We start from the raw sequence: 230,686 nt of genomic DNA, 5'->3' as shown, positions 1-230,686 counted from the left end.
TCGGCATATTTCTGCAGATCATCGGACTCCACCGCGGTATAGACGGTGAGCTCGGTGGCCGCCTGGGCATTGAGGGAAACGACCAGACCAACGGCACTGGCCAGCAAGGAACGGGTGAGGAAGGAACGGGTCAAGAAGGACATCGGGACTCTCCAACGCTTGGAATGAATGGCTCTCGCCATCTGGTATATACCAAGAGTATGGGCGGGCCGAATGACACCCCCGTGACAGTCAGTTGAAGGCCCAGTGAAACAGTGTTACCTCATATAGTGTCCCTGCAGCGCGGGTTCAGGGCTTGTTCTTGAGCGTGACGGTGATGCACAGCGCATTGTGCAACCAGCGCTCTTCGTCATAGCCGATGGGACGATGCTGCTCATCGAAGGTAGCGCGACGCACGGTCAGACCGGGGCTACCCATGGCGACCCCCAGCTCCCGGGCGGCCTGCTCCCCCAGCGACTCGGAGTAGAAGCGCAGCTCACGGTGGGCCAGCGTCAGGCCATAGCGCCCACGCAGCTCCGCCCACAGTGACACCCCGAACTGGCCCTCCTCGAGCAGTCCCGGCGCGCGCTCGGGCACCACCCACATCGACTCGCTGAGCACGGCGCGCTCATCCACGAAACGCCGGCGGCGAATATGATAGAGCGGTGTCTGGGCCGCCAGGCCCAGCGCTTGCGCAGCCGGTGGGTAGGCCTGAACATCGGTCAGCAGCACTTCCGTGCGTGGCCGCCGCCCCTGCGCCGTCACATAGTCATTGAAGCCGGAGTCACGCGTGGGGTCGTAATCCAGCCGCGGCGGCGACACAAACCACCCACGCCGATTGCTGCGATGAATGCGCCCTTCTCCCTCCAGCTGCCCCAACGCCTGACGCAACGTCACGCGCGTGGTATCGAAGCGCTCGGCCAGCACTCGCTCAGAAGGCAAACGCCCCTCTTCAAAGGCATCAGGGTCCTTCAGCTGTTCGCGCAGGCGATCGGTAAGGTGGAGGTAATACGCATCACTCATGACGAGGAGTCCTGACCAAAGATGAAGAGGGTTGCCACTACCGGGTAATAACACGGCGCCGCTTGCCCCGCCGGCGAAGAAAATGCCCGGGACTCTGCGCCGCCAAACGGCTGGATGCTCCAGAAACTATCACATTCGCGTGACTCGCACTGGCCTGCCAGCTTACGTGCCGCTGGCGTTGCCGGATTTGATGACAGCCGCCTGGTTGAGCTCACAGGCGTGGATGGCGGTGGGATGGCACGCTGATGTTCAAGAGGGGGTGAACGCACAATGCGCAGCCTCTAAGGGCTGCGCATCGAATGGACAAACAGGAAACGTATGACCTACGGGATAACTCAGAACTCGCTGACGGTATTCAGGTACTGCTGCATATCCCCGACCATGGCCTGCTCCAAGAGCTTGCCTGTCTCGATGGCATAGGGCTGCTGGAAGTGAATGTCCCACAGGTCTGACTCCGTGCGCCAATGCTCGTATATCACCAGCGTGTCGTCCTGCCCGTCGATGGTATACAGATCAAACACGAGATTGCCCGGCTCCTCACTGCGCGTCTTCGCCACATGCGTGGTGAATTGCTGCAGCAATCGAGCGCGATATTCTTCCTTGATCTTGAAGATGAAGAAGATACTGAATACCTCATCTTCCGGCTGCACGTGCCTGGGGTTCGCCTCATGCAATGGCGCCGGGTCAGTATCGTTCAAGGGCATCACCTCGAGTGGCGATGCCAACGCCGTGTCAGCCAGCTTCAGCAGGGCTTGCGCGTAGGGCTGGTTCACATGTGCCTGATGCGCTTCGGTGCTTGCCCAGCGCTCGTAGGCGAAAATGGTGGTGGGAGAATCCTTGGCCGCGAAGAAACGCATTTCCAGCATCCCCGGTTCAGCCGCTGAGCCCAGCTTGTTGTCAGCCAAGGCCCGCTTGAAGGTTTCGAGTTGTTCGGGCTTGACGTCAAATTTCACGATCAAGGTGAGCATGGAGATGCCCCTTTTAGTCAGTGGTTGTCATCGGCCCAATGGCAAGAGCTGTTGCGTCACGTGGCAGCAGGTCTGTCTCGGGAAGTGGATGACACTATCTTTCGCTGCCTGGCTGAAAAACCCGCGGCACGGAGAAAGACTTTCAATGAAACCTTGAACGCGGAAACGCTGGAGTACCCGACAACAAGGCTGACCAGTTGGTGCTGAACGCACTGACAGGACGCTGAGCCCCCTGTTTCCCCACTGATGGCCATGGGTAGGCAATGGCGTACGAAATCATTTTCACGCCATTCCCACCAGCAGTACTCTCCCAACCATAACCCCTGCGAAAAATTCCATATACGGAAATCTATTTCTACATGTGAAAAACAGTTTGACACCTTTGACGTCACTTCATAGCCTGTAGGCCAAATTCAGGAGGAGTGATGCATGCGCACTGACAAGAACTTCATCAACAACGAATTCGTCGCCTCATCCCAGGGCGAGATGATTTCGGTCTACAACCCGGCCACCGAAGCACTGGTAGGTCAGGTGCAGGCAGCAACCACTGACGAAGCGCTTGAAGCGGTGAGCATTGCGGCCAAGGCTCAGAAGGGCTGGCGTGCCAAGACCAGCACCGAGCGTGCCGGCTACATGCACAAGCTTGCCGAGGCGCTGATGGCGCGCAAGGATGCCATCGGCCAGGCATTGGCAGATGAATCCGGCAAGAGCCTGGAAGACGCCACCAATGAAGCCGTCTACGCCGCCGATATCACGCGCTACCACGCCGAGTGGGCACGTCGTATCGAGGGCGAGATCGTCCCCAGCGACACTCCCAATGAAAGCCTGCTACTGCAGCGCGAGCCCATCGGCGTCGTGGCCTGCCTGATTCCGTTCAACTACCCGGTGTTCACCCTGCTGCGCAAGATCGCCCCGGCGCTGATCACCGGCAATGCCGTGGTCGTGCGTCCGAGCAACAACACCCCTACCTCCGCCTTCGAGATCGCCAAGGCGATCCAGGATGCCGGCATTCCGGCAGGCATCGTCAACATCCTGGCGATGGACCACGGCACCGCGGAAGCCGTCTGCACTCACCCCAAGGTGGGCATGATTACCCTGACCGGCAGCGTCGGCGCCGGTCGCAAGGTCCTGGAATATTCCCAGGTCAACATCGCCAAGTCTTCACTGGAACTGGGCGGCAAGTCACCGGCCATCGTCGAGCCGGATGCCGACCTGGCCAAGGCAGCGGCACAGATCGCGGCCTCTACCCTCACCAACTGTGGCCAGCTGTGCACCGCCATCGAGCGTGTCTATGTGCACGAATCCGTCTATGACGATTTCGTCGCCCAGCTGAAGCAGCAGATGGAAGGCGTCAAGTTTGGCAACCGTCTGGAAGATGCCAGCCTGATGGGGCCGCTGATCAACGAGAATTCGCGTCTCAACATCCATCAGATGGTGGAACGTGCCATCGATGACGGCGCCACTCTGGAAATCGGCGGCTACATCCCCGAAGGCAAGGGTCACTTCTACCCGCCGACCCTGCTGACCGGTTGCCGTCAGGACATGGAGATCGTGCAGGAAGAGATCTTCGGCCCGGTACTGCCGGTGCTGACCTACAGCGATGTGGATGAGGCGCTGGCACTGGCCAATGACCACCAGTTCGGTCTGGCCTCCGTGGTCTTCACCGAGAACTATCGCACCGCCATGAAGGTCGCCAACAACATCGAAGCCGGCGAGCTCTACATCAACCGCACCCCGGCGGACCCCTACCAGGGCTACCACGCCGGCTGGAAGCGCTCTGGCCTGGGCGGTGATGATGGCAAGCACGGCATGCTCGACTACACCCAGACCCGTCTGGTCGTGATGAACTACTGATCACGCCATTCCGTTTTACCTGTCACGCCTTCGGGGAACCCTCTCCCCGGAGGCGCTGACGCCCTACCCCATTTCTTTCCGGAAGCGCGCTGTTGGCGTCGAATGACGGCATGCCAGGCAGTGCGCTTCCACAATCTCCTGCTAGCCAGTGACCACTGAAAGGCCTGCCACCATGAAAGTTGTCAGTTGCGAGACACACATCGTCGCCACGCCGCCGCCCCACGTCGGCGGCATGTACTGGATCTTCGTTCAGCTGCGTACCGCTTGCGGCATCGAAGGGGTCGGTGAAGTCTATGCCGCCACCTTCCACCCGGAAGTCATGAGCAAGGCGATCGCCGATGTCTTCTCGCGTTACCTGGAGGGCAAGAACCCGCATCATATTGAACGTCTGTACCGCGAAGCCTTCTCCAGTGGCTTCACCCAACGCCCTGACCTCACCATGATGGGTGTGCTCAGCGGTCTCGAGATGGCCTGCTGGGACATCGTCGGCAAGGCGGCCGGTCTGCCGGTGTATGAGCTGATCGGTGGCAAGGTCCACGACAAGCTGCGCTCCTACACCTACCTGTACCCCAAGGATGCACGCGGCAACTACGACTATGACAACGTCGAGCTGGCTGTCGAATGCGCACTGGAAAACCGCGAGAAGGGCTTCACCGCGCTGAAGTTCGACCCAGCCGGCCCCTACACCGCCTACTCCGGCCAGATGCTGTCTCTGGAAGGCATGGACAAGAGCGCCACCTTCTGCCGCCGCATCCGCGAAGCGGTCGGCAACAGCTGTGATCTGCTGTTCGGCACCCACGGCCAGATGACGCCGGCATCCGCCATTCGTCTCGCCAAGTATCTCGAGCCGTATGACCCGCTGTGGCTGGAAGAGCCGGTGCCGCCGGGACAGAGCGAAGCCATGGCGCGCGTGGCAGACCACACCTCCATCCCGGTCGCGACCGGTGAGCGCCTGACCACCAAGTACGAATTCCACGATGTGCTCAAGAACAACGCGGCCTCCATCCTGCAGATGAACCTGGGACGCGTCGGCGGCATTCTGGAAGGCAAGAAGATCGCGGCGCTGGCAGAAGTCTATTACGCCCAGATCGCCCCGCATCTCTACAACGGCCCGGTCGGCGCCGCGGCCAGCATCCAGCTGGCGACCGCCACGCCCAACTTCCTGATTCAGGAAAGCATCGGTACCTGGGATGGCTTCCACGCCGATGTGCTCAAGGAGAAGATCGAGTGGCGTGATGGCTACATCATCCCGTCCACCAAGCCGGGCCTGGGGGTTGAGCTGGACATGGACGTGGTCAAGGCCAATTCGCCTTACACCGGCCGAACCCTGCACCTGAGCATGGACCCGCGTCCCTATGACGTGAAGGAACAGTCCAGCACCGACTGGAAGCGCAAGCCGGAGGCGTAACGCCGATGCAATACGATTTCATCATTGTCGGTGCCGGGTCAGCGGGGTGCATCCTCGCCAACCGGCTCAGCGCCAGCGGACGCCACAACGTGTTGCTGCTGGAGGCCGGCGGCAAGGACACCTCGCCCTGGATCAAGGTGCCGGTCGGGTTCGCCAAGACCTACTACAACCCGACCTACAACTACATGTATTACAGCAAGGAAGAAGCCGCGATGGGGGGGCGCAAGATCTATACCCCCCGCGGCAAGGTGCAGGGTGGCTCCGGCTCCATCAATGCGATGATCTATGTCCGGGGCCAGGCCTCGGACTTCGATGACTGGGCGCGCGCCGGCAACGACGGCTGGTCCTATCGCGAGGTACTGCCCTACTTCAAGCGTCTTGAATGCCACCCGGATGGCGACACCGAGTATCGCTCCGGCCAGGGGCCGATCGGCATCACGCCGCTGAAACATGGCGCGCACCCGATCTGCCAGTCGTGGCTGGAAGGTGCCCGCGAACTGGGTTACACGCTCAATGATGATTTCAATGGCGAACACTTCGAGGGTGCTGGCATCTATGAGGCCAACATCCGCAAGGGGCAGCGGGACTCCAGCAACACCGCCTACCTGAAGCCGGCACTGTCACGCGACAACCTCACGCTCAAGCATATCTGTCGGGTGGAGCGCGTGACGCTGGAAGAGGCATCCGATGGCGGCAAGCGCGCCACGGGTGTCGTCTACCGGCTTGATGACGAGGTCATCGAGGTGACGGCACGTCGCGAGGTCATCCTCTGCGCTGGCGCCGTGGACTCCCCGAAGCTGCTGCAGCTTTCGGGGATCGGCGAGCGTGAGGCGCTGGCCACGCATGGCATCCAGACGCAGGTAGACCTGCCGGCCGTCGGGCAGAACCTGCAGGACCATCTGTGTGCCAGCTACTATTACCGCGCCAATCGCACCACGCTGAATGACGACTTCGCGTCCTTCTGGGGCCAGGCCAAGGCGGGACTGCAGTATCTGGTCAATCGCAGCGGACCGCTGGGCATGAGCGTCAATCAGGCCGGGGGATTCTTCCGCGGAAGCGACGCGGAGTCAGAGCCGAACATCCAGCTCTACTTCAATCCGATGTCCTACCAGATTCCCAACGACCCGAAGGCCAAGCTGACGCCGGAGCCGTATTCCGGCTTCCTGTTGGCCTTCAATTCCTGCAGGCCGACCAGCCGTGGCAGCATTTCACTGGCCTCGGCAGACCCGGCGGCGCCGGCGACCATCTGCCCCAACTACCTCAGCACCCAGAAAGACATTGATGAGGTCATCCAGGGCAGTCGCCTGGTGCGCAAGCTGATGGGCGCGCCCGCTCTCAAGGCCATCACCGAGTGCGAGGTCGCCCCGGCCGAGACGGTCCAGGATGAGGACAGCATGCTTGCGTACTTCCGCTCTCAGGGAGGCTCCATCTACCACCTATGCGGCTCCTGCGCGATGGGCCCGGACAAGGCGAACGCCGTGGTCGACAGCCGGCTGAAGGTGCATGGTGTGGAGGGGCTGCGCGTCATCGATGCCGCCATCTTCCCCAATATCACCTCCGGCAATCTGAATGCGCCGGTGATGATGGTGGCGGAAAAAGGCGCGGACCTGGTGCTGGCCGATCACACCGAGTGAGCCGAGGTCAGCCACCAAACAACCCGCGCACGGCCCATGGGTCTGGTACCCTATGGGCCGTTTTATTTTCAGCGCATGAGAGATGCCGTGTGGCATCGTTCATCCGTCGTCAAAGTGTCACAGCCCCGGATGCACGCCGTCTGTGACCGAGATTCGCGTTTCGGAGTGTCCCCGCGTTCATGAATCACGAGAAGACCAAAGCCCCTGCCGTCGACCACAGTGTCATGATTCTGGATCTGCTTGCGGCAGCCTCCTACCCGCTGACGCTCTCGGAAATCTGCGAGTCCACCGGCATCTCGCCTGCCACCGGACACCGCGTGATCAACTCCCTGCTGCACCATCAGCTGGTCGCCCACGATCCCGGTCGCAAGAAGTCCTACTGCATCGGCTCGCGCATCTTCCAGATCTCCTCGACGATCTACAACAAGCAGAGCCTGATTCCGGTCTTCTACCCCATCGCCGAGATTCTTAAGAACGAGATTCACCGCTCGATCTTCCTGTGCATCCCCATCGGGGATCAGGTGGTGGTGATCTCGAAGGTCGATGCCTCCGGCAGTGGCAGCTACAACCTCTACATCGGCAAGACCATGGCCCAGCACGCCTGTGCCGCCGGCAAGGCGATTCTCGCCATGCGCCCCGAGGCCTCATGCCAACTGTATCTGGAGGCTGCGACGCGGAGTACGCCCGGCCTGGCCGAACGCCGTGACGAGATGGATGCCGAGCTTGAACGTGCACAACGCCTGGGATATGCGGTGTCCAGCGGCGAGGCCGAAGGACAGCTGAGCTGTATCGCGGCGCCTGTTCTGAACATGCGCAACGAGCCCATTGCCGCCATCAGCGCCGTCATCAGCCAGGACTGCCTGAATCCGCAGCAGGCTCGCGCCTACTCCAAGCATCTGGTTCAGGCGGCGCGTCAGCTGTCCTCGCGCATCATCTGAGGTCGAAAACGGCACCTGACGAGCCATTTATGCTGCACCGCACAAAGTCTTGCCACTATATATATAGGTATTTTTAGCACTGAGCATATAGGTATTTTTCAGTACTCAGCGATGTGACAGACGCGATGGGCGTTGCTCTGATAGCGAAGCGCATCCGCGACAGCCGACAAGCGCCTTGAGGGTGTCTTTTGTCGATGGCGCGAATGGTCGATGGCGCGAATGCAAGATACCCGTGATTCACAAGGCCACCCTGGCCTCACGAATCACGGGTATCTTGCGTGGCATCACGGCGGCGTCAATCGCCTCCTGTCAGGAGATGACCGGCGCGCCGAGCAGTGCCTTGACCTCGACATATTCGGCCAGGCCTTCGTCGCCCCATTCACGGCCGTTGCCGGAACGCTTGTAGCCACCGAAGGGCGCATCGAAGGAGAACTCTGCCCCTTGCAGATAGCATTGCCCTGCCTGCATGCAGCGGGCGATCGGCAATGCTGCCTCGGCGTCACGCGCATAGACTGCAGATGACAGGCCATAGACGCTGTCATTGGCGATGGCGATCCCCTGCTTCACGTCATCGTAGGGCAGGATGCACAGCACCGGGCCGAAGACCTCCTCACGGGCGATCTCCATTTCATTGCTGACGTTGGTGAAGATGGTCGGCCGCACATAGCAGCCCTTCTCGAGCCCTTCGGGCGGCTCGACGCCACCCAGCGCCAGCTCGACACCGTCGTTGATGGCCCGCTGCACCAGATCAAGCACCCGCTCGCGCTGACGCTGAGAGACCAGCGGCCCCATGGTGGTCGCCGGATCATTCGGGTCACCCACCACCTGCTCACTGGCGATCTCGACCGCCAGGCGGGTCGCCTCTTCCATGCGCGAACGCGGCACCAGCAGACGCGTGAAGGCGTCGCAGGTCTGGCCGGTGTTGGCCATCACGTTCTCGACGTTCAAGCGCACGGCCGCGGCCAGGTCGGCATCTTCCGTCACCAGCAGCGGTGACTTGCCGCCCAGTTCCTGACAGACCCGCTTGACGGTGGGCGCGGCACTCTCGGCGACCTTGCTACCGGCAATGGTCGAGCCAGTGAAGGACACCATGTCGACCTGCGGATGGCCGGACATCACCGGGCCGATCTCGCTGCCCTCGCCCGTCACCACATTGAAGACGCCAGCAGGCAGACCGACCTTCTCGAAGATCTCGGCCATGATGAAGTCCTGCAGCGGCGTCTGCTCCGCCGGCTTGGCGATCACGGTGCAGCCTGCCGCCAGCGCCGGGGCCAGCTTGCCGATCAACTGATGCAGCGGATAGTTCCACGGGTTGATCAGCGAGCAGACACCGATGGGCTCGCGCATCAGAGTCACATCGCCCTTGCGCTCGTCCTCTTCCATCTGGAAGGCACGTTCGGCGTAGTAACGCATGCCTTCGATGGGGCCTTCCACGTGCAGCGCGCCGGCCAATTGCACCGGGCAACCCATGGTGAGCACCTGCACGTCGCGCAGCTCATCGAAGCGATGCTGCATCTCATCCGCTGCCGCCATCAGGATATCGTGGCGTTCCTGCGCAGATGTCGTGGACCAGGCAGGCAGCGCCTGACGTGCTGCCATGATGGCAGCCTCCACATCCTGCTCACCGGCGCGCGGCACACTGGCGCACAGCTCGCCGGTGGCCGGATTGATGACCTCCATGCGCTCGCGCCCGAAGGGTGCCTGCCAGTGGCCATTGATGTAGAAGTTGTCGTGATGTTGCATGCCAGACCTCTCGTTGCTGGTGGGAGATAACACTTTCCCTGAGGGTGAGTCTCAAACGCAAATGCCCCGGAGGCCATTCGCACGGCGCTCCGGGGCAGTCTTCACGGCTCAGCTGCGGCCGGTAACGCCGACTTCGTAGCCGACTTCTTCCGGCTCGTCGTCAGTCAGCTCTGCCGGGAAGCCGGTGCCGAGCACACGGACATCGGCGGCTTCCTCGAGACGACGGATGATGTTGGAGGACCACTCACGCGGACCGAAGCGTTCCTGACCATCGCGGAAGATGTCCATCAGCATCGGGGAGATTTCCAGCGGCACATCCAGGTTCTTGGCCAGGGTGTCGAACAGGCCGACATCCTTGAGCACCAGATCCATGGTGAAGCTGATGTTGCGGCTTCCGTTCAGGATAACCTGGGACTCGGTCTCGTGGACGAAGGAGTTGCCCGAGGAAATCTTGATCGCCTCGTAGGTGGTATTCATGTCCATGCCGGCCTTCTTGCAGACGGTCAGGGCTTCGGCGACGGCGCACAGGTTGGCGGTGGCCAGATAGTTGGTCATCACCTTGAGCACGGAGGCGGTACCCAGCTCCCCGGTGTGCAGAACGCGACGCCCCAGGTTGGTCAGCACCGGCAGCACCTGCTCGAAGGATTCGCGGTCACCGCCGACGAAGATGGAGATATTGCCGGTGGCTGCGCGGTGGCAGCCGCCGGAGACAGGCGCTTCCAGTGCCTTGGCACCGGTGGCCAGCACCTTGTCGGCGATACGACGCAGTTCGCCGTCGTCGGTAGTGCTCATCTCGAGCCAGATCTTGCCTTCACGCAGACCGGCGATGATGCCGTCGTCGCTTTCCATCACGGCGCTGCAGGCAGCCGGAGACGGCAGGCAGGTGATGACCATGTCGTTGGCTTCGGCGAGTTCCTTGGAAGAATCCGCCCACTTGGCACCCTGCGCGAGGAAAGGCTTGGCGGCTTCCGGGTCAAGGTCACGCACGGTGACGTCATGTCCATTGCGCAGCAGACTACCTGCCAGCTTGCCACCCACGTTACCAAGACCGATGAATCCGACTTTCATGTGCTGTCCTCTTTGCTGTCTGCCTGCTGGCTGTCCGGTGTACTGCACAGGACCGCTTGGGACGGAGTGGAATCCTGTCCGTCGTGGCCCATGTCATCTTGAGGCTCACCCTACTGGCCGACCTGCCTGCCAACAATTCATAAGAATTTGGCAATTGGTAACAATTTTTGTGAGTCCCCCAGACCCCGCGCCTCCGAACAGCAAACAGCGAACAGCGATCAACCGGCAGATGCCAGATGCCCAGCCCCCCCCCATAACTCAGAACACAGAACCCGGAAGTCAGAACCCGGAAACAAAAAACGCCACCCGAAGGTGGCGTTGTCACGTAACAGCTCTCGCTCTGGCGGATCAGGTGGGCACGCTGCGACTCTGTGCCTCCAGCCAGCCAAGGAGGGTCGCGACGCGGGGGTCCCGCTCCAGCTCGCGATGACAGACAGCCCCCCATTCACCGCGCCCGGTCGTCACCTGTCCGGTCGGGTTGATGAGTCGACCGTTCGCCAGGTCATCGTCGGCAAAGGGCCCGTTGACCAAAGCGACGCCCTCCCCGCGCGCCGCCATCTCCAGGGCGACGGCCAGAGTGTCGACCACGATGCAATTGCGGGTGGGACAAGGGCCTAGCGACAATGCCTCGAAGTAACTCTCCCAATTCCAGCCCTCGGTGTAGACCCCGATCAACGGCAGCGTCTTCAAGGCATCCGCGGAAACCGGGTGTTTATCGTCGCCCAGCAGCTGGGGGCTGCATACCGGGAGGAGGCGTGACTCGAACAACGGCTGCCAGTGCAGGTGGTCCGCCAGCGGCGCATCGCGGAAGACGATACCGACATCGGCATTGGCCTCATCGAACTCCCAGCCGAGACTGCACGTCATCAGCTTGAGCTCGACTTCAGGATGCATGGCCTGGAAATGCGACAAGCGAGGTGCCAACCAGCGAATCGAGGTCGTCACATAGACCTGAATCGTCAGCGGCTGGGCATGCTGCATCTGGCGCAGAGACTCGGCGCCTTGCACCAGGCCCGCCAGCGCTTCACGCACTACCGGATAGAAACGCTCGCCAGCCGCCGTCAGCACCACATGACGGCCTTCACGGGCAAACAGTTTCACCTCCAGACTCTCTTCGAGACGCTGAATCTGGTTGGCGATGGCCGGATGTGTCAGGTTCAGCTCCTCGGCAGCCGCGCGGAGACTCAGCAGACGCGCAGCAGCTTCAAACCCTTTCAGCGAACTCAAGGGCGGCAGTTTCTGCAGTGGCAGAGGGGTTGGCATAGACGACACTCACGAAAGGCAAAAGGCGAGCAGGAAGCAACCGGTATCCCATGAACGATAGACGTTCTCGACACTCTCTCCCGTTCACGGCACACGGCTGCCATCTGGCCCTCTTTCGCCATGAGACAATGGCAAAGCGGGTGACCGTCGCTGACAGCCACCCGCACAATTGACCTCATGTTACCAAAGCCGCCATGCCGCGTAATGCCGATGCGCGTCGGCAAGCTACCCGTGGCCGGCTCAACCGGCCCGGCTCAACCGGCCCGGCTCAACAGGCCCGGCTCAACCAGCCTGACTCAGGCAGCCTAGCTCAGCAGGCGCTCGTCGAAGGGGTAGTCGGACAACAGCTCCACCTGACCATCGTCACGAATGTACAGCTGCTCTTCGAGCTTGACGCCTTCACCACCGGACTCATGCCCGATATAGCTCTCCACACACAGCGTCATCCCCGGCTTGAGGATGCCGTCGTAACCCTTGTCCTCGATATCCTCGCGATGAACGATGTAGGGATACTCGCCGTTCATCCCGACACCATGCGCCAGGGCAAAGTAACGACGCGCGCGGTAAGCGGGAGGGATTCGCCAGGCGCGTTCGGCGTATTCCTTGAAGCTGACCCCGGGCTTGAGATTTTCCATGTTGGTCTGGATCTGGTCATACGCCATGCGATAGAGCGATTTCTGCTCGGCGCTGGCCTCCCCGGAACCACACAGGAAGGTTCTCGAGAAATCCGCATAGTATCCGTAACGTCCCACCACATCGGTATCCAGTGCGACCAGTTCTCCTGCCTGGATGACACGGTCGGAACATTCCTGGAACCAGGGGTTCGTGCGCGGCCCGGAATTCATGAGGCGTGTCTCGATGAAATCGGCGTCTGTCTCGATGATGTGCTGGTGCAGCCGCGACCAAGCGTGATTCTCGGTGACGCCAGGACGGATGGAGGTCTCCAGTTTGCGCACCCCCTCCTCGACCGCTCTCAGGGAGGAGCGAATCATCTTTATCTCGTTGGGTACCTTGATGGCACGTGCCTGCTCAAGGGGCTCATGGGCATCCAACACCTGATAGCCACGCTGCTCGAGCATGAAAGCGGCTTCTGCAGTCGCGCTTTCGAGGGCGATCCGCTCACCTCCGCCACACTGGCGCACCAGGTCAATGATTTCATCCGCCCAGGCCCTGGTGACGTCTTGTGTATTCTTCTCATTGAAGTAATAGGAAATCGCCTTGGCCGGACGAATCTCGTCCACGGTCGGCAGATGGCTGGCCAGGTGTTCACACCCCGAGAACTCGAACAGCACGACCGGCCCTGCCGCGGGGACGAATACGTAGCGAGCGGGATTGCGTGAGCTGTATACCTGCATGTTGCGAGACCCGGTGGCATAGCGGACATGGGCCGGGTCGAACAGCACTGCCGCCGAGATATCACGACGGGCCAGTTCCTGGCGAACACGCGCGAGTCGGTCGCATTGGATCTGCGCAATCTCTTCCGAAGTCGGTTCGCAGTCTTCCAGTGCATGGGTCGGGGCCAGAATGCCCATCGCTGTCAGGTCCATTTTCATGTGAAGTGCCCTGTGGGAAAAGTTCGGTCAAGCGCCAAGGCGCGTACAAGGGGGAAGGCGTCACGGGAATGTCGCGCCCGTCTCAGTCGAGCAGACCATCGGCACGCTGGACGTGCTGAGCTTCCGCCAGAATGTGCTGCTCCGAGACTCGTCCATACAGCTGACGCGTACGTTCAAGCCGGCCGACCACTCCCGGCGTTTCGGAATACGCGAAGATCGCCGTCAACCGGGGGACCACACCCGACACCTGCGTGACACGGTGCAGACTGAACCGCCCCTTGAACAACTGCAGATCGCCCGGGTTGAGGCTCAGGGTCTTCACCGCTTCACGCGACTCTCCCCGGATCACTTCGCCTACGGCAGCGTAGTGCTCATCGTTGGGGGTGCGGATGCCGGGGCAATACTCGAACTGCCCCCCGCTCTCGGGCTGTTGCGTCATCATGGTGACGATGAATTCGTTGGTGTCGTAGTGCCAGGGTTGCTCGGTGCCATCTGGCAGCACGTTGAGCACGAGCCCGGCAAAGGGGTCGGCATACTCGTACACCCGCTCACGACCAAGACAGGCCGACACCAGCTGCTTCATGGCCTGCGAGACGTACAGCCGCTGCATCAGGCTATCGGCAGGGATCATGTCACGCGTCACGAAGCCACTGGTGCGCGTCATGAACAAGCGACGCGGGTCCTGTTGGGGCAAGCGGTCGTCATCGGCCGTGAAATAGGCATTCACCTCGCGGGTGTTGTAGAACGCGGTCTCGGCGAGACGGGCCGTTTCCGCTTGCATCTGCGCAAGGCGCTCCGGACGCAGAAATCCTCTCAATACGGCGCAACCCTCACGTTCGAGATCTTCACGCGCCTTGGCGATCGTGGCCTCAAGCGCTGGAGATCGGGGGTCATGCAGGGGGTAACGCTCGGTATCGACCAACGCGGAGAGATCGACGGTCTCGGCATCGGCCAATTGCGGGGGCATCGCGGAAGTCAGGTCAGTCACGGAGGTATCCTCACGTCGTGGGGCTGGGGGACAAGACAGCTCGTGGGTCAGGCACTATGCTGGCCAGAATCCATGCATTTGAGAAACGAGTCATTCCAATGAAATCCATCGGCAAACCCGATACATCAAGCACAGACGCCCCTCGCCCGCTGCCATCGCTGGATACGGATCTCCTGCTGGCATTCGTGACGGTGGCCGACAGCGGGAGCTTCACTCAGGCGTCGCGGCATCTGCATCGCACGCAGTCCACTGTCAGTCTGCGCATCAGCACTCTCGAGGAGCGTCTTGGCTATCGACTGCTGATGCGAACCAGCCGTCATATGGAATTGACCAATGCCGGTCGAACGTTTCTGCGTTACGCACGACGCATCCTGCAACTGCAACGCGAAGCCGTGGCCGCCCTCAGCGAAAACGACCACCCGATCACGTTGCGCCTCGGCTTGCCGGAGGATTACGCCACCACCTGGTTGCCACAGCTGCTGGCACATCTCGGCGAGCGCCACCCCCAGATCCGTCCGCACATCCACTGCCGGATGTCCACGGAACTGCTGGAACAGCTCGATGCCGGCCAGCTGGATCTGGTCATCGCGGTCAGCCACAACCAACAACGCCAGGGGGAACTGCTGTCTCGCGAGCCTGTCGTGTGGGCGGCGCATCAACGCTTTGTGCTGGACCCCTCCGCTCCGCTGCCGTTGGCGCTGTTCCCCGAACAATGCATCTATCGCGAGAGGGCATTGTCCGCCCTGACCCAGGCAGAACGCAGCTGGCGTATCGATTCCACCAGTCAGAGCCCCAGTGGCTTGAGAGTCATCGTCAATCAAGGCCATGCCATCACGGTGGCAGATCGACGCTCGTTGCCTGAGGACTGGTGCGAGCTGGGCACCGAGGCAGGGCTTCCGGCGCTACCCACTGCCGAAATTGAACTCCATCGTTCCCCCAGCCTGACGCATCCGATCTTCGATACTTGCGCAGAGATGATTCGCGAATTGTTGCGAGAGAAACCTCAAGTGCGATGAGTCCTCATCAGGAGCACTGGTCTTGCTGCTTATACGGGCGTTTTTACTATCTCCATTACGACCCCTGACATTCTGCCTGCGACAGGATGGAAGATTTTCCGATCTGCCCTGCAATACGCTGCACGGCAGTTCGCTGCATGTCACAGGGAGCCCGGAAAGCTGACGTCATTCCGCCTCCTCCTCGAGCACTGACGTTGCAAAATCAGATGATCGTCCCTACATGATCAGACGCTCATTCCCCCCCTTACCGATGAGGCCCCTGATCGGCGCAGACAAGACGTCAAGCGCCACCCCGAGATGATCGGTAACACCTGACAACAAGATGATCGGCTACACCCGACAACAAGATCGAGGAGTATCAAATGTTCGGAGCATCCGTGCGCCCACTGGTCTTCTGGCCACCTTTCATTCTGCTGTTCGCCTCCGTATTGGCGAGCTTGATCGATCTCGACAGCTTTCTGGCTGTCACTACCAATCTCAACAACCAGGTACTGAGCAAGTTCGGCTGGTTGTTTTCCATCACGGCGCTCAGCATGGTGGTGGCCTGCCTCATAGCCTATCTTTCGCCGTTGGGCCGCACCCGTATCGGCGGCGAGAACGCGACGCGACTGTTGTCCCCATGGCGTTGGTTCTCCATCACGTTATGCACCACGTTGGCCGTGGGCATCATGTTCTGGTCGACCGCAGAGCCGCTTTATCATCTGCACTCGCCGCCCACCTCGCTGGACATTGCCGCCAATAGCCCGGAAGCCGCGCGGTTCGCGCTCTCGACCATGTTCCTGCACTGGTCGTTCACGCCCTATGCGATCTACACCGTTCCTGCGCTGATCTTTGCCCTGATGCATTACAACCTCGGCAAGCCCTTCTCGCTCGGGACCCTGTTCGTGCCGCTGCTGGGAGATCGACTGATCGGTCGCAAGGGACGTGCACTCGATGCACTTGCGCTCTTCGCCCTGGTCTGTGGCATGGCGTCGTCCCTCGGCACAGGGGCCATGACACTGGCAGGCGGCATCGACCGCTTCCTCGGCACTGGCTCGGGCCCGCTGATGCTGGGCATCGTCACCCTCGCGATCGTGCTGTGTTTCACCGCTTCGGCGGCCAGTGGTCTGCAAAAAGGCATCGCACGCCTGTCCGCCATCAACGCCAAGGCCTTCTTCGCCTTTCTCATCTTCGTGTTCGCCTTCGGTCCGACGCTGACCATCCTGGGCTACGGCACGGAAGCGGCTGGCGAATACTTCACCAACTTCATGAGCAAGAATCTGTTCACCGGGGCCTTCGACAATGACCCCTGGCCACAGAGCTGGACCATCTTCTACTGGGCCAACTGGATGGCATGGGCACCGATTTCGGCTCTGTTCCTGGGCAAGATCTCACGGGGGTATACCGTGCGGCAGTTCATGCTGATCAACATGGTGGCGCCCTCACTCTTCTCGATCATCTATGTCGCGGTGTTCAGCAGCACGACATTGAAGCTCGACATGGATACCGCCGGGGCACTCAACACCATCCTCAGCGAGGCCGGGGCTGGCTCGGTGATCTACGCACTATTCGATGAGCTACCGATGAGCTCTCTGGTGGGAGGGATCTTCCTGGTCATCGCCTTCCTGTCTTTCGTGACAGCGGCCGACTCCAATACCGATGCCATCAGCCAACTCTGCAGCTCGGATAGCCAGGAGGCTCTGGCAGGCAACGAAAGCGAAGACCGCAGCAAGGGCCGCCTGATGATGAAGATCATCTGGGGCTCGACCATCGGTGCCGTCGCCTGGATCATGACCTCCTTCGTCGGCATCGATGGCATCAAGATGCTCTCCAACCTCGGCGGGGTACCAGCGCTCTTCATCGTGATCGGTGCCACGGCGTCTCTGATACGACTGGTCTCGATCGGCACCGCCAAGATCGGCCTCGAGCACACGCCGTCACGCAGTTATTCGGCGGAAGCTCACCAGCGCTGGCAATCTTCCCAGTCCAGCTGAGCCAACTCGAGATGGCGTGACACTCAAGTCCTCAAGGAGAAACCACGACACCCCCGGGCCGAGAGGCGACGGGGGTGTCGTGGTTTTCTCTTGAGTGTCATGGCCCGCACAGTGGCATGGGCCATGCAGCCTGCGTTACGGCTAGGGTGCGTTAGCCACTGAAGCGATTTCCTGACAGAACCCTCAAAAAATAACCCAGATTCCTTACCTGAACGCGCGCGTGTATACCCATACAAGGCTGAAAGCACAACGCTGACAAAACAGAATTTTATGGGTTAGCATCCTCAGACACACAAGAAAATTATAGGAACGCGTATGTTTAGTTCTTCCATCCGCCCCCTCGTCTTCTGGCCACCGTTCATCCTGCTGATAGTCGCAGTGGCAGCAAGCCTTATCAATCTCGAAGGCTTTCTCGCCACCACGACGGCCTTGAATGACTGGGTACTCAACAAGTTCGGTTGGCTGTTCTCGATTACGGCACTGGCGATGGTGGTGACATGCCTGATCACTTACCTGTCACCACTGGGCCGCACGCGGATCGGTGGTGAAAATGCCACGCGAATCCTGACACCCTGGCGCTGGTTTTCCATCACGCTATGTACCACGCTGGCCGTCGGCATCATGTTCTGGTCGACCGCAGAACCGCTCTATCACTTACACACTCCGCCCGGCTCACTGGAGGTGACGGCGAACTCTCCTGAGGCAGCACGCTTTGCACTCTCGACGATGTTCCTGCATTGGTCATTCACGCCCTATGCGATCTATACCGTCCCGGCATTGCTGTTCGCTCTGATGCATTACAACCTGGGCAAGCCGTTCTCGCTCGGCACGCTCTTCGTGCCGCTGTTGGGTGATCGCCTGATCGGCCGCAAGGGCCGCGCGCTGGATGCACTGGCATTGTTCGCACTGGTCTGCGGCATGGCATCGTCATTGGGCACCGGCGCCATGACACTGGCCGGCGGCCTGGACCGCTTCCTGGGGACCGGCACTGGCCCGCTGATGCTGGCACTGGTGACTCTCGCCATCGTGGCCTGCTTTACCGCCTCCGCGGCCAGTGGTCTGCAGAAAGGCATTGCGCGTCTGTCCGCCATCAACGCCAAGGCCTTCTTCGTCTTCATGGCCTTCGTCTTCCTGTGCGGCCCGACCCAGACCATTCTTGGCTATGGCACCGAAGCTGCGGGTGAGTATTTCAACAACTTCATGCAAAAGAGCCTGTTCACCGGGGCCTTCGATGACGATCCGTGGCCGAAAAGCTGGAGTATCTTCTACTGGGCCAACTGGATGGCATGGGCACCGATATCCGCCCTGTTCCTGGGCAAGATTTCCCGTGGCTATACCGTGCGACAGTTCATGCTGATCAACCTGGTCGCGCCGGCCCTGTTCTCGATCACCTACGTGAGTGTCTTCGCAAGCTCCACTATCCAGTTCGACATGCAAAGTGGCGGTGCGCTTTACCAACTGCTGAATGAGTCTGGTGCAGGCTCCGTCATCTATGCCCTGTTTGACGAACTGCCGATGAGCACCTTGGTCAGCGCCGTCTTCCTGATCATCGCCTTCCTGTCCTTCGTGACGGCAGCCGACTCCAACACCGAAGCGATCAGCCAGCTGTGCAGCACTGACAGCCAGGCCGCCATGGCCGGTGACAGTGATGAAAATACCAATGATCGTCTGCTCATGAAGATCATCTGGGGTTGCACCATCGGCGCCGTCGCCTGGATCATGACGGCCTTCGTGGGCATTGATGGCATCAAGATGCTCTCCAATCTCGGCGGTGTGCCGGCGCTGTTCATCGTGATTGCCGCCACGGCGTCCCTGCTGCGTCTGGTGTCGATCGGTACCGCCAAGATCGGTCTCGAGCACACGCCGTCACGTAGCTATTCTCCCGAAGCGCACCTGCGCTGGGAAAGCACTCGCAAGACAGCAGAAAGCTCTCGGTAAGCCAAACCCTGCGTTGAGCATGCCCACTACGCCCTGTCTTCGGACAGGGCGTTTTACTGTGGGTAGGCCGCTTTGAAGACTCGCTCTCCCATGGGTCAACACCCCCTCCAAGCCGAGTCAGTCGTTGCCTGAGCCATTGAGGGAGTCTTTTCCTCAAGCATTGGACAAGTAATACGCATGACGTAATAACAACGATTTATTCCACTTTCTGGCACCATTCAGAACACTCAGCAAATAAACACAACTCATGCCGAGTAATATTATTTATATATAATAAGTCATGTCTTCCATGCTGCTCTGGCACGTGTCACGCAACTGAACATCGTCGCACCCGCTCGTCCAACCACCGTTGACGTGAATGAGAGGCAAGCTTTGCCCGCCAGGGTGTAGACATTGACATGCGCATAATTTATCGTTGTCAACGAATTTGATAACGAGAGAAAATAAAAACACCGTTTTGCCAAGCTTGGGGCTGACCAACAACTCGCATCAGCGCCCTTGCAAGGCTTGACCGATAACAAGGACGCGTATGCGATATCATTATTCCGATGAAGGCAGATGCATGCCACGCCGCCCTCCCCCAAGTTCCCGCCTGACCGGGAAGTGCCACCAACTCCGTCTTCATTGACCGAGATTGCCGATTATTGATGACGCGGCCCACGTGCTGCGCTGGATGCCATTTGCTTGAGCAAATGACGCAGAACTACGTCCACGGCTAAGAACCTTCCCCTCCTTACTCGTCGCTATCGACAACCGTTTGCCCTCGGGCGACTGCGTTGCGTAGCGCCCTGTTTCCCTACCGAGGGCCAGTTCTTGAACAACGAATCGCTATATCAATTCTCTACCCTGACTGTCGTACTGCTGCTGCTTGCCTTCTATGGCGGCACCTACCTGATGACGCTGGGGATCCGCAAGAAAAATGAAGATGCCGATGCCTTCATGGTCTCCAACCATCGCGTTGGCTTCGGCATGGGCGCGGCGAGCATGACGGCTACCTGGATCTGGGCGGCCTCCTTCTATGCTGCCGCCACCTCCGGCTATACCTATGGTGTCTCAGGGCCGATCCACTATGGCCTGTGGGGCGCACTGATGATTCTGTTCATCTACCCCTTCGGCCGCCGCTTCCGCAAGCTGGCGCCCAATGCGCATACACTGGGCGAGCTGATCCATGCGCGCCACGGCTCCTCCAGTCAGCTGATTCTGGCGCTCTCCAACCTGCTGGGTAGCGTGATCAGCCTGATGGTCAACTTCACTGCCGCCGGGGCGCTCGTCTCCGTGCTCTCGCCGCTGTCCTTCCAGGCGGGCGTGATCATGGCGGGCGTGGGGGTGCTGTTCTATACCCTGTGGTCGGGCTTCCGCGCCTCGGTACTGACCGACTTCGCGCAACTGGTTGCCCTGATGGCGATCGCCATCGTGATCATTCCGGCGGTGTTCTTTGCGATGGGTGGCCCGACAGAGCTGGTCGCAGGCCTGGATAACCTGACGCCCGAGCAGGCCAACTTCTTCTCGACGGATGCCATCCTGAACCAGGGGGCGCCCTTCTTCGTCGCGGTACTGGCCTATGCGATCGGTAACCAGACCATTTCCCAGCGCCTGTTCGCCGTCAACGAAGACCACATCAAGCCGACCTTCCTCACCGCGACACTGGGCTATGGCGCCATCGTCATCGGCCTGGGCATGATTGGCCTGATGGCACTGACACTCGGGGTGGAGCCGCTCAACGGCGACATGAACAACCTCATCCCGCAGATGGTGTCCGAGTATCTGCCGCCGTTCTTCATCGCGCTGTTCTTCATTCTGGTGATCGGCTCGCTGTCCTCCACCGCGGATTCCGACCTTTCCGCGCTGTCCGCCATCATCATGGCCGATGTCTATGGCAAGAATATCGCCCGCGGCAAGCCAGACCCGAAGCGCATGCTCTTCATCGGCCGCTTGACCATGATCATCGCCACGGTGCTGGGCATCGTCTTCGCCAGCTTCTCACTGGATATCCTGGTGATGCTGGTCTTCGTCGGAGCTCTGTGGGGCGCGATCGTCTTCCCGGTCATCGCCAGCTGCTTCTGGAATCGGGTGACCAACACCGCCTTCACCACGTCGGTCATCGTCGCGATGGTGATGTTCTGCCTGGCACGCTTTGAACTGGTGCCGCTGACGGGCATGAGCGGTCTGTTCTTCGAGCTGCTCGCCAGCATCGGCGGCGGCGTGATCATCGGCCTGATGGTATTCGGCTTCCTGGGGCGCATTCTCGGCATCCTTGCGGGAATCGCGGCCATGATCGCCATGCTGATCTTCGCGACTGACTTCCTGCGCGACTACACCGTCCTGCTGGCATCGTTGACCGCTTACGGCACCAGCACCCTGGTGTGTGTGGTCATGAGCCTCACCAGCCGCCAGGAACGCTTCGACTTCGACACCATCACCGCACGTGTCGGCAACTATGACGAAGCACTCGACTCAGGCGATCGTGATACGACAACACCGATCCAGACGCAGCCTGCTACCTCCACCGGCGCATGATTCTGGATAACGTCCGAGACAGAACAAGGAGACAACACTCATGACATTGCTATTTGCCACCTACGTACTGGTATGGCCAGTGCTCACCCTGGCGGTATTGATCGTCATCTGCCGCGCGGTCGCACGTGATCGCCGCATCGCACGGGAAGAAAAGCGCGAGCTGGTATGAAGCTCCTGGCGTAATGTGACGCCAGGAACGCAAAAGCCCGCCTCTGGATTGTCCAGAGGCGGGCTTTTTTACGACTTACCGAAGAATAGCCTGTCTATCACGCCTGCTCGACGATCCACTCATGCGCAGGATCATTCTTGAACTTCCACACCCGCTTGGGGCCGGCCATGACATTGAGGTAGTAGAGCTCGTAGCCGTGCGGGGCGGCGGCGGGATGATATCCCTCCGGCACCATCACACAGCAACCGTCCTCCACCGCCATGGTCTCATCCAGAGAGCGATCATCGGTATAGACGCGCTGGAACGCAAAGCCCTGTGACGGATTGAGCTTGTGATAATAGGTTTCCTCAAGGAAAGACTCCTCCGGGAGGTTGTCCGCACAATGCTTGTGCGGCGGGTAGCTGGACCAATTACCCGGCGGTGTATAGACCTCAACCACCAACAAACTATCAGCAGGCTCTGTCTGCGGAAGAATGTCCTGCACATGGCGCGTATTGGTCCCCTCGCCTCGTGTCGAACAGGCCACCTGCTCGGGGCGAATCAGGCGCGCGGCATGGTTGCCATGCCCCGGAGCACTACAAACTGCTATTTCAAGCTCTGTCAGGGCTTCTACCGAGTAGGCGACGCCATCTGGCAGGTACACCGAATAGGGAGGCAAGTGATCGAAAACACTCATGCGCTCGCCGATATTCTCGAAAGTCTGGTCACCGGTACGCACGGTCGCGCGCCCCGAGAGCAGCACGAGGCATTGCTCACGACTCTCGGTGTGGCGCTCGAAACGCTCACCTTGTTTCAAGCGATGCACGCGAAAGCCCACGTGTGTCCAGCCTGCAGATTCCGGGGTTACCTCGAGCAAGGTGCCATCTTCACTCGGGGCATGCGGTCTTACCAGAAGGCTCATTGGTCGACTCCTATCATGGCGATGGCAATTCAAATTACTGAGCAGGTCTCAGCGGATTTCACTGAGCAAGACTCGCCGACCTTCTCGGTAGGAAATCAGCGCGGCTTCTGCTAGTTCAAGTGCCGCCAGACCATCTTGCGCTCCTGCCAACGGCGCCCGATTTTCCTGCCAGGCTGCCACGAAGTCGGCGACTTCCTGTGCATAAGCGCGCGAGTAACGCTCGAGGAAGAACCACTGTGGACGCTCATCCACGACCCCCTCGGCACCCGTGAAACGCAACTGAGTATCCGTTTCGTTGCGCGCCTCCAACATCCCCTTGCTGCCAAACACTTCAATACGCTGATCGTAGCCATAGCAGGCCCGGCGAGAATTGCTGATATTGACCAACTTGCCCGACGCACTCTTCAGATTGATCAGGACACTGTCGAGATCACCTGCCTCACCAATAGCCGGGTCCACAAGACAGCTGCCACTTACTGTCACTTCCGTTACAGGCTCTCCGAGCAACCAGGCAGCCATATCCAGATCATGAATGCTCATGTCACGGAAGATACCGCCCGAGGCTGCAATATATTCAGCGGGGGGCGGCTCAGGGTCACGGCTGGTGATCGTGATCATTTCCAACTTGCCAATGCGTCCTGAGTCCATTGCGGTCTTCAGCGCGGAAAACTGGGGGTCGTGACGACGATTGAACCCCAGAGCGCAGGTGACCGGATACTCTTCCAACACCGCGAGACAATGGCGCGTACGCACTAGATCCAGGTCAATCGGCTTTTCGCACAGTACGGCCTTGCCAGAACGAGCGGCGCGTTCCAGGAAGTCAGAATGCGTTGGTGTTGAAGACGCAATCAAGACACCGTCAATATCGTCAGAGCTGAAAACATCATCAGCACTTAGCACCGGCACGCCGTACTCGCTAGCCAGTGACTCGGCTGCTGCAGAAAAGGCGTCGCTAACCGAAGCCAGCTCGGCCGTCGGGTGGTCAGAGATAGCGCGAGCATGAACACGGCCGATGCGACCGGCACCTAACAGAGCGATTTTCATATAAGACTTCCTCTTCATGGCGTTTGTTGTTGAGCTTGTTGCAACTGCATTGCGAGAAGTCGCGGGGCTGGAAGGCAACACCTCCTGTGTTGACTTGCCAAGAGAACCCGCTGGTTATTGAAACATCAGTTTTCTATCTGCAATTTCTGACTATCTGTTGCCATATTGGCTTCATTGCGAACCCCCAGCCCGATTGCCAGCACTTGTGCCAGACATAACGTGGAGGTCAATCCTCTGAATCCCTGTACTTCCGCCTCATTGACGACCAATGCCACATCCGCTTGGCGAGTCAGAGGGCTCAACGAGGAATCCGTAATCAATATGATGGGGACCCCTCGCTCCCTGACCGACCTGACGGCGTTTTGTACCTCCTCGGCATAGGGGGCAAAGCTGGTCACCAATAGACAGTCCCGTTCAGACACTGCCTCGGCCTGCTCGCGATACATCGCCCCCATCCCATCCATGAGAAACGCACGCTTGGCCACGTGACGCAGCGAATAGGCCAGGTAACTTGAGACCACGAAGCTACGGCGAGCACCCAACAGATGAATGGCCTCCGCGGCCTGCATGAGGTCCAGCGCCCGCTCGATATCTTGCGTCGGCACGCGATGAGGCAACTGAGCCAAAGCTTGCAGATTGGCCTCGGCGAAATTCATCAGTAGCTCGTTGACGCTTGGGCTCGTCCCAGTGACCTCACGAGCCACACGAATGCGTTCGTTGTAATCGGGCTCTGCCTCAACCAAGCGTGAGCGGAACAGCTTCTGCATCTCCGAAAAGCCAGAGAATCCCAGCGCATTCGCAAAGCGGATCATGGTGGAGGGTGTCACCCCAGCTTTGTCAGCCAGTGCGGCTACCGTGCCGAATGCCACTTCCTGGGGATGATCCAGAAGAAAGCGAGCACTCTGCTGCAAGCGCTTGGAGAGCTCGGGATATTGCTCGCCTATATGCGCCTCTAGGGCTTCAAAAGTCTGCAGCTGACGCGCGGCGCGCTGCAAGGAAGTGGGATCTGGCATAAATACTCCTCGCTGTGCCTACCTGACTGGGCGCTGAGATCTTGGCGATCCCCCGGTAGGCGATAGGGAGGAGTCTAGGCGCATGGAATGAAAATTCCAAGATCAAAATAAAATGAATATTCCGGTTGCATTCCATCCGAGTGGAATCTACATTCCAACTACCGGTCGCGATGGAATACGCCATGTTCCAGACCACCGGGCACTCGCATACTGGAAGAGAGCAGCGCCAGTCCGCTCTTCCTCACTGACAAAGACAATAACCAAAGAACGTCAGGAGCCAACCATGTACAAAGTCGAGCCTCTCGCCACCTCTCCGAACTCTCACAGAAGGATGCCACGCCTGCGTCGTGCGATAGCCAGTCTCACGACAGCCTTGTTAGCAGTCTCTGTGGCCAATGCCGCCTGGGCAGCCGAAACCGAGCGCTACGTCATGATCACGCATGGCCAGAACTCCGACCCCTTCTGGTCAGTCGTCAAGCGCGGCGCTGACGATGCAGCTGAAGAACTTGGCGTCGAAGTCGAGTACCGCGCACCTTCTACCTTTGACATGGCAAAGATGGCGCAACTGCTGGATGCTGCAGTAGCTTCAAAGCCAGATGGCCTTATCATTTCCCTGACCGACGCTGATGCACTGGGCAAAGGCATCAAGAATGCTGTGGATCAGCAGATCCCGGTCATCACCATCAATTCTGGTGGCGATAAGTCCAAGGAGGTCGGCGCACAACTTCACATTGGTCAGAGTGAATATGAAGCAGGGCGAGGTGCGGCAGAACGCATGGTAGAGAGCGGCGCCAAACACGGACTCTGCATCAATCAGGAGCAAGGCAACGTAGGGCTAGATGCACGGTGCGCGGGCTTCATCAAGGGGTTCGACGGTAGCGCCAGTGAACTAGCCACCAGCACCGATCCCACCGAAATCAAAAACTCTCTCGTTGCCTACCTCAATCAGCACAGCGAAGTGGATGCCATCCTCGCCTTGGGGCCTCTCGGTTCCGAGCCAATGCTCAAGGCAATGCAAGAAGCTGGCGCTACTCAAAAATTCCAGCTCGGCACCTTCGATCTCTCCCCCGACATACTCGCCGCCATTCAGTCGGGTGAAATGAACTTTGCCATTGATCAACAACAGTACCTGCAAGGCTATCTGCCGGTGGTCTTCATGCATCAGTACCACATACACGGTCTGATGCCGGCTGGCGATGTCGCCACAGGCCCCGGATTTGTCACCGCCGAGAATGCAGGTCAGGTCATCGAGCTTTCAGAGCAAGGCATTCGCTAAGCGAAAAGCTCAATTTGGCAAAACTTTCATTTCCATGACATGGCGTCCTCCCCCTATGAGGACGCCCGGAGAGAGCATCATGACTGATCATACTATCAGTGCCGTTCCGGCCGCTGATGACGAACGGCTTCGCCGCGTCCACCCTCTCAAGGCCGCACTGAAACGTCCCGAATTTGGCGCCATTGCCGGCACCATCCTGGTATTTGCCTTCTTCTCTGTCGCCGCTTCGGGGACCGGCATGTTCAGCCTGGCGGGCATTCTCAACTTCCTGGAAGTCTCTGCACAGCTAGGCATCCTCGCCATCGCGGCATCGCTCCTGATGATCGGTGGTGAATTCGACCTTTCCCTAGGCTCAATGATCGGCTTTGCCGGCATCTTGATTGCCATCCCTGCCGTGCAATACGGCTGGCCCCTCTGGCTGGCCATTACTTTCGCCTTTGCTTGCGCCGTCCTGATTGGCTGGATTAACGGCTATCTGGTGATGCGCACAGGTCTGCCCTCCTTCATCGTCACACTGGGCTTTCTGTTCATCCTGCGCGGCCTGGCCATCGGCCTGACCCGCTTGACGACTGGACGCACCCAAGTCAGCGGTCTGCAAGAGATTGCCGATCATGACTGGTTGGCACCGTTTTTCTCCGGCGAGGTATTTACTGGCCTCTTCAGCTGGATGGCAGCCCAAGGCTGGATTGCCACCAACTTCGCGGGAAATCCAAGTGTCACTGGTGTCCCGGTCTCTATCGTCTGGTGGATTGTACTGGCCGCTGCCGCGACCTGGCTGCTGCTTTACACCCGCTTCGGCAACTGGATATTCGCCTGCGGCGGTGATGTGAATGCTGCACGCAACGTCGGCGTCCCTGTAATGAAGGTCAAGATCCTGCTGTTCATCTTTACCGCTGTCGCCGCCACCATCTTTGCCTGCCTGCAAGTCATGGATACCGGTTCAGCCGACACGACTCGCGGTCTGCTCAAGGAACTGGAAGCCATCATCGCCGTCGTGATCGGCGGAGCTCTGCTGACAGGCGGCTATGGCTCTGCCGTGGGTGCCGTATTCGGTGCGCTTATCTTCGGCACGGTACAGATGGGCATCTTCTACACCGGCGTTAACACTGACTGGTTCAAGGTCTTCCTCGGCGCCATGCTCCTGATCGCAGTACTGTTCAACAATTACGTGCGCAAGAAAGCTCTGGAGGCTAAGTAATGACTACTAACGCCAACCTGCAACAGACGCCGGAACAGACTACGACCGCCGCCGATCGCGCCAGAGGTGATACTCCGAAAGCCGCTGACACCCGCACTCCTCTTATCGAGATGCAGGCTGTCGACAAGCACTTCGGCAACGTAGTCGCCCTTTCCAATATTTCATTGAAAGTCTACGCAGGCGAGGTCATGTGCCTGCTCGGCGATAACGGCGCCGGCAAGTCGACCCTCATCAAGACGTTATCAGGAGTGCATGCCCCGACTCACGGTGAACTGCTGCTGGAGGGGAATCCTGCCAATTTCACGTCCCCCGGCCAGGCACTCGATGCCGGCATCGCAACGGTCTTCCAGGACCTCGCAATGATTCCCTTGATGTCGATCACCCGTAATTTCTTCATGGGCCGTGAGCCCACCAAGGGGTTCGGTCCTTTCAAATATGTGGACTGGGAGTTTGCAGATCGGGTGGCACGTGAAGAGATGGCCAAGATCGGGATCGATGTGCGTGACCCGTCTCAACCAGTCGGCACGCTGTCAGGCGGCGAACGCCAGTGTGTCGCAATCGCACGCGCTGTCTACTTCGGTGCCAAGGTGCTCATTCTGGATGAGCCAACGTCAGCACTAGGTGTCAAGCAGGCATCGAAGGTACTGCGCTATATCGCTCAGGCGCGCAACCGAGGGCTCGGCGTCATCTTCATCACGCATAACGTCCATCACGCCTACCCCATCGGTGATGCCTTTACTCTGCTCAAGCGCGGCACCTCATTAGGAAGCTGGCGCAAAGAGGACATCACTCGTGAGGAAGTGCTCAACATGATGGCCGGTGGCGAGGAAATGGCCAGCCTGGATGCAGAGTTGGCGGAGTTCCAACGGACGGATTCCGCCTCTGTTGCCTGACCGCGAGCAGGCGTACACGTAGATCATCAATAAGCACTACGGGGCTCCCCCCGATACCTCGATCTACATCGATTATTGTCAATGCCGGGTAACACCGGCCCATTAAGGGATATGCCCATGACGCGCCACTCTCCTCACTCACCGGATCTGGATGTCATTTGCCTCGGCCGCGTCGCCGTTGACCTCTACGCTGAACAGATCGGTGCGCGTCTCGAGGACGCCACCAGCTTCAAGAAATACCTGGGCGGGAGCTCCGGCAATATGGCGTATGGTACGGCACGCCTTGGACTCAAATCCTCGATGCTAGCTCGAGTTGGCAACGAGCAGATGGGGGAATTTCTGCGCGAAGAGCTCACCTCGGCCGGTTGTGATGTCAGCCACTTAATCCGCGATCCTGAACGCCTGACGGGCCTAGTGCTCCTCGGCATCAAGGACAAAGACCAGTTCCCCCTACTCTTTGTTCGTAACGACTGTGCTGACATGGCCATTGATGAAGATGATGTCGATCCGGCATTTATCTCCCGAGCACGTGCCTTAGCCATCACCGGCACTCATCTCTCTACACCGCGTACGCAGCGCGCTGCTCGCAAGGCACTGGATGCTGCACGAAACGCTGGTGTAAAGCGTGTCTTGGACATCGACTACCGGCCAGTACTCTGGGGGCTGACCAGCATTGGCGATGGCGAGACTCGGTTCGTCGCGGATGAAAGCGTAAGCCAGCACATGGCACGTTGGCTTGGCGACTTTGACCTGATCGTCGGCACGGAAGAAGAGTTTCACATTGCCGGCAACAGTACCGACACGCTAGAAGCGCTGCGTGAAGTTCGCCGTCATAGCGAGGCAGTGCTCGTGTGCAAGATAGGGGCGCGTGGCTGCGTCATCTTCGAAGAAGAGATCCCGCAACAACTTGAAGACGGCATTCTGGTCGAGGGCGTCAAGGTCGAGGTCATGAATGTACTCGGTGCCGGCGATGCTTTCATGAGCGGTTTCCTGCGTGGCTACCTGCGCGATGAAAGTTGGGAAACTTGCGGCCATTACGCCAACGCGTGCGGCGCCTTGGTGGTGTCCCGTCACGGGTGTGCACCAGCCATGCCCACAGAAGCGGAACTGTTCGATTATCTGAGCCGCCGCGAGTCCGTGCCTCGCCCGGATCTTGATGATCATCTAACCCACTTGCATCGCGTCACCACCCGTCGTGTAGCGCACTGGGACAGCGTGCTGGGACTGGCATTCGACCATCGCCGTCAATTCCTGGACATGGCACGCGATGTCGAAGGTAACCCCGATCGCCTGCCTCGCTTGAAGCAGTTACTGGTACAAGCCACCCGCACAGCGGCACAGCAGGCCGGCATCACACGGCCGGCGATCCTCTGTGATGATGTCTTGGGCCAGGATGCACTCAATGACACCGCTGAACTGGAATGGTGGGTCGGCCGCCCGGTCGAGCTCCCCAGCTCACGCCCACTTCGCTTCCAGCATGGCGATGACATCGGTAGCCAGCTGAGACGCTGGCCGCGCCACCACATCGTGAAGTGCCTGGTGTTCTACCACCCCGATGACGAAGCCACACTGCGCCTTGACCAGGAAGCCCGCTTGCGCCAGCTGTATGACGCTTGCTGCATTTCCGGACATGAACTGCTGATTGAAGTGATTCCGCCACGTCAGGCAGACGCCCCCACCTGCGATGAGACCACCATTCCGCGCAGTCTGGAGCGTCTCTACAACCTCGGCATTCGTCCCGATTGGTGGAAACTTCCGGCTCTTACAGCCCAGGGCTGGGAAAAGGTGAATCAAATCATCAGTACACGCGATAGCTGGTGTCACGGTGTCGTACTTCTGGGACTGGATGCCCCCATCGAAGACGTAAAGCGTGGATTCGAACAGGCAGCACGTTTCCCGATCTGCAAAGGGTTCACCGTCGGCCGTACATTATTCACCGCCCCCAGCCAAGCTTGGCTTTCGGGCACTATCGATGACGCGACCCTGACCCGACAGGCCGCTGACAACTATCTCGAATTGATTACCCATTGGCAGAAACTGCGTGATGCCTATTGCAACGCAGAGGATGCCAGTCCTGCCACCACGCTCGCAGAAGGAGTCCTGCAATGAGCTCTGTTTCTCACTCAGCGGCAGCGCCGGGTACCGTGCGCCTGACAGTCGCTCAGGCATTGGTGCGATACCTGAGTGCGCAATATATCGAGCAAAACGGACAGGAAGTCCCCTTGTTCGGTGGCTGCTTTGCCATCTTCGGCCACGGCAATGTGGCAGGCCTTGGCGAGGCCTTGCACGCTGCAAGTGATGCGTTCCCCACCTATCGTGCTCATAACGAACAAGGCATGGCCAATGCTGCCATCGCCTATGCCAAGGCGAACAACCGTCGCCGAATCATGGCGTGCACCTCGTCCATCGGACCTGGTGCCACCAACATGGTGACCTCTGCCGGGCTTGCCCATGTCAACCGATTACCGGTGCTGTTCTTGCCCGGTGACACCTTCGCCAGCCGCGCACCAGATCCGGTGCTTCAACAGGTCGAACATTTCAACGACCCCGGCCTGAGCGTCAATGATTGCTTCCGACCTGTTTCGCGCTTCTTTGATCGCATCACACGGCCGGAACAGTTGCTGACCAGCCTTCCCCAAGCATTGGCGACGCTGTTGGATCCCGTGGACTGCGGCCCTGCCACCCTGTGTCTGCCACAGGACGTCCAGACGCTAGCATACGACTGGCCTACCGATTTCTTCGACCGCCAGCTCCATCGTATCCGCCGTGCTCCTGTCGCCCAGGAAGAGCTTGTGATGGCGTTAGACACGCTCCGCTCAGCCAAGCGCCCACTTTTGATTGCAGGCGGTGGCGTGCACTACAGCGAGGCGTGCGATGCTCTATCCACCTTTGCCGAGCAGCACGGTATCCCCGTGGTCGAAACACAGGCAGGCAAAGGTGCCCTGCCTTGGAGCCACGCTCGCAATATGGGCGCGATTGGGGTGACGGGCGCGGCCAGCGCCAATCAGCTGGCACGTGAAGCAGATGTCATTCTGGCCATCGGTTCACGACTCCAAGACTTTACCAGCGGCTCTCGCACGCTCTTTGAAGCCGCCGATCAAACACTCATCAGCCTCAATGTCGGTCGCTTCGATGCCGTCAAGCATGGCGCACAGCAGCTGCAGTGCGACGCACTGCGCGGAATAGAAGCTTTAACGACGGGGCTAGCCGACTGGGCTGCACCAGATAGCTGGGTGCAACGCCAATCTGGGCTCAAGCAGGAATGGGAAGCGGTCAGGGAAAGCGTGATGGCTGACCAGGCACTCTCGCTGCCAACCGATGCTCAGGTACTCGGTGCCGTAAATCGTCAAGCGACAGAAGACACCACCGTGGTCTGTGCCGCCGGCGGCTTACCAGGTGAGCTTCACAAGCTATGGGCAGCCACTGTCCCCGGCAGTTATCACGTGGAATATGGCTTCTCATGCATGGGCTATGAACTGGCCGGCGGGATGGGCGTCAAGATGGCTCACCCATCGCGTGATGTGACCGTCGTAGTGGGAGACGGTAGTTACCTGATGCTTAACTCCGAGCTGGCCACCTCAGTGATGCTGGGCCACAAATTGACCGTCGTCGTGCTCGATAACCGAGGCTACGGCTGCATCAATCGCCTACAACACGCGACTGGCGGTGCCGGTTTCAACAATCTGCTCAAGGACTGTCGCACCGTTCCGGAAGGCGCTCCCAAGGTGGATTTTGCGGCACACGCTCGTGCGCTGGGCTGTCAGGCCGAACAGGTCACAGGGATTGGCGAACTGGAAGCCGCCCTCGAGCGTGCCCGGGCCTCAGAGACAACCTACGTCATCGCGCTAGACACTGATCCGTTGCCCTCCACCCAGGAAGGCGGGCACTGGTGGGAGGTCGCCATTCCCGAGGTCAGCGAACGTACTGAGGTCCGTGACGCCTACCAGGGCTATGTGACGCAAAAACAGCAACAAGCTCACTAAAACATCCACAGGGTCGGGTGCAGCCAGCCTCTCCGGCCCTGAGTCTACGCCATGCCCTCGGAGGCCACGGTGCCTCCTTGCACACTCAATATCTCGAAGAAGGATACCGCCATGAGCATTCGCCTAGGCATCAACCCGCTGACCTGGACCAATGATGATCTACCGAGCCTCGGTGCCGACACACCGCTGGAGGTATGTCTCAGCGAAGGCCGCCAGGCAGGTTTTGCTGGTTTCGAGCTAGGAAACAAATTCCCGCGCACCCCCGACGCCCTGTCTCAGGTACTCAATGCTCACGATCTGGCGTTGGTATCTGGCTGGTACTCAAGCCGCCTGCTGGAGCGTAGCGTCGAGGAAGAGCTGGAAGCCCTGAATGATCATCTTCAGCTGCTCAAGACGTGTGGCGCTACTGTCATGGTGTATTGCGAAGTCAGCCGCTGTGTACATGGGGATCAAGACACTCCTGTCTCACGCCGCCCCGTCATGAATGATGCCGATTGGGAGCGTTTAACAACCGGCCTGGATGCTGTCGCAAAAGAGATGGCGTCTCAAGGCGTGGAAATGGCTTATCACCATCACATGGGCACCGTCATCGAGAGTGAAGCCGATGTGGACCGTTTGATGGCCTCCACACAACACGTGAAGCTGTTGCTGGATGCCGGTCACCTGACCTATGCCGGTGGCGATCCCGTCGCTGTGGCACGCAAGCATGGCAAACGCATTACCCACGTCCACTGCAAGGACATCCGTATGGCACTGATGGACAACGCGATCAACCGTGACAAGTCCTTCCTGGATGCCGTACTGGATGGCGTTTTCACCGTGCCGGGAGACGGCGGTGTTGACTTTGCCGCGCTTTTCACCGAGCTGAAGCGTCTGGGATATGGTCAGCACGATGATCGCTGGCTGGTTGTAGAGGCCGAGCAAGACCCTGCCGTCGCCGACCCGCTGACCTACGCAACGCTCGGTCACGACAATCTGGCTCATCTCGCACGCGAGGCAGAGCTGATCAACGCCTGATTCATCTGCCATTTCAAAGTTATCCGAAATATTTGGGCCGGGATGATGTGGCAACCGCGCTCAACAAATAGAACGGTTCTTATTCCTCTGCGCACGGAGGGAGCCGGCTCTAGGCCACTAGGCTGCATAGACAGCCCGCACGACTCAGATCACTTCGCTTGAGTCAGCGCCAATACCACTCTCCACGAGGACACGTTCATGCAACAGTTACATCACTTCATCAATGGTCAAACGCAACCCGGCGACAGCGGTCGTAATGCACCAGTCTACGACCCGGCCACGGGCGAGCAGTCCGCGAGTGTGTCACTGGCCAGTGCCGAGGAAACCCGCTCCGCCATTGCTGCCGCCAGCGCCGCCTTCCCCGGCTGGTCCAACACCTCAGCCCTCAAGCGCTCACGCATCCTGTTCCGCTTCAAGGCACTGCTGGAAAAGCATAGCGACGAACTCGCCACACTGATTTCGCGTGAGCACGGCAAAGTGCATTCGGATGCGCTCGGTGAGGTGACTCGCGGCATGGAAGTCGTCGAATTCGCCTGTGGCATGCCTCACCTTCAAAAAGGTGAACACTCTCTTAACGTCGGTACCGGCGTAGACAGCCACTCTCTGATGCAACCGCTAGGTGTCTGCGCAGGCATCGCCCCGTTCAACTTCCCGGCCATGGTACCGATGTGGATGTTCCCCATTGCCCTGGCAACCGGCAATACCTTCATCATGAAGCCTTCGGAGAAAGATCCCTCTGCTCCGCTGCGCATGGCAGAACTGCTGACAGAAGCCGGACTGCCGCCGGGCGTATTCAACGTCGTCAATGGGGACAAGGAAGCCGTCGATGTCCTGCTGACCGATGAGCGCGTCGAGGCCGTTTCCTTTGTCGGTTCCACCCCGATCGCCGAATACATCTATTCCACAGCTTCTGCACATGGCAAGCGTGTTCAGGCCCTGGGGGGGGCGAAGAATCATATGGTCGTGATGCCGGATGCCGATCTGGATCAGGCCGCAGACGCTCTGATGGGAGCGGCGTATGGCAGTGCTGGTGAGCGCTGCATGGCGATCTCCGTAGCAGTACCGATCGGTGAGCAAACCGCTCAGCGACTGCGTGACAAGATCCTCGAGCGGATGGCCACCCTGCGAGTTGGCCCCGGCGAAGTCGAGGGGCAAGAAAATGACATGGGACCGCTGATCTCGCGCGTGCATGCCGACAAGGTCATCGAGTTCATCGACAGCGGTGTCGAGCAAGGTGCGGAGCTGGTCGTGGATGGCCGTGACATCAAGGTTCCCGGGCACGAGAACGGCTATTTCGTGGGCGCTACCCTCTTTGATCATGTGCGCCCAGATATGCGCATCTATGCCGAAGAAATTTTCGGGCCGGTTTTGTGTCTGGTTCGCCAGGAATCACTCGACGAGGCGATTTCCCTCATCAATGCCCACGAGTATGGCAATGGCACGGCCATCTTCACTCGCGACGGTGATGCTGCCCGCCAATACACCACCCGTATTCAGGTCGGCATGGTCGGCGTAAACGTCCCCATCCCTGTGCCGATGGCATTCCATAGCTTTGGCGGCTGGAAGCGCTCACTCTTTGGTCCGCTTCACATGCACGGCCCGGATGGTGTGCGTTTCTATACCCGCATGAAGGCCGTAACGACTCGCTGGCCGGATGGACTCAGAAGCGAGCAGACAAGCCACTTCACGATGCCAACACTTTGATGTCTCCCCCTGCCATACATCTAATCCTGGCAGGGGGCACTCACTTCCTTCAACAACAATAGCGATCAATGGAGTCATTCATGAAACTAGGTGTCTGCACTTGGACTTTCGGCCCGATCTCTCTGGAAAATACCTTTGAGCGCGTCTCGCGCTTGGGGTTTGACGGTGTCGAGCTGCACGGAGACTTGGAAAGCTTTACTCCCGAGTATGTACTGGGCTTGTGCCAGAAGCACAACCTGCAAGTCTTTTCCCTGACGCCGGGTGACTGTGATCCGGCATCTCCGGATGCATCAGATCGGGAAGCCGCTGATAAGTATTACCGAGATCTTATTGATTTTGCGCATGCAATTGGCGGTGCTCGAGTATCACTCCATGGGTTGGTGGGACGCATCCGCCCCTCCGCAGGTAGCGATCATGCCACTGAATACGGCTATCTCGTTGAATTCCTCAGGCCAATCTGTGCCTATGCTGCAGAGCGGCAGGTACCTTTGGTTTTCGAAGTGCTCAACCGCTACGAATCTCACCTGATCAATACTGGGGAGCAATGCCGCCAACTGATCAAGGATGTCGGCAGCGATCAGCTGAAAGTGTTGCTGGACGCTTATCACATGAACATCGAGGAAGCCGACCCTGTGAAGGCACTGGCGCAGACCGGCCAGCAGCTCGGCCTTTACCACGTCGCAGATTCCAATCGAGGCGGAATTGGCCAAGGCCACAGCGCCCTGCAGCCACAATTCGAACAACTGGCTAAAATGGGTTATCCAGGGCCGATTATCATCGAGGCGCCAGCTATGGGCCCTGACCCCTTCACTCCTGTCAAAGAGGGCGACTACCTCACCAAGCTTGAACATCAGTTGTCACTGAGCGTTACAGCGCTCCGCGAGCAATTCGCCCCCGCTACCGCAATCTAACTTCATAGTGCCCACTATATCGGAGTCAGCCTTATGGCTGGCTCCGGTCTTGTCAGGATGGATAGGCCCGCATGGGCCAAGAACGTCAAGACGTCCATCCTCAGAACAGAACAATATCAGGACCGGCCACGCCAACCCGCCGGAACCCTGGCCAACCGCGTCTTGCACAAGCATGACGCTGGAGGACATGCATGCCAGTCACGTCAGGATCGACACATCACAAGACCGGCTCCGAACATCAGGGGCTGACCAAAGGACAACTGGGCTATCTGATTCGTATCACGCTGATTGCAACCCTAGGGGGACTGCTATTCGGGTATGACACCGGCGTCATCTCAGGTGCTATCGGTCCCATCACGGATTACTTCCAATTAGCACCAGCAGAGAAAGGTTGGGCCGTATCGTCAGTGGTTATCGGCTGTATCGGCGGCGCCATCTGTGCAGGCTGGGTCTCTATTCGATTCGGAAGGCGTATGGCCTTCCTGATTGCTGCCATCCTCTTTTTCCTGTCTGCCATTGGCTCAGCGACAGCTACGGACTTCACCGTTTACAGTATCTGGCGAGTCATCGGTGGTATGGCCGTCGGCCTGGCAAGTGTCGTCGCCCCGATGTACATATCAGAAATGTCACCAGGCCACCTGCGAGGCCGCACTGTCAGCCTTTTCCAGCAATCGATCGTCTTTGGTCAGATGGTCGTTTTCTTCGTGAATTACTTCATTGCCAAGGGCATGGCAGAGGCCTGGATCATTGAGCATGGCTGGCGCTGGATGCTGGGATCAGAAGCCTTGCCCGCCCTGTTGTTTGCCATTCTGTTGATGTTCATTCCCGAATCACCTCGCTGGTTGGTCCTCCGTGGACGACACGAGCAAGCACGCGGAGTGTTGGCCAAATTTACCCCTGCCTCTCGTGTCGAGAGCACGCTGAAAGAAATCGTCTCTTCCTATCGTGACGCCACCCTGGAGAATCGCATCAGCCTCAAAGAGCGTGGCCTGCTTGGTTTAGTGGTGCTGGGCTCATTCTTGGCCTGCGCCCAGCAGCTGACAGGAATCAACGTCGTGATGTATTACGCGCCGGAAGTCCTCTCCACCGTAACTTCAAGCAGTGAAGATGCGCTGTTACAAACCTCCATCATGGGTGTGACCTTCGTGGGCGGGAATTTGCTGGGCATGCTACTCATCGATAAGGTCGGCCGCCGTCCGCTGCTGATAGCGGGAAGCATTGGCAGCATGATCGGTATGTGCGCACTAGGGCTGATCATTTCGCGCGATGCCATTGGCTACGGCGCACTACTGGCGCTTATTGTCTATGTCGTTTCCTTTGCTGTCTCTTGGGGCTGCGTATGCTGGACGCTACTGTCAGAAATCTTCCCCAATGCCATCCGCGGCCGTGCAATGGCCATCGCTCTGGCGGCTCAATGGTTCATGGGGTTTGTGGTCACCCAATCCTTCCCCATGCTACGTCAGAGTGAGTTCCTCAACTCGGCCTTCGGCACTGGCTTCAGTTTCTGGCTATATGCCGTCTTGATTTTGCTCAGCATGCTGATCGTGATGCGCTATGTGCCCGAGACCAAAGGCAAGACGCTGGAAGAATTGGAAGATATTACTGGTACACGTCTAAGTAAGCGTCGCCGGGAGCTTGCAAGCGCCAATGCCAGCAGTTGATACTCTACCCTCGCCATCGTAAGACTGACTTGTCGTAACACCTGCCCCTTGCCTGCCATCATTTTGCGATGGCTCGCAAGGGGCAGGTGTTTAGCATCAGGAAAACGAGCCCCCTCGCTCTACCAGATAACACCCCGAAGTTGGGGAGATACTCAACTCGACACCTGCCACTCGAATCCGGCCTCATCTCGAATCCCTACTCGATTAGCATCCGGGTCATGCAGATGTATGGTCCTGCCCCATGGTGTCTCTTCAATTTCGGCGTCGATTCCCCAGGCTTTGACATCTGCCAATGCCTGATCGATATCCCTGACATTGAAGCGTAGCTTGGCGCTACCTTGTTCTGGTGTCTTGCCGCCTTCAATGGCTTTTCCACCCTGCTCGATCATCAGATAGCCCGCCCCATAAGACAGGCAGGTCAGCCTGAAACTGCCATCCTCCTTATTGAACAGAAGCGGCAGTTCAAAAAGGCCCTGGTAGAACGCGACACACTCATCGAACCGCTCTGTATTCAATATCAGGCCATACCGTGCGACGTTATGCTTCATCCATGTGTCCTCTGGCTGTGGCTTGATGTCCTTTGATCATGCCATCGGTATCAGGGCAGAACGATAGTGCCCGGTGCAAGACATGCTCCCGCCAGCACGTGAAGATTGCCAGCGGGAGTGGATAACGACGGCTTGATGAACAGTCCAGAGCGCTCCTGGCTTACTCAGCGGTCAGCGGCAAGCCCTGACGAGCAAGACGGCGGCGACGCTTGCTCAAGCGAGTGCCGGTGATGTTCTCGAGCTCTTCCAATGTCTTGCCCTTGGTTTCCGGCACGTAGCGCAGCACGATCATCAAGCTGAGGAAGGTCAGGACAGCGTAGAGCCAGAAGCTGAATCCACCACCGACCAGTTCATTGAGGAAGTCGCTCTGGCGCATCATCGGGAAGGTCTGAGTGACGATGAAGCCCAGCAGCCACTGCGCCGCCACGGCCAGTGACATGGCTCGTGCGCGAATGGCATTGGGGAATATCTCGGAGACCAGTGTCCAGCAGACACACCCCCAGGAGATGGCAAACGAGACGACATAGACGATCAGGGCGATCAAGGCACTGATGCCCGGTTCGCCATTGCCGATCACGACACCCAGGAAGGTCATGCCGACAATGCTGCCAAGGCTCCCCGCAATCAACAACGGACGACGCCCGACCTTGTCGATCAGCAGCATGCCCAGCAGGTTACCGGCGACGAAGGTCACCCCCATGATGGAGGTCTGGAACAGGGCATCTTCATTGCTGGAAGTGACAGCGGACAACACATCCGGTGCGTAGTACATCACCACATTGATGCCGGTCAGTTGCTGAGCAGCAGCGATGAAGATCCCGATGGCCACCAGCCCCAGCATCCCCTTGGTACGCAGCGACGCGTGACGCTTGCTCTCATTGTGCTGGAAGGATTTCTGGATCTCGCCCAGCGTGCGTTCAATGGCATCGCCATGATAGAAGCGCGCCAGGACTCGGCGGGCATCGTCCAGGCGCCCTTTCAGCACCAACCAACGTGGAGATTCGGGCACGAAAGGAATCAGCACTGCAAACAGAATGGAAATGATCGCTTCAGACCCCAGCATCCAGCGCCAGCCGTGATTCAGGATCCAGGTTTCCGCCATGCCCTTGGCAATGAAGTAGTTCACGAAGAACACCACCATCTGACCAAAGACCACGGATTGCTGGAACAGACTGACGGTGCGCCCTCGCATATACCCGGGTGACATCTCGGAGATATACATTGGTGCCATGACACTGGCCATGCCGACGGCAATCCCGCCGAGAATGCGCCACCAGATGTAGGCATCAAAGGTGCTCGCCAGACCGGAGCCCAATGCTGACGCCGTGAACATCAACGCTGACAGCATGAAGACGGCCTTGCGCCCATAGGCAATGGACAGCCGTCCGGCGATGAGTGCGCCACCGATACAGCCGATGACCACAGATGAGACTGCCCAGCCCTTCTCGGCGGCGGACAGATCAAAATACTGCGCGATGGGCCCGATGGCCCCGGAGATGACGCCGGTGTCATAACCGAACAGCAGGCCACCCAGGGCGGCCACTAGAATGATCTTGATCAGGAAGACAAGCTGCGCTGGCGTCAGCTTTTCTTGATTGTCGGGTGAGGAGGAATCGGTGGATGCTGAGGGGGTAGCGGTATCGCTACCGGGGTGCGAAGTGGGCATGACGACCTCTCGTGATCGATTGTTATAGTATTACGAGAACTGCTGAGGCAGGTGTGGCTCGAGTGCTCGTGGCATCTGACGCACCACGCTATCGAGACAAGTCATTGCGGTATCTTCCGTGCCCTGCCGTCTTCTGGCGCGATGACGACAGGGCTTCATGCGGATCAGGCTTCCGCCAGGCCCTTTTCAAGAATGCTGCGTTCAATGAATTCACGACTTTCGCGGGCATTTTCCAGCGCGCTGTTGTCCTTGGTCGGGTCCACGTCCTGCTCGACGGTGATCCAGCCTTGATAGCCGATGGATTCCAGACTCTCGCGAACCGCATCAAAGTCGACACAGCCCTGGCCCAGCGGGCAGAACACGCCCTGGCCGATGGCGGTATAGAAGTCGATGCCATCCTTAACCACGTTTTCCAGCACCGGCGCCTGAATATCCTTGAAGTGGATATAGGCGACGCGCTCGCCGTAGGTGCGAATCAGCTCGGCGGGGTCGATCCCGGCATAGGTGCAATGGCCAGTGTCGATGCACAGCTTGACCAGGTCAGAGTCCAGCTCTTTCATGGCGCGATCGACTTCATCACGATACTCGATATAGGTGCCGGCATGCGGGTGAAGCACCGGCATCACGTCATATTCCTGACAGATTTCAGCCACTTGGCGGATAGTGACCATCATCTCGTTCCATTGCTCATCATTGAGACGTGTCGCGGTTTCCTGCTGGCCAGCCTCATCGGTGCGCGGCGAGCTGACGTGATCGATGATGACCATATAGTTGCCCTGCTGCGGCTTGAGCACTTCACAGGTCGCGCGGGTGTAATCCAGGATTTCCTGACGACGTGACGCGTCATGTAGATGCTTGAAGATGGTACCGGCGATCAGCTCGAGCCCTCGGCTGTCCAACGCGGACGCCAGTGCTGCCTGCTCGGTCGGCAGATAGTTGAGCGGACCCAGCTCCGTCGCCTTGAAGCCGGCGCCGGCGATCTCATCCAGTACGGTCTGCCAGCTGGGGTTGGCGGGATTGTCGGCAAACTCGATACCCCAGGAACACGGCGCGTTGGAAAGCTTGATTTGCATGAGGATGTCCTTCTCTTTGGCGTTGTCGTTGTCTTTTGAAATAACCATCGTCAGTAGCGCATTGGCGAAGCGACCTCACAGCAACCGCCAATCCATGGCGGTGATAGCGTCAGAGTGAGGCGCTCCAGATGCCGGCAGTCAGGTCAGAACGCGACCCAGCGATTCTCGTTGTCAGACGATTCCACACAGCACTCCAGCAACCGCACACCTTCGATACCGGCGTCGATATTGGGGAACCAGAGCGACTCCAACTCCTGCTCTGACAGACCGAGATGCTGGGTACTTCTGCCATCACGGCGCGCTTCGGCGCCCTGCATGGCGAGTGCATAGCGGTGATAGACATTGGCCCAGGATTCGAAGAAGCCTTCCGCGTGGCCGCCGCCGATGCGATTGCTGTTCACGGCGCTGTCGCCTTCGGCGAGATAGCCCATGCCACGCTCGAGAATGCGGGCCGGCTCGCCCTGCACTTCCAGACGCAACTGGTTGGGATACTCATCCCACCACTCGATACTGGCCTTCTCTCCCACCACGCGAATCTTCTGCTGGTGCATGGAACCCGCGTTCACGGCGCTGGCCCAAAGCGACCCCACCGCGCCGTTCTGGTACTGGAGCAACACCTGGGCGTTGTCTTCCAGCGGCGCACGCGAGGCCACGAAACTCTGGCGGTGGCACATCAGGCGTTCGACCTTGAGTCCGGTGATGAACTGGCCGGCATAGAAGATGTGCGTCCCGAGATCCCCCAGCACATAAGTCGGCCCGGAAACGGCAGGACTGGTACGCCACTTGGCGCCGCTGCTGACCTGTTCGACCGGCTGGCTATGGAAGCCATGAGCGAATTGCATGTTGACCATGCGGATCTGCCCCAGCTCACCCGACTGCACCATGGCACGGGCCTGGTGCAGCATCTGATAGCCGCTATAGCCATACATGACACCGAAGACCAGACCGCGCGCCTGTGCTTCGGCCTTGAGCTCCTCGGCCTCGGCAACCGTGAAGGTCACCGGCTTTTCGCAGATCACATGCAGACCGGCCTTGAGCGCTGCCAGGCTGATGGCATGGTGGGTGCTGTTGGGCGTGGCGATGCTGACCGCCTGAATGCCGTCCTCGCGAGCAGCTTCGGCCTCGAACAGGCTGGCGTAATCCGGGTAGCAACGCTCTGGATCGAGTCCCAGGTTGGTGCCGAATTCACGCCCGCGTTCAGCGTCGAGATCGAAGGCACCGGCGACCAGCTGGAACAAGTTGTCACGATGGGCAGCAGCACGATGGGCGTGGCCGATTTCACTGCCACGGCCACCACCGACCATGGCCCAGCGCAGCGGTGCGATATTGTGTTCTTCATTGAACATCAGGGTTCTCCTGCAAATGCATGGGTGCTGGTAATTGGCGTTGTCATTCCAAGCGTGTTCATGAGGCCCGTTGCGGTGTGCGCCAGGCCTCACGCAGAATCAGAGCCCGCGACGCTGATGGACACGGCCGGCATTCATGGCGGTGACCTGCGCTTCATCCACGTCCTCGCGGACGACTTCGGGTAGCCCCACATCCCACCAGCAGTCACAGGAAGACCACTTGCTGGAATCGATATCCACCACGATGACGTAGGTCCGCGGGCTCTCCTTGGCGCGCTGGTAGGCGGCCCGGAAATCACTGATGTCACTCAGGTGCTCACCATAGGCACCTTGCGACTGGGCATGCTTGAGGAAGTCGACGCGTACCAGCTCATCGGCCTGGCTGCGACAATCGGCCAGCATGTTGTTGAAGGACGGATTGCCACTGTTGTTCTGCAGCTTGTTGATGACCGCAAACCCGGCGTTGTCACACACCAGCACGATCATCTTGTGGCCCGTCAGCACCGAGCTGTAGATGTCGGAATTCATCATCATGTAGGAGCCATCGCCGACCAGGACCACGACCTCGTTGTCGGGATTGGCGATCTTGGCGCCCCAGCCGCCCGCCACTTCATATCCCATGCAGGAGAAGCCGAACTCGATATCGAACTTGCCGAGCTGCTTGCTCTGCCAGTTCATGTTGAGCTCTGCCGGCAAGCCACCGGCGGCAGTCAGCACGGTATCGCCGGGTTCCTGCACCGCATTGACGCTGGCAATGACCTGGGCGTAGGACGCCATCTCGCCGGGCGTGATCTCGCCACGGTTGGCGCACAGGGATTTCCACTCGGCGACCTCAGCCTGGCCCTTTTCCAGCCAGCGCTGATCGGCTTGCCATTCACCCAACCCGGAATCAAGACGCTCCAGCGTGTGGCGAGCATCGCCGATGACCGCCATGGCGCGATGCTTGATGGCATCCATATGCGCCACGTTGACTGACACGATCTTCAGCGCTGGATTACGAAACACCGACCAGGATCCGGTGGTGAAGTCCTGCAGGCGTGTGCCAATGGCCACCAGCACATCACATTGTGCCGCCATGGCATTGGCGGAATTCGAGCCAGTCACACCAATCGGGCCGATATTGCAGGGGTGGGATTGCAGCAGCGAAGAACGGCCCGCAATCGTCTCGACCACCGGAATATTACGACGTTGTGCAAAGTCGGCCAGCAACTGATTGGCTTCGGAATAATGAACGCCACCGCCAGCGATGATCAGCGGCTTCTCCGCCTTTTCCAGCAGGGAAATGGCATCCTGTACAGCACGCGTATCGGCTTCCGGACGACGAATATGATGGATGCATTCTTCGAAGAGCGCCTCTGGATAGTCATAGGCAACGCCCTGAATATCCTGTGGCAATGAAATCATGACCGGCCCGCAATTGGCGGGATCCGTCAGCGTCGCGATCGCTGTCGGCAAGGACTGCATGATCTGTGCGGGATGAGTGATGCGATCCCAATAGCGAGTGACGGGCTTGAAGGCATCATTGACGCTCAGGCCTGGTTGATGGGCATGCTCGACCTGCTGCAGCACCGGGTCTGGCAGGCGTGAGACATGGGCATCGCCGGCGAACATCAGCAACGGAAGGCGGTTGGTGTGCGCAATACCCGCAGCCGTGATCATGTTGGTGGCACCCGGCCCGATGGAGGTGCTGGCGATCCCGATGCGCTGGCGCTTGTTGGCCTTGGCGTAGGCAACGGCGGCAACCGCCATGGACTGCTCATTCTGGCCGCGCCAGATCGGGATCGTGTCCTGGATGTTGTGCAGCTGCTGCCCCAGACAGGTCACGTTACCGTGGCCAAAGATGGCGAACCCGCAACCGAACAAGGTCTCGACACTGCCATCAAGTTCAATCTTCTGCGCCGCCAGGTATCTGGCGATGGCTTCGGAGACGGTCAATTTTATCGTTTTCATTCCTCTCTCCCGACGAGCATATGGCGTTGTTTTATTGTGTGCATTCAGGTCGGAAAATCCGCACCTGAAGCTCAGTGATGATGACGTAGGAAAATGATGGTCAGCGCTGAATTCTTCGCCGTTTGAAAAGACACTAGCAGCGCTTGAAAACGTTTTCACCTTCATTTTCAAAAAAAGTGCTTTCCTTGGATCAAAGTTCAATAAGGATGTCTTGGCATGATTGAAGCAGCCTATAAAACTGTCGCTTCGATCACCCTTATCCTATTGATCATCCCAAGGAGCACTCGATACCACTCCGGCGAAAGCCGCCATCTCGTTGCCAGTGGCGCTGGCACGAAAAGCGCTTCATGGGGAGTGATGCATGCAAAACGCAGCCTCCCAAAACGCTCTGCGAAAACGCCATGACCACTTCAGCATGGCTAGACGAGGCCACCATCCACGATATAGGTCTGGGCCGTCATCATGCGACTGTCATCCGCTGCCAGGAACAACACCATCCGAGCCACATCCTCGGGCTGTACCCGCTGGTGCAGGCTCTGATTTTCCAATACCTGCTTCTCCAGCTCGGGATTCCACCACAGCGCCTTCTGACGCTCGGTAATGATCCACCCCGGCAGCACGGTATTGACGCGAATCCCCGCATCTCCCATGTCACGCGACAAGGTGCGCGTCAGACCGATGGTGGCCGCCTTCGCGCTCGAATAGGCCGAGATGTCCCGCGAGCGACGCAGGAAGCTGGGCGAGCTGAAATTGATGATCGACCCGCCGCCCGCCGCCTGCATCCCGGCAAAGACTGCCTGACAGGCAAACACCACATGGCGAAGATTGGTGGCTTGAAGGTCATCCCATGTCTCGACATCCAGCTCCGTGAGCGGTACCCGGGTATCACGCGCGGCATTGTTGACCAGGGCCCCTATCGGCCCCCACTCATCTGCTGCAGCCTCGATGACCGTGCGCAGCTGCTGGATGTCAGTCACATCGCAATGTCGGTAATGCACCTCTCCTCCCTGATCGGTCAGACGCGCCGCCAGGGCCTCGCCTGAGGCATCATCGATATCGATGAAACTCACTCGCGCCTGCTGCTCACAGAAATGCTCTACCAAGGTCGCGCCGATGCCGCTGGCGCCGCCACTGATGAAGACATGCCGGCCTTCCAGGCTGGGATAACGTGCGAACTGATTCATTTTGCCTCTCCTCTGATAGCGTATCGCTGGCTCAGGCGAACGACTGCCACGGCCAGGTGCATTCAATAGCCTTCACAATGATTCGCGCTGCGCTCCATGTCCTTCAGTACTGCCTGTGCCCCTGCCATCAACAGACGTGTATCGGCTCCGACCGTGACCAGATCACAGCCACGCGCCAACATCCGTCGCGCATGCGCGGCACTGCCGTTGTGAATGCCGATGACGCTGCCGTGCTGCCGAGCCCGTGCGACAATCTCGTCGATCAAGATATCCATGGGGCCATCACCGTGATCGAACCCAGGTGTGTGCCCGTGTGACAACGCCAGATCCGCAGGGCCGATATAGATGCCATCCAGCCCCTCGACGGCCAGAATCCCTTCCAGGTTCGCCACGCCTTCGCTGGTCTCGATCATGCCCAGCACCAGCATCTCGTCATTGGCATGCTTCGCATAATCCGCTCCGCCATACAGCATGGCGCGATGAGGGCCGAAGCTGCGCATCCCCAGCGGGGGATAACGACAGGCGGCCACCAGTGCCCTGGCGTCATCGGCCGTATTGATCAAAGGCGCGATCACGCCATAGGCCCCCGCATCCAGCACCTTCATGATCAACCCCGGCTCCAGACTTGGCACCCGGACAAGCGGGACGGTGTCAGTGGTGGAGATGGCCGTCAGCATCGGCAGCAGATCGCTGTAATCGATCACCCCGTGCTGCATGTCGATGGTCAGGCTGTCCCAGCCCTGATGGGCCATGATCTCTGCCGAGAAGGCACACGGCATGGAGAGCCAGCCATTCACGACGCCCTCTTTTTGGGCAATGCGTTGCTTGAGGCGATTGAGGCGCATGGGGTCTCCCTCTGGAATTCATCAACGGTGGAGGTCACAAGGGACGGGGCACAAGAGCAGCCACAAGGTCAGTCACGCGTGAGGTTCACGGGTCGTGTCCAGGGAGGGTGAGCGTTCTCCATTCAGCACGTCGGGTGATGCTGGAGAGCGAGAGGCAAAGGTGGCGATGGGGACACCCGGCACCTCGACCTCCAGCGCGAAGACACTGCCAGACAAGGGGGCTGCGGCCAGTGCCTCAGGGCTCATGCCCTTGCGCAAGGTGGTCACGTAAAGCGTTGTCATATCGGCCCCGCCAAAGCACGGCATGGTCGGGCCGGGACATGGCAGGCGGACCTGGCGCGCCAGACGTCCCTGGGCATCCCAATAATTGAGGACTCCGCCAAAGACACCTGCACTCCAGTAGCCTCCCGCCATATCCATCGCCCCACCGTCGGGGCGACCGTGCAGTGCAGGCTGGGTCTCGGCAAACACTCGCGGCGTTCCCATGACACCATTTTCCGGGCAGTAGTCCGCGACATGGATCGTGTCGCGCCGCGTATCCGCAAAATGCATGCGCCGTCCATCAGCACTCCAGGCCAGTCCATTGGCGACAATGAGGCCTGACTGCAGACGATGTGTCTCGCCCGCAGGCGTGACCGAGTAGAAATGCCCCAACGGCCGGGAGCGGCTCGCTTCATCCATGGTGCCGATCACGAACTGTCCATTCGGTGCGACCTTGCCGTCATTGAAGCGCGTGCCAGCCAACGGCTCACCGGGTGGGCAGGCCAGGAACTCCAGTGCACCCGACTCGAAATCGAGCAGATGGATACCCGAACGCATGGCAACGATCAAACGCCCATCGGCACAGCGCCCGAAGGCACCCAAGGTCTCTGGCAGCACGCGACGCTCTCGCTTGCCATCACTCAGGCAGTAGCGCTCGATCGCCGGGGCATAAAGGTCCGCCCATAACAGGCTGTTGCGACTGGCATCCCAGACCGGGGATTCACCCAATTCCGCCCGGCTCTCTATCAACAGTTCGATTTCCGCCATTTCCTGGACTCCCGTCGACGATGGCTACGGCACATGCGTGGATACCCCTGCGGGCTTACACCTTCTATCTCTCTGCCCCCGATACCCTCGACCTTATCTCCCTGCTTCAGGCAGCGGCGCTCAATAGATATCGGGCTCAGGAGTACTGCCAGGGGCACCATTGGCAAAGTCGAAGTCACAGCCTTCATCCGCCTGGGTGACATGCGATTTGTAGAGAGAGGCATAGCCATGAGGGTGCCGGTCCTTGGGTGGCTGCCAATCTGCCAGTCGACGTTGGATCTCCTCATCATCGACCATCAGGTCCAGCCGCCGATTGGGGACATCCACGGCGATGATGTCGCCGGTCTTGACGATGGCCAACGGGCCGCCGACGGCGGCTTCCGGCGCCACATGCAGAATGCAGCTCCCGTAGCTGGTGCCACTCATGCGCGAGTCGGAGATACGCAGCATGTCGCGCACGCCCTGTTTCAGCAGCTTGGCCGGAATCGGCATCATGCCCCACTCCGGCATGCCGGGGCCGCCCACCGGTCCGCCATTCTTGAGCACGATGATGCTGTCAGCCGTGACCGGGAGGTCTTCATCATCGATACGCGCCTTGAGGTCGGCGATATTCTCGAACACATAGGCAGGCCCTTGATGAACATGCAGACGAGGGTCCGCCGCGGTCGGCTTGATGATGGCCCCCTTCGGCGCCAGGCTGCCGGTCAGTACGGCAGTCCCGCCCGAGGCATTGACCGGCGTGTCCAGCGGGAGAATGACTTCCGGGCGCCAGACCTTGGCGCCTTCGATGTTGTCGCCCAGGGTGCGGCCGGTCACGGTCATCGCGGAGAGCTTCAGCTCACTGCCGATGTTCGTCATCAGCGCCGGAAGCCCTCCGGCATAGAAGAAGTCTTCCATCAGATATTCGCCGGAAGGCTTGAGGTTCAGCACCAGCGGCACACGACGCGATATCTCGTTGAAGCGCTCCATCGGCAGCGTGATTCCGAGACGACGTGCCATGGCCACGATGTGGATGATGGCGTTGGTCGAACCACCGATCGCCATGTCGACAGCAATCGCGTTATCAAAGGAGGCCTCGCTCATGACATCGGTCGGCTTGAGATCTTCCCAGACCATTTCCACCGCTCGCTTGCCGCTGGCGTAGCACATACGGTTGTGATTGGCGTCCACCGCGGGGATGCTTGAGGCCCCCGGCAGGCTCATGCCCAGCGATTCACCGATCGACATCAGCGTTGCCGCCGTGCCCATGGTCATGCAAGTGCCCGGAGAGCGGGCAATCCCATTCTCGATCTCGTTCCAGTCACTCTGACTGACGTTGCCGATACGTCGCTCATCCCAGTACTTCCAGACATCCGTACCGCTCCCCAACACCTGACCACGGTAATTGCCGCGCAGCATGGCACCAGCGGGGACATAGATGGTCGGCAGATTCATGGAGATCGCGCCCATGAGCACGCCCGGCGTGGTCTTGTCACACCCGCCCATGACCACGGCGCCATCCACGGGGTAGCTGCGCAGCAATTCCTCGACTTCCATGGCCAGCATGTTGCGATACATCATGGCGCTGGGTTTCATCAATTGCTCACCCAATGACATGGCAGGCAGTTCGACAGCAAAGCCCCCCGCTGCCGTGATACCACGCTTGATATCCTTGACCCGCTCAGGAAAGTGAGAATGGCAGGTATTGAGGTCGTTCCAGGTATTGATGATGGCGATCACCGGCTTGCCGACGAACTCCTCTCCCCAGTAACCCATCTGCTTGACGCGAGAGCGATGCCCGAAAGAGCGCAGATCATCCTGCTTGAACCAGCGATTACTGCGCAGATCGTCGACCCCTTTCCTGTTCATCCCGTACTCCTTACAACGTAATTGACCGAACAATGGCGTAGCAGAATCCGCACCGGCTGCCTCGAGGGCGGCCCGTCATTGCGTCATTCCTGAATGAAGTGGCATTGGCTATCTCAATTCCACAGCCGAATCAGCGCGTCAATTGACTGTCCGCCGTGATGGGAGAGACACCCAATCGCCATTTCGTCGACTGGAGTCGAGCGCGGTGGCGGCGAACTCGACACCACGCACACCACTGCGCAGGTCGGGATACCAGCAGGCCAATGGGTGCGGCTCAGTCCCCTGCTGGCAGGCAGTGATGTCCTCATGGAGGTCGCTATACAGGGAAGAAAAGGCTTCGCGATAACCTTCGGGGTGTCCAAAGGCCACACGAGAGATGCGCGTGGAGGCTTCATGAAGTCCCGCTGCCCCTTTGGAGAGCAGCACAGGAGCGCCATCAAGACGGCGGAACAGGAGCTGATTGGGGGTTTCCTGATGCCATTCGAGCCCCCCGAGACTGCCGAAGATCCGGAAGCTCAGGCCATGCTCGGCGCCGGCAGCCGCCTGGGTAATCCACATCAGGCCGCGGGCACCATTGCCATAGCGCAACATTACGTTGGCATTATCGTGCGCTTCGCGTCCGGCCACGCTGGCCGTGACATCGGCACTCAATTCACTGGTCTCAAGCCCGGAAACATACTCGAGCATATGAAAGGCGTGGGTCGCGATATCATTGAGTATCATCGACTCCCCCGCGATGGCGGGGTCCATATGCCAGTCGTGGCCTGCCTTTTCCGCATCCGTCAGGCAGGCCAGGTGCCCCTGAACGTAGTCACACTGCAGCTGACGGATTTCACCGAGCTCGCCATTCTCGATCATGGCGCGTGCCTGACGCACCATGGGATAACCGGTATAGCCATAGGCCATGCAGAAGCGCAGCCCTGCCCGCTCGGCAATCGCTTCAAGCTCGCGAGCCTGAGCCGGATCATTGACCAGCGGCTTTTCACAGACGACATGAAAGCCCAGCTCCAGAGCCAGCTTGGCCAGGACGAAGTGACTATCGTTGGGCGTGAGAATGGCGATCACCTCAGCACCATCTTCGCGGGCAGCTTCCTCGCGTAGCAGTGATTCACCATCGCCATAACCACGTGCGATGTTGAGTTGTTCCGCCTGCTGGCGAGCACGCTCGGGATTCGATGACAGCGCACCGGCGACGACACGATACCGTCCATCCATCTGCGCCGCCGCACGATGGACCTGACCGATGAAAGACTGAACGCCTCCCCCGATCATCCCCATGCGCAGCACTTTGGGGGCCAAAGTGCTCGACTGGTGTTCCGCTGTCTGCTGTGAGCTTGAACGGTGATCGAATGAGGGCGGTGTCTGCTGAGTCATTGGGCGTCTCGGCTTCAGGCGTGGATGGCGTTATTGTTCTATCGCGTACCACAGGGGCTTTTCCTTGGCTTTGGTACGCTGCATATCAAGCAGCCTAGCGCAGCCAAACCGGCTTTGAAAATGTTTTCAAAGCCATTTAGACCAAGGGACGAGAAAGAACGAAAATCCACCGATGTGCCAACGAATCGCCAGTATTCCAGGCGGACTACCAAGAGAGTGCTGCTCCGCCACCAGAGAAGATTTCACGAGAAAACTATCAAGCGTTCTGCAGTGCGCGTGTCAGTTGACGTGACGAGTCGACCCGCGTTGCGTGATCTGACACGGCATGATGACCCGACTGGGCGCCATGCCACCTTGCTTGATGCGCGCGAACAACAACGACACCGTCTTGTTGACCATTTCCGTGAATGGCTGGCAGATCGTCGTCAGATCATAGGATTTGCTTGAGGCAAAGCGAATGTCATCCACCCCGACGATACCGATATCCTGTGGTATGCGGTGCGAGAACTCATGACGTATGGCGTCCATGCCGCCACATGCCATGATATCGTCAAAATAGAAGATGCTATCAGGAATGACCTCCGCCTCTGCGAACAACTCACAGGTAGCTTCATAACCCGCATCGTAGCTGTGGCGATGCCCTTCCCCCACGCCATGCAAGGTCAGCCCGCGCTGCTCCAGCCGCTCGATGAAGCCACGCTTTCTATCCAGCGTGGCCTGCTCCTTGGTCGACGCCCCCACATAGGCCAGCCGACGATAACCGAGATCAATGAGATGATCTGCTGCCATGCGCCCCATCTCGACATCGTCACAGGTCACCACACAGGCGCCGGAGTCTTCTCCATCACGCCCGAATATGGCCACAGGCGTATTCTGCTTCGCACAGGCCTCGACCAACTCCGGCGGCACCGATGCAGAAGTGACGATCAAGGCATCGACATGATATTCCATCACCAACGAGACAGCCTCCGAGATGCTTTTCTCGGTATTCACGTTGATCAACAAGGTGTGGCAGTTATGCCGCTGAATCGCAGCAGAAAATTCGCTGAGAATCGCCAGGTAGACAGGGTTCTCGAAATTGGTCACGAGAATCCCGATCAGGCTGGATTGCGACTTGATGCCTCGTGCCAGACGATTCGGCTTGTACCCCATTCGCTCGGCTACCGCCAGGATCCGGCTACGCATCTCGGGGGAGCTGCTGCCTTCAGGATTCATTGCCCGAGAGACCGCCGCAATCGAGACGTTGGCCTCCTTGGCAACTTCAGTGATGGTGACACGCTTGGATGAGGATATGTCCTCGGACTTCTTCATGCTCACTCCCTAACGGGGCTCAATGCTCAACATCTCATCAAGGCATTCCACCCCACATTGGATAATCATTGGCCGACCATACCGCGGATCACGCAAGCATGCAGCAGGCGCATGATGAAGAATACAGCCATATCACGTTGGCTTTGACGTGTGCCACCAGGGAGTCAATAGCTGCCTTTCGATAACACGACCCTGGCGACTATCTCTGGCAGCACGACGGCTCAGGACCACAGTAGAACTGACGCAACAGCCGATGCATCGGTTGTTGGAGCCTCTTCGCGGTCCCCCCAGACGATGACCCTGGATACGACTCGGAGGTCGCCAATCACGAAGATGTCGCAAAGGGCTTTGACAGTAAATGTATTGCTATGCCCTCTATAGCCCCACCCGGCGAGGGACCAAGGAGAATATCAATGGCTTGACACGCCAGTACTTCTCCAAGGGGCAGTCTCCAAGAATGTCAGTAATACTGAGCTACGCAAGGTGTGTCGACAAACGGAATGACCATTCCCGACAGCGCCTCGGCTATCGAATAGCCATCCCAAGTATTCTCGAGAGAATGTTCTAAACCCCTGTATACCATGCGTGCTGCTCTGATTGCTGGAGCTCAGACACAAAAAACCGATGCCTGCAAAGCGCAAGCATCGGTAACATGGAATATATATTAAAAAAACTTCACGAATCAGACAATTTATTCCATTCCTTTTCAGCGTCTTCTTTGTTCATGCCATAACGCTCTTGAACCTTCCCGACAAAGTGCTCCTTGCGACCCGCAATTTCGTCGACATCTTCATCTGTAAGCTCTCCCCAACCTTCGCGGACCTTACCTTTGAGTTGCTTCCACTTACCTTCGGCGATATCACTATTCATGGCAGTCTCCTGATTAAACAGATAATGCGATAAATAAAAATCTACCAATGACCAGTCACATGCTGTGATTGAGTCTCATGGCAGGCCACGAATATAAGCTAGCACAGATATTAGGGCTCAACAACAGCCCTACCGCTTCACCTCATTGGTGGTGCGACCACTGACTTTACATAAAATATAGCGCGAGCCAGCCGAGTCAATACAGCATCATCGACAAAAAGTTCCCTTCATCTTTCCGTGGCATACCGCCATTTCCCAGTCTTCAACAACCAATGTGACAACTGTCATTAAATGTATAGAGCAAAATATTCAGCATACCCCATCAATAACTCACTATAAGGTGCCGGATGATCGATTCTTACAACGAATCTATCCTTTATTAGCCTCTCGTAAGCCCATCAAGCAATTCATACAGAAAAGGCATCATGGGTATCAAGCTGCACAATCAAGAGACAACGATACTGAAAATTCATGCCGACTTCCTAAGCAGCTCCTCCCAGCATTACGAACAAGATCTCGCTCGTCAGTTTGCGGTCAGCGTCTCAACCATCCAGCGATGACGTTACAAAAAACCCGCGGCTGACCGCGGGCAAGATCGAAACACTGGCAGACGATGATCAGCTTGGCATCCTGCTCCTAGAACCATACCTCGCTCTGGACACCGAAGGCCCATTCGCCTCCCGTGAAGCCTGCACTCCCGAGGGCATCGTCTTCGGAGTAATCATTGAGCTCCTCATCCCAGTCACTCCAGGACGCGAACAGGCGAATTTCCGGACGCTTCCAGAAGCCACCGACTTCAGGCTTGAAGGTCGGTGCAATGGTGAACTTGCGATACCCGCCTTCCACGGCAGTGCCTGTCGAGCCTGGGTCCAAGTCCATCCATTGATAGCTCAGCTCGTACTGCATCTCGAAATTCGTCGTCAGCTCATTGGCCAGACGCGCATTGAAGGTCGCCCAGGAATACTCATCTCCGTCGTCGTAGCGATCTTTGCTCACCTCTGCCAGAACGGCTGGTGCGAAGCGCCACTTGGGTGCGAGATAGGTCGTGCCGTAAAGCCCCAGGCGAGTAGAGGTGGCGTCATCCGTCAGGTTCCCGTCAGCCCCGATGACCTTGGTCTCCGCGCCGAGCCCGCGGCCATGCAGCACGGCGGCCTTGAAGCTGCCATCGGCGAGGCCAAAGAAGCTGTCGCCATGGTAGGCCAGCATGGTGTGGAAGCCGGAATCGGCCGCTTCGGCCCCTGTGTCCATGGCACGCTCTTCATTGTCTGCCGCCGACAGGGCACTGACCATCCACTGCCAGTGGCCGACATAGTTGTTCATGGTGAACGTCAGGTTGTCGGTATTGCCGCCAGTATCGGAGTCCTCTGTCGGGTATTCACTGTAACTGCGCCCGTAGACCGAGAAGTTGGCTTTCCAGTCATCGGCAAGCTGGACGTCGTAGATACCTGCGCCGGTCCCGGCGAGGAAGATGAAATCGCTGTCTAGCCAGTGGATATCGAAGTTGTCCCGATCGAAGCGCTTGCCCGCCCAGATGGAGGAATTCTCGAAGGCGCCGGTAAAGCTCGGCAGATCGCTCAACTCCACGAAGACCTGTCGTACGTTCAGACTGGACTCGTCCGAGGTCCAGTCGTTACTGGTCTCTACTCCGTCGGCAATCATGGTGCGGTAAAGTGCCTTCGTCCCGTTGTCGTAGCGGGTCTTGTAGTTGAATACCGACTCGACGTAGGTGTCGGGCTCGTTCCCCAGCCGCCCGACCGCCCCGCCCACCGAGCCCGCCGGCGTGAGATAGGGGCCGCCTTCGATGCTCTTTCCTCCTTCGCCGATCAATAGCCCGGAGCGGGCATAGGCGTTGAAGGAGAAACCTTCTTCGCCACTGGCCTGGCGCTCGACGGCCGCCAGACGCTCTTCGAGGTCCTCGGTCTGCGCGGTCACGCGCGCGGGTTGATCAGCCTCATTCGACTGGCGCTGAACGGCCATCGCGCGCTCTGCCTCGGCGGCGCGACGCTCAGCCGCTCTGGCCCGTTGTTCGGCGTCATCGATACGCTGTTCCAGCTCTGCGAGCCGCGCCTCGATGTCGCCTGTCCCGTCGGCATTGGCGAGTCCGCTGGTGCTCATGACCGCTATGGCAACGGCCATGACGAGTGGGGTCTTGAGCGGGTGCTGAGGGGGAGTTGTCATGTTGAAGAGAGCCTTTGTTGTTGTTGACGAATCACTCGCTTGGCGATGATCAGCGAAGTGGCGCCCGAATCATTGGCGTTGGCGTTGAAGGGGTGGCCACATTCACTTAATCGTTTAAGACCCTAGTGGCAATCCGGCGCTCCAGACACACGACTTATGTCGAAATTCGACCAAAGGGGAGCGATCACCGCGTAAAACTCCCATTTCTGGCGACATATCGGTGACAGCAAGACCAAAGTTCAGGTTGCGGATATCGACGCCAATCGCTTGACTGTGACCACGCCTTAATCGATTAAGAAACCACCATCGGACGACGTTATGACTCTCCCCCACCCAGCCGTCCGATGCGGGTCAAACAACAACAAGTGACGAGGATCCACCATGCAACGCAAGACGTTAATCGCCTCAAGCTTCGCCCTGCTGGGAGCGGCCACCACCGCCCCTGCCATGGGCGCGGACCTGACCATCTCCTGCGGTGCGGTCGGGGCCGAACTGGAACTCTGTGAACAGGGCGTCGCTGCCTGGGAAGACAAGACCGGCCATGAGGTCGATATCGTCTCCACGCCCAATTCCTCGACGGAACGCCTCTCGCTCTATCAGCAGATTCTGTCGGCCCAGTCCGGTGACATCGACGTCTTGCAGATCGATGTGGTCTGGCCGGGCCTGCTCGGCAATCACCTGCTTGATCTGCACCAGACGCTCGGCGAAAAGGCAGCGCAGGGCCACTTCAAGACCATCATCGACAACAACACGGTCGATGGCCGCCTGGTGGCCATGCCCTGGTTCACGGATGCCGGGGTGCTCTACTACCGCAAGGACCTGCTGGAGAAGTACGGGTTCGCACCTCCCGAGACATGGCAGGAGCTGACAGAGACTGCCACGCAGATCCAGGCCAAGGAACGCGGGGCCGGCAGCGAGAAGATGTGGGGTTACGTCTTCCAGGGGCGTGCCTATGAGGGCCTGACCTGCAATGCGCTGGAATGGGTCGCCAGCAACGACGGTGGCGCCATTGTCGATGCCGATGGCGAGATCACCGTCGACAACCCCAATACGGCCTCCGCTCTCGACCTGGCCGCCAGCTGGATCGGCGAGATCACCCCGCAGGGGGCGCTCAATTATTCCGAGGAAGAAGCCCGCGGCATCTTCCAGTCCGGCAACGCCGTCTTCATGCGCAACTGGCCCTACGCCTGGTCGCTGACCCAGAGCGATGACAGCAAGGTGGCTGGCAAGGTCGGGGTGGTCAAGCTGCCCCACGGTGCCGAGGGAGAAAGCGCGGCGGCGCTGGGTGGCTGGAACCTGGCGGTCTCGAAGTACAGCGAGAACCCCGAGCTCGCCTCGCAGCTGGTGGCCTTCCTCACCGGTGAGTCCGAGCAGAAACGCCGGGCCATCCAGGCCGCCTACAACCCGACCCTCACGGCGCTGTATCAGGACGAAGAGGTGCTCACCGCCGTGCCCTTCTTCGGCACGCTCTACGACACCTTCACCAATGCCGTGGCACGTCCGTCTGCCGTCACCGGTGACAACTACGGCCAGGTCAGCAACGCCTTCTTCAATGCGACCCACAGTGTGCTGAGCGGCGAGCAGAGCGGCGCCCAGGCCGTGGCTCAGCTGAAGGGCGAGCTGGCTCGCATCAAACGTCGTCGCTGGTAACCCGGGAGGTTTCGCATGACAACCACGCTCAATGAGTCAGTGCCGACGGACACGCCCTCGGCCCGGACCCGCAAACGCGGTACCAAGGTCAGACGCCAGCGGGTACGTGCGGCCTGGACCTATCTCGCGCCGATGCTGGTCGCGCTGGCCCTGGTGGCCGGCTGGCCACTGCTGAGAACCTTCTACCTCAGCCTGACCGATGCCTCGCTCTCGGACACGACCGGCGCCGCCTTCATCGGCTTTGAAAACTACCTCGTGAAGGACGACGGCGTCTGGTACGGCCTGCTGGCTGACCCGGTGTGGTGGAATTCCGTCTGGAACACCGTCTATTTCAGCGTCATCTCGGTGTCGCTGGAAGTCGTCTTCGGCATCATCGTGGCCCTGCTGCTCAACGCCGAATTCAAGGGGCGCATGCTGGTCCGCGCCGCGGTGCTCATCCCCTGGGCCATCCCGACCATCGTCTCCGCCAAGATGTGGGCCTGGATGCTCAATGACCAGTTCGGAATCATCAACCATCTGTTGATGGGGCTGGGGCTGATCGATGCGCCACTGGCCTGGACGGCGGATGCCGATCTTTCGATGTGGGCCGTGATCATGGTCGATGTGTGGAAGACCATCCCGTTCGTGGCACTGCTGGTACTCGCCGCGCTGCAGATGCTGCCCAAGGATTGCTATGAAGCCGCCGAGGTCGATGGCATTCACCCGGTGAAGGTGTTCTTCCGTGTCACCCTGCCATTGATCACCCCGGCCCTGCTGGTCGCCGTGATCTTCCGCCTTCTCGATGCACTGCGCGTCTTCGACGTCATCTATGTGCTGACCTCCAACTCGTCCAGCACCATGACCATGTCGATCTACGCCCGCCAGCAATTGGTGGAGTTCCAGGACGTGGGCTACGGCAGTGCCGCCTCCACGATGCTGTTCCTGATCATCGCGCTGGCCGTCGTGGTCTACCTCTACCTTGGCCGCCGCCAACTGGGAGTGGATAAATGAATCAGCCTCCGATGAATCGCTACCAGATGACCCGACTCGCCAAGCTGGTCGGCAAATGGGCCTTGATCGCCATCATCATCGTCTACGCCGTGTTCCCCTTCTATTACGCGGTCATCACCTCACTGAAACCGTCCAGTGAGCTGTTCGAGGTCAACTACTGGCTGACCTCACTGGACTTCAGCAATTACGCCCAGATCTTTGCGCAGAAGAGTTTCCTGCAGGCGATCGGCAACTCGATCCTGATCGCCTTGAGCGTCGTGTTGATCGCCTTGCTGCTGGGCATCACCGCCTCCTATGCGCTGGGACGCGTGCGCTTTCGCGGTCGCTCCACCGTGATGCTGATCATCCTCGGGGTCTCGATGTTCCCTCAGGTCGCGGTGCTGTCAGGGCTGTTCGAGGTGATTCGCAGCCTGAATCTCTACAACAACCCTGGTGGCCTGATTCTCAGTTACACCATCTTCACGCTGCCCTTCACTGTCTGGGTGCTGACGACCTTCATGCGTCAGCTGCCCATGGAACTGGAAGAGGCCGCGATCATGGACGGCGCTACGCCGTGGGAGACCATCACCAAGGTCTTCCTGCCCCTGATGTGGCCGGCCATGGCCACCACCGGGTTGCTCGCCTTCATCGCGGCCTGGAACGAGTTCCTGTTCGCCTTGACCTTCACGCTGACCGACAGCGAACGCACCGTGCCGGTCGCCATCGCCCTGATCTCCGGCGGCAGCCAGCATGAGCTCCCCTGGGGCCCCATCATGGCCGCCTCCGTCACCGTCACCATACCGCTGGTCATCCTGGTGATGATCTTCCAGCGCCGCATCGTATCCGGCCTGACCGCCGGCGCCGTCAAAGGATAATCTTCATGTCATTGCTCGAAGCCCAAATGCAGACCTCCTCCAGCTGGTGGCGCGGTGGCGTCATCTACCAGATCTACCCGCGCAGCTTCCTGGACAGCAACGGCGACGGGATCGGGGATCTGCCGGGCATCACCGCCAGACTCGATTACGTGGCCTCCCTGGGCGTGGATGGCATCTGGCTGTCGCCCTTCTTCACCTCTCCGATGCTCGACTTCGGGTATGACATCAGCGACTACCGTGATGTCGACCCGATGTTCGGCACCCTGGAGGACTTCAAGGTGCTGCTGGAGCGCGCTCACTCGCTCAATCTCAAGGTCATGATCGACCAGGTGATCAGTCACACCTCCGATCAGCACCCCTGGTTCCAGCAAAGCCGTCAGGACCGTACGAATGACAAGGCCGACTGGTTCGTGTGGGCAGACCCCAAGCCCGACGGCACGCCGCCCAACAACTGGCTGTCGATCTTCGGCGGCTCGGCCTGGACCTTCGATTCACGCCGCCAGCAGTATTACCTGCATAACTTCCTGACCAGCCAGCCCGACGTAAACTTCCATCACCCGGAGGCCCGTCAGGCTCAGCTAGACAACATGCGCTTCTGGCTGGACCTGGGCGTCGATGGCTTCCGCCTGGATACCGTCAACTTCTACTTCCACGATCAGGCCCTGCGCGACAATCCCCCGGTGCCGGCGGGCGAAGCCAAGACACTGGGCGCCCCGGATTCCAACCCCTATACCTGGCAGCGCCACGTCTATGACCTGAGCCGCCCGGAAAACCTCGACTTCCTGAAAGACCTGCGCGCCCTGATGGATGAATACCCCGGCACCACCACGGTCGGGGAAATCGGCGATGACAAGCCGCTGGAGCGCATGGCGGAATACACCGCTGGGGGTGACAAACTGCACATGGCCTACGGGTTCGATCTGCTCAATGCCCCGCATTCCGCAGGCTATATCCGCGAAGTCATCGAGCGCTTTCAGCGTCTGGCCGGTGATGCCTGGCCATGCTGGGCCCTGTCGAACCACGACGTGGTGCGCAGCGCCACCCGCTGGGGTGCCGATGAAGACCCGGTGGCCTACCCCAAGGTCGCCCTGGCCATGGTGTTGTCACTGCGCGGCAGCGTCTGCCTCTACCAGGGTGAGGAGCTGGGCCTGCCGGAAGCCGAGGTGCCCTTCGAGCGCATTCAGGACCCCTACGGCAAGGTGCTGTGGCCGGAATTCAAGGGCCGCGACGGTTGCCGGACTCCCATGCCCTGGCGTCAGACGGCCCGGGGGGACTTCTCGAATGTCGAGCCCTGGCTGCCGGTCGATGAACGCCACCTGCCGATGGCCGTGGCCAATCAGGAAGACGACGCCAACTCGGTATTGCATGCCACACGCACCCTGCTGAATTTCCGCCGCCAACACCCGGTCCTGCGCGAGGGGAACATTGAACTGGTGGACGTGGGTGACGAGCTGCTGGGCTTTCAGCGCGAGCACGATGGCCAGCGCATGCTGTGTCTCTTCAACCTGACCGGCAGCGAACGGACCACCGCACTGCCGCAAGCCTACGCAGGCGACGCGCGCCTTCTCGAGGGCACGGGTTTCACTGCCGAACTGGATGAGGCTCAGTCCCAGGCAGCGCACCTGGTACTGCCGGCCTATCAGGCTGCCTTCCTGGCACTCGACTAACCTTCTTTCGAATGCCGGTGCCGAGCACCGGCTGGGAGTCGCAAGATGACAAGCGTAACCCTCTCCAAGATCAACAAGACCTTCGGCAGCACGCACATCATCAAGGATCTGGACCTGAAGATCGGCAGCGGAGAATTCGTGGTCTTCGTCGGGCCGTCAGGCTGTGGCAAGTCGACCTTGCTGCGCCTGATCGCCGGGCTGGAATCGATCACCGAGGGTGAGATGCATATCGCCGGCGATCTGGTCAATGACCTCCCCCCGCGTGAGCGCGGCGTGGGCATGGTCTTCCAGTCCTATGCGCTCTACCCGCACATGACGGTGTACGAGAACATGGCCTTCGGCCTCAAGCTTGCCAAGGCCGACAAGGACAACGTCGAACAGCGCGTGATGGAAACGGCGCGCATCCTCCAGCTTGAGGAGTTGCTGAATCGCAAGCCCAAGGAGCTTTCCGGTGGCCAGCGCCAGCGCGTCGCCATGGGGCGCGCCATGGCGCGTGAGCCCAAGATCCTGTTGTTCGACGAGCCGCTCTCCAATCTGGATGCCTCGCTGCGCGTCCAGATGCGCAACGAGATCGCCCGCCTGCACCATCGCCTGGGCTCCACCATGGTCTACGTCACCCACGACCAGGTCGAAGCCATGACGCTGGCCGACAAGATCGTGGTACTGCGTGATGGGCGTATCGAGCAGGTCGGCAGCCCCCAGACGCTCTATCAGGCGCCGGCGACCCGCTTCGTGGCCGGCTTCATCGGCTCCCCGACCATGAACTTCCTGCCGGCAGAGCTACTGCGAAGCGAGGGCAATGGCTGTCGCATCACGACGCCCGGGATCGGCGAACTGGATCTGCCTCGCGATGCCGGCGACGAACGCACCGGCAGCCGCCTGACGCTGGGGATTCGCCCCGAACACCTCTGCCTGGAAGAGGCCCGTGGCGACAACGCCTTCGAGATCGTCAACGTCGAGTACCTGGGCAACGAAGTCTATGTCTATCTGGATCCGAAAGACGGCGACAGCCTGCTGATCCACCGCAGTGAAGCCCCAAGTCAGTGGAAGATCGGCCAACGCGTCGCGCTGGTGCCGGACCTGGAGCACGTGCATCTCTTCGACAGCCAGGATCGCGCGCTGAGCCTGACCCAGCAAAGCCAGGCAGCCTGACGTTCAGGGCCTGTTCTGCAGGGCTTTTCCTCGAGGACCTGGCAGCCAGGACTGAGTATCCAGCGCCTACTCACGGCGCCTCAGGCCAACCGCTTCATTCTCCGCAAGGACCGCACGGGCGGGAGCCATGGCTCCCGCCCTGGAGACTCGCATGTCCACGATTCAAGACACCCAGGTGTCGGCCCACGATTGGTGGCGCGGCGCCGTCATCTATCAGATCTACCCGCGCAGCTTTCAGGACAGCAATGGCGATGGCATCGGTGATCTGCCGGGCATCCTCGAGCGCCTGGATTACATCGCCTCGCTGAATGTCGATGCGATCTGGCTATCTCCCTTCTTTACCTCCCCCATGAAGGACTTCGGCTATGACATCAGCGACTATCGCGATGTCGACCCGATGTTCGGCACCCTGGAGGACTTCGACCGTCTGGTCGAGGCAGCGCATGCGCGCGGCCTGAAAGTCATCATCGATCAGGTGCTATCACACACCTCCGACGCCCACCCGTGGTTCGAGGAAAGCCGCCAGAGCCGCGATAACCCGCGCGCCGACTGGTATGTCTGGGCAGACCCCAGACCCGATGGCGCACCGCCCACCAACTGGCAATCGATCTTCGGGGGCTCCGCGTGGCAATGGGACACTCGCCGCTGCCAGTACTATCTGCACAACTTCCTGATCGAGCAGCCGGACCTCAACTTCCATCACCCCGAGGTCGTGACGGCCATTCTTGAAGAAGTGCGATTCTGGCTGGAGCGGGGGGTGGATGGTTTCCGCCTGGATGCCATCAACTTCTGCACACATGGTGAGCTAAAGGATAACCCGCCGCGGCGTGAGATCGCCGAGGGCTTCATTGGCGTGCGCCCGGACAACCCCTACGGCTATCAACAACATCTTCACGACAAGACCCAACCCGAGAACCTCGCCGTTCTCGAGCGGCTGCGGAGTCTGCTCGATGAATACCCCGGCACCACCAGCGTTGGCGAGGTCGGCGACGATGACTCCTTGCGCGTGATGGCCGAGTACACCCAAGGCGACCAGCGGCTGCACATGGCCTACTCCTTCGATCTGCTGACCGAGAACGCCTCACCTGACCACCTCCTGGCGACTCTACAGACGATGGAAGCGCAGATCGGGGACGGCTGGCCATGCTGGGCACTGGGAAACCACGATGTCACACGCCTGGCAACGCGCTGGGACGCCGAAGCCTCGCCGGCGCGCCTGCGCCTCTATCTCGCCTTCCTGCTGACCCAGCGCGGCAGCGTCTGCCTGTATCAGGGCGAAGAACTGGGGCTGAGTGAAGCCCAGCTACGCCATGACCAGCTGGTGGACCCCGCCGGCATCACCTTCTGGCCACGCTACAAGGGACGCGACGGCTGCCGGACGCCCATGCCGTGGCATTCCGGTGAGTCACATGCGGGCTTCTCTCGCGTGTCTCCCTGGTTGCCGGTTCCCGACTTCCACCATGCCTTGGCCGTCGACCATCAGGAACACGACCCGGCATCGCTGTTGAATGCCAGCCGGGAGCTGCTCGCCTTCCGCCGCCGTCACCCCGCTCTCAGCCGAGGGGAGATCCACTTCCACTCGCTGCATGAGGAAGTCATCTGCTTCACGCGTCACTCAGGCGGCGAGTCGTTGCTGATCGCGCTCAACTTCTCTGCTCAGGCCCTGACTCTGAAGACCGCCTGGCGAGCGGAAGCCCTCGAGGATGCCCCCGGCATGATCAATGGTCACTGGCAGGCAGGTCGCCTGACGCTGCCGCCCCACGGCGTTGCCATCGCGCGCTGTGTAGGCGAGGCGCACTGAATCTCCCGCTTGCCGATCACGCGACTCACAAGGAGGTCATGATGACCCTGTCTCAACTCGACCCTCACGCACGCCTCGACTGGTGGCGTGGTGCCACGATCTATCAGATCTACCCCCGCAGTTTCATGGATGCCAACGGCGACGGCATCGGCGACCTGGCCGGCATCATCGAGCGCCTGCCCCATGTGGCCAGTCTCGGCGTGGATGCCATCTGGCTATCCCCTTTCTTCACCTCGCCGATGAAGGATTTCGGCTATGACGTCGCGGACTATCGGGATGTCGACCCGATGTTCGGCCACCTGGAGGATTTCAAGCACCTGGTCTCGCAAGCCCACCAGCTGGGGTTGCGCGTGATCATCGACCAGGTGCTGTCTCACAGCTCCGATCAACATGTCTGGTTCCAGCAAAGCCGTCAGGACCGCCACAACGCCAAGGCCGACTGGTATGTCTGGGCCGACCCGCTCCCAGATGGCAACCCGCCCAACAACTGGATGGCGGCCTTCAGTGGCCGCGCCTGGACCTTCGATGCCAAGCGCCGCCAGTACTATCTGCACAACTTCCTGGCCAGTCAGCCGGATCTGAATTTCCATCATCCCGAGGTGCGCCAGGCGCAACTGGACAACCTGCGCTTCTGGCTGGATCTGGGGGTGGACGGCTTCCGCTTCGACGTCGTCAATTACTACTTCCATGACCGCGCCTTGACCGACAACCCGGCGACGGCGCGCGAAGGCGTCAACCCGGGCAACCCGCAGAGCTATCAGCGGATGCAGCACAATATCGAGCAACCGGAGAATCTGGCGTATCTGGAGCGCATCCGCGACCTGCTCGATGAGTACCCGGGCACCACCAGTGTCGGCGAGATCGCCGGCAATGACCCTCTCCCGACCATGGCTGCCTATACCGCCGGCCAACGCCGCCTGCACATGGCCTACACCTTTGACCTGCTCAACAGTGATGGCGATGCCCGCGCGCTTTACGACGTGCTGACGCGCTTTGCCGAGCAAGGCGAAGACACCTGGCCTTGCTGGGCCCTGTCCAATCATGACGTGGAACGCAGTGCGACCAGCTGGGGAGAATCGCGCGCCCTGCTCGCCCTGACGGTGTTGTGTTCGCTGCGTGGCAGCCTGTGCCTCTATCAGGGAGAAGAACTGGGGCTTCCCGAAGCGGAGCTGGCCTTCGAGGACCTGCAGGACCCTTTCGGCATCAACCTGTGGCCCGAGATCAAGGGCCGCGATGGCTGTCGCACGCCGATGGTCTGGGATGACAGCCTGAACGGTGGGTTCAGCCGCTGCGCGACGGAGTCCGGCGTTGAGGCCACGCCCTGGTTACCGGTCTCCCCACGCCAGTTGCCATTGTCGGTGGCGCAGCAGGAACGCCGTGATGACAGCTTCCTGTCGCGAGCGCGTCGCCTGCTGCGCTATCGCGGCACGAGCCAGGTGCTGCGCGAGGGCGATCAGACCCTGATTGCCCCCGAGCGGCTCCCGGACCACGTCTTCGCCAGCGTGCGTCAACATGGAGCGCAACGCCTGCTGTGTCTGGCACACCTCGGGACAGGCGATACGCCGAGCGTTATCGACCCGAGTCAACTGGCGCCAGACATCACCACCTGGACCACCCTCGAGATCGCCGGTGTCACGGCGACACACGCCTCTCACCACCCCCTGTCACTGATGCCAGGCAGCGCCATGTGGCTCGCCCTCAACTGACGCCTGGCAGATTCGATGCTTCACGGGATGCTCGGTGGATGACGGTCATCCCGGACGCCGCAACAACAATCACAATGATGGAGTCGCACGCCATGCCTTCTGTTATCAGCACCCCACGCCAACGGATGCTCACGACCCTCAAGGGTAGCGCCGGTGCCCTGCTGTTGAGCGGAGCCTCATTGATGGCCCCCCTCGCACTGGCCACCGAGGTCACGATTGCCTGTGGCCCCGGTGGAGATTCCGACATGTGCCCGGAGCTCGCCCAGCAATGGGCCGAGCAGTCCGGCAATCGTGTCAATGTGATCTCCACTCCCAACGACACCACCGAGAAGCTCTCGCTGTATCAGCAGCTGCTGAGCAGCGGCTCCAGTGACATCGACGTGCTGATCGTCGACATGGCGTGGCCAGGGCTGCTCGACGATCACCTGGTCGACCTTTCCCGTTATCTGCCCGACGACGCCACCGAGGGCTTCTTCCCCGCGCTGGTCGACAACGGCACCGTAGCGGGACGTCTGGTGGCCATGCCCTGGTACACCGACGCGGGCGTGCTCTATTACCGCAAGGACCTGCTGGAAAAATACGAACAGCAGGTGCCGGAGACCTGGCAGCAACTTACCGAGACGGCGCGCACGATCCAGGCGGCGGAACGTGACGCCGGCAATGCCGATTTCTGGGGATACAGCTTCCAGGGGCGCGCCTACGAGGGGCTGACCTGCAACGCACTGGAGTGGGTCGCAAGCCAGGGCGGCGGCACCCTGGTGGATGATGCCGGTGAGGTCACCATCGACAACTCGCGCGCCGCCGAGGCACTCGATCTTGCCGCCTCCTGGATCGGCAGCATCGCTCCGGAAGGTGCGCTGAATCATACCGAGGAGGAGTCACGTGGGTTGTTCCAGTCGGGCAATGCGCTGTTCCTGCGCAACTGGCCCTATGTCTGGAAGCTCAGCCAGGCCGAGGGCAGTCCGGTGGCAGGCAAGGTCGGCATGGCGCCCCTCCCGCATGGCCCGCAGGGCGAGTCACGCGCAACCCTGGGCGGTTGGAACCTTGCGGTATCACGCTACTCGGAGCACCCCCAGGCCGCAGCGGAGCTGGTCGCCTACATCACCGCCGCTCCGCAGCAGAAGGCCCATGCCATGAAGATGGGGCGCAACCCCACCATCGAACACCTCTATCAGGATGACGAGGTGCTGGCGAGCAACCCCTCGATGGGCGAGCTCTATGAAGCGCTCAGAACCGGCGTCGCGCGCCCGGCCTCGGTGACGGGCGATGCCTACGCTCGCGTCTCCAATGCCTTCTTCAACCGCACCCATCAGGTGCTGTCGGGCGAGGAGACCGGTGCTCAGGCGGTGGAAGCGCTCGGGAGAGAACTCACCCGCATCGGACGCCGCGGCTGGTAACGCCAACGGCCTCACCCCGCCAGGCCTTGCGCCTGCAGACTGATGAAGCCCGGAAGGTCTCGCGCAGAGACGCGGGGCCTTTCCGGCGCTCTTGCTTGCCCGTGACCCATAGCGCCTTGACAACAAGGATCGTGCAATGACATCTACCCAACTCCATCGCCATGCCGCACACGACTGGTGGCGCGGCGCAACGCTCTATCAGATCTATCCGCGCAGCTTCATGGACGCCAATGGCGATGGTGTCGGCGATATTGCCGGCATCATCCAACGTCTGGACTACCTCGCGACCCTGGGGGTGGACGCCATCTGGGTCTCTCCCATCTTCACCTCGCCCATGCAGGACTTCGGCTATGACGTCTCGGACTACCGTGACATCGATCCCCTGTTCGGCACTCTGGAGGACTTCTCGCGGCTCGTCGCCCGCGCACATGAGCTCGGGCTGGGCGTCATCATTGATCAGGTGCTGTCACACAGCTCCGATCAGCATGCGTGGTTCCGGGAAAGTCGCCAATCCCGGGACAATGCCAAGGCTGACTGGTATGTCTGGGCGGACCCACGCCCGGACGGCGGCGCGCCCAACAACTGGTTAGCCGCCTTTGGTGGCCCGGCCTGGACCTTCGATTCACGACGCTGCCAGTATTATCTGCACAACTTCCTCGCCAGCCAGCCGGACCTCAACTTCCATCATCCCGAGGTGCGTCAGGCACAGCTCGACAATCTGCGTTTCTGGCTGGAACTGGGCGTCGACGGGTTCCGCTTCGACACCGCCAACTTCTACTTCCATGACCAGGCGCTGACGGACAATCCGCCGTCCTCGGACGACTACCGCCAACGCGGCCACCCCCGCAGCTATCAGCTACTGAAACACAATGCGGATCAGCCAGAGAATCTCGACTATCTGGAAGAGATTCGTGCCCTGCTGGAGGAATACCCCGGCGCCACCAGCGTCGGCGAGGTCGGGGGCAGCGACCCGCTTCCCGCCATGGCAGCCTACACCGCGGGCCAGCACCGCCTGCATATGGCCTACACCTTCGACCTGCTCAACAGCACGGGCGATGCCGTGGACTTGCACGCCGTTCTGGCACGCTTTGCCGAGCATGGCGAAGACGCCTGGCCGTGCTGGGCATTGTCCAATCATGATGTCCCGCGCAGTGCCAGTCGCTGGGGGAGCGCACGCGCCTTGCTGGCACTGACGGTACTCTGCTCATTGCGGGGCAGCCTCTGCCTCTATCAGGGAGAAGAGCTTGGATTCAAGGAAGGCGAGCTGAGCTACGCCGAGTTGCAGGACCCCTTCGGAATCGCGCTATGGCCCGAGGTCAAGGGACGCGATGGCTGTCGCACGCCCATGGTGTGGGCGCCTCAACGCAATGGTGGTTTCTGCGCTGACTCTCTGTCGCCCTGGCTTCCCGTCCATGCCCCTCATCAGTCACAGGCGGTCTCGCTGCAACAAGGGGCGCCCGAAAGCCTGCTGAATCGCGTTCGCAAGCTGCTGGAACTGCGACGTGAGAATGCGACGCTGAAGACGGGGCAACAGACGCTCATCTCCCCGTCCGTGCTGCCGAAGGGTGTCTTTGGCGTGATACGCCACACCCCTCACCAGCAGATGGTGTGCCTGGCCAATCTGGCACACGAGACAGGTCACGACCCGGAACACGACAACGCCCCCGTCATGCTCGATCTGCCTGCCCTGCTGGGCTCGCGAATGCCTCATGGCCAACATCCTGGCCCGATAGAGGTCGTCTCGTTGCCCAGCATGGCCACGCCCTCGCTTGAAGCAGGCCAATTGAGTCTGGCGCCGGGGATGGCAGCCTGGCTGGTCGTGCCAGCTGACACCTCGCAAGAGCAGGACCGCTAGCAGGCGTTGCCCGGCTGGACGCCTTGTGCGCAGTTGACCGCTCGGTCGGCCAACTCCGACACTTTCTGGGCATTTCTGGTACGCGGCGATATGCTATCTCTGCACTTAATCGTTCAAGCTTTTCATCTTCAGGAACCCGACGCCTGTGTCATCGCCTCGCCGCATCACTCTCAAGGAGCTAGCCGCACAACTCGGCGTCTCCACCGCCAGCGTCTCCAACGCCTTCAACCGCCCCGACCAGCTCTCGCCAGCATTGCGCGAGCGGGTGCTCGAGGAGGCCAGACGCCTTGGCTACCGTGGCCCGGACGCCAAGGCGCGCAGTCTGCGCACGGGGCGCTCACGGATCATCGCCGTGGTACTCGCGGAGACGCTGACCTACAGCCTCAAGGACGCCGTCGCCAGCGAACTGCTGTCGGGCATCGCGGAAGTGCTGGATGCTCACGGCCATACCCTGCTGCTGCTTTCAGGCCGCCAGAATGCCTCCCAGGTGCCCGGATCTTCCAGCATCGCCGATGGCTTCATCGTCTACGGGCTGATGGCCAGCATGGCGCTGGTGGAAGAACTCCAGAGTGCGGGTCACAAGCCTATCGTGGCGGTCGACTTCGATCTGGGCGATCACCCTGCCATCCATGTGGATGATGAGCCCGCCTGCTACACCATCGCGCAACATGCCTTGCAGACACCCGCCAGTCGTATCGGCATCGTCAACCTGCGCCTGACCGACACGCCCTGTAATGGCCCCATCACCGATGCCCATACGCTGCTTCCGGCCGGTCGTACCATTACTCGCTCGCGACTGGCGGGGTTTCATCGCGCCTTGGCGGAGAAAGAGATTCCTTTGCAAGACGTCGCGATGTGGAACATCGAGGAAAACACCTATGAAGTCTGCGCACCGGTGCTGGCAGAGATACTCGACCTGCCGGCCAACGAGCGGCCAGACCTCCTGCTGTGCATGTCAGACCGCATTGCTCTGACCGCCGTGACCCTGGCGGAACAACGTGGCATCCGAATTCCCGAGGATCTGCGTATCACCGGCTTCGATGGCATCGAGGAAGGACAATATCGGTCACCGCGCCTGACCACCGTCCACCAGGACAGTACCGAGAAAGGCCGCCTTGCCGCGCGAATGATTCTGGGGCTGGAGCCCGCGTCATCACACCGGCTCTCGACACAGCTAATCCAAGGCGAGACTTGCCCGTAACATAATTTAATTACTGATTAACAAGGGCTACACTATAAGAACACTAAAAACTCAAGCCATATATTATCGGTATAAAATAAAGCACGATAACAATGCGAGCTTTTGACTTATTATTTATTAAGGGCTGACTGCGCAGATCAGCCCCCAACCACATGCTGAAAAGCTAGTAAACTTAAAAGTCAAGTCAGATAAAACACTAACTATCCTCGGTATTTAGCATACATATCCCTAGCTCGTCCGAGGTGCTGAAACATCGCTTTATGTGCACCTTCCTCGTCCCTATTCAAAATTGATTCCAGAATACGGGTATGCTCTTCGTGAACGAGATATAAATAACGCTGTGCTGCTTCAATGTCGATATCTGTACTTAAGAGTTTTGAGCGTGGAATGACGCTATCGCTCAGTGGTTCATAAAAGCGTTCAAAGAATGGATTATGAGTCGCTTTGATAATTGCGCGATGAAAGGCAAAATCTTGTGAACCAGAATGAGACTGCGTAGCACGTGGAGTCAAAAAGTCTGCATGTAGTGATTCCAATGAACGCTGATCGTTCTCGTCATAGCGAAGTGCGGCAAGCCTAGCGGCTTCGGGCTCTAATATCAGCCTTAACTCCAACACTTCCAGAATATCTTCGACTGTTGTTGCACTGATTTGTTTCGCAGGGCGCGACTCAGCCAATGTATTGCGCAGAACTGTCGTACCCACGCCACGGCGAGTTTCTACCAACCCCGAAGATTTTAGATGAGTAATGGCTTCTCGAATCACTGTTCGACTGACACCAAATGCATTACACAGTTCACCTTCGGTGGGCAACTTACTTCCTACAGGCACTTCTCCCGAGGTAATACGACGCTCAAGCTGCTCTAGGACCGCTTGTGACAAGCTGCCTTCACGACTGACCCGTTGAACCTCCCAAAATCTCGTCATTTATTCACCTTCCATCCACCTTACTAAAAATACATTGTCTAGCTTGACGCGCTAGGATGACGTTTACGGATTGCACTTATCATACATCATACTGAAAAAAAACCAATAATTGAATAGACCCGCTATGCTGCCCTGCATTGGTCACCATGTGGAGCAAGTCGAGTGTGAAACAGGAAGCCCTCCCTCCTTCCAAAAGGCATTCCTGAATAATGCTAAGCATATAACAAACTCTAGCCAACGCTATACTGGCGACCTCAGTTGTAGCAAGTATACTGACGCGCTAAAAAATTAGCTTCGATCTTATGCACTTTAAAAATAAGATAGCCATATTCAGATCTACGATTATCTAACTTACAAAGCAATAATAATAATGAAAGCTATTATATAATGATGCAAAAAAACAACAAGCTTAAAGGGAAGTATCACGCAACATCGTTAATTCCTTATATAAAGCTTCTGGTATATTGATACCGGTTTCTTTGCTTCTCATACGAGCCTCATACCGGCGCTGTGATGGTAGACGTGCTCCTTGAGATAGCACTTCCTCGAATAATGTTTCAGCGTGTTCCAAATGATAGTGCATCGTATCACCAAGTAGTTTATGAGGATCGATCGCTATAAGTAATTCACCGTGCCATGGTCTTCCTGAGTTCTCTGTAGTAGCCGGTCGAGTCTCATGGCCCAACACATCGCCGATCAAAGGACCGGCGAGCAACTCAATCATCATCGACAGCGCTGACCCCTTGTAAGCGCCAAATGTCAGCATTGCTCCTTTGAGAGCCTCCTCGGGATCAGTAGTGGATAGACCATCTTCACCAACCGCCCAGTTGTCGGGAATCGACTTACCTGCACGACGATGTAGCTCGATCTCTCCTCGTGCCACCATGCTAGTAGCAAAATCAAACGTAAAAGGATCTCTTCCGGGACGTGGCCAGGAGAAGGCTAACGGATTGGTGCCTAACAGAGGCCGACTCCCGCCAGCTGGTGCCACAAATGCATGGCTTGGGGTCATAGCCAGCGCCACTAACCCCTCCTCAGCCAGTGACTCGACCTCTGGCCAGAGAGCAGAAAAATGAAAGGAGTTATTTATCGCTAGCAGAGCAATACCATTCGTCCTAGCTTTATCGATCAGTAATGGACGTGCTTGCTCAAAAGCTAATAATGAACAGCCATTATTGGCATCAGCTCTAACTACGCTTGGCGCAGTATCCTCTATTCGAGGCACTGCATCGGGACTCACACCACCGCGACGAAGAGTGTCGACGCAACTGATGAGTCGGTATAATCCATGAGAGTGCCCCTCATCTCGCTGAACCGCGACAATATTACGAGTAATAGCAGCTGCATGAGGCTGACTATATCCGTATCTCGTTAAAATCTCATGACTTAGTTGACTAGCTTCTTCCTGAGTCAATGTAACGAACGTAGTCATCGATCCCTCCCCTTTTCCAACGAGTCAATTAGTTCAGAGGCTGTCAATCATCCGGGTGCCCTAAAGAGGTAAACTTGCCACCTTGATATATTACAGCCGAATCATTAGGATCAATGTCTCCTGCAGCTGCCTCAACCTTTGCACGCCATGGCTCGGAATTATCTTTAGGCGCCCAGCCCAGGAACGAGGATTTACTATTATCCCACCAAGATTCGTGATTATTTGAAACACCATATATCACGGTGTATGCAAGCTTGGGCGCTACAAATGCACGCTCGAGCAAGGCAACAAAGTCATCTACGCTCATCCAAGTAGCCATCATGCGAGTATCGGCCGGCTCAGGGAAACAAGACCCAATACGAACACTCAAAGTTTCGATGCCGAACTTATCGTGATAAAGGCTAGCTAGATCCTCTCCAAAACACTTCGACACCCCATAAAGCGAATCGGGGCGGTGTACACACTGGGTATCGATACGTGTAGTACGTGGGTGGAAGCCGATGACGTGGTTAGAGCTAGCGAACACGACACGAGCTTGTCTAAAATGTCGAACTGCCTCGTATAGATTATATACACCAATGATATTAGACTGAAGAATATTTTCCCATGGTCTCTCTACAGAGATACCACCCAAATGAATTATTCCATCACACCCCTCTACCAGCGACATTACCGCTTTGGCATCGGAAAGATCACAAGCCACAAGCTCTTCATGATCATCAGCCTCACCCAGATCCGAGATATCTGATAATCGTACACAGTGAGCTAAACGGGAAAGATGAGGACGCAAAGCCTGACCAAGCCCACCAGCAGCTCCGGTTACTAAAAGACGATTAAGCATGATGAATCTCCTTGTTAAAATATCAGCCAACTCACAATTATTACGAGACCGTAATATAGGCGAATTGTAGATACTACTTGTCATGTAAGTGCTTAGTTAATGTCAAAGCCATAAAGCCTTGCTGGATTATCGACTAGTATTTTTTCGCACTCCGATTGAGTGGTCCATTGGAGTAAAACATCCAATTGCATGGCATCATTCGGATACTGGGAACGTGGCACACCAACGTGTGGCCAGTTGGAGCCCCAAATTACTCGCTCGGGTGCGTGTTCAATCACGCGTCGTGCAACTGCGCCGACATCTGAGTAATCAGGGCCTCCTACTAAACTCGTTTCATAAGGTGCACAAATTTTAAACCATGCATTCCCGCGATCTAACAATCTTAATATTTCATCTACTCGAATATCTTCACTCGGGACCGGATCCATGAACTTACCGAGATGATCAATGATAAAATCAGTCTTCAAGCATTTCAATGAAGTTAAGTGATCATTAAGGTGACGACCATTGAACTGCACCATCATGTGCCAACCCAGCTCTCGTATACGAGGCTCGATTAATGCCATATCAGCACAACTCTGAGCTCCCCCTGGCAGATCCATAATACGTGCGCCTCTCACACCCTCTGAGTGCCATGCCTCCAACTCGGCTTGCGGAGTTTCCGGAGTAACCACGGCGACGCCACGTGCCTTTGTCAGTCCAAGTTCACCAAGCGCGACGAGTAAAGCACTGTTATCACATTGATAGGCATTAGGTTGAACCACGACGACACGCTCCAGCGAAAGCCACTTTTGAATTTGATAGTAATCCTCTACCGTAGCTAACTCAGGAATCGACGGACCACCTGGCTGGGACTCATACCCAGGTAGGTAGACATGCATATGACAGTCGGTAGCCCCTGGCGGTGCTTTTAGGGTTGGCTCTGAACCGATCAAAGGACGAGTATTGTTAGGGAGATTCAATTAAATACCCCTTAAAGCGAAATGGGTTAGAGCATTACGATCAATTTCAATTCCAAGCCCAGGGCCATTGGGGATCTCGACCCAACCATTGGTGTGCTCTAACGGCCGGCTAACAATCGCCTGACGGAATGGATTATCGGTACGATCAAACTCCAGAATGGGTTCTATGGGTTCACGCCTGGGCGGATTAGGAGGCAAGGCCGCCATTACCTGAAGGCTCGCGGCAATACAGACAGCAGTCCCCCACACATGAGGAACTACACGGACACCATGCAACGCCGCCAAGTCAACCACACGACGCATTTCGGTAAAGCCACCTACTCCGCAAATATCTGGCTGGCAGATATCAACAGCTCGGCTAGCTAGAGGTTCCAGCATTGCGTAACGCCCATGCCAATTTTCGCCGCTCGCTACAGGCAATGGCTGACCCTCACGCACTGCACGGTAAGTAGAGATCTGCTCGGGAAGGACGGGCTCTTCAAACCAATCAACGCCATATACAGACGCCCGCTTACCAACCTCGATAGCCTCCAATAAGTCATATCCGTGATTGGCGTCGATCATCAATCGACATTGGGGGCCGATAGCCTCACGTGCAGCAGCGATAACGCGAATATCCTCATCAACATTGAAACCAATCTTGATCTTGACTCCGTAAAAACCCTCCGCGGCGTAGCCGGCGACCTCAGTAGCTACGCTGCGGATGCGATCCACTCCTTCGCGACGAAATGAGCCTGTCGCATATGCATGAACGCGTTCGCGGAATCGACCTCCCATTAGCTCGGAGATACTAGCGCTATAGTATTTACCTTTGATATCCCACAATGCGATATCGATGCCACTGAGGGCAGTCATGGTCAACCCGCGTTGGCCTTGATCACGTAGACGGTTATAAAGATCAAGCCATAACTTTTCATGCTCTCGTGGGTCCATTCCTATTAAAGATTTAGCATAGATTGCGACAACCGCAGCATTAGCTTGTGCCGGCCCCAGGCACTCGCCCCATCCTACAGTACCATCCTCACACGTGATTTCTATTAGACAATGCTGGCGACGAGTAAAGTGCATGGAAGCACTCTCGAAGGCTTCTTCAAGTGGATAGTCCAATATATGAGCTTCGACCTTAGCTATCTTCATCAGCGCGTACCTCCACTGATAGACGGTATGGTATTAAACATAGTCATCCGAGCCAATTTGGTAGTGCCATTGACAATGCCGGTACATAGGTCACCAACATAAGAGCAGCGAATAACGCTAGGTAAAATGGCCAAATGGTACGTACAGTCTGCTCAATCTTGATTTTTCCCACCACACTCCCCACAAATAAGCAGGCCCCAACCGGTGGTGTACATAAACCAAGTCCGAGATTCATCATCATCATGATACCAAACTGGATTGGATCCATACCAAATTGAGCAGCAATTGGAAGAAAGATTGGTGTGCAAATTAGGATCAGTGCTGCCATGTCCATAATCATGCCGAGTGCCAGTAGTATCAGATTTAGCATCAGCAAAATGATGAGCGGATTATCTGAGATACCTACCAATGCTTCAATCAACAATGTTGGAACATCATAGAGAGCCAGCAAATAAGAGAAAGCAGATGCACAACCTACTAAAATCATTACCAATGCTGTAGTACGGACGGACTGATAAACCGCCACTTTAAATGCTGACCAATGTAACTCGCGATAAGCTACACCAGTCACTATAATCGCATATATAGCTCCAAAAGCACCAGATTCTGTTACGGTTAAGATGCCAGATAGCACACCGCCAACAATGATAACGGCAGTCAACAGACCAGGTAGGGCAGAGAAGAAACTAATGACCAGCGACGACCAACCAGGAAAACGTTCTCCTTGATAGCCACGTTTGACAGCCACAACATAGGCAGCCAAAGCCAGCAGTACACACATCAATATCCCCGGCATAATTCCAGCCATAAACAGCTTGGTGATAGAGAGCCCACCACCTGCGGCTACTGCATAGAGAATCATATTATGGCTTGGAGGAATCACAACACCAGCAACCGAGGATGTAACAGTGACATTCACAGCATAGTCTGCATCGTATCCCTTCTCTTTCATTACTGGGATTAAGATAGAACCAAGAGCTGACGTATCAGCTACCGCTGAACCTGAAATACCACCAAAAAGCATTGATGAAGTCACATTGACCACCCCAAGGCCACCTCGTACGCGACCAACAGCGGCAGAGGCCAGGCGCACCAATCTCTGGGATATCCCACCATGCAACATTAACTCACCGGCGAAGATGAAAAATGGGATGGCCAATAAAGAAAACACCGAGATCCCAGACAGAATACGTTGAAAAGCCACAAACAATGGCAGCCCTTCATATAGAAAACCACCTACCGCCGCCAAACCAACAGCAAAGGCCACTGGTGCCCCCACAGCCAGCCCTAGCACGAAAAGCCCAAACACAATTGCTAATCCCATGGTCAAACCTCTTCATCGGTGGGTAAATGGGCATTATGACGCTTGACTATACTGGCTAGAGAGAAAAGCACCATCAGCACACCACAGATCACAAGAGGGGCAAAACGCCAACTTTCCATAAGTCCCAGCATAGGAATTGGACGCGAATTGTTACTTAATAGCAGTATCCCCCCCTGCCATGCCATGATAGCCCCGAATATAGTGACAATGAGATCTGCCACATGATGCATCAAGGTCCTAAATGGTTCTGGCATATTATCTCTAAGCAAATCGATCGACAGATGGCTATTATTGCGAACCCCTGCTGCAGCTCCCAAACATGTAATGTAAGCTACACTCAGAAGTGCAAATTGCTCAACCCAAGTCGGGGTGTCATTAAGTACATAGCGGCCGAAGACCAACCAGCCAAAGCTAATGATTAGTAGAACAAGCAAGACACCTGCGACTACGACACAGCTATGCGCAATGTTATCAAGAGTTCGATCAATCCATGCTTGTGGCATGCATTTCTGGTGATCTACCCTATCAGCGCCTTCGTCTAATACTTTACTGGATATTTTCATGCCCCGCCTCCCTACCCGCTTTCCGAAGCTCAGAAAGCGGGCATTGAAATCAAATATAGTTATTTGGTTTGGGCCATTTGAATATCTTCAACCAGTGATGCAAGGTCAGGGTGATCTTCCAAGAAATCATCGTATACTGGCTTCATTAACTCCTGGAAGGCTGCCTTATTTGACACTTCGTTTATCTTAGCGCCAGCATCAAGTACTTTTTTGCGACCTGCCGTCGTGCGCTCTTCCCACAATTTACGCTGTTCAGTGACGGCTAGTTCTGCAGCTGCTTTCACAGAATTACGATCTTGCTCCGATAGTTCATCCCAACTGCTTTTCGCTACACATAAGCATTCGGGAATCACTAGATGATTGGTCAATGAAAAATAGTTGGCCACTTCATAGTGCCCACTAGCTTCATAAGTTGGAATATTGTTTTCCGCACCATCGATCACCCCGGTAGTCAATGACTGATAGACCTCACTGGCAGCCATGGGAGTTGCGTTTCCGCCAAGAGCCTCGATCATATCCACATAAAGATCATTATTCATCACGCGGACTTTCATACCTTTTAAATCTTCAGGCGTCTCAATCGGATGGTCGCTGTTATAGAGACTTCTTGAGCCCGCTCCAAACCATCCCAGAGCAATCAATCCTTGATCCTTCATTGCACTTGCAAAGCGTTGACCAATTTCTCCATCCATTAATTTATACATGCTCTCTTCACTATTAAAAATGAAGGGTAGAGACAGCACATTAGCGGCTGGCACCATCGGACCCATCGGCCCCATATTAAAGTTCCCAAAGTCCAAGGCACCATTACGTGTTTGCTCAATCGCATCTGGCTGTGCCCCGAGCACACCATTGTTATACACCTTAGGTTCAATACGTCCTTCTGTCCTTTCGCTGACCTCGCTCGCGAAAGTCTCAAGAGCAACCGTATTAGGATAACCAGGCGGCTGTATGTTCCAGCCTCTCCATTGCTCTGCTTGAACCGGGAAAGCCGTAGCGGTCATCAAACCGGCAGCTGCAGCGATCTTGAGAGAATGACGGGGCAACAAAATTTTCTGGGTCAGCATGGCGATCTCCTTCCAGAAGTACTCTGGAAATATTGTAATTATTCAATTGACGCTAGTTGTAGAGCCTCATTGTCATACCAGACAGCAAAGGCGCGAGTGCCAGACAGCGATACCTCACAAAACCATGAGCGATCGGAGGTAACGAAAGCTGGCCACCAAACGTCATACATCATACTAATGAAAACCTAATCAAGCTGCGTGGTCTTTACAAGTCGCCTCTCTCACTTCGCGACCAAAGTGCAACGTCATGATTCGATGTGACTGCACTTTCAGCTCAAAGCAATACACCTCACGCCCAACAGGCGACTCAATAAACTTGGTACATTACCGCACATACCATAAACCGAGTCGCCTGACAGGATTATTGGCTTATCGAGGACACTCATCAAAGGCGCTGAATCTCTAATTTCCCTATGGAGTCCAAGGTTTGACTTTGAATAGGTAGACGGTGCTGTGTGGCGGAGGTGGGAGAAGACATTTGAATCGCTCTCGCATAAGACCTTGGTAACATCGCGTGCCCCCTCTCCATCCCAGCCACACTGCATTATCGCGACCTTTAGCTTTTGCGCTCACCATCGACAAGGCGGCTAACGCCATACGGATTGCCGTCTCGCAAAGCTGCTGGCAGCAAGACACCGGGGAGATTCTGATAGCATACTGGCCGCAGAAAACGATGAATGGCAGCACTACCTACCGAAGTAGTACGTGAATCAGAAGTCGCCGGATAAGGGCCACCATGTACCATGGCGTGACAAACCTCGACTCCCGTTGGCCAGCCATTGGCCATAACACGCCCCGCACGACGCTCAAGTATCGGTAGCAAGCCACGAGCGAGTTCCATGTCGGCACTATCCATTTGCAACGTCGCTGTCAGCTGTCCCTCGAGTTGCTCTGCTACACGCCCCATCTCATCTTGATCGTTACATTCAATGACTAGAGACGTAGAGCCGAAAACCTCTTCCTGCAAAACTGCATCAGACAAGAAATCGCTCGCAGAAGTCGCGAACAAATTAGCTTGACAAGCATTAGCCCCTTGCCCAGCAGGCCCATGCGCCACGACCCGAACCTTGCCACTAAGCGTAAGTTTAGCAACACCTTGTGTATAGGCCTCGTATATTCCCGGCGTCAGCATCGTGTGCGATGCAGCCTCTTGGATAGAAGCGCCCGCAGCCTGCAAAAAGCGATTCAACCCATCGCTCTTCTGGGCAATTATCAAACCAGGGTTTGTGCAGAACTGCCCTGCTCCCATGTTCAAAGAATCGACAAAGGCCTCTCCAAGCTCAGCGGCACGTGACTCTAGAGCTGCCGGCAATAAAAATACCGGATTGATCGAGCTCATTTCTGCATAAACTGGAATCGGCTCTGGACGCGCTTGAGCTGCTGCCACCAGTGCAGTTCCGCCACTGCGCGATCCCGTAAACCCTACCGCTTTAATACGAGCATCAGTGACTAGTCCTTGTCCTACCTCACGACCAGAACCATAGAGCAAGGAAAACACACCCGGAGGGAGCTGGAATTTCTTTACTGCTCGCTGAATCGCGCGACCCACGAGCTCTGAAGTTCCTGGGTGCGCAGAGTGAGCTTTGACCACCACCGGGCAGCCAGCTGCCAGGGCGGAGGCAGTATCACCACCTGCGACAGAGAACGCTAGCGGGAAATTTGATGCCCCAAATACTGCCACTGGACCCAGCGCTATGTGCCGCTGCCGCAGATCGACCCGCGGCATGGGCTGACGCTCAGGAAGTGCAGAATCGATACGTACATCAAGCCACTCACCGGCCCTTACAACGTTCGCGAATAAGCGCAGCTGAGAGCAGGTGCGCCCGCGCTCGCCTTCGAGACGAGGCCTTGGAAGGCCGGTCTCAGCCATCGCGCGCTCTATCAGAAGATCCCCAATGGCCTCAACCTCGTCAGCGATCCCTTCGAGAAACTGCGCCCGTATCTCCAGCTCAGCTTCGCGATAGGCGTCAAAGGCTTCCCAGGCCAATGAGCAGGCTTGCTCTACCTCCACTGTGCCGCCCGCCGCATAGCCCGGTTCGAGTTGCTCATTGGTCTGCGGATTTACAGCGTAAATCATTGTACCTGTGGCTGCGATAGCTTCAGCACCCACCAATTGTTTACCCTCTAGCCTCATCATTTTTCTCCTGTTAAGGAAAATCAAAAATTCATCTAGTACAAATCTCAGGTATTAGCGACCGCCACCAGTTCCTTCAAGACTCGCACTTCATTCTCAGTGGGCATTTCTAATGGCGCACGTACACTACCGGATGGACGTCCAATAATATCGGTTCCAGCTTTAATCAAACTGACGGCATAGCCTGACTTGCGGTCTCGCAAGTTGACGAAAGGCAGGAAAAAATCTCGCGAAATATGATGTACGGTTTCAGCATCACCGGATCGCAATGCTTTATAAAATCTGACGGCCATGTCTGGCACAAAGTTGAATACAGCACTCGAATATGTGTTCACGCCGACGGCAAGATATGCTTCAGCGATGATTTCGGCCGTAGGAACACCGCCCACATATGCCAAACGGTTGCCTACCGTCTTAATGATTCGATTTAGGGCCTGCATATCGCCTTTGCCGTCCTTGAGCCCGATAAGATTTGGGCAAACATTAGCCAGGCGCTGTACTGAGTTGGGGTTCATCACTCCATTACCACGGTTGTAATAAATTACACTGATCGAGGTAGATTGGCAGATCTGTTGAGCATAATCCACGAGCCCCTCTTGTGGGCACTCTGTCAGATAAGGAGGCATCAGCAGAATTCCATCTGCGCCCTCTTCCTCAGCGATACGTGCAAACTCACTCCCCATCTCTACACTGAGACCGGCACTAGCTATAACAGGCAATTTCCCATCAACCGTCTGAACAGCCAAACGTACAATCTCTCGAAACTCGTCGATGGAGAGGCTGAAGAACTCACCTGTACCGCCTGCAACGAATACAGCGGAGATCTCGTGACTAATAAACCATTCCAAACGCTGTCGATAGCTTTCGGCATCAAAACGTCCCTGAGCATCGAAATCGGTTACGGGGAACGATAGCAATCCATCGCTGATCGCCTGCTTGACCTCTGTGTGTTGAAAATGCATTGAATCATCCTCTTGTCTTGTTTTCGAATGCCCGATGGGGAATCGGTGGTACAGGTAGCCTTCACCTCGTTGTTGTCATACATCATACAAACGGAATTGGAGAGCAGCCAACTTTTTGTGCGTCACCTTGACTAAAGTATAATTTTTACCACATAGCTTGAGGGCTGACGGTAGAACAGAGAAGTCAAATCAACTGGTACTGTTGGCATCGTAGACAGAAATTTATTGACTTACACCAATAATATTTTTAGTCCTGACTATTGTATGTAAGGCACTCAACAAGTATACACATAAAAAGACTACTGCGACTCGATTATCACGAGAAAATATACATAAAAACACAAGGTAATTGCACCGATTTATTCCTATTCTTATTACAAATAGATTCTAGCATTTATTATAGCTTCGAACTATTACTTTACACGGTAAATCATGCATTAATTGGCGGGGGCTTTTTTACAAGGAAAGCCCCCACTCTTTCGTTAGTTATTCTAGCTAGTTAATTAACATTGGCTATTAGTTTGACGTCCCATCCAAAAAGGAGTGACGACGAACCAGACTATTGTAACTCCTAGAATACTGGTTTTCATTAATGACGCATCGATAGCGTCGATAAGATACAGCACAGGAAACAATACTGTCAGGACCAGCATTAACATTGAAATTGTTTGTAATGCTTTTCGCATAGCGATCACTCCTTCACCGAAGTATGCATTGTCCCAACCTGCGCACTATTGGAGCTACTGTCTCTTCCAATAGATTGAGTCGAATCTTCTCTCTGAGCCAGATAGCTCAATCCGATAAAGAGTAATGCGGCGATGAACCAGCCTGGCAAGGCAACGAAGAAGATCTCGATTTCCGCGTATTCCACTAGTCCCAGGCAAATCGCCAACGTGATCAGCCAAGTCGCCAAGACTGGATACGTGAACTTGCGATTTACCCCTTCGGCATAGAAGTTTTTGAGCCCCAGCTTGGGGAGCACCCAGTAATCGATGACAATTACCGCCCCGATGGGCATCAACAACAATCCATATAGCGCCACGAAACCAAGTAGCTGCATCGCCACTCCCGGAAACATCGCTACGAATGTGGTCAGCAGTCCCGTGCCCAGGGTCACTTTGAAGCGCGAAACATTAGGGATGATCGCCTGGAAGGCCAAACCGGCTCGATAAATGGTTGGGTTAGCAGTAGTCCACCCAGCGATGATTACACAGATCAACCCGGCAACACCCAACGCTTGATCAGCCAGTGGTCCTGGAAGTGGGTTGGGGATTCGTCCTGCCTCGGCAGCAGCGATCATGGCACTGTCCGTGGTCAAGCCCGCATCGTACATCTGGAAAGCGAACAGCATTGAGGCGGCAATCCATGCCATGAAATGACCTACATACATCCCTGCAGCCGAGGCGATGCTATACCAGCTCTTGCGAGCAAAGCGCAGCACTGAAAGATCTGACATCCCTACATGCATGGCCATGTTGGCAAACCAGGCGAAGAATATTACGTGCCATAGGGTGAAATCTGGTTGCCCTGGCACTCGTACCCCTGTCCAGATCGCCGTTTCAGCCAAGGTCCAGAGTTCGGTAGCCGATCCGATCTCTGCCCCCGCTGCATCCACGAACCACTTCAACGAGACAATCCCAAAGCCAAGGAAGATTAATACCATCCAGGGCGCAGCAATATTGGCAAACCACGAAACAAAACGATAACCGTAGGCGGCCACCAAGGTGATCACTCCTCCGACACCAAGCACACTCAACACCCAGCCAATACTGTTAGGCGTCAGATCTGCAAGTGTTGGCAGTGGGAATCCGAACCAAACCCCGACGGCAGTAGCGGATACCGTGATCATGGCGCCTGCCAAGAAGCAGAATGCCAATCCGTTTGCCAGATTGTAGAGTACGACTGTATAGCGCCCGGCTATTCTCTCGATGTGGTAGTAAAGAGTCAGGCGTACTCGAGTCGCGATGGGCGCGGTAAGTAACAACCAACTCAATACCGCCAATGCATTGCCGATCAGCAACCCAACAACGACGTCGAATGCGGCCACCCCCGCCAATACGAACAGCGGCCCGATCATCAACTCAGTACCAGCAGTATGCTCCCCAGCGTACATGCCGAGAAAGCTCTTGAACCCCATTCTTGCTTGGTCAGGAACGACCTGTCGTTCGTATTCGCTACTAACGTCAGAGCCGCCCCCAGCAGCTTGTATATTATCGCTCATGGCGCGCACCTCTCATTATTTTAATAGCAGAAAGCCACTATTTCAGCGTTTAGGCTTTCAGGCCTCGAGGTAGACCACATGGCTATGGGTATACTCATAGAGTCCATGCTTTCCGTCGGCGCCCCCCATACCTGACTTGCGAACCCCTGCATGGAATCCTTGCATAGCCTCGAAGTTCTCGCGATTGACGTAGGTCTCCCCGTAGTCGATCTCGCGACAAGCTTGCATGGCACTAGAGAGGTTTCGGGTGTAGATAGACGATGTCAGGCCATAGTCGGAGTCATTGGCAAGCGCGATGGCCTCCTCCATATCCTCGACTACCTGGATTGGGAGTACGGGACCAAAGATTTCCTGACGCATAATTTGCATGTCATTGTGGCAACCGGCCAGGACAGTAGGCTGGTAATGATGGCCACGCGGCAAATCACCGAGCGCCCCGCCTGTTACCAGGTCTGCTCCGTCAGCGAGAGCTCGTTTGACCATAGCATCGACCTTGTCGAGACCGGCCTGATTGATTAGCGGCCCCATATCCACATCAGGCTGAGCCAGCGGATCACCATAGGTCGTCGTTCGCATGATCCGCCCCATTCGATCAATGAACTCGTCCGCGACACCTCGCTCGACGTAGACGCGTTCTGCACAATTGCACACCTGACCACTATTAATGATGCGTGATCCATGAATCGCCTTGACCGCCAAATCAATGTCGGCATCAGCGAGGACAATCGCGGGCGCCTTCCCCCCCAGCTCGAGGTTAAGCTTTGTGATGTTGCCAGCTGCACTGGTCATGATTCTCGACCCGGTAGCCACACTACCGGTAAAACTGATCATATCGACCTCGGCGCTTTTGGTCAGAGCATTGCCAGTGCTGGCGCCGCTGCCGCTAACCACGTTGAACACGCCTGCGGGTAGCCCCACCGTGTCGAGCAACTTGGCGAACTCGAAGCAGTTATTGGGTGTCTCTTCACTAGGCTTAATGACGATTGTATTGCCGGTCACCAGCGCTGGGGCCATCTTTCGCGCAATAAGGAAGAACGGGAAATTCCATGGCAAGATGCCAGCCACAACCCCGAGCGGTTTACGAAATAGGAAGATATTTTCATTGGGGCGGTCACTCTCGATGATTTCTCCTTCAATACGCCGTGCCCACTCTGCCATGTAATCCAGGTAGTCAGCCGTGAAATTGACCTCCGTCTCAGCAAGTGCCGAAACCTTGCCCTGCTCCTCGGAAATAATACGTGCTAGGCGTGGTACATTCTCTCTGATGCACGCAGCAATTTGGCGCAGGTAGGCGGCTCGCTCGACGGCGGGCTTTGCGGCCCAGCCTTTTTGGGCGCTACGTGCCGCCGCCAAAGCACGATCAACATCCTCTACGCTTGACTCTGGAACCCGCGATATCTTCCCGCCGGTGGCGGGGTTGAAGACCTCGAGATGATCACTAGTGGTCTCGAAGGTGCCATTGATATAGTTCTGATAGATAGGCTGATGGCTAGACATGATGGCGTCTCCATTATTGTTTTTCGATCTGACTTTCTGGTTTAGTAGGTACTTGAGGGCACACAGGACTTATCTTGTTTCCGATAGCGACTCAGGTTCGCGATGGCGGCCTGTCGCATCAGGCTGATATCGATACTGACGGCAATAAAATGGCAGCCTAGAGAGAGATAACGGTGAGCGTCGTCTTCTACAGGTGCCAATATACCGACCGGTTTTCCGGCATCGCGTACGCTATGAATGACCTTTTCAATAGCTTCCTGAACATCGGCATGCCCTGGGTTTCCAGGATGTTCCAGGCTCACCGACAGATCCGCTGGTCCGATAAAGACAGCATCAACACCTTCTACCGCTGCGATTGCCTCAGCATTCTCAACCCCTTGTTGAGACTCCACTTGGACGATCAGACATAGCTCCTCATGAGCGATCGCCAGATAGTCAGCGATACCGTCCCAACGTGTGGCACGAACCAGGCCACCGCCGACACCACGAATGCCATGCGGCGGATAACGCATGGCGCGCACTAGCTCCCGGGCTTGCTCTGCAGTCTCCACCATAGGAACCATTAGGGTCTGAGCCCCGATGTCCAGTAATTGCTTAATCAGTGCAGGATCTTGATTGACAGCCCGAACCACTGGCGCGGTGTCATAAGGGGTTACCGCCTGAAGCTGCTCAAGAAGCGACCTCACGTTATTAGGTGCATGTTCGCCGTCGATGAGCATCCAGTCATAACCAGTCGTGGCACAGATTTCTGCAGCGTACCCGGTACCGAATCCGGCCCATATGCCGTACTGTGGTTCCTGTTGACTCAGGGCAGCTTTGAAGGTGTTCGTTGGTAAGTGCATCAGGCATCCTCGATCCATGGTCTCGCGTGCGTGAGTTACTGCAGATTGACGAACATGCCACCGTCGACAAGAAGCGAAGCGCCGGTGATATACTGCGCCATATCGGATGCCAGAAAGACGATTGGGCCCGCCAAGTCGTCTGGGCGGCCCAATCGCCCCAGGGGAGTACGACTCACCATGTACTGGCGCTTCTCTTCGTCAGCCAGGTCATCCTTGTTAATGTCAGTCTCAATAGTGCCTGGCAATACAGCATTGCAACGGATGCCATAGCCCCCCAAGGCGACGGCACAGGATTGCATCAGCGAGACGAGCCCAGCCTTGGTCGGCGTGTAGTGGGTCTGCATGCCGCCACCGACCAGTGCACTGATGGAACTCACAGCGATGATCGAACCGCCCCGCCCTTGAATCTTCATCTGATTGGCAGCCGCCTGAACGGCGAAAAAGGCTCCATTCAGGTTCGTATCGACCGTTTCTTGATAGAGCTCTTTGGGCATATCGAGAAAGGCATGGAAAGGACAAATACCAGCGTTGTTGACAAAGATATCAACGCCGCCGAAGTGCTTTACTGCGGCATCGACCAATAACTCGCCTGTCTCGGGGTCACCTGCTGGGGCTCCTATAGCACAGGCACGACGTCCTAATGCCTCGATCTCGGCGATCAAAGCCTCGACACCGGGGCGACTGGATTCACTACCGCTGTAGCCAATGACTACGTTGGCCCCCTGGCGAGCACACTCCAGAGCCGCGGCACGCCCGATACCTCGGGAAGCCCCGGTGATGATGACGGATTTCTCATTGAGCAGCATAACGGCTCCTGAATCTGACAATGGCTCCCTGCCTTTGGCAACGAAACTTACAGGCAGGATAAGGTTGGCTTAAAGGCGATAAATACGCCGGGCATTCTCTACAAATAGTGCTTGCACCTCACTTGACGAAGCATCGGCCACAATCTCGGCGTAGGCTTTCCAGATCGTTGGGTAAGAGGCATACAGGCTGTCTACCGGAAAGTTGGAAGCAAACATGCTTCTGTCCACACCAAAGGCATCAATAGCCTCAAGGATCAGGGGGCGGAGGCTACCAACTGTCCAGTGATGATCCAGCATGCCGAACCCGCTGAGCTTGAGGCTGACATTGTCACACGCGGCCAGGCGACGAAGCCCATCACGCCATTCTCGCCAACCGGTCATGTGATGACGGTCTACGTACATACCAGCATGATTCAATATTATCGGGACTTCAGGATGATCCTCGGCAAGACGTGCCGCCTGTGACATCTGCGAGGGATAGATTTGTAGGTCAAAGGAAAGCTCGTAGCGCGCCAATAGAGCAAAATTGGCGCACCAGGTCGGCTCACCCATGTAATGACGACCGACATAGTCATACAGCGGATCGGCATGGACATTGAGGATCTGACGCACGCCTCGTACCTTCTCGGAGGCCTGACACTGCGCCGCGAGTTGCTCATCGGCATCCTGCCGCGACAGATCAGCACCTACTACCAGGGCAGATGGCAGCCTCGGCGCTCGTCCTTCCTCAATGCGCCCAGCCAACCAGTGGGTTTCGGCCAGTGGATCGACGGCATCGGCCTCAATGTGAACCGCACCGAGAAGTTCGATGTCGCCTGCGTCAACCAAAAGATCTTCCGGGCCGTAGTCCCGTGCCATCGGTGTGTAGTCACCAAGCAAGTTAGGCGATGGATGATCAAGCCAGGGCTGATTGCCCTGGCCAAGATTCCAGAAATGCACATGAGGGTCGATCACTTGCATCAGAGCTCTCCGGGATGGAACGCAAATACCTGGTCGAGTGGCACGCTGACAGGGGCATGGTCCTCGTATGTTTCCATGATATCGGCCATGTACTCCCACCAGCGACGCATTACCGGAAGGTCGGATAGCGCATCGACATGGTGATCTTCTCTTGAAAACATGATGGCAAATAAGTGACAGGTCTCGTGATCCAAGAAGATACGATAGTCTTCAATACCCGCCTCCTCTAACGCCGCCGCGAGCTCAGGCCACAATGTTTGATGCCGGCGCCAATACTCGGCTTCCTGTCCCTTATGTAGGTTCATGCGAAACGCGTGGATCGGCATCTTTAGCCTCCTTTAACTCTCGTGATCAGCTAACTCAGTGAGTGTAGGGACGCGCGAGCTCGCACTCGGGATTCAAACGAACCCCAAAACCAGGCTTATCCAACTTTGAGACTGACATGCGGCCGTTTTCCGGGACCGGCTCGTCGAGCAGCAGTGGATTGAACATCGGCACTACTTCATCTGCCTTGGGCGCCATCATCAAAAACTCAGCGAAGGGACTATTGTGACGAGTGATCACGAAGTGATAGCTGTAAACCGAGGAGCCATGGGGAACCACCAGCTTGTTGTGGGCATCCGCCAGCGCTGAGATCTTGATCAACTCAGTGATGCCACCACACCACCCGACGTCAGGTTGGATCACATCACAGCAATCCATCTCCATAAGCATCCGGAATCCCCAGCGCGTGGCTTCATGTTCGCCGGTATTGACCAACATGCCCTTAGGCACATCTCGCTTGAGCTGGGCATATCCCCAATAGTCGTCAGGCGGAAGCGCCTCCTCGATCCATTTCAGACCATATTCCCGTGCACCTTGAGCCAGACGAGTCGCGTAGTTGAGATCAAGGCTCATCCAGCAGTCATACATCAGCCAGAAATCTTCGCCCACAGCACTACGCATCTCAGCCAAGTGCTCGAGATTACGTCGCAGTCCTTCTTCCCCCTCAGCAGGACCATGAATCAACGGCATCTTCCCGCCAATGAACCCCATGTCCTTAGCAAGATCAGGCCGTGCACCAGTGGCGTAAAAAGTCAGCTCGTCACGCACCGGGCCACCCAATAGTTGATGCACTGGCTCGCCACGCACTTTCCCCAGTAGATCCCATAGCGCTAGGTCAACACAGGAAATGGTGTTGATCACGACACCTTTGCGGCCATAAAACAGCGTGGCGTTGAACATCTGATCCCAGATCTTCTCAATATCAGTGACTCGCTGGCCTTCAATAAAACGAGCCAAGTGCTTCTCAACGATCCATGCACCGATCTCGCCACCAGTCGTCACCCCGAAACCGACGGTCCCATCGCTGGCTTCCAGTTCGACGACCAGGGTGCCGAGCACATTGAGCCCGAAGCTACGACGATTCATACGGTACTCAGGATACTTGCTCATTGGCGTAGCAACCTGGGAATCGATCCAGTGCCCTTCAGTCTGATCGTGATAATCCGCCCCACCGCCTCGGACAGTAAAGGCGCGGACTTGCTTGATAACAACCTCACTCATGAACTTCTCCTCTAGGGCTGAATGCAAAGAGATACTGAGAGAAGTTCTACCCAAGAGTCTTGAGTGAGACCAATGAGATTCACGCTTCTCCTGATACCTTTTCGGTATCGGAACGATGAACCCCGCATGCTAGGCTGGTTGTCGGTGGCAGCTTAACCGCGGCTGGCCTTTGGTTGCACGACCAATGTCGCAGTCTAAAAACCTTGATCCGACGTCATAACGGATAGGTATCGATAAGGAGCACAATGGAAGGCTATCAGGCACTACTGGCAAGACTGCGCTACAAACATCTTTTATTGGTAGCAACACTGGGACGATTGCGTAATTTGCATCAAACCTCGACCGCTATGCACATGTCACAGCCGGCTGCTACCAGAATGCTCGGCGAGATTGAGAAAGTATTTGGCTGTCGGCTATTCGAACGGGGGGCTCGCGGGATGACGCCTACCACTATAGGTGAAATGCTCATCGACTTTGCCAACAATGCGCTCACACGCCTAGATCGCTGTGCCGAGGAAATTAATCGTTATCAGCTCGGTGGTCGTGGACAACTCACTGTAGGGACCATCATGGGAGCTGCACCGGATCTCGTCGCAAAGGCCGTGATTACGATGAAGCGCGACCGCCCCATGCTTCAGTTCCGCCTAATGGGCGAGACCAGCGACCAGCTCGTTGAATTACTCGAGCAAGGCAAGGTCGACATTGCCATAGCCCGTTATGTCACCTCTATTCAGCATAACCAGTTCGACTTTGAACCACTGGGCAACGAGACGCTTGTTACTGTGGTGCGTAAAGATCACCCTTTATGTCGACAACAGCTTCCACCGTTGGCGAGTCTGATTGAGGAATGGCCTTGGATATTGCAGCCGACTTCTACGCCAGCACGACAGGCACTGGAGAAAGAATTCGAAGCGGCTGGCCTAGTGTCACCCCGCGATATCATCGAATGTGGTTCGATCTTTGCCGCTTTACAACTAGTACAGCAAAGTGATTGCTTGATGGTGATGGCAGAGACCGTATTACGTGATCATTTAGATGCAAATCTGATTACTCGTCTATCGCTATCACTGGGTCGCACTCTAGCCCCTTTTGGTCTACTAACGCGAAAAAACACTATATATGAAGAACCAGTCAACGAGTTTTGTGAAATATTGCGCCAAACGGCTGTCGATTGGCCATCAGCCTGATAACAAATGCGGCCTTCACATTAGAAGCAGATACACTTACAATTTCTAACAATATCTTAATTACACTCTGACCAACAATTATCTTACAAAATAATAGATACACAAGCAAAACAACTCGACTACTGACCATTGATTAAAATACGAAAAGAAGTGAAATGTTTTGAGAAAAATCAATGGCGATAATAGAGCATATAGCTTGCTATATTCATATACATCGCCCTTAACTTCGTTTGAGAGCAAAAATAATTCTGCTTCAAATGCTGCAAGGTACTCTTCAATGAGAGATACAAGTAAGACTAAACCAAGCACGGAAGGACATGCTTTGGACAGCTTATTCTAGATAGCGCAACACATCGTCAGTTTTTACGTTTTTTTTACGCCAATACTTCTAGAACACCGTAGATTTTTTACGCCTCACCTTTCTAAGCTTGCCTTATCCATCAAGGAGACAAGGCAATGCAAATACTGTTACTCGTAATATCCATGGCGCTAGGGGGTTATCTCCTCGCTGCTTTACTCTGGCCGGAACGGTTCTAGGGGAGGCACCATGAACGAGGTAATACTCTGCTATGTGCTGGTCATTGGGCTAGCGCTTCCTCTGGGTCATTACATGGCCCGTTCCTTGGATACTGAGTCCAAGGCCCCCTTTGACAACTTCTTCGGCCCCATCGAGGCGATACTGTATCGCTTGTCAGGAGTAGATGTCCGATGCGAAATGACTTGGCAAGGCTATGCTTGGGCCGTAACAAAACTACACGTCATACTGATTCTACTGGCTTGGGTCGTATTCATGTCACAAGACATGCTACCGCTAAATCCAGACGGGATACCCGGCATGCCATGGGATACAGCGCTTCACACAGCCGTCTCTTTTGCCACCAATACAAATCAGCAGCATTACTCGGGCCAGGCTCACCTATCATACCTTAGCCAGACTCTCGCCGTCGTGACTCTGCAGTTCATTACACCGGCAACGGCTCTCGCAGTGCTGTTGGCGATAGCGCGCATTCTCTTCAAGAAGCCATCGACTATCGCAGCCTCAGATGGGAATAGCACAGTGGTCAGCTTGGGCAATTATTATCGCGATCTCATGCGTACATTATTGCGTGTCATGCTACCAGTCGCCATCGTGGTCGCACTGTTACTGTCGTGGCAAGGCGTGCCTAGTACCTATCAAGGTGCACAAACGCTAGAGCCACTGGACAGCCAGGTCACCACCACTCAAGTCATTCCACTCGGCCCAGTCGCCTCGATGGTCGCTATCAAGCAGCTCGGCACTAACGGGGGTGGCTGGTATGGCGCTAACTCAGCCGTACCGCTGGAAAACCCCACCCCACTTTCCAACATGATTGAGACGGTTTCAATATTGCTGATCCCGATGGCTCTGCTTGTGGCTATTAGCATCCTGACGGGGCGACATAAGCTGATGCTCGGCATTGCCTTTATTATGCTTACTTTTTCTATCGTCTCGACAACATCAACAATCCTCTCGGAACGATCACCCAACGCCGCTTTTATAGGGCTATCTACTCCCGGCGCCTCCAACATGGAGGGAAAGGAGGTACGCTTCGGCCATGACATGTCGGCGCTGTGGGCTAGTTGGACGACACAAACTTCCAATGGCTCAGTCAATGCCATGCATGACAGCTTCAATCCATTGGGTGGCGCAATAACATTAATGGACATGTTCGTTAATGTAACCTTTGGCGGCATCGGAGTCGGTCTGATTGGCTATTTCCTCTACCTCATGTTGGCGGCTTTCATCGGTTCGCTGATGATCGGGCGAGCGCCGGAAATATTAGGTAAGCCCCTGGAAGCTCGTGAGATACGCTGGATCTCGCTGGCAATCCTCGCTCAGCCACTGGTGATTCTCAGTTTAACGGCGCTGACGGTATCTTTCCCTGATTTAGCTATCAGCTCAAACCCGGGATTTCACGGCCTGACTCAAATCCTTTACGAATATACCTCATCGTTCGCTAACAATGGTTCTGGATTTGAGGGTTTGGCTGACGACTCTCTCTGGTGGAATCTCACTGGCGTAGTCGCGCTTCTGATAGGACGCTTTCTCCCCCTCTTTGCTCCATTAGCGATCGCAGCCTGGCTTTCAGCTAAACGTACTGCCCCCTCTGGACGCGGCAGCTTGGATATGGAAAGCGGCGCCTTCGTCGGTCTCACAGCGGGTGTGATTGTCATCGTCAATCTTCTGGGCTTCCTGCCTGTACTCATGCTTGGCCCTGTGGCCGAACAACTTACTCTCGGCTTCTGAGGAGAAGGTTCGTATGTCTACTGCATCACAAACGCCTCGTTCTTCACACCGCGAAGATTGGCGACCTGATTGGAGCAATCTGGTCAAAGAGATGTTCCTCAGGCTAGCGCCACGAGCCATGTCCCGAAACCCAGTAATGGCCGTAGTCGGTGTAGGTACCCTGGTCTGCGGCCTATATACAGTGCTGGCTGCTACTCAAGGCAAGAATCTCGTTTTTTCGTTGGCCGTCACACTAGTACTGCTCGCGACCCTATTGTTCGCTAATGGAGCGGAAGCCTTAGCAGAATCACGAGGAAAAGCGCACGCTGGCAGCCTGCGGGCAACACGAGGTCAACTCAAGGCACGTAAGCAGGAAAAGGATGGTAGTGAAACCATGGTGGCCGCCGATACGCTGCGCCGTGGTAATTACGTTAGGGTCATTGCCGGCGAGTTAATTCCAGCCGATGGCGAAATCATTGAGGGCGCAGGCTCCATCAATGAATCTGCCGTCACCGGTGAGTCTGCACCGGTATTACGAGAATCCGGTACCGATAACAGCGGAGTTAGTGCCGGTACTAAGTTGCTCTCTGACGAGCTGGTGATAGAGGTCAGTGTCAATCCAGGCGAGTCACTCCTGGATCGTATGATCGCCCTTGTGGAAGGTGCCAACCGTCAGAAAACGCCAAGTGAATTAGCTTTATCAGTATTGATTACTACCCTCACACTGATTTTTCTGATTGTCGTTGTCACCTTGGTGCCCATGGCAGAATTTGTCGGTATCACACCATCGCCAGTCATGTTGGTGGCACTGCTGGTATGTCTAATACCAACCACCATTGGCGGATTGTTACCGGCCATCGGTATTGCCGGGATGGAGCGGGCAATGCGCGCCAACCTCATTGCCAAATCGGGCAAGGCCGTCGAAATTGCTGGTAGCATCGATACTCTGCTGCTCGACAAGACCGGCACTATTACGCTAGGTGACCGCCAAGCTACTGAATTCACTCCTTGTGATAATGTTCCCAACGATCGGTTACGTGATATCGCGTTCCTGTGCTCGCTGGATGACCCCACACCGGAAGGGAAGTCCATTGTCAATCTGGCTCGTGATAAGGGTGCCGCACTCTCTCTAGATAATCGAGCCACATTCATACCCTTCTCGGCCTCGACACGCCTTTCCGGCATCGATTCTCCCGATGGTAGACAGCTACGAAAAGGCGCTACGAATGCCATCGCGACGTTCGTACAAGAACAGGGCGGCCATGTACCTGCCTCGTATCAGCGTCTTATAGAGCGTATTTCTCGCGATGGGGCTACGCCACTAGCAGTAGCCGAAAACGACCAACTGTTAGGGATCATCGCCTTATCCGATGTTATTAAGGACGGTATCGCGGAACGCTTTGCCCAGCTTCACGAGATAGGAGTCAAGACGGTGATGATCACCGGCGATAACCCAATCACGGCAGCAGCGATCGCAGCAGAAGCTGGGGTAGACGATTACGTAGCGGAAGCCACCCCAGAGCGCAAACTGGAGATCATTCGAAAGGAGCAGGCTTCGGGACGCTTGGTGGCAATGATGGGGGATGGCACAAACGACGCTCCGGCACTGGCCCAGGCCGATCTTGGCCTAGCCATGAATTCAGGTACCCAAGCAGCCCGTGAAGCCGGCAATATGGTGGATCTCGATTCTGATCCAGGCAAACTCCTGAGTGCAGTAGAGATCGGCAAGCAGCTACTCATTACCCGAGGGGCGCTGACTACTTTTTCGCTCGCCAATGATATCGCCAAGTATTTCGTCATATTACCAGCACTCTTTGCCGCCAATATCCCGGCCCTACAAGCTCTGAACGTCCTCGAGCTGCATTCACCGCAGACTGCTGTGTTATCCGCTGTGATCTTCAATGCTCTCGTCATCCCGGCACTGGTGCCGTTTGCGTTGCGAGGCGTACGCTTTAACGTCTCTTCAGCGACAGAACTGCTTCGTCGAAACCTGCTGATCTATGGACTCGGTGGTATCTTGCTGCCCTTCCCTGCAATCAAGCTGCTCGACATGCTAATGGCTAGCTTTTACTAGGAGTTCGATCATGAACGCTATACCTATGACACGTATTTCAATGCTAGCGTCGCTGCGGCTAGTGATTGTACTGGCCAGCTTACTGGGATTGTTTTACCCCTTTGTGGTTACAACGTTAAGTGGCACCTTCTTTCCCCACCAAGCGACTGGCAGTATGCTATATGGTCCTCAGGGTAAGGTGGTGGGCTCAACGCTGGTGGGCCAGTCATTCAGGGGGGCCGAGTACTTTCATGGGCGTCCTTCAGCAGCCGAGTATGCCCCTAACGAAGTCTCAGGCTCCAACCTTGCACCGAGTAACCCCGCCTTACGAGCACGTGCTCTAGAGGAGGTACACCAACTGCATTTGCGCGATGGGCTTAAGCCTGGAGAAATCCCTATCGACTTGCTGGCCGCATCGGGTTCAGGTATCGACCCGCACATCTCTCCTGCTGCCGCCATGGCTCAAGTCCCTAGGATCAGCCGGGAGCGGGGTCTACAAGCATCGTCGATAAAACAGGCGATTCAGGCGGCAACTCAGTACGAAGGCTTTCTTGGCAGACCTTCCGTTAATGTCCTGACTTTGAATCTTGCCCTGGATACAGGTGCACTCGAGGGTACCTCAGATGAGCTACAAGAATACGACGAGTGACACCACGATTTCACGCCCTACCCCAGAAGCTTTTCTAAAGATCGCGCGCCAAGAGGGGCGCGGTCATCTACGAATTTTCCTCGGCGCCGCCCCTGGTGTCGGGAAGACGAGCGCCATGCTCCGAGCGGCCCATGAGCGAGCCGCCGAAGGCGAGAATATCGTGATAGGAGTTATTGAGTCTCATGGGCGGACGGAGACTGAGCAACTCTGCCATGGCCTCGACCGCATTTCGCTCGTTACGCGAGAACATCGGGAACATCAGTTTCAGGAGTTCGATTTAGATGCCACTCTCGAACACGCACCAGCAATCGTATTGGTCGATGAATTAGCCCATCGCAATATACCCGGCGGCCGTCATCCACGTCGCTATCAAGATATCGAGGAGCTTCTCGATATAGGCATTGATGTCTGGACAACTCTGAATGTCCAGCATATCGAAAGCTTGAATGACGCTGTTGCTCGTATCACTAACATTCGAATGCGCGAAACGATTCCTGATTCTCTCATTACCCGCGCCCGCGATATTACACTCATCGATTTGACACCCGAAGAGCTTATCCAACGACTAAAGCAGGGCAAAGTCTATATTCCCGAGCAAGCACGCGCGGCGTTAGACGGGTTCTTCAACATAGCGAATCTAACCGCACTGCGCGAGCTAGCGATGCAGACCATGGCAGAACGCATCGAGAACGATGTACGCGATTCCATGGGCATACATGGCGTACCTGGCCCATGGCCGGTACGTCCAAAAATTCTCGTTGCCTTGAGAGGCAGCACCGATGATGCCACTCTGATTCGTGCAACCCACCGTATGGCTGAACGAGGTAACGCTACTTGGCAAGCTGTGTATGTGGACATAGGCAATGCCGATTCTTCAGAACGCTCGGAACTTGAGAAAAGTAGCCAGTTGATCGAGCGCCTCGGTGGCGAAATTACTGTATTGTCCGGAGAAAGCCGTATTGGCGAGCTACTTGATTATGCTCGTCGTCTAAATGTTACCACTCTCATGGTCAGTCGTTCTGAGAACTCTTTTTGGTGTAACTGGCAGCGCTCCTTCAGCAAACAACTTTTGCGGAAAGCTCATGAGTTCGACCTGATCGTCATCGCCGAAACTGAGCGATATAAGCCCTTGCATCGTATGAAGCGATCACTAGCACGATTGTCTATTCGTGAATGGCTCCTTCCAATATGTATATTGCCTATCACGCTGGGCTTGTCATTACTTATCGATCATATGATGACACTTGCGAATCTATCGCTAATCTTCTTGACAGGGGTGCTAGTAACAGCTGTCTATAGTGGCACACGGTCTGCCATGCTTAGCGCTCTACTCAGCTTTCTGGTTTATAACTTCTTTTTCACCGAGCCTCGTTACACCCTAGCGATGAGCCATCGGGATCAATTTATTACAGTATTCTTCTTTCTTGTCGTAGCCCTGATTGGTGGCCAATTGGCAGGACGAGCTCGTCGTCAATTAGTTGCCTTGCGGGAAAGCCGTGACCAAACTCAGCGACTTTTGCAGTTCTCACGTGCTTTAGCAGTAGCAGCAGATCACGCCAGTGTCCGTACTATTGGCATGAGCACTCTAGCCGATTGGTTACAAGTCCCCACAGTCTACCTAGAACTCAGTCCAGAAGATGAAGCTCCGCAAGTGACTGAGTCATATCCCGGCTTGATAACGCTGGATAATACCGCCAAGCAAGCGGCTGCGTGGTCTTATCATCAACGGAGGCGGAGTGGCCACGGATCTCACACACTAGCGATCCAGCGGTGGCGATTTATCCCATTGGTCGAGGGAGATACTACTCTAGGGGTCGTCGGGTTGGCTCTAGGAGACAGGGAGGCCCCGCTCGACCATAGTCAGGAAATTTTGACCGATACTCTGATCAACCAGCTGAGCATGGCTCTCGGACGAACACGACTGGTCAATGACCTTGGTACAGCGAAATTGGCGGAGGAGAATGAACGGCTACGCTCAGCCTTGCTCTCCTCTGTATCTCACGATCTACGTACTCCTCTAGCATCTATCATAGGGTCAGCCAGCTCTCTGAGAGATCTCGACGACCAGCTCTCCCAAGATGACAAGCGCGAACTACTCGACGGAGTACTGAGTGAAAGCGAGCGTCTGAACCGCTATATTCAGAACCTGTTGGACATGACGCGTTTAGGCCATGGCTCTTTGAAAATCGAACGAGATTGGGTCAGCCTCAGCGATCTGATCAATGCCGCCTTGAACCGCTTGGGGTCAGCACTAAGTGATATCAGAGTCGAGCGAGACTGGGCCGATAACTTGCCCCTACTCTATGTTCATCCCGCGCTGATCGAACAGGCACTAGTCAACGTTATCGAGAATGCAGTCCGATTTTCACCTTACAATGGGCGGATCCACATTAATGCCGCCCGCCAGCACGATGATATGATTATCCGTATTACCGACGAAGGACCTGGTATTCCCGAGTACCTGCGCGAACAGGTTTTTGACATGTTCTTTACCGGTGGTGAAGGCGATCGTGGTAAACATGGAAGCGGCTTAGGATTGGCTATTTGCCGAGGTATGATCGGTGCGCATGGTGGCTCTATCGACGCCGAAGCCAATTCAGGAGACACAGGAACTCGTATTGTGATACGCCTACCATTGATTGATTCAGAAGGTATTAAACAGAAGACCGAGGGCGAGCATGGGCGCTGATCATCCCCGCATACTGGTTGTCGACGATGAAATGCAGATTCGGCGATTTTTGCGTATCAGTTTAACCTCACAAGGCTATGTCGTGTCCGAAGCTGAAACAGGTGGCTTAGGACTAATCATGGCTATGAGTGACAAACCAGATCTTGTCTTGCTTGATCTAGGCTTGCCCGATATTGATGGCCAAGAAGTGCTTCGCACTATCCGCGATCAAAGCGATATTCCAGTCGTAGTCGTCTCGGTCCGTGCCTCAGAGAATGAAAAGGTCGCATGCCTCGATGCGGGTGCCAATGACTACATCACCAAACCATTTGGCATTCAGGAACTTCTCGCTCGAGTTAGAGCAGTACTGCGTCAGCGTCGCAATGTCAACGAAGTAGATATTTCGCAACGTCTGCAAGCGGGTGAGCTAATCATAGACCTCGAGACACGAAGGGTGACACTCTCCAGCCACCCGATCAAACTCACACCCAAGGAATACGCTGTGCTCACCATGCTCGCTGAGCATCCGGGGCGTGTCATTACTCAGACACAACTTCTCAAGCAAATCTGGGGCCCGGTACATGTAGCGGATACACATTATCTCAGGATCGTGATCAGTAAGCTTCGACATAAACTCGGCGACTCTTCTGATAATCCCCTGATGATCCAGACAGAACCGGGCGTAGGGTATCGACTTTCAAACGTCTAAATCGTCATACAAGTGAAGACTCTCCTTTCCATGTAATTCATCAACTCTATAGAGATTAACTCACCAATACATAACAATTTAAATAGCCGACATGCCTAAGCATTAAAATATATAAACCCAGGATATTTAAACTAAAGAACTCCTGAAGACTATCTTTAAACCCCAAAGATTGGTTGTATGGTGCCGGATGATCGGATTTAGAGTTGTCTGAAAGCGACACATCCAAACTGGTTCATGATAAAACTTACGCAAAAGAGGCGCGTAGAGTGACGCAATGGGGCGTGACGGGTATCATCCCCAGCCCGTTCATCGCAGCCGAGGGAGGTTTCCATGCCGATCCTGCACAGCATCATTCACCGCATCGACAAGGGCAACAGCGAGACGCCGGCCCAGCTGTTGCCTGCCGACAACACCTTGCCGGCATCCGATGCACTGGAGGATCTGGTGTCCGGGCTCAATGATGCCTACCACGGCAAGGCCAAGAACTGGGGGCGTTTCAATGAAGACGCGCCGGCCGCCTTCCCCACCGAGCTGGCGTCTTTCCTCGCAGGGGATAGCGATTTTGCGAGCCTGACCCAAACGCTTGCCGGCCGTCTCATGCCGTTGATCGATGACAACCTCCCAACCGGCGGGAATCTGCTGGTCGTGGATCACCAACAGGGAGAAACGCGTCATCTGTTCATGGCGTTGCTGCACCATCGTGATGGCTTTGCGATCGACGAGACCCTCGCGGTAACCCCCGCCCGACAGCTCAACATGACCCAAATGTCGCTGGCCGCACGACTGGATATCAGTCAGTGGCAAGGTAGCTCGACGTCTCACCCCTATCTGTCCTGGGCGCGTGATCGCGGACGCACCAAGCTCGCCGAGGCCTTCGCCGAAACGCTGGGCGCACAGGAGCAGCGGGATGCCGGTCAGGAAACCCGCACCCTGCTCAAGGCCTTCAGCGACTATGTCGAGAAGGAAGGCATGGCTGAGGACGCCAGTCGGCAGAAGACCGACACCCTGGTTGATTACGCCACCGATCAGGCCAAGCTCGGCGAGCCGATCACGCTGGATCAGCTGTCTGAGCTGATCGATGAAGAGCGTCCCCAGGCTTTCTACGACCACATTCGCAACAGTGACTACGGGCTGTCACCGGAAATCCCGCCGGACAAGAAGACGCTCAACCAGTTCAAGCGCTTCACCGGGCGCGCCGCGGGCGTCTCGATCAGCTTTGACTCGCACCTGCTGGGCGACTCGGTGGAATACGATGAAGCGAGTGACCGTCTGATCATCAAACAGGTCCCGACGGGCCTGCGTGATCAGCTCAAGCAGCGCTGACGTTCTTCCCTCCACTTCGCGCCAGACATGACAAGGCCCCACGGAATCCTCCAGTGGGGCCTTGTCGTCAGTGTCTCAAGCTATCGCACCCGGTCGAGGCTATATTTGCGCCCACCGTCTTGCACCTGCCTTTAGCGCCGCGCCACTCGGACACCAACTGACACCCGCTACCCTATCGTGTTGTCTGGCTCATTTCGCCGTTGCCTTCAGTGACTGCTCGAACCTGTCCAGAAAGAGGTCGGCTTCCGAACGCTCGATGCACAGTGGCGGACGGATCTTCAAGGTACTGCCGGACTTTCCGGCCCCGCCGATCAACACGCCATTGCGCTTGAGATCATTGATCAACGCCGTGGTGCGCTGGGCGTCTGGCGCGCCGTCACGCGTCGTGTCACAGAGATCCAGTCCCAGGAACAACCCGGCGCCTCGCACATCACTTACCTCCTCGAAACGTGCCTGAATATCCTGGAGCTGTCGCTTAAAGTACTCACCCTGACGCTCTGCATTGGCCATCAAGTCTTCTTCGGCGATCACGTCCAGCACCGCCGTGCCTGCCGCCACGGCCACAGGTGAGCCGCCGAAGGTATTGAAGTAGCCTACATCGGCGTTCAGCACAGCCAGCAACTCTTCGCGTGCCGCGAGTCCGGACATCGGGAAGCCATTGCCCATCGGCTTGCCTATGGTCACCACATCCGGCGTCACGCCGTGACGCGAGAAGCCCCACATTCCCTGCCCCGTGCGCCCGAAGCCGGGCTGTACCTCATCGGAGATGAACAGGCCGCCCCGAGCCTGCAGGAGTTCGACCGCGGGCTTCAGGAAACCTGCAGGGTCTGCATAGATGCCATCGCTCGAGAAGATGGAGTCGACCAGCAGCGCCGCGCATCCATGGCCTCGCGCCTCCAACTGTTCGATGCCGAACCGCACCTGCTCGGCGAACCATGCAGCCGGGTCTGCCTGCTCACTCATTCGGGAGATCGGCAGGATATGCACGTGATCCGGCGGCGTGCCCTGCTTGTAGGAAGACGGTGAGACTTCCGTCACGGCGGCCGTATTGCCGTGGTAGGCCGCCTCGGTGACGATGATCCCCTGTCGCCCTGTCCAACCACGCGCCAGCCTCAGCGCCATGTCGTTGCTTTCACTGCCGGTACACATCATCACCAGTCGATTGAGCGCGCGCGGCAGCGTGTCCAGCAGGCGCTCGGCATAGCGATGGATGCCTTCGTGCAGATAGCGGTTGTGCACGTTGAGGGTCCCCATCTGCTCGGCGACCGCCTGGACCACGCGAGGATGACAGTGGCCGATCGACGGCACATTGTTGTAGACATCCAAGTAGCGCTTGCCCTGGTCATCGAACAACCAGACCCGCTCGCCCCGGACAATGTGCAACGGCTCCTCATAGAAGAGCATGGACGTCGGCCCGACCGTTTCCATCCGCTTGCGCACCAGGGCGCCGATTCGCGCATCTGCCTTGTCGATGTGCGCCAAGCTGAAGGCGTTCTGATCCAGAATCCCGCGTACCTTTTCCATCACGCCATCCTCACCTTGTCGTTGACTGTCTGATCTCGTACTTGTCGATCGATACCTGTCTGATCGCCCTTCGCTTGCTTGTCGTGTTCGTGTCCGCAAAGTGACTGCACGACACCTTGTTGGCCTTCTCGTGACTGGCCCCTTCGCTGCTCAACATAGCGCCGCGCCATGCCGGCCGTATCTCGGCTGAAACCCTCGCTCAGCATCTTGCCTTCCTTGCTCTCCTGATGCGTGGCCAGCCAGGCGCATAGCAGAATGCGACGCAGCATCACGAAGGTATCCAGCATGGCCTCATCTGCCGCCGAGAATTCGGCTACCGAACGATAGCCCTTGATCCAAGCATCTCTGAGCTGTGGGACGCTCGGATCCGTCTCGTGGAAACTGATCGCGGCGGCAAAGTCATAGGCATACCAGCAGAAGCCACAGTCATCGAAGTCAATGATCGTCATGCTGTCGCGCGATACCAGCAGATTGGTCAACCGAAGGTCGGCATGGACCAGCCCGAAACGTTCTGGTGCCGTGCCATAGAGCGCGATTTCCGACTTGAGATAGACAATGGCGTCATGGATGGTCGCGGCCTCGGTAGCCGTCATCCCCGGAGCATTTCGCCAATCTCCCCATAGCCCACGGGGCGAGATCATGCTTTCCAGGTCCCAGCGCTTGCGCACGAAGCCTTCCGGCGGCTGCCAGCGCCGACTGTGTTCATGCAGCGTGGCATTCACCGCGCCCAATCGTTCGAACCACTGCGGCAGGCCCTCGTCGATATCCGGCTCACTGCCGACCACACGCTCGAAGGCCACCACATACAAGGATTGCCCGCCGGCGGAGATGCTCAGCACAGGGCTGCCTGTTGTGGTCATGACCGGGGCAGGCGTATTGATCCGTGCCGTCGTGTGCAGGTCATCGATCCAGGCCAACTCGGACTCGATCTCTTCCTGGCAGTGATAGTCCGGTCGGTGAACCCGAATGATGATTCTGCGACCCGCCTCGGCATCCTCGGCGAGGAAGGTCAGGTTCTCGGACATGGTCAGCAACGAGATCCGTGACGTCTCGGGCATGCGCCATGTCGTCAGGCAAGCGACCAACTCGTGTCTTGTTTGATTTATCAGAGTTTCCGTATACATCTCACCACCTCGCTGACATGGGAAGACCGGGGATCTTGCGGTCTCGGTGTCACACTTCGTCTGCGGTCAGAAGCCAGTGGCCAGTCTCACGACCCACGATCTGGCTCACGGCATGACTCTGTGCGCGAAAGTTGCATGACTCAGACTAACGACAGCGTGAGGTGATGCGTTATCAGCATCCGGCAAACCTGAAAACACCAACAATAACAATGAGTTGATTGATCAATGCACGAAGATGTATCACGGACGGGCGACAGTGATGCCACCTGGCAGAACAAGGGGTTCGAGCATGCACCAGGCAAGTGCACACGGGAGGCTTGGGACGTCAATGAACAGGCGCATAACATCACCGAATGGTCACAACATTATGATCAATATGGTCATGGCGCCTTCTATGGGCGCATTGATGAGCTTCATCTACCGGGAATGCAGGTATTCAAGGAATACACCAGCCAGGCACTGGACCAGCAATGTCATGTCTGGCCGGATTCACTGTGGATTGGTATTCCAAGCGAGCACCAGCCCTGTCGGATCAATGGCTACGCGCTTGAGGCAGGCGACATCATGTGTCAGCCAGGCGGGCAGGATTTCGCGCTGACGACACCCGATAGCTTCGCGATCCACTCTCTCGTATTACGGCGTGACTGGCTGCTCGAGATCGTGGGAGAGTCGGCTCTCTCGCTGCTGGAAGGGGATCCGCAGCGCTCGATGCGCCTCGGCATGCCGCAAGGAACTCGGCAAGCCGTCACCTTCCTGATGGACCGCCTGATTAAGCGTCAGGAAACAGGATTCGAGGTGCAAGTCCACCAGGACATTCTGTCGCTGGCTGTCGCCGCCATTCTGGAGAAAAGGACTCCCCTGACCGACCGCTACCCAAGCTATCATCACCGACGGCAGGTAGTGGAGCGGGTACGAGAACATGTGAACAGCACGGAACCTGCACCGGTCTGTATCGAAAGCCTCTGCCGTATCGCTCATGTCAGTCAGCGGACGCTTCGCAACAGCTTCACCAGCATTCTCGGCATCAGCCCCATGCAATTCATCCGCCTCAACCGACTCAATCAGGTACGACGGCGGCTGTGCGACTCTCAGTCAACGAGCACGGTCGGTCAGGTCGCCAGCGACTGGGGGTTCTATCATCTGGGCCAGTTCGCCCGGGATTATCGTCGCCTCTTTGGTGAGAGCCCCTCGAGCACTCTGGCGCGCTATCGACGCAAGGCTCCAGCACCCGAAGTTCACTTTTCCGCGAGATAGCCCCCCTGGAACTGGCGATACCGACCCGGCCTTCACTCAACCTGCCTAGGGAAAGCAAACGACTGATCGACTCAAGCAGCACCAGCAACGCCAGCAACACCGAACCTCCAGCCACTGGGCATTGCCCCCCAAATGCAATTGATGCACACCGGCGTCGGAAACGCTCGCAACGCGAAAGACTGTTGCAACATCGCCGACATGGGGAGCCTCGGCCCTCCTTGTCGGCGATGTAAGCTCAGAGTCTCAATGCAGAGCGTCAATCATGGCATCAGGCACCGCTTCAAGGTCCCCATCAGGCATCCACGAAGATCACTTCTCCAGTAATGAAACCATCGACGGAGCGCTCGAATGCCTTGCCGACCAGCGTGCCAGGCACGGGCTGGAAGCCCGGCATCATCTCGCCATACACTTCCCAGGCTTCTTCCAGCACGGTGGGATTGATGGCGTTGATGCGCATGTCACGCGGCAATTCGTAGGCAACGCACTTGACGAAGGTATCGATGGCACCGCTGGTGGTAGCATCCGCGATCGCCATGGGAATTGGCTTCACGTTGAGGATGCCACTGATCAGAGTGAATGAACCGCCCTCGGCGATATAGCGCTGACCGATACGCACGAGATTGATCTGACCCATCATCTTGCTCATCACGGTGGTCATCCACTGAGACTCGCTCATCTCGTCAAATGTCGCGTACTCGCAATAGCCGACAGTATTGACCACCGCATCAAAGTGCCCGACCTGCTCGTAGAGATTGATGATCGACTGCTCGTCCGTGATGTCGACGATATGGTCGACCTCCCCGGAACGCCCTGCAGTGATCACCTTATGATTTTTCAGTCCGCTCAGTGCCGCTTGCCCCATCTTGCCCAGTGCACCGATCACGATGACGGTTTTCATATTGCGCTTCCCCTGTGGTGGAAAGGTGGTGTGTCTTTCGAGTTCGCACAGTGTAGAAAGGCAAAAATACAAACAGAAACAATCGTTTCGTGTAGATGATACAAGCTATATTGGTATCACTGACACGATAGCGCGACAGCCCTGACGCACTGATCTCACGAGGCACACCATGGCAAAGCTGGAACGATTGGACATCAAGCAACTGCGCGTCTTTCAGGCGTTGCTGCGCGAGCAGAATGCCTCCAGGGCCGCAGGACAGTTGGGGCTGACGCAGCAGGCAGTGAGCGAGCAGCTCAAGAAGCTGCGCGATATCTTTGACGACCGCCTGTTCCTGCGCAAGACACACGGCCTGGTACCGACACCTCTTGCGCAATCACTGGCCCCCAAGGTCGATGAAATCCTCCTCGAGCTTCAGAGGTTGCTCACTCCCCAGAAGTTTGACCCGGCAGCCGTGCAGGGCACTTTCGTCATTTCCGCCACCGACTACGCACAGCAGATCGTGCTGCCGGCCCTGCTGGCCGAACTACGTCGCGAAGCCCCGGGACTCAAGATCGTGGTGAGAGACTTCGAGATCGATACTCTGCATGCCCTGATGGAGAGCAATCACGTCAACCTGGCCATCGCCTTTCCCGATTATCTTCCAGAGTCCTACCCCAGCCGGCATCTCTTCTCCGATCGTCATGTGTGCATGACCTCGAAGCACTCCTCGATCGCTGATCAATCGGTGACACTGGCGGACATTGCCCGCCATCCGAACATCATTGCATCGCCCTCGCGCCCGAATCTGAAGGGCTCACTGGATGACTGGTTCAAAGCGCAGGGCCTTGCCCGCAATATCGCGATCTCCGCCCCCTGCTTCTCGGTCGTCCCGGCTTACCTGGAAGCCACAGACTCAGTAGCGTTTCTCCCTGCCAGAGCGATCACTGGAGGTGAGTTGGTAGCGCTGACACTCGAAGCATTGCCGGAGCCCTTTGATGTCACCGCTGCCTGGCACCCTCGCTACAACGACGACCCGCTGCATCAGTGGGTCGTGAGCCAGCTCATGGATGTGACTGGCTGATGCCCCGCCAAGCCAGGCGTGAGCCACGCAAAAAAGCGCCCGGCAATATTGCCGAGCGCCTTGTGGCTTCATAGAGAGAAATCAGTCAGCGTTGATCGGTCGATTTCGTTCCACCATGCTGACGGAAATTGCCAGGTAGAGAATGTCCTTCACCAGGAAGAAGTTGGCGATCAGTACGCCATCCGTGACCTTCCAGACATCAGGAGTAGTGAACAGGAAGCTCAAAGTGGAGAGGAAGATGACGCTGCCGGCAATCCCTGCATAGTAGCCCACTTGGCGATACTTCAGACCGACGATCATGGCGATCGCCACCAGGATTTCTGACAGCCCGACCAGATTGGAAACCATCTGGACTGACATCACGTCATACAGCCAACTCATGGCAAAGTGATTGGCCACCAGCGGCTCGATCAATCCCGCTTCTGTGGGCGTGAACTTGTAGATCCCTAGCCACAGGAGCAGAAGCACCACCCCAAATACACCGATGTAATAACCATAACGCCCTTGATTCACTGCTTGGCAACCCTGCTGCATGCTGATATCTCCGATTGCATCACTTCGTTGGGGAAGTCGATCGAGTATTCCGACAAGGCTGTCAGGTCAGCGTGTTGCATGTGCTGTTTTCATGACATCTTGCGTTCGATGCAGGGGGATACGGGCATATCGTGCAACTGGATGCAGCAGGGTAGAATTTTCGCCTTTTCTTTCTATCAGTGGCCATCGGGCACCTTCTAGGCTCCCCCGATGTGCTTGACCACAGAGCCATTCACGACGCTGGGAGGGAAGGTATTCGGCAACTGAGCCCGGCTTCTTCCAGCAACCATTCCCGGAATGCCTGTACCTTGGCCACCTGAGTGACCTCGGGCCGGTGGATCACGTAATAGGCCAGTGAGGAGGCACACATCACCTCATCAAACAGCCTGACCAGGCGCCCTGAGACAAGGTCGTCATGCACCATGACTCCACGTGCCAACGCAATGCCTTGACCATCGATCGCGGCCTGCAGCACTGCGGCAGAGTTGTTGATCTGCAGACCGCGCGATGAATCGGCATCCGTGAGACCCGCCTTCTTGAACCAGCCACTCCATGACGGAAAGCCGTCATAGCCTTCCATGGACAAGTCGTGAATCAGTGTCTCCTCCAACAGGGCTGCGGGGGTCTTCAAGCGTCCGGGATCACGCAGCAGCTGGGGCGAGCAGACGGGATAGACCTCTTCGTGCATCAGCTCCTGCGCTACTACCCCCCTCCACTTGCCTGGCCCGTAGCGTACCCCGATATCCACCCGCTCCCGTGAGAAATCGACCGGCTTGTGGTTGGTATCCAGATGCACATCGATGTCCGGCCACGCCGCCTGAAACCGATGCAAGCGCGGCAGTAGCCATTTGGCGGCAAAGGCGGGGCTGACCGTTACCGTCAATACGCTACGCCGAGTGCCATCCTTGAGGCGCTCCACCCCGAGCGACAACTTCTCGAATCCGGCACGGATATCGGGTAGTGCCTGCTCTGCAAGCTCTGTCGGGACAAGGCGTGTCTTGCCACTGCTGGCACGATGAAACAGCGAGTCCCCCAGCCACTCCTCCAGTCCCCGCACAAGTTGGCCGACAGCGGCAGGGGTCACGTGCAGTTCCTCTGCCGCAGCGGCAAAGCTCTTGTGGCGGGCGCTCGCTTCGAAGGCACGCAAGGCATTCAGATGATTGGGCGATGTCATGGCGATAAAGTTTTTCTTTCCCTACTGCCTAGTTAATCTCGTTTGTTGAATGCTCAGTCAGCTTCCAGAATACGCCGCATAGACGGATCGTGACAGCTCATAGGTGTCTGTCCTGCCTTACCCTGCTCATGCCATGGCGCTCGAGTGTGATGACCGCCAGACATGGAAAAAGGTTTTCTTCCCTCTCTCGCCCTCGTGGAGATGTCCTACATGCGCCTCAATGCCGACTTTTCACAACGTGCCAGCATCACACCGGACCATTACCAGTGGGTGCCGTCCCCCCAGGGAGGGGTCGAGCGCATGATGCTAGATCGTATCGGGGAGGAGAAGGCGCGGGCCACCAGCCTGGTCCGATATGCACCAGACTCCCGCTTTTCAGCACATGAGCATCCACAAGGCGAAGAGATTCTCGTGCTGTCCGGCACCTTCACCGAAGATGGCGTGCGGGATTTCCCTGCTGGCTGGTACCTGCGTAACCCGCCAGACTCGCGCCACACCCCCAGCAGCACCGACGGCTGCGTGATCTTCGTCAAGCTGCGACAGATGCCGTCCGAAGAGCATGAAGCGGTACGCATCAACACTCGAGACCCGGCCAACTGGCATGAGCAGGATGGCCGCGAGATCTGCCCACTGTATACCAGTGCGACCGAGCAGGTGAGCCTGCAGCGCCTGGCGCCATATGCCGAGCTTCCGCTGTTGGTCAACACTGGCGGTGCCGAACTGCTGGTGCTGGATGGTTGCCTGCATCCGGGGCACGGGTCCTGCCCTGCCGGCAGCTGGCTGCGCTTGCCAGCCAGCGAACCGCTGGCGCTCTCCGCCGGCGCAGAGGGAGCGACCTTCTACCTCAAGACGGGGCATCTGATCGCCCTGGAGGATGAATGAATACGCCTTCGCCACGCGTTGCCATTATCGGGGCTGGTCTCTCAGGTCTCTATGCTGCTTGGCAACTGGAGCAGCATGGCATTCATGACTATCGGGTGTTCGAAGCCCAGCACGTCATGGGAGGCCGTATCGCCTCCGCAGTGCCGTCCCTTGCCGAGACAGGGGCACAGCACCGCCTGGACCTGGGGCCGACCTGGTTCTGGCCGGAGCATCAGCGCGAAATGGCGCAACTGATGCAGACACTGGGCCTGGAATGCTTTGCACAACATGTGACGGGCGACAGCCTCCTCGAGCGCGCCACGGACAAGAGCCCACTGCGCACCGCTGGTATCCGTGATTCGCTGACCGCCATGCGGGTAGCGGGAGGGATGGAGACGCTGATCGAGCGACTGCGACGCGATATCCCTGCGGACAAGATACTGACTGGGCAGGTTGTCCGTCATCTCGAGCGCTTGCCAGATGGGATTGCGCTGAGCGCCGAGGATGGCAGCGGGCAACGCATGAGCTGCGAGGTGGAGCAGGTCTTGTTGGCTGTCCCGCCACGCCAGGCACTCAAGCATATCCAGTTCACGCCGGCTCTCCCGAGCGCCTTGACGACACAGTGGCAGCAGACCGCAACCTGGATGGCTCCCCATGCCAAGTATCTTGCGGTCTACGATCGTCCTTTCTGGCGCGAGGCCGGCTTGTCCGGCGTCGCACGCAGCGCGCGTGGCCCGATGGTGGAGATTCACGATGCCAGCCCAAGGGAAGGCCCCGGGGCACTCTTCGGGTTCGTGGGAGTCCCGGCAGATCACCGACGTCAGATCACGCCGGACGCATTACGCCAGCACTGTCGATCCCAGCTGGTGCGCCTGTTCGGCGCTGAGGCGGCACATCCTCGGCAGGAATACCTCAAGGACTGGGCAACCTCACCCTTCATCGCGAGCCCGGCAGATCTGGAAGACGTGGCATCCCATGTCTCGGTGCCGCTGCTGGAGGCAAATGAAGGCCCTTGGCAGCAACGTCTGTTCGGTATCGCCAGTGAATGGTCACCGCGATTCCCGGGGCACCTTGCGGGCGCCCTCGATGCCACCACCCGAGGTGTCGAGCGGATGCTGACCGCACGCTAGACAGAAGGCTGAGAGATAACCAGACACCCGCATCGACAGACATTGAGCACGACCCACTCACTTTTCCCACTCGTCACTTTGACGAAGACACACAAGGATCCCCATGACTACCGTATTTTCCCCCGAGACACTGAACGCGCTATGGACCTGCTTCGTGATGGCCCTGGCAGCCAGCAGCATCGCAATCTCGATCACCCAGGGTGAGCTGTTCGCACCCTTGCGTCAGTACGCACAACGCTTTGGCCACATGACCGGACACCTCTTCCAATGCTTCTTCTGCATCAGCCACTGGGTGGTCTTCGCTGGCATGGTGTTCTATCACCCGACCCTGACGCACAGCGGCTTCGTGCTGGTGGACTGGATCCTGGCCGGCTTCTTCACCTTGACGCTCTCCACCCTGGTGAGTGGCCTGCTGTTCAAGGTGCTGTTGACCGGCATGGCGAAGAAAGTACGCGACAAGGAAGTAAAGGAAATCTTCGCGGGCAAGTGACCCCAGCCATCTCGTGCCGCGGCCAGTAACACCACACTCCAAGCGCGTCATCGCGGTCTTGCGCGTGGTGACAGCCCAGAACACAGCGCCAGTCCGAAAGCTGGTGACCACTCGTCCTGCCCCCTCGCCGGCCCCCAGACAACGTCGCTTGCTGGGGGCCGGCGCCGTTGGCCGACACCATCGCACCATGTCGTTGCCTCTTGGAGTACCAGGTAACGGCACTGACGACAAATCGAGACAACAGGGACCATATCGACGCTCATTGGGAATTACTTCATAATCGCAACGCTGATGATAATGATATGCAACTGCTGGTGATGTGAACTGCTATGCAAAAGTCAGCATCTCCCCGTCGCTAGCGCTGCCCCTCCACTTCTCAACGAGCACACCATGAAGACCTTTCTCCCTACGGCCGCCTGCGGCCTGTTACTGGTGGCCAGCGGTAGCATCTCGGCCCAGGACATCACTCTGACTGATATCGCTGGCCGTCAGGTTACCGTCGATGCTCCCGTGAAGCGCATGATTCTCGGTGAAGGCCGTCAGGTCTATCTGCTGGGGGCTCTGCAGCCCGAAGCCCCCTTCGAGAGCGTTGTCGGATGGCGAGAAGATTTCTCTCAGGCGGATCCCGATAACTATGCTCACTATGCCGAGCGCTTCCCCGAACTCGAGAAGATTCCGACCTTCGGTGGCTTCAAGGATGGCACCTTCGATGTCGAGCAGGCGGCAGCCCTGAAGCCGGATGTGGTGCTGATGAACCTGGAAGCGCGTCAGGCAACCGAGGACGCAGCCTATGACGACAAGCTGGCACAGCTGGACATCCCGATCGTCTACGTCGACTTCCGTGAGGATCCACTCGCGAACACCACGCCGTCGATGCGCCTGATGGGCCAGTTGCTGGGCAAGGAAGACAAGGCGGAGGCGTTCATCGCCTACACCGAAGAACAGATGGCACGCGTCACCGAAGTCATCGCGAAGCAGGACCCACAGCGTCCTGACGTCTTCATCGATCGCGCCGGCGGTTACTCCGACGACTGCTGCATGAGCTTCGGGCCGGGCAACTTCGGCGAATACGTTGATCTGGCCGGCGGCCACAACATCGCCGAAGGCATCATTCCCTCCACCTTCGGCACCCTGAACCCCGAGCAGATCATCGCCGCCAATCCTGAGCATGTCGTCGTGACAGGGGGAAGCTGGGACGCCTATGTGCCGGGCGGCAAATGGGTCGGTGTCGGCCCGGGGGCCGATCAGGAGCTCGCTCGCGAAAAACTTCAGGCCCTGACCCAGCGCGTGGCCATGACGGGCATTCAGGCCGTCGACGACGCCAACTTCCACGCCATCTGGCATCAGTTCTACAACAGCCCTTACTACTTCGTGGCGGTCCAGAAGATGGCCAAGTGGTTCCATCCGGAGTTGTTTGCCGATCTTGACCCGGAAGCCACCATGCAGGAGCTGCACGAACGCTTCCTGCCCGTGGACTATGCACCTGGCTACTGGGTATCGCTGAAAGATGAATGATGTCACCTCTTCCACTCCCCTCTCTCAAGGGGGGAGTCACTACCGTTCTTCGGTGGTCAAACGACAACTGATTCTGGTGTCACTGGGCGTGGCACTGTTCCTGAGTCTGTGTCTGGACCTGTCGCTCGGTCCGGCACGCTTCCCGCTCGATGAGGTCATCGCGGCATTGATCTCACCAGACTCCGTCAGCGATCAGGTGCGGGTCATCCTGTGGGAAATTCGCATGCCCGTTGCCCTGATGGCGCTGGTGGTCGGTGCCAGCCTGTCGGTGGCCGGTGCCCAGATGCAGACCATCCTGAGCAACCCCCTGGCCAGCCCCTTCACTCTGGGCATCTCGGCCGGGGCCAGCTTCGGTGCCGCGCTGGCACTGGCCTTTGGCGTCGCGATCATTCCCGCCGCCATCGATTATGTGGTCCCCATCAATGCCTTCGTCATGGCCATGATCACGGCCTTCTTCATCCACGCCTTGAGCATGAAGCGAGGCGTGACGATCGAGACCATCGTGTTGCTCGGCATTGCCATGGTCTTCATCTTCAACTCACTGATGGCCCTGATCCAGTTCTTCGCCAGCCAACAGGCCGTGGCCGCCGTGGTCTTCTGGACCATGGGCAGCCTTACCAAGGCCACCTGGCCCAAGTTCTGGGTCTCGCTCGGCGTTCTGGCGATCGTGCTGCCGCTGCTGGCACGTCATGGCTGGGCACTGACGGCCATGCGCCTGGGAGATACCAAGGCGGAAAGCATGGGCGTCAAGCCCAAGGCGCTGCGCCTGGAAGTGCTGGTGCTGGTCTCGCTACTGGCTGCCATCGCCGTGGCCTTCGTCGGCACCATCGGCTTCATCGGTCTGGTCGGTCCGCATATCGCACGTCTGCTGCTGGGGGAAGATCAACGCTTCTTCGTGCCCGGCTCTGCCCTGTGCGGGGCGTTGATTCTCTCGATCGGCTCGGTGCTGTCGAAGATCATCCTGCCGGGTACGGTGATCCCGATCGGTATCATCACCTCACTGGTCGGCATTCCCTTCTTCCTGTTCCTCATCCTGCGACAGAAGTCATCCTCATGGTAACGCTCACGCTTGATCACTTGTCCGCCCACTATGGTCGCCGCCAGATTCTGGCGGAGGTCACGACGCCCTGCTTTGAAGGGGGCCAGGTGGTGGCCTTGCTGGGGCCCAACGCCGCCGGCAAGTCGACCTTGTTCCGGCGCATCCTCGGGTTGATCGACGGCGGTGGAGAGGCACGCGTCGAGGGCGCGACTCGCCAGCGCCCCATCGGCTACATGCCACAGGACACCGGCGTCAATGCCGTGCTGACGGTCTATGAATCGGTACTACTGGCGCGCATGCAGGGGCGCAGCCTGAAGGTTCAGCCCGAGGACATGACAGAGGTAGAGCGTGCACTGGACGATCTGGGAATCAGCGCGCTGGGCGAGCGGGACATCAGTGATCTGAGTGGAGGCCAGCGCCAGCTGGTGGGGGCCGCCCAGGCGCTGGTGCAGTCACCCGAGATTCTGCTGCTGGATGAGCCAACCTCCGCACTGGATCTGCATCGCCAGCTGCAGCTGTTGACCATTCTGCGCCGCCTCGCCCGCGAGCGAGGCATGCTGATCATTGCCGCGTTGCACGACCTGGGCCAGGCATTGCGCTTCACGGACCAAGCCATGCTGCTTCAGAACGGCCGCCTCATCGCCAGCGGCCCAACCGCTGAGGTGGTCACCCCGGAGCGACTGCGTGAGGTCTATCGCGTGGCTGCCCGCATCGAGCCCTGCTCCCAGGGGCAGCCACAGCTCATCGTCGAAGAGGCCATCTGATCTGACGCCCTTCGAAGGCGGCCAGCCCTGCTCCTGCCAGCATCAGGGGCAGGGCAAACAGGAAGCCGCTCGAGATGGGAGCATGGAAGATCAGCAGGTCCGCCAGAATCGGCCAGAGCAACGCGACATACTCGAAGGGTGCCAGGCGGGACGCCTCAGCGTAACGCAATGCCAGTGTCATGCAGATATGCGCGGCACCCCCGAACAATCCCGACAGCACCAACAGTCCCAACGCCTCCTGGGAAAGCGGCGCCCACCCCATCGGTAGCGTTGCCAGGCCTGCCAAGGCCGAGACCAGGATGAAGTAGAAGGCGATCGCCCCGGCCGTCTCGGTACGCGAGATACGCCTCACCGTCAGCAGCGCACCAGTCGTCAGCAGTGCCGAGAGTACCCCCAGCACGTAGCCGGTCACATTGCCGGTACTGCTCTCGAGGTTCAGCGACGGCAGAATCAGCACCAATACTCCCGCCAAGGCCAACCCCAGCGCCAACGCCCGCTGGCGACTGAACCGCTCCCCCAGCAATATCACACCGCCCACGGCCATCATGACCGGGGTCAGCTGTGCCAGTAGCGTCGCCTCCGAGATGGGCAGCAAGGCAACCGCCGCAAAGGACGCAAACATCGCGGCCGCACCGAAACCGGAGCGCAGTAGATGCCCGCTCGGTCGACGGGTCGCCAGACCACGCGGAAACTCCTTGCGCCACATCATGAAGATCATGATCGGGATCAAGGCAAAGGCCGAACGAAAGAACACCGTCTGCCCCACTTCCACCGTCTCGCTGACCGCCTTCACACACACCATCATGCCGGTGAACAACACACCGGACAGCAATCTGAGAACAATTCCGGCCAAGGGCCGATCCACCAACTCCGTCATGACTGTCGATTCGCTACGCGGCTGAAAGAAAGGCAGCATTCTCCCGATTCCCTCGATCGAATGCCATGACAACGTGCCACGCCAGAGGCGAATTTTCGCGATATTGAGATCAACTTCGAATAGACGCCTCTTTTCCCGCTGGGTGATATTTACGACCTCTCTTTCATCTGCTAGATTTGGTTTATCGAGGCAAAATCCTCGGTCGGGTTTGGCGACTCGAATAGCAAAAGGCGCACAAGCGCCCAGACCATGGTTGGCGCTTTTTTTGTGCCTGCCATGCGTTATGGCGGTCGTGCGTGGGAGACCTCCGGGTCTGCCGGTTTCCTTTTGCGCCGGTTCGCCAACCCGCGTACGGCCGCCCCCATCACTGTTTGGCGACAGCGGGAGCGGCTCCAATAGCAAAAGGAGCTTCAACCATGGTCATCCAGACTACGGCATCTCCGCGTAGCCCCGATCTACCCACCCCCTATGGCGGCTATCCCGATCCCCCTTCCCAAGACTGTCGCGCACGTGTCGTTGGCGACTGCAGCGAGGTGCTGTCATGACCTCGAATTCTTCTCACACCACACCAACACCCTCATCTACTCCTCTTGCGCCCTCTGCTACGGGCAAGGCAATAGCCGAGACTTCCCAGACGCCTGAGACTTCGGTGTCACACGACTCGTCATCTACCATCACCTCAGAGGGCCAGCGTCGCTCTCCTCCCCCTCATACCTCGAGCACTCCCACATTCCAGGATTCCTCGACTGCCGCAGCTTATCGGCGAGGACAGTTGATCAAACAGCACTTCCAGCAGTGGCTGAAAGCCTTGAAGGATAAACCGACTCATTTCACGAAAGTCAGCTGCCGCAACGAGCTGATGAAACATCCAGAGTTGGCGGGCTACAAGCCCATTATTGTCCTGCAGCGTGTCGGTGACCTGATCGACCGCCTAGTCATTGATGGTCACGTTGTGCAATCCGACACCATCGGCAAGCGTCGTCGCGTCTATCAACTCATCGATAGCACTTCGGAGGGCCCTAATGGCACCTCACTGCCAAGTAATCGGCATGATATCGCCACGTCGAAAACCGATGACACATCGCACCTGTCACTCGATGAAGCACTGCAGGAACAACGTCGAGTCTTGAAAAAATCCATGCGGGCCGCGAAGGCGGAAGCCGAGCACCTCTATCAGTTGGCAAAGAACTATCCAGAAGCGAAACCAGACATCGTTCCACTTCAGGAAGATGCGATTCAGCGCGCCTGTGAACTTCAGGGACAACTATCCGCCGTGCTAGCGCTCTCTGCAAAACGCCATGCTGGAGGTGCATTATGACGCCGCGTCAGATCAATCGATTACTGCCCTCTCTGACAAGCCCGACACTCAGAGCCTGGCAAGCGCGTTGTATTGAGACAGCGCTTCAACGCCTTTCGGATCAGCAGCCCCATTTCCTGTGCCAGGCCACCCCGGGTGCAGGCAAGATGCTGATGGCAGCCGTCCTGACTGAGGAGCTGATTCTCAACGGGAGCATTGATCACGTCATCTATCTCGGCCCCACCTCTGCCGTGGTGGAGCGTGCACGCGAGACGTTTTCGCAAATTCTGGGGCGGCCCATGCAGGGCAGGCTGGGGGACATCGGTATTGCGCTGACCTATCAAGCGCTCAGCTTCCGCCTGGAGGATCTCAAGCAACTCTGTCGCCAAGGGCGTGTCCTGCTGGTCTGGGACGAAAGCCACCATGCCGCCGGCGCGACAGCATGCGCCGCAAAAAACGCCTACACCAGCTCGGCAGCCACCGGCGCCAATCAATGGGGATTGGCACTCTTGGCATTGGAGCGCGATGTTCGCTTTACGCTCGCCTTGTCAGGCACTCCTTGGCGCACTGATGGCAGTTGCCTTCCGATGCTGCGTTATATGGCACCGAGCCATGAAGACGCCTCAGCGTCCGAGCCATCGGCGCCAACCCTGCCATCGGCGGACAGTGACCGCCTCGCGCTGATCCCAGACTTCACTTATCCCCTGCGTGATGCCATCCAGGATGATGTCTGCCGTACTCCCCAGATATACCTGATAGATAATGACGACATACGTCTGGTGGCAGAACAGCAGGCGCAGCGTGAGACACTGTATTACCAAAGCATCCCAGCCCTGTTGCGTCATCCAGGGGTGCATTACGCCGCCTTGCTGCGTCACCCGGGGCCTCAGCAGCATTTGCTGGACGTCAGCTGCCAACGCTTGCGACAGCTTCAGGAGAAAGACCCGACCGCCGCAGGATTGGTGGTGGCATCCAACATTTCCCATGCGGAAGACATCGCTGATTGTCTGAAACAGATGGGACAGACGGTGTGTCTGGTAACCAGCCAGACGGAAGGGGCGCACGCACGACTTGAGGCCTTTCGCTACGGCCATACCTCGTGGATTGTCTCCGTCAACATGGTCAGTGAAGGGATCGACATTCCCCGCTTGCAGGTATGTTGCTACCTCAGCCACGTCAGGACCGAACAGTATTTTCGTCAGGTGCTAGGCCGAATCATACGGCGTCGACATGCACAAGATGATGCGTGCTATTTCTATGCACTCAACGAAAGCACGTTACGGCACTACGCCTACCGGCTGTTTGACGACTTACCCGACGAGCATGCTGCGATCCAACTGGATCCCTTCTCTTCCCCGACAACACCCGCCCCAATCGTCTATCCAGCCACAGATTCGATAGCCTCCAACGACCCTGGCACGAGCGGAGAACTCCCCACGATTGAAATGCTTGGCGCGCCACATGCTCAGGCCCCCATGAGTGAGTGTGTGAGCCTACCAGAGGGAATACGAGAGATGACTCTCGATCTGGCAAATGATGTGGCGTTCTCCAACGCCTTCTTGGCGCGCTTGGTATCGCTTTGATCACAGGAGGCGACTCGGCAGCCTCGCTTGCACGAATAGCAGATGATTTCACTTTTTATAGCCTGCCCACCAAACATAAAATCAGAAAATCATGAACTTGCTAGTGGCATTCCCCCAATAACCCTAAGTATGCGTGACTATCGACTCTCCATGCCTTCTGAGGCATGCATTTCGGGTTGGCTGATTTACGAAGGGTGATAGCGTGAAATTCGATGGCCGCCTCACAAGCGCATGCCGGCCATTATTCCAACTTTTCGACATCGATGGAGATCCCTCATGGTGTCCAGACCACCGACAGGCATTCACCCGCCTCAAAGACGAAGACATCAGGCAATGCAAGTGATCCCCTATCAGGGAAACCAGGACTCTCTGCCGGGACTTTGCCTGACGGTCTCGGCACGAAAGCTGATAATGGCAAGCCTTGCACCGAGTACCATCCGAGCCTTCCAAAGCGACATACGGATGTTTCTCAGACGTGGCGGCACCCTCCCCAGCACCGACACGGAGATTGCCAACTACCTCACCCGGTGTTTCGAGGACGGTTATAAACCGAATACGCTCAAGCGACAGCTGTGCTCGTTACGGCGTTGGCACCTTGTCATGAATTGCCCCACCCTGGGCAATGAGCAAATGATCAAGGGGGTCATGCGCGGCTGTGCACGCCTCAATGAAGTGCCGGTGAAACGTGCACCAGCCTTGATGCGAGACGATCTGCATCAGCTGCTGAATAGCTTGGATTTGAGCGAGTTGCGAGATCTGCGCGACGCCGCCATGTTCTGCCTGACGTTCTATGGAGCATTTCGTTACAGCGAAGTCCTCAACCTTCGTGTCGAGCACCTCACATGGGATACACGAGGCGTGTTGGTCAGGCTCTCCCGCAGCAAGACCAATCAAGAAGGACGACATGAAGTCAAAGCCATTCACCATGCGGATACCTCGCTCCCCTACTGCCCCGTCAATCTCCTGTATCGCTGGCTGGAAGCCGCCCATATCCAAAGAGGTGCGGTATTTCGCAGCGTCTCGCTGGGCGGCAGGCCAGGAGGCTCGAAACTCTCTCGAACTGCTTTTCAGAATGCGTTGATCAGAGGGCTTGAGCGGTCAAACCTGGCTTCACGGGGATTCAGCACACATAGCATGCGTGCTGGCCTGATCACTGAAGCTCATCTGCGGGGGAAGAGCCTGGAGCAGATACAACGCGTAACAGGTCACAGGCATCTCAGCACCTTGACGGAGTATATTCGGATCGCAGACCCCTTCGAAAACAGTGCCAATGACTTTTGATAAACACGAACAGTACATTACCGTTCAATAATCGATGAATTGAGAAAAGCAATCAAACGCAAAGTCATAATAAAAAATCACTACCAATATTGACGCTAAAAAGCCCTAATGCTCGCGAAACGGTCGATTTTGACGGTTAACTGATGCAGTAGATTCTTGCTACTTGAGTTATGCTATTAGTACACATTGATTCAGATTAGACATATCAGGAGGTAGTACTCTCAGAGATATCGTTCTACAGGTCGGGTGTATTACTCGACTGATCATCACTACTCAAAGTTACTCGCGTTTGCTGGACATGAACTCGACGAATGATTCTCTCATACGTCTCGGCCCCCCTTTGCCTATCGTTGGAGTCATCAATATGCCAGATGCTACCTATACACCGTCACTAGTGAAAATCAGCGCTGACAAGACGCTTGTCATCTATCAGCGAGTACTCGAGGTGGACACCGCCGAGCTTATGAACGAGGAGCATGCTTTTCGACCAACGGTCGCGACAGAGAGCCTGCCCATAGCGCCTGTCCGCTTCCGCAGCAACGTTCAGTCGACTCACACTTCCGAGGAGTTCGTGAATTTTCATGTCATCAAAGCCATCGTATCCACACAGAAAGTGCCCGTCTCACAAAGTGTATTTTGCATCGAGATCGATATCGGCAGACTCAACGAAGATGAAGTCCAGGTGGTGAGATTCTATTACCAGGTGCTACAGCCTCTGCTCGAGCTTGGCTGGGAATGGATCAATATCCACAACCTACATACCACTGGCGATATCAATATTAACGAGAAGAAGTTATGGAACAATATACTCAGAAACTTCATTAGTGATGAAAGATTACAATACGCATGGAGCAATGTAGTCACTCAACAAAACTTGCCAATAACACACAAGCAAATCTCATCAATGTTCAAACATCGCTATTCCACTGACTCGATTAGAAAGTTTATGAACACAATAACGGATAGCGCTAATAAAAGTCAAAGTAATGCATCTAAAGATAGAAATATAGCAAACGGCGCCACTGTCGCTAAAACAAGTAAGAAGAACACCCATAGCAAAAGAAAAGATAATAGGAAGCAGGAATCAGATACCAACAAGCAAAGCAATATAAAAGAAAAAAACAAGTACTCGAACAATAAGAGGGAAAACGACTCAGATTCGCAAATTGATTGGCTTTATGAGCTTTGATTGACTGATAAACAGGAGGCTTTCACGTGAGTGAACACCAACTACCTGACCAAATATTGGCTAATTACGACCTCAATGCGATCGGGTCCCGCTGGCCCCTTGTACCGGAGTGGCTCAAGAGGAGCCTCCCACCCTTGATTGCCTCAGAATATCGCCTCAGTGCTCGCCTCTTTGCCGCCGATTACTCGGAGCCAGACCTTGTGCCCCAAGTAGAAGAGTTTCTAGAAAGCCAATTTTTTATGGAAGATGAGTCACATCGAAATCATAGAATGTCTCACTGCCTTCATTACACGGTGAACTACCGATTTATATCGCTCACTGATCCTCGCGTAAGCAGTATCCGAAAGCTGCTTAGACTGATTTTTTGTCAGCCACGTCGTACTGTAAGACGTGGCTCTGCCATCAAATATTACACCCAGATACTTGAGCTTAGAAAGGCGCTTAAGCGGCTACTTAACTGGGGCGACCTGGATGATATTCAAAACAGTTTCCCCAGACCCATTTCCCCTACCCTGGGAGAGCAGTTAGTTCCTCCTCCGGAGCATTTTTCCGATGCTGATTTGGAGCTGCTCGAACAGTTTCTTCATGCCTATGATAAAGCAACTGATCGTCCATCGGAGCATCCCAACCATCTGCGCAATAAGAAAGCGACACGCGCTTTGCTTGACGAAATTTATCAGTCGAGCCAGCTCACTCGTAGCCCAATAAGAAAACAGCATAGAGCTCGCAATGAAAATCAAAAAAGACGTCAACATGTCGATACCATTCTTCGTGATTCGCCACTTTGGGCCAGTGACAAATCTTACAAAATTCATGCTGAATATACCGACTATCGCTCCCTTGACAGGTCAATCCAAGCACTTGACCATGCCTTAATAGAGGATGATGAAGAGCTCACGGATGACAATGAACATCAGAATGAATCATCATCTAATGATCTGAACCAAAGCAGTATCTCACCCCTCGACCCAGTGAAAGAGCTATTCCATAACACGCTGCTTTCACAAGGCGATCAGGCGCTTCACCTTGAGAGCGTACAGCTCTTGCAACAGGCCCGCAGTCTCAAGACATCTGCAGACATCAGCCTACGCCCACAAGAAGAGGTTCTAGCAGCTTTACGTATCTTCCAACCACCGAAAGATGAGGAATTTCTCATAGAATCTGAGAGTGCTATTGCAAACCGACAAGCCTTGGCATTTCTTAGCATTCTACTTTGCAGTGGAATAGCACCTGAGCGCTTGCTGCAGACGACGGTAATCTCCCGATCCCCCAAGCTGCCCCTCAATAGCGATAGCAATCGTGAGTGGATCATCTGCCAGACACTGGATCAAGTTCCCAGCTGGTCACCGGAGGAGGGGCTACTCCATTACTCTGTCAACAAGGCACCTAACGAAACCATCATCACGTTGCCCTTGCCCAACGCTCTCAATCAGTCACTCATGGCCGAAAAGGCATGGCTCCCCGGCGCCCAGCCCTTCAAAGCACTGAAATCACTGATCGAGAAAAAACTCAAGCGCTGGGGGGATAACCGTCCCGGAAGTACTCTGACGTTGAGACGCGTGTCCGCCAGTCATCATCATTGGGTGATACCTGCCTGTGAAGATGAAGTGATCGCGACCTGGTTGCGAGGCGAGCTCCCGCTTTCGCTCTCTGCCCCGGCAACGTATCGAACGATACCTCTGCACAAGATTCAGAAGGCTTTTCTCTCGGCTCAAGCTGCGCTTGGCCTATTTCCCTTATTAGAAGAAGACTGTCGTACACCTCGCGAAGATCACACCGTGGGATCCACAAAAGCCCAGGAGCCGAGCTATTTCAAACGTCCGCTTCATTTGCTGACGCAACTTACCAAGAACCACGCCATGCTGGTTACCTCATTGATTACCTCACAAGGGAATCGTAGTCGCGACTTACGGGCAGTCGGCGAAGCCATTGCCCGGCAAGGTCAGATACTGGGAGCGCTGACCTTACTTGCATGGCAGCTCTGCACCTTGGCTCGCCCAATTGGATCCAAAACCCAATGTGAGCAGCTGGAAAATACGCTCTGGCTACGCGACAAGGATTCGGCTCGGGCACAGGAAAGCCGCCAAATTCCACTTGTCCCTGCCCTTGGCACATTGCTCCGGCTTCAGCATGAGTGGCGGGAGGAATGGCAACGATGGTGGAAACGCCACGGTGGCAAAGCAGACTTTCTTAGGCATGAACAAGTCGCCTACCCCGTTCAATGGAAGTTCAATGCCTCGACAATGATGTTGACGCAGCAACGCATGCAGCATGCTGACTGGCGACAGTGGCTCAAGGATCTTCCAACATTCATGCCTTCGCCTTTGGCAACTGAATTGAGCCAGTGGGGCCACCAGCCTTCCAATATCACGCGCCACAGCATGCTCACCGCGCTCCAATCGCGACTTTCTCACGCTGAATTTAGCGCACTCGCTGGGCACACCACCCAGGGGCACTCACTCCAATCCCCGGCCAGTGATCGGAGCCTGATTCAATCGGCGACACGAAGCGCACTAACCGATATCGCCAGACTATGCGGCTTGACACCGGATCTGCTTCACAGAGACGACCTCCCATGGCCCATTGAGCACGCCGGACCAGCCATTCAAGGAGATAGAGGATGAGCGCTGTTACCACCATTGATCTTCGGAAGAAAACCGATGTACCTGCCCAGGCCACGCACCAAGAGCTTACAACTCCGAAGCTGTCTCCGATCGAGCTTTCGAAAACACTGGGTAGGATATTCCGTCGCTGGGATGATCCAGCTCATCCCCTTTTCTCCTCATCTGAAGAGCTCAGACATTTCCGCAAGAATGTCGCACGCTACGCCTGGCGACGGCATAAGAAAAAGGTAACCAGAGCACAGGCTAGAGCGCAAAGTGCGCCTTCCACCAAGCCGTCTCGCGCTCGACACAATGCCACACGCTTGAACCAGCGAGCTGTACAAGCCTTGATTCGCAACGCCATCCAGCTTACCAAGGAAGCTGAACTCGACTTCAGCTCCCGAAAGGTCACCAAGGAAGTCGCGCTTGTACTGACTCATCTCAACCGAGAGCCTGACTTCGAGGCTACGATTCCGACCAGTATCAAGCGTCCGGTCAGACCCTCATCCGCGGCTACCTCATCACGAGATATCAAGGTTCAGCAACGGGTGCTGGATTCGGTACGCGCCCTGCAGAGCATTCCCGCTAACCAATGCACGCCAGAGCAGTCTCTTCTCTTCCTGGCCTTGAGCATGGGTACCCTGCTGGGGATGGAGGAAGAAGTGATTCGCCATACTTTGCTGAACTTGAGCTCAGAGCATCTGCCACGCCTGAACACCAAGCGCGGTCCCCACCATTGGTTCATCGGCTGCCTGCCAGGGTTATCTCGAACACATCCAGCCCATTACCGGCTAAAAATCCCGAATCATCTCAGGAGGCTACTCAGGGCTTGCCGTCAGTCCCCTGCCCCATCATCAGCCCCCTCCTCTCAGCGAGCAGATGTATGGTGGTTCTCCTCGGATGCTACGCTGGATCTAAACAGTCCATTGGAAGCGCGAGCTGCCCATCTGGATCAGCTCTTGGTCACCGGTCTGTCACAGCTGCTAGATAGCCAGGCACCACGCAGGACTGGTTCCTCCGCTTCGCTGAAGAGTGTCCGATCATTGCTTCGTCATGCCTTTCGGTGCACGACATTGTTGGGCCCTGCGCCCCTCTGGTCACAGCTGCTTCGGCGCTATCCCCTGCCGGTGTGTAGCTGGCGTTCTCCTTGGCAGCATGACGAAAGCCTCTTTTTATCGGCGGCATCCCTCCCTACCTCCGGTACGTCAAGCGCTTCCGGCGCCATGGATGCCTCTGAACCGGAAGACATCGAGACCGATCTTCACACCCCTGAACTCCTTATGGGAGGAGGCGTCAGGAGTAACGAATCGTCACCATCAACCTCCCCTCGATACAGGCAGGATCAACTATCAACAGACTGGTATGTGAAAGCAGGCAACCAACTGTATGCGTATATCACCGAACTGGAGCATGAAGGTCTGATAACCCCCAGAGGGGAATCTGCGATCCAGCGGCATGACGCCATTACGTCTCGCTACGCGAAGAAGCTGATACACATGCTGGGCGAAGACAGCTATCCACTCTGGATACTGCTATGGCTGTCTTATCAATCGAGCACTCAAGGCAACAAAGCCAGCACGCTCAGAACTTACCTGAGTCGTCTGACGCCCACCTCCATGATGATGTTGCCCGATATCCCATGGTTGACGCTCTGGGATGGAGAACTGATGGAGGCGATCAGCGAACAGCTACCGACTCAGAAAGGCTGGGACACTTCGACGTCCCACAACTTCTTCCAGACGTTCAATCAGTTCATCAGCTTCTGCCAAGGTAACGATCGATTAACGGGTATTCCCCCCGTGCAGGGTGAGGGAGGTCGCTTCATCAGTACATTGCGTACACATCTGATCATGCCGCACGAGGCGGAACATCTGACCCGGGCGCTCTCCCGAAGACGGAGTGGATTGCGGCGCAGCTGGCTGATCGCCTTCCTCCTTGGCTACTACGGGGGCCTGAGAGCTGGAGAAGTCATGGCATTGACACTGCATGACGTCATCATCAATCAGCCGGGAGATGACGGCCCCACCTACTGTTACGTAGAAATCCATGCTGGGAAGACCGCAAATGCTCGTCGCAGCGTTCCTCTTCACCTTTTGATATCCCCAGAATTGATGACGCTGGTGAAAGAATGGATTGATAGGCGCCGAGAGTCCTTTGCTGGCCAGCAGCGTTTGAAGAACATTGCCTTGCTGGGGCCAGAAAGCTCTCCGCTGGGCTATTCAAGAGAGAGCTTGCTGACCCCGCTCATGGCATGGGCCCGGCAGTCTCTCCGCGGTGCTCTCACACCCGGATTGGAGCTGGAGGACATCCACTTCGACTTTCATCTCTTGAGGCACAATGCAATCTCGTGGCTCGTACTGCGCCTCTACAGCGACGACTACCCTCAGCTTCTGGATCGCCTTTCCTCCACCTGCCGAGGACATTGGTCCTTCACTCCTGCAGCACTGGCGAACTGCCGCCGAGCGGTCTACGACGTACTGGAAAGAGATGCCAAGGCACGAGGTCACCGTCTCGAGTTACTCGCCAAGTTGATCGGGCACCGCAACTCTCAAACACTGACACATCACTACACGCATGTGCTGGGTGAGATACATGGTGAGGTACTTCTGGAGCTGATGAAGCGACGCTGAAGGCGAAGATCGCATACTCGCATACTGGCTGTCGCCTATCGAAGCCGAAGCGCAGGTGGTCGACGGGCTAGAGATAGCCCAACCCCGATGTATCACCCTCCATCACTTGCGGTGTTGCACTCAGAGTCCACCTGCGCCATCTCACGCTCGGCAACCAGGATGAGTCAGGAGGTACAGTAGGCTGTCCGAGCCTGTACACACGGATGGAGCATTAGCAGTTCATGCGTGGTGCGATGATCTCCTTGACACTTTGACAGACTGATCGCCCCAAATTGTCCTGAAAGGGAAAAATTGCAGCACTTGCAACCCGCACACCAACTATTTTCCCTATAGGGAAAAATTCAGGACTACTCCAGTATATCCACCCAATTATCCCTATAGGGAAATTTTTAAGTATACTAAATTGTTTACAACAACCCGCTTTCTTATCGTGAAAGGTCTTAGCATGCCCCTATCGCAAGCAGTTCCCATTCATGATGCCGCAACGCTTGGCAAGTTGATTCGCCGCGCTCGCAAGCAGCAAGGGCTAAATCTTGAAACCCTCGCAGGTCTTTGCGGGTTGAGCATTCGCTTTCTGAGTGAGTTGGAAAACGGCCGTGACAGCTGCGGGTTGGGTCGCATATTGATCGTACTTGATACGCTAGGCATCGAGCTGTCCGCTGTTCCACCGGAGGGATCCGAATCATGATATTGCCGGATTCGTTGAACGTATGGCGCGACACGCAGCATGTAGGGACGTTGTGGCGCGGCACGGATGGCCGACTGATGGGCTTCGAATACAACGATACCTGGCGACAGAACGGGCATGCCATTTCGTACAGCTTGCCTCTAAGCCAAAAGGCTTGGCAGCCCCAAGACCTTCTGGCGCATCACTGGTTCGCAAATTTGCTGCCTGAAGAGCAAGCCCGGGCGGCGCTGATCAAGCGCCTGGGTATACCAGACGACGACTTCTCGCTACTGGCGACCATCGGCGGCGATTGTGCTGGTGCGCTGACGATCCTTCCGAGCGATCACATGCCGCCGTCAAGAACCCTACCGTCATCCCTCGATGACAACTACCGCGAGTTGCCGCTCGATCGACTTGCGCAATGGGCAGGTGCTCGCGAGCGGTATGCCCTGATGAATGAAGGAGCTCTGGCCAAACGCCCTCGTCTTTCGCTGGCCGGCGCGCAGGACAAGATCCCTGTGCGACTGTGGAACGATACACTCTACTTACCTATCGGAATCGAACCCTCTACCCATATTTTGAAATTCGCCGTCGAAGGGCGTGAGCAAGTCATTCTGAATGAGCTGTATCTGAACAATCTGGCACGCTTGGGGGGAATAGCCTGCCCGAGGACCACGATGGTCTATGCCGGCCGACATCCTTACTTGATGGTCGAACGCTACGACCGCTTGGGTATTGAAAGCGGACACGTCGAGCGTTTGCATCAGGAGGATCTGTGTCAGGCCATGGGCGTGTCGCGGAATCAGAAATACCAGGCTTACGGTGGGCCACGTTTCGGAGAGATCGTGCAAACAGTCCGCGAAGCCTGCCGACCCTCAGCGGCATCCATTCAGCAGCTGCTTCGCTGGCAAATATTCAATGTGCTGGTTGGCAACAGTGACGGCCATGCCAAGAACGTGTCCTTGTTACAGGACTCCCGAGGTCGTTGGCAGATCGCCCCAGCCTATGACCTCGTTGGCACCATAGTGCTCGGTTACGATTCAGACATGGCCTTCTCCCTCGGCGGGGAGTTCAATTCGATGCAGCTGCTACCGCGCGATTGGCAGGCCTTTTCGGAGGAGTGCCGATTCAGTTATCCGTTTGTGAAGCGCCAAATTCAACAGATGGTTACCATGCTCGCTGATCTATCCGACTCAGTCATACTCAAGGAGCAGCTACAGCAAGCCGGTCTCGAAGGCAAAGGCTGGACGAGGTTGCAGCAGCAACGTCAACACATTCAAAAGCAGTGCCGCCGTGCCGAGCGATGGTAGTGCCTGTCAGCGAAATTCAAGTTTGGATGTTGCCTCGTTCGGGGCCGTGAAGGCAGTCATCACACCGCCTGTGTCGCGCGACACTCCGGATAGGCCGAGCATCCCCAGAACTGCTGGCCCTCACGTACACCTGCTTTGGCAGTACGCAGCACCATACGGCTACCGCATTTCGGGCATTCACGTCTCGCCTGTGGATCATTGCGCTGCTTGAGATGCTGCACATGAGCACGCTGCGTCGCCCGAGTCGGCGCCAGCCGCCCCGTCAGCAGCGCCTCATGCATGGCCTCGACCTGCGCCTCGCTGAAGATGGGGGCCTTGAACGACTGTACGAAGGAAACGAAGTCAGTACCGCGCGTCACGTTGGCTGGCATCTCACCCTTGAGCCTGGCGTTGCCGACGAAGACGATCACCGAATGCAGATGCTCGGGAGTCACGCCAAGCGTCGTCTCCAGTGCCTTGAGATGCTTGTAGTTCTGACGTAGCGGGTTCTGGAAGCTGAACGACTGTCGAGGAAACTGCTGGGTCCAGTTCGCCTCGTGCTCACTGCCGAAGATCCAGCCTTTCATGTTCTTGGTTTCCAACACGAAGCAGCCGAAACGCGACAGCAGCACATGATCGATCTGGGTGGTGCCGCTCTCGGTCTTGAGGGTGACATTGTGCAAGGCCCGATAGCCCTGCTTGCCGAGTCGACGCGCCATCCAGCGCACTCGCCACTCGCCAATGCGACCTTTCATGCGGGGAGACTTGAGATAACGACTGACGCAGGAGGCCAGCACGAGGCATAGCAGTACACTCATCACCGGCGCGATGTTCGAAGGGACAACCACTGTCATGACTCCTGGTGCAGCCTGTACGGAAAGGAATCAAGCGAGGTGATTCGTCCAACCGGAGTACTGAGCCTTGATAAGGGAAAGGTAATGCTGCACCGCGCCCGATGGAGGAGCGCGGTGCAGCAAACTGCAGGATTCTAACCATCTGGCGAACGCCAAGCTACTGTTCTCTATCGGTTTATCTCTGAAGCAGAGCACGACGGAGCGTTGTGCATCGACGAGAGAATCAGGTTGGCGACGAGCCGTTCGTCTGAATCACTCCACCTCCAACATGACCTTGTCGGTATCGAACGCCAGCCGCCCGGCGATCGCCTGCACCTCCTCGATGGGGTGATCGTAACTCCAGGCGATATCAGGAAGATCCGGCAGCGAGTAATAGGTACTGTCGCCCTTGAACGGACAATGAGTGACGGTGTGAGAAACCGAGAGCTCCGCCATCGCCACATCGGCGCGCGGCAAGTAGAGCCTCGGCGGATAGCCCTTCTCGCGCAATTCCAGCGCGTTGCCAGTGTCAGCGATCACCGTCTCACCGACCAGGATTCGCACCCGCGAGGATAGCGGGTGCAGCGTGATACGCGGTTCGAGGTGGTCGGCCATGAAGACTCCTTTACGGGTTGGCGGGTGAAAGCGGCAGATGAAAGTGCCTTGAGGCGCGTTCTGAAAGAGTCAGACCCTCAGACCCCACCGTCCCTGGCGAGCCGAAAGCCGGAGAACGCCCAGCGCGCCTCGGGCGGGAAGAAGTTGCGATAGGTCGCGCGGATATGATCGGCAGACGTGGCGCAGCAACCCCCACGGAGCACCATCTGACCGGACATGAACTTGCCGTTGTACTCCCCCAGGCTGCCCGGCAGTTTGCGAAAGCCCGGATACGGGCGATAGGCACTGCCCGTCCACTCCCAGACATCGCCGAACATCTGACTCGGCATGCCTTCGGAGCTCGCGGCCGCGACTGGCTGTAGATAATCCTGATCGACGAAGTTACCAGAGAGAGGGACATCCTGACCGACTGTCTCCCACTCGGCCTCGGTGGGCAGGCGCGCGCCCGCCCACTGGGCGTAGGCATCGGCCTCGAAGAAGCTGACATGGCAGACCGGCGCATTCAGATCCACCGGCACCAGGCCACCTAGCGTGTAGTGATGCCAGACGCCGTCGCGCTCGACCCAATAAAGCGGCGCCGGCCAGCCTTCCGCCTTGACCGTCGCCCAGCCATCCGCCAGCCAGTGCTCGGGGGTGGCGTATCCGCCGTCCTGCATAAAGGCGAGAAACTCGCCGTTGGTCACCGGACGGTCGGCCATCTCGAACGCTTCGACGAACTGACGGTGTCGGCCCATCTCGTTGTCGTAGGCGAAGCCACCTTCGGCTGCATCATGGCCGATCTCGCGAACCCCGGCTGGATAGGCCAGCCATCCAAGCGACGGCACCTCCTGCGCAGGGGCTGGTGCCAATCCCGGAGTCAGATCATCCCGATAGGCCGGACACAGTGGGTTCTGCGCCAGAATGTGCTTGATGTCCATCAACAGCAGCTCCTGATGCTGCTGCTCATGCGGCAGCCCCAGCTCCAAGCGGCGAAGAATCTCGGGCAGATGTTCCCGTGGCGGATTCTCAAGCAGCGCTTGCATGGCCTGATCGACGTGCGCGCGATAGCGATAGACATCGTCGACGGTCGGGCGCGAGATCGTGCCACGCTCGGCGCGCGGGAACGGTACGCCATGGGTCTCGTAGTAGGAGTTGAAGAGGTGATCGTAGGCGGGGTCGAGCGTCTGATAGTCCGGCTGAAACGGCTTCAGGATGAAGGCTTCGAAGAACCAGGTGACATGGGCGATGTGCCACTTGGGCGGGCTGACATCTGCCATGCTCTGCACCATGTAGTCTTCCTTATGCAGCGGCGCACAGATCGCCTCGGTGGCGGCGCGTACCCGCTGGTACGCGCGTAGCCACTCCTTGGCATGCAGGCTATCGGGTCTTTCGATGACGGTGTCATGGGCAGATGACATGATGGCTTCCTTTACGAGTCTGGTTCTCTCCCTGAAACGTGATCGGACAGGCTCTTGGCCAGCACGGCTGACGTGCCTCCCCAGCCCCATCAGCGCTTGGCCGGGGTGATATCCCCACCCTATCACTCGTGTTGCTAATGCCAACTCTTCACGGACTCTGGTCTTTCCTCTGAAACTAGGTCTGCACCTTGATCTACCCCTGATCTGCCCTAGCCTTCACTTCGCTGTAACGCACGTCCCGCTGCAAGTGTCTTACCTGAGCGCGCCAGCCTCAGTTCTGCATCGGAATATTCTCTTCCCAACGAAAGCCGATACCGCCGCCCTGCCATACACCATTCTCCAGCGGGCTGGGGCCATGGATATCCACCTGCAGCGGCAGTCCGAAGCCAGGTGCCAGATCCTGAGTGCCACGCACGGTACTGCGATGCATGATCCGCAGGCCTTGCTCCTGTGCCGGCAAGTGCGCGCCGGGCGCGGCCCTATGAGCGACCGCCAGGTTATCGATGAACACGCAGTCGTTTTCCTGGTACTCGAAGTCGAGGGCGTAACCCTCGGTGAAGCCGGCATTCAGGATGGCGTTGTACTCACGGCAGAGCTGCGTCAGCTCTTCGGCGGTCAGCAGCCGGAAGGCATCCTGATCGGGTAGCTTCTCGATCACTGCGCCGGTCATGCCCAGATGAAGCCAGATGCACTTGCGACCGGTGATGGGGTGCTCGTGTACCACGGGATGTACGGCCCCGGAGGAGGAATTCACCGAAGCAAGACGGCGCCAGAAGGCCTGACGCTCGGCAGACAAGGCGTCATGGGCCGCGCCCTGATGAGCAAAGCAGGTACCGCCGCCGTTCTCGGCCGGGCGGATGATGTGGTAGCCGGAGTGCGAGAACGTATCGGTATTGAAGCTGCCGTCGTTATGCCACTGCGGCCCGACGCCGGGAATGCCGTGACGGCGATCGTTCGACAGCCGGAAGATGTGCCGGTTGCCATCGGGCGTGGCCGGATGCATCCCATGGGTACTGTGCAGCTCCTTGCCGCCCCACCAGCAACTGGCGCGCAGAAAGTCATCGGCCTCCAGGGGCGTATCGCGCTTGAAGACCAAGAAGCCGCGCTCGGCCATGATCTGCTCCAGCGCCTCAAGCACTGGCGCGGGCGGCGCGTCCTGAGCGGACAGATCGATTCCCCTCACCTCGGCGCCTATCGGCTCCAGCGGTGTGATGCTGCCGCCGAATTGCTGGATGACAGCCACCTGTGCCGGGTCGAACGGAACGCCCGGTGCTGACTCGGCTACCTCAGTGCGTGTTGGATTCGCCATGACACTGACCTCCTGTCGCGGCTCCCACGCTGGCGAGACGCTGATGTGTCATCAGGCCGCGCTATCGCTGCGCGACGACACTCGCGGCTCACAGACTCTCGGCGTGGGATGAATGTATCAGCATTCTCGCAAACACATTCCCGTGCGCCAAACCTCGCCCCATCTCATCCCGAACGCCGCGAGTTACCTATCAGGATGACGCTGGTGCATCACGTCACTCGTATTTCTTCTGCCAACTCTTCACGGCGATCCGCTCCTTGAGCAGATCCAGCATGTCGATCAGCACCTGCTCGGTGATCTGCTCCGTCCTCGGGTCAGTGCGCGACCAAGCATCGAAACCACTCTCTGCCAGGTGCCCCACCAGCGCCGAGAACTCCTTGGAACGCAGGCCGACCAGCGCTTCATCGACGAGATGGCAGGCCAGATCCGACAGCGAGCTTTCCAGCCCTTTCGTAAGCTGGGTGCCCATGGGCAGGCGCGAGACACGCTGAAGCTCCGGACTCTCGGCGAGGGTGCGACTGACCAGGCCCCGCACATAGCGCAGGGTATCGTCGCGATTCTGGGTATAGACATCCCCCGCCATGGTCTCGAGGCGCTGGGTAATTTCACGGATCAAGGCCTGCTTGCGAGGCTCCACGACACGCTCGATCACCGAAGATGAGAGGTCATCGCTGTCGCGCAACTGCTGCTGGACGTTATCGAGCATGCGCAGGGAGATACGGTCCGTCAGCTCCTCCAGCAGAATATCGAGATACTTGGCCGCCACCCCGTAGAGGTACCAGCGGCGAACATCGATCAAGCCGAGACGTTGCAGGCGGAACAACAGCGAGATCACACGCAACACACGCAACAGGCGGAAGCCGCTCAGCGGGATACACCCCAGCACGTCGTACCAGTGCACGAAGGGATAGAAGAACCAGCGGTGGTAGCGCCGCTCCGCAATGGCCACTGCCCACCCCGCCAGCACATCGAGCAGGAAGACGGCGACGAATGCCAGGTCGATAGAGAGGAAATTGGCGTGGATATTCTGCTCATAGGCCGCATGCAACCCGGGTGTCACGGCCTCGAAGGCCGTGTTCAGCGGGGGAATCAGGAAGAGACTATCGAATAGCAGCAATGCCAGATTGGCGATCACGAGCACGATGATGAACAGATCCCACCACAGATGTATCCGCTCCCTGGCGGACGAGGGCGTGCGGGTGGCTGGCATGACAACTCCTTGGCGATTGTTTCAGAATGCGTAACGCGTCTTCCTGACTCAGCCTACAACGCTTCAGATGACCACGCTGGCGATGACCGCGCATCAGCTGACCACACTGGCGATGACGCTATCTGCGAGGGCTTGCAGCGCTACCGGAGCCCAGCCCCGAATCGCCGTAGACACCCTATTAGTGAGGGAGACACCCGCATGAAACAAGCGCAAGTGATGACATGGGCCGCCGTGATGAGCGCAGCACTCACCCTGGGCGGCTGCGCAGGCGCTCAATCCTCTGAGGATTATCAAGGTGTCGACGAGCCACTGGAGAACACCTATTGGAAGCTGGTGACACTCGACAACCAGCCAACACCCGTGGTGGAAGGCAAGCGTGAAGCCCATATCGTCTTACATACACAAGACTCGCGAGTAGCCGGCTCCACCGGCTGCAATCGCCTGATGGGGGAATATCACCATGATGCGCAAGAACTCGGCTTCGGCCGCCTGGCCATCACGCGAATGGCATGTCCCGGTGAAGTAGCAACGCTCGAACGCGATTTCCTCGCGACACTCAATGACGTGTCGGGCTGGCAGATAGAAGGCAAGACACTGACGCTGATGGATGCACAAGGGGCGTCGCGTGCCCGTTTCCAGACAGTCCATCTCTATTGAGGACTCACAAGCTCCAGTGACAAGGTGTCGGGACGAGAAGAAATGCTTGCACTGCTTCATCGCGCCTGAATCACTCGTCCCGCTCCGGTCTTTTTGCGACATCCACGCCGCAGGGTATTCCCCATCTCGCATCTTCGGATTGCCGGGAGCATGAAGGGACTCACCTCGGCTACGCCTTTATCAGACGGCGAATTGTTTCTGGTAAAGGTCTATTGTAGTGGTCAAGTGTTTTTGGCCACCGAGCTTTGAGCATTCCAGTAGTTCTTTTCTGCCAAGTTCGGCGGTATCCCATCGTTATGCTTGTGCGGCCGGAGGCTGCTGTAGTAACCGATCATATAATCAGTGACAGATCGCTTCGCCGCAGCAACATCGGGATAGCCGATCTCTGGTATCCATTCCGTTTTCAGGCTTCTGAAGAAGCGCTCTTTTGGGGCATTGTCCCAGCAATTGCCACGGCGACTGAGACTCAGTGTCATTCGGTAGCGCCAGAGCATCTGCCGGAATGCCCGGCTGGTGTACTGGCAACCCTGATCCGAATGAAACAGGATATTCCGTGGCTCTCCACGCGATTCGTAGGCCATGGTCAGCGCTTTCTTTACCAGCTCCGTGTTCGGCGATAGGGACAATGCCCACCCCACGGGTTTACGAGCATACAAGTCGATGACCACTGCCAGATAAGCCCAGCGTGCCCCTGTCCAAATATAGGTAATGTCGCCGGTCCATACCTGATTGGGCTTCTTTACATCGAACTCCCGATCAAGAACATTCGGTATATCCAGGTGTGGCTGATCAGCCTTCTTGTAGGCGTGCCTCGGCGGCTGCGAACTCATCAGCCCCAGCTGCTTCATCCGCCTGCTGGCCCGATAACGACTCAACTGTATTCCTGCCTGCGTGACCATTTTTGCAATGCTGCGAGCGCCGGCAGAGCCGTTACTGACGGTATGCGCCTCGACAACCTGATCCAGCAGCTTCTGCTCAGTCTCACAAGGTCTTCTATCCCGACTACGCCAAGCCCGGTAGCTACTGCGATGCACCCCAAACACCTGACACAAGTGCTGCACCGCGTAGCTCTCTTCAAGTCGCTCGATTATCGAGAATTGCTCAGGGAGTCCGACATCAAGAGAGCGGTAGCCTTTTTTAATATTGCCTTCTCTTCTTCCACTCGCCGCAGCTTGCGCTTCAGTTCCTGGATCTCACGCTGTTCCGGCGTCAGAGCCTCACCTTTCAGCGGCGCCTTGCCTGCCCGCTCAGCGCGAAGCCTGCGAACCCAATACTCCATGGTGGATTTGCCAACCCCCATGGCCTCACACGCCGCCTTCAGCGTGTAGCCCTGGTCGACCACGAGCTGGGCCGCTTCCAAGCGAAATTCCGGGCTAAACGTTCTCTTCTTCGTCATCATCTGCACCTGATTGTCTCTGTGAGCCATCATACACTCAAAGTCAGGTGGCCAGATTCACTGTGCCACTACACCCAGCCATTCGCCCAGGTCACCACTTCAATGAGGCCGCTGCAGCTTACGGCAAGCTCCGTCTTGATCCGTGTCAATGGACAAGGTTCGAATCTGCGCTAGGTTAAGATATACATCACTCTGCAGGAGCCCTGCCGCATGGCCAGGCACACGTCATTTCCTAAGCAATCCTCGCGGTCTGCCACCGCCTGGCATCGCTTTGGTCTGGTCATCCTGCTGGGCATGGTGCTACTGCTCTCTAGCGCCGCCACAATGGCAGATGACCCCTCCTCGGCAGATGCTCCCTCCTCTACTGAGTCTGGCCAGGTTGGCGTTGAGCCTCACGCAGATACGCACTCGAACACCGAGTTCATCAACGCAGACTATCCTCAACCGCGATGCCACCATGGCCATGGCACTCGTAATGTCGGCAGCGCCCTGTTGCGCCTGGAGCGCCAGGACTTGGAGCTCGAGCCCCTTCCCTTGAGCATGACGGCCCCGGCCATAGCGCCCCGAGTTGTCACCGCCAGCGGCTCGCCAAGTGCCCCTCCCTCACCCTCCTCGGTTCCTGTCTACCTTTTGACCCAACGCTACAGAGTCTAAGTCGACCTCGTATCTCCATCTCGCGCTTCCAGCCGTGGCCGCGTGGGAGAAAACCCGTGCCCGCCCCACATTGATCCAGGCAACTGCCGGAGTGGCCGCTGTGTGTGCAGAGACTCTTCCCACCATGAGAAGTGCATGCACATTCGCAACCACACCCGAGTGCTCGGTATCGGGTACGGCTTAGCGGACGTCACGAGGAAGACTTTATGGACGCACTGTTTTACTTCCTGCTTTGGGCAGCAATCCTCTTCTTGATGATGCGGTTCGGCTGTGGCGCCCACGTCATGGGGCACAGCCATGGCAGGACCAAACACGACAACGATAGCCCAGGGAATCAACGTGCAACTGAAGGGCTGGAGTGGATTCCGCCAGCCGAGGACGTCGACCCCGTCTGCGGCAAGACCGTCAGAACGAAAGGGGCCAAGCCAAGCGTCCACGATGGCCACGTCTTTTACTTCTGCTCTCGTGACTGCCGGGAGCGCTTCGAGGCCGCGCCCGAACAGTATCTCGTCCCTGGTGCAACGGCCTCGCCCCTCCAACCGGAGAACAAAGATGCCTGATGCCAATGCTCCGTTGACAGCCAAGCCCCGTTCAGGAACTCGCTTGCCGGTTCAGGCAACGCCGCGGATTCCCATGATCGCACTCGGGATGAGCCTGGGGCTGTTCCTGGCCGTAACCTTCATCCTTTGCGTCGGCTTCGATCTGCTGTTTCCCGACCAGGCGATGTATAAGAGCTGGCTGCGCTTGTTGCCAGGCTTCACTTGGCTCAGCTGGTCAAGCTTCTTCCTGGGGCTGGTCGAAAGTTTCGGCTACGGCTGGTACATCGCCCTGGTCTTCGGCCCGCTATACAACTTCTTTGTCACACGCCTCAACCGACACAGCGGAGCGTAGGCCATGAACGAATCCATCACTCAATACCGAAGGCCTCAACGCATGCGTGCGGCGTTGATTCCATTCCACTGAAGAGGTCGGAAACTGTCCGGGATCAAGAGCCGCCTACTTTCATCTCTACCTTCTCTTGACCCTTGGGTTACCCGCAGGCTTTAGCCTGACGTCAGGGCAAAGTAAGTAACAAGAAAAGGAGATCCGACCATGTGGGGCGACATGATGGCGTATATGGGGAGTTACAGCTGGGGGCATATGCTCTTCGGCGGGCTCATGATGGTGTTGTTCTGGGGCATCGTCATTGCCTTGGCCGTTCTCCTGGTGCGTGGCCTGACCCGAGGCCGGGGCGAGCCATTTTCTCAACGGCGGCCAACGGCCCTGGACCTTCTTCAAGAACGCTACGCCCGGGGAGAAATCGACCGCGAGGAGTACGAGCAACGCAAGCGCGATCTTCTGCTTTGATCGCACCTCCTGATTATTGGATACGGCACTATTAGTTTCGACCCTATCGAGATAGGGCCACGAGGTTGAATCAAGACGCGGAAGCGACGGAGACGATTCCATGACGCAACACCAACACGACCATTGTCACGGGCATGCCTCGCACGAGGCACCGACACTAGGCAGCGGCGATACGGACCAACACGCCGCCGGCAGCCAGGGTGGCGCCCAATACACCTGCCCGATGCACCCGGAGGTCGTCTCCGACCAGCCGGGTGACTGCCCCAAGTGCGGCATGCACCTCGTGCCCGTGGGAAGCGACGACTCGCAGACGCATGACGGGCATGGTCATGGGGCCTCCGCGCCGGCCCACGGCGGCAAGTACGACAAGGTGCCGGCCGGGCATGCCGGCGCCGTCTACACCTGCCCGATGCACCCCGAGGTGCGCCAAACCACTCCCGGTGCCTGCCCCCTGTGCGGTATGGGTCTGGAGCTGGAATCGGCGACGGTCGGCGATGAAGGGCCGAATCCCGAGCTGGTCGATTTTACCCGACGCTTCTGGGTCGCGGCCGTGCTCACGCTTCCGGTCCTGATTCTGACGATGAGCCCCTACCTGGGCCTCGGGGCCATTCGCGACTTCTTCGGTGAACGCAACGCGATGTGGATCGAGCTGGTGCTCAGCACGCCGGTGATCCTGTGGTCGGGCTGGCCGTTCTTCGTGCGCGGCTACAACTCCTTCCGCACCATGAACCTCAACATGTTCAGCCTGATCGGCATGGGGGTCGGCGCGGCCTATCTGTTCAGCATCGTGGCGGTGCTGGTGCCGGGCGTCTTCCCCGACGGCTTTCGCCGGGAAGACGGCACCGTCGGCGTCTATTTCGAGGCCGCGGCGGTGATCGTCACCCTGGTACTGCTGGGTCAGGTGATGGAGTTGCGCGCCCGTGAAGGCACCGGCAAGGCGATCCGCGCGCTGATGGACATGGCCGCCAAGACCGCGCGGGTGATCCGGCCCGACGGCAGCGAAGAAGAGGTCGCGCTGGAAGACGTGCAGGTGGGCGACCACCTGCGGGTGCGCCCCGGCGACAAGGTGCCGGTGGACGGCGTGGTGGTCGAGGGCCGCTCCTCGATCGACGAGTCGATGATCTCGGGCGAGCCGGTGCCGGTGGAAAAGGTCAAAGACGACAAGGTCACCGGGGCCACGATCAACGGCACCGGCAGCCTGGTCATGGAGGCCACCCGCATCGGCGCCGACACCATGCTCAGCCAGATCGTCGAGATGGTGGCTGCCGCCCAGCGCAGCCGCGCACCGATCCAGAAATTCGCCGACAAGGTGGCGGGCAAGTTCGTGCCCGCGGTGATCGGCGTCGCCATCCTCTCCTTCATCGCCTGGGCGATCTGGGGGCCGGCGCCGGCGCTGTCCTATGCGCTGGTCTCGGCGGTGGCGGTGCTGATCATCGCCTGCCCCTGTGCACTGGGGCTGGCCACGCCGATGTCGATCATGACGGCCACCGGACGCGGCGCGCAGGCCGGCGTACTGATCAAGAATGCCGAGGCGCTGGAAGGCTTCGCCAAGGTCGATACGCTGATGGTCGACAAGACCGGCACCCTGACCGAAGGCAAGCCGAAGCTGGTGGCGGTGCTGCCCGAGGTAGGGCATGACGAGGCCGAGGTATTGCGCCTGGCGGCCAGCCTCGAACGTGGCTCGGAACACCCACTGGCCGAGGCCATCGTCGCCGGCGCCGAAGAACGTGGCGTATCCCTCGCCGATGCCACCGATTTCGAAGCCGTGACCGGCATGGGCGTCAAGGGGGTCGTGGACGGCCAGTCGGTGGCCCTCGGCAACGCCAAGCTGATGGCCGAACTGGGCCTCGATGGCGGCCGGATCTCCGAGACCGCGAACGCCCGCCGCGATGAAGGCGAAACGGTGATGTTCGTCGTGCTCGATGGCCAGATCGCCGGCCTGGTCAGCGTCGCCGACCCGGTGAAGGAGACCACCCCCGAGGCCCTGAAGGCGCTGCACAAACTTGGCTTTCGCATCATCATGGCCACCGGCGACAACGAGCGGACGGCCAAGGCGGTGGCCGGGCGACTGGGTATCGATGAGATCCGCGCCGACGTGCTGCCCGAGGACAAGGCCCGCATCATCCGCGAATTGCAGGAACAAGGCCGCAAGGTGGCCATGGCGGGCGACGGGGTGAACGACGCTCCCGCCCTGGCCCAGGCCGATGTGGGCATCGCCATGGGCACCGGCGCCGACGTGGCGATCGAAAGCGCCGGCTTCACGCTGGTCAAGGGCAACCTCGACGGCATCGTTCGGGCCCGCAAGTTGTCGCTGGCCACCATGCGCAACATCAAGCAGAACCTGTTCTTCGCCCTGGTCTACAACGGGGCCGGCGTACCGATCGCCGCCGGGATCCTCTATCCGTTCCTCGGCATCCTGATCGGGCCGATGTTCGCCGCCTTCGCGATGAGCGCGTCTTCGCTGTCGGTGGTGATGAATTCGCTGCGCCTGCGCCGGGTGAGGATTTGATCATGCATGACGAAAAGGGGTGGCTGGAGCGAGGACCCAGCAAAGGCAGCTTCTGGCTCATGGTGGCGATCGCCCTGGCGGTGATGGGCTTCCTGCTCTGGGAGGAGCACAAGGTGCACCTGCTCGGTGCCCTGCCCTGGCTGATCCTGCTCGCCTGTCCGCTAATGCATGTGTTCATGCACGGCGGACATGGAGGCCACGGGGGTCATGGCGGGCATGATGATCACAAGGGAGGACGCGATGAGTGATGACGTACCCGCCTATGGGCTGTGGGGCCTGGTCATTCTCAACTCGGCGATCTTCATCTTCTTCGCCTTCAGCTTCTTCAAGCCGCAGACGCGCCGCGACTGGCGCTCGTTCGGGGCCTTCAGCGCCTTCCTGGTGGCGCTGTTCACGGAGATGTACGGCTTCCCGCTGACCCTCTACTTCCTCTCCGGCTGGCTGCAGTCGCGCTACCCGGAGGTGGACTGGTTCAGCCACGATGCGGGCCACCTGCTGGAGATGCTGTTCGGCTGGCAGGCCAACCCGCATTTCGGGCCGTTCCATCTGCTGAGCATGGTGTTCATCGCCGCGGGTTTCTGGCTCATCGCCGCCGGCTGGCGGTCACTCTATACCGCCCAGCGGCGGGGAGAACTGGCCACCACCGGGCTCTATGCCCATGTCCGGCATCCCCAGTACGCCGGCTTCGTGCTGGTGATGACCGGCTTCCTGCTGCAGTGGCCCACCCTGCTGACCCTGGTCATGTTCCCGGTATTGGTGTGGATGTACTCACGACTGGCGATCCACGAAGAGCGCGACGTAGCGCGCCAGTTTGGCGACAAATGGCAGACCTACGCGGCCCGCACGCCACGCTTCATTCCGCACCTGCGGATGGCGAGTACGAGTGGCTGGCGCCTGTAAGGACAAAATCCCAGAGGTGCAGTCATGAAAAGCAGACGTTTTTCTCGTCGGCACGATCGTGGTCGTCAGCGACGACTCGCCCGGGGCTTCTTCTGCCCCTGCCACGGCTCCCAGTTCGACTTCGCCGGACGCGTGTTCAAGGCGGTGCCGGCGCCGATCAACCTGAAGGTTCCGCCGTACCGCTTCCTGTCCGAGTCCCGGATCGAGATCGGCGCCCACGACATCCTGACACTGAGAGGTATCCACTATGACCGCCAAAACATCCACCACCAAGCCACCCACGGCTCATAAAACCCCGCGCAAGCGCCAACCCACCGCCCCACCAGAGATGGACGCCCCGATGACCGCACCCGAGCCCGAAGAAGGCACCCTCCCGAGCCACCCGGCCACGGAGCTACTCGCCTATCAGACCGACCTGTGGCGACGCGGCGTACGCTACCTGGACACGCTGTGTGAGCGCGCGGACAACATGCTCGAGCATGAGCAGGCGGGCAAGCCGCCACTGCTCGACTTCGATTACGAGATGCTCGTGGATGGCCGTCGACTGGCACGCCCCGCCAACTATGCCCTGCTGCGCATCACCCGGGTCGGCGAGGACTGCCTGGAGGACTGCCTCGACGAGACTAGGCCGCCAGTGATGATCGTCGACCCGCGTGCCGGCCACGGCCCAGGCATCGGCGGCTTCAAGCGCGACTCCGAGGTGGGCATGGCGCTCCACGAGGGACACCCGGTCTACTTCGTGATCTTCTTCCCCGAGCCCGTCCCCGGCCAGACACTGGAGGACGTGCTGCACGTCCTGCGCCGCTTCGTCGAGACGCTGGCCGAGCGCCACCCCGGCCAGCCGCCGGTGCTCTACGGTAACTGCCAGGCGGGCTGGGCCATCGCGCTGCTCTCCGCCGACTGCGAGGGTCTGGTCGGGCCGGCGGTGCTGAACGGCTCGCCGCTCTCCTACTGGTCCGGCGAATCCGGCGTCAATCCCATGCGCCTCGCCGGCGGCCTGCTTGGCGGTGCCTGGCTGACGCACCTGATGGCCGACCTGGGAGACGGGCGCTTCGACGGTGCGAACCTCGCCACCAACTTCGAAGCCCTCAAGCCTGCGAATACCCTGTGGCAGAAGGACTATCAGCTGTTCGCCGACATCGACGGCCAGCGCGAACGCTTCCTCGAGTTCGAGCGCTGGTGGACGGGCTTCTATAGCCTGAGCAAAGAGGAGATCGTTGCCATCGTCGAGAACCTTTTCGTCGGCAACAAGCTGGAGCGTGGCGAGCTCGAGGTCTGCCCCGGCTGTAGCGTCGACCTCAAGCGCATCCGCAACCCCCTGGTGATCTTCGCCTCCGGCGGCGACAACATCACCCCGCCCCATCAGGCGCTCAACTGGATCCCCGCGGTCTATCCCGATACCGCGGCACTCAAGGCCGCCGACCAGCGTATCGTCTACCTGCTCAATCCCCACGTCGGGCATCTGGGCATCTTCGTCTCCTCCAAGGTGGCGCGCCTCGAGCACCGAGCGATCCTCGAGAGCGTCGGCAATCTGAATGACCTGGCCCCTGGCCTCTACGAGATGCGCATCGACAACCCCACCGGCGACCCCGACTGTCACAAGCCCCAGTTCCAGGTGCGCTTCGAGGAGCGCCGCGTGGAAGACCTGAACTTTCCCGACCAGGCCCCGGCGTTCGAAGGGGTGCGAGCGCTCTCCGAGCACAATGTGGCCCTCTACGAGACCTTCGTCGGGCCCTGGGTGCGGTTTTACACCACCCCCTGGTCAGCCGAGGTGCTGCGTCAACTGCATCCGGCGCGGACCAGCCGGCTGATGTACTCGGAACGCTTCTCCCCCTGGATGACCGGTGTGAAGTGGCTGGCCGAGATGGTAGAGACCGCACCGGCTCCGATCGATAGTGACACCCCCTATCGGCAATGGGAGACGCTGTTGAGCGACTCTATCGCCTCGACGCTGGAGCTTGCCGGCACGACCCGCGACAGCATGTACGAGATGGGGTTTCGCAGCCTCTACGGCGGGGGATGGTGGAGCGAGAACGAGTGACCCAGTCGAAGCCGACCCGGTTTACAGCCAATACCTATAGAGCAACCCACTAATGGAGAGCAATAAATGAAGATCGAGACCTTTCATGACCTGATCGACTGGACTCGCCAGCTGCATGCCCAGTTGGCCGAGTGCTTCAGGCACTGTGCCACCCGGCAGGAGGAGGCACGGGCCAAATCACTGCTGGAGTATCTCGCCGATCACGAGGCGGTCCTGGAGCACACCGTGGCCAGCTTCGAGAAGCAGGCCGACCCCAAGGCCCTAAACACCTGGGTCTACGATTATCTGTCGCATGCGCCCATCAAACCCCATCAGGCGTGCAATTTGCCCTATGCCGAGATGGGCTTCGAAGACATCAGCCGGGAAGTCTTCTCGCTGCACGATCAGGTCATCGCGCTATACCGCTACCTGGAAGGACGCGCCGACATCCCCGAGGCTCGGGATCTCGTTCGCGAGCTCTTGAAGCTGGAGGAACACGAGGCGATGCGTCTGTCCCAGCAGATCAACCGGGCTCGGGATCTATAGATGTCGACGCTACAGGGCCGTCTAAGCAGAGGTCGTAGCCACTAATGAAGAACGGATGATCGCCCGGCACGTGCAGCGCACATTAACCAACACCCAGGAGGTGACATGACCCAGACGGCAACGCCAGTGGCCCTTGCGACGCTCGATGATCTGATTCAGCGAGCCGGTGGCGGTAACCCGATCCGCGTCGCCGTGGTCAACGCGGCCCAGGCCGCCGTGCTGGAGACGCTTCGCGAGGCGGCGAGGCTGGGCATCGCCGAGCCGGTGCTCATCGGCCGTCCCACCGAGATCGTCGAGGCCGCCGCGGCGATCGGGTGTGTAGTGGCATAGTGAATCTGGCCACCTGATTTTGAGTGTATGATCACTCACAGAGACAGTCAGGTGCAGATGATGACGAAGAAGAGAACGTTCAGCCCGGAATTTCGCTTGGAAGCGGCCCAACTCGTGGTCGATCAGGGTTACACGCTGAAGGCGGCGTGTGAGGCCATGGGAGTTGGCAAATCCACCATGGAATATTGGGTACGCAGGCTTCGGGCTGAGCGAGCAGGCAAGGCGCCGCTGAAAGGTGAGGCTCTGACGCCGGAACAGCGTGAGATCCAGGAACTGAAGCGCAAGCTGCGGCGGGTGGAGGAAGAGAAGGCAATATTAAAAAAGGCTACCGCTCTCTTGATGTCGGACTCCCTGAGCAATTCTCGATAATCGAGCGACTTGAAGAGAGCTATGCGGTGCAGCACTTGTGTCAAGTGTTTGGGGTGCATCGCAGTAGCTACCGGGCCTGGCGTGACCGGGATAGAAGGCCCTGTGAGACTGAGCAGAAGCTGCTGGATCAGGTTGTCGAGGCGCATACCGTCAGTAACGGCTCTGCCGGCGCTCGCAGCATTGCAAAAATGGTCACGCAGGCAGGAATACAGTTGAGTCGTTATCGGGCCAGCAGGCGGATGAAGCAGCTGGGGCTGATGAGTTCGCAGCCGCCGAGGCACGCCTACAAGAAGGCTGATCAGCCACACCTGGATATACCGAATGTTCTTGATCGGGAGTTCGATGTAAAGAAGCCCAATCAGGTATGGACCGGCGACATTACCTATATTTGGACAGGGGCACGCTGGGCTTATCTGGCAGTGGTCATCGACTTGTATGCTCGTAAACCCGTGGGGTGGGCATTGTCCCTATCGCCGAACACGGAGCTGGTAAAGAAAGCGCTGACCATGGCCTACGAATCGCGTGGAGAGCCACGGAATATCCTGTTTCATTCGGATCAGGGTTGCCAGTACACCAGCCGGGCATTCCGGCAGATGCTTTGGCGCTACCGAATGACGCTGAGTCTCAGTCGCCGTGGCAATTGCTGGGACAATGCCCCAACAGAGCGCTTCTTCAGAAGCCTGAAAACGGAATGGATACCAGAGATCGGCTATCCCGATGTCGCTGCGGCGAAGCGATCTGTCACTGATTATATGATCGGTTACTACAGCAGCCTCAGGCCGCACAAGCATAACGATGGGATACCGCCGAACTTGGCAGAAAAGAACTACTGGAATGCTCAAAGATCGGTGGCCAAAAACACTTGACCACTACAACCGGATTGGCCATCCGAGGCCCAGCCTGCCATAGACATGATGTGGGTCGTTCTTTGCCCTTGCCACTCCCCGGCAGCCCTCAAGCGCGAGAGCTGGATGCACGACTCTGGCAGTGTGAGGCCTCTCTCTCACTGCCAAGCTTGTCGTGAAGAAATTCGATGAAGGTACTGATCCGTCGACTTGCGTATCTGCCTTCCGGAAACACGGCGTACAGATTCACTTCAGGAATCCGATAGTCATTCAGCACAACTTCCAGTCGTCCGACCTCAATATCCTCTGCCACATCCACCATCGATTTAAATATCACTCCAGCCCCTGCGATCGCCCACTCGCGCAACGCGCCACCATCGCTGGCCATTCGGTTCCCCGCCACCGTCACGGAAAATACCTGCCCTGCCTCCTGGAACTCCCAATGGTTCTGGGGCGCTCCTGGGCGAGCGAGCACCATGCACTGGTGGGATGACAGCTCTGATGGGTGTTGGGGGCGCCCTGCGTCCTGCCAATAAGCAGGTGCCGCACACACAACACGATGGGTACTGACGAGACGTCGTGACGTCAAGCTTGAGTCCGCCATCGGCCCATGACGAATGGCCAGATCAAATCGTTCATCGACCAGGTCCAACACTCCATCGGATAGCACGAGTTCAAATTTTACTTCCGGGTGCTGTATCAGGAACTGATCGATCAGCCGTGGCAGGCGCGTGCGGCCAAAATCATTGGTCGCCGTCAGCCTGATGGTGCCACTCAGCGACCCTGTGCCCGAGATCCGCTCAAGAGCCTTGTCATACTCGGCCAGGATCCTTTCGCTGTCGTCTCGAAATTGTTCGCCTTCCGCCGTCAAATGCATGGCACGCGTTGTTCTGACGATAAGCTTGGCCCCGACCTGCTGCTCAAGCTTCTGTAAGGCTTGGGTGACCAATGACGGGGACTGGCCTCGCTGACGGGCCACCGCCGCCATTGACCCACGCTCACAGATATCCACAAAAAGTTTCATTAACGCCAAGCGATCCATTATTCACCATCTAGTGAAGGATGAATTCATCAGTCGAGCATTTATTAGCAAAACAAACAATGCCACTGTCAGGGCCGACGGCATGGGCGACCCCTCCCATGATCATGCGCCACAGGACAGGAGAGTCTCATGAGCCAACACCACCTATTAGTCGCTGGCGCCAGTGGCGTCATCGGCCGTGCAGCAACATTGGCCTTTGAAGAGGCAGGATGGCGAGTCACGACACTCTCTCGCTCCTCAGAGGGTCCGGGAAGCGGACACCACGTCAGCGCCGATCTCTTGGATATTGCCTCTTTGCGAGATGCAAGTGATGTACTGAGCAGCGTGACGCACGTATTTTACGCCGCCTTGAAACCGGATCCGGACCCTGCCACTGAAGCACAACAAAATGGCGACATGATGCGGCACCTCTTCCAGGTGCTTGAAGAATCCCAAGCGTCAATCGAGCACCAGGTCTTCGTACAGGGCGGGAAGGTCTACGGTGCTCACCTCGGGGTCTACAAAACACCGGCTCGAGAAGAGGACAGCCGGCACTTCCCCCCCAACCTGTATTTCGAGCATGAAGATCTGGCTCGCGAACTCGAAGGCAAGGGAATTCGTTGGACCGCATTGCGTCCCGACATCGTGATAGGCCATTCCCTGGGTTCAGCCATGAACCTCGGTAACCTTATCGGTCTCTATGGCACGCTTTGCCGGGAGCTCGGTGTTGCCATGCAATTCCCCGGTACGGCGCGTGCCTACGATATCTTGCTGAACATCTGCGATGCCGATCTGGTGGGCAAAGCCGCCCTGTGGGCCATCGCAGAGAACCAGCAAGGGCCCTATAACGTCACCAATGGTGATCAGATTCGGTGGCGCCACGTCTGGCCAGAGATCGCCAACTGGTTTGGGCTTGAGACTGGCGAGCCTCAACCTATTTCGTTGGAGACACGTCTCGCTGCCGTGTCAAGCACTTGGAAGACGCTTGCAGAGCGCCAAGGACTTGCCGAGACAGATATCGACAAGATTGCGCAAGGTGGCTTCGGAGATTTCATCTTCCATGTCGAAGAGGACGCTGTCTTTGATTTGACGAAGGCTCGCCAAGCCGGCTTTGCAGAAATGTGTCGCCACTCACCCCAGAGTCTCATTCAGCACCTTGAGGCCATGAAGGAACGCCGCCTGATCCCTTGACGTTTGATCACTCGACCCCTCTGGTACGCACCTGCTCGATTCGCCCTAAGTGCTTGAGCGATGACGTACTACGGGGGCACTAACACGCTGACAGATAACCGCATGAGCCTACGCGGTTGCAGAGTAGACCGCCCCATGAGCGAGGGTCATAAAGCCTTCAAGTGACAGAAGTCAGGAGCCGTCACGACAAACAGGCCGCCTTCCATTAGCGAAGGTGGCCTGTCTCGTGCTGTCATCATGTATCGAACCATGATCAGCGCTAGCTTACAGCGTGAAGCCACCATCGACGGCGATGGCCTGCCCTGTCACGTGTTCGGCCTGGGCGAGGTAGACCACCAGCTGCCCCATGTCCTCAGGTGTCTGGGCGACTCCCTGGGGCAGCAGGCTCTTCTGCAGGCGCTCCCATGCAGCGGGCTCGCTTTCGCCTTCCTGACTCCAGCGTGCCGAGAGCCCACTCTCGCCCCGCCACATGCCGGTGCCCACCACGCCCGGGCAGATCGCGTTGACGGTGATGCCTTCCGCTGCCACTTCCTTGGCGACGGCATTGGTAAAGCCGATGACCGCGAACTTCGAGGCACAGTAGTGCGACAGATCAGGAAAGCCGACCTTGCCGGCCATCGAGGCCACGTTGATGATCCGCCCGACGCGGCGTGAGCGCATCACGGCGACCTCGGCCTGAGTACACAAGAAGGTACCTCGCGCATTGACGTTCATGACGCGGTCCCACTCCTCCACCGTCAGCGCATCGATGGAATGGATGCCGATGATGCCGGCATTGTTGACGGCGATATCGAGCGGGCCGAGTCCGACCTCTGCCTCTTCAATCAAGCGCCGCACGGACGCCGCATCCGCGACATCGACCTGTAGCGCCAGACACCGTCTACCCAGTGCCTCCACTTTTGCCGCCGTCTCGCGGGCGATGGCGAGGTCCAGATCCGCCACCACGACATCCGCGCCCGCCTTGGCCAATGCCAGCGCGATCCCCTGGCCAATACCGCGCCCACCCCCTGTCACCAGTGCAATCTTGTCGTTCAGTTGCATGAGTTGTCTCCTGAATCTTTCACCGAAATCTGCAAATGCTGCGCTGCTACTATGACGCTGGCAGACTGCCCAGCGCCACTGGCCTCAGCTCAGATGGTGGACTTCCTGAAGGCCGTAGACCGGCGTCGGAATACCCTCGAGCCGCGCCTTGAGCTGCAGCGCCAGATACTGGGAATAGTGGCGCGACTGGTGCAGGTTGCCGCCGTGGAACCATAACGCCTGCTGCTGGGTCGGCTTCCACATGTTGCGCAGCTCGCCCTCCCAGGGCCCGGGGTCCTTGAGCGTATCGGAGCCCATGCCCCAGCATTTTCCGACCTTGTCGGCGACGTCCTGCGAGATGATGCGTGCCGCCCAGCCATTCATCGAGCCGTAGCCGGTGGCATAGACGATCAGGTCAGCGGGCAATTCCGAGCCATCGGTCAGAGTGACCGAGCGCGGATTGATGCGCTCGATGCCGACGCCACTGCGCAACTTGATGTCACCATTGGCGACCAGATCACAGGCGCCCACATCGATGTAGTAGCCGGAGCCGCGGCGCAGGTATTTCAGGAACAGGCCCGAGTCGTCATCGCCGAAATCGAGCAGGAAGCCTGCCGCCTCCAGCCGACGGTAGTAGTCCGCATCACGCTTGCGGATCGCCTCGAAGATCGGGCGCTGGAAGTCAGGCAGTATCCGGTAGGGGATCGAGGCAAAGATCAGGTCTGCCTTGTGGTGATCGATGCCGTTTTGCACCGCCTGCTCGGAATAGAGCGGCCCCAGCGCCTCTTCCATCAGCGAGTTGGACTTCACCACATGCGTGGAGGAGCGCTGCAGCATGGTCACGTCTGCATCGTGCTCCCACAGCGCGGCGCAGATATCGTGAGCGGAATTGTTGGCGCCCACCACGACCACCTTCTTGCCACGATAGGCATCCGGTCCCGGGTGCTGACTGGAGTGTTGCTGCTCGCCTTCGAAGGTTTCGGCCCCCGGAAAGTGCGGCACATTGGGCATGCCCGACATGCCCGTGGCCAGCACCAGTTGCTTGGGCCGCAAGGTCACGGGCTTGCCGTCGCGTACCACCTCGACCACCCACTCGCCGCTCGCCTCATCGAAGTGCGCGCTCTCACAAGCCGTGGAGTTCCAGTAATTGAGCTCCATGATCCTGGTGTACATTTCCAGCCAGTCCGCGACCTTGTCCTTGGGCGCGAACACCGGCCAGTTTGCCGGGAAGGGGATGTAGGGCATGTGGTCGTACCACACCGGATCATGCAGGCACAGAGACTTGTAGCGATTGCGCCAGGCATCGCCCGCGCGCGGATTCTTGTCGATCACGATGGTCGGCACGTCCATCTGTCTGAGCCGCGCGGCCAGCCCGATGCCGCCCTGACCGCCACCGATGATCACGCAATACGGCTGGCGCTCGTAGCCCAGCTCGGCCTCTTCGCGCTGACGCGACTCAAGCCAGGTCTCACGCTGCTTGTTGGCACCATGCTCGGCGCCCTTGGGGCGCTGGATGCCCAGCGGCTCGGGGAATTCCTTGAGTTCGCGCATGGCGGTCAACAGCGTCCAGCAGCGCCCTTCCTTCAGGCGCAACAAGCCCTTGCCGCGTGCATCGGCGGTCTCGAAGGTGAACCAGGCTTCGACGATGCCGCCGGCCTCACTGGCCTCGCCATCCAGTTGCCAGCGAGAGGGGGCGACATGCTCGAGGGTCGCCGCGAGCATCGACTGGATCTCGTCCTTGCCCTCCGACGTCTTGAGATTCCAGGTGAAGGCGATCAAATCGCGCCAGTAGCATTCCTCGGCAAACAACGAGAGAACCTGGGCGATATCGCGCTGAGTCAGGGAGGCCTCGAACTCATCGAGCCATTGCTGAGCGATCTGAGTTGGCGTGCGTGCGGTCATGGCGTCTCTCCGCGTGTTGTTGGATGTTGTAGTCACGCCTTCCATCCAAGGCATCAAGCATGCCAGCTTCGTCATGCACGACTGACAAAGCTCGTAAACACTTGTCGTGAATGACAAAAATTCGCCACTAGCGCACCACCAACCTCCTCGCCTCGCCGGGCTCTCCACCTTCCTCGTGACAACTGTACGCCGTACGCCTGACACGGGGCGTTACACCTGTAACGCCCCGACCAAGGATGCAGGACAGGGTGATTGACGCTCCCGCCACACCGCATACGCTTGAAGGAGTACACGCCGCTTTCGCTATGGACGCTGTTGTGACAATTGCGATTGCCATCGCCACTATCAAAAGAGCCATCGCCACTTGCACAAGCGCCATAGCCACAATCAAAAGAGCCGTCTCGAGACGGCCAGCGCCGAGGCAGCCATGATCCGCCAACTCGAAACGATGCAGCCCGACAAACGGCAGCATATCCAGACCCTGATGCAACTGGGCGAAGGCCGCGACGCCTTCCCTGAGACGCAGCGCGACGTCATCCGTCGCTCCTGGCAGCGCTGTCTGGAGGAATATCAGCTCGACCCCAGCCGCCCTCGCCCGGTCCGCGTTCTCACCCAGCAGGCGCTGCGCGATCATCAGGAATCGGCGGATGAGCTGCTGCACGTGGCGCGTGCCGGGGTGGAGCGGCTCTATAGTCAGATCGCACAACATGGCTATGCGCTGATCCTCACCGATCAACGCGGCATCGCGGTGGATTTTCGTGGTCAGCGTGATCAATTGAGTGAGCTGCGGCGCGCGGGCCTCTATCTCGGCTCGGACTGGAACGAGCGCTATGCCGGCACCTCGGCGGCGGGCACCTGTCTGCACGATGGCGCAGCCGTCACCTGCCATCAGCGTGAGCACTTCGATGCCACCCACATCGACCTGACCTGCACCGCAGCCCCCATCACCGATCCCCAGGGCCGTGTGATCGCCGCCCTCGACATCTCGGCGCTGAAGTCGCCCCGCCCGCAGGAGAGCCAGACCTTTGCGCTCTCCCTCGTCACCCTGCATGCCCGCATGATCGAGGATGCCTACTTCCTGCATCGCTATCGGGATTGCCTGATCCTGCGCTTCGATACCGCGCGGGAATTCGTACACCTGAATGGTCGTGGCCTGTTTGCCATTCAGGAAGATGGCAAGGTGATCGCCGCCAACCACGAAGGCCGGCGTCTGATCGATGCGCATCTGGAGCGCTGGCCACCGTGGACGGTCTCCACCCTGCCCGCCGTCACGCAGCTGTTCGATGGGGAGCTCAATGAGCTGTTGAGCATTCCGCACGCCAGCCGGGATCAGATTCGCGCCTTCCGCCTGCGGGCGGATGACGCCATCGTCTTCGTGACACTGATCGAGCCACGCGGCTATCCGGTGCGGGCCCTCCCCACCGTCAGCCAGCAGGATGACCCGGTGCCCGAGCTGGACCAGCTCGCGGGAGACGACCCTTCCATGCACCGGCTGCTCAAGCTGGCGCGCCGCATGCGCCATGAAAACGTGAGCATCCTGATTCGTGGCGAGACGGGAACCGGCAAGGAAGTGTTGGCGCGGGCGCTGCATGACAGCGGACCACGCGCCAAGTCGCCCTTCGTGGCGGTGAACTGCGCCGCCATTCCGGAATCGCTGATTGAAAGTGAACTCTTCGGCTATCTGCCGGGCGCCTTCACGGGAGGAAGGCCCAAGGGCATGCGCGGCCTGATCCAACAGGCCGACGGCGGCACGCTGTTTCTGGATGAGATCGGCGACATGCCGCTGTCGCTCCAGTCACGCCTGCTGCGCGTGCTCGCCGAACGGGAGGTGTCGCCACTGGGGGCCGAGACGCCCATCAAGGTGGATATTCGCGTTATCACTGCCACGCATCGTGATGTCACGGAGCTGATCGCCAGCGGGCAATTCCGCGAAGACCTCTACTACCGACTCAACGGCGCCGAACTCCTGCTACCTGCACTGCGTGAGCGCGCCGATCGTCACTACCTCATTCGCAAGCTGCATGCGGAACTGCAAGCCGAACGCGAACAGTCACTCCACCTGCGCGCCGATGCCATCAGTGCGCTGCTGAGTCATCACTGGCCGGGCAACATACGCCAACTGCGCAATGCGATTGCCTTCGCGATGGCCACCGCGGAAGGCGATGAAATCACCCTGCATGATCTGCCGGAGGTCTGCCAGACCCACACCGGCAGCACCCGCGGGGCTGCCAGTCCGCTTGCCGCTGCCTCCCCCTTCGCATCCGGCGCTTCCTCGAACCCGGCCTCTCCAGCGCCCGCGTCTGCAGGGGCTGATGCGGGGACTGATGCGGACGCCAACGAACTGCTCGAGCTGTTGCGCCACACGGACTGGAACGTCAGCCAGGTCGCCCGCCAACTCGGCGTCTCGCGGCCCACCATCTACCGCCGCATGCGCCGCCATGGCCTGGTGGCGCCCAATCATCAGCCGCTCGCCTCATGAGCCAGCTGCATCTTCATGGCCGAGTATGGAGAACGTGAAGAGTGCATGAGGGTGTCGTGCTCTGAAACGTCAGGTGCTTGCCACACACAGGCCCGAGCGGAAGTTCGGGCCAGCGTGTGTGTTTCTCCATTCTTTCCCCCTTACCCCTCTTTCCCTTCTTACCCTTCTTACCCACTCCTCACGTCAACGTCTCTGCGGCTCACGTTGCGTGCTTGCTGAGCCCGCCTATCCCCGCTCGATTCGCCGGCTTTCACAACGTGCGAAATGACGCCCGCCCTCATCATGAATTTAACTCAACTTGAACATTAAAAAATCCAGTTTGTGTCATGGAGACAGGCACTAGATACTCACCTGCATCAGATCGTTGATGAAGACTTCCCATGACGCTGCACTTCACAGCCAGCACACGGAACGTGATGGCGAGCAGCGTGCCTCTCCCGGCATGGATGCGTTCTCACAGAGAGCAACCCGCTCACGAGACGCCTGAAAGATCACGGGAAGATGTCGACGACACAGTGAATTTTCTCTCTCAGGATCAAGGTGAACGGCCATGAGCAACGAATTCGGTTTCAGCATCAACAGTCTGCGCTTCGACGAGAACTACGTTCCGGCGGAAAACACCCGCCTGACCACCAATTTCGCCAACCTGGCGCGTGGTGAGAGCCGTCAGCAGAACCTGCGCAGCACGCTGAACATGATCAACAACCGATTCAATGCGCTGGCCAACTGGGACAACCCCAAGGGCGATCGTTACTCCGTCGAGCTGGACATCATCTCCGTCGAGCTGAATCTCGATGCGGCGCGTTCCGACAATGCCCTGCCGATCATCGAAATCCTGCAGACCACCATCGTCGACCACCAGACGAACCAACGCATTGACGGCGTGACCGGCAACAACTTCTCGTCCTATGTTCGTGATTATGACTTCAGCGTGCGTCTGCTGGAGCACAACAAGGGCAAGGAGTCCTTCAGCGTGCCGGAGCAGTTCGGCGTACTGCACGGCAATCTGTTCCAGGCCTTCGTGGGTTCCCCCACTTACAAGGAATGCTTCAAGAAGCCGCCGGTCATCTGCATCAGCGTCTCGACTACCAAGACCTACCAGCAGACCGAGAACGTGCACCCGATCCTCGGGGTGGAATATCGCCAGGACGATTATTCCCTGACCGATGCGTACTTCAACAAGATGGGTCTGAAGGTGCGTTACTTCATGCCGCCGGGCAGCGTTGCGCCGCTGGCCTTCTATCACACCGGCGACCTGCTCAATGATTACAGCAATCTGGAGCTGATCAGCACCATCAGCACCATGGACACCTTCCAGAAGATCTATCGTCCCGAGGTCTACAACGCCAATTCCGTGGCCGGCAAATCCTATCAGGCGAGCCTGAAGCAGCAGGACCACTCACTGACGCGCATCGTGTACGACCGCGAAGAGCGCAGCCAACTCGCCATCGAGCAGGGCAAGTTCGTGGAAGAGAGCTTCATCAAGCCTTACCAGAGCCTGCTCGAGCAGTGGTCCGCCAACTGGTCCGCCAACCAATAAATTCATCATTGGTCAGCTCACTGATCCGCAAACAGCGCGCGCTGATCGACGAACGACATTCGCTATCTGAACCATTCCAAGGACAAGGTTATTCATCATGACGAGATTACTCCCGACCTCCACCGCTGGCAGCCTGCCGAAACCGTCCTGGCTCGCCGAACCGGAGGTCCTCTGGTCCCCCTGGAAACTCGAAGGTGAGGCACTGATCGCGGGCAAGCAGGATGCCCTGCGCGTCTCCCTGCAGGAGCAGCAGCACGCCGGGATCGACATCGTCAGCGATGGCGAGCAATCGCGTCAGCACTTCGTCACCACCTTCATCGAGCACCTGAATGGCGTGGATTTCGAGAAGCGCGAAACCGTCAAGATCCGTGATCGCTACGAGGCCAGCGTGCCGTCCGTGGTCGGCCCGGTCTCTCGCCAGAAGCCGGTATTCATCGAAGATGCCAAGTTCCTGCGCTCGCAGACCGATCAACCGATCAAGTGGGCACTGCCGGGGCCGATGACCATGGTCGACACCCTCTTCGATGGCCATTACAAGAGCCGCGAGAAGCTGGCGTGGGAGTTCGCCAAGATCCTCAACGAGGAAGCCAAGGAACTCGAAGCGGCAGGCGTCGACATCATCCAGTTCGATGAACCGGCCTTCAACGTGTTCTTCGATGAAGTGAATGAATGGGGCATCGCCACGCTGGAGCGCGCGATCGAAGGCCTCAAGTGCGAGACCGCCATCCACATCTGCTACGGCTACGGCATCAAGGCCAACACCGACTGGAAGAACACCCTGGGCTCAGAATGGCGTCAGTACGAAGAAGCCTTCCCCAAGCTTCAGCAATCCAACATCGATATCGTCTCGCTGGAATGCCACAACTCCCACGTGCCGATGGAGCTGATCGAGCTGATCCGTGGCAAGAAGGTCATGGTTGGCGCCATCGATGTCGCCAGCAACACTATCGAGACGCCGGAAGAAGTCGCCGAGACCCTGCGCAAGGCGCTTAAGTTCGTGGATGCCGACAAGCTCTATCCCTGCACCAACTGCGGCATGGCTCCGCTCTCCCGTGAAGTCGCCCGCGGCAAGCTGCAGGCACTCAGCGCTGGCGCCGCCATCGTACGCAAGGAACTCGAAGCGCAGCGCTGATCGCTTGGCGAAACACTGAACTGGCCAAAGTACAGCGCGGGCCAAGGCACAGTACTGACAGATAGCGCCAGGCTAGTTCCGAACCGAGTTAGCTTGACGATAGTGCTCGAGAGTGAAAGCAGCAGCGGCTGACACCGCCGAAAACAAAAATGGCCATCGTGAAGGATTCACGACGGCCATTTTGTCATCACTCACATCCATGTCACTCAAGCACCCAGTCCCGCGCTATCGCTACAGCCCTCCCCCACGACTGACAATTACCACCTCCCCAATCTTGCAGGACCTGCCATGTCACTCTCCGATACCGATACCAAAGCTGACACCACCATCGACCCCGCCAGTTTCCGTGAAGCCCTCGGCCACTTCGCCTCCGGCATCACCATCATCACTACCCAGGTCGACGACGAACCGATCGGCTTCACCTGCCAATCGTTCTACAGCGTCTCGATGAACCCGCCGCTGATCTCCTTCAGCGTCAAGGCAAGCTCGTTCAGCTACCCGAAGATTCGCCAGGCAGAGCGCTTCGCCGTCAACATCCTCTCCAGCGAGCAAAGACATGTCTCCAACCAGTTCGCCATGCGCGGCGCAGACAAATGGCAAGGTATCGACTGGCAGCTCTCCCCCCTCGGCAACCCGGTCATCAATGACAGCCTGCACTGGCTCGACTGCAAGATTCACGCAGAGCACCCTGCAGGTGATCACCTGATCGTGATCGGGGAAGTGAAGGAAATGAATCTGGATGTTGCAGGGACGGCGCGGCCGCTGCTGTATTTCAAGGGGGAGTACGGGGGCTTGGCTGGAGAAGAATAAGACTAGAGAATACCGGCCGGCTGAAACCTTTAGGATCAGACTAGGGGATCATGAGTTCGCTTTTAAATCAATATTTTACTGACAAGCAAGGAAAAGCAGCCGTAATCAAGCGAAAGGTACAGTTCTTCGGAATCAGTAACTTAGCGAAAATTAAGGATAGCACAGGAAGCTGGTGTGTACCGTTTAGTGTACTGCTGCCTTCAAGTTAGTAAGGAGGGATTCACAGAGGAATATTCGCCGACGCAAGAGAAAATCATTATCACATCAACACCCAAGATTTCAATCACCAAAAAAATTGATCGACGTAGGATTGAAAATCTACACTAAGAATAGAAAAATGGGTTACGAAGAGGTAAATTGCGTATAGAAGCAGTATCAGAATCCAACAATTTACTCAACGTAAATTAAACGAAAGTACTGCCGCAACAAACCAAGCATTTGAAATTTGTAAGTACAAAAGCTATCAAGAGCAGGGTCTGATAATGGGTTTTAGATCAATTTCCAGCACTTCTACAGTTCCGTCGTCACCGGATAAGCTATTCCGGGACTTGAGCCGCAGAAAACTCCCTGACGTCTTGCCGCACCAAGCGGCAATCATGCAAGCTTACGCTGAACTCCCACAAGATAAATCAGATGTAGCCCTTCAATTACCAACCGGTAGCGGAAAGTCCTTAGTCGGCCTACTGATTGCAGAGTGGAGAAGAATAAAATACCAAGAAAAAGTTCTTTTCCTTTGTCCAACAAAGCAGCTGGCCTATCAAGTAGCCAACCAGGCTGAAGAAAAATACGGGCTTTCAGTTGAAGTTTTCACTGGCTCTCAACACGAATTCTCCCCAGCATCTAAAACAAACTTCCAGCAAGTCAAAAGAATAGGCATCGCGACCTACTCCGCACTTTTCAACACGAACTCTTACTTTAAAGACTGTGACATATTAATCCTAGACGATGCACATACATCTGAAAACTATATTGCTAGTCAGTGGAGTCTACTCATAGATAGAACTACTGAAAAATCATCTTCCACCTTAGATATCATCTGCTCCATCATCGAGCCTCATATCAATACTCTCGATGCAACCAGACTTCGAGGCAAGTGGGATGATCTTTCAGATAGATCATGGGTAGACATGCTTCCAATATCTACCATGCTGGACATACAAGATGAATTAATTGAAGCACTGGATGCAAACGTTCAGGGAACATCACTATATTTTCCTTGGTCTTATCTGCGTGACAACCTGGATGCCTGCCAAATATTTCTTTCCACACAAGGCATTCTAATCCGCCCATTATTACCTCCGACTTTCTCACACTTGCCTTTCTGCTCTCCAAAGCAACGGATCTTCATGTCCGCAACTCTCGGAGCTGGGGGGGATCTTGAGCGCCTGACCGGAAGAAAAAACATTCACAGATTAACCCCACCAGATGGCTGGGACGCCCAAGGAGTGGGAAGAAGATTTTTTATTTTTCCTGAGATGTCTTTAGATGACTCTGAAATCGAGGCTTTCAAAAGAAAACTTGTTGAGAAGACTGCAAGGTCTGTATTCCTAACTCCGAGTGACAAAAAAGCATCTACAATTTCTGAAAAACTTGAAGAAATACCCTCACTTAAAATTTTCTGGCCTCAGGAAATTGAGGAAACAAAGACACCGTTTATCTCCTCATCTCATGCCGCTGTTATTGCAGCAAACCGCTACGATGGTGTTGATTTTGCCAGTGATGAGTGCCGGCTTCTATTTATCGAAGGTTTACCAAAAGCGATGAACTCTCAAGAGCGATTCCTCATGTCGCGAATGGGAGCAAACATCCTTTTTAATGAACGCGTACTAACCCGAGTAGTTCAAGCCATTGGAAGATGCACAAGATCTCTTGAAGACTACTCCGCAGTTGTCATAACGGGCGAAGACCTTCCAGATTACATTGCGGATGTTAAACGTCGAAAGTATCTTCACCCAGAATTACAGGCTGAAATAAAATTTGGCGTAGAACAATCATCTGACAGAACCGCAGAAGAAATGCTGGAGCTTTATCAAATATTCCAGGCCAATGATCAAGAGTGGGCTCAGGCTAACCAAATGATCATTGAAGAACGATCCAAGAGCCATCGCTCAGGGCTTCCGGCAATCGAAGAGCTTGACAGCGCTGTGCAACATGAAATTGAATACCAGACTGCTATTTGGCGCAAAAACTATCAACACGCTGTAGAAGCAGCTGAAAACGTATTAGGTTTTTTGGGAGATTCCGAACTAAGAGGCTACCGAGCGCTTTGGCATTACTTAGCAGGTAAGGCTGCGTACGTAGCCATGAACAACGGTGATAACAGCTTGGAGAAAAAAATAAGACTACACTTCTCCGCAGCTTATAAAGCCGCCCCCGAGCTTAGCTGGCTAGCAAGCTTTACAAGAGCCAACAACCCTGAAGAAGAAGGTATTGCAACGACAGATATCGCCACTAAGGACCAGGTTGAAAGAATTGGGTTGAAACTTAAAAGCCTTGGAACCATTCATAACCGTAAATTTGCTCAATTAGAATCAGATATACTTAACGGCCTCAAGAAGCACGAATCCTTCGAGCAAGCACAAAAATCTCTTGGCGAACTGTTAGGATTTATCTCTCACAAGATAGAAAAAGAAGGTTCCCCTGATCCATGGTGGGTTTCTCTAGATCATGGAATTGTCTTTGAGGATTACGTAGGTGCCGACCCAGACGGCAGTGTTCATGTGGAAAAGGCTCGCCAAGCGGCTTCCCACCCATCGTGGATCAAACAAAACCACCCTGAATTTTCCAACGTCAAAATTACACCTGTAATCGTTTCTAGCGTAGAAAAAATCAGAGAGGCCGCCACACCACACACAACAGAAGTTAGCTTTTGGTCAGAAGACACCTTTATTGAATGGGCTAAACATGCAATTTATGTGGTACGTTCACTCCGCACTACATTTACCGAACCTGGAGACTTAGTTTGGACAGCTAACGCAGCTGAGTTACTGGAAGAAGAAGGGCTTACTATGAAGTCATTAATCAGCGCTTTGCAAGATCATATGATTAATGATACCCTCACCGTAGTTTAAAAAACCTAGTAGAAAGCCACCACCTCATCGCGCTTCGAAAGACAGCAGTTGAGGCTGGTGGCTTAAACTTCGAGGAAAAAGCACGCAACACTTCACCACATACCATAAGAAAACCCTCTCAAAACCTCCCAACCTACATGACAAAAAGAAAAAATAGTCAACCAATATTCTTTATACGACTTCAACATACCGAAACAAGGCTACTCCCCCTTCTTGAAAGATGTGTTTTTAATTGATAACACTTGAAGAACAACTAATTTTATGACAGCACTCAATGAACAAAATATTTTTCCACGAAACATCACCTTCTGTTGCTTACCATGTTGCAAAAACGGGACAATTCAAAGCTTTTACCCTCAACCCAAAAAATGCAGATTCTTGTTTAAACCTCTTGCTCGCCAAGCACTTTCATCAACCGATAACAGTGATTCCCAATCAGCTTGCAACTGCGGTGGGAGCATGCCTCATTTTGCGTTGGGAAGGCCCCACCGAGACTCTAAGGCGCTGGGAAGATGGACATAAAAAAATACCCTTTACCATCAATCTTGGAGCTCTTTGAGTTTCGGCGACCCTGCAACAGACCCTGCGAACTATTGGCGCAGTATAGTGGGCATTGGTACTTATCAGCACCTAAAATTAGTCGCTTTTCATATCGACGATGCTGCAGTTCAGAAAGCATGGATTGACAGTGAGCTTCCTCGCGAAGTGCTGGGTCTATGGCGATATGCACCACGAATCATTCGTCATTACACTGCCAAGCACGGTGTTGCCCGCTACCGCCTGAAGTTAAACGACATCATAGGTGACGAAGGCAAGTCAATGCACGTGCCAAACACTGAATCAGCCTAAGAGAAAAATCGGGGACAAACACTCATTACCCCATAGATGGAAAAATCACGTCCTTGGCAACTCATCTCGTTCACTCCTCCTCGCTAGAAACCCAAGCATCAGCAGCGCAAATGCCTCCCCGTTTCCACGTCTCCTCAGCAGCAGCATGCAGAGTTTCTCTTGGTCGCTCACGGAGTCGAGTACGGCGTCGGAGATCTTTTTCGGGAAGAGGCCGTGCATCACCAAGTCTTCGCTATGGTTGCATACCTGGACCGTCACCGCTTCGTCGCGTTCAATGCGGTCGGCGATGCGGTTGGTGAAGAGCAGCTTGTTGTCGTCGCTGGCCTCGATGCCGTAGACATCGTGGAGTCGGCCGATGATTTCGGCCAGACGCTGCTTCTCTGGGCCGTGGGGCTTGCCTGGCCCTCCTCGCTTCCCCTATACGTATCGGCGCAGCTTCACGTAAGCTAGCGTAAAAAGTGATAAGTAATCTATAAACGCAGCAGGGAAGCAGCTATGACAAGGCAAGCTTTCAGCGAACGGGACATCTGCACCAAGTTCATCACCCCGGCCATCCAGCAGGCAGGGTGGGATATTCATACCCAGGTGCGCGAAGAGTACCCGGTCAGCGATGGCCGGATCATGGTGCGGGGCCGCATGCACCACCGGGCTCACCCGCGTCGGGCGGATTACGTGCTGTCTTTCCAGAAGAACCAGCCCATCGCCGTCATCGAGGCCAAGGGCGCCAACCACAGCCTGGGCCATGGCATGCAGCAGGCACAAGCCTACGCGGAGAAGCTCGATGTCCCCTTCGCCATTAGCTCCAACGGCAGCGGCTTCCTGTTCAGCGACCCCCACCGCCTGCTCTTCGATCAGGCCGAGACCACACTCGCGCTAGATCAGCTCCCCGGGCCCGATGCGCTCTGGCACGGCTACCGCCGCTGGAAAGGCTTAAGTGAAGAGACACGCCCGGTCGTCGAGCAGCCTTTCTACGACGACGGCAGCGGCCGCACGCCCCGCTACTACCAGATGGTCGCGGTCAATCGCACGATCGAGGCCATCGCTAAAGGGCAGGATCGCCTGCTGCTGGTAATGGCCACCGGCACCGGCAAGACCTACACCGCTTTCCAGCTTATCTGGAGACTGTGGAAGGCCGGCCGCAAGCAGCGCATCCTGTTTCTGGCCGACCGTAACGTACTCGTCGACCAGACCAAGAGTGGCGACTTCAAGCCCTTCGGCGCGGCCATGACCAAGATCTCCAAGCGGCAGATCGAGAAATCGCACGAGATCTACCTCTCGCTGTATCAGGCCGTCACCGGCAGCGAGGAAGAAAAGAACATCTACAAGCAGTTCAGTCCGGACTTCTTCGACCTGGTCGTCATCGACGAATGCCACCGTGGCAGCGCCGCCGAAGACTCTGCCTGGCGCGCCATCCTGGACTACTTCAGCGGGGCCACCCATATAGGGCTGACCGCGACGCCCAAGGAGACCACCGAAGTTTCCAACATCCACTACTTCGGCGAGCCCGTCTACACCTACTCGCTCAAGCAGGGCATCGACGACGGCTACCTGGCGCCCTACAAGGTGATTCGGGTCGACCTAGACCGCGACCTGCAAGGATGGCGCCCCAGCGACGGCCAGACCGACATCCACGGCGAGGTGATTGAGGATCGTATCTACAACCAGCGAGACTTCGACCGTCACCTGACCCTAACGCAACGCACCGAGCTGGTCGCTCGAACCGTCACCGATTACCTGACCCAGACCGACCCGATGCAGAAGACCATTGTCTTCTGCGAGAACATCGATCACGCTGAGCGGATGCGCCAGGCGTTGGTCAATCTCAACCCTCTGCACGTGGCCAAGAACCGCAAGTACGTGATGCGCATCACCGGCGACGAGCTCGAGGGAAAGGCCGAGCTCGACCACTTCATCGACCCCGAAGAGCCCTACCCCGTCATCGCCGTCACCAGCAAGCTGATGACCACCGGCGTCGACGCCAAGACCTGCAAGCTGATCGTGCTCGACCAACGCATCCAGTCAATGACCGAGTTCAAGCAGATCATCGGACGCGGCACGCGGATTGACGCAGAGCACAATAAGTTCTGGTTCACGATTCTGGACTTCCGCAAGGCCACGGAGCTTTTCGCCGACCCAGCCTTCGACGGCGAACCAGAAAAGGTCTACGTACCTGGCGAAGGCGACCCACTACTACCGGACGACGACGATGAAGCCGAGGACAGCGGCGATGGAAACGCGTCCGCTGACGAAGACGGCGCATACCCCGACGACGAGTCACCGAACGACCCCTCCTTGCCCCCCGAAGGGGGCTGGGTGGATGACGAAGACGGCGGCATCGGCGAGCCGCCCAAGCGATACGTCGTCGATGACGTCACCGTGGCGGTCATCGGCCGGCGCGTGCAGTACCTGGGGCCGGACGGCAAGCTGATCACCGAAGAGCTGACCGACTACACTCGCAAGACGGTACGCGCCCACTACGCCACCCTGAAGGACTTCCTGCGCCGTTGGGAGGCCAGCGACCGCAAGCAGGCCGTGCTGGATGAGCTGGCTGAACAAGGCGTGTTCTGGGAAGACCTCACCAGCGAGGTCGAAAAGACACTCGGCGATACACCGGACCCCTTCGATGCCATCGTGCACATCGTCTACGGCCAGCCTGCACTCACCCGTCGCCAGCGCGCGGCCAAGGCCCGCCAGTCGGACTATTTCACTCGCTACGAGGGCCAGGCCCGCGCCGTGCTGGACGCCCTGCTCGACAAGTACGCCGACAACGGCGTGGCCACCATCGAGGACACCAAGGTATTGAAACTGGCACCGCTGGACCGGCTCGGTACCCCCGTGGAGCTCGCCAAGGCCTTCGGCGGCAAGGCCGGTTATCGCGAGGCAGTGAGAGCCCTCGAGGAAACGCTCTACGCAGACGCCGCTACAGTCGGCTGACCCAGCTAGGTACAATACGTCGCATTCTGCGCGCCGGCAGCCACACCGGCGCGCTTTCGGTTATCGAGACGAGATTCCCATGAGCATCAGCACCACCATCAAGAGCATCCAAGACATCATGCGCAAGGACGTCGGCGTCGACGGCGACGCCCAGCGTATCGGCCAGTTAGTCTGGATGCTGTTTCTGAAGATCTACGATGACCGCGAACAGGAATGGGAGCTGGACTACGACGACTACGTCAGCCCCATCCCCGAGCAATTGCGCTGGAGCAGCTGGGCCGCCGACCCGGAGGGGCTGACTGGCGAGGGCCTGAAGAGCTTCATCGACAATACCCTCTTTCCCGGGCTGCAACAGCTGGATGCCGGCGGCGACGCCCGCGCCGCCGTCATCCGCAGCGTGTTCGAGGATGCCTACAACTACATGAAGTCCGGCCATCTGCTGCGCCAGGTGATCAACCGCATTCAGGAAGGCATCGACTTCAACGCCTCTCAGCAGCGTCACACCTTCGGCGACATGTACGAGCAGATCCTCAAGGACCTGCAAAGCGCCGGTAATGCCGGTGAGTTCTATACGCCCCGCGCCGTGACCGAGTTCATGGTCAACCGCGTCGATCCCAAGCTTGCCGAGAGCGTGATGGACCCGGCCTGCGGCACCGGCGGCTTCCTCACCTGCGCCATCGAGCACAAGCGCAAGCACTATGTGCAGACCCCCGCCGACGAGCAGGCGCTGCAATACAGCATCCATGGCTGGGAGAAGAAACCGCTGCCACACCTGCTGGCCACCACCAACATGATCCTGCACGGCATCGAGGTCCCCAGCCAGATTCGTCACGACAACACCCTGAACCGTCCCTACCGGGACTGGGGCCCGAAGGAGCGGGTCGATGTGATCGTCGCCAACCCGCCGTTCGGCGGCACCGAGGAAGACGGCATCGAGAACAACTTCCCGGCGGAATTCCGCACCCGTGAGACCGCCGACCTGTTCATGGCACTGTTTATTCGCCTGCTGAAGCAGGATGGCCGCGCCGCCGTGGTGCTGCCGGACGGTTTCCTGTTCGGCGAGGGCATGAAGACGCGCCTCAAGGAAAAACTGCTCAGTGAGTGCAACCTGCACACCATCGTTCGCCTGCCCAACGGCGTGTTCAACCCCTACACCGGCATCAAGACCAACCTGCTGTTCTTCACCAAGGGCCAGCCGACCGAACAGGTGTGGTACTACGAGCACCCCTACCCCGAGGGCTACAAGAACTACAGCAAGACCAAGCCCATGCGGGTCGAGGAGTTCGCCACCGAGATCGACTGGTGGGGCGACGAGGCCGATGGCTTCGCCAGCCGCCAGGAAACCGAGCAGGCCTGGAAGATCGGCATCGAGGAGATCAAGGCGCGTAACTACAACCTGGACATCAAGAATCCCTGGCAGGAAGAGCAGGTCAGCCACGCCCCCGACGAGCTGCTCGCACAATACGCTCGCCAGCAGGCCGAGATCCAGGAGCTGCGCGATCAGCTGAAGACCGTGCTCGGCGATGCGCTCAGCCATGAGCCGCAAGTCCAGACCACACCGCAGCAAGCGGAGGAGCCGGCATGAGCGTTCAGAAGCTGATCACCGACCATCTCGACCTATGGACCAGCGCCGTGACGCACAAGAACGGCTCAGGGCGGAATGCATCGGGTAAGAACGGGAAAATCGAGCTTACCGGTATCAAGAAGCTGCGCGAGCTGATCCTCGAGCTCGCCGTGCGCGGCAAACTGGTGGAGCAGGACCCGAGCGATGAACCTGCCAGCGTACTGCTGGAACGTGTCGCCGAGGAGAAAGCCCGGCTGGTCAAGGATGGGAAGATCAAGAAGCCGAGAAAGCTGCATCCACTAACCGATGCTAACAAGCCATTTTCGCTGCCAGAACGTTGGGAATGGACTCAAATAGAAGCGGTCGGTCATGACTGGGGACAAAAGGAACCAGATCGGGTATTTAGCTATATTGACGTATCATCGATTGACAACATCAAGGGGATAATAGATCAGCCTGAAGCTGTCAGTCCAAGTAATGCACCTTCACGGGCCAGAAAGAAAGTTAGGCAAAACACCGTTGTTTACTCAACTGTTCGACCCTATCTTAAAAACATAGCGGTCATTGATAAAAAGATTGAACCCGAGCCCATTGCTAGCACAGCTTTCGCTATAGTGAGCCCGTTAAGTGGTATCCCTGCAAAATATCTATTGCACTACCTTAGAAGCCCAGTATTTGTTCGCTACGTGGAGTCTGTTCAGACAGGCATTGCCTATCCAGCCATTAATGACAAGCAGTTCTTTTCGGGCGCTCTTCCAGTTCCACCTTTGCAAGAACAGCACCGCATCGTCGAAAAAGTCGACGAGCTAATGGCCCTCTGCGACCGCCTCGAGCAGCAGGTCGGCGACCAGCTGGAAGCCCATGAGGCGTTGGTCGATACTCTGCTCGATGCCCTCACTCGCTCCACGGATGCCGCTGAATTAGCCGAGAATTGGGCCCGCGTAGCCGAGCATTTCGACACCCTCTTCACTACTGAAGACAGCATCGAAAAACTCAAGCAGACCATTCTTCAGCTGGCGGTCATGGGTAGGCTGGTGGAGCAGAACTCGAATGACGAGCCGGCGATTCATTTTCTGAACCGATATGGCATCGAAGGAAAACCTTATTTCCTTTCTGGATGGACTGAAGTTGCTCTGGGTAATCTTGGGGAAATTATTGGTGGATCTACACCAACCAAGTCCAATGCAGCATTTTGGGAGGGGGATATCCCTTGGGTTTCTCCAAAAGACATGAAACTCCCAGTCATCCAAGATTCCCAAAACAAAGTTACAGAAAAGGCACTGCAACAGAAAACATTGAAAAAAGTGCCAAAAAACAGCCTCTTAATGGTTGTTCGAGGTATGATTCTGGCACACTCTTTCCCGGTAGCTATCAATGGGCTTGAAGTTACGATCAATCAAGACATGAAAGCCTTAGTCCCTCCGAAGGAAATCAGCCCTTATCTTCTCTTGTACTTGCAAGCTGAGAAGCAAAAGCTAGTCGGGCTTGTAGACCGCTCAAGCCATGGCACCTGTAAGCTGGTTTCAGAGAAGCTTTGGTCGCATGTTGTTTACTTGCCTCCAATTGAAGAGCAAGCCCGAATCATCGAGACAGTCGACGAGCTAATGGCCCTCTGCGACCGGCTCAAGGCACGCCTAAGCGAGGCCGGCGAGACTCGCGCTCAGATGGCTGAAACGGTAGTGGAACGGGCGGTGAACTGATGGCTTACGACAAACCTTGGCTCAGTTACCTTGAACAGCTACAGCAGCTTAAAGATCGAGGCCTGACAATAACCGATGAGCAGCGGGCTCTCGCTCACTTGCATCGGATTGGCTACTACCGCCTGAGCGGTTATTGGTATGCTTTTCGCCAGCGCTCGGGGGCATGTTCCCCGTTGAGCAAGAGTGGCATTCCCATGCTAAAGAAAGGTAAGACAGATCACCTAATGCTCGATACCTTCAAGCCTGGCGCCACCTTTCAGCAGGCGGTGGACCTATATGTGTTCGACAAGCGGCTGCGCCTACTGGCGTTGGATGGGCTCGAGCGTATCGAGGTCGGACTACGGGTGGATATTGCGCATACGCTGGGGCGGCTGGACCCTTACGCCTATTTGAATCCTTCCCTGCTGCACGATGAATTCGCCCAAAAAATCGATCAGAAAACCGGACTGACGCCGCTGCATAAATGGCAGGAAAACCAGGCAAGGCTGATCAATCGCTCGAAGGAGACTTTCATCGAGCACCACAAGAAGAAATATGGCTTGCCCGTACCGATCTGGATTGCTAGCGAGATTTGGGATTTCGGAACGCTATCGCATCTGTTTGGTGGCATGCGCGAGCGCGAGCAGGACGCCATCGCCGCTCGGTACGGAATCAGCAACGGTCGTGTCTTCGCTACCTGGCTGCGCAGCCTTAATTACCTGCGCAACGTTTGTGCACATCACAGCCGTCTCTGGAACCGGAACATGGCCGACCAGCCTCGAAAACCCGCACAGGGAGAAGTGCCGCTTTTCGAGCACGCCTGGCAGGACTCACATGTCCAGGCGCGCCCGTTTCTACTGCTCTGCATCGTTCAGCATTTGCTGATGACGACAAACCCTACCTCTACTTGGTGGCAGCGTCTAAGCGAGCTATTGGTTAGCTTTCCAGACCTGACGCCGACCGGGCTTAACCTGAAGGGAATGGGCATCATTGATGGCTGGCATGACTGGAAGTGGAAGGAACGGCAATAAAAAACCCCTAAGCAGCGCTACTGCTGAGCAGTCGCACCGATAGGGGCCGTGTTGATGCGTATCATAGTTGCTACCTTCGACGCGTGCAAAGGGTTTTATATAGCCAATTAGAATAAGCGAGCTAACATGGCCATCGAGCAAGGAATCTGGAAGCTGGCAGGCAATACAGGTGAGCAGCCGCAGAAGCTGCGGCCCACAGGGCTCGCCGACGAGGGGCAGCTGGAAGATCAGATCATGCAGGATGTCTCGATCCTCAACCGGGACTGGCTGCTGATCGGCCGGCAGGTACGCACCGGCTTCGACAAGCTGATCGACCTGCTGGCCATCGACGCCAACGGCACGGTCATCGTCATCGAGCTCAAGCGCGACAAGACGCCCCGCGACGTGGTGGCTCAGGCCATCGACTATGCCTCCTGGATCGTCACCCTGGCCGACTACCAGGTGATCGAGATCTATCAGGCCTTCGCCGAACGCTATCAGCGACCTCATGCGTCTCTTGAGAACGCCTTCGAGGCCAAGTTCGGCATCACGCTGGACAGTGTCACCCTCAATGAGAATCACCAGCTGGTGGTCGTCGCCACCCAGCTCGACGCCAGCAGCGAGCGGATCATCAGCTACCTCAACGAGCATGCCCAGCTCTCGATCAACGCCATGTTCTTCGCCGCCTTCGAGGACCAGGGCAATCATTACCTGAGCCGCGCCTGGATGATCGACCCGGACGAGCCAACTCAGCCGGCCGCCCGCAAGACGCGCAAGGAACCCTGGAACGGCGAGTTCTACGCCTCCTTCGGCGATAACCGCCCCTGGGAACTAGCACGTCGCCATGGCTTCATCGCCGGTGGTGGCGCCGCCTGGTACTCGAAGACCCTCGCTATGCTCTCAGAGGGAGACCGCGTCTGGGTCAACATCCCCAAGAACGGCTACGTAGGCGTGGCTGAGGTGGCCGGAGAGCGTTGCCGAGGCGAGCATTTCACGGTCCAGACCGATCAAGGGATTCAGGGACTTCAAGACATTGCCACAGCTACCGCGTACCCACAGCTCCACCGCACCTTTGATGACGATGATGAAGAAGCAGCGGAATATCTCGTGCCGGTCCGCTGGATCGCCTCATTTCCTGCATCGCAGGCATTCAGCGAGGTAGGCCTGTTCGGCAATCAGAACACTGTCTGCAAACCCACGACACCAAAATGGGAGCATACAGTGACGAGATTGAAACAAGCATGGGATATAGACTGATTTTTATATCGCCGCTGGAGTCTATGTTTCAGCTACAAGTACGCAAGCGCTAGCGCGATAACTTAGCTGGCGACTATTCCCCCATATTCACTAAATCGACCCAAGGCTTAACGCGCAGCAACTAGAGCTAATATAGTTATTGCGCTTTCAAATAATCATTAGACTATGTATTCATCATCCTGGACCCTACAGCTAGGTTAGATGCGAGCCCCTACATCTTTTCCTCTCATCTGCAAACGGCCAAAAGCGGTCATCGGCCAACAAATTCTACAATGGCCAGTGATATAGGGGACTTGGTATCTATGCGCGCACCAGATCGTCGGGGCCAAGATATAAGATGTCGATCTTGCTGACATCCTGCGCTACCTGTGCGTGAAGCAGGCCACTTCGATGGGAATCGAGTGCGGACTGAACTGTACCTAGCGGAGAACCATCTGGCGAAAGCACATGAGACTGACCTTTCCACTGATGTATCTGGACGACGGTGCCGGGAGGCGGGGGCACAGTCGACCACATGATACTCGCCGAATAGTGCCGATCGGCCCATGTGTGATCTTCACTAGGTGAGAAGCTTTCGACGAACTGCACCCAAACCGGTCTCGTTTCTCGAGTTGGCCAGTCGGCCTGAGTGCTATACGCAGCGACCACGTCTGCATTCAGCCATTGCCGCAGCTCCTTGCCTGTTGTGAAGGCCGCACCAGTGTCGGTCACTACCTTTATCGCAGCAAGCCTCGAATTGAAGCCAGCTTGAATAAGGATTGAGGCGGAGCGGTTCAAGGTGCCAGTCTCGACGGCCGAGACCGCGAGGCCGAGTTCGTGATCCTCCATAGCCAAGTCGAATATGCCAACTGTATCGCCATTAGCGCCGGCGCGGACGCGGATAGCCTCCATCGCCCAAGGCAGCCGATAGACGAGGCCGCCCTCGACGAATCTCAGGGTTTCCGAGGCCTGAGCTCCGCCCAACGCCGCAAGCGGTTGGCCGAGCAGCCATGCGCGCAGGATGTTGCGCCAGTTCGCGGGCAAGGGATTGGGGTTGAAGGGATAGAAGTCAAAGACCCGCTCGGCGAGGCCGGTGATCGCGGCGATCGCCCCTTCGGCATCGCCTTCGAGGATCGCCCCATTAGCTTGAATTAGAAGAAGATTGGCTTCAGCAGCGATGGCGTCGAGCGCGTGGCCGGTCGTCAAACCGACACCGGCCAGGAAATAGCCGCGGCGCTGAGCTGCGGTCGACTGGCTCCAGATCAGCCGGCTGCGGGAAACGAGACCGGCATTGAGCACCTGCAGGACGGGGGCGTCCTGGCGCTGCAGACGGCGATGCCACAGAGAAGATTGAAGGATGTCGTCCAAGACGGCCTCAACCTCTTCATCGGGGATGTCATTATCACCGATGAGGCTGAGAATGGCGGTATCGAGCGTGGCAACGTGCCGTTCCCACTCAGCGAAGGCGCGCTCCCGGTCTTCCGGCTTTTCGTTCGCGATCTCAGGAAAGGTCCAGGCGGCGGCATTGTTGACGATATAATCAACGAGCTGATTAAGGTCTCCGCCGATGCGCGCCCGCATCCGTGTCAGCAACACCGCGACGAGACGCACAAGACCGCTTTCCATCTCTCGCGCGCCAAGATCGGTGATAAGCGCTTCCCAGTTCCGCCGCTTCTTGGGGATTTTGTCGAACATCGGAAAGAGCACGAGCCCCTCGACGTCGACATAGGCGCGTCCGGCGCGGCCGATGACGTTCTTGAACTCGCTGATCTCGATCCGCTCACCGGCACGGTGGAGGGAATGCATGACGACGGCGGTGGCCGACAGATTGAGGCCTTGGGTCAAGGTCGGCGAGGAGATAGTGACCTTGAGAACGTTCTCGCGCAGCAGACGCTCAACCTCCTTACGATAGGCGGTTGGCAACGCTCCATGGTGGATGACAACTCCAAGGCGGAGGCATTTGAGGATGGCGCTATCGACGCTCAGCCATTCCTCGCCGAGCGCGATCGCGGTGCTGAGCACATCCGGGTCGGCATCGAGCAGCGAGCGCAAGGCACCGCGCTCATACAGATCAACGATCGCGTCGGCGAACGGCTCAACGCTGCGCCGCTCGGGGCAGAAGACAAGAACGGTCTGACCATCATCAACAAGCCGCCACGCGGTAGCGAGGCAGAGTTCGCGCTGATCGCCGGGAAATAGACGGGTGCGACGGCGCTTCGGCGGAATCCAGTTGGGTGGCGCGGCTCCGGTCAGAAAGCGCTGAACCCAGGGTCGCTCGTCGCCGACTCGCAAATTGAGCCGTGCTGTCGGCGAAGTCCAAACAACCTCGCCGAAGCGCAACCGGGTCGGCCGCCAATCGTTCTTGATGACGCCGCCGGGATGATCACGGCACAGCCAGGCCGCGAAGTCATCAAGTTGGTCGCCGTCGGGGAGGATGGCCGAGAGGCAAACGATCCGGCGCCCCTGAGCGTCCGTGCGACGAAGAAGACGCTGGATTTGCACCTCGTAGCGCACCTCACGTTCGTTGAGGCCGATCATGTGACCTTCGTCGAAGACCAGCAAACCAACGTCATCGAGGAGTGAGGGATCGTTGCGAAGCGCAAAGTCCAGCTTCTCGGGCGTCGCAACGACGATGTCGCGCTCACGGATCGCGTCCTCATCAAAGCCGCTGACGCCGATGCTACCGTAGAGGGCCGATATGGTCTTCCCCAGCGGCCCGAAGGTCCGTTGGAGCGTAGTTTCGCTCTGTGCTGACAGCGCGCGCAACGGGGTGACGAACACCACCCGCTTGCCGCCGGCGAGACAGCGCAGGATGCAGAGTTCAGCAATACGCGTCTTGCCAGCGCTCGTCGGCAGGGAGACGACCAAGTCGTCGGACTGGTCGACGGCGCGATCCGCCGCCTCGGTCTGCGATGGCCAAAGATCTATCTCCGCCTTCGCGCGACGCTGCAGCAGCGCGATGAACAGTTCGCGCAACCGCGACCAGTCCGCCGCCAGTCCGCCTGAGGGCTGAGGCGGAACCCGCTCATGGAAGGTATTCGACCACAGATCCGACAGAAGGTGGATGGCGACGCGATGCACCCACCATTGCGGCAGCATGTTCATCTCGCCGCAAATTGCCAAGCTCACGCGTAGTCGCTCAAGCGCCTGATCGACCAGCCCTCGCTCGCCCCGTTCGAGCGCGAGCAGGTAGAGCGACATGGCGGCCATGAAGGCGTCCGTGAGCGCGGTATCAAGACCGTCGAACAGGAAGTCGTTGCCACCGGCATCCGCCGGTGCGGCCATGCCCTCTGCCTGGTCGAGGCGAGCCTGGATGTCGGCGGCGATCCGCGCATCGCTGCCTTGCCCGGAGGCCCGGTAGTCCAGAACGCTGTTTCGCAAAGCGCCGAAATTGCGGCGCATCAGCTGAGCGAGCGCGCGCTCTATCGGAGAGAAATTTTCATCCGCTTCGACGATCGAGAGAAGAGAATAGGCGCGCGCGGACAGGTGTGCGAGATGATAGGCGGCCGCCGCCATGACGAAATGGAAGTCGCGATCGGCCTCCTGGCGGTCTCCCTTGGCCATCACCGCCTCAAGCGCTGTCGCCCCCTGCTCGAAGGCCGTGCGCGCCTGGGTCGGGTCGCCGCCGAGCTCGCGAAGGCGCAGGCCGAGGCCGAGTAAGGCGTAGGCATAGCTGTGCAGGTCATAGCTGAGCTGCGGGGCGAAGGCCGGCGCGCCGGGAGGAAGGGCTCCATCGCGCCAGATGATCGCACGAGCCTGTCCGCGAGCGATCAATCGGCCCCGGAAACCGGCGGCCGCAGCCTCGGCGATATCAGCGGCGATGGCCTCAGGAGTTGTTGGCATCAGCAATCACTCGATCGTAGACCGCGCCGATAAAGGCGCCGTGGCCTTTCACGTGAAGTCCAATACCCCATTGATTGATGGGGCCGGGATAGGCCTGTAGAGAGGCTGTCAGCAGCGCATCGGGGGCATTGCCCGTAAATGTGAAAAGCAGATGCCGAACGCTCTGCGGCGGGATGCCGTACTTGAGCAGCGCGTCATCGATCGCATCGGCGAGCGGCAGATTGTCGAGCTCTAGAAGACGCGCGGAAATAAAGTGTAGGGCGTGGGCTGAGGGCAATCCTCCATCCTTGTCCAGTCCGGCGCGGGCTTCGGTCAGGACTTGGGCCGTCAACGCGGCGCGGCTCTTCGCCTCCGTCTTAAGAAACTGAAGACGTTGCGATTGAGGATCTTGCAGGATGCCGATCACGTCTTCACCACGCATCGCCATGTTGCGATGGTCCTTCCAGCGCAGGCGCTTGATCGGTGCGCGGAAGCCACCGCTATGGGCATCTATCCATTCCGTCGCGTAGATCTCGCCAAGGTCACCGGACCGGATCTGCTTGGTGGTCGGCAGCTTGCTCTCGATCAGCGCGGCGGCCGCGGGCTTGCCAAGCCGCGCAAGTGCGCGCGCCACCTGTTCCTCCGAGGCGTAATGTGAAGGCACGATAGCCGCCGTCGCCTGAATACCGACCGCGAGGTGGGCGGCCTGTCCGGTCATCACCCACCGATGGTGGTTTCCCACCGGCGCGTCGACCGAAATGCACCAATCATTGAACTGCGTCATCCTTGTTTCTCCCGCTCACAGAGCAAAAAGGTCGCGCACGCGCATGAACGGCGCGCCGGTTTCAGCGGCGCGGCGGACTTTGCGTTCGAGAACCTGGTGAGGGGGATTTCACGATCAAGCATCTCGTAAAGGTCGAGGCCGTCTATGCAGATGACCCGCTTACCGCGTCCAAAGGCAGCGAGGCCCTCTTCGGCGAAGCCGCTGTTGCTGACGAACAGGCCGCGGGCCCAAGCTGCCTTCTGCTCCATTTTGCCATGGAAGGTGTGTAGCTCAGCGACGCCGATCGGCTGGCCGTGCCACCTGGCTTCGAGTAGATAGATTTCGCTGCCGAGCTGGAAGCTCCCATCGATCTGTTCGCCGCGCAGCCGGAATGGCTCTCGGGCGGCCAGACCGTATGCGCCGAACAGGCCTTGAAGAAAGCCCTCGAAGGAGTAGCCGGGCGCATGTGGTGCCAATGCCGTGACCTGCTTGAGGTCCGTTTTGATCTCGGCGATCGCCGTGCGATCGACGGGAACGGCCTGGGGGCTTGCCGAGGGGCGCGGCGGTTCAGCGCCGCCCGAAAGGCGACTTATCAGGCCTTGGTAGCGGGTCTCGGCATCGGCGACGGGGTCGGCGCTGCAGGAAAGCGTCAAATACTCGCTGCGATGCTCCCAAAGTGCTTCGAGGACGCGAACGGCAGTATCATGCATGGAAGGCGCTTTGTCCACTTGTGGGCAGTGCGGCGCCGATGATCACTGAGTGCCTGAGCCTGCTCGGGATCATAGCCATCGGCGGTGGCGTTGCGGCGAATCTCACGGCTGATAGTGCTGCTGTGGAGGTTAAGCCCCCTGCCGATCTGGCGCTGGCTCATGCCCAAGCCATAGAGGGTGTGGATCTAATATCGTTAGGTCTGGGTCAGCTGTCGGGATTCAATGCTCCGTTTCACTTAGGTCGGTGAGCCGAGAAGGGAACCGGCGCTGATCCCCCCGCCCCTACCGTGCGGACCAAAGTGCTACGGTTATTCTATGAATCCCGGTTTCACACTTAGGTTTTGCTTAGGTATGTACATCGCAATTGACCTTGGCCGCAGATTCTGAGTGCAACACCTGAGTTTCCCTGTAAGGTATTGCGCTCATGTCATACTCAGAACTCAGCATTACTGATCGTGCCACTATCTAGGTTTGTCTCTCAAGGCCTGAGCCTCCGAGCCATTGCTCGATACCTGAGTCGTTCTCCCTCCACTATCAGCCGCGAAATTCGCCGAAATAGTGAGACGAACAACGACTACCGAGCTGAACGCGCGCAAACGTCGCGACTCAAACGTCGGCGTTTTTGCCGGCCCAAGCGAAAGCTTGCCATCGGTAGTGAGCGGTTCAGGCTTGTCGAGTACCTTCTTCGCCGCTACTTGTCTCCCGAGCAGATCGCCGGCAAGCTTCGACACATGAATTTACCCAAGCTTGAAGACGCCTACGTCTGTCGCGAGACGATTTACACCGCCATCTATGCGCTGCCGGTTGGGCAACTGCGCAAAGAGCTCATCCATTGCCTGCGGCAAGGCAAAAGTACGCGTAAGCCTCGCCGTGGTGAGACGGACCGCCGAGGTCAGATCCCCGACATGGTCAGCATTCACCTTCGCCCGCCCGAGGTGGACAAGCGCGAGATGCCTGGGCATTGGGAAGGCGACCTGATCAAGGGCAAAGGCAATGCCTCAGCGGTTGGCACTCTTGTAGAGCTCAGTAGCGGATACTTGATACTGGCAAAGATGCATGATGCGACTGCGACCTCAGCCGTAGAGGGCTTCAGTGCCGCGCTGAACAGAATGCCATTGGCAGCACGAAAAACCCTGACGTATGACCAAGGACGGGAGATGGCTAGGCATGCCGCTATCACGCAAAATACTGGCGTCGCCATCTACTTCTGTGATCCCCATAGCCCTTGGCAAAGAGGCAGCAACGAGAATATCAATGGGCTGATTCGCCAGTATCTTCCTAAGGGAACGGATCTGTCACTGACCAGTCAGGAAGAGCTGGATGCCATTGCCTTCGAGCTGAATATGCGGCCTCGAAAACGCTTTGACTTCAAATGCCCTATCGAGGTGATGAATGAACTGATGGCAAAGCACAATGAAGCACCATCCTCAATTCAATAGGGTGTTGCACTCAGAGCCTGCATCCGCCATTTATTTTTTGTTGACATGGCTATACAACACCAATAAACGAGCATGCTGCCCTTTACCAGCATCGCCACTTTAGGACGTTACCCGCCTTAACAGGCCCTTCCTTTGCTTTCCGGAACCATACACCTAGCTTATTGCGGCTTAGTTTGCGTGCCACCACATTCTCAATGGCGTCAGCGATGACATTGGCTCAGACGTCGTCAATGAACTGCTGCTTGGTAGCGTTGTAAACCAGCATGCCCGCTGGGGCTCCCGTCTGGTGCGCATCGTTTCTCATGCCATCACACGGCTACCGCACGGCGCTTACCGCTGGGGCGAGCTCCGTCTCACGGTCTTCCACCATGGCGTCCTGCCTTGGCGAGAAATGCGTATTTGAATATAGGAAATTTCAAGAAACCTAATAATAGCCGAGTCGAGGCAATCGCGAGAAGGAATCGTTAGCTCAGCGCGACACCATGCGTCGCATTAATGAGACACTCGACTCGATACCAACGCGTCTCGCCGCGCTCTTACCTCTATCGCGCCCAACTCCACGCCGGAAATTTCCGCGCCACTCGCCAACACTTACATGCCCTGTATGACTGAACTGATACCCAGCCTCATAAAATTCATACGCCTGCGTAAGACATTGCCGCCAAATCCTGAAAATCCACTTTCCCCAACCCCACGGGAGATTTCCGTCTAGGCACGGAAAATTCCGGCTTCCCAAGCCATCACCTATCGCTAACTCATTGTTTTATATGGAAAGTGGTGATAATGGAGGCTCCGAATCGCCCTATCTCACCCCACAGCCAAAACTCATATTGCACTGCAGCAAAAACAGGCGTATCAATGTACTCAGGTTCCTTACTTGGAGAGCACAATGGCTAAACAACCTGCCTGGTCAGAGTTGGTCCCGACGACGCCGGCTGCGATGTTCGATGTCTGGAAACTGGGCACGACGTCGGTGGAGATGTGGTCGACGGCCATGTCGACCATCATGTCGCGCACTCAGCTGTGGGGAACCCAGTCGCCGCTGGACCCGAAGATGATCACCGAGAACCAGAAGATGGTGTCGGAGAAGATCGCGGCCAGCTGGGAGATGTGGTTCGTGATGCAGAAGGCGTGGATGAACGCGATGACAGGCGGCAAGGTGGCGCCGTGGTGGACGACGGGCACCCTCTTCATCAAGCCGTTGCACAAGCGCACGACGGCCAACTCGCGTCGACTGTCGTGAGATGTGTTGCATGACTTGCCGCTGCGGCCGATAGGCTCTGAGCTGAGATGCGGTCAGATACGCTCAGATGCGCTTAGATGCCAAAACGCAAGACGGGAGCCCAGGTGGCTCCCGTCTTGCGTTGTGCTCTGGCGATGATTTCAGGTCATTGCCCTGCTCTTAGCTTTGCGTGCTCTTTCCGTTGCGTGCCCTTTCCGTACTCTTTCTTCTCCGGGCCCTTTCTTTCCCTATCCCTGCCTTGGCACGCCGCCAGCAGGCGGCTGGTCTGGCTCGAGGGTCTCGTCTTCGGCAGTCAGGCAGGCTTGCCAGATGCGTTCAGCCACGCGCTGGTCATGCTCGGCGTGACGGAAGAGGCAGATGTCCAGCGGTGCGGTGTGGCTGTCATCGCTGATGATGACGAGACGCCCGGCGGCCAGCTCGTCACGTACGGCGCGTTCCGGCACCCAGGCGATGCCGCTACCGGCGAGAGCGCCACGCTTGAGCACGTCAGACATCGAGCATTCGTAGCGGAAGTTGAGGCGCGCGGCGAGGTTCTGGCGGCCGATGATCAATGCGGTCAGTCGCCCGAGATAGCTGTCACTGGAGTAGCAGAGATAGGGCTGCGGCGTGTCGCTGTCGAGAGTGTAAAGCGCCTGGCCTGCGTCATCGACGGCACTGACGGGCACCAGTCGCTCGGAGCCGAGCACGATGGAGGGATAACGCACGATGCCGGTGAGCGTAGGCAGTAGTGGGCTGTTGTAGGCCAGCATCAGATCACAGTTGCCACTGATCAGGGCATCGACACAGCCGGCGACGTGGTCGGGCACGATGCGTGCCTTGAGATTGCCCAGTCGGCTTTGCAGCTGTTCATGCCAGTCGACGAAGAAGCTGACCGCCAGCGTGTGCGAGGCGGAAATCGAGACGACTTCTTCTATCTTGGGCACGAAGCCGAGCGCCTCATCGCGCCCGACGCGCAATACCGAGAGCGCATCCTGGGCGGTGCGCTGGAAGGATTCGCCCGCAGGGGTCAGGCCGACGGGGAACAGGCTGCGGTCGATCAGGGTGGCGCCGACCCAGTATTCCAGATTGCGAATACGACGGCTGAAGGCCGGTTGCGTCACGTTGCGCAGGGTGGCGGCGCGCGAGAAGTTACGCGTCACCGCCAGGGTGAGGAAGTCTTCCAGCCAGTTCATTTCCACGGCGAGCACCTGAAGAGAGGCATGAATGAGGCAAAGGCACACAGCGGGCCTGCGTGAGCGCAGTATATCGCGTCGCTGGGTGTCTTTTCTTCAAGCTCTCTTCACTGGCTTACCGGATGGATGCAGCGCTGATCAAGCCTCGGCTTGCGCCAGTGCCACACAGCGCTGCGCGAGAATTTCCGCGGGGTCGAGCAGCGCTACCCTCTCTCGCAGTGCCGCATCAAGCTCGATCAACGGAAGCTCGGTACAGCCCAGAATGATCACGTCTGCGCCCCGCGCCAGCAGGTGGGAAATGGCAGCCTGCAGATGCTCGCTGCACTCCCCTGTCGTATGGCCCGCCTTCACGCCGTGATGCCCGTAGATCGCCTCCATCACCTGGGTCTGACAGCGCGCATCAGGCACCAGCGTTTCACGCCCCGAGGCCTCGATGATGTCGTGATAGACCCGACTGGTCACGGTGCCGCTGGTCGCGAGCAACCCGACCCGCGTCACCGGCGTCTGCATCGCCGCGATATGGTCAACCACCGCCGTCAGCATGTTGATGATCGGGATGCCGATATAGGGCTGGATACGCGCCACGAAGGCATGCGCGGTATTGCAGGGAATCGCGATGGCATTGGCGCCATCGGCCTCCAGCCGCTGACAGGTCGCGAGCATCGGAATGCTCGGATCTTCGCCCTTGCCGATCAGATTGGCAGTGCGATCGGGAATCTGCGGATTCTGCTCCACCACCATCTTGAGGTGGTCCTGATCGCGCTCGGCACGCGTCAGGCTGACCACCTTGCGCATGAAGTCCACCGTGGCCGCCGGCCCTACCCCACCGAGCACACCGAGCTTGAAGTTGTGATTCTCGCGCTCGCGGTCCACACCCAGGGCGTATTCGGCGTAGATGAGATTGGAGTCAAGCAAGGGCACCGGCACCAGCGGCTGCAGCGACTCCATCAGCACCGGAATCTCGCTCAGGCCCGGCACGATGATCTCCGCACCCTGACTGACCAGGTCATCACAGGCCTCGAGCAACAGTTGCAGACACTCGCCACCATGATGGCCGCTCTTGATGCCGCTGGGCCCATAGATGGCCTGCATCAGGGCATCACGCTGCACCGTGGCATCGGGGTAGATGACCTCGAGTCCACCAGCTGTCGCGAGGCCGTCACCTGCCGCGAAGTTATCGTCTTGCGTGGCGTGCGTGACGGCCGCCGTGGTATCCGGCGCTCCGAAGCGCTGCTCGAAGATACCGGAAGCGCGCACGTAGCTTGAGGTCAGCACGCCGATCTTGCGCACCCCGGGATAGTCGCGGCGAATGCGCGCCAGCAGCGCATCGAAGATATCGACGACGTTGAAGCTGATTTCCGGGGTGATCTCGGCCAGGAAGGTGTGGGAGAGAAAGCATGGCACCATCGCGTTCTCGACCTTGCCCTGCATGTCCTTGAGCACGTTGTAGACGTAGAACTTGCGCCGCAGCGGGTCGTAGGCCTCCGCGGCGATTCCCGGCCCATCATCGAAGTGGCGTTGCTCGAAGGCGATATCCACTCCGCCCGGCGGCTTGCAGTACTGCGCCGCGCGCACCGTCTTGAGCAGGACATCCGCGCTGCCGATCGCCCCCAGGCCACCCACGACGCCGTAGCGAACGACAAAGGGGCTGGCTTTATGTGAAGGTGCGTTGGGGCGTTCCATGACGATGTTCTCCTGATGTCTTTGACACGCTTATCACGCAGATGCCGACAAGCCGATGATGATGACGCGGTGGGTGTTCAGACAAGAGCGCTCAACTGAGCTCTGAGCGCATGACGTGGGGCGTATTGAAGACTTCCTCGTCGAGCTCGCCTTCGCTCTTGGCGACCAGGCAGCTGACGGCACAGTCACCCGCCACATTTAGGCCGGTACGTGCCATGTCGAGCACACGATCGATGCCGGCGATGATGGCAACGCCTTCCAGCGGCAGGCCGACGGAGGTCAGCACCAGCGAGAGCATGATCAAGCCGGCCCCCGGCACACCGGCGGTACCGATGGAGCCCAGCGTCGCGGTCATGATGATGGTGACGTATTCGGTCATGCCCAGATCGACGCCATAGGCCTGGGCGATGAACAGCGCGCAGACGCCCTGATACAGCGCGGTGCCATCCATGTTGATGGTCGCGCCCAGCGGTAGCACGAAGCTCGAGACACCCCGCTTGACGCCCAGATTCTGCTCGGCGGCCATCATGGTCACCGGCAAGGTGCCGGAACTGGAAGTGCTGGTGAAGGCGAGCATGATCGGCTCGACACTGCCCTGGAAATAGCGCAGCGGGTTCAAGCGCGCCAGAAAGCGCAGCATTCCGCCATAGACCACGATGGCATGCACGAAGCAGCCGAGATAGACGATGCCGATTACCTTGGCCAGCGGCGCGAGCATTGCCAGGCCATAGGTGCCGGCCACCCAGGTCATCAGGGCGAAGACACCGTAAGGCGTGAAGGCGATGATGATGCTGGTCATGCGATAGATGATTTCCGCCGCAGATTCAAAGAACACGCGCACCGGACGGGCTTTCTCCCCTACCAGCGTGATGGAGAGGCCAAACAGGATCGCGAAGACGATGATCTGCAGCACATTGCCTTTGGCGAAGGCCTCGACGGCATTGGTCGGCACCAGCCCGAGCAGCGTATCGACGGCGGTCGGCGCTTCACGCACCTCGACATTGGCCGCGCTGCCCAGGTCGATCCCCACGCCCGGCTGGAAGACGGTGGCCAGCCCCAGGCCGATGGTGATGGCGACCGCCGTCATGCCCAGATAGAGCACCAGCGTCTTGACGCTCAGGCGGCCGATCTTGGAAAGGTTGTTGAGCGAGGCCACACCGGTGACCAGCGAGATGAAGACCAGCGGCACGATCAGCATCTTAATGCCGCGGATGAACAGGTCGCCCAGCGGCTTGATATCGGCGGCGATATCGGCGCGCCCGGTCTGGTTGAGCACGATACCCAGCCCCAGGCCCAGAACCAGCGCGATGAAGATCTGCTTCCACAGCGCCAGACGTGTCCAGGGAGACAGAAAGCGCGCAATGGGCCCGGGAGAGCGAGGCATCGGGGCGGAGGAAGAGCCTGAATCAGCCATGAGTGTTTCCTTCTTGTCATTATTGTTGGCTGCGCGTGGAAGCAGCGCAGAGTGCAGACTGATGGTGATACAGGCCCCTATCCCGCGACCAATTCTTTATTTGGATTTTCCATGCAAGATTTGCATGACGACGAATTCTCCTCCTGATGGGCGGCACGCCAGAGTTCATTTTCTGTCCTGACGCTGCGCACGTTATTGGCACGTTAGCTGCTGTAGAACGCACGAAGCCCGCTCAATGAGCGGGCTTCGTGTTCTTACCACTATATTCAAGGTGCTGCATCCACAAAGATCAGCGGCACCTTTTCAAGCTGTCGATCATGCCTCCGGCAGACCCAGGGCCTCCTTGACGGCCGGCCAGGCAGGTTCGCCATCACGGGTGGTCACGCCTTCCAGCCAGGCCTTGACCTTGGCCGGGTTGGCCTTCATCCACTCACCGGCGACCTCTTCCTGAGGCTTTTCTTCCTTGCCATAGCCGTAGATCAGCGCGCTCTGATCATCCGAGCTGAAGGCCAGCTGATCGAGCAGACGGGTCGCATTGGGGTGCGCTTCCGACCATTCCTTGTTGGCCAAGGTCTTCACATCACTGGCGCCGCCACCCGGGCCCCACATGTCATCCGGGTCATCGAGGAACACCATGTCGTACTCGATGTTCATCCAATGCGGTGTCCAGCCGACGAACAGGATCCACTCCTTGCTCTTGGAGGAATTGGCCACGGTCGCCAGCATGCCCGGCGTCGATGACTCCTTGAGGTCCCAATCGCCCAGACCATAGATGTCGCCATCGACCCCCTTGTTGACGATCTCGCTGGAACCGGAGCCAATCTCGATGGAATAGATGGTCTTCTCGAACTTGTCAGCGAATTCCGGCTTGTCGAGGTCTTCGTTGGAGGTCACTCCGGCCTCAGCAACGTAGCCCGGTACCGCGAACCCGAGGCGCGCGCCTTCGACATTGTTGCCCATGTCGACCAGGGTGCCCTTCTCCATCGCGGCGTCGTACATGTTGCTCTGCGCCGGCAGCCAGGCGGCGAGGAAGGCATCCACCTCGCCCAGCGACATGCCTTCATAGGTGATCTGCGCGCCCAGCTGACGTGTGCTGGGGGAGTAACCCAGCGCTTCAAAGACTTCCGAGGCAATCTCGGTCTTCATGGTCACGCCCGGCCACGGCGGCGCGGAGAACACCACACTGGCATCTTCCGCGGCAGACGCCGGCACCGACAGCGTTGCCAGCAACAGGCCACTGCCCGCCAGCGCCATGCGCAGTGGCAGAGGTTTCAGCATGTGGGGCTTGGTGAAGGGGGACGACATAGTGGACTTTCCTCGTTGTTGTTATGAATACGCCATTGTCATGAAAATGCGCGAATCAGACGCTGAGCGAAGATGACATCTTGATAAATGCCTCTTCTGCAAAACGCACTTCCCGCAAAGAATTCACAATACGAGCAGACGAATCACTACCTTAAGCGCGATCGTTGGAACGATACAAGGCTCGGCAGCCAACGACGCGCATGAAAAAGCCCCCGCCATTCGTGAAAAATGACGGGGGCTTTTCATGACGCATGCGCAGCTCAGAAGCTAGCGATCTCTTCCGGACGCAGGAAGCGACATTCACCCGGCTCCAGCTCCGGGTCCAGCTCGACAGCCCCGATGGCTTCGCGATGCAGGGCTTCGACATGATTGCCGATGGCCGCGAACATGCGCTTCACCTGGTGGTAACGGCCTTCGGTGATCCACAGCAGGCCCACGGTGGCGGTTTCCATCTCGAGACGCGCCGGACGGGTCGGCTTCTCTTCGCCATCCAGCATCAGGCCGTGATCGAAGTCCTCCACGGCGCGCGCCAGCTCATCGCCTTCCAGCGGACGCGCCAGAGTGACGCGATAGCGCTTGGCACAGGCCTTCTTGGGCGAAGTGACACGGTGGTTCCACTGGCCGTCGTCTGTCATCAGCACCAGACCGGTGGTGTCGACATCAAGACGCCCGACGATGCTCAGGCGCTCGACATTGGGCAGATCGATCAGGTCATGCGCGCGCTCATAGAGGCCCGGCTTGCTGGTGCATTCCACATTGGCCGGCTTGTACAGCATCAGATAGCGCAGCCCCATCAGCTCCAGGTGCTCGCCATTCCATTCGACGCGCATGCCATCCTTGACGGCGCTCGCGGTGTTCTTGACTACCTCACCATCCACGGTGACATCGCCGCGGTGCACGACCTTCTTGGCATCGCTACGGCTGAGATCCGTGGTTTCGGTAAGGAATTTGTCCAGGCGCATCAGGCCTCCAGAGTGAAATGATCGGCGTCCATCCACGCCGGAAACTTGGTTCGAAACTCGTCGAGCGCGCCGCGTTCAAGCGTCACGGTCTCGATGAAGGGCTGGTCTGGCGCAGGGTCGAGGATGGGCTCGCCCTTGAAGTCGCAGACCATGGAGTCGCCGGTATAGTGCAGCCCGTTGGCGTCGTCACCCACACGGTTGACGCCCACCACATAGGCCAGATTCTCGATGGCGCGCGCCTGCAGCAGCGTACGCCAGGGGTGACGCCGTACGCCCGGCCAGTTGGCCACGCACAGCAGCAGATCATATTCAAAGGCGCTGTCGGCGGCGGTCTCGGCAGCACTCACGCCACCGATGACAGGACGCTGACGCAGCCAGGTCGGGAAGCGCAGGTCATAGCAGACCGAGAGCTGAATCCGAAAGCCGTTGAGCTCGACCAGCACCCGCTCATAGCCCATGCCATAACGCTCATGCTCACCGGCCATGCGGAACAGATGACGCTTGTCGTAATGCGTCACTTCGCCGTCGGGCGTGGCCCACAGCATGCGGTTGTAACACTCGCCGTCATCCAGCACCGCGATGCTACCGGTCATCACGCAACCGCGGGCGATGGCCTGTGCCTTGAGCCAGTCGACGCTCTCGCTGGACTCCATCGGCTGCGCCATCTCACGCGAATTCATGGTGAAGCCGGTGGCGAACATCTCGGGCAGCACGATCAGATCGGTTGCGGCATTGCAGCCATCGGCGCCCATGACCAGGCCAGCGGCATCCAGCTGCTCGCCGAGCAGACGGCAGTTCTCCGCCGGGTCTTCCCAGCGCAGGTCCGCCTGCACCAGGCTGACACGCAGTGTCGCCCCTCGCGAGGCATCGCCAGCATTCGCTTGCGAGGAAGTCGCCTGTGGCTGTGTCGTCATGGTCGTCGTGCCTCCCTGCTGACTGAATGGACGCTTGAGTGGCGACTGGCGGATTCGCGGCGGCGTGAGCCTTGCCCACCCTGCCGCTGGTCGTGCCACGCCTTGAAAGCGCTCATTCTACCGTCTGTGGCGATCAGATGTGAGAGGCAAAGCATGATCTGTCATCGCCGCACCGCTCAGCGTGCGCACGAAACCCTGGCGGCGGGTGTGAGCATCAGAAGCCAGTGATATATTGGCGATGAACGCAAAGTCGCCACGCCAGGTTGCGGCGACGTCAGTTCACCGCGAGCTTGCTCGCCCCCTTCCCATCCCGACTCACAGGAGAGCTTCATGCCTCAGCTTCGCTTCCACGGTGTCACGCCTGCCCGTCTTGCCCCTGTCTCGCGCGCACTGATCGATCAGCTGAGCGAAGCGACCGCCACCGCGCGCGACGAATTCACGCTGGAATGCATCACCACCCAGTACGTGTTCGATGGTCAGCTCGTCGACGCCTTCCCCTTCGTCGAGGTGCTGTGGTTCGAACGTGGCCAGAAGGTGCGCGATCTGTGCGCCCAGTCCATCGCGCAGGCCATGAACGAGGCCGGCTACCCGGAGGCCGAAAGCTTCTTCATCGCCCTTGAGCCTTCTGGCTACTACATCGCAGGTAAACCGCTGGCGCAGGATGGTTCGAGCGACTCCGCATGAGGCGGGAGCAGGCAGGCCCCTCAGTCGAGAGTCTGGCGCAGGCGCGCCGCGAGAGCGCCAAGGGTGTCGGCTTCGGGCTGAGCGCCTATGTGATGTGGGGCTGTTTTCCGCTCTACTTCGCGCTGTTCGAGGGCATTCCCGCCTGGGAAGTGCTGCTGCACCGCATCCTGTGGAGCTGCGTGTTCATGGTGCTGCTGATCAGCGTCATCCGACGCTGGTCGCCGGTGCGCGCCGCCTTCGCCGAACCCCGCAAGCTTGTGCCGGTGCTGGCCTGCTCGATCCTGATCGCGCTCAACTGGGGTATCTACATCCACGCGGTGGAGGTGCATGAGGTACTGCAGGCAAGCTTGGGTTACTTCATGACGCCGCTGGTCAATGTCGGGCTGGGCATGCTGTTCCTGAAGGAGCGCCTGACGCGCGTGCAGCTGTTCGCGCTGGGGCTGGCCGTTCTCGGCCTGAGCCTGCAGCTGATCGGCCTGACGAAACTGCCGTGGATCACGCTCTCGCTGGCTGTCACCTTCGGCACCTACGGGCTGCTCAGAAAGCGCATCGCGCTGGATGGCCTGTCGGGCCTGCTGGTCGAGACGATGATGCTCGCGCCACTCGCGCTGCTGCTGATCAGCGGCCAGTGGTTCTCCGGCGAATCGCACTTCACGGCCAGCGATGTCGGCCCGCTGGGGCTTCCCGCCAGCGTGCTGATGATGTCCAGCGGCGTGCTCACCGCGCTGCCGCTGCTCGCCTTTGCCGGTGCGGCGCGTCGCCTGCGCCTCGCCACGGTCGGCTTTCTGATGTACATCAACCCGACCATGCAGTTTCTGATCGCGCTGCTGATCTTCAAGGAAACCCTGCATCCGACGATGCTGATCACCTTCGTGCTGATCTGGACCGGTCTGGCGCTCTATACCGCCTCGACGTTCTTCCAGCATCGCGCCAGGCAGCGCGGCTGAAATCCCCCTTGAACTGACTTAACGAACCAAAGCGAGGATGCCCAGCCATGCCAGACCCTGCTGCAGACTCCGTGAGCAGCCGCCTGTTGCGCTTTCTGCCGCGCCTGCTGGCCTTCGCCCTGCGCGTCATCGGGCAGTTCATCGCCAACCGTGGCGTGCTGCTGGCCGGTGGCGTCGGCTACAACATCCTGCTGTCCAGCGTGCCGCTGTTCGCCTTGCTCTGCGTGCTGCTGACGCACCTGGTGGATGAAACGCGTCTGATGAGCATCATCGCCATCCAGGTCCAGCATCTGGGGCCGGGGCAGGAAGATATCCTGCTGGACGCCGTACGCAAGCTGCTGGCCAATCGCGAGGTGATCAGCTGGATCGGCATGGGCGGCTTGCTGTTCTTCGCCGGACTGGCCTTTCGCATGCTGGAAGACGCCATCGCGCTGATCTTCCATCAGCATCCGGTGATTCGTAAGCGCAGCGCCTGGATTTCCGCCCTGCTGCCCTACGCCTTCGTGATGGTGCTGGGCGCGGGCCTGCTGGCGCTGACCCTGCTGGTGGCGCTGGCTTCGGCGATGAATGATGCCCTGACGCTGCTGACCGGCATCGAGCTGACTCTCGGCGATGCCGGCAGCGAGGTGATCTATCTGATCAGTATCGTCGGCATGTTCGGGCTGTTCAGCGCCATCTACAAGATACTGCCCCAGACCCGCGTCTCGACCCGCCGCGCGCTGGTCGGTGGTCTGGTCGCGGCCACCCTGTGGGAGCTGACACGCCTCGCCTTGAGCTGGTACTTCACCCACCTGTCCTTCGTCGGTGCCGTCTACGGCTCACTGGCAACGCTGATCGTGCTGCTGCTGGGGCTGGAGATCGGCGCCGTGATCCTGCTGCTCGGCGCCCAGGTGATCGCCGAGCTGGAGCAGTGCTCACGCGAGAATATTCGCTGGTACCGCACGCCGGATCGCAAGCCACTGACGCGCCTGCAATCCCGCCGCAATGCCATGCAGCATGCCGGCGAGGTCAGCGAGGAGGATGAGCTGGCAACGAGCCCAGACAGGGGGTCAGGCAGTGGTTCAGACAAGGTTGCAGAAAGCGGCTCAGACAAGCGCTAGTACACGCCCTCGGAAAGCTCACCGCGCGCACAACGAAAAAACCGCCCCGAGGGGCGGTTTTTTATGCTCACGTCGCAGAGATGAAACTTGAGGTCACGCGAGTCGCTGTCGTTGTCGTTGTCGTCGTGGTCGACGCCTGACGGCTATTCGCCCGCGACGACTGGGCCGACAAGCGACGCCTCAATTGACCAGCGAGGCTTCCAGCGAAATCTCGGCGGTGAACAGCTTGGAGATCGGGCAGCCGCCCTTGGCCTTCTCGGCGGTGGACTGGAAGTCTGCCTCGCTGATGCCCGGCACATCGGCCTTGGTCACCAGGGCAACCTTGGTCACGCTGAAGCCGCTGTCGTCCTTGTCCAGATGGACGGTGGCGGTAGTGTCGATGGCCTTGGGCTCATGACCCGCCTCGCCCAGCATCATCGAGAGCGCCATCGAGAAGCAGCTGGCGTGAGCCGCCCCGATCAGCTCTTCGGGATTGGTGCCGGCGCCATCTTCAAAGCGCGTATTGAAGCCGTAAGGCTGATCCTTGAGCGCACCACTTTCACTGCTGACAGTGCCTTTACCCTGCTTGACGCTACCTTCCCAATGCGCGGAACCGGTTTTCTTGATCGTCATGCCTGTCTCCTTGACCTGGGTGAACACTCAGGGCCGTTGCCCTGTCCCTCTCACATTGTCATGGCGCGTCGCGACTTCAAGGGGCGTCTGCCCTTTTGCCATCACAAGTGTCTGATCGATCGCGTGCCGGCTGCCTATCAATTGCGTGAGCAAGACACGCCACCCACCCCGGCGAGTGCGCCCGTCGCCACGGCCAATTATTGAACAAGAGTTGAATTCCCGCCGTGCGCCCCGATAACTGTTCTATCGATTACCTGGCGCGCAACGCCGAGTTGCAGTCACTCACATCATCTTCTCATGTCTGGCATCGTGCGCTCCCAAGCTGGCGCAGCATTCGCCGACACCTCATACGCCGCCGGTGAATCCCTCACCCGCGCGGCTGCCGACACCGGCAGCCAGACCCGCAAGGAGTCCCCTCATCATGTTCTACAAGACCTCGACAGGCATCACTGACGACAACGCCTCTCTCCATCGCCTGCGCCCTGCCGCGAGCACCCGCCTGCGCCGTGGCATCGGCGCCGCCGCAGTGATGCTGGGCTTGCTGGGCCTCTCCCCGGCTCAGGCCTTCGACGAGATGAACACCGAGACAGGGACCAGCGGCGCGGCCTCTTCCCAGCATTCCTCGCAGGGCCAGCCAACGCCCAGCCACTCCAAGCGCACCGCAGACGGCGCAGCTGACAACGGCGCGCACTATCAACAGAACGAACAGCCCGAGGCACGCCAGCAAGCCAAGGACAACGCCACGCGCCAGGTACAGAAAAGCCTCGATGGCGGCGAGATCGGCAGCCAGGGTGGCCGACACGCCAATACCGGCCAGGCCAAGCCGACCGAGAACTGGTTCGGCTGCCCGCCCTCCGGCAGCAGCAAGCAGAACGCCCAGTGCGACGGCAAGTGATCGCCAGCACTGAGCACTCGCCATAGGCACGATTGGCGCTGATGACGCAGGCCCCGCAACCCACGGTTGCGGGGCCTGCGTCGTTGCGCGCATATGCTTATGTGCATGGAAAGCAGCACTGCGTTGCCACTTCATGCAGCAACCCTGAATTATTTGAGAAAAAATCTCGCAAATTCAGTCAATTATATTCACAGGTTGTCAAAACGACAACACTCTCCTTCCAGCGTTCCGGCTTGTGACACCCAGGTGCGGCAGGCACGATATAGGACATGCAGATGATCCGTCGATCATTCATTCAGGCCACCGCACTGCGTCGATCTTCACCTCTTTGTGCACGCAGACGCTCAGGGCCTACGACCGGATACGACAGCGGAATGCTTTCCGCGGGAGACGTACTAGATGACAGACACCACCGCACTGTTCACCCCCCATGCCTTCGCAGGGCTTGAGCTCAGCAATCGCCTGGTGCTCGCCCCCATGACGCGTACCAGCGCGCAGGATGACGGCCAGGTGCACTTTGACATGGTTGATTACTATCGCGATTTCGCGCGGGGCAACTTCTCGCTGCTGATCACCGAAGGCATCTACACCGATGAAGCCTTCAGCCAGGGCTACGCCAACCAGCCGGGGCTGGCCAACCAGGCGCAGCAGGACAGCTGGCGTCCGGTGGTCGACGCCGTGCATCAACAAGGTGGCCGTATCATCGCCCAGCTGATGCATGCCGGCGCCCAGACCCAGCACAACCGCTTCAAGGATGAGGTCGTCGCCCCCTCCGAGAGCCGCGCCAGTGGCGAGATGCTCAGCTTCTACGGTGGCTCCGGCCCCTTCCCTCTGGCCCGCGAGATCAGCGAAGCGGAGATCCATGACGCGATCGCCGGCTTTGCCACCAGCGCCCGTCGCGCCAAGGAAGCCGGCTTCGATGGTATCGAGCTGCATGGTGCCAACGGCTACCTGATCCACCAGTTCATCAGCGCGCGCTTCAATCAGCGTGACGATGCCTGGGGCGGCGACGCCATCGCGCGTCTGGCCTTCCCGCTGGCAGTCATCCGCAGCGTGCGTGAGGCGGTCGGCGCCGACTTCGCCATCGGCATGCGCCTCTCCCAGGGCACCGTGACCGAGCCGGAGCTCACCTGGCAGGGCGGCCCTGACGAGGCCCGCGAGCGCTTCGCCAAGCTGATGGAAGCCGGGCTGGACTTCTTGCACCTGACCGGCAGCGATGTCGATGCCCCCGCCTTCCCCGAGGCAGACGTCGAGCGTGAGCGCAGCCTCAGCCTGACCGCACTGGCGGCACAGGTGCGCAGCGAGAAGGCTGCCGAGGTGAGCCTGATCACCAATGGCAATGTCGCCAGCGTCGCGAAGGCGCAGGCCGCCCTGCAGCACGCGGACCTGGTCGCCATCGGTCGCTCGGCGCTGGCCAATCATGACTGGCCCAAGCGCGTACAACGCGGCACCTGCCTCACCGAGTTCGACTTCTCGATGCTGTCGCCGCTGGCCACGCTGGCCAACGAAGAAGACTGGCGCATCGCCAATGACAAGCCTGCCAACTGCGAGGGTCGCTGCTGATAGCGACTGACAGGCAAGATACAAAGAGCCCCGCCATTGAACTGGCGGGGCTCTTTGCATTGGGGGCTGGCCTCTTCTCGACCTGAACTCAGATATACAGCCGCTGAATCCCACTCAGGCCTTCAAGAGAGTTCCACTACTGAAGGCCAAGGCCGTCATGGCGGACATGCCGGCCTTTGTCATGCGTCCAGAATGTCCACCTGCAGCGACGCCTGCTTCGTCAGGACATCTCACCCGGGGCAATTGCTCATCATCGGTTTCTCTCAGCAATGATGGATACTGCTGCGCCCACTCAGCCAACTCCTCAAGCCCTGTGGCAAGACTGACACTGGGGCGAAAGCCGGTCAGCGTCTCGAGTGCCGAGGTATCTGCCCAGGTACGCTCGACATCCCCTGGCTGCATCGGCAGCAGACGCTTGCGAGCCGGGACACCCAGCGCTGCCTCGAGGCCATTGATGAAGTTCCCCAATGCGATGGGCTCGCCACGCCCGAGGTTCAGGACACGCGAGGGAGCGGCATTCATTTCCTGCGTCGGCGGCAGGTGCATAAGCCGGTAGATGCCCTCCACGATATCACTGACATGGGTGAAATCACGTGCCATCTGTCCATGGTTGTAGACATCGATCACCTCGTCGGCCAGCAGCTTGCGTGCGAAACGAAGTGGCGCCATGTCCGGGCGCCCGCGGGCGCCATAAACGGTAAAGAAGCGTAGCCCTGTCACCGGTAAACCATAGAGATGCGCGTAGCTGTAAGCCATCAATTCATTTGAGCGCTTCGTGGCAGCGTATAGCGAGAGCGGGCGTACACCCGCCTGGGATTCCTGCAGAGGCTGACGGGCATCATCCCCGTAAATGGAACTGCTGGAAGCATAGAGCAAATGGCTCGGAGCCGTGTCACGACAAGCCTCAAGAAGATTGACGAAGCCGACCAGGTTGCTGTCGACATAATCAAAAGGCTGAGTGATGGAGTGGCGCACCCCAGCCTGGGCCGCCAGATTGACGACGACATCAAACTCCTCTTCCTGCATCAATGTGCGAAGCGCCTCACGTTCGACAAGATCCAGCTTGACGAAGCGAAAGCTGCCCAGCCGGCGTGCATTCCCGGGGGCAGCAACGCACTGCCTGGCAAGTGCTTCGAGACGTGTCAGGCGGTGCTGCTTCAGCGCCAACGGATAGTAGGGGTTGAGATTGTCGAGACCGACGACCTGCAGGCCTTCCTTCAAGAGTCGCTCACACAGAGCAGCACCAATGAAACCTGCAGCCCCAGTTACCAGTATTTTCATGCTCATCGTTTCTCCTGAGCGGTCATGACCAACACCGTTGGTGCTGATGAGGGGCCGCCCAATGCCGCTGCGGGTACCGTCAATAATCGGTGGCGTCCCTGATCAAAGACCGGCGTGGCATTGGCTCCATCGTCTACTGCCGCCTGACACCAATCACGCATGCCGGCCAGAGGGCCTCGCGTGTCGGGTAGACGCAGACATTTGTCAGCCTCGATTATCAGCCAGCCATCGGGATGCGCTGTCTGCCAGGAATCCAGCTGACTCGAATCGCGCTTCAACTGCTTCAGCGGTTGGGTCAGTCGCCCCAGAAATTGCCAGGTTGCCTGATAGTCCCAGCCAACGACGGCCACCTCCTGGCCTTCCTGTTGATGGTGCTGAACCCATTGAGCCAGGGCAGTCTGATCCAGACGTGGCCATAACGGACGCAATGTCAGGGCCAGCAAGCAGGTCACCAGCAACACGCTGCCCAGCGCCAGTCGCCGCTGAGCATTCAGCGCGCTATTGCCCAGTGACTCAGCGGCAGGTGTTTGAGCCGTGATGGAGCGTCTCGCCTCATCCACGGAAGGCCATAGCCATACCATCAAGGCCAGCAAGCTAGCTCCCGCCATGAGACACGCAAGGCTTGCGTTGCCCGAAGCCACCAGCGCTGCGTTGGTCGGCAGAAATGAGGCATCAGTCAGCCAGCCTGCGGGCATGACGATGACCGCGAACGCCAGGCTTGTCAGTCCCAGGCCACCGCTGATCATCGCCAGCAGTTTCAGCGATGTGCGAGCCGGAGGCTGGCGCAGAGCAGCCCAGGCCAGCAGCAGACTCACCGGTACCAGTAGCGGCATCAGATAATGCACTTGCTTGCCGGAGATAAGTGAAAAGACCAGCAGTGCGCCCAGTGCCCAGAAGCGTCCCAGCTTCAGCAAGGGTTGCTCTGACGTTGGCCGCCGAGCAACCGAGGCCAGAAACCCCTCGATCAGCAATCGCGGGCGCAGGCTGAGCGGGAAGATCAACATCGCCAGCCACGGTAGATACCACCATGGCGGTCGAGCATGATCCTGCGCGGAGACGACGCGGTTTGCCGTCTGGCCCCAAAGCAGATCCTCGACATAGTCGGGAGGGCCAGTGATGACGGCGGGAAGCAACCAGATGCACAACACCGCGATGCCCAGCAGCAGGCTCAACACCCAACCGCGCCACTCACAGACCCACACCTCGCGGGCTTGTGCTTGCGTCCACCAGGGGCGCGAGCCGACCACCAACAGAAACCACAAGAGTGCGACCGGCCCTTTGGCCAGCAAGGCCAACCCCAGCCACACACCACTCTCGAGCACGACGCTCAGGCTGAACGGCTGCCCTCCCTGTGGTGTACACCAGGGCCGCAACGCGCCCAGTAGACACGTCGTCAACAGCACATCGAACATCAAGGCCTGGCTATAGAGCACCCACATCAGACAACCGGCGAGTATCCAACGCACCATGCGTACCCAAAGTTCATGTCTCTGCCATTCGGCATCGGCCAGGCCAGTGGCCGGCCACAGGGTGCGGGCGACACGCCCTATCTGCCAGATACCCAGCAGACTGACCAGTGGCATCACCAATCTTGGCCAGACATCATTGACTCCGAAGACCACCCATCCGGCGTGAATCAACCAGAACAACAATACCGGCTTGTCAGCGTAGGCCGCCCCGTTCATGGTCGAGACGAACCCACTGCCGGCATGCCACATCTCCCATGCCACCGAGACATAGCGAGTTTCATCGATGGGCAGATAGGGTCGTGCCAGCGCTGCTGACATCAGCAACACTCCCCATAGCGTCCAACATATTCGTTCGCTGGCATTCAGGTTGATCAACGAATGGGAGCCTCGTCCCACCAGGGATATCGCACATGAAAGTTGCTTCTGACACTTCATGGCTGAACCTCCGGCATCAGAGTATGTCGCTGGGGAAGTCCGATCAGCTGTGCCGCTTCATTCGAGACCGAGGTCGGCGCCAGATACATCGGCGCAGCATCGGGACTGCCCTGACATTTCACGGCCGCGCTACCAGGTAGCAGTACCCATTGCTCATCCGGCTCATTCAATGTGATGGCCTGTGCGCCATCCAGACAGGCATGCCGCTTGAGCTTGCGGGGTGTCAACAAGACCCAGCGGTTCTGCGGGGCCTCCTTCAGCCATGCATAGAGGCGCGAGAATTGGTCTTCCTCCGGCGTCTTGTAACCGAAGTGCCACAATGGCTGGCGCGCCTGCAGGATGTATTGCTCACGAAAATCGGGAATGGCCAATGCCTGGTAATCGCTCTTCTCGGCAACCTGCGCCATCAGTAGGGCAGGATTGCGAACCGGGTCCATCAATCGTGCCCCCCAGGTGCCCCACAGACTCCAGAACACCACGAGCCAAATCCCCAAGGCCAACAAGCCGTTCCGTGGTTTCAGCCAGGTACAGAGCGCGATACCGCTGACACCCAGCAGCCCCCACCACCCCCACGGCACCACCCCCTCCTTTGCAGCAAGCGTCACCAATGCCGGGTACCCGAAGACACCGAGCAGTGCCGCGATCAGGAAGATGCCTGCCAGTCCGGCGCAAAGTGCAAACCCCAGCCAGGAGACATGAGGCTTACGTGACAACCCCGGCAACATGGGTGCCAGGCCGATCACCAACAGCGGCAGCGCCGGCAGGATATAGACTCCCCGCTTGCCTGGAGACAACGAGAAGAAGACCACCATCAATGCCGCACCCACCAGGGGCAGCCAGACTCGTAGATCGCGGCGCGAGAAGCGGCGAGCGAGTGCCTTCGGCCACGAGGGTAGCGTCAGCAGCAGCGGCATCCATGCCCAGGGAATCACACTGGTCAGGAAGTAATGCCAAGGCTTCAGATGATGCCAGCTGTCGGTGTATCGCTCAGCGGTCTGCTTGAGCAGGATGTTGTCGCGATAGGCGGCAAGCTCCGAATCGCCGGACACGAAGGACATCACCAGCATCGGCCCTACCCAGAGCAGCGGAGCCGCCAGTATCCAGCAGAGTCCGATCAGCAGCTCGCGTGATGTCAGCTGCCCTGCGCGACGACCACTGCTGCGCCAAGTCGATGCGTGACGCGCAGCCATCAGCCAGAAAGGCAACATCAGCAACGGCAGGAACCCGACCCCCTTGGTGAGGATGCCAAGCCCCATCGCAAAGCAGCCGAGATAGAAATAGCGCACGCCATCATTGAGCAATGCATGCCGCAACAATCCCCAGCTACCCAGCAGGATGAAAGCCGTGACCAGCATGTCGATCTGAGCCGTACGGGCCTGCAGGATGAACTGCACTGACGCGAGCAACCACAGCCCGGCAATGAAGGCTGTGTGCGGGCCATGCAGGCGACGAATCAGGTCCACGCTCAGCCCCAGAGTCGCGGCCCCGGCCACCAGCGATGGCAGGGCAAAGCCGATGCGGATATCCCCCACCAAGCCAGTGGACAAGGCACTGAGCCACATGAAGATCGGCGGCTTGTCGGGATAAAGCTCTCCTGCGCGGTGTGGCAACCACCAGCCCCCAGTGATCCACATCTCGAGACCATTGAGCGCGAAGCGTGGCTCATCGGCAGGCCACGGCATACGCATGCCAAGCCCGATGGCAGAGACAGATAGATACAACGCCCCCAGGACCCACCAGGGATGGCGGGAAAGTCTTCGGTACACACCGCCAGCTGGCGTCATTGCCTTCATGCGCCTGTCCCTTGGTGCTGAACGGGATTGGCATGGAGGCGTGCCACTTCAGTCTTGAGTCGGGCGTTTTCTATCTCCAGCGACGCGAGCCTGGCCTTCAGGGAGTCGTCAGTGCCCGATTCGCATTCTTCCGTCTTGCCACAAGCGTGTTCGACGACAGTGGACTCCTGCGGTGCCTGGGACGACGCTTCGCTGCCAGGCGACGTGAGTGACCGGCGATCCCGCTTGATCAAGCTCAGATTACGCAGATAGATGAAAAGCCCTGCGCCCTGACCGGCAATGAATACCGGGTCCTCGCGATGGATGGCATACGCAAGCAGCGTCATGCCACCGGCAAGCGAGAACCACCAGAAGGCACGAGGAACGATGGAACGACGTGCCTTCTCACTGGCCAGCCACTGAATGATGAAACGCGCCGAGAACAGCGCCTGGCCTCCAAAACCGACAGCGACCCACCACGGACTGACATCCATCAGCAGGCACCCCGCGCCACGTCGGCCTGGTCCGGGTTGCTGTCACCTGCTGCTGCATCGTGACCGTCAGCCTGATATCTAGAGGGGGAGTCAAACAGGCTTGTTGGCGCGGATGCAGAGGGCGTCGACACGTGCGTCCCCACCAACGGCAGCGAACCATGGTCGATGGCCTCACTGGCAGCATGGCCAAAGATATTCTCGAGCGGTGACGGTAGACGTGAGCGACGCACCAGCCACATCACTCCGACGATATCGGCAATACCGACCCAGAGCCGATCGAAGAAGCCGTATTTGGATACTCCTGCCACTCGTTCGCGGTGACGGACTGCCAATGACTGCACCTTGCCACCCTGAGCGCGAACCAACGCCGGAAGAAAACGGTGCATGTGATCGAAATACGGCAGCCGAAGGAAGACGTCACGACGCATGACCTTGATTCCGCAGCCGGTATCTGGCGTGTCATCGTGCAGCAGCGCTTGTCGGATGGCATTGGCCAAGCGTGATGACACACGCTTGACGGCATCATCGCGACGTTGCGTGCGATGACCAGCCACCAGGTCGAGCTTTTCGAGCGTTGCCAGTGACAACATGTCCGGCAAGTCCGCTGGATCATTCTGGCCATCGCCATCCAGGGTCGCCAACCATCGACCGCGCGCCAGCCGGGCAGCCTGCCACAGCGAAGTACTCTGTCCGAAACTGGTGCCGTGGTGATAGGGACGCAATCGTGAATCTTCCTGCGCAGCCTGCTTGAGCCAACTCCAACTGCCATCACTGGAACCATCATCCACCACGATGATCTCGTAGCGCTGCCCCGCAAGCGCCTCATGCACCTCGGCAATAAGGCCCGGCAAGTTGTCACGCTCATCACGAGCCGGTATCAACACCGAAACTCCTCCGCACAAGGGCTCCTCGCCCTGCGCCCAGGGGTGGTCTGGACCAGGCGATGTCATGGTGATCGCGGACTTCATGGAATAACTCCTGAGCAATGACTGGGCGTCGAGCAAGCCGGATAGATGTCAGATCCTGCAGCGATCGGAACCGGCAGGCTGCGCGTTTCTGGCAGAAAGTTTGCCCGCAAACTATTAAGACAGGCTTAAGTGAAGCGCGGATGACAACCGCCAATGCAAGAAGCCCCCGTCGCGCTGGGCGACGGGGGCTTCAATGCAAAGACATCATTGAGTCGAAGACTCTCTTGATACGGCTATGACAGACGCTTCACTTTCCTTGCCAGTGATTCCGCCCCCACTGCCGACGCTGGTCGGGCGTGAGATACGACCAGGCGACGAAGCGGCTGACCTTCTGCCCCTGGGACATCTCGATCACCCTGACCTCGCTGGCGCCACTGCGCTTGAGGGCTTTCCTGATGCCGGTCAGGCTCGCCGAATGCGCGACCAGCGAGGTGAACCACAGGCACTGCGAGGCGACGTTGCAGCTCTCCTGGATCATGCGGGTGACGAAGGCTTCTTCCCCGCCCGGACACCAGAGCTCGGCTGCCTGTCCGGCGAAATTCAGCGCTGGCGCGTTGCGTGCACGCCCCTTGCGTGAGGCATTGCCGCGCTGCTGGCGCGACTTGTCGAGCCCGCGCCATTTGCGCTGCGCTTCCCGCGCCATATCAGCTTCGCTGGCATGGAACGGCGGATTGCACAGCACCAGATCAAAACGCTCATCCGCGCCCCAGATCCCAGCGAAGTGACGCGTGCGATCGGCCTGCAGGCGCACCTCGATCTGGCCCTTGAGGCGCGCATTGGCGCTCACAATCGCGCGAGCCGAGTCGATCGCCTGCGTGCTGATATCACTGCCGACCATCTGCCAGCCAAAGCTGCGATTGCCCAGCAGGGGGTAGATGAGGTTGGCGCCGGTGCCGATATCCAGCGCACGCACGTGCTCACCCGCCGGCAGCTGACCGCCATTCGCCTCACTGATCAGGTCCGCCAGGTAATGCAGATAGTCGGCGCGCCCGGGGATGGGCGGACACAGATAGCCGGCGGGAATATCCCAGTGGGCGATGCCGTAATGGCGACTCAACAAGGCCCGATTGAGCGCCTTGACTGCCACGGGATCGGCGAAGTCGATGGACTCGCTGCCAGCGGGTGTCTTGATCACGAAGGCCGCCAGTGCCGGGCTCGCCTTGACCAGCGCGGCCATGTCATAGCGCCCACGGTGCGGGTTGCGGGGATGCAGCTGACCCTTGCGAGCCGGGGTCACCTTGATGGCAGGCGCTTTGATAGAAAAAGCCTTGATGGCAGGCGATTGGACGGAAGGCGCCTTGGCCGCGCCAGGCTTCTCGCGGGCGGCCGGATCACGACGGCCAGCCGGGGTGGCCTGCTGGCGTCTGTCAGCCGAGTCGTGTCGGGAAGATGCGCCGGACTTGGCGAGGGAAGCACCGCGTGGGCGGCGCGAAGACGAGGACATGACGGCATACCGGACAATGACAGGGGCCGCCATCTTACCAGAGCGCGCCGATCAACACAGACCGCTGCCGCTCAGGACGCTACCTATCAGGACAGGTCGCTACCGATCAGCGCTGCGCGCGAGTTGGCACGCTGATCGACCCGACGCGTCTGGGCGCGGCGGGCCGTGGCGCGCTCGATGCTCAGCGGACAATTGCTGCAATAGCCCAGACACTCGATGCGATAACGCACGCAACATACCTTGCGCGGCGTATGCCGTTCGCCATGGCGGTCCATCACGTCGCTGACCGGCTGATAGAGCGGATTGCGCCGCCCGTCGGCCAGAATTCTGGTCGCCATCAGCTGACGTGCCGGCGCCGCCTGCGCGACCCAGCCCTGCTCTTCCAGCATGCCGACGATATAGACGAAGTAATGTGCCGCGTTGCTCCAGAAGACCTTGGGCCCCAGCGCAGTGTGCGGCACCAGGCGCTCGATGACGGCCTCAAGATGCGCCAGGTAGCCCTGAAAGCGCGCCTGGAGCCGCGTCGCCTCATCGGCCGACTCGATCTCCGCCGTGAGGCTTGCGCCCTGCCCCGCCGCATCATCGAGTATCAGCTGCGTGACCACGCCATGCTCGCCAAGGCGCAGCGAAAGATACCGCAGCTCCAGCGGCAGTTGATGGTCCAGCAGCAGGTTGGCCGCCAGCGGCAGCGATACCATCGAGGACAACAGGTACTTGGACCACTGGGAAAGCAGCGCCTGCTCATCGGGGGCGCTGATGTGAGAAGCGGCGTCTGCCTGGCCGGTCTCGTACTGCATGCCATGCGCGGCGATGCACGCCGACAGCCACCCGGGGCTGAGCACATCGCGCGCCGGCACGACACGCTGGAGCGACGCCTCATCGCCTGCCTGCACCTGAGTGTAGGTAGTGATCAGGTCCCGGTAGGCAACCATCGGACCGGCAAAGAGCGGGGAAAGCGCGTCGATCATCGGGAAGCTCGCAGACGTGAAGAAACAGACAGTGCCTCACATAATAACGAAAACTATTAGCATTTGCATATCAAAAAAGCATGATAAACCAGCAGGGCTTCCAGCTCGCTGCGTCGGGCTCGCCGGCACTCACAGCCTGCCATCTCGACACAGCCGACGACGCACCCAGGCATCGTAGACTCGCGTCAGCGCCGGCTCGATCAGCGGCCGCGTGATCAGCCACCCCAGCCAGGCAAGACCGGGGATGCGCGCAAGCAGCAGGCGATACGCTGGCATGCCCTCACGGATCTGCCCTTGCGCTGTCTCGACATGCAACGACAGCAATGCCTGCTTGAGGCCGATGCCGCGAGCGGCGAGATGCTCGGCGTTATCCGTCGCATCCCACCACTCGACGTTGGCGTCTTGGCGCGACAGCCGCTCGTAGCGGGCGCGTTCACGACGACACACCGGGCAGCGCGCGTCGTAGTAGATCCTGATGAGTGGCAAACCGTCACGCTGAGGTCGCTGGCTGGCGATGTCCGACATGCTGGCCTCCCTCTTGTGATGAATGTGCGCGGTACGCGTTCCTCAATGAGCGTTCAGAGCGACATAAGATCAGGACGCCGCGCCGATGCGATCGGAATACTCCTTGTCTTCATAGCGATGCAGCGGCGCGTCCTCGGCACAGTCCGGGCTGGTCTGGAAGGTCTTGCGCACATCGAGTACGCCCAGGCTCTGGATGGTGCGGCGCCCCAGCAGCACCGGATAATTCATGCCGTCACGATCGCGCAGACTGAACTGCTCCTCGTAGCGCTCGCCGCCCATGCACAGCGTCATCAGCACCACCGGGCGCGTATCGCGTCCGCCTGCGCCGGACACCGTCAGGTCGCGATACAGGGGGCGCTCGAAGGTGTTCTCGACCTTGTCACCCTTGGCTTCGTCCTCGACTTCCACATCGAAACGCACCCATTCCTCGTCATCACGCTCGAAGGTCTCGATATTCTCGGCATGCATCGAGGAGGTCAGCGCGCCGCTATCCAGCTTGACCTTCACCATCACACCCCACGGCTCGATGGTTGCCTTCTCCACCCAGCCGAAGACCTTGTCGTCTGCCGCCTGGGCCACGGCTGGCGCGGCAAGCGAGGCTATCAAGCCGACACCGGCGAATTGACGGGCGGCGCGCGCAAGGGATGTAGCAGCGTGTCTCGACATGGTGACTCCTGGAAAAAGTGGCGACATTGCAAGGGCAATGCCCGACATCCTTCACCATGGAGGCTTGCGCCAAGGTTAACAAGGCGTGAGAACACACCCTCGCCTGTCACCCTGTCAGGCGAAAGCAACGGCCGGTTGCGAGCAGGCGATGACAAGCCACCCTTGATATGGCGCGCTGCCCCCACCAGCTATCAAGGAGGGCCGCGTTATCAGCGTACTGCTATCAGCGTATTGCTATCGGCGCACGGCCATCTGCGACATCCACTCGACGGGGGTCACCATGCAAGATCTATTACGTGAGTCACTTTCCCACTGGAGCCTGCTGCTGTGCTGGCTGTTGCTGATGGTACCGGCGCTGATCTGGGTCGTGCGTGACCTGACCACGAAGAATGCTCACCTGGCCCCGATGATGAAGTGGGTATGGGGGCTGACCACGCTCTACTCCGGTGTCGTGGGACTGCTGGTCTATCGTTTCGCCGGGCGTCGCCAGATCGCCGCCAACGGTGATGCCCGCAAGGGACTGAGAAGTGTCGCGCACTGCTATTCAGGCTGCGGACTGGGGGAATTCGTCGGCGTCAGCCTGGCGGTGGGCCTGTTGGCCATGGGCAATATCTCCACTGCGATCATCACCTTCATCTTCGCTTACCTGTTCGGCTTCCTGCTGACGGTCGGCCCGATGCTGCAGGGCGGCAGTGATGACAAGCCGCAGGTGATTCGTGATGCCTTCAAGAGCGAGACGGCCTCCATCGTGGTGATGGAAGTGGTGGCGATTTCCGTGGACCTCTGGCTTGCGGGCGGTGCCGGCATGCATCAGCCGCTGTTCTGGAACTCGCTGATCATTTCCCTGAGTCTGGGGCTGCTCGCCGCCTGGCCCGTCAACGTCTGGCTGGTGAAACACGGCGTCAAGGGGGGCATGGCGGACCCACGCGAGACGGACCCGCAAGCGCAGCACCATGCACACTGCTGAAGCGCGCGCACTGCTGAGGCGCGCAGAGTGTTGAGTATTGAGGGTTGAGACATGAAAAAGCCCCGTCGGCATGCCGACGGGGCTTTTCTCTGACTGACCCTTTCACACTGACATTCGCATCCCAGTCAGCGTGAAGCTGTCAGTCGCATCACGTTCAAGACGCTGACTTAGACGAACTCGCCGTTGTGATAGACCTGCTGCACGTCTTCACAATCATCCAGCAGCTCGAGCATCTTGTTGAGCAGCTCGGCGTCATCGCCGCCGACTTCGGTATGGATCTGCGGAATGAAGCTGATCTCATCGACTTCGAAGTCGAGGTCTTCACCGTAGATGTCGGTCAGCGCACCCTTGGCCTTGAAGTACTCGGTCGTCGGCGCGAGAACCGTGATGATGCCTTCGTCGAGCTCGATATCACTGACATCGACGTCGGCTTCCATCAGCGCTTCCAGGACCTTTTCCTCGTCCTCTTCCGCGCCCTTGAAGGCCAGGATGGCGCGGTGGTCGAACATGTGCGACACCGAACCCTGCGCGCCCAGCTTGCCCTTGCCCTTGTTGAAGCAGGTGCGGACTTCGCCGAAGGTGCGGTTGTTGTTGTCGGTCAGACAATCAACGATGACCATGACGTTGCCCGGACCAAAGCCTTCATAGCGCGCCAGAGCGAAGTCTTCGCCGCCGGTGCCCTTGGCCTTGTCGATCGCCTTGTCGATGACGTGAGTCGGCACCTGGTCCTTCTTGGCCTTCTCGATGAGACGACGCAGGCTCAGGTTGCCGTTGGGGTCGAGGCCACCGCTCTTGGCCGAGACGTAAATCTCGCGCCCGTAACGTGAATACACGCGTGCCTTGTTGAGAGAGGTACGCGCCATTGATTCTTTACGGTTCTGGAATGCTCTTCCCATGCAAGTCGACTCTTGTCCGCCTGAATTCAAATGCCCTTGCGACCATGTCGCGGGACCTGAAGCAGCATCGGCCTCCTGGCCGACACTACAACGCTGTGACGAATAGTAACGCAGACAACGCCGTACGTCGCCATCCCTGCCGGGTCTTGCGCGTTGAGCGCAGCGCACCACGACGGGCAAGGCGACGCATGCATGCGGCTGGCCGTCACAGACAGTTGGTCGGCTTGGGCAGCCCGGCGATGCGCGCGCCCACCTTGGGCGGGCTGTCCGGGAACAGCCGCATCAGATGCAGCGAGCGGCCCTTGTCGGGGCCAAACCCCTGGGTCATCGCCTTGCTCAGCGGGCGCATGGCCGGCGAGAGCGAGAAGCGCTGATAGAAGTCACGCAACACCTCGATCACCTCCCAGTGCTCCGGCGTCAGTTCACGCCCCTCCTCGGCGGCCAGCATTTCCGCCAGCGCCGGGCTCCAGTCATCCAGATCGACCAGATAGCCTTCCGCATCCAGTCCGATATCACGCCCATCAAGTGTCAGTGTGCGCACCGTTTCACTACTGGCCATACAGATCCTGATTCACTGTCTTGCATGAAAATTGAAAGGGAGAAGCGTCTGGCGCCTCAGAACCAGCTGACGGTCTTGTCGGCGGCCTCGGTCAAGGCGACGAAACCGTCGACGTCGACCACGATGACGTTCTCCGCGCAGCGCCCCAGCAGGCCGCGGGACTCGAGGTCTTCGCGCAACGCGAACAGCCGCCCCTCAAGCCCGGCAAGGTGCTGCTCGGCATTGTCGAGGGCGCCATTGACGCCATCCTCGATCAACAGCAGCTGGTCTTCCGGGCCCATGGCATTGAGCACATCATCATGGATGCGGCTGGAGAATGGCGAACGATTGAGTAGATGTAGATTCATGCAATTATCCAGGCAAGGGAAGCTGGGACTGCCACTGGCCATCAATCAAGAGATATCAATGACATGGCATCAGGAAACTGATGCGAGCATATCAGTCGCCAGCGTTGGCGGCAGTGACGTGTCAGAAGCTCAACACGCGCGAGAACGCGGTGGTCAGCGCGACCACCTCGTCGTGCTCGAGCAGCGTGACCGGCAACAGCGTGACATCCTGCGCTGTCAGGCCCCGTGCGCGCAGCGCCGCCGCATCGACGTAGCAGCGCTCGACGTCATACATCTCAAGCGCCGCCAGCAGGTTGTCACTGCCCTTCTGCCCCAGCGGCCCGACCTGCTGCCCTTCCAGCAGCGCCATCACGCCATCGCCGGTGAACAGCAACCCGACCTCGCGCCCGAAGGCCGCCGCGACCATCGCCGCCTCCAGTCCCTCGCGCAGCCAGCTGCTGCCATGCGGGCCATGGCGCAGCATGACCAGCAGATCACCGGCGGCTATCCCGGCGTCATCGCCTGCCAGGGGCGCCGTCATCACATCGCTCATGGTCTGCTCCTCACTCGATAAGTGACATCATCAGTGACGACAAGAAATGACGTCATGCAAAGGTGATCAGGTGGTCATTGTCCAGCGTCGCCTCGACCAGCTGGCCCAGCCCCGTCAGCTCGAACGGCGCCTCAAGGGTATGCCCCTGCTTGCCATGCCGCGCCGCCTCGCGCTCATCGAGCATGCCGCGTCTCAGGCCCGCCGCGACACACACCTGCAGGCGGGTGGCGTGATTCTCGGCAAGCGACAGCCAGCGATCGCGCAGATGCGGCTCGTCCTGGGGCGGCGCCATCATGTTGGCGGCGTTGTAGACGCCATCGTGATAGAAGAACACCGTGGTCAGCTGATGGCCGCGCGCCAGCAGGGCGTCGGCAAAGCGCAGCGCCGAATGGCTGGCCTGCTGGCTGTAGGGGCCGCCGTAGACGGCCAGAGCATAACGCATGCGAACCTCGTGTGACTGCTCATGAATGGGCGCCATTCTAGCGCGAGTCACGCCACCTGACACCCGAACGCAGACGACCCCGCCGAGGCGGGGTCGTTTGCAGGTCTCATGCTCCTTCGCTTGACGATCAATCGTCGGAAGCGAAGCCCAGCAGGGCCAGCAGGCTGACGAACATGTTGTAGATGGAGACGTACAGGCTCACCGTCGCCAGCAGGTAGTTGGTCTGCCCGCCGTGGATGATCTGGCTGGTCTCGAACAGGATCGCCGCGGAGGCGAACAGCACGAAGCCGGCGGAGACAGCCAGTGCCAGGCCGCTGATGTTGAAGATCATCGCTGCCAGCATCGCCAGAATCAGCACGATGGCGCCGGCGAACAGGAAGTTGCCCAGGAACGAGAAGTCCTTGCGCGTCACCAGTGCCACCGCGGACAGGCCGGCGAAGGTGATGCCGGTCATGCCAAGCGCGGTCATCACCAGCTGGCCGCCGTTGGGCAGGCTCAGGTAGGCGTTCAGTACCGGGCCGAGCGTGAAGCCCATGAAGCCGGTGAAGGCGAAGGTCGCGAAGATGCCGGCGGTGGAGTTCGCGGTCTTGTGGACCAGGAACATCAGGCCATAGGCACCGATCAGCAGCACGAAGATGTTCATGCGGCCGACGCCCATGCTCATCGCCACGCCAGCGGTCAGCGAGGAGAACAGCAGCGTCATTGCCAGCATCATGTAAGTGTTGCGCAGTACCTTGTGAGTACTGAGCGAGCGGCTCGCGGTATCCTGCGAGACCTGCCAGGAGCTGTTAGCCATGGTGTCTATCCTCAGGTTGCTACGATGGATTCATCGATTTGACCCCAGCATGCCCTCAGGGGTTTGCCTAATCAAGAGACAGAACGATGAAAAGCCCTATTGAGGCAACCATCCGGCGCGCGCAAGGCAACGACATCGTCAGTCTCCGCGGCCATTGTGGCATGTGCGACCTTTCAAGCATCTGAACGACAAGGAAATTTACGCCAAGTCCTTGACCCTGACTGAAAAATCCGTAGTATTTCATCCCGTGAGTCGGAGGGATGGCAGAGCGGTTGAATGCACCGGTCTTGAAAACCGGCGTAGGTTAATAGCCTACCCAGGGTTCGAATCCCTGTCCCTCCACCACCCTGATTCCGAAAGCCCCGTCTACCTCAGGTAGGCGGGGCTTTTTCGTGGCCTGACACATGACCTGATTCATGGTCTGGTGCCAGCAGGCGGCTCCGGCGGCCTCACCCCGGCGCCATCCTGCTGCAAGTGATTGTCCGCGATGGCTTTTCCGAAGATTTTTCTTCGCCCACCTCTTGCTATTCTCATCAGGTTCGGTAGTATTTCGCTCCGTGAGTCGGAGGGATGGCAGAGCGGTTGAATGCACCGGTCTTGAAAACCGGCGTAGGTTAATAGCCTACCCAGGGTTCGAATCCCTGTCCCTCCACCACCTTGAATTCCGAAAGCCCCGTCTACTTCAGGTAGGCGGGGCTTTTTCATTGTTGCCGCGCAGCGCCCATCGCCGCCACTTCGCTACCCTGTCTGAGCAGCGATGGCCAATGATGCGCCGGGCCGTCAGCGGACTTTCGGCTACAGTGAGCATCACTGCGCCAGACATTCCTTGCCGCAGAATGTGCGCTTGCCCCTCCCCCTTTAGACAAGTCGAGACACCATGCCATTTTCTGCCCTTGGTTTGAGCGATTCCATCGTCAAGGCCGTCACCGAGCAAGGCTACCAGACCCCGACTCCCATCCAGGAGAAGGCGATCCCCGTCGTGCTGGCCGGTGACAACCTGATTGCCGCCGCCCAGACGGGTACCGGCAAGACGGCAAGCTTCGTGCTGCCCATCCTGCAGACCCTGCAGCAGGCGCCCAAGGTGCGTGCCAAGCGCGTACATGCCGTCATCCTTACGCCGACGCGGGAGCTGGCGATCCAGGTCGAAGACAACATCCAGCACTACTCCAGGTATCTGGAAGTCAGCTCCATGGCGATGTATGGCGGCGTGGAGATCGAACCCCAGCAACAGCGTCTGATCGAGGGCGTGGACATCCTGGTGGCGACGCCCGGCCGCCTGCTGGACATGCTGACCCGCCGCGCGATCCATCTCGACGAGACACGCACCCTCGTCATCGACGAAGCGGACCGCATGCTCGACATGGGCTTCATCGCCGACATCAACAAGATCGTCGAGAAGCTGCCCAGAGAGCGCCAGAACCTGCTGTTCTCGGCCACGCTCTCGGCTCAGGTGCGCGTGCTCGCCAAGACCGCAGTGACGGACGCCGTCGAGATCATGGTCGCACCGGAGAACGTCACCGCGCCGGATATCAGCCAGTATCTGATCACGGTCGACAAGGAGTTCAAGTCCGCCCTTCTGAGCCATCTGATTCACGAGAAGCAGTGGCAGCAGGCGCTGATCTTCATCGAGACCAAGCGTGGCGCCGCCAAGCTGGTGAGTCAGCTGGAGAAGCGTGACATCGCCGCCGAGTCCTTCCACAGCGGTCGCAGCCAGGCAATGCGCGAGCAGCTGCTGGCCGACTTCAAGGCCGGCACCATCAAGTATCTCGTGGCCACCGGCGTTGCCGCGCGGGGCATCGACATCGATGACCTGCAGCGCGTGGTCAACTACGACCTGCCGGACGCCGCCGAGGATTATGTCCACCGCATCGGGCGTACCGGCCGTGCCGGAGCCAGCGGTGAAGCCATCTCGCTGGTCTCGCGTGATGACTTCCGCAACCTGTGCGCCATCGAGCAGCACCTGGGCTATTTCGTGACGCGCGAAGTCGTGGAAGGCTTTGCGCCCAAGCTCGCGGTGCCGGCCTCGAACAGCGACTACGCCCCCAAGTCCGCAAGCAAGAGCCGTCGTCGCCAGCCCAGCCGCCGCTGACACCTCTCAGGGCAAGCCTGATGACGCCCCTCGCGTAGACCTGATAACGCCCTGACACACGCACGCCCCCGGAGACATGAACGACATTCTCCGGGGGCGTGCTGGGTTGTATACCTAGCTTTGTTCGCAAATCTCTATGCGCAAACCTCTGTGCACAAAACTCTGCGCGCAGTGAATTACGCTCAATTGATGGCGGCGATGCCCGGCCCACCCACGGGGCCCAGCTGGGTGTCACTGACGAAGCCATTGCCGCCGTCCTGCTTGGCGCGGAACAGATTGACGTCGGCCTTGGCGATCAGGCCTTCCAGATCCTTGTCGCCGGACTGGCGCTGAGCGACACCGATCGACAGATTGACATCCAGACTGTTGAGGCCGTCATTGATGACGAACGGCAACGCCGAGGCGCCCTTGCACAGGCGCTCTGCCACCTGATCGACGCGCTCGCCATGCAGCCCCGGGCACAGCAGCACGAACTCCTCGCCGCCATAGCGCCCGACCAGGTCCTCCCCGCGCAGGATGCTGCGCATGCGCCGCACCAGCTCCTTGAGCACCTGATCACCGGCCTGGCGGCCCCAGGTCTCGTTGATCAGCGCCAGATGGTCGACATCCACCATCATCACGCTCAGCGCCCCGTTGTTGATCAACATGCCACGCCCGCTGTCGACCAGCTCGGCGCGACTCAGGGCGCCGGTCAGCTCATCGAAGCGCCCTCCCGTCTCGAAACGCTGCTGCAGGCGCTCCACCGACCAGCCCATCTGCACCAGCACCAGCGTGAAGAAGATGGTCAAGACCCCCAGATTGATGATGCGAAATGCCAGCATCCAGCCGGCGGGCAGCGGATTGGTCGGCCCTTCCAGCATCAGGATGATATAGGCCAGCAGCGGCATGCTCAGGCAGGCGGCACACAGCAGAACGCGCCGCATGAACGACATGCGGATCGAGTAGATGCACAGCAAGGCGCCGAAGTAGAAGTAGTCGAACCCGGCCTCCGAGCCGAAATAGCGCAGCGAGAAGCTGATCTGCGCGCAGGTGCCCAGCGCCATCAGCGTGGCCGCCAGGGCTTCACGGCGAGCACGGTGCAGCTGCAGACAGACCAGATCGACGATCAGCATCGCCAGATTCAGCGCCAGAATGCCCATCTCGCCCAGCCACAACAGCAGGATGGCGTAGAGCAGATGGCAGCTGACCGCCAGCACGTAGACCACGTTGAAGGTGGCATGAAAGGTCTTCTCATCCGCCGTGAGTCCGGGCGGGAATTGCTCGAATCGTCGCAGAAAGCCCGCGAGATGAGGATGTGGGCTGGCCATGTAGTCACCTCCTTGTCGCTGGCCACAATCGGTGGCCAGGCGCTGTCACGGACAAATTGGCCTGACATCAACAGAATACGATATTGATGAGTCCAAACACGACGCCCCCATTACACGCAGTGCAATGGGGGCGTCGTAGTGTGTGAAGCGCAGGCGCAGGCCCTGACACAGATTCAGGCTCAGTGCAGTCGCAGGCCGACCTTGGTGATGCGATTGCCTTCCACCTCGTTCACCACCCAGTGGATACCATGCCAGTCGACATCGTCGCCGACCACCGGCACCCCGCCGACTCGCCGGGTGATGAATTCGGCGATGGTCAGGTGGTGCTCGCCCTGGGAGAGCGTCAAGCCGTAGACATCGGCGATATCCTGCATGTTGGCATCGCCTTCCAGCGTGAAGGTCCCGAAGAAGGCGCGTTGCTCGTGCTGCAGACTCTCGCCGTTGAACATGCGGTTGAGACTCGGCACATCACACGAGCGCCCCACCACGCACAGCACATCCTGCTGATGCAGGCAGGTGCTGCCCTTAGGGTGGATCAACACCTTGTTGCGGAACAGCGCCCCGACCTTGGCCCCCGACGGGAAGCGCAGCATGCGCAGCGCCACGCCTTCCAGCGCCGTGTTGTCGACGCGATAGACCAGCATCTCGTAGTCATTGACCGGCATGATGCCGAGCAGGTTGCGGCGACTGGGCTGTGCGCCCGGCGGCACCACCACCCGCAGCTTGCGCGCCATCGGCGCCAGCGACGAGCCCTGCACCAGCAGCGAGATGATGACCACGAAGAAGGCGACATTGAAGTAGAGACCGGCATTCTCGACCCCGGTGATCACCGGGAAGATCGCCAGCACGATCGGCACCGCCCCTCGCAGCCCGACCCAGCTGATGAACCACAGCTCGCGCCAGCGGAAGCGGAAGAACGGCTTGAGACACAGGATGACCGCCAGCGGGCGCACCACCAGAATCAGCGCCACGCTGAGGATGGCGGCCGGCAGCGCGAACTGCAGCATGGTCGAGGGCGAGACCAAAAGGCCCAGCATCAGGAACAGCACGATCTGCGAGAGATGCGCCATACCATCATGCACCGGCAGGATGTGCTCCAGATGCCGCCCGGGGTGATTGCCGATCATCAGGCCACACAGATAGATGGCAAGGAAACCGCTGCCACCCATCTCGTTGGTGGTGGCGAAGAGGCTCAGGCCCAGCGCCAGCGCCAGCAGCGAATAGAGGCCGGGCGCGAGGTCCAGATAGCGCATCAGACGGGCGATCAGCCAGCCGCCGGCGATCCCCATGGCGGCGCCGACACCGAACTGCAGCAGGAAGCTCATGATGCCCGACGCGACGCCGGAGAGCTGACCGGTCAGAATCTCGGCCAGCGTGATGGTCAGGAAGATCGCCATCGGGTCGTTGGTGCCGGACTCGATTTCCAGCGTCGCACCGACACGCTCATTGAGGTGAACGCCCTGACCGCCCAGCAGCGAGAAGACCGCCGCGGCATCGGTGGAGCCGACGATGGCCCCGACCAGCAGGCCTTCGATCAGGGTGAGATCAAACAGCCACATGGCCAGAAGGCCCACCAGGCCGCTGGTCATGAAGACCCCGACGGTGGCCAGCACCAGTGCCGGTTTCAGGCCGGCACGAAACGTGGACAGCCGCGTGCGCAGGCCGCCATCGAGCAGGATGAGCGCCAGCGCCAGATTACCGATCATGTAAGCGGACGAGGCGTCATCGAACTGGATACCCAGCACGCCATCTTCACCCGCCAGCATGCCAAGGCCGAGGAACAGCAGTAGCAGCGGCATGCCAAGACGCGCCGAGACGCGGCTGGCCAACACGCTCAAGGCGATCAGCGTGCCTGCCAGCAAGAAATAATAATTCAGGTTCTCTACCACGAGTGCTCCCCCGCCAAGCCCTACATCAGATCTCGAGTGACGTCCACGACGACTCACCCACAGTATTCCATGTCAGCGATGGGGCTGCAGAGAAATTTCACACCTTTCATGTACTTGCAGCGTGCAGCACGCGGATTTCACGCCAGGCTGCGCGGCGAGACCCAGGCAGGGGCTGCCGCAAGCTCAGCATAAGACCGCGGACCGAAGGCCTCCATCGCCCACAACAGCGCACGACACAGCTCACGCTGGCCATCGAGATCGATCATGCGCCCATGGCGCGAATAGCCCTTCATGAAGGCCTGACGCTGCTCCGGCGTTTCCAGCAGCAACTCCACCAGCGCCCAGTCGAACTCGATCGGGGCCCACACCAGCGCCTCCCAATCGCTCCATACCCAGCCAGTGGCGGCGCACAGATATTGATCGGCGCGCATGTCCGGCAGACACCACACCGCGCGAGTCGGTGCCGGGAAGGTGCGCTTGAGCAGCGTGCCAAGCTCCGCGCGACGCGGGTGATGGGCGAGAAAGCGCGTGACGCGGGTATTCCAGTGCAACAGCGGCATCGGCTGCGCCAGCGGCTGGCCGAAGCCCGACACCGTGTCCTGATGCAGGCGACCGAGCTGGTCGCCGAGCAGCTCACAGAAGGTAATGCTGAGATCACTCGGCTGCCCGCTGGACCACGGCAGATGCCAGATGGGCGCGCCATCGAGGCGCCCCAGAAAGGTCAGGGGCAGTGGCGGAATCGGCAGGCGCGCGGGCAAGGCGCCCGCCAGTCGCGTCAGGCCCTCCGGCGTCGCCCAGCGATCGGCACCGAAGACCCCGCGCATGGCGCGCCAGAAGGGGTCATGGTCTGGGCCGGTGCGCGCCAGCTTGATGAGGCCGGGCGTGCCGCCACGCTGGCGCCATAGCCAGTTGGCGCTATCCGGCCAGGCGAGTGCCAGCGGCTCGAGCGGTTGACCCAGATAGGTCGAGAGCCGTCGGGTCAGTGACTCCTCGGGCCAGCCCCTGGGCACGGGACGCGGCTCGCCCACGGCCTCAGCCGTACTCGGCCGCCGTGGGGGAACGGGATAACTGGAACAGGTCGAGAGATCCGGTGTGTCGGGCATGATGATCTCCTAGGGCTACACGTCTTGTTACAGTAAACCTCAGCATACCCAAGGCGTGGCACATCGGCATAGTCCGTTTCGCACGCCACCTCTGCCCTGCCCACCTCTGCCCTGCTCACCGGACCCGCCCCCCGCCCCTGACCCGCGTCGGACAAGACACCGGCAAGAGAGTGACGTTACACTGTCGACCTGGATGGGGGTGCCCGAGGATGGGCTGAGAGCCGCAGCGATACGTCGCGCGACAACCCCTGGAACCTGATCCGGTTGATACCGGCGGAGGGAATCCCCGACGCGTGCCCTGCACGGCGCGTCACCTGCTTCCTCCTGCCGGCACGCCGCCTGACCACGGAATTGCCTGTGTCGCTGGGACTCACCCTCAACAACGCACGAATCGATTACGCCGGCCACACGCTGTTCCGCGATATCTCCGCGCGTCTGGAAGCCGGTAGCTGGACGGCACTGCTGGGACGCTCCGGCTGCGGCAAGAGTTCGCTGCTGCGCCTGCTGGCCGGCCTGGAAATGTCAGATCTCCACCAGCTCGACCTCGCCACCGATGACGGTCAGCCGCTGACCGACCGCGTGGCCTGGATGGCGCAGCAGGACCTGCTGCTGCCGTGGCGGCGCGTCATCGACAACCTGTGGCTGGGCGATGACCTGCGCCGACGGCCGCGCAATCGCAAGCTTGCCCATGAGCTGCTGGCCGCGGTCGGGCTTGAGGGCCGTGAGCAGGCCTGGCCGGACGCCCTCTCCGGCGGTCAGCGCCAGCGCGTCGCCCTCGCCCGCACGCTCTACCAGCAGGCGCCGGTCGTGATGATGGACGAGCCGTTCTCGGCGGTGGATGCCATTACCCGTCTGGAGCTGCATGATCTGGCCAGCCGCCTGCTCAAGGGCCGCACCGTCCTAATGGTGACCCATGACCCGCTGGAGGCATTGCGCCTCGCCGATCAACTGCTGGTGCTGCGCCCCTCGAGCCTCCCGGGCCACGGCGCCGAGCTGGAACGCCTGCCGGGGCTTGGCGCCGCACGCCCGGTGCCGCTGGATGACCCGGCCCTGCCAGCGGCGCAGGCACAACTGATCGCCCGCCTGCGTGATAGCGAGGAGGCCGCATGAAACGTCTGCACGCCATGCGTCACCTCGTCATCAGCGCGCTGCTCCTGCTGGGGCTTTGGCAGCTGATCATTGCCGTTACCGCCGTACCGCCCTACATTCTGCCCACGCCGCAGGCCGTGCTCGAGGTGCTGATCGAGAAGGCGCCGCTGCTGGCCCATCACGCTGGCGTCACCATCAGCGAGATACTGGCCGGGCTGGTGCTGGGCATTCTGCTCGGCCTTGCCACCGCGCTGGCGCTGGCCTTCATTCCCCGCCTGCGCCGCACGCTGCTGCCGATGCTGCTGATCAGTCAGGTGATACCGCTATTCGCGATCGCGCCGCTGCTGGTGCTGTGGCTCGGCTATGACATGCTGTCCAAGGTGGTGATGGCGACGCTGATCATCTATTTCCCGGTCGCCTCCACCGGCTACGACGGCCTGCGTCAGACCCAGCAGGGCTGGCTGGATCTTGCCCATACCCTGGGTGCCAGCCCATGGCGCCGACTGATCCACATCCAGCTGCCCGCCGCGCTGCCGGCACTGGCCTCCGGCATACGCATGGCCGCGACCGCCGCCCCCATCGGCGCCGTCATCGGGGAATGGGCCGGTGCCAGTCAGGGGCTGGGCTATCTGATGCTCAACGCCAACGCGCGCATGGAAATCGACCTGATGTTCGCCGCCCTGCTGGTGCTGGTCGCCTTCTCCCTGCTGCTCTATTTCTCGCTGGATGCGCTGCTGCGCGCCCTGATGCCCTGGCACCGCGACCGGCTGACACGCCTGAGCTGACACGCCGGGGCTTCGAGTAACTACCGCAAGACCGCAAGATCGCGTAACCGAAAGACGCAACGACGCTCGACACAAATTGCATGAGCCTGACGACTGCCGCCCACGAACGGCAGCACCACTACCCTGTGATCACAAGGAACTCCGCCATGTCTCTTTCGTCATCGGCGCCACGGCGCAAAGCGCAGCCGACACGTTCACCACGTGCCTCGCTGCTGTCCACCGCCTTCGCCACCCTGCTGACCACGCTGTGCCTGAGCAGCCTGCCAGCCACCGCCATGTCGGCCCACGCCGCCGAGGCAGAAGCCGCCACCAGCACCCAGTCAGCGCCGGAAATCGTCGCTCAGCAGGCCGAGGTCGGAGTGAACGGCGACTCGGCCGCCTCCGCGCCGGTGGCAAGCCAGGAAGCCGTGGAAGCGACCGCCGGCGCCGCCGAACAGGCGAAGAACGGTGCTGAACCGGCCGCGGATGCCCCGCCAGCCGCCAGCGACGAACAGAGCGCTGATGCTGACTCAAAGGGCGCCGCCAATGACGCTACCAAGGACGCTGCCACCGCCGAGAAGCCGCTGACGCAGTTCAAGGTCATGCTCGACTGGTACACCAACCCCGGCCACGCCCCGCTGGTGCTGGCGCAGGAGCTGGGCCTGTTCAAGAAGCACGGCCTTGATGTCGAGCTGATCGCTCCCGCCGACCCGAGCGTGCCGCCCAAGCTGGCCGCCGCCGAGCGCGTCGACATCGCCATCAGCTATCAGCCGCAGCTGCACCTGCAGATCGATCAGGGTCTGCCACTGGTGCGTATCGGCACCCTGGTCGCCACGCCGCTGAATGTGGTGGTGGTGCGCGCCGACAGCGACATCCAGTCGATCGCCGACCTCAAGGGCAAGCGGGTCGGCTACTCGGTCGGCGGTGTCGAGGAAGTGCTGCTCTCCACCATGCTGCAGCACAGCGGCCTGACGCTGGATGACATCACGCTGACCAACGTCAACTTCTCGCTGACGCCGTCACTGCTGACGCGCAAGGTCGATGCCGTCACCGGCGCCTTCCGCAACTTCGAGCTGGCCCAGATGGCCCAGGAAGGCGTCAAGGGCCGCGCCTTCTACATCGAGGAAGAAGGCGTGCCGACCTATGACGAGCTGATCTTCGTCGCCAACAGCGACAGCTACGAGCGCAAGCAGGCCCAGTACGCCGGCTTCCTCGCCGCCGTCGGCGAGGCCACCGCCTGGATCATCAATCACCCGGACCAGGGCTGGGAGATGTTCCGCGACTCCGATCCGGCACTGGATACCGAGCTCAACAAGGAAGCCTGGTACGCCACCCTGCCGCGCTTCGCGCTGCGTCCTGCCGCGCTGGATGCCGGCCGCTACCGTGACTTCGAGGACTTCCTGTTCGAACGCGGCATGATCAAGAAGCGCCAGTCGCTGAGCCATCTGGCCGTCGACGTCAACGCGCCCTGAGGCGTTGAGCGCCCAGAGCTCTTGAAACGCTGAGCGCTTGCGCGCCCCATGCAAAACGCCCTGTCGGAGATTCCGACAGGGCGTTTTGGGTTCAGGACCGGCTCGCTCTCGCCGTCTTGTGCCTATTTGACAAGCGCTAGCGGCGTGCCAGGCGACGCGACAGCCACAGAATCTGCAGCGGCTGGATCACCAGCGCGATCATCAGCACCGCGACCAGCAACGGCATGCCTTCCAACGCGCCGCTCGGGGTGCTGACCAACAGTCCGGCGCCCACATAGCTGCCGGCGGCGGAGCTCAGATGCTGCACGGCACTCTGGGTGCTGGTGAAGGCCGCTCGCTCGTGGTCGGCGGGAATGAAGCTGTTGAGCGTATTCTGGGTCACACGCCGCGCCGACGAGAACAGCATGTAGGCGCCGAAGCCGATCCAGATCAGCGACGGCCCCGGCGAATGCAGCAGGAAGGCCCAGCCGACCAGCGCCGTCATCAGGCAGGTGATGGTGCCCGGCCAGACACAGCCATAGCGATCACACAGCCGCCCCGTCAGCTGCATGCCGACCAGCGACAGGCCGCCACCGATCATGTAGAGCCCACCGAGATCCTCGCGCGGCAGGCCCAGATTGAACAGCAGATAGCTTGCCAGGTTGGGAATCACCAGGAAGTTGCTGAACATCGCCGTCGCGATCAGCGCCAGCCCCAGGCGATGATCGGGCTGGGCCAGGATGTTCAGGATCGTGGTGCCCTTGCGGCTGCGCTGACGTGTCTCGGGGTTATCGAGATGGCCGCGGATCGGCGGCAGTATCCAGGCCAGCAGCCCGCACACCAGCAGTGCCAACAGTGCCACGGCGCGAAATGGCGCCTGCCAGCCGAAGCCCTGCGACAGCCACAGCGCAAACGGCAGCCCCAGCACCGAGGCCACCGAGAAGGCGCCCATCACCAGGCCCATGGCACGCCCCCGGCGTACCCCCGGCACCACGTCGATCACGATGGCCAGCGCCGTCGCCGCCGCCGGACCGCCGAACAGTCCGCCCAGCATGCGCGCCGCCAGCAGGGTCTCGAAGTCGGTGGCGAAGCTGGCGATCAGGTGACAGAGCGCCGCGCCGAACAGGAAGCCCAGCACCGCCCAGCGGCGATCGAAGCGATCGGCGTGTCGCGTCCACAGCAGAGTGCCCACCGCGGCAGCCAGCGGATAACTGCCGACGATATAGCCGAGGTGATCCAGCGGAATGCCCAGCGAGGTGGCAAAGTCGGGGCCCAGCGCCATCACCATGGTGAAGCCCATGATGACGGCGAACTGCAGCAGGGTGACCAGCGCCACCACCAGGCGCTCGTGGGTGGTCACCGGCGGGATGACCCGCTCGCTCGCGGCCGGCTGACGATTTTCGGAGTGGCGGCTCGGCGTACTCAAGCGCGCGCGACGCGATCAAGGAACGCCACCACCGCCTGCTGGAACTCGCTGGCACGCTCGGCGTGCAGCCAATGGCCGGCCTCCAGCGAGTCATCTTCCAGCGCAGGGAAGTGCTCGCGCATCGTCGCCAGGCCCTCGGACTGCACATAGTTGGAGCGCGAGCCCCACAGCAGCAATGCCGGCAGCTCGATTGGCCCCTGGCCGTGCGGCGCCTCGACGATCTGCGGGTAGCCCGCCGCGATATGGTCCAGCCCGACGCGCCAGCCCATGGCGCCATCGTCGAGACGCACCAGATTGGTGGCGAGGAACTGGCGGATGGCCGGGGTATCGACATGCTGCGCCATCACCGTGTCGGCCTCCTTGCGTGAGGCCGGGCGCGCGTCACGCACTGCCTCGAAGGCGGCAAAGATATCGTCATGCCCGTGGCCATAGGCGACCGGCGCGATATCGGCGACCAGCAGACTGCGCAGACGCTCGGGCGCCTCGAGCGCGACCTGCATGGCGACCTTGCCGCCCATCGAGTGGCCCAGCAGGTCACAGCGCTCGATGGCGAGGCGGTCGAGCAGCGCGATGACATCCGCGGCCTGCTCGGGGTAGCTCATGCCGGCCACGTGCGGGCTGCGGCCGTGGTTGCGCAGATCCACCGCGATCACGCGGCGTGTCCGCGACCAAGACTTGATATGCGAACGCCAGTTGTCGGCACTGCCGAACAGGCCGTGAAGAATGACCAGCGGCGTCGCGTCCTGCTGGCTCGTTGTCTGTTCCTCGGCGCCATCACGAGCATCGCTCTCGTGGTAATAAAGCTCGACCGTTGTGCTCATCATCATCTCCATGGACGCTAGACAGACCGTTACGCTCCCCGTGGCTCAGGCGCAGTAGTTCAGGCGCGGTAGCTCAGGCGCGGTAGCTCATGGCTCAGCGGCGTGGCTCGGCGGCAGCCGGCTCGCGGGGAGCGCCTATGTTAGCAAACTATCAAGCGCGCGGCGGCTCCGTCCTCGACGCCTCAGCGCGGGCTGGCTTCCAGATAGACCTTGACCGCCTGCCACAGCGGGCTGCGGTAACGCTCCGGGTGCCACAGCATCGAGAAGCGCCGCTTCAGGTTGAGCTGGGGCGTGCCCAGCACCACCAGCTCGCCACGCGCGATCTCGGCCGCCACTGACAGCCGCGACAGACACCCCAGCCCCAGCCCGGCGAACACGGCCTGCTTGATGGCCTCGTGCTGGCCCAGCTCCATGCGCACCTTGAGGCGCTCGATCCGCCCGTGCAGTGCACGCTCGAAGACCGCCCGCGTGCCCGAGCCCCCCTCGCGCAGAATCCAGTCGGCCGTGGCGAGGTCCTCGTCGCTGAGCGCCACGCCACGCACGGCCAGCGGATGGCTCGGCGGCGCCACCACCACCAGCTCATCCTCGCGCCAGGTCTGGCTCATCAGGCGTGGCGCATGGCAGTCGCCCTCGATCAGGCCGAGTTCGGCGTCATAGTTGAGCACCGCCTCCACCACCTGATGGGTATTGCGCAGACGCAGGTTGAGCTCGGTGCCCGGATGTTCGCGCATGAAGGCCCCCGCCAGCCCCGGCAGCAACCAGGTGCCGATGGTGGCGCTGGCGGCGATTTCCAGCTCGCCGCGCAGGTTGCCATCCACCACGCCGGGCTCACGCGCCTCCAGCTCCAGCGCGTGGGTCTGCTCCAGCAATTGCTCGGCGCGCGCCAACAGGCGGCGGCCATTGGCGTTCAGGGCCAGGCGGCGACCGAGGCGCTCGAACAGCTGCACCTCGAGATGACGCTCAAGCTCGGATAGCCCCTGACTCGCCGCCGATTGCGACAGGCCGATCTCGCGCGCCGCGGCGCTGACGGAGCCGTGGCGGGTCACCGCCACGAACACTTGCAACTGGCGCAGCGTGATGTGGATCTGCATATCGGTTTTTCCGGTATGTAATAAAAGAATAATCGACTAACTGCCGAATAATATTCCCGAATAGACTAATCATCAAACCAGAGACACTAAGCAAGCGACGCAGACTCAAGCGCCCTTGCCGATGACAGCCGTGCACCCCACGCCAGCGCACGACCCATAACAAGACAGGCCATGTTCCGCACGGGATAGGCCACCTTCCTCAAGGAGAATGCTCATGGACGCACAGACCCTGACTCCCCCCGCCACTGCCGAGCGCTTGCGCCGCATGTTGCCGGGCCTCGCCCTGTGTGGCGGCCTGACCCTGGTGGGACTGGCACTGCATTCCATTCCGGCGCTGGCCTCCACCGGCATCAGCCCGCTGGTCTTCGCCCTGCTGTGCGGTATCGTGGTCGGCAACCTGCCGATCACCAGCCGGCACGCCGCGGCGCTCTCCCCGGGGCTGCATATCGCGACCAAGAAGCTGCTGCGTCTCGGCATCATCCTGTTCGGCCTCTCCATCACCCTGCAGCAGATTCTCGGCCTGGGCTGGAGCGTCGTCTTCCTCGATGTGCTGGTGATCACCGCGGTGCTGAGCAGCGGCTACTTCATCGGCACGCGCTGGCTGGGGCTGGACCGCGACACCGCACTGCTGACCAGTGCCGGGTCCGCCATCTGTGGCGCCGCGGCGGTACTGGCGACCGAATCGATGATCAAGGCACGCCCGGCGGCCACCGCCATGGCCGTCGCCACGGTGGTGCTGTTCGGCTCGCTGGCGATGCTGGTCTACCCGCTGCTCTACCCGCTGAGCGGCATGCATGAAGGCCTGTTCGGCATCTATATCGGTTCCACCATCCACGAGGTCGCTCAGGTCGTGGCCGCCGGGGAAGCGGTCGGCCCGGACGCCCTGGCCAATGCGCTGATCGTCAAGTTGATGCGCGTGATGATGCTGGTACCCTTCCTGCTGCTGTTGCCGAAGCTGTGGGCCATGCGCGCCCGCACCGAAGGTGATGACCGCGAGACCGGCGGCAGCATGACGATTCCGTGGTTCGCGCTGGGCTTCATCGCCATGGCCGGCATCAACAGTACCGGCGAGATCCCGGCGGCAGTGCACTCAAGCCTCTCTACCCTTGGCAGCGTGGCACTGACCATGGCCATGGCGGGCCTGGGCGTCGAGACTCGCATCGATCGTCTGCGCTCACTGGGCATGAAGCCTTTCCTGCTCGCGCTGATCCTGTTCACGCTGCTGATCGTCGGTGGCTTTGGCGCCAATCTGCTGCTGATGGGCTAATCCTCAGCACGGCAGTGATTGATTGCCCCAATGACTTTGGTAGTACGGCTCAATTGGCAAACCCGGGCAGGCTCAAGCACAATGGCGGTCATCCATTACTCACCGGCAGTGCCGGCGCCATTTTCTCGGCCCACCCAGTACGGGCTGAACGAGAGTCACGAACCTTAGGAGAGTCTCATGCTTGCAGTCATTTTCGGTCGTCCGGGTTGCCCTTTCTGTGTCCGCGCCAAGGACCTCGCGGAAGAGCTCACCGCCAAGCGCGATGATTTCGACTTCCGCTACATCGACATCCATGCCGAAGGCATCAGCAAGGCCGACATGGAAAAGACCATCGGCAAGCCGGTCGAGACCGTGCCGCAGATCTTCGTCGATCAGACCCACATCGGTGGCTTCACCGAGTTCAACCAGTACGTGCAGGACGAAGCTCTGATGCCGCAGGCCTGATCGCCGCCATCAGCCGCTTCACTGCTGAAGCCCCCGCCATTGGCGGGGGCTTTTTTGTGCCTGAGTCACCGCCTCCCGCCCCTGGTCACGACACTCACTCGCACCACCGCGCTGTGCGCAAGGTCGCGTCTTGCGCACCTTGCCGCTTGCGACAAAAGGAGGGGCCAGCGACAATCGCTGCCTTCTCCGCCCGTGTATGCACAAGGACACGCACATGAACATGTTGATGGAAGGCGCCGTGCTGCTGGGGTGCGCGGTGGTTGCCGTGCCACTTTTCCAGCGTCTGGGCCTCGGCTCCATCCTGGGCTATCTGGCCATCGGGGTACTGCTGGGTCCGTCGTTGATCGGCTTCATCTCGGAGCCTGGCGAAGTGCTGCACTTCGCCGAATTCGGGGTCGTCATGCTGCTGTTCATGATCGGGCTGGAGCTGGAGCCCAAGCGCCTGTGGGACATGCGCCTCAAGCTTGCGGGCCTGGGCAGCGCCCAGATGCTGCTGTGCGGCGCCCTGCTCACCCCTGTCGGCCTGTGGCTGGGGCTGGAATTGCCCGCCGCCGTGTTGCTGGGCCTGATTCTGGCGCTGTCCTCGACCGCCTTCGCGCTGCAGGTATTGAGCGAGAATCAGCAGCTGGCGACGCCGCACGGCCAGTCGACCTTCGCCATCCTGCTGTTCCAGGACCTGGCGGTGATCCCGCTGCTGGCCCTGATGCCGCTGTTCGCTGACAACTTCGATGCCTCCACCGGCACCAACTGGATCGGCATCGCCAAGGGCATCGGCATGATCGCGGCGGTCATCATCGTCGGGCGCCTTGTCGTGCCGCGCCTGCTCAAGATGGTCGCGCGCAGCGAGATCCACGAGATCTTCACCGCCGCGGCCTTGTTCGTGGTGATCAGCACGGCGCTGCTGATGGAATGGGTGGGCCTGTCCATGGCCCTGGGCGCCTTCCTGGCCGGGGTGCTGCTGGCCGATACCGTCTACCGTCACGAGCTGGAAGCCAACATCGAGCCCTTCAAGGGGCTGCTGCTGGGGCTGTTCTTCATGGCCGTGGGCATGTCGGTCGACGTGTCGCTGGTGATGGAGCGTCCGCTGACCGTGCTGGCGCTGACGCTGGCGCTGATGTTCGGCAAGGTCATCGTCATCACGCTGGTCGGACGCGTCGCACGCCTCAAGATGGCCGAGGCCCTGCCGCTGGCCGCGGTCCTGTCACAGGGTGGTGAGTTCGACTTCGTGCTGCTGACCGCCGGCATGGCCGCCGGCATCTTCGATCAGACCCTCACCAGCCTGGTGATCAGTGCGGTGACCCTGTCGATGGCTGCCACGCCCTTCCTCTATCGCTATGCCCGCCACCTCGGCGCCACCAGCGAAGCCAAGCGCCCCTATGACGAGGACTTCGGTGAGGAAACGCCGCAGGTGGTGATCGCCGGCTTCGGCCGCTTCGGCCAGATCAGCGCGCGCATGCTCAAGAGCCAGGGCATCAACTTCACCGCCCTTGACCCCAATATCACCCAGGTCGAATTCGTGCGTCAGTTCGGGTCGCGCATCTTCTACGCCGATGCCAGCCGCGCCGAATTGCTGCGGGCGGCGGGTGCCGAGCAGGCCAGGATCATGCTGGTGGCGGTCGATGATGCCGAGACCTCGACAGGCATAGTGCGCATGGTGCGCCATCAATTCCCGCACCTGAAGCTGTTCGTGCGTGCCCGTAACCGCCACCACGCCTGGGAGCTGATGGAACTGGGCGTGGAGCACGTGATTCGTGACACCTATGCCAGCAGCCTGGAGATGGGCGGAGAATTGCTGGTGGCGATGGGCTATCCCAGTGCTCGCGCAGCGGAAGTGGCGCGTGCGTTCCGGGAAATGGATGACAACATGCTCAAGCAGAACTACGAGCACCGTCACGACCAGAAAGCGCTCGTCAACAGCGAGCAGGCCGCCATGGTCGAGCTCAAGCGTCTGTTCCAGAACAATCAGGACTGACGTTGCACGACTCGCCAGAGCGCTCAGTCGCGCCTGAAAAGACACAAGGGCCGCCCCGGCAGGGGCGGCCCTTGTCGTTGGGGCACTCGGCAACACCTTGCGTGCAGACCCGCTTCCTCGAAAGGCGAGCGGCCCGAGGCCTGCTCAGCCCTGCGACAGGCGGTGGGACGTCAGGCGTGCCCGCCACTGCGGGCCGAACAGATAGGCACACAGCCCTATCACGATCAGCAAGGCCCCGGCGAGCACACGACTGGAGATCAGCTCGTCATTGAGCACCGCGCCCAGGCTCATGGCGAAGATGGGGGTGATCAAGGTCGCCAGCGCCACCGTACTGGCCGACAGGCGTGACAGCACGAAGTAGTAGCACAGGTAGCCGATCAGCGAGCCGAAGATGCCAAGATAGAGGATGGCCGCCATCGGACGCCCCTCCGGCAGGGCCTGCGGCACGCCATCGACGATCAGCGCACACACCAGGTAGAGCGGCAGCGAGACCAGCAGCGCACCCTCCGTCTGCACCAGCGGATGCAGCCCAGCCCGCTCGCGCTGCACCAGTACCCCAGAGGCCGCGAAGCAATTGACGGCCAGCAGCATGGTCAGCACTCCCTTCCAGCTGCCCGGCGGCAACGCCAGGGAATCCGAGACCGCGACGGCCAGTCCACTCAATGCCAACGCAAACCCCATCCACTGCAACTTGTCAAGTGGAGCACTTTTCAACCACCAGCGTGCATAAAGCCCTGATAGCAAAGGTGCCAGTCCAAACAGTAACGACATGATACCGCTTGGTAACCAGGCCGCAGAGAGATAGGCGAAGTACATGCCACCCCAGATACCCAGAGCGGCTGCCGAGTAGCTGCGCAGCGCCCCCCGCGAAAGGTCCATTTTCAGTCCCATCATGCGTAACAATGGGTAACCGAGGCATGCGGCAATTAACATTCTGCCCATCGCCGACCAGGCAGGCAGCCAGCCAGAGGCGCTCCACGAGATGGCCAGCGGTGTCGTCGACCACACCATGAGAACCACGCAATACGCCACCAGCACTGGCATTTTTACTCTCCGATCAAGAAACGCGAAAAAACGGATAATGGCGTTGAATACCCCTTTGCACGACTACCTATAATCGCTCCAGCACTGAGGTCATAGGGGCCGTCCAAGGAGGCATCATGCAACGCAAGGAATTCCAACAGCAGCTATGGCTGGACTTCGTCCACCGCCATCCCGACATCGGGGCGCTGGATATCTGGCCAGACAGCATCAACCCTGAATATCTGATGTTCCTGACGCTGAATCAGGGGCCTTTCAGAAGCGAGAAACTGTTACCCAGCCTGTATCACCAGGGCTATCGCCGCGTGAAACAGTACGCCATGGCCGACCGCGGCCTGCTGGTCGATCTGCTGCTTCCCCCGGATGGTGGCGCTGCCGTCATGCTGGCGGAACTGCAGGCCAACAGCCTGCCGCCGATGCACCGCGACCTGCTCAAGCGCCTGATCAGTCAGAGTCATCGTGATGACTGCAAGGGACAGAACCTGCTCGCGCCCTGCCGTCCGTGGGACATGCCGGACTGGCCGACCTTCGAGCGCCTGCTCGAGGCCAACCCGCTGGCTGCCTGGCTCTCCGTGATGGGGCCGCGCCTGCACCATGTCGGCTTCAATGCCGAAGAGCTTGGCGAAACGCTGGAAGCGGTCTGCGAGGGCATGCTGGCCTACGGCATGGCACCGCAGACCGGGCGCCATCATGCGGTACTGCCCATCAATCCCAAGCTGCAGTATCACTACTACCCGGCCCACGCCCAGCGCATGGTGTTCGCGGATGGTGACGAGCATATGGTGGTACTGGGCGGCATCGCCCTGCTGGCGACAGCACCGATGACGACTCAGCAAGAAGGGAAGCAGCGTCCCGCAGAACAACTGCTGCCGGAACATACGCTGTGCCAGCTCAGCGCGTAACAACTTCTTGGCAGCACTGCGCAATGAGATGAGTCGCATTCAGCCCCCTGCGCATGCGTAGGGGGCTCTTGTGTTCAGAGGGTGACATGACCTGTCATGCCATACCCTTCACACCCTCTCTTGCCATCACTCTTCATGGCATCACCCCATGATGTCATCACTGCACGACTCGCCGCTTTCCCCCGCCGCTTTCCCCCGCCATGCCTGCGCCTTGTGTCTGAGCCTCTAAACCTAACGTCGCAGACAGGTTATCAACAGAAGCTGTGGAAAAAGCTGTGAAGAATCTCTGTACATCTAGGTATCGCCATCGAGATCAGGCGAACGCAGACAGATTGATCAAAAATTGATCAGTCGTCCGCAAACAGCGCCAATTCCCCTTCCGACCACGCATCTGGCAGTGCATCAGACAGTGGGTCAGGCGGCCACTGCGGCAGCGGCTGTGGCCGTAGTGAACACACCCAGCAACCCTCCATATCAGCCTAGAGACGAGAGCGCCAATGTCACTGGCGTGTTCGTGATCTGCCCGCCCAGCCAGTATGCCCCCAGATAGCCCACGCTGTAGGCCAGCAACAACGCCGGGAAGAAGCGCAGATAACTCATGAAGCTCACCTCGCGCACCTTGGAAAGCGCGATCACCCCGGCGGCGGAGCCAATCACCAGCAACGAGCCACCCACGCCTGCGGCATAGGTCAGCGCCAGCCACTCCGCATCGTTCATGCTGACATCCGCCTTGAGCACTGCGGCGGTCAGCGGCACGTTGTCCACCAGCGCCGAGAGCAGCCCGACCAGATAATTGGCCTGCATCGCCGGCATCAGGGCGTAGAGCTGTGCCAGGCCTTCCAGCAGACGAGCTTCCTTGAGCGCCCCGACCATCAGCAGGATGCCGAGGAAGAATAGCAATGTATCGAATTCGATAATACGAATGTAATCAAGTATGCGGCGCTCTTCGCTGTCGCTGCGTCGTTCGGCGACATGCCCGAGCAGGAACATCAACGACATCCCGAACAGGAAGGTCAGCAGCGGCGGCACGCCAAACAGCACGTTGAGCCCGAGGGTCGACAGGATGGTGGCCAGAAACAGCCAGGCGACCAGACGATCAAGACGCCGGGTCTCACGCGGCTCGCGCACCAGATTCACCTCGCCTCCCAGCCCGGGCAGCAGTAACGTCGCCAGCAGCATCACGCTGAGGAAGGACGGCAGCGCCAGCAGCATCAGCTCGCTGATGCGCACCTTGCCCGCCAGGAAGATCATCAGCGTGGTCACGTCCCCGGTGATCAGCGCCACGCCGCCGGAGTTGACGGCGAATACCGCCAGCACCGCAAAGCGCAGCGTCTTCTTCGGCGCCAGGCCCAGCGACAGCACCAGGGTCAGCGATACCAGCGTCGCCGTGATGTTGTCGGCCAGCGATGAAAAGGCGAAGGCAAAGAGCCCCGTCAGATACAGCAGGCCGCGCTCCCCGATGCGTTTCGGCAGCAGGCGGTAGATCAGATTGGCGATCAGCCCCTTGGCATTGAGGAAGGCCACGAAGGTCATCGCCGCCATCAGAAACAGCCACAAGGTGGCGATCTCGAGCAGGTTCTCGTTCAAGGCCTCGGGGACATCATCCACCGCCAGGGCCGCGGGGCCGAAGATGAACAGCAGCAACCAGCTGAAGGTGCCCAGCAACAAGGTCGTCTTGGCCTTGTTGAGATGGATCACATCCTCGATGGCAATCAACACGAAGGCGGCCAGCGCCAGCCCGATCAACAGTCCCTGCAACCACATGCCACTCTCACTCCCTGAGATATCGTCGCGCAGCGGCGGCGATGATTGACGGTGCCCGGCGTGACTTCAACGTGAACCCTGCCACGACCTTTCCCTTGCACCGACCCGTCACACGACCGGCAATGCATCTCATCACAGCTGCGTGCGCCCCGCCATTCGACCTGAGGGGCGTTCGATTCGTGCAACGCAGGGTTGCCATCCCCCACGCAAGCGGGGTGGGCATCCACTCTTGGGTGAATTACGATGGCGCCACCTGATGAAGGAGTCATGCATGTCGAGTATCAGAGGTGTCATCAGCCTTGTCTTTCTGATCATCAATACCCTGTGCTGGGCGCTGCCGCTTTACCTGCTGGCCGCACTCAAGCTGATCACGCCATCGCGTCGCCTGCAGTTGCACATGCTGGAGGGGCTCAACCGCCTCGCCATGGGCTGGATCGGCACCAACAACCTGTGGATTCGCCATGTGCTGCGCCCGCGCTGGGACATCCACGTGCCGCCATCGCTGCGCGATGGGTCCGCCCGACGTCGCTGGTGGCTGGTGATCGCCAATCATCGCAGCTGGACTGACATCTTCGTTCTCCAGTACGCCCTGCATCGTCGCACGCCGATGCCCAAGTTCTTCCTCAAGCAGGAGCTCATCTGGGTACCGGTGATCGGCCTTGCCTGGTGGGCGCTGGAATTCCCGTTCATGCGCCGTTACAGCCGGCAGAAACTGGCCAGCAATCCGCGGCTCGCCGAGCGTGATCGCGAAGCGACGCGACGCATGTGCGAGCGCTCGCGTCAGGCGCCGATGGCGATCTTCAACTTCGTGGAAGGCACTCGCTTCACGCCCGCCAAGCACAACCAGCAGCAAAGCCCTTTCCAGCACCTGCTCAAGCCGCGTGCCGGCGGCAGTGCCCAGGTGATCAACACGCTTGGCGATCGACTTTCCGGTATTCTGGATGCCACCCTCGATTACCGGCATGCCGATGCCAGTTTCTGGCAGTTCCTGTGCGGTCACGGGGGCGACATCACGCTCGTCATCACTCAGCGGCCGTTGGAGCCCTGGATGCTGGACGGCAACTATCATGCGGACGCCGCCTATCGCGAGCGCTTCCAGCAATGGCTCAATCAGGTCTGGAAGGACAAGGATGCCCGACTGTCACGTGCAGGGAATGACATTGATGAACACTGAATACGGCCTGAATGCCGCGGACTTCTCGGCACGAGCGCAGGCCGAACCTGACGTGAACCGTCCACTTCTGCAGCATGCCGGCCTCGCGCTGCGCTGGCTGGCGCTGATCTGTCTCGGCCTGTGGCTGAGCGGCTGCGCGACCGGCAGCTACTCCGGCTCGCCGGCCGGCCAGTGGGTCACCATCCAGAAGGGCGATACCCTGGGGCAGATCGCGCGCGATGCCGACATTCCCCTGCTGCGCCTCACGCGCTTCAATCCGGGCGTCAAGATTCGTGACCTCAAGGTCGGTCAGCGCATCCTGGTGCCCACCGCGCGTGAGCGGGCGCCCTCCGGCGGCCCGTATCGCTATCAGCTTCGCCCCGGCGACACCTACTCCAAGGTCGGGCGCTATTTCGGTGCCAGCCCGCAGCGCATTCAGGCCGCCAACCCCGGCAAGGACCCCAATGATCTCGATGTCGGCATGCTGATCTCGGTGCCGCTCAACGGTGGCCCGAGCCGCAGCGCCCCGGCCGCGCGCGCCAGCGGTGGCAGCCTGGTCGCCCGCCCGGACCCCGGCCCGCTGCAGAAGCCGGGCCAGTCATGGCGCTGGCCTGCCGCCGGCAGCGTGACGCGTGAATTCGGCACCAACGGCAATGGCCAGCTGGCGCCCATGCAGATTCGTACCGCCGCCAGCGGCATCGCCAGTGCACCGGCGCGGGGCGAAGTGCGCTTCGCCGACTCCATGCGCCAACTGGGCAACGTGGTCATCCTGCACCACTCCGGCAACCTGCAGAGCGTGCTGGCCCAGTGCGGCGAGATTCTGGTCAAGGTGGGTCAGCAGGTCACTCCGGGCACGCCGCTTTGTCGCGTCGCACGCGGCAACAACGGTCAGCATGAATTGCTGTTCGACGTGCGCCACGGCGGCAAGCCGATCGACCCGCGCGAGATTCTCGAGAAGCGCTGAACCAGCGTTGCTTCACGGCGCCAGCCCGACATGGCGCCACCTCCAATCCCCGCCAGATGACGACAGCGCCGGTGCCACGCCGGTGACTGTCGTCCTTGCTTGACGATTCATGAGACAACCCTCATACCTCTGAGTTGTGAGGGGTTGAGGGTGTGTCATCGCTTCGTCACCTGCTTGTTATGCCGCCGTCACTCCCTCTCTCGATAATGACCACAATAGTCATCTAGGGAGACGTCATGGAGCGCATTGCCTTCGTCAGTGAAACCTGGCATCCGGAGATCAATGGCGTGGCTCATACCTTGAGTCATCTGTGCGATCAACTCATCGCACGCGGCTGTGAGCTCCAACTCATTCGTCCCGCCACCCGAGATGGCAGCCTGGAGCCGCGTGTCCAGCAGGAGCTTCAGGTACGCGGCTTCCGCCTGCCCGGATATGACACCGTGCAGGTCGGCGTGCCGGCGCCGCAGCGCCTGATGCGCATGTGGCGCGAGCATCGCCCCTCCGTCGTCTATATCGCCACCGAAGGCCCGCTGGGCATCAGCGCGCTGATGGTCGCCCGCCGTCTGGGCCTGCCGGTGGTCGCGGGCTTCCATACCAATTTCGATCAATACAGCACCCACTACCGGCTCAAGGCGCTACGCCCGCTGGTGCGGCGCGGCCTGCGCCGCTTCCACAACGCCGCCAACATGACGCTGGTACCGACCCGCACCCAGGCAGACAGCCTGATGCAGCAAGGTTTCGAGCATGTGCAGGTGGTGGGACGCGGCCTGGATTGCGAGCGCTTCTCGCCCAGTCATCGCAGCGAAGCATTGCGCAAGTCATGGGGCGTCAGCTCACAGCAACCCGTCGCGCTGCACGTCGGACGCCTGGCCGCCGAGAAGAACATCGAGCTGCTGATCCGCACCTATGAGGCCATGCTGGCCGTGCAACCGGACCTCGCCCTGGTGCTGGTGGGAGACGGCCCGCTGCGCGAGCGCCTGGAACAGCGCCTGCCCGAGGCGATCTTCGCCGGCTTCCAGACCGGTGAGGCGCTGGCCGCCCATTACGCCAGTGCCGACCTGTTCGTCTTCCCGTCACTGTCGGAGACCTTCGGCAATGTGGTGCTGGAAGCCATGGCCAGCGGACTGGCCGTGATCGCCTTCGATTACGCGGCGGCCGCCGAGGTGATCCGCGATGATCACCAGGGCCTGCTGGCGCCCTGCAGCCAGCCGGAGCGCTTCATCGAACAGGCGGTGGAGGCCTGCCAGCGGCCGGCCCGCATCGCCAGACTGGGACGTGCCGCCCGCGTGCGCGTCGAACCATTGGGCTGGAGCCGCATCGCCGAGGGCTTTCTGACCTGCCTGCGTCACGCCGAGGAGAAGCCCGATGCACGATCGCAGCCTTCCCGTCTTTGAGCGACTGGACCTTCTGGAGTGGCGCCTGTGCCGCCAGGTCGCGCGCCTGGCGCTGTTCCGGCCGATACTCACCCTGTTTCGTATCGTCTCGCGCCTGGGTGACTGGCCGGTGTGGGCGCTGCTGACGCTGAGCCTGCCGCTGCACCATGCCATGGGCGGCTGGCTGTTTCTGGAATTCGGCCTGGCGGCTGGTGCCGGGGCACTGCTCTACCGCGCGCTCAAGACACGGCTGTGTCGGGAACGCCCGTTCATCACTTTCAATACCATCAACTGCACCATGCCGCCGCTGGACCGCTACAGCTTTCCCAGCGGTCACACCCTGCATGCTGCCCTCTTCGCCAGCCTGACCGCTCAGCAGCTGCCGGAGCTTGCCATCCTCGTCACACCGCTGGCACTGCTGATCGCGCTTTCCCGGGTGATCCTTGGCCTGCATTACGTCAGTGATGTGCTGGCCGGCGCGCTGCTGGGGCTGGGCCTTGCCGAGGTGGCCATCCTGACCTTCGAGGCGCTGCTGACGACCTGACACTCGCGAGGCATGCGTCAGCCCGGGGTCGGCGCGAATCGAGAGCCACTTGCCCAACCTGACGCGGCTCTGGCACTCTCGCCGCATGACGACTCCTTCTGCTGGCGATGATCTCTTCGCCGCCCTCTCGACCTCTGATTCGACGTCCGCGGCTGATGGGGCTGCGCGCCAGGCGGCGCATGGCTCGGCCCGGGCAGCTCGCCCGCGCGAGCTGCCCGATGACTGGCTAACCCTCGCGCACGGCTGGTACCGCCACCCGCTGCATCCGCTGTATCTCAAGCCGCGCGCCCTGACGCCGCTGCAGGCCGATCAGGCCCTCGTCACGCTGGAGGGCGATCTCGACTGGCAGCGCCCCAGCCTTAGCGTGCATGGCAAGACGCACCCGATTCCACGCCGCCAGGTGTGGATGGGCGATGTCGGCGCCCGCTATCGCTACTCCGGCAGCCTGTTCGAACCCAACCCCTGGCACATGACCGCCTGGCAGCTGGGCGAGCTGTCGCGTCATGCCATCAATCACGAGCTCAGCCCGCAACGCGATGACCTGGGACGCAGCGAGCCCGTGATCCCGGAGCATTTCAACAGCCTGCTGGCCAATCGCTACGCCGATGGTGCCGACCGCATGGGCTGGCACAGCGACAACGAGCCGGAACTGGGCACACGCCCGATCGTGCTCGCCATCTCGCTGGGACGAGAGCGCCCCCTGCGCTTCAAGGGCCATCCGCGCAGCCCCTATGCCGACACGCCGGCGTTCAACCTGTGGCTGCCACACGGCTCGCTACTGGTGATGGGCCGTGGCTGCCAGGACCGCCTCCATCATGCGCTGCCACCACGCAAGCTGGAGGGGCTGCGCATCAGCCTGACCTATCGCCAGCTGCTGACGCCCTCGCGCTGAGGTCATCTTTCTTGTGCACTCTGCTTTCTCTCTTCTCGCTCTCCCCTTGCCTTCTTCCTACCCTCTTCCTGCTCTAACGCCTTCTTTGTTGTCCCTTTTGGTTGTCCCTTCCAGCGTCACTGCGCCCCGGGGTCAATCCGCCGACGGGTAACGCGCGCGCAGGGTCTCCAGCATCGCCTGTACCGCCACCGACAGCTCATGGCGGCCGCGACGGATCACCCCGACCCGCTGCTGAATCTCGGGGCCTGTCAGCGGCAGACACTGACAACCCAGCGCACTCATCTGCGCCGCGCTCATCGCCGGCACCGCGCTGACGCCCAGACCTTCCGCCACCATGCGCCCACAGGTGACCAGCTGGTGGGTCTCGAAGGCGACATGCAGCGCCATGCCTGCATCCTCGAGGCGCTTCTCGAGCATGCGACGCACCCCCGAGGGCCGCTGCAGCGTGATGAAGTCTTCCTTGAGCAGCCGTGACCACTCGATGGAGGTCGGCGCCTCTGCCAGCAAGGCATGGCCGGGGGGAATGATCGCCACATAGCGGTCCTCGAACAGCAGCTCGAACACCAGGTCCTGACGCACGCCGGGGTCGAAGCAGATCCCCAACTCGACGCGGCCATCGGTGACCCGCTCGACCACCTCTTCGGCGATGACGTCGTTCACTTCGATGGTGATCTCCGGATATTGGCGGCGAAAATCGGCCAGTACCCCGGGCAGCAGATTGCCGGCGAACGTCGGCATCGCGGCCAGGGCCACGCGGCCGCGCCCGAGACTGAAGCGCTGCCGCATCTCATCCTCGGCATGCTCCCAGTCCGACAGCAGGCGCCTGGCCAGCGGGAAGAAGGCGCGCCCTTCCGGCGTCAGACTGACCTGTCGGGTCGAGCGCTGAAACAGGCGCCCGCCCAGCGACTCCTCCAGATTCTTGACCGCCAACGACAGGGCCGGCTGCGAGAGATGTACCAGCGTGCCCGCCTCGGCGAAGGACAAAGTGCGCGCCACGGCCACGAAGGCCTTCAGCTGTTTGAGAGTCATGTCGTGTCCTGTATCGGGGGTGTTTCAAGAGATGTCACAAGAGGTGATGTGGCGCAGTTCGTCGTCTGGCGCTCACAGGGCATCTAGGCCATTGGTCATAGATGAAAGCCACGAAGCTCTCACATGACTGACCGCACAGTTCAGGCCATTCCGACCCGCTACCGCGCCAGCCCCCGCCAGCATGGGGTTTGGCGGGCTTTTTCCTCGCGAGCAGGCTCGATAAACAGCAGATCAATTCTTATCAAAAACTGATCAATGGATAGAAAAAACAAACTTATTAAATATATACAGACTCAGGATTGTCGGCAATGATGAAGACATCCCGACAACAACAGCTTGGATACTCAAGGAGATTCGCATGGCAGGATTCAACAAGGTGGTGACCAGCTACGCGGAGGCCATGGCAGGCCTCGAAGATGGCATGACGGTAATCGCCGGTGGCTTCGGCCTGTGTGGTATCCCGGAGAACCTGATTGCAGAGATCAAGCGCCTCGGCGCCAAGGACCTCACCGTGGTATCCAACAACTGCGGCGTCGATGGCTTCGGGCTCGGTATCCTGCTGGAAGACCGTCAGATCAAGACCATGATCGCCTCCTACGTCGGCGAGAATGCGCTGTTCGAGAAGCAGCTGCTCGACGGCGATCTGGAAGTGATCCTCACCCCCCAGGGTACGCTGGCCGAGAAGATGCGTGCTGCCGGCGCCGGTATCCCCGCCTTCTTCACCGCCACCGGTTACGGCACACCGATCGGCGAAGGCAAGGAAGTGCGCGAGTTCGATGGCCGTCCCTACATTCTGGAAGAGTCCATCAAGGGCGACTTCGCCATCGTCAAGGCCTGGAAGGCGGACCGCTACGGCAACGTCGTCTACCGCCATACCGCGCGCAACTTCAACCCGCTGGCCGCCACCGCCGGCAAGATCACCGTGGTCGAAGTCGAAGAGCTGGTCGAGCCGGGGGAACTGGACCCCGCCGACATCCACACGCCCGGCATCTATGTGGATCGCGTCATCAAGGGCAACTTCGAGAAGCGCATCGAGAAACGCACCGTCCGCTCGCGTTGAGCCCAGGGCTCCGCCGGCATGAATCGCCGTCACCAGGGTGACAGCCCCCACGGCGAACTTTCTCGACCGCCTTCACGACACGGCACAGTGCCTCATGGCTGATGGCACCCAAGACAAGGAAACAATCATGGCTTTGACACGCGAACAGATGGCCCAGCGAGTGGCTCAGGAAATCCAGGACGGCTCCTACGTCAATCTGGGGATCGGCATCCCGACACTGGTGGCCAACTATATCCCCGACGGTATCGAGGTGATGCTGCAGTCCGAAAATGGCCTGCTCGGCATGGGCCGCTACCCCTATGAAGACGAAGTCGACGCCGACATGATCAATGCCGGCAAGGAAACCGTGACCGCCATCGATGGCGCCGCCATCTTCGATTCGGCCGAATCCTTCGCCATGATCCGTGGCGGCCACGTCGACCTCACGGTGCTCGGCGCCTTCGAGGTGGACGTGAACGGCAACATCGCCAGCTGGATGATCCCCAACAAGCTGGTCAAGGGCATGGGCGGCGCCATGGACCTGGTCGCCGGTGCCGAGAACATCATCTGCACCATGACCCACGCCTCCAAGCACGGCGAATCCAAGCTGCTCAGCCAGTGCGAACTGCCGCTGACCGGTGCCGGCTGCATCCGTCGCGTGCTGACGGACCTCGCCTTCCTCGAGATCAAGGATGGTGCCTTCCACCTGCTGGAGCGCGCGCCAGGCGTGAGCGTCGAGGAAATCGAACGTCTGACCGCAGGCAAGCTGGTCGTCCCGGAACACGTGCCGGAAATGCAGCTGGATGCCTGAGGCACCTTCTGCCCCCGAGCACTGGCCACCCTCGCGCCGCTTTTGACCTTCGAGCCACTTTTGACTCACGAAACAATTGCGCTCGAGGGTGGCAAAACACGGCCCCGACATCCCACGGATTTTTGCCGACTCTTTTGAGGAAAATCTCTCATGATGTGATGGGCGCATCACATCCTCTCTCCGAGAGCCTTGATGGCTTCGACGCCATCCGCCGGCAGCGCTGCCATCGCTGCCGGCTTTTTTGTGTCCATCGCCCGCCATACGGGGCTTTGCGCCATTCAACTCCCTATACAAGCAAAGCCGCACTATGGTCTTTTTCCTACAGCTGTCATC

187 protein-coding genes, 2 tRNA genes, 2 pseudogenes and 1 riboswitch (1 of these 192 only partly in view) are annotated in these 230,686 nt (G+C 59.0%); of the genes and pseudogenes, 101 read left to right on the top strand and 90 right to left on the bottom strand.

Going from position 1 to position 230,686, the window contains the following annotated elements; all coding sequences use genetic code 11:
- The 3 genes from H2O77_RS07110 to H2O77_RS07100 all read right to left on the bottom strand — a co-directional run.
- Positions 1–143, bottom strand: the start of a protein-coding gene (locus H2O77_RS07110) for a putative 2-aminoethylphosphonate ABC transporter substrate-binding protein (protein ID WP_215824266.1). It extends 904 nt beyond the left edge of the window; 143 of the gene's 1,047 nt are visible here — the first part of the coding sequence; the start codon lies at positions 141–143; the stop codon falls past the left edge of the window.
- A 145-nt stretch (positions 144–288) separates the two neighbouring features.
- Complete coding sequence (locus tag H2O77_RS07105; RefSeq protein ID WP_054555867.1) at positions 289–1,002, bottom strand: UTRA domain-containing protein; 714 nt, start codon at positions 1,000–1,002, stop codon at positions 289–291.
- A 335-nt stretch (positions 1,003–1,337) separates the two neighbouring features.
- A complete protein-coding gene (locus H2O77_RS07100; protein ID WP_215824265.1) occupies positions 1,338–1,970 on the bottom strand; it encodes an antibiotic biosynthesis monooxygenase in 633 nt (210 codons plus the stop codon).
- Between the two features lie 429 nt (positions 1,971–2,399).
- Between H2O77_RS07100 and aldA (H2O77_RS07095) the strand changes: the two genes are divergently transcribed.
- From aldA (H2O77_RS07095) to H2O77_RS07080, 4 genes are all read left to right on the top strand, one after another.
- Positions 2,400–3,824: an aldehyde dehydrogenase gene (gene aldA / locus H2O77_RS07095; protein WP_215824264.1), complete on the top strand. Its 1,425-nt coding sequence runs from the start codon at positions 2,400–2,402 to the stop codon at positions 3,822–3,824.
- Between the two features lie 172 nt (positions 3,825–3,996).
- Positions 3,997–5,232 carry a mandelate racemase/muconate lactonizing enzyme family protein gene (locus tag H2O77_RS07090; RefSeq protein ID WP_077373025.1) on the top strand — a complete coding sequence of 412 codons (1,236 nt, stop codon included), beginning with the start codon at positions 3,997–3,999 and terminating at the stop codon, positions 5,230–5,232.
- A gap of 5 nt (positions 5,233–5,237) precedes the next feature.
- Entirely contained in the window at positions 5,238–6,866 is a 1,629-nt protein-coding gene (locus H2O77_RS07085; RefSeq protein WP_215824263.1) for a GMC family oxidoreductase N-terminal domain-containing protein, read from the top strand.
- Positions 6,867–7,045: 179 nt separating this feature from the next.
- A complete protein-coding gene (locus H2O77_RS07080; protein ID WP_107335081.1) occupies positions 7,046–7,804 on the top strand; it encodes an IclR family transcriptional regulator in 759 nt (252 codons plus the stop codon).
- A gap of 309 nt (positions 7,805–8,113) precedes the next feature.
- Here H2O77_RS07080 and H2O77_RS07075 read toward each other — a convergent pair whose 3' ends face one another.
- From H2O77_RS07075 to H2O77_RS07055, 5 genes are all read right to left on the bottom strand, one after another.
- Positions 8,114–9,547 carry an aldehyde dehydrogenase family protein gene (locus H2O77_RS07075; RefSeq protein ID WP_215824262.1) on the bottom strand — a complete coding sequence of 478 codons (1,434 nt, stop codon included), beginning with the start codon at positions 9,545–9,547 and terminating at the stop codon, positions 8,114–8,116.
- A gap of 108 nt (positions 9,548–9,655) precedes the next feature.
- A complete protein-coding gene (locus tag H2O77_RS07070) occupies positions 9,656–10,615 on the bottom strand; it encodes an NAD(P)-dependent oxidoreductase (protein WP_131431804.1) in 960 nt (319 codons plus the stop codon).
- Between the two features lie 348 nt (positions 10,616–10,963).
- Positions 10,964–11,878, bottom strand: coding sequence for a LysR substrate-binding domain-containing protein (locus H2O77_RS07065; RefSeq protein WP_215824261.1), 915 nt, complete (start codon positions 11,876–11,878; stop codon positions 10,964–10,966).
- 305 nt (positions 11,879–12,183) lie between these two features.
- Complete coding sequence (locus tag H2O77_RS07060) at positions 12,184–13,431, bottom strand: Xaa-Pro peptidase family protein (RefSeq protein ID WP_215824260.1); 1,248 nt, start codon at positions 13,429–13,431, stop codon at positions 12,184–12,186.
- An 82-nt stretch (positions 13,432–13,513) separates the two neighbouring features.
- A complete protein-coding gene (locus tag H2O77_RS07055) occupies positions 13,514–14,419 on the bottom strand; it encodes a phytanoyl-CoA dioxygenase family protein (RefSeq protein ID WP_318527679.1) in 906 nt (301 codons plus the stop codon).
- Between the two features lie 98 nt (positions 14,420–14,517).
- On the opposite strand from H2O77_RS07055, the gene H2O77_RS07050 reads away from it, so the two are divergent.
- The 5 genes from H2O77_RS07050 to H2O77_RS07030 all read left to right on the top strand — a co-directional run bounded on the left by H2O77_RS07050 (position 14,518) and on the right by H2O77_RS07030 (position 22,032).
- Positions 14,518–15,435: a LysR substrate-binding domain-containing protein gene (locus H2O77_RS07050; protein WP_043334049.1), complete on the top strand. Its 918-nt coding sequence runs from the start codon at positions 14,518–14,520 to the stop codon at positions 15,433–15,435.
- 362 nt (positions 15,436–15,797) lie between these two features.
- The gene (locus tag H2O77_RS07045) at positions 15,798–17,408 is read left to right on the top strand and encodes a BCCT family transporter (protein ID WP_131431800.1); all 1,611 of its coding nucleotides are present in this window, start codon (positions 15,798–15,800) and stop codon (positions 17,406–17,408) included.
- Between the two features lie 315 nt (positions 17,409–17,723).
- Positions 17,724–19,346, top strand: a complete 1,623-nt coding sequence (locus H2O77_RS07040; protein WP_215824259.1) for a BCCT family transporter — start codon at positions 17,724–17,726, stop codon at positions 19,344–19,346.
- A gap of 813 nt (positions 19,347–20,159) precedes the next feature.
- Positions 20,160–21,863, top strand: coding sequence for a sodium:solute symporter family protein (locus H2O77_RS07035; RefSeq protein ID WP_215824258.1), 1,704 nt, complete (start codon positions 20,160–20,162; stop codon positions 21,861–21,863).
- A gap of 40 nt (positions 21,864–21,903) precedes the next feature.
- Entirely contained in the window at positions 21,904–22,032 is a 129-nt protein-coding gene (locus tag H2O77_RS07030; RefSeq protein WP_215824257.1) for a putative transporter small subunit, read from the top strand.
- A 97-nt stretch (positions 22,033–22,129) separates the two neighbouring features.
- Here the strand turns inward: H2O77_RS07030 and iolB are convergent, their stop codons facing one another.
- The 3 genes from iolB to H2O77_RS07015 all read right to left on the bottom strand — a co-directional run bounded on the left by iolB (position 22,130) and on the right by H2O77_RS07015 (position 24,990).
- Positions 22,130–22,933, bottom strand: coding sequence for a 5-deoxy-glucuronate isomerase (gene iolB, locus H2O77_RS07025; RefSeq protein WP_192838006.1), 804 nt, complete (start codon positions 22,931–22,933; stop codon positions 22,130–22,132).
- Between the two features lie 48 nt (positions 22,934–22,981).
- Positions 22,982–23,977, bottom strand: a complete 996-nt coding sequence (gene iolG / locus H2O77_RS07020; RefSeq protein ID WP_215824256.1) for an inositol 2-dehydrogenase — start codon at positions 23,975–23,977, stop codon at positions 22,982–22,984.
- A 125-nt stretch (positions 23,978–24,102) separates the two neighbouring features.
- The gene (locus tag H2O77_RS07015) at positions 24,103–24,990 is read right to left on the bottom strand and encodes a MurR/RpiR family transcriptional regulator (RefSeq protein WP_215824255.1); all 888 of its coding nucleotides are present in this window, start codon (positions 24,988–24,990) and stop codon (positions 24,103–24,105) included.
- A gap of 283 nt (positions 24,991–25,273) precedes the next feature.
- Between H2O77_RS07015 and H2O77_RS07010 the strand changes: the two genes are divergently transcribed.
- The 9 genes from H2O77_RS07010 to H2O77_RS06970 all read left to right on the top strand — a co-directional run bounded on the left by H2O77_RS07010 (position 25,274) and on the right by H2O77_RS06970 (position 37,633).
- The gene (locus H2O77_RS07010) at positions 25,274–26,266 is read left to right on the top strand and encodes a sugar ABC transporter substrate-binding protein (protein ID WP_225347893.1); all 993 of its coding nucleotides are present in this window, start codon (positions 25,274–25,276) and stop codon (positions 26,264–26,266) included.
- Positions 26,267–26,345: 79 nt separating this feature from the next.
- Entirely contained in the window at positions 26,346–27,464 is a 1,119-nt protein-coding gene (locus H2O77_RS07005) for an ABC transporter permease (RefSeq protein WP_192838003.1), read from the top strand.
- Between the two features lie 110 nt (positions 27,465–27,574).
- Positions 27,575–28,357, top strand: a complete 783-nt coding sequence (locus H2O77_RS07000) for an ATP-binding cassette domain-containing protein (protein ID WP_192838264.1) — start codon at positions 27,575–27,577, stop codon at positions 28,355–28,357.
- Between the two features lie 117 nt (positions 28,358–28,474).
- On the top strand, positions 28,475–30,466 hold the full coding sequence (gene iolC, locus H2O77_RS06995; RefSeq protein ID WP_215824254.1) for a 5-dehydro-2-deoxygluconokinase: 1,992 nt from the start codon (positions 28,475–28,477) through the stop codon (positions 30,464–30,466).
- Positions 30,463–32,340, top strand: coding sequence for a 3D-(3,5/4)-trihydroxycyclohexane-1,2-dione acylhydrolase (decyclizing) (gene iolD, locus H2O77_RS06990; protein WP_215824253.1), 1,878 nt, complete (start codon positions 30,463–30,465; stop codon positions 32,338–32,340). The genes iolC and iolD (H2O77_RS06990) overlap by 4 nt, the downstream gene beginning before the upstream one ends.
- A gap of 111 nt (positions 32,341–32,451) precedes the next feature.
- Positions 32,452–33,357 carry a myo-inosose-2 dehydratase gene (gene iolE, locus H2O77_RS06985; RefSeq protein WP_215824252.1) on the top strand — a complete coding sequence of 302 codons (906 nt, stop codon included), beginning with the start codon at positions 32,452–32,454 and terminating at the stop codon, positions 33,355–33,357.
- Between the two features lie 198 nt (positions 33,358–33,555).
- The gene (locus H2O77_RS06980) at positions 33,556–35,061 is read left to right on the top strand and encodes a CoA-acylating methylmalonate-semialdehyde dehydrogenase (protein WP_215824251.1); all 1,506 of its coding nucleotides are present in this window, start codon (positions 33,556–33,558) and stop codon (positions 35,059–35,061) included.
- Positions 35,062–35,141: 80 nt separating this feature from the next.
- A complete protein-coding gene (locus tag H2O77_RS06975; protein ID WP_215824250.1) occupies positions 35,142–35,972 on the top strand; it encodes a sugar phosphate isomerase/epimerase family protein in 831 nt (276 codons plus the stop codon).
- A gap of 191 nt (positions 35,973–36,163) precedes the next feature.
- Positions 36,164–37,633, top strand: coding sequence for a sugar porter family MFS transporter (locus H2O77_RS06970; RefSeq protein ID WP_192837997.1), 1,470 nt, complete (start codon positions 36,164–36,166; stop codon positions 37,631–37,633).
- A 152-nt stretch (positions 37,634–37,785) separates the two neighbouring features.
- On the opposite strand, the gene H2O77_RS06965 is transcribed toward H2O77_RS06970, so the two are convergent.
- From H2O77_RS06965 to H2O77_RS06905, 13 genes are all read right to left on the bottom strand, one after another.
- Positions 37,786–38,181 (bottom strand): VOC family protein, encoded by a 396-nt coding sequence (locus H2O77_RS06965; protein ID WP_215824249.1) that lies wholly within the window; start codon positions 38,179–38,181, stop codon positions 37,786–37,788.
- A 160-nt stretch (positions 38,182–38,341) separates the two neighbouring features.
- The gene (locus H2O77_RS06960; RefSeq protein ID WP_215824248.1) at positions 38,342–39,847 is read right to left on the bottom strand and encodes a sugar porter family MFS transporter; all 1,506 of its coding nucleotides are present in this window, start codon (positions 39,845–39,847) and stop codon (positions 38,342–38,344) included.
- Between the two features lie 164 nt (positions 39,848–40,011).
- A complete protein-coding gene (locus H2O77_RS06955) occupies positions 40,012–40,920 on the bottom strand; it encodes a TIM barrel protein (RefSeq protein WP_215824247.1) in 909 nt (302 codons plus the stop codon).
- Between the two features lie 143 nt (positions 40,921–41,063).
- Complete coding sequence (locus H2O77_RS06950; RefSeq protein ID WP_054555846.1) at positions 41,064–42,266, bottom strand: Gfo/Idh/MocA family oxidoreductase; 1,203 nt, start codon at positions 42,264–42,266, stop codon at positions 41,064–41,066.
- A 99-nt stretch (positions 42,267–42,365) separates the two neighbouring features.
- Positions 42,366–44,216 carry a 3D-(3,5/4)-trihydroxycyclohexane-1,2-dione acylhydrolase (decyclizing) gene (iolD, locus tag H2O77_RS06945; protein ID WP_131431787.1) on the bottom strand — a complete coding sequence of 617 codons (1,851 nt, stop codon included), beginning with the start codon at positions 44,214–44,216 and terminating at the stop codon, positions 42,366–42,368.
- Positions 44,217–44,635: 419 nt separating this feature from the next.
- Complete coding sequence (locus H2O77_RS06940) at positions 44,636–45,400, bottom strand: SDR family oxidoreductase (protein ID WP_192837993.1); 765 nt, start codon at positions 45,398–45,400, stop codon at positions 44,636–44,638.
- A gap of 62 nt (positions 45,401–45,462) precedes the next feature.
- Positions 45,463–46,245 carry an aldolase/citrate lyase family protein gene (locus tag H2O77_RS06935; RefSeq protein ID WP_215824246.1) on the bottom strand — a complete coding sequence of 261 codons (783 nt, stop codon included), beginning with the start codon at positions 46,243–46,245 and terminating at the stop codon, positions 45,463–45,465.
- 72 nt (positions 46,246–46,317) lie between these two features.
- Positions 46,318–47,274: an SMP-30/gluconolactonase/LRE family protein gene (locus H2O77_RS06930; RefSeq protein ID WP_215824245.1), complete on the bottom strand. Its 957-nt coding sequence runs from the start codon at positions 47,272–47,274 to the stop codon at positions 46,318–46,320.
- 120 nt (positions 47,275–47,394) lie between these two features.
- On the bottom strand, positions 47,395–49,122 hold the full coding sequence (gene araD, locus H2O77_RS06925) for an L-arabinonate dehydratase (protein ID WP_215824244.1): 1,728 nt from the start codon (positions 49,120–49,122) through the stop codon (positions 47,395–47,397).
- Between the two features lie 138 nt (positions 49,123–49,260).
- The gene (locus H2O77_RS06920; protein WP_225347887.1) at positions 49,261–50,400 is read right to left on the bottom strand and encodes a Gfo/Idh/MocA family oxidoreductase; all 1,140 of its coding nucleotides are present in this window, start codon (positions 50,398–50,400) and stop codon (positions 49,261–49,263) included.
- A gap of 375 nt (positions 50,401–50,775) precedes the next feature.
- Entirely contained in the window at positions 50,776–51,807 is a 1,032-nt protein-coding gene (locus H2O77_RS06915; RefSeq protein WP_054555839.1) for a LacI family DNA-binding transcriptional regulator, read from the bottom strand.
- A 675-nt stretch (positions 51,808–52,482) separates the two neighbouring features.
- Positions 52,483–52,677 carry a CsbD family protein gene (locus tag H2O77_RS06910; protein ID WP_043334054.1) on the bottom strand — a complete coding sequence of 65 codons (195 nt, stop codon included), beginning with the start codon at positions 52,675–52,677 and terminating at the stop codon, positions 52,483–52,485.
- 636 nt (positions 52,678–53,313) lie between these two features.
- Positions 53,314–54,813, bottom strand: a complete 1,500-nt coding sequence (locus H2O77_RS06905) for a carbohydrate porin (RefSeq protein WP_192838263.1) — start codon at positions 54,811–54,813, stop codon at positions 53,314–53,316.
- Positions 54,814–55,236: 423 nt separating this feature from the next.
- Between H2O77_RS06905 and H2O77_RS06900 the strand changes: the two genes are divergently transcribed.
- The 10 genes from H2O77_RS06900 to H2O77_RS06855 all read left to right on the top strand — a co-directional run bounded on the left by H2O77_RS06900 (position 55,237) and on the right by H2O77_RS06855 (position 69,128).
- Positions 55,237–56,505 (top strand): ABC transporter substrate-binding protein, encoded by a 1,269-nt coding sequence (locus H2O77_RS06900; protein WP_215824242.1) that lies wholly within the window; start codon positions 55,237–55,239, stop codon positions 56,503–56,505.
- Between the two features lie 15 nt (positions 56,506–56,520).
- Positions 56,521–57,495 carry a sugar ABC transporter permease gene (locus H2O77_RS06895; RefSeq protein WP_043334056.1) on the top strand — a complete coding sequence of 325 codons (975 nt, stop codon included), beginning with the start codon at positions 56,521–56,523 and terminating at the stop codon, positions 57,493–57,495.
- 11 nt (positions 57,496–57,506) lie between these two features.
- Positions 57,507–58,349, top strand: a complete 843-nt coding sequence (locus H2O77_RS06890) for a carbohydrate ABC transporter permease (RefSeq protein WP_043334057.1) — start codon at positions 57,507–57,509, stop codon at positions 58,347–58,349.
- 26 nt (positions 58,350–58,375) lie between these two features.
- The gene (locus H2O77_RS06885; protein WP_215824516.1) at positions 58,376–60,016 is read left to right on the top strand and encodes an alpha-glucosidase; all 1,641 of its coding nucleotides are present in this window, start codon (positions 58,376–58,378) and stop codon (positions 60,014–60,016) included.
- Between the two features lie 45 nt (positions 60,017–60,061).
- The gene (ugpC, locus tag H2O77_RS06880; protein WP_215824241.1) at positions 60,062–61,168 is read left to right on the top strand and encodes a sn-glycerol-3-phosphate ABC transporter ATP-binding protein UgpC; all 1,107 of its coding nucleotides are present in this window, start codon (positions 60,062–60,064) and stop codon (positions 61,166–61,168) included.
- A 151-nt stretch (positions 61,169–61,319) separates the two neighbouring features.
- The gene (locus H2O77_RS06875; RefSeq protein ID WP_215824240.1) at positions 61,320–62,969 is read left to right on the top strand and encodes an alpha-amylase family glycosyl hydrolase; all 1,650 of its coding nucleotides are present in this window, start codon (positions 61,320–61,322) and stop codon (positions 62,967–62,969) included.
- Positions 62,970–63,007: 38 nt separating this feature from the next.
- Positions 63,008–64,675 carry an alpha-amylase family glycosyl hydrolase gene (locus tag H2O77_RS06870; RefSeq protein ID WP_215824239.1) on the top strand — a complete coding sequence of 556 codons (1,668 nt, stop codon included), beginning with the start codon at positions 63,008–63,010 and terminating at the stop codon, positions 64,673–64,675.
- A gap of 182 nt (positions 64,676–64,857) precedes the next feature.
- Positions 64,858–66,072, top strand: a complete 1,215-nt coding sequence (locus H2O77_RS06865) for an ABC transporter substrate-binding protein (RefSeq protein ID WP_240548793.1) — start codon at positions 64,858–64,860, stop codon at positions 66,070–66,072.
- A 136-nt stretch (positions 66,073–66,208) separates the two neighbouring features.
- Positions 66,209–67,927 (top strand): alpha-amylase family glycosyl hydrolase, encoded by a 1,719-nt coding sequence (locus tag H2O77_RS06860; protein WP_215824238.1) that lies wholly within the window; start codon positions 66,209–66,211, stop codon positions 67,925–67,927.
- Between the two features lie 145 nt (positions 67,928–68,072).
- The gene (locus tag H2O77_RS06855) at positions 68,073–69,128 is read left to right on the top strand and encodes a LacI family DNA-binding transcriptional regulator (RefSeq protein ID WP_215824237.1); all 1,056 of its coding nucleotides are present in this window, start codon (positions 68,073–68,075) and stop codon (positions 69,126–69,128) included.
- Positions 69,129–69,328: 200 nt separating this feature from the next.
- Here H2O77_RS06855 and H2O77_RS06850 read toward each other — a convergent pair whose 3' ends face one another.
- From H2O77_RS06850 to rhmD, 17 genes are all read right to left on the bottom strand, one after another.
- Positions 69,329–70,054: a FadR/GntR family transcriptional regulator gene (locus H2O77_RS06850; protein ID WP_084589475.1), complete on the bottom strand. Its 726-nt coding sequence runs from the start codon at positions 70,052–70,054 to the stop codon at positions 69,329–69,331.
- Between the two features lie 409 nt (positions 70,055–70,463).
- The gene (locus H2O77_RS06845) at positions 70,464–71,486 is read right to left on the bottom strand and encodes an Ldh family oxidoreductase (RefSeq protein ID WP_084589476.1); all 1,023 of its coding nucleotides are present in this window, start codon (positions 71,484–71,486) and stop codon (positions 70,464–70,466) included.
- Positions 71,487–71,529: 43 nt separating this feature from the next.
- On the bottom strand, positions 71,530–72,327 hold the full coding sequence (locus H2O77_RS06840) for an NAD(P)-dependent oxidoreductase (RefSeq protein ID WP_084589477.1): 798 nt from the start codon (positions 72,325–72,327) through the stop codon (positions 71,530–71,532).
- Between the two features lie 92 nt (positions 72,328–72,419).
- A complete protein-coding gene (locus tag H2O77_RS06835; protein ID WP_240548740.1) occupies positions 72,420–73,289 on the bottom strand; it encodes an amidohydrolase family protein in 870 nt (289 codons plus the stop codon).
- On the bottom strand, positions 73,290–74,426 hold the full coding sequence (locus tag H2O77_RS06830; protein WP_043334061.1) for a mandelate racemase/muconate lactonizing enzyme family protein: 1,137 nt from the start codon (positions 74,424–74,426) through the stop codon (positions 73,290–73,292).
- A 43-nt stretch (positions 74,427–74,469) separates the two neighbouring features.
- Complete coding sequence (locus tag H2O77_RS06825; protein ID WP_043334062.1) at positions 74,470–75,750, bottom strand: TRAP transporter large permease; 1,281 nt, start codon at positions 75,748–75,750, stop codon at positions 74,470–74,472.
- A 2-nt stretch (positions 75,751–75,752) separates the two neighbouring features.
- Positions 75,753–76,313, bottom strand: coding sequence for a TRAP transporter small permease (locus H2O77_RS06820; RefSeq protein WP_043334063.1), 561 nt, complete (start codon positions 76,311–76,313; stop codon positions 75,753–75,755).
- 59 nt (positions 76,314–76,372) lie between these two features.
- The gene (locus H2O77_RS06815) at positions 76,373–77,380 is read right to left on the bottom strand and encodes a TRAP transporter substrate-binding protein (RefSeq protein ID WP_043334065.1); all 1,008 of its coding nucleotides are present in this window, start codon (positions 77,378–77,380) and stop codon (positions 76,373–76,375) included.
- Between the two features lie 556 nt (positions 77,381–77,936).
- Positions 77,937–79,514, bottom strand: a complete 1,578-nt coding sequence (locus tag H2O77_RS06810; protein WP_043334067.1) for an aldehyde dehydrogenase (NADP(+)) — start codon at positions 79,512–79,514, stop codon at positions 77,937–77,939.
- Between the two features lie 47 nt (positions 79,515–79,561).
- The gene (gene kdgD / locus H2O77_RS06805) at positions 79,562–80,476 is read right to left on the bottom strand and encodes a 5-dehydro-4-deoxyglucarate dehydratase (RefSeq protein WP_043334069.1); all 915 of its coding nucleotides are present in this window, start codon (positions 80,474–80,476) and stop codon (positions 79,562–79,564) included.
- A 691-nt stretch (positions 80,477–81,167) separates the two neighbouring features.
- Positions 81,168–82,697 (bottom strand): hypothetical protein, encoded by a 1,530-nt coding sequence (locus H2O77_RS06800; protein WP_052384623.1) that lies wholly within the window; start codon positions 82,695–82,697, stop codon positions 81,168–81,170.
- A 57-nt stretch (positions 82,698–82,754) separates the two neighbouring features.
- Positions 82,755–84,194, bottom strand: coding sequence for an aldehyde dehydrogenase (aldA, locus tag H2O77_RS06795; protein WP_043334070.1), 1,440 nt, complete (start codon positions 84,192–84,194; stop codon positions 82,755–82,757).
- 41 nt (positions 84,195–84,235) lie between these two features.
- On the bottom strand, positions 84,236–85,036 hold the full coding sequence (locus tag H2O77_RS06790; protein WP_043334071.1) for an HpcH/HpaI aldolase/citrate lyase family protein: 801 nt from the start codon (positions 85,034–85,036) through the stop codon (positions 84,236–84,238).
- Between the two features lie 35 nt (positions 85,037–85,071).
- Positions 85,072–85,842 carry an SDR family NAD(P)-dependent oxidoreductase gene (locus H2O77_RS06785; RefSeq protein ID WP_043334072.1) on the bottom strand — a complete coding sequence of 257 codons (771 nt, stop codon included), beginning with the start codon at positions 85,840–85,842 and terminating at the stop codon, positions 85,072–85,074.
- A gap of 69 nt (positions 85,843–85,911) precedes the next feature.
- Positions 85,912–86,802 (bottom strand): amidohydrolase family protein, encoded by an 891-nt coding sequence (locus tag H2O77_RS06780; protein ID WP_043334073.1) that lies wholly within the window; start codon positions 86,800–86,802, stop codon positions 85,912–85,914.
- Entirely contained in the window at positions 86,802–87,128 is a 327-nt protein-coding gene (locus H2O77_RS06775; protein WP_043334074.1) for an L-rhamnose mutarotase, read from the bottom strand. Before H2O77_RS06775 ends, H2O77_RS06780 begins: the two co-directional genes overlap by 1 nt.
- A 34-nt stretch (positions 87,129–87,162) precedes the next feature.
- Positions 87,163–88,347 carry an L-rhamnonate dehydratase gene (gene rhmD / locus H2O77_RS06770; protein WP_215824236.1) on the bottom strand — a complete coding sequence of 395 codons (1,185 nt, stop codon included), beginning with the start codon at positions 88,345–88,347 and terminating at the stop codon, positions 87,163–87,165.
- A gap of 245 nt (positions 88,348–88,592) precedes the next feature.
- On the opposite strand from rhmD, the gene H2O77_RS06765 reads away from it, so the two are divergent.
- From H2O77_RS06765 to H2O77_RS06730, 7 genes are all read left to right on the top strand, one after another.
- Positions 88,593–89,534 carry a LysR family transcriptional regulator gene (locus H2O77_RS06765; protein ID WP_043334076.1) on the top strand — a complete coding sequence of 314 codons (942 nt, stop codon included), beginning with the start codon at positions 88,593–88,595 and terminating at the stop codon, positions 89,532–89,534.
- Between the two features lie 547 nt (positions 89,535–90,081).
- Positions 90,082–91,800 carry a potassium-transporting ATPase subunit KdpA gene (gene kdpA / locus H2O77_RS06755; protein WP_043335793.1) on the top strand — a complete coding sequence of 573 codons (1,719 nt, stop codon included), beginning with the start codon at positions 90,082–90,084 and terminating at the stop codon, positions 91,798–91,800.
- Between the two features lie 13 nt (positions 91,801–91,813).
- On the top strand, positions 91,814–93,853 hold the full coding sequence (kdpB, locus tag H2O77_RS06750; protein WP_215824235.1) for a potassium-transporting ATPase subunit KdpB: 2,040 nt from the start codon (positions 91,814–91,816) through the stop codon (positions 93,851–93,853).
- A 10-nt stretch (positions 93,854–93,863) separates the two neighbouring features.
- A complete protein-coding gene (kdpC, locus tag H2O77_RS06745; RefSeq protein ID WP_215824234.1) occupies positions 93,864–94,481 on the top strand; it encodes a potassium-transporting ATPase subunit KdpC in 618 nt (205 codons plus the stop codon).
- Positions 94,456–97,170, top strand: coding sequence for a sensor histidine kinase KdpD (locus H2O77_RS06740; RefSeq protein WP_215824233.1), 2,715 nt, complete (start codon positions 94,456–94,458; stop codon positions 97,168–97,170). The genes kdpC and H2O77_RS06740 overlap by 26 nt, the downstream gene beginning before the upstream one ends.
- Positions 97,160–97,858 (top strand): response regulator transcription factor, encoded by a 699-nt coding sequence (locus H2O77_RS06735; protein WP_215824232.1) that lies wholly within the window; start codon positions 97,160–97,162, stop codon positions 97,856–97,858. Before H2O77_RS06740 ends, H2O77_RS06735 begins: the two co-directional genes overlap by 11 nt.
- Positions 97,859–98,188: 330 nt before the next feature.
- A complete protein-coding gene (locus H2O77_RS06730; protein WP_215824231.1) occupies positions 98,189–99,181 on the top strand; it encodes a nucleoid-associated protein in 993 nt (330 codons plus the stop codon).
- A 189-nt stretch (positions 99,182–99,370) separates the two neighbouring features.
- Here H2O77_RS06730 and H2O77_RS06725 read toward each other — a convergent pair whose 3' ends face one another.
- Positions 99,371–100,705 carry an aspartate aminotransferase family protein gene (locus tag H2O77_RS06725; protein ID WP_215824230.1) on the bottom strand — a complete coding sequence of 445 codons (1,335 nt, stop codon included), beginning with the start codon at positions 100,703–100,705 and terminating at the stop codon, positions 99,371–99,373.
- Complete coding sequence (locus H2O77_RS06720) at positions 100,705–101,763, bottom strand: phosphotransferase (protein WP_240548739.1); 1,059 nt, start codon at positions 101,761–101,763, stop codon at positions 100,705–100,707. Before H2O77_RS06720 ends, H2O77_RS06725 begins: the two co-directional genes overlap by 1 nt.
- Positions 101,764–102,054: 291 nt before the next feature.
- Here H2O77_RS06720 and H2O77_RS06715 point away from each other — a divergent pair, with 291 nt between their 5' ends.
- Positions 102,055–103,083 (top strand): helix-turn-helix domain-containing protein, encoded by a 1,029-nt coding sequence (locus H2O77_RS06715; RefSeq protein WP_215824229.1) that lies wholly within the window; start codon positions 102,055–102,057, stop codon positions 103,081–103,083.
- A gap of 292 nt (positions 103,084–103,375) precedes the next feature.
- Here H2O77_RS06715 and H2O77_RS06710 read toward each other — a convergent pair whose 3' ends face one another.
- The gene (locus H2O77_RS06710) at positions 103,376–103,981 is read right to left on the bottom strand and encodes a short chain dehydrogenase (RefSeq protein ID WP_043335807.1); all 606 of its coding nucleotides are present in this window, start codon (positions 103,979–103,981) and stop codon (positions 103,376–103,378) included.
- Positions 103,982–104,150: 169 nt separating this feature from the next.
- On the opposite strand from H2O77_RS06710, the gene H2O77_RS06705 reads away from it, so the two are divergent.
- On the top strand, positions 104,151–105,041 hold the full coding sequence (locus H2O77_RS06705) for a LysR family transcriptional regulator (RefSeq protein WP_215824228.1): 891 nt from the start codon (positions 104,151–104,153) through the stop codon (positions 105,039–105,041).
- An 81-nt stretch (positions 105,042–105,122) separates the two neighbouring features.
- Here H2O77_RS06705 and H2O77_RS06700 read toward each other — a convergent pair whose 3' ends face one another.
- Both H2O77_RS06700 and gcvA read right to left on the bottom strand, forming a co-directional pair.
- Positions 105,123–105,575, bottom strand: coding sequence for a DUF417 family protein (locus H2O77_RS06700; protein WP_215824227.1), 453 nt, complete (start codon positions 105,573–105,575; stop codon positions 105,123–105,125).
- 232 nt (positions 105,576–105,807) lie between these two features.
- Positions 105,808–106,749, bottom strand: coding sequence for a transcriptional regulator GcvA (gcvA, locus tag H2O77_RS06695; protein WP_043335813.1), 942 nt, complete (start codon positions 106,747–106,749; stop codon positions 105,808–105,810).
- A gap of 210 nt (positions 106,750–106,959) precedes the next feature.
- Between gcvA and H2O77_RS06690 the strand changes: the two genes are divergently transcribed.
- From H2O77_RS06690 to H2O77_RS06665, 6 genes are all read left to right on the top strand, one after another.
- Positions 106,960–107,631, top strand: coding sequence for a cupin domain-containing protein (locus tag H2O77_RS06690; protein ID WP_215824226.1), 672 nt, complete (start codon positions 106,960–106,962; stop codon positions 107,629–107,631).
- Positions 107,628–108,740 (top strand): FAD-dependent oxidoreductase, encoded by a 1,113-nt coding sequence (locus tag H2O77_RS06685; RefSeq protein ID WP_215824225.1) that lies wholly within the window; start codon positions 107,628–107,630, stop codon positions 108,738–108,740. Before H2O77_RS06690 ends, H2O77_RS06685 begins: the two co-directional genes overlap by 4 nt.
- Positions 108,741–108,843: 103 nt before the next feature.
- A complete protein-coding gene (locus H2O77_RS06680) occupies positions 108,844–109,230 on the top strand; it encodes a DUF1360 domain-containing protein (protein WP_043335817.1) in 387 nt (128 codons plus the stop codon).
- A gap of 390 nt (positions 109,231–109,620) precedes the next feature.
- Positions 109,621–110,745, top strand: coding sequence for an ABC transporter substrate-binding protein (locus H2O77_RS06675; RefSeq protein ID WP_043335820.1), 1,125 nt, complete (start codon positions 109,621–109,623; stop codon positions 110,743–110,745).
- Positions 110,738–111,805: an iron ABC transporter permease gene (locus tag H2O77_RS06670; protein WP_215824224.1), complete on the top strand. Its 1,068-nt coding sequence runs from the start codon at positions 110,738–110,740 to the stop codon at positions 111,803–111,805. Before H2O77_RS06675 ends, H2O77_RS06670 begins: the two co-directional genes overlap by 8 nt.
- A complete protein-coding gene (locus H2O77_RS06665; RefSeq protein ID WP_043335824.1) occupies positions 111,799–112,548 on the top strand; it encodes an ABC transporter ATP-binding protein in 750 nt (249 codons plus the stop codon). The genes H2O77_RS06670 and H2O77_RS06665 overlap by 7 nt, the downstream gene beginning before the upstream one ends.
- On the opposite strand, the gene H2O77_RS06660 is transcribed toward H2O77_RS06665, so the two are convergent.
- Positions 112,526–113,425, bottom strand: coding sequence for a DMT family transporter (locus H2O77_RS06660; RefSeq protein ID WP_215824223.1), 900 nt, complete (start codon positions 113,423–113,425; stop codon positions 112,526–112,528). The two genes, H2O77_RS06665 and H2O77_RS06660, sit on opposite strands and share 23 nt — an antisense overlap.
- Positions 113,426–114,197: 772 nt before the next feature.
- On the opposite strand from H2O77_RS06660, the gene H2O77_RS06655 reads away from it, so the two are divergent.
- From H2O77_RS06655 to H2O77_RS06620, 8 genes are all read left to right on the top strand, one after another.
- On the top strand, positions 114,198–114,743 hold the full coding sequence (locus H2O77_RS06655) for a hypothetical protein (RefSeq protein ID WP_215824222.1): 546 nt from the start codon (positions 114,198–114,200) through the stop codon (positions 114,741–114,743).
- Complete coding sequence (locus tag H2O77_RS06650) at positions 114,740–116,305, top strand: DEAD/DEAH box helicase family protein (RefSeq protein ID WP_215824221.1); 1,566 nt, start codon at positions 114,740–114,742, stop codon at positions 116,303–116,305. The genes H2O77_RS06655 and H2O77_RS06650 overlap by 4 nt, the downstream gene beginning before the upstream one ends.
- Before the next feature lie 333 nt (positions 116,306–116,638).
- Entirely contained in the window at positions 116,639–117,586 is a 948-nt protein-coding gene (locus tag H2O77_RS06645; RefSeq protein ID WP_215824220.1) for a site-specific integrase, read from the top strand.
- Between the two features lie 364 nt (positions 117,587–117,950).
- Complete coding sequence (locus H2O77_RS06640) at positions 117,951–118,775, top strand: hypothetical protein (RefSeq protein WP_043335830.1); 825 nt, start codon at positions 117,951–117,953, stop codon at positions 118,773–118,775.
- Between the two features lie 134 nt (positions 118,776–118,909).
- Positions 118,910–121,399, top strand: coding sequence for a hypothetical protein (locus H2O77_RS06635; protein ID WP_153635476.1), 2,490 nt, complete (start codon positions 118,910–118,912; stop codon positions 121,397–121,399).
- Positions 121,396–124,008, top strand: coding sequence for a site-specific integrase (locus H2O77_RS06630; protein ID WP_153635475.1), 2,613 nt, complete (start codon positions 121,396–121,398; stop codon positions 124,006–124,008). Before H2O77_RS06635 ends, H2O77_RS06630 begins: the two co-directional genes overlap by 4 nt.
- Before the next feature lie 445 nt (positions 124,009–124,453).
- The gene (locus H2O77_RS06625) at positions 124,454–124,696 is read left to right on the top strand and encodes a helix-turn-helix domain-containing protein (protein ID WP_084589588.1); all 243 of its coding nucleotides are present in this window, start codon (positions 124,454–124,456) and stop codon (positions 124,694–124,696) included.
- Positions 124,693–125,985, top strand: a complete 1,293-nt coding sequence (locus H2O77_RS06620) for a type II toxin-antitoxin system HipA family toxin (RefSeq protein WP_052384808.1) — start codon at positions 124,693–124,695, stop codon at positions 125,983–125,985. Before H2O77_RS06625 ends, H2O77_RS06620 begins: the two co-directional genes overlap by 4 nt.
- 59 nt (positions 125,986–126,044) lie before the next feature.
- Here the strand turns inward: H2O77_RS06620 and H2O77_RS06615 are convergent, their stop codons facing one another.
- The 5 genes from H2O77_RS06615 to H2O77_RS06595 all read right to left on the bottom strand — a co-directional run bounded on the left by H2O77_RS06615 (position 126,045) and on the right by H2O77_RS06595 (position 131,328).
- Positions 126,045–126,812, bottom strand: a complete 768-nt coding sequence (locus H2O77_RS06615) for an NERD domain-containing protein (protein WP_225347876.1) — start codon at positions 126,810–126,812, stop codon at positions 126,045–126,047.
- A gap of 258 nt (positions 126,813–127,070) precedes the next feature.
- Positions 127,071–127,412, bottom strand: a complete 342-nt coding sequence (locus H2O77_RS06610; protein WP_024953449.1) for a DUF427 domain-containing protein — start codon at positions 127,410–127,412, stop codon at positions 127,071–127,073.
- 77 nt (positions 127,413–127,489) lie between these two features.
- Positions 127,490–128,809, bottom strand: coding sequence for an ergothioneine biosynthesis protein EgtB (gene egtB, locus H2O77_RS06605; protein ID WP_024953448.1), 1,320 nt, complete (start codon positions 128,807–128,809; stop codon positions 127,490–127,492).
- Positions 128,810–129,080: 271 nt separating this feature from the next.
- Entirely contained in the window at positions 129,081–130,118 is a 1,038-nt protein-coding gene (locus H2O77_RS06600) for a TauD/TfdA family dioxygenase (protein WP_024953447.1), read from the bottom strand.
- Between the two features lie 214 nt (positions 130,119–130,332).
- Positions 130,333–131,328: an ion transporter gene (locus tag H2O77_RS06595; RefSeq protein WP_024953446.1), complete on the bottom strand. Its 996-nt coding sequence runs from the start codon at positions 131,326–131,328 to the stop codon at positions 130,333–130,335.
- A 198-nt stretch (positions 131,329–131,526) separates the two neighbouring features.
- On the opposite strand from H2O77_RS06595, the gene H2O77_RS06590 reads away from it, so the two are divergent.
- Positions 131,527–131,985, top strand: a complete 459-nt coding sequence (locus H2O77_RS06590) for an META domain-containing protein (RefSeq protein WP_024953445.1) — start codon at positions 131,527–131,529, stop codon at positions 131,983–131,985.
- Between the two features lie 221 nt (positions 131,986–132,206).
- Here the strand turns inward: H2O77_RS06590 and H2O77_RS06585 are convergent.
- A protein-coding gene (locus tag H2O77_RS06585) for an IS3 family transposase (protein ID WP_240548738.1) occupies positions 132,207–133,381 on the bottom strand; the annotation gives its coding sequence in 2 pieces (ribosomal slippage) (positions 132,207–133,126 and positions 133,126–133,381; 1,176 coding nt in all).
- Positions 133,382–134,241: 860 nt separating this feature from the next.
- Here H2O77_RS06585 and H2O77_RS06580 point away from each other — a divergent pair.
- The 11 genes and pseudogenes from H2O77_RS06580 (at position 134,242) to H2O77_RS06530 (ending at position 142,922) form a co-directional block, all read left to right on the top strand.
- On the top strand, positions 134,242–134,595 hold the full coding sequence (locus H2O77_RS06580) for a YHS domain-containing protein (RefSeq protein WP_052384923.1): 354 nt from the start codon (positions 134,242–134,244) through the stop codon (positions 134,593–134,595).
- Complete coding sequence (locus tag H2O77_RS06575; RefSeq protein WP_225347873.1) at positions 134,588–134,926, top strand: DUF5676 family membrane protein; 339 nt, start codon at positions 134,588–134,590, stop codon at positions 134,924–134,926. The genes H2O77_RS06580 and H2O77_RS06575 overlap by 8 nt, the downstream gene beginning before the upstream one ends.
- 201 nt (positions 134,927–135,127) lie before the next feature.
- Complete coding sequence (locus tag H2O77_RS06570) at positions 135,128–135,382, top strand: SHOCT domain-containing protein (RefSeq protein ID WP_215824218.1); 255 nt, start codon at positions 135,128–135,130, stop codon at positions 135,380–135,382.
- Positions 135,383–135,482: 100 nt separating this feature from the next.
- The gene (locus tag H2O77_RS06565; protein WP_240548737.1) at positions 135,483–137,891 is read left to right on the top strand and encodes a copper-translocating P-type ATPase; all 2,409 of its coding nucleotides are present in this window, start codon (positions 135,483–135,485) and stop codon (positions 137,889–137,891) included.
- A gap of 59 nt (positions 137,892–137,950) precedes the next feature.
- On the top strand, positions 137,951–138,139 hold the full coding sequence (locus H2O77_RS06560) for a DUF2933 domain-containing protein (RefSeq protein ID WP_306298809.1): 189 nt from the start codon (positions 137,951–137,953) through the stop codon (positions 138,137–138,139).
- Positions 138,132–138,791, top strand: coding sequence for an isoprenylcysteine carboxylmethyltransferase family protein (locus tag H2O77_RS06555; RefSeq protein WP_087720110.1), 660 nt, complete (start codon positions 138,132–138,134; stop codon positions 138,789–138,791). The genes H2O77_RS06560 and H2O77_RS06555 overlap by 8 nt, the downstream gene beginning before the upstream one ends.
- Before the next feature lie 84 nt (positions 138,792–138,875).
- A pseudogene (locus H2O77_RS06550) lies at positions 138,876–139,082 on the top strand (hypothetical protein); the annotation flags it as partial.
- Positions 139,083–139,131: 49 nt separating this feature from the next.
- The gene (locus tag H2O77_RS06545; RefSeq protein WP_215824217.1) at positions 139,132–140,832 is read left to right on the top strand and encodes a DUF3141 domain-containing protein; all 1,701 of its coding nucleotides are present in this window, start codon (positions 139,132–139,134) and stop codon (positions 140,830–140,832) included.
- A gap of 66 nt (positions 140,833–140,898) precedes the next feature.
- Positions 140,899–141,357 carry a hypothetical protein gene (locus tag H2O77_RS06540; RefSeq protein ID WP_043337196.1) on the top strand — a complete coding sequence of 153 codons (459 nt, stop codon included), beginning with the start codon at positions 140,899–140,901 and terminating at the stop codon, positions 141,355–141,357.
- Between the two features lie 105 nt (positions 141,358–141,462).
- On the top strand, positions 141,463–141,687 hold the full coding sequence (locus tag H2O77_RS06535; RefSeq protein WP_087720112.1) for a hypothetical protein: 225 nt from the start codon (positions 141,463–141,465) through the stop codon (positions 141,685–141,687).
- 60 nt (positions 141,688–141,747) lie between these two features.
- Positions 141,748–142,922 (top strand): IS3 family transposase gene (locus tag H2O77_RS06530; protein WP_215824216.1). Its coding sequence is split into 2 segments (ribosomal slippage): positions 141,748–142,003 and positions 142,003–142,922, totalling 1,176 coding nucleotides; the frame shifts between segments, so codons are not numbered across the junction.
- Positions 142,923–143,010: 88 nt separating this feature from the next.
- On the opposite strand, the gene H2O77_RS06525 is transcribed toward H2O77_RS06530, so the two are convergent.
- Entirely contained in the window at positions 143,011–143,943 is a 933-nt protein-coding gene (locus H2O77_RS06525; protein WP_024952472.1) for a LysR family transcriptional regulator, read from the bottom strand.
- A 129-nt stretch (positions 143,944–144,072) separates the two neighbouring features.
- Between H2O77_RS06525 and H2O77_RS06520 the strand changes: the two genes are divergently transcribed.
- Positions 144,073–145,113 carry an SDR family oxidoreductase gene (locus H2O77_RS06520; protein WP_043336845.1) on the top strand — a complete coding sequence of 347 codons (1,041 nt, stop codon included), beginning with the start codon at positions 144,073–144,075 and terminating at the stop codon, positions 145,111–145,113.
- Between the two features lie 264 nt (positions 145,114–145,377).
- On the opposite strand, the gene H2O77_RS06515 is transcribed toward H2O77_RS06520, so the two are convergent.
- A complete protein-coding gene (locus H2O77_RS06515; protein ID WP_043336843.1) occupies positions 145,378–146,154 on the bottom strand; it encodes an SDR family NAD(P)-dependent oxidoreductase in 777 nt (258 codons plus the stop codon).
- Positions 146,155–146,238: 84 nt separating this feature from the next.
- Positions 146,239–148,035, bottom strand: a complete 1,797-nt coding sequence (locus H2O77_RS06510) for an NAD(P)/FAD-dependent oxidoreductase (RefSeq protein ID WP_215824215.1) — start codon at positions 148,033–148,035, stop codon at positions 146,239–146,241.
- Between the two features lie 484 nt (positions 148,036–148,519).
- Here H2O77_RS06510 and H2O77_RS06505 point away from each other — a divergent pair, with 484 nt between their 5' ends.
- The 12 genes from H2O77_RS06505 (at position 148,520) to H2O77_RS06450 (ending at position 166,360) form a co-directional block, all read left to right on the top strand.
- Complete coding sequence (locus H2O77_RS06505; RefSeq protein WP_215824513.1) at positions 148,520–150,514, top strand: sigma-54-dependent Fis family transcriptional regulator; 1,995 nt, start codon at positions 148,520–148,522, stop codon at positions 150,512–150,514.
- A 550-nt stretch (positions 150,515–151,064) separates the two neighbouring features.
- Positions 151,065–152,054, top strand: a complete 990-nt coding sequence (locus tag H2O77_RS06500) for a DUF1852 domain-containing protein (RefSeq protein WP_215824214.1) — start codon at positions 151,065–151,067, stop codon at positions 152,052–152,054.
- Positions 152,055–152,151: 97 nt separating this feature from the next.
- On the top strand, positions 152,152–153,186 hold the full coding sequence (locus H2O77_RS06495) for a methionine synthase (RefSeq protein WP_215824213.1): 1,035 nt from the start codon (positions 152,152–152,154) through the stop codon (positions 153,184–153,186).
- Between the two features lie 288 nt (positions 153,187–153,474).
- Entirely contained in the window at positions 153,475–153,996 is a 522-nt protein-coding gene (locus H2O77_RS06490; protein ID WP_215824212.1) for a flavin reductase family protein, read from the top strand.
- A 482-nt stretch (positions 153,997–154,478) separates the two neighbouring features.
- Positions 154,479–157,067 (top strand): DEAD/DEAH box helicase, encoded by a 2,589-nt coding sequence (locus tag H2O77_RS06485; protein WP_276315232.1) that lies wholly within the window; start codon positions 154,479–154,481, stop codon positions 157,065–157,067.
- A gap of 274 nt (positions 157,068–157,341) precedes the next feature.
- Positions 157,342–157,626 carry a hypothetical protein gene (locus H2O77_RS06480; protein WP_215824210.1) on the top strand — a complete coding sequence of 95 codons (285 nt, stop codon included), beginning with the start codon at positions 157,342–157,344 and terminating at the stop codon, positions 157,624–157,626.
- A 503-nt stretch (positions 157,627–158,129) separates the two neighbouring features.
- Positions 158,130–158,366: a hypothetical protein gene (locus tag H2O77_RS06475; RefSeq protein WP_215824209.1), complete on the top strand. Its 237-nt coding sequence runs from the start codon at positions 158,130–158,132 to the stop codon at positions 158,364–158,366.
- Between the two features lie 45 nt (positions 158,367–158,411).
- Positions 158,412–160,850, top strand: a complete 2,439-nt coding sequence (locus tag H2O77_RS06470) for a DEAD/DEAH box helicase family protein (protein WP_215824208.1) — start codon at positions 158,412–158,414, stop codon at positions 160,848–160,850.
- A gap of 79 nt (positions 160,851–160,929) precedes the next feature.
- Positions 160,930–162,435 (top strand): class I SAM-dependent DNA methyltransferase, encoded by a 1,506-nt coding sequence (locus H2O77_RS06465; protein ID WP_215824207.1) that lies wholly within the window; start codon positions 160,930–160,932, stop codon positions 162,433–162,435.
- On the top strand, positions 162,432–164,114 hold the full coding sequence (locus H2O77_RS06460) for a restriction endonuclease subunit S (RefSeq protein WP_215824206.1): 1,683 nt from the start codon (positions 162,432–162,434) through the stop codon (positions 164,112–164,114). The genes H2O77_RS06465 and H2O77_RS06460 overlap by 4 nt, the downstream gene beginning before the upstream one ends.
- A complete protein-coding gene (locus H2O77_RS06455; RefSeq protein WP_240548736.1) occupies positions 164,114–165,124 on the top strand; it encodes an Abi family protein in 1,011 nt (336 codons plus the stop codon). The genes H2O77_RS06460 and H2O77_RS06455 overlap by 1 nt, the downstream gene beginning before the upstream one ends.
- Before the next feature lie 126 nt (positions 165,125–165,250).
- Positions 165,251–166,360 (top strand): endonuclease NucS, encoded by a 1,110-nt coding sequence (locus tag H2O77_RS06450; RefSeq protein ID WP_215824205.1) that lies wholly within the window; start codon positions 165,251–165,253, stop codon positions 166,358–166,360.
- 300 nt (positions 166,361–166,660) lie between these two features.
- Here the strand turns inward: H2O77_RS06450 and H2O77_RS06445 are convergent, their stop codons facing one another.
- The 3 genes from H2O77_RS06445 to H2O77_RS06435 are packed head-to-tail and all read right to left on the bottom strand — an operon-like array spanning position 166,661 to position 171,634.
- Positions 166,661–170,182 carry a DEAD/DEAH box helicase gene (locus tag H2O77_RS06445; protein ID WP_215824204.1) on the bottom strand — a complete coding sequence of 1,174 codons (3,522 nt, stop codon included), beginning with the start codon at positions 170,180–170,182 and terminating at the stop codon, positions 166,661–166,663.
- Complete coding sequence (locus H2O77_RS06440; RefSeq protein ID WP_215824203.1) at positions 170,166–170,945, bottom strand: Hachiman antiphage defense system protein HamA; 780 nt, start codon at positions 170,943–170,945, stop codon at positions 170,166–170,168. Before H2O77_RS06440 ends, H2O77_RS06445 begins: the two co-directional genes overlap by 17 nt.
- Positions 170,942–171,634: a restriction endonuclease gene (locus H2O77_RS06435; protein ID WP_215824202.1), complete on the bottom strand. Its 693-nt coding sequence runs from the start codon at positions 171,632–171,634 to the stop codon at positions 170,942–170,944. Before H2O77_RS06435 ends, H2O77_RS06440 begins: the two co-directional genes overlap by 4 nt.
- Before the next feature lie 424 nt (positions 171,635–172,058).
- On the opposite strand from H2O77_RS06435, the pseudogene H2O77_RS06425 reads away from it, so the two are divergent.
- Positions 172,059–173,073, top strand: a pseudogene (locus H2O77_RS06425) (IS30 family transposase).
- 889 nt (positions 173,074–173,962) lie between these two features.
- Positions 173,963–174,316, top strand: a complete 354-nt coding sequence (locus H2O77_RS06420; RefSeq protein ID WP_043335079.1) for a hypothetical protein — start codon at positions 173,963–173,965, stop codon at positions 174,314–174,316.
- 227 nt (positions 174,317–174,543) lie between these two features.
- Here H2O77_RS06420 and H2O77_RS06415 read toward each other — a convergent pair whose 3' ends face one another.
- The 6 genes from H2O77_RS06415 to H2O77_RS06390 form a co-directional block, all read right to left on the bottom strand.
- Complete coding sequence (locus tag H2O77_RS06415) at positions 174,544–175,488, bottom strand: LysR substrate-binding domain-containing protein (protein WP_240548791.1); 945 nt, start codon at positions 175,486–175,488, stop codon at positions 174,544–174,546.
- 138 nt (positions 175,489–175,626) lie between these two features.
- The gene (locus tag H2O77_RS06410; protein WP_215824199.1) at positions 175,627–177,171 is read right to left on the bottom strand and encodes an amino acid racemase; all 1,545 of its coding nucleotides are present in this window, start codon (positions 177,169–177,171) and stop codon (positions 175,627–175,629) included.
- A 91-nt stretch (positions 177,172–177,262) separates the two neighbouring features.
- Entirely contained in the window at positions 177,263–178,585 is a 1,323-nt protein-coding gene (locus tag H2O77_RS06405; RefSeq protein ID WP_240548735.1) for a dicarboxylate/amino acid:cation symporter, read from the bottom strand.
- Between the two features lie 315 nt (positions 178,586–178,900).
- Entirely contained in the window at positions 178,901–179,890 is a 990-nt protein-coding gene (locus H2O77_RS06400) for an ABC transporter substrate-binding protein (protein ID WP_240548734.1), read from the bottom strand.
- A gap of 260 nt (positions 179,891–180,150) precedes the next feature.
- Entirely contained in the window at positions 180,151–180,852 is a 702-nt protein-coding gene (locus H2O77_RS06395) for a pseudouridine synthase (RefSeq protein WP_054555772.1), read from the bottom strand.
- Positions 180,852–181,766 carry a nitrilase family protein gene (locus H2O77_RS06390; RefSeq protein WP_215824198.1) on the bottom strand — a complete coding sequence of 305 codons (915 nt, stop codon included), beginning with the start codon at positions 181,764–181,766 and terminating at the stop codon, positions 180,852–180,854. Before H2O77_RS06390 ends, H2O77_RS06395 begins: the two co-directional genes overlap by 1 nt.
- Before the next feature lie 330 nt (positions 181,767–182,096).
- Between H2O77_RS06390 and H2O77_RS06385 the strand changes: the two genes are divergently transcribed.
- From H2O77_RS06385 to H2O77_RS06375, 3 genes are read left to right on the top strand one after another with little or no spacing between them, the layout of a single operon-like run.
- The gene (locus H2O77_RS06385) at positions 182,097–182,450 is read left to right on the top strand and encodes a DUF1904 family protein (protein ID WP_215824197.1); all 354 of its coding nucleotides are present in this window, start codon (positions 182,097–182,099) and stop codon (positions 182,448–182,450) included.
- On the top strand, positions 182,447–183,397 hold the full coding sequence (gene rarD / locus H2O77_RS06380) for an EamA family transporter RarD (RefSeq protein WP_215824196.1): 951 nt from the start codon (positions 182,447–182,449) through the stop codon (positions 183,395–183,397). Before H2O77_RS06385 ends, rarD begins: the two co-directional genes overlap by 4 nt.
- A gap of 47 nt (positions 183,398–183,444) precedes the next feature.
- Positions 183,445–184,497 (top strand): YihY/virulence factor BrkB family protein, encoded by a 1,053-nt coding sequence (locus H2O77_RS06375; RefSeq protein ID WP_215824195.1) that lies wholly within the window; start codon positions 183,445–183,447, stop codon positions 184,495–184,497.
- Positions 184,498–184,677: 180 nt separating this feature from the next.
- Here the strand turns inward: H2O77_RS06375 and H2O77_RS06370 are convergent, their stop codons facing one another.
- Positions 184,678–185,109 (bottom strand): OsmC family protein, encoded by a 432-nt coding sequence (locus H2O77_RS06370; RefSeq protein WP_043335071.1) that lies wholly within the window; start codon positions 185,107–185,109, stop codon positions 184,678–184,680.
- Between the two features lie 421 nt (positions 185,110–185,530).
- On the opposite strand from H2O77_RS06370, the gene H2O77_RS06365 reads away from it, so the two are divergent.
- Together H2O77_RS06365 and H2O77_RS06360 are read left to right on the top strand one after the other, a co-directional pair.
- Positions 185,531–186,004 (top strand): hypothetical protein, encoded by a 474-nt coding sequence (locus tag H2O77_RS06365; protein ID WP_215824194.1) that lies wholly within the window; start codon positions 185,531–185,533, stop codon positions 186,002–186,004.
- Positions 186,005–186,403: 399 nt separating this feature from the next.
- On the top strand, positions 186,404–187,567 hold the full coding sequence (locus H2O77_RS06360; protein ID WP_215824193.1) for an NADH:flavin oxidoreductase: 1,164 nt from the start codon (positions 186,404–186,406) through the stop codon (positions 187,565–187,567).
- Positions 187,568–187,681: 114 nt separating this feature from the next.
- Here the strand turns inward: H2O77_RS06360 and H2O77_RS06355 are convergent, their stop codons facing one another.
- The 9 genes from H2O77_RS06355 to H2O77_RS06315 form a co-directional block, all read right to left on the bottom strand.
- Positions 187,682–188,848, bottom strand: a complete 1,167-nt coding sequence (locus H2O77_RS06355; RefSeq protein ID WP_215824192.1) for an NAD-dependent epimerase/dehydratase family protein — start codon at positions 188,846–188,848, stop codon at positions 187,682–187,684.
- 2 nt (positions 188,849–188,850) lie between these two features.
- A complete protein-coding gene (locus H2O77_RS06350) occupies positions 188,851–190,635 on the bottom strand; it encodes a hypothetical protein (protein ID WP_215824191.1) in 1,785 nt (594 codons plus the stop codon).
- A 113-nt stretch (positions 190,636–190,748) separates the two neighbouring features.
- A complete protein-coding gene (locus H2O77_RS06345) occupies positions 190,749–192,440 on the bottom strand; it encodes a glycosyltransferase family 39 protein (RefSeq protein ID WP_240548733.1) in 1,692 nt (563 codons plus the stop codon).
- A 101-nt stretch (positions 192,441–192,541) separates the two neighbouring features.
- Positions 192,542–193,018: a lipid-A-disaccharide synthase N-terminal domain-containing protein gene (locus H2O77_RS17860; RefSeq protein WP_240548732.1), complete on the bottom strand. Its 477-nt coding sequence runs from the start codon at positions 193,016–193,018 to the stop codon at positions 192,542–192,544.
- Positions 193,018–193,902 carry a glycosyltransferase family 2 protein gene (locus tag H2O77_RS06335; RefSeq protein WP_240548731.1) on the bottom strand — a complete coding sequence of 295 codons (885 nt, stop codon included), beginning with the start codon at positions 193,900–193,902 and terminating at the stop codon, positions 193,018–193,020. The genes H2O77_RS17860 and H2O77_RS06335 overlap by 1 nt, the downstream gene beginning before the upstream one ends.
- Positions 193,903–194,233: 331 nt before the next feature.
- Positions 194,234–195,430 (bottom strand): 23S rRNA (adenine(1618)-N(6))-methyltransferase RlmF, encoded by a 1,197-nt coding sequence (gene rlmF, locus H2O77_RS06330; protein WP_215824190.1) that lies wholly within the window; start codon positions 195,428–195,430, stop codon positions 194,234–194,236.
- Between the two features lie 86 nt (positions 195,431–195,516).
- On the bottom strand, positions 195,517–196,398 hold the full coding sequence (gene fhuF, locus H2O77_RS06325; RefSeq protein ID WP_215824189.1) for a siderophore-iron reductase FhuF: 882 nt from the start codon (positions 196,396–196,398) through the stop codon (positions 195,517–195,519).
- A 129-nt stretch (positions 196,399–196,527) separates the two neighbouring features.
- On the bottom strand, positions 196,528–196,923 hold the full coding sequence (locus tag H2O77_RS06320) for a DUF393 domain-containing protein (RefSeq protein WP_215824188.1): 396 nt from the start codon (positions 196,921–196,923) through the stop codon (positions 196,528–196,530).
- Positions 196,924–196,992: 69 nt separating this feature from the next.
- A complete protein-coding gene (locus H2O77_RS06315) occupies positions 196,993–197,589 on the bottom strand; it encodes a RimK/LysX family protein (RefSeq protein WP_215824187.1) in 597 nt (198 codons plus the stop codon).
- 280 nt (positions 197,590–197,869) lie between these two features.
- Between H2O77_RS06315 and H2O77_RS06310 the strand changes: the two genes are divergently transcribed.
- Positions 197,870–198,556 (top strand): DUF4396 domain-containing protein, encoded by a 687-nt coding sequence (locus tag H2O77_RS06310; RefSeq protein ID WP_153635435.1) that lies wholly within the window; start codon positions 197,870–197,872, stop codon positions 198,554–198,556.
- Between the two features lie 167 nt (positions 198,557–198,723).
- On the opposite strand, the gene H2O77_RS06305 is transcribed toward H2O77_RS06310, so the two are convergent.
- The 6 genes from H2O77_RS06305 to H2O77_RS06280 all read right to left on the bottom strand — a co-directional run bounded on the left by H2O77_RS06305 (position 198,724) and on the right by H2O77_RS06280 (position 202,128).
- A complete protein-coding gene (locus H2O77_RS06305; protein WP_054557332.1) occupies positions 198,724–199,452 on the bottom strand; it encodes a YebC/PmpR family DNA-binding transcriptional regulator in 729 nt (242 codons plus the stop codon).
- A 205-nt stretch (positions 199,453–199,657) separates the two neighbouring features.
- The gene (locus tag H2O77_RS06300) at positions 199,658–200,011 is read right to left on the bottom strand and encodes a TusE/DsrC/DsvC family sulfur relay protein (protein ID WP_215824186.1); all 354 of its coding nucleotides are present in this window, start codon (positions 200,009–200,011) and stop codon (positions 199,658–199,660) included.
- Positions 200,012–200,067: 56 nt separating this feature from the next.
- Positions 200,068–200,358: a sulfurtransferase complex subunit TusB gene (gene tusB, locus H2O77_RS06295; RefSeq protein ID WP_043335056.1), complete on the bottom strand. Its 291-nt coding sequence runs from the start codon at positions 200,356–200,358 to the stop codon at positions 200,068–200,070.
- Positions 200,359–200,479: 121 nt separating this feature from the next.
- On the bottom strand, positions 200,480–200,890 hold the full coding sequence (tusC, locus tag H2O77_RS06290; protein WP_240548730.1) for a sulfurtransferase complex subunit TusC: 411 nt from the start codon (positions 200,888–200,890) through the stop codon (positions 200,480–200,482).
- Between the two features lie 52 nt (positions 200,891–200,942).
- A complete protein-coding gene (gene tusD / locus H2O77_RS06285) occupies positions 200,943–201,332 on the bottom strand; it encodes a sulfurtransferase complex subunit TusD (RefSeq protein ID WP_043335054.1) in 390 nt (129 codons plus the stop codon).
- A 127-nt stretch (positions 201,333–201,459) separates the two neighbouring features.
- Positions 201,460–202,128 carry a Bax inhibitor-1/YccA family protein gene (locus tag H2O77_RS06280; RefSeq protein WP_215824185.1) on the bottom strand — a complete coding sequence of 223 codons (669 nt, stop codon included), beginning with the start codon at positions 202,126–202,128 and terminating at the stop codon, positions 201,460–201,462.
- A gap of 254 nt (positions 202,129–202,382) precedes the next feature.
- Between H2O77_RS06280 and H2O77_RS06275 the strand changes: the two genes are divergently transcribed.
- The 3 genes from H2O77_RS06275 to H2O77_RS06265 all read left to right on the top strand — a co-directional run bounded on the left by H2O77_RS06275 (position 202,383) and on the right by H2O77_RS06265 (position 204,217).
- Positions 202,383–202,473, top strand: a tRNA-Ser gene (locus H2O77_RS06275).
- A gap of 219 nt (positions 202,474–202,692) precedes the next feature.
- Positions 202,693–202,783 (top strand) — tRNA-Ser (locus H2O77_RS06270).
- A 222-nt stretch (positions 202,784–203,005) separates the two neighbouring features.
- Positions 203,006–204,217, top strand: a complete 1,212-nt coding sequence (locus H2O77_RS06265) for a DEAD/DEAH box helicase (RefSeq protein WP_215824184.1) — start codon at positions 203,006–203,008, stop codon at positions 204,215–204,217.
- 182 nt (positions 204,218–204,399) lie between these two features.
- Here H2O77_RS06265 and H2O77_RS06260 read toward each other — a convergent pair whose 3' ends face one another.
- The 3 genes from H2O77_RS06260 to H2O77_RS06250 form a co-directional block, all read right to left on the bottom strand.
- On the bottom strand, positions 204,400–205,524 hold the full coding sequence (locus tag H2O77_RS06260; RefSeq protein WP_215824183.1) for a GGDEF domain-containing protein: 1,125 nt from the start codon (positions 205,522–205,524) through the stop codon (positions 204,400–204,402).
- 179 nt (positions 205,525–205,703) lie between these two features.
- Positions 205,704–207,413, bottom strand: a complete 1,710-nt coding sequence (locus H2O77_RS06255) for a potassium/proton antiporter (RefSeq protein WP_240548729.1) — start codon at positions 207,411–207,413, stop codon at positions 205,704–205,706.
- Positions 207,414–207,550: 137 nt separating this feature from the next.
- Positions 207,551–208,516, bottom strand: a complete 966-nt coding sequence (locus H2O77_RS06250) for a hypothetical protein (protein WP_054556746.1) — start codon at positions 208,514–208,516, stop codon at positions 207,551–207,553.
- A 185-nt stretch (positions 208,517–208,701) separates the two neighbouring features.
- A riboswitch (TPP riboswitch) is annotated at positions 208,702–208,815 on the top strand.
- Between the two features lie 58 nt (positions 208,816–208,873).
- On the opposite strand from H2O77_RS06250, the gene H2O77_RS06245 reads away from it, so the two are divergent.
- From H2O77_RS06245 to H2O77_RS06235, 3 genes are all read left to right on the top strand, one after another.
- Positions 208,874–209,626: an ABC transporter ATP-binding protein gene (locus tag H2O77_RS06245; protein WP_215824182.1), complete on the top strand. Its 753-nt coding sequence runs from the start codon at positions 208,874–208,876 to the stop codon at positions 209,624–209,626.
- Positions 209,623–210,390, top strand: coding sequence for an ABC transporter permease (locus H2O77_RS06240; protein ID WP_225347837.1), 768 nt, complete (start codon positions 209,623–209,625; stop codon positions 210,388–210,390). Before H2O77_RS06245 ends, H2O77_RS06240 begins: the two co-directional genes overlap by 4 nt.
- Before the next feature lie 146 nt (positions 210,391–210,536).
- On the top strand, positions 210,537–211,841 hold the full coding sequence (locus H2O77_RS06235) for an ABC transporter substrate-binding protein (RefSeq protein ID WP_240548728.1): 1,305 nt from the start codon (positions 210,537–210,539) through the stop codon (positions 211,839–211,841).
- Between the two features lie 136 nt (positions 211,842–211,977).
- Here the strand turns inward: H2O77_RS06235 and H2O77_RS06230 are convergent, their stop codons facing one another.
- The 3 genes from H2O77_RS06230 to H2O77_RS06220 form a co-directional block, all read right to left on the bottom strand.
- Complete coding sequence (locus tag H2O77_RS06230) at positions 211,978–213,246, bottom strand: MFS transporter (protein ID WP_215824181.1); 1,269 nt, start codon at positions 213,244–213,246, stop codon at positions 211,978–211,980.
- Positions 213,243–214,067, bottom strand: a complete 825-nt coding sequence (locus H2O77_RS06225; protein ID WP_324692082.1) for an alpha/beta fold hydrolase — start codon at positions 214,065–214,067, stop codon at positions 213,243–213,245. Before H2O77_RS06225 ends, H2O77_RS06230 begins: the two co-directional genes overlap by 4 nt.
- Positions 214,068–214,249: 182 nt before the next feature.
- Entirely contained in the window at positions 214,250–215,158 is a 909-nt protein-coding gene (locus H2O77_RS06220; protein WP_215824179.1) for a LysR substrate-binding domain-containing protein, read from the bottom strand.
- A 214-nt stretch (positions 215,159–215,372) separates the two neighbouring features.
- Here H2O77_RS06220 and H2O77_RS06215 point away from each other — a divergent pair, with 214 nt between their 5' ends.
- The 3 genes from H2O77_RS06215 (at position 215,373) to H2O77_RS06205 (ending at position 218,841) form a co-directional block, all read left to right on the top strand.
- Positions 215,373–216,425 (top strand): YeiH family protein, encoded by a 1,053-nt coding sequence (locus H2O77_RS06215; protein ID WP_225996387.1) that lies wholly within the window; start codon positions 215,373–215,375, stop codon positions 216,423–216,425.
- A 177-nt stretch (positions 216,426–216,602) separates the two neighbouring features.
- The gene (locus H2O77_RS06210) at positions 216,603–216,869 is read left to right on the top strand and encodes a GrxA family glutaredoxin (protein ID WP_043335038.1); all 267 of its coding nucleotides are present in this window, start codon (positions 216,603–216,605) and stop codon (positions 216,867–216,869) included.
- Positions 216,870–217,083: 214 nt separating this feature from the next.
- Positions 217,084–218,841, top strand: coding sequence for a monovalent cation:proton antiporter-2 (CPA2) family protein (locus H2O77_RS06205; RefSeq protein WP_107335164.1), 1,758 nt, complete (start codon positions 217,084–217,086; stop codon positions 218,839–218,841).
- A gap of 144 nt (positions 218,842–218,985) precedes the next feature.
- Here the strand turns inward: H2O77_RS06205 and H2O77_RS06200 are convergent, their stop codons facing one another.
- Entirely contained in the window at positions 218,986–219,852 is an 867-nt protein-coding gene (locus tag H2O77_RS06200; protein WP_240548790.1) for a DMT family transporter, read from the bottom strand.
- Between the two features lie 149 nt (positions 219,853–220,001).
- On the opposite strand from H2O77_RS06200, the gene H2O77_RS06195 reads away from it, so the two are divergent.
- On the top strand, positions 220,002–220,784 hold the full coding sequence (locus H2O77_RS06195; protein WP_215824177.1) for a DUF1338 family protein: 783 nt from the start codon (positions 220,002–220,004) through the stop codon (positions 220,782–220,784).
- A gap of 474 nt (positions 220,785–221,258) precedes the next feature.
- On the opposite strand, the gene nhaD is transcribed toward H2O77_RS06195, so the two are convergent.
- On the bottom strand, positions 221,259–222,548 hold the full coding sequence (nhaD, locus tag H2O77_RS06190; protein ID WP_213114316.1) for a sodium:proton antiporter NhaD: 1,290 nt from the start codon (positions 222,546–222,548) through the stop codon (positions 221,259–221,261).
- 271 nt (positions 222,549–222,819) lie between these two features.
- Between nhaD and H2O77_RS06185 the strand changes: the two genes are divergently transcribed.
- The 5 genes from H2O77_RS06185 to H2O77_RS06165 all read left to right on the top strand — a co-directional run bounded on the left by H2O77_RS06185 (position 222,820) and on the right by H2O77_RS06165 (position 227,474).
- Positions 222,820–223,722: an acyltransferase gene (locus tag H2O77_RS06185; RefSeq protein ID WP_215824176.1), complete on the top strand. Its 903-nt coding sequence runs from the start codon at positions 222,820–222,822 to the stop codon at positions 223,720–223,722.
- On the top strand, positions 223,712–224,665 hold the full coding sequence (locus tag H2O77_RS06180) for a LysM peptidoglycan-binding domain-containing protein (RefSeq protein WP_215824175.1): 954 nt from the start codon (positions 223,712–223,714) through the stop codon (positions 224,663–224,665). Before H2O77_RS06185 ends, H2O77_RS06180 begins: the two co-directional genes overlap by 11 nt.
- Positions 224,666–224,901: 236 nt before the next feature.
- Positions 224,902–226,059, top strand: coding sequence for a glycosyltransferase family 1 protein (locus tag H2O77_RS06175; protein WP_043335027.1), 1,158 nt, complete (start codon positions 224,902–224,904; stop codon positions 226,057–226,059).
- Positions 226,031–226,582, top strand: a complete 552-nt coding sequence (locus H2O77_RS06170) for a phosphatase PAP2 family protein (protein ID WP_043335024.1) — start codon at positions 226,031–226,033, stop codon at positions 226,580–226,582. Before H2O77_RS06175 ends, H2O77_RS06170 begins: the two co-directional genes overlap by 29 nt.
- Positions 226,583–226,667: 85 nt before the next feature.
- Entirely contained in the window at positions 226,668–227,474 is an 807-nt protein-coding gene (locus H2O77_RS06165; RefSeq protein WP_215824174.1) for an alpha-ketoglutarate-dependent dioxygenase AlkB, read from the top strand.
- A 132-nt stretch (positions 227,475–227,606) separates the two neighbouring features.
- On the opposite strand, the gene H2O77_RS06160 is transcribed toward H2O77_RS06165, so the two are convergent.
- Positions 227,607–228,503, bottom strand: a complete 897-nt coding sequence (locus H2O77_RS06160; protein WP_043334482.1) for a LysR family transcriptional regulator — start codon at positions 228,501–228,503, stop codon at positions 227,607–227,609.
- A gap of 358 nt (positions 228,504–228,861) precedes the next feature.
- Between H2O77_RS06160 and H2O77_RS06155 the strand changes: the two genes are divergently transcribed.
- Together H2O77_RS06155 and H2O77_RS06150 are read left to right on the top strand one after the other, a co-directional pair.
- Complete coding sequence (locus H2O77_RS06155; RefSeq protein WP_043334485.1) at positions 228,862–229,563, top strand: CoA transferase subunit A; 702 nt, start codon at positions 228,862–228,864, stop codon at positions 229,561–229,563.
- 127 nt (positions 229,564–229,690) lie between these two features.
- On the top strand, positions 229,691–230,353 hold the full coding sequence (locus tag H2O77_RS06150) for a 3-oxoacid CoA-transferase subunit B (RefSeq protein WP_043334487.1): 663 nt from the start codon (positions 229,691–229,693) through the stop codon (positions 230,351–230,353).
- Positions 230,354–230,686: the final 333 nt, after the last annotated feature.

Source organism: Cobetia sp. 4B, from assembly GCF_018831605.1.
GTDB classification, from domain to species: Bacteria; Pseudomonadota; Gammaproteobacteria; order Pseudomonadales; family Halomonadaceae; genus Cobetia; species Cobetia amphilecti.
This window is presented reverse-complemented; position numbering and strand designations above follow the sequence as displayed.

Excerpts from the sequence above, each read along its gene's own strand:
- H2O77_RS07105 (WP_054555867.1), bottom strand. The coding sequence starts at position 1,002 with ATGAGTGATGCGTATTACCTCCACCTTACCGATCGCCTGCGCGAACAG.
- H2O77_RS07100 (WP_215824265.1), bottom strand. The coding sequence starts at position 1,970 with ATGCTCACCTTGATCGTGAAATTTGACGTCAAGCCCGAACAACTCGAA.
- aldA (WP_215824264.1), top strand. The coding sequence starts at position 2,400 with ATGCGCACTGACAAGAACTTCATCAACAACGAATTCGTCGCCTCATCC.
- H2O77_RS07090 (WP_077373025.1), top strand. The coding sequence starts at position 3,997 with ATGAAAGTTGTCAGTTGCGAGACACACATCGTCGCCACGCCGCCGCCC.
- H2O77_RS07085 (WP_215824263.1), top strand. The coding sequence starts at position 5,238 with ATGCAATACGATTTCATCATTGTCGGTGCCGGGTCAGCGGGGTGCATC.
- H2O77_RS07080 (WP_107335081.1), top strand. The coding sequence starts at position 7,046 with ATGAATCACGAGAAGACCAAAGCCCCTGCCGTCGACCACAGTGTCATG.
- H2O77_RS07075 (WP_215824262.1), bottom strand. The coding sequence starts at position 9,547 with ATGCAACATCACGACAACTTCTACATCAATGGCCACTGGCAGGCACCC.
- H2O77_RS07070 (WP_131431804.1), bottom strand. The coding sequence starts at position 10,615 with ATGAAAGTCGGATTCATCGGTCTTGGTAACGTGGGTGGCAAGCTGGCA.
- H2O77_RS07065 (WP_215824261.1), bottom strand. The coding sequence starts at position 11,878 with ATGCCAACCCCTCTGCCACTGCAGAAACTGCCGCCCTTGAGTTCGCTG.
- H2O77_RS07060 (WP_215824260.1), bottom strand. The coding sequence starts at position 13,431 with ATGAAAATGGACCTGACAGCGATGGGCATTCTGGCCCCGACCCATGCA.
- H2O77_RS07050 (WP_043334049.1), top strand. The coding sequence starts at position 14,518 with ATGAAATCCATCGGCAAACCCGATACATCAAGCACAGACGCCCCTCGC.
- H2O77_RS07045 (WP_131431800.1), top strand. The coding sequence starts at position 15,798 with ATGTTCGGAGCATCCGTGCGCCCACTGGTCTTCTGGCCACCTTTCATT.
- H2O77_RS07040 (WP_215824259.1), top strand. The coding sequence starts at position 17,724 with ATGTTTAGTTCTTCCATCCGCCCCCTCGTCTTCTGGCCACCGTTCATC.
- H2O77_RS07030 (WP_215824257.1), top strand. The coding sequence starts at position 21,904 with ATGACATTGCTATTTGCCACCTACGTACTGGTATGGCCAGTGCTCACC.
- iolB (WP_192838006.1), bottom strand. The coding sequence starts at position 22,933 with ATGAGCCTTCTGGTAAGACCGCATGCCCCGAGTGAAGATGGCACCTTG.
- iolG (WP_215824256.1), bottom strand. The coding sequence starts at position 23,977 with ATGAAAATCGCTCTGTTAGGTGCCGGTCGCATCGGCCGTGTTCATGCT.
- H2O77_RS07015 (WP_215824255.1), bottom strand. The coding sequence starts at position 24,990 with ATGCCAGATCCCACTTCCTTGCAGCGCGCCGCGCGTCAGCTGCAGACT.
- H2O77_RS07010 (WP_225347893.1), top strand. The coding sequence starts at position 25,274 with ATGTACAAAGTCGAGCCTCTCGCCACCTCTCCGAACTCTCACAGAAGG.
- H2O77_RS07005 (WP_192838003.1), top strand. The coding sequence starts at position 26,346 with ATGACTGATCATACTATCAGTGCCGTTCCGGCCGCTGATGACGAACGG.
- H2O77_RS07000 (WP_192838264.1), top strand. The coding sequence starts at position 27,575 with ATGCAGGCTGTCGACAAGCACTTCGGCAACGTAGTCGCCCTTTCCAAT.
- iolC (WP_215824254.1), top strand. The coding sequence starts at position 28,475 with ATGACGCGCCACTCTCCTCACTCACCGGATCTGGATGTCATTTGCCTC.
- iolD (WP_215824253.1), top strand. The coding sequence starts at position 30,463 with ATGAGCTCTGTTTCTCACTCAGCGGCAGCGCCGGGTACCGTGCGCCTG.
- iolE (WP_215824252.1), top strand. The coding sequence starts at position 32,452 with ATGAGCATTCGCCTAGGCATCAACCCGCTGACCTGGACCAATGATGAT.
- H2O77_RS06980 (WP_215824251.1), top strand. The coding sequence starts at position 33,556 with ATGCAACAGTTACATCACTTCATCAATGGTCAAACGCAACCCGGCGAC.
- H2O77_RS06975 (WP_215824250.1), top strand. The coding sequence starts at position 35,142 with ATGAAACTAGGTGTCTGCACTTGGACTTTCGGCCCGATCTCTCTGGAA.
- H2O77_RS06970 (WP_192837997.1), top strand. The coding sequence starts at position 36,164 with ATGCCAGTCACGTCAGGATCGACACATCACAAGACCGGCTCCGAACAT.
- H2O77_RS06965 (WP_215824249.1), bottom strand. The coding sequence starts at position 38,181 with ATGAAGCATAACGTCGCACGGTATGGCCTGATATTGAATACAGAGCGG.
- H2O77_RS06960 (WP_215824248.1), bottom strand. The coding sequence starts at position 39,847 with ATGCCCACTTCGCACCCCGGTAGCGATACCGCTACCCCCTCAGCATCC.
- H2O77_RS06955 (WP_215824247.1), bottom strand. The coding sequence starts at position 40,920 with ATGCAAATCAAGCTTTCCAACGCGCCGTGTTCCTGGGGTATCGAGTTT.
- H2O77_RS06950 (WP_054555846.1), bottom strand. The coding sequence starts at position 42,266 with ATGTTCAATGAAGAACACAATATCGCACCGCTGCGCTGGGCCATGGTC.
- iolD (WP_131431787.1), bottom strand. The coding sequence starts at position 44,216 with ATGAAAACGATAAAATTGACCGTCTCCGAAGCCATCGCCAGATACCTG.
- H2O77_RS06940 (WP_192837993.1), bottom strand. The coding sequence starts at position 45,400 with ATGAATCAGTTCGCACGTTATCCCAGCCTGGAAGGCCGGCATGTCTTC.
- H2O77_RS06935 (WP_215824246.1), bottom strand. The coding sequence starts at position 46,245 with ATGCGCCTCAATCGCCTCAAGCAACGCATTGCCCAAAAAGAGGGCGTC.
- H2O77_RS06930 (WP_215824245.1), bottom strand. The coding sequence starts at position 47,274 with ATGGCGGAAATCGAACTGTTGATAGAGAGCCGGGCGGAATTGGGTGAA.
- araD (WP_215824244.1), bottom strand. The coding sequence starts at position 49,122 with ATGAACAGGAAAGGGGTCGACGATCTGCGCAGTAATCGCTGGTTCAAG.
- H2O77_RS06920 (WP_225347887.1), bottom strand. The coding sequence starts at position 50,400 with ATGGGGATGATCGGGGGAGGCGTTCAGTCTTTCATCGGTCAGGTCCAT.
- H2O77_RS06915 (WP_054555839.1), bottom strand. The coding sequence starts at position 51,807 with ATGAAGAAGTCCGAGGACATATCCTCATCCAAGCGTGTCACCATCACT.
- H2O77_RS06910 (WP_043334054.1), bottom strand. The coding sequence starts at position 52,677 with ATGAATAGTGATATCGCCGAAGGTAAGTGGAAGCAACTCAAAGGTAAG.
- H2O77_RS06905 (WP_192838263.1), bottom strand. The coding sequence starts at position 54,813 with ATGGCCGTTGCCATAGCGGTCATGAGCACCAGCGGACTCGCCAATGCC.
- H2O77_RS06900 (WP_215824242.1), top strand. The coding sequence starts at position 55,237 with ATGCAACGCAAGACGTTAATCGCCTCAAGCTTCGCCCTGCTGGGAGCG.
- H2O77_RS06895 (WP_043334056.1), top strand. The coding sequence starts at position 56,521 with ATGACAACCACGCTCAATGAGTCAGTGCCGACGGACACGCCCTCGGCC.
- H2O77_RS06890 (WP_043334057.1), top strand. The coding sequence starts at position 57,507 with ATGAATCGCTACCAGATGACCCGACTCGCCAAGCTGGTCGGCAAATGG.
- H2O77_RS06885 (WP_215824516.1), top strand. The coding sequence starts at position 58,376 with ATGCAGACCTCCTCCAGCTGGTGGCGCGGTGGCGTCATCTACCAGATC.
- ugpC (WP_215824241.1), top strand. The coding sequence starts at position 60,062 with ATGACAAGCGTAACCCTCTCCAAGATCAACAAGACCTTCGGCAGCACG.
- H2O77_RS06875 (WP_215824240.1), top strand. The coding sequence starts at position 61,320 with ATGTCCACGATTCAAGACACCCAGGTGTCGGCCCACGATTGGTGGCGC.
- H2O77_RS06870 (WP_215824239.1), top strand. The coding sequence starts at position 63,008 with ATGATGACCCTGTCTCAACTCGACCCTCACGCACGCCTCGACTGGTGG.
- H2O77_RS06865 (WP_240548793.1), top strand. The coding sequence starts at position 64,858 with ATGGCCCCCCTCGCACTGGCCACCGAGGTCACGATTGCCTGTGGCCCC.
- H2O77_RS06860 (WP_215824238.1), top strand. The coding sequence starts at position 66,209 with ATGACATCTACCCAACTCCATCGCCATGCCGCACACGACTGGTGGCGC.
- H2O77_RS06850 (WP_084589475.1), bottom strand. The coding sequence starts at position 70,054 with ATGACGAGATTTTGGGAGGTTCAACGGGTCAGTCGTGAAGGCAGCTTG.
- H2O77_RS06845 (WP_084589476.1), bottom strand. The coding sequence starts at position 71,486 with ATGACTACGTTCGTTACATTGACTCAGGAAGAAGCTAGTCAACTAAGT.
- H2O77_RS06840 (WP_084589477.1), bottom strand. The coding sequence starts at position 72,327 with ATGCTTAATCGTCTTTTAGTAACCGGAGCTGCTGGTGGGCTTGGTCAG.
- H2O77_RS06830 (WP_043334061.1), bottom strand. The coding sequence starts at position 74,426 with ATGAAGATAGCTAAGGTCGAAGCTCATATATTGGACTATCCACTTGAA.
- H2O77_RS06825 (WP_043334062.1), bottom strand. The coding sequence starts at position 75,750 with ATGGGATTAGCAATTGTGTTTGGGCTTTTCGTGCTAGGGCTGGCTGTG.
- H2O77_RS06820 (WP_043334063.1), bottom strand. The coding sequence starts at position 76,313 with ATGAAAATATCCAGTAAAGTATTAGACGAAGGCGCTGATAGGGTAGAT.
- H2O77_RS06815 (WP_043334065.1), bottom strand. The coding sequence starts at position 77,380 with ATGCTGACCCAGAAAATTTTGTTGCCCCGTCATTCTCTCAAGATCGCT.
- H2O77_RS06810 (WP_043334067.1), bottom strand. The coding sequence starts at position 79,514 with ATGAGGCTAGAGGGTAAACAATTGGTGGGTGCTGAAGCTATCGCAGCC.
- kdgD (WP_043334069.1), bottom strand. The coding sequence starts at position 80,476 with ATGCATTTTCAACACACAGAGGTCAAGCAGGCGATCAGCGATGGATTG.
- H2O77_RS06800 (WP_052384623.1), bottom strand. The coding sequence starts at position 82,697 with ATGAGCGATAATATACAAGCTGCTGGGGGCGGCTCTGACGTTAGTAGC.
- aldA (WP_043334070.1), bottom strand. The coding sequence starts at position 84,194 with ATGTCTAGCCATCAGCCTATCTATCAGAACTATATCAATGGCACCTTC.
- H2O77_RS06790 (WP_043334071.1), bottom strand. The coding sequence starts at position 85,036 with ATGCACTTACCAACGAACACCTTCAAAGCTGCCCTGAGTCAACAGGAA.
- H2O77_RS06785 (WP_043334072.1), bottom strand. The coding sequence starts at position 85,842 with ATGCTGCTCAATGAGAAATCCGTCATCATCACCGGGGCTTCCCGAGGT.
- H2O77_RS06780 (WP_043334073.1), bottom strand. The coding sequence starts at position 86,802 with ATGCAAGTGATCGACCCTCATGTGCATTTCTGGAATCTTGGCCAGGGC.
- H2O77_RS06775 (WP_043334074.1), bottom strand. The coding sequence starts at position 87,128 with ATGCCGATCCACGCGTTTCGCATGAACCTACATAAGGGACAGGAAGCC.
- rhmD (WP_215824236.1), bottom strand. The coding sequence starts at position 88,347 with ATGAGTGAGGTTGTTATCAAGCAAGTCCGCGCCTTTACTGTCCGAGGC.
- H2O77_RS06765 (WP_043334076.1), top strand. The coding sequence starts at position 88,593 with ATGGAAGGCTATCAGGCACTACTGGCAAGACTGCGCTACAAACATCTT.
- kdpA (WP_043335793.1), top strand. The coding sequence starts at position 90,082 with ATGAACGAGGTAATACTCTGCTATGTGCTGGTCATTGGGCTAGCGCTT.
- kdpB (WP_215824235.1), top strand. The coding sequence starts at position 91,814 with ATGTCTACTGCATCACAAACGCCTCGTTCTTCACACCGCGAAGATTGG.
- kdpC (WP_215824234.1), top strand. The coding sequence starts at position 93,864 with ATGAACGCTATACCTATGACACGTATTTCAATGCTAGCGTCGCTGCGG.
- H2O77_RS06740 (WP_215824233.1), top strand. The coding sequence starts at position 94,456 with ATGAGCTACAAGAATACGACGAGTGACACCACGATTTCACGCCCTACC.
- H2O77_RS06735 (WP_215824232.1), top strand. The coding sequence starts at position 97,160 with ATGGGCGCTGATCATCCCCGCATACTGGTTGTCGACGATGAAATGCAG.
- H2O77_RS06730 (WP_215824231.1), top strand. The coding sequence starts at position 98,189 with ATGCCGATCCTGCACAGCATCATTCACCGCATCGACAAGGGCAACAGC.
- H2O77_RS06725 (WP_215824230.1), bottom strand. The coding sequence starts at position 100,705 with ATGGAAAAGGTACGCGGGATTCTGGATCAGAACGCCTTCAGCTTGGCG.
- H2O77_RS06720 (WP_240548739.1), bottom strand. The coding sequence starts at position 101,763 with ATGCCCGAGACGTCACGGATCTCGTTGCTGACCATGTCCGAGAACCTG.
- H2O77_RS06715 (WP_215824229.1), top strand. The coding sequence starts at position 102,055 with ATGCACGAAGATGTATCACGGACGGGCGACAGTGATGCCACCTGGCAG.
- H2O77_RS06710 (WP_043335807.1), bottom strand. The coding sequence starts at position 103,981 with ATGAAAACCGTCATCGTGATCGGTGCACTGGGCAAGATGGGGCAAGCG.
- H2O77_RS06705 (WP_215824228.1), top strand. The coding sequence starts at position 104,151 with ATGGCAAAGCTGGAACGATTGGACATCAAGCAACTGCGCGTCTTTCAG.
- H2O77_RS06700 (WP_215824227.1), bottom strand. The coding sequence starts at position 105,575 with ATGCAGCAGGGTTGCCAAGCAGTGAATCAAGGGCGTTATGGTTATTAC.
- gcvA (WP_043335813.1), bottom strand. The coding sequence starts at position 106,749 with ATGACATCGCCCAATCATCTGAATGCCTTGCGTGCCTTCGAAGCGAGC.
- H2O77_RS06690 (WP_215824226.1), top strand. The coding sequence starts at position 106,960 with ATGCGCCTCAATGCCGACTTTTCACAACGTGCCAGCATCACACCGGAC.
- H2O77_RS06685 (WP_215824225.1), top strand. The coding sequence starts at position 107,628 with ATGAATACGCCTTCGCCACGCGTTGCCATTATCGGGGCTGGTCTCTCA.
- H2O77_RS06680 (WP_043335817.1), top strand. The coding sequence starts at position 108,844 with ATGACTACCGTATTTTCCCCCGAGACACTGAACGCGCTATGGACCTGC.
- H2O77_RS06675 (WP_043335820.1), top strand. The coding sequence starts at position 109,621 with ATGAAGACCTTTCTCCCTACGGCCGCCTGCGGCCTGTTACTGGTGGCC.
- H2O77_RS06670 (WP_215824224.1), top strand. The coding sequence starts at position 110,738 with ATGAATGATGTCACCTCTTCCACTCCCCTCTCTCAAGGGGGGAGTCAC.
- H2O77_RS06665 (WP_043335824.1), top strand. The coding sequence starts at position 111,799 with ATGGTAACGCTCACGCTTGATCACTTGTCCGCCCACTATGGTCGCCGC.
- H2O77_RS06660 (WP_215824223.1), bottom strand. The coding sequence starts at position 113,425 with ATGACGGAGTTGGTGGATCGGCCCTTGGCCGGAATTGTTCTCAGATTG.
- H2O77_RS06650 (WP_215824221.1), top strand. The coding sequence starts at position 114,740 with ATGACGCCGCGTCAGATCAATCGATTACTGCCCTCTCTGACAAGCCCG.
- H2O77_RS06645 (WP_215824220.1), top strand. The coding sequence starts at position 116,639 with ATGCAAGTGATCCCCTATCAGGGAAACCAGGACTCTCTGCCGGGACTT.
- H2O77_RS06640 (WP_043335830.1), top strand. The coding sequence starts at position 117,951 with ATGCCAGATGCTACCTATACACCGTCACTAGTGAAAATCAGCGCTGAC.
- H2O77_RS06630 (WP_153635475.1), top strand. The coding sequence starts at position 121,396 with ATGAGCGCTGTTACCACCATTGATCTTCGGAAGAAAACCGATGTACCT.
- H2O77_RS06625 (WP_084589588.1), top strand. The coding sequence starts at position 124,454 with ATGCCCCTATCGCAAGCAGTTCCCATTCATGATGCCGCAACGCTTGGC.
- H2O77_RS06620 (WP_052384808.1), top strand. The coding sequence starts at position 124,693 with ATGATATTGCCGGATTCGTTGAACGTATGGCGCGACACGCAGCATGTA.
- H2O77_RS06610 (WP_024953449.1), bottom strand. The coding sequence starts at position 127,412 with ATGGCCGACCACCTCGAACCGCGTATCACGCTGCACCCGCTATCCTCG.
- egtB (WP_024953448.1), bottom strand. The coding sequence starts at position 128,809 with ATGTCATCTGCCCATGACACCGTCATCGAAAGACCCGATAGCCTGCAT.
- H2O77_RS06600 (WP_024953447.1), bottom strand. The coding sequence starts at position 130,118 with ATGGCGAATCCAACACGCACTGAGGTAGCCGAGTCAGCACCGGGCGTT.
- H2O77_RS06595 (WP_024953446.1), bottom strand. The coding sequence starts at position 131,328 with ATGCCAGCCACCCGCACGCCCTCGTCCGCCAGGGAGCGGATACATCTG.
- H2O77_RS06590 (WP_024953445.1), top strand. The coding sequence starts at position 131,527 with ATGAAACAAGCGCAAGTGATGACATGGGCCGCCGTGATGAGCGCAGCA.
- H2O77_RS06580 (WP_052384923.1), top strand. The coding sequence starts at position 134,242 with ATGGACGCACTGTTTTACTTCCTGCTTTGGGCAGCAATCCTCTTCTTG.
- H2O77_RS06575 (WP_225347873.1), top strand. The coding sequence starts at position 134,588 with ATGCCTGATGCCAATGCTCCGTTGACAGCCAAGCCCCGTTCAGGAACT.
- H2O77_RS06570 (WP_215824218.1), top strand. The coding sequence starts at position 135,128 with ATGTGGGGCGACATGATGGCGTATATGGGGAGTTACAGCTGGGGGCAT.
- H2O77_RS06565 (WP_240548737.1), top strand. The coding sequence starts at position 135,483 with ATGACGCAACACCAACACGACCATTGTCACGGGCATGCCTCGCACGAG.
- H2O77_RS06560 (WP_306298809.1), top strand. The coding sequence starts at position 137,951 with ATGGTGGCGATCGCCCTGGCGGTGATGGGCTTCCTGCTCTGGGAGGAG.
- H2O77_RS06555 (WP_087720110.1), top strand. The coding sequence starts at position 138,132 with ATGAGTGATGACGTACCCGCCTATGGGCTGTGGGGCCTGGTCATTCTC.
- H2O77_RS06545 (WP_215824217.1), top strand. The coding sequence starts at position 139,132 with ATGACCGCACCCGAGCCCGAAGAAGGCACCCTCCCGAGCCACCCGGCC.
- H2O77_RS06540 (WP_043337196.1), top strand. The coding sequence starts at position 140,899 with ATGAAGATCGAGACCTTTCATGACCTGATCGACTGGACTCGCCAGCTG.
- H2O77_RS06535 (WP_087720112.1), top strand. The coding sequence starts at position 141,463 with ATGACCCAGACGGCAACGCCAGTGGCCCTTGCGACGCTCGATGATCTG.
- H2O77_RS06525 (WP_024952472.1), bottom strand. The coding sequence starts at position 143,943 with ATGGATCGCTTGGCGTTAATGAAACTTTTTGTGGATATCTGTGAGCGT.
- H2O77_RS06520 (WP_043336845.1), top strand. The coding sequence starts at position 144,073 with ATGAGCCAACACCACCTATTAGTCGCTGGCGCCAGTGGCGTCATCGGC.
- H2O77_RS06515 (WP_043336843.1), bottom strand. The coding sequence starts at position 146,154 with ATGCAACTGAACGACAAGATTGCACTGGTGACAGGGGGTGGGCGCGGT.
- H2O77_RS06510 (WP_215824215.1), bottom strand. The coding sequence starts at position 148,035 with ATGACCGCACGCACGCCAACTCAGATCGCTCAGCAATGGCTCGATGAG.
- H2O77_RS06505 (WP_215824513.1), top strand. The coding sequence starts at position 148,520 with ATGCAACTGGGCGAAGGCCGCGACGCCTTCCCTGAGACGCAGCGCGAC.
- H2O77_RS06500 (WP_215824214.1), top strand. The coding sequence starts at position 151,065 with ATGAGCAACGAATTCGGTTTCAGCATCAACAGTCTGCGCTTCGACGAG.
- H2O77_RS06495 (WP_215824213.1), top strand. The coding sequence starts at position 152,152 with ATGACGAGATTACTCCCGACCTCCACCGCTGGCAGCCTGCCGAAACCG.
- H2O77_RS06490 (WP_215824212.1), top strand. The coding sequence starts at position 153,475 with ATGTCACTCTCCGATACCGATACCAAAGCTGACACCACCATCGACCCC.
- H2O77_RS06485 (WP_276315232.1), top strand. The coding sequence starts at position 154,479 with ATGGGTTTTAGATCAATTTCCAGCACTTCTACAGTTCCGTCGTCACCG.
- H2O77_RS06480 (WP_215824210.1), top strand. The coding sequence starts at position 157,342 with ATGAACAAAATATTTTTCCACGAAACATCACCTTCTGTTGCTTACCAT.
- H2O77_RS06470 (WP_215824208.1), top strand. The coding sequence starts at position 158,412 with ATGACAAGGCAAGCTTTCAGCGAACGGGACATCTGCACCAAGTTCATC.
- H2O77_RS06465 (WP_215824207.1), top strand. The coding sequence starts at position 160,930 with ATGAGCATCAGCACCACCATCAAGAGCATCCAAGACATCATGCGCAAG.
- H2O77_RS06460 (WP_215824206.1), top strand. The coding sequence starts at position 162,432 with ATGAGCGTTCAGAAGCTGATCACCGACCATCTCGACCTATGGACCAGC.
- H2O77_RS06455 (WP_240548736.1), top strand. The coding sequence starts at position 164,114 with ATGGCTTACGACAAACCTTGGCTCAGTTACCTTGAACAGCTACAGCAG.
- H2O77_RS06450 (WP_215824205.1), top strand. The coding sequence starts at position 165,251 with ATGGCCATCGAGCAAGGAATCTGGAAGCTGGCAGGCAATACAGGTGAG.
- H2O77_RS06445 (WP_215824204.1), bottom strand. The coding sequence starts at position 170,182 with ATGCCAACAACTCCTGAGGCCATCGCCGCTGATATCGCCGAGGCTGCG.
- H2O77_RS06440 (WP_215824203.1), bottom strand. The coding sequence starts at position 170,945 with ATGACGCAGTTCAATGATTGGTGCATTTCGGTCGACGCGCCGGTGGGA.
- H2O77_RS06435 (WP_215824202.1), bottom strand. The coding sequence starts at position 171,634 with ATGCATGATACTGCCGTTCGCGTCCTCGAAGCACTTTGGGAGCATCGC.
- H2O77_RS06420 (WP_043335079.1), top strand. The coding sequence starts at position 173,963 with ATGGCTAAACAACCTGCCTGGTCAGAGTTGGTCCCGACGACGCCGGCT.
- H2O77_RS06415 (WP_240548791.1), bottom strand. The coding sequence starts at position 175,488 with ATGAACTGGCTGGAAGACTTCCTCACCCTGGCGGTGACGCGTAACTTC.
- H2O77_RS06410 (WP_215824199.1), bottom strand. The coding sequence starts at position 177,171 with ATGGAACGCCCCAACGCACCTTCACATAAAGCCAGCCCCTTTGTCGTT.
- H2O77_RS06405 (WP_240548735.1), bottom strand. The coding sequence starts at position 178,585 with ATGGCTGATTCAGGCTCTTCCTCCGCCCCGATGCCTCGCTCTCCCGGG.
- H2O77_RS06400 (WP_240548734.1), bottom strand. The coding sequence starts at position 179,890 with ATGTCGTCCCCCTTCACCAAGCCCCACATGCTGAAACCTCTGCCACTG.
- H2O77_RS06395 (WP_054555772.1), bottom strand. The coding sequence starts at position 180,852 with ATGCGCCTGGACAAATTCCTTACCGAAACCACGGATCTCAGCCGTAGC.
- H2O77_RS06390 (WP_215824198.1), bottom strand. The coding sequence starts at position 181,766 with ATGACGACACAGCCACAGGCGACTTCCTCGCAAGCGAATGCTGGCGAT.
- H2O77_RS06385 (WP_215824197.1), top strand. The coding sequence starts at position 182,097 with ATGCCTCAGCTTCGCTTCCACGGTGTCACGCCTGCCCGTCTTGCCCCT.
- rarD (WP_215824196.1), top strand. The coding sequence starts at position 182,447 with ATGAGGCGGGAGCAGGCAGGCCCCTCAGTCGAGAGTCTGGCGCAGGCG.
- H2O77_RS06375 (WP_215824195.1), top strand. The coding sequence starts at position 183,445 with ATGCCAGACCCTGCTGCAGACTCCGTGAGCAGCCGCCTGTTGCGCTTT.
- H2O77_RS06370 (WP_043335071.1), bottom strand. The coding sequence starts at position 185,109 with ATGACGATCAAGAAAACCGGTTCCGCGCATTGGGAAGGTAGCGTCAAG.
- H2O77_RS06365 (WP_215824194.1), top strand. The coding sequence starts at position 185,531 with ATGTTCTACAAGACCTCGACAGGCATCACTGACGACAACGCCTCTCTC.
- H2O77_RS06360 (WP_215824193.1), top strand. The coding sequence starts at position 186,404 with ATGACAGACACCACCGCACTGTTCACCCCCCATGCCTTCGCAGGGCTT.
- H2O77_RS06355 (WP_215824192.1), bottom strand. The coding sequence starts at position 188,848 with ATGAAAATACTGGTAACTGGGGCTGCAGGTTTCATTGGTGCTGCTCTG.
- H2O77_RS06350 (WP_215824191.1), bottom strand. The coding sequence starts at position 190,635 with ATGTCAGCAGCGCTGGCACGACCCTATCTGCCCATCGATGAAACTCGC.
- H2O77_RS06345 (WP_240548733.1), bottom strand. The coding sequence starts at position 192,440 with ATGCGTATGCCGTGGCCTGCCGATGAGCCACGCTTCGCGCTCAATGGT.
- H2O77_RS17860 (WP_240548732.1), bottom strand. The coding sequence starts at position 193,018 with ATGGATGTCAGTCCGTGGTGGGTCGCTGTCGGTTTTGGAGGCCAGGCG.
- rlmF (WP_215824190.1), bottom strand. The coding sequence starts at position 195,430 with ATGTCCTCGTCTTCGCGCCGCCCACGCGGTGCTTCCCTCGCCAAGTCC.
- fhuF (WP_215824189.1), bottom strand. The coding sequence starts at position 196,398 with ATGATCGACGCGCTTTCCCCGCTCTTTGCCGGTCCGATGGTTGCCTAC.
- H2O77_RS06320 (WP_215824188.1), bottom strand. The coding sequence starts at position 196,923 with ATGTCGGACATCGCCAGCCAGCGACCTCAGCGTGACGGTTTGCCACTC.
- H2O77_RS06315 (WP_215824187.1), bottom strand. The coding sequence starts at position 197,589 with ATGTCGAGACACGCTGCTACATCCCTTGCGCGCGCCGCCCGTCAATTC.
- H2O77_RS06310 (WP_153635435.1), top strand. The coding sequence starts at position 197,870 with ATGCAAGATCTATTACGTGAGTCACTTTCCCACTGGAGCCTGCTGCTG.
- H2O77_RS06305 (WP_054557332.1), bottom strand. The coding sequence starts at position 199,452 with ATGGGAAGAGCATTCCAGAACCGTAAAGAATCAATGGCGCGTACCTCT.
- H2O77_RS06300 (WP_215824186.1), bottom strand. The coding sequence starts at position 200,011 with ATGGCCAGTAGTGAAACGGTGCGCACACTGACACTTGATGGGCGTGAT.
- tusB (WP_043335056.1), bottom strand. The coding sequence starts at position 200,358 with ATGAATCTACATCTACTCAATCGTTCGCCATTCTCCAGCCGCATCCAT.
- tusC (WP_240548730.1), bottom strand. The coding sequence starts at position 200,890 with ATGAGCGATGTGATGACGGCGCCCCTGGCAGGCGATGACGCCGGGATA.
- tusD (WP_043335054.1), bottom strand. The coding sequence starts at position 201,332 with ATGCGTTATGCTCTGGCCGTCTACGGCGGCCCCTACAGCCAGCAGGCC.
- H2O77_RS06280 (WP_215824185.1), bottom strand. The coding sequence starts at position 202,128 with ATGGCTAACAGCTCCTGGCAGGTCTCGCAGGATACCGCGAGCCGCTCG.
- H2O77_RS06265 (WP_215824184.1), top strand. The coding sequence starts at position 203,006 with ATGCCATTTTCTGCCCTTGGTTTGAGCGATTCCATCGTCAAGGCCGTC.
- H2O77_RS06260 (WP_215824183.1), bottom strand. The coding sequence starts at position 205,524 with ATGGCCAGCCCACATCCTCATCTCGCGGGCTTTCTGCGACGATTCGAG.
- H2O77_RS06250 (WP_054556746.1), bottom strand. The coding sequence starts at position 208,516 with ATGCCCGACACACCGGATCTCTCGACCTGTTCCAGTTATCCCGTTCCC.
- H2O77_RS06240 (WP_225347837.1), top strand. The coding sequence starts at position 209,623 with ATGAAACGTCTGCACGCCATGCGTCACCTCGTCATCAGCGCGCTGCTC.
- H2O77_RS06235 (WP_240548728.1), top strand. The coding sequence starts at position 210,537 with ATGTCTCTTTCGTCATCGGCGCCACGGCGCAAAGCGCAGCCGACACGT.
- H2O77_RS06225 (WP_324692082.1), bottom strand. The coding sequence starts at position 214,067 with ATGAGCACAACGGTCGAGCTTTATTACCACGAGAGCGATGCTCGTGAT.
- H2O77_RS06220 (WP_215824179.1), bottom strand. The coding sequence starts at position 215,158 with ATGCAGATCCACATCACGCTGCGCCAGTTGCAAGTGTTCGTGGCGGTG.
- H2O77_RS06215 (WP_225996387.1), top strand. The coding sequence starts at position 215,373 with ATGGACGCACAGACCCTGACTCCCCCCGCCACTGCCGAGCGCTTGCGC.
- H2O77_RS06210 (WP_043335038.1), top strand. The coding sequence starts at position 216,603 with ATGCTTGCAGTCATTTTCGGTCGTCCGGGTTGCCCTTTCTGTGTCCGC.
- H2O77_RS06205 (WP_107335164.1), top strand. The coding sequence starts at position 217,084 with ATGAACATGTTGATGGAAGGCGCCGTGCTGCTGGGGTGCGCGGTGGTT.
- H2O77_RS06200 (WP_240548790.1), bottom strand. The coding sequence starts at position 219,852 with ATGGTGTGGTCGACGACACCGCTGGCCATCTCGTGGAGCGCCTCTGGC.
- H2O77_RS06195 (WP_215824177.1), top strand. The coding sequence starts at position 220,002 with ATGCAACGCAAGGAATTCCAACAGCAGCTATGGCTGGACTTCGTCCAC.
- nhaD (WP_213114316.1), bottom strand. The coding sequence starts at position 222,548 with ATGTGGTTGCAGGGACTGTTGATCGGGCTGGCGCTGGCCGCCTTCGTG.
- H2O77_RS06185 (WP_215824176.1), top strand. The coding sequence starts at position 222,820 with ATGTCGAGTATCAGAGGTGTCATCAGCCTTGTCTTTCTGATCATCAAT.
- H2O77_RS06180 (WP_215824175.1), top strand. The coding sequence starts at position 223,712 with ATGAACACTGAATACGGCCTGAATGCCGCGGACTTCTCGGCACGAGCG.
- H2O77_RS06175 (WP_043335027.1), top strand. The coding sequence starts at position 224,902 with ATGGAGCGCATTGCCTTCGTCAGTGAAACCTGGCATCCGGAGATCAAT.
- H2O77_RS06170 (WP_043335024.1), top strand. The coding sequence starts at position 226,031 with ATGCACGATCGCAGCCTTCCCGTCTTTGAGCGACTGGACCTTCTGGAG.
- H2O77_RS06165 (WP_215824174.1), top strand. The coding sequence starts at position 226,668 with ATGACGACTCCTTCTGCTGGCGATGATCTCTTCGCCGCCCTCTCGACC.
- H2O77_RS06160 (WP_043334482.1), bottom strand. The coding sequence starts at position 228,503 with ATGACTCTCAAACAGCTGAAGGCCTTCGTGGCCGTGGCGCGCACTTTG.
- H2O77_RS06155 (WP_043334485.1), top strand. The coding sequence starts at position 228,862 with ATGGCAGGATTCAACAAGGTGGTGACCAGCTACGCGGAGGCCATGGCA.
- H2O77_RS06150 (WP_043334487.1), top strand. The coding sequence starts at position 229,691 with ATGGCTTTGACACGCGAACAGATGGCCCAGCGAGTGGCTCAGGAAATC.